227 protein-coding genes, 4 tRNA genes and 1 pseudogene are annotated in these 224136 nt (G+C 62.5%); 121 read left to right on the forward strand and 111 right to left on the reverse strand.

Going from position 1 to position 224136, the window contains the following annotated elements:
* Positions 1 to 245: 245 nt before the first annotated feature.
* On the reverse strand, positions 246 to 1304 hold the full coding sequence (locus NKH29_RS11950) for a D-TA family PLP-dependent enzyme (protein WP_023717214.1): 1059 nt from the start codon (positions 1302 to 1304) through the stop codon (positions 246 to 248).
* A 145-nt stretch (positions 1305 to 1449) separates the two neighbouring features.
* On the opposite strand from NKH29_RS11950, the gene NKH29_RS11955 reads away from it, so the two are divergent.
* A complete protein-coding gene (locus NKH29_RS11955; protein WP_352481262.1) occupies positions 1450 to 2136 on the forward strand; it encodes a D-lyxose/D-mannose family sugar isomerase in 687 nt (228 codons plus the stop codon).
* 668 nt (positions 2137 to 2804) lie between these two features.
* Here the strand turns inward: NKH29_RS11955 and NKH29_RS11960 are convergent.
* From NKH29_RS11960 to NKH29_RS11985, 6 genes are read right to left on the reverse strand one after another with little or no spacing between them, the layout of a single operon-like run.
* Positions 2805 to 3671, reverse strand: coding sequence for an RDD family protein (locus NKH29_RS11960; RefSeq protein ID WP_352587889.1), 867 nt, complete (start codon positions 3669 to 3671; stop codon positions 2805 to 2807).
* A complete protein-coding gene (locus NKH29_RS11965; protein ID WP_352999645.1) occupies positions 3658 to 4689 on the reverse strand; it encodes a stage II sporulation protein M in 1032 nt (343 codons plus the stop codon). The genes NKH29_RS11960 and NKH29_RS11965 overlap by 14 nt, the downstream gene beginning before the upstream one ends.
* The gene (locus NKH29_RS11970) at positions 4686 to 5993 is read right to left on the reverse strand and encodes a DUF58 domain-containing protein (RefSeq protein ID WP_352999646.1); all 1308 of its coding nucleotides are present in this window, start codon (positions 5991 to 5993) and stop codon (positions 4686 to 4688) included. The genes NKH29_RS11965 and NKH29_RS11970 overlap by 4 nt, the downstream gene beginning before the upstream one ends.
* Positions 5990 to 6946, reverse strand: a complete 957-nt coding sequence (locus tag NKH29_RS11975) for an AAA family ATPase (protein ID WP_023717220.1) — start codon at positions 6944 to 6946, stop codon at positions 5990 to 5992. The genes NKH29_RS11970 and NKH29_RS11975 overlap by 4 nt, the downstream gene beginning before the upstream one ends.
* Entirely contained in the window at positions 6933 to 8132 is a 1200-nt protein-coding gene (locus NKH29_RS11980; RefSeq protein WP_352640033.1) for a DUF4350 domain-containing protein, read from the reverse strand. Before NKH29_RS11980 ends, NKH29_RS11975 begins: the two co-directional genes overlap by 14 nt.
* Positions 8129 to 8755 carry a hypothetical protein gene (locus NKH29_RS11985; protein WP_352999647.1) on the reverse strand — a complete coding sequence of 209 codons (627 nt, stop codon included), beginning with the start codon at positions 8753 to 8755 and terminating at the stop codon, positions 8129 to 8131. The genes NKH29_RS11980 and NKH29_RS11985 overlap by 4 nt, the downstream gene beginning before the upstream one ends.
* Positions 8756 to 8904: 149 nt before the next feature.
* On the opposite strand from NKH29_RS11985, the gene NKH29_RS11990 reads away from it, so the two are divergent.
* A complete protein-coding gene (locus NKH29_RS11990; protein ID WP_352999649.1) occupies positions 8905 to 9687 on the forward strand; it encodes a hypothetical protein in 783 nt (260 codons plus the stop codon).
* A gap of 60 nt (positions 9688 to 9747) precedes the next feature.
* Here NKH29_RS11990 and NKH29_RS11995 read toward each other — a convergent pair whose 3' ends face one another.
* From NKH29_RS11995 to NKH29_RS12005, 3 genes are read right to left on the reverse strand one after another with little or no spacing between them, the layout of a single operon-like run.
* Positions 9748 to 10524, reverse strand: coding sequence for an N-formylglutamate amidohydrolase (locus NKH29_RS11995; protein WP_352999651.1), 777 nt, complete (start codon positions 10522 to 10524; stop codon positions 9748 to 9750).
* On the reverse strand, positions 10524 to 11843 hold the full coding sequence (locus NKH29_RS12000; protein ID WP_352999652.1) for a type I glutamate--ammonia ligase: 1320 nt from the start codon (positions 11841 to 11843) through the stop codon (positions 10524 to 10526). The genes NKH29_RS11995 and NKH29_RS12000 overlap by 1 nt, the downstream gene beginning before the upstream one ends.
* On the reverse strand, positions 11840 to 12487 hold the full coding sequence (locus NKH29_RS12005; RefSeq protein WP_352999654.1) for a cysteine hydrolase family protein: 648 nt from the start codon (positions 12485 to 12487) through the stop codon (positions 11840 to 11842). The genes NKH29_RS12000 and NKH29_RS12005 overlap by 4 nt, the downstream gene beginning before the upstream one ends.
* A 152-nt stretch (positions 12488 to 12639) precedes the next feature.
* Between NKH29_RS12005 and NKH29_RS12010 the strand changes: the two genes are divergently transcribed.
* The 4 genes from NKH29_RS12010 to NKH29_RS12025 all read left to right on the forward strand — a co-directional run bounded on the left by NKH29_RS12010 (position 12640) and on the right by NKH29_RS12025 (position 15689).
* A complete protein-coding gene (locus NKH29_RS12010; protein ID WP_352999655.1) occupies positions 12640 to 13362 on the forward strand; it encodes a LuxR family transcriptional regulator in 723 nt (240 codons plus the stop codon).
* 83 nt (positions 13363 to 13445) lie between these two features.
* Positions 13446 to 14120 (forward strand): acyl-homoserine-lactone synthase, encoded by a 675-nt coding sequence (locus tag NKH29_RS12015; protein WP_352999657.1) that lies wholly within the window; start codon positions 13446 to 13448, stop codon positions 14118 to 14120.
* A gap of 240 nt (positions 14121 to 14360) precedes the next feature.
* Positions 14361 to 14753: a hypothetical protein gene (locus NKH29_RS12020; protein ID WP_352999659.1), complete on the forward strand. Its 393-nt coding sequence runs from the start codon at positions 14361 to 14363 to the stop codon at positions 14751 to 14753.
* Between the two features lie 231 nt (positions 14754 to 14984).
* Positions 14985 to 15689 carry an Abi-alpha family protein gene (locus tag NKH29_RS12025; protein ID WP_352899799.1) on the forward strand — a complete coding sequence of 235 codons (705 nt, stop codon included), beginning with the start codon at positions 14985 to 14987 and terminating at the stop codon, positions 15687 to 15689.
* 433 nt (positions 15690 to 16122) lie between these two features.
* Here NKH29_RS12025 and NKH29_RS12030 read toward each other — a convergent pair whose 3' ends face one another.
* Positions 16123 to 17385, reverse strand: coding sequence for a HEPN/Toprim-associated domain-containing protein (locus tag NKH29_RS12030; protein ID WP_352999660.1), 1263 nt, complete (start codon positions 17383 to 17385; stop codon positions 16123 to 16125).
* Positions 17386 to 17688: 303 nt separating this feature from the next.
* Here NKH29_RS12030 and NKH29_RS12035 point away from each other — a divergent pair, with 303 nt between their 5' ends.
* The 3 genes from NKH29_RS12035 (at position 17689) to NKH29_RS12045 (ending at position 19119) form a co-directional block, all read left to right on the forward strand.
* Positions 17689 to 18075, forward strand: a complete 387-nt coding sequence (locus tag NKH29_RS12035; protein ID WP_352999661.1) for a hypothetical protein — start codon at positions 17689 to 17691, stop codon at positions 18073 to 18075.
* A 150-nt stretch (positions 18076 to 18225) separates the two neighbouring features.
* Positions 18226 to 18450: a hypothetical protein gene (locus tag NKH29_RS12040; protein ID WP_352999663.1), complete on the forward strand. Its 225-nt coding sequence runs from the start codon at positions 18226 to 18228 to the stop codon at positions 18448 to 18450.
* 237 nt (positions 18451 to 18687) lie between these two features.
* The gene (locus NKH29_RS12045) at positions 18688 to 19119 is read left to right on the forward strand and encodes a YybH family protein (RefSeq protein ID WP_352999664.1); all 432 of its coding nucleotides are present in this window, start codon (positions 18688 to 18690) and stop codon (positions 19117 to 19119) included.
* A 265-nt stretch (positions 19120 to 19384) separates the two neighbouring features.
* On the opposite strand, the gene NKH29_RS12050 is transcribed toward NKH29_RS12045, so the two are convergent.
* Both NKH29_RS12050 and NKH29_RS12055 read right to left on the reverse strand, forming a co-directional pair.
* Positions 19385 to 19458 (reverse strand) — tRNA-Gln (locus NKH29_RS12050).
* A 545-nt stretch (positions 19459 to 20003) separates the two neighbouring features.
* Positions 20004 to 20936: a lysylphosphatidylglycerol synthase domain-containing protein gene (locus NKH29_RS12055; protein ID WP_352999666.1), complete on the reverse strand. Its 933-nt coding sequence runs from the start codon at positions 20934 to 20936 to the stop codon at positions 20004 to 20006.
* 327 nt (positions 20937 to 21263) lie between these two features.
* Between NKH29_RS12055 and NKH29_RS12060 the strand changes: the two genes are divergently transcribed.
* Positions 21264 to 22685, forward strand: a complete 1422-nt coding sequence (locus NKH29_RS12060) for a Ppx/GppA phosphatase family protein (RefSeq protein WP_352999667.1) — start codon at positions 21264 to 21266, stop codon at positions 22683 to 22685.
* Positions 22682 to 23392, forward strand: a complete 711-nt coding sequence (locus NKH29_RS12065) for an RlmE family RNA methyltransferase (protein ID WP_254817516.1) — start codon at positions 22682 to 22684, stop codon at positions 23390 to 23392. Before NKH29_RS12060 ends, NKH29_RS12065 begins: the two co-directional genes overlap by 4 nt.
* A gap of 212 nt (positions 23393 to 23604) precedes the next feature.
* Here NKH29_RS12065 and NKH29_RS12070 read toward each other — a convergent pair whose 3' ends face one another.
* On the reverse strand, positions 23605 to 25026 hold the full coding sequence (locus NKH29_RS12070; RefSeq protein ID WP_352778005.1) for an MFS transporter: 1422 nt from the start codon (positions 25024 to 25026) through the stop codon (positions 23605 to 23607).
* Positions 25027 to 25321: 295 nt separating this feature from the next.
* Between NKH29_RS12070 and guaB the strand changes: the two genes are divergently transcribed.
* The 3 genes from guaB to NKH29_RS12085 are packed head-to-tail and all read left to right on the forward strand — an operon-like array spanning position 25322 to position 27843.
* Positions 25322 to 26824, forward strand: a complete 1503-nt coding sequence (guaB, locus tag NKH29_RS12075; protein ID WP_352458563.1) for an IMP dehydrogenase — start codon at positions 25322 to 25324, stop codon at positions 26822 to 26824.
* Between the two features lie 31 nt (positions 26825 to 26855).
* The gene (locus tag NKH29_RS12080; protein WP_352999728.1) at positions 26856 to 27395 is read left to right on the forward strand and encodes a hypothetical protein; all 540 of its coding nucleotides are present in this window, start codon (positions 26856 to 26858) and stop codon (positions 27393 to 27395) included.
* Between the two features lie 28 nt (positions 27396 to 27423).
* On the forward strand, positions 27424 to 27843 hold the full coding sequence (locus NKH29_RS12085) for an MAPEG family protein (RefSeq protein WP_352587814.1): 420 nt from the start codon (positions 27424 to 27426) through the stop codon (positions 27841 to 27843).
* A gap of 12 nt (positions 27844 to 27855) precedes the next feature.
* Here the strand turns inward: NKH29_RS12085 and rnd are convergent, their stop codons facing one another.
* Positions 27856 to 29007, reverse strand: coding sequence for a ribonuclease D (gene rnd, locus NKH29_RS12090; protein ID WP_023717241.1), 1152 nt, complete (start codon positions 29005 to 29007; stop codon positions 27856 to 27858).
* 56 nt (positions 29008 to 29063) lie between these two features.
* Complete coding sequence (locus tag NKH29_RS12095; protein ID WP_352789625.1) at positions 29064 to 30326, reverse strand: MFS transporter; 1263 nt, start codon at positions 30324 to 30326, stop codon at positions 29064 to 29066.
* 257 nt (positions 30327 to 30583) lie between these two features.
* Between NKH29_RS12095 and NKH29_RS12100 the strand changes: the two genes are divergently transcribed.
* From NKH29_RS12100 to aspS, 4 genes are all read left to right on the forward strand, one after another.
* Complete coding sequence (locus NKH29_RS12100) at positions 30584 to 31852, forward strand: ABC transporter substrate-binding protein (RefSeq protein WP_352495294.1); 1269 nt, start codon at positions 30584 to 30586, stop codon at positions 31850 to 31852.
* 68 nt (positions 31853 to 31920) lie between these two features.
* Positions 31921 to 32793, forward strand: a complete 873-nt coding sequence (locus NKH29_RS12105) for a carbohydrate ABC transporter permease (protein ID WP_352481315.1) — start codon at positions 31921 to 31923, stop codon at positions 32791 to 32793.
* Between the two features lie 19 nt (positions 32794 to 32812).
* Positions 32813 to 33637 (forward strand): carbohydrate ABC transporter permease, encoded by an 825-nt coding sequence (locus NKH29_RS12110; RefSeq protein ID WP_352495346.1) that lies wholly within the window; start codon positions 32813 to 32815, stop codon positions 33635 to 33637.
* A 212-nt stretch (positions 33638 to 33849) separates the two neighbouring features.
* Positions 33850 to 35640, forward strand: a complete 1791-nt coding sequence (gene aspS, locus NKH29_RS12115; protein ID WP_352481313.1) for an aspartate--tRNA ligase — start codon at positions 33850 to 33852, stop codon at positions 35638 to 35640.
* Between the two features lie 75 nt (positions 35641 to 35715).
* Here the strand turns inward: aspS and NKH29_RS12120 are convergent, their stop codons facing one another.
* Positions 35716 to 36909: an aq_1923 C-terminal domain gene (locus NKH29_RS12120; RefSeq protein ID WP_352999669.1), complete on the reverse strand. Its 1194-nt coding sequence runs from the start codon at positions 36907 to 36909 to the stop codon at positions 35716 to 35718.
* A 367-nt stretch (positions 36910 to 37276) separates the two neighbouring features.
* Between NKH29_RS12120 and parC the strand changes: the two genes are divergently transcribed.
* Positions 37277 to 39529 (forward strand): DNA topoisomerase IV subunit A, encoded by a 2253-nt coding sequence (gene parC / locus NKH29_RS12125; protein ID WP_352481243.1) that lies wholly within the window; start codon positions 37277 to 37279, stop codon positions 39527 to 39529.
* 303 nt (positions 39530 to 39832) lie between these two features.
* Positions 39833 to 41053, forward strand: coding sequence for an AI-2E family transporter (locus NKH29_RS12130; RefSeq protein ID WP_023717250.1), 1221 nt, complete (start codon positions 39833 to 39835; stop codon positions 41051 to 41053).
* Here NKH29_RS12130 and NKH29_RS12135 read toward each other — a convergent pair.
* From NKH29_RS12135 to NKH29_RS12145, 3 genes are all read right to left on the reverse strand, one after another.
* Positions 41041 to 41937, reverse strand: a complete 897-nt coding sequence (locus tag NKH29_RS12135) for a DMT family transporter (protein ID WP_352845134.1) — start codon at positions 41935 to 41937, stop codon at positions 41041 to 41043. The genes NKH29_RS12130 and NKH29_RS12135 overlap by 13 nt on opposite strands.
* Positions 41938 to 42059: 122 nt before the next feature.
* Positions 42060 to 42824 (reverse strand): arginyltransferase, encoded by a 765-nt coding sequence (locus tag NKH29_RS12140; RefSeq protein WP_023717252.1) that lies wholly within the window; start codon positions 42822 to 42824, stop codon positions 42060 to 42062.
* A gap of 136 nt (positions 42825 to 42960) precedes the next feature.
* Positions 42961 to 43431 carry an RDD family protein gene (locus tag NKH29_RS12145; RefSeq protein WP_023674465.1) on the reverse strand — a complete coding sequence of 157 codons (471 nt, stop codon included), beginning with the start codon at positions 43429 to 43431 and terminating at the stop codon, positions 42961 to 42963.
* A gap of 209 nt (positions 43432 to 43640) precedes the next feature.
* Here NKH29_RS12145 and sthA point away from each other — a divergent pair, with 209 nt between their 5' ends.
* Entirely contained in the window at positions 43641 to 45029 is a 1389-nt protein-coding gene (gene sthA / locus NKH29_RS12150) for a Si-specific NAD(P)(+) transhydrogenase (protein ID WP_023717254.1), read from the forward strand.
* Positions 45030 to 45038: 9 nt separating this feature from the next.
* On the opposite strand, the gene NKH29_RS12155 is transcribed toward sthA, so the two are convergent.
* The gene (locus tag NKH29_RS12155) at positions 45039 to 45713 is read right to left on the reverse strand and encodes an alpha/beta hydrolase (protein WP_352481241.1); all 675 of its coding nucleotides are present in this window, start codon (positions 45711 to 45713) and stop codon (positions 45039 to 45041) included.
* A gap of 216 nt (positions 45714 to 45929) precedes the next feature.
* On the opposite strand from NKH29_RS12155, the pseudogene NKH29_RS12160 reads away from it, so the two are divergent.
* Positions 45930 to 47104, forward strand: a pseudogene (locus NKH29_RS12160) (OpgC family protein).
* A gap of 24 nt (positions 47105 to 47128) precedes the next feature.
* Here the strand turns inward: NKH29_RS12160 and NKH29_RS12165 are convergent.
* On the reverse strand, positions 47129 to 48211 hold the full coding sequence (locus NKH29_RS12165) for a LacI family DNA-binding transcriptional regulator (RefSeq protein WP_352481239.1): 1083 nt from the start codon (positions 48209 to 48211) through the stop codon (positions 47129 to 47131).
* A 164-nt stretch (positions 48212 to 48375) separates the two neighbouring features.
* Between NKH29_RS12165 and NKH29_RS12170 the strand changes: the two genes are divergently transcribed.
* The gene (locus NKH29_RS12170; RefSeq protein WP_352481238.1) at positions 48376 to 48519 is read left to right on the forward strand and encodes a hypothetical protein; all 144 of its coding nucleotides are present in this window, start codon (positions 48376 to 48378) and stop codon (positions 48517 to 48519) included.
* Between the two features lie 64 nt (positions 48520 to 48583).
* Positions 48584 to 48727, forward strand: a complete 144-nt coding sequence (locus tag NKH29_RS12175) for a hypothetical protein (protein WP_352481237.1) — start codon at positions 48584 to 48586, stop codon at positions 48725 to 48727.
* 50 nt (positions 48728 to 48777) lie between these two features.
* On the opposite strand, the gene NKH29_RS12180 is transcribed toward NKH29_RS12175, so the two are convergent.
* Positions 48778 to 49149, reverse strand: coding sequence for a DUF423 domain-containing protein (locus tag NKH29_RS12180; protein WP_352856128.1), 372 nt, complete (start codon positions 49147 to 49149; stop codon positions 48778 to 48780).
* Positions 49150 to 49202: 53 nt separating this feature from the next.
* Complete coding sequence (locus tag NKH29_RS12185) at positions 49203 to 50462, reverse strand: multidrug efflux MFS transporter (RefSeq protein ID WP_352856126.1); 1260 nt, start codon at positions 50460 to 50462, stop codon at positions 49203 to 49205.
* 168 nt (positions 50463 to 50630) lie between these two features.
* Here NKH29_RS12185 and NKH29_RS12190 point away from each other — a divergent pair, with 168 nt between their 5' ends.
* Together NKH29_RS12190 and NKH29_RS12195 are read left to right on the forward strand one after the other, a co-directional pair.
* The gene (locus NKH29_RS12190; protein ID WP_023717262.1) at positions 50631 to 51293 is read left to right on the forward strand and encodes a GntR family transcriptional regulator; all 663 of its coding nucleotides are present in this window, start codon (positions 50631 to 50633) and stop codon (positions 51291 to 51293) included.
* A gap of 96 nt (positions 51294 to 51389) precedes the next feature.
* Positions 51390 to 51647 carry a DUF982 domain-containing protein gene (locus NKH29_RS12195; RefSeq protein ID WP_023674477.1) on the forward strand — a complete coding sequence of 86 codons (258 nt, stop codon included), beginning with the start codon at positions 51390 to 51392 and terminating at the stop codon, positions 51645 to 51647.
* 52 nt (positions 51648 to 51699) lie between these two features.
* Here the strand turns inward: NKH29_RS12195 and NKH29_RS12200 are convergent, their stop codons facing one another.
* Entirely contained in the window at positions 51700 to 51858 is a 159-nt protein-coding gene (locus NKH29_RS12200) for a hypothetical protein (RefSeq protein ID WP_023717263.1), read from the reverse strand.
* Between the two features lie 123 nt (positions 51859 to 51981).
* Entirely contained in the window at positions 51982 to 53025 is a 1044-nt protein-coding gene (locus NKH29_RS12205; RefSeq protein WP_023717264.1) for an aldo/keto reductase, read from the reverse strand.
* 282 nt (positions 53026 to 53307) lie between these two features.
* Between NKH29_RS12205 and ppk2 the strand changes: the two genes are divergently transcribed.
* Positions 53308 to 54228, forward strand: a complete 921-nt coding sequence (ppk2, locus tag NKH29_RS12210; RefSeq protein ID WP_023717265.1) for a polyphosphate kinase 2 — start codon at positions 53308 to 53310, stop codon at positions 54226 to 54228.
* Between the two features lie 51 nt (positions 54229 to 54279).
* On the opposite strand, the gene NKH29_RS12215 is transcribed toward ppk2, so the two are convergent.
* The 3 genes from NKH29_RS12215 to NKH29_RS12225 form a co-directional block, all read right to left on the reverse strand.
* Positions 54280 to 54927: a dihydrofolate reductase family protein gene (locus NKH29_RS12215; protein ID WP_023717266.1), complete on the reverse strand. Its 648-nt coding sequence runs from the start codon at positions 54925 to 54927 to the stop codon at positions 54280 to 54282.
* 399 nt (positions 54928 to 55326) lie between these two features.
* The gene (hemB, locus tag NKH29_RS12220) at positions 55327 to 56358 is read right to left on the reverse strand and encodes a porphobilinogen synthase (RefSeq protein ID WP_023717267.1); all 1032 of its coding nucleotides are present in this window, start codon (positions 56356 to 56358) and stop codon (positions 55327 to 55329) included.
* 87 nt (positions 56359 to 56445) lie between these two features.
* Entirely contained in the window at positions 56446 to 57525 is a 1080-nt protein-coding gene (locus NKH29_RS12225; RefSeq protein ID WP_352999670.1) for a DUF2066 domain-containing protein, read from the reverse strand.
* Here NKH29_RS12225 and NKH29_RS12230 point away from each other — a divergent pair.
* From NKH29_RS12230 to NKH29_RS12305, 16 genes are all read left to right on the forward strand, one after another.
* Positions 57464 to 58507, forward strand: a complete 1044-nt coding sequence (locus NKH29_RS12230) for an enoyl-CoA hydratase/isomerase family protein (protein WP_352999671.1) — start codon at positions 57464 to 57466, stop codon at positions 58505 to 58507. The genes NKH29_RS12225 and NKH29_RS12230 overlap by 62 nt on opposite strands.
* Positions 58504 to 58926: a DUF6163 family protein gene (locus tag NKH29_RS12235; RefSeq protein ID WP_023717270.1), complete on the forward strand. Its 423-nt coding sequence runs from the start codon at positions 58504 to 58506 to the stop codon at positions 58924 to 58926. The genes NKH29_RS12230 and NKH29_RS12235 overlap by 4 nt, the downstream gene beginning before the upstream one ends.
* 203 nt (positions 58927 to 59129) lie before the next feature.
* On the forward strand, positions 59130 to 59645 hold the full coding sequence (gene ldtR, locus NKH29_RS12240) for a transcriptional regulator LdtR (protein WP_023674486.1): 516 nt from the start codon (positions 59130 to 59132) through the stop codon (positions 59643 to 59645).
* Between the two features lie 338 nt (positions 59646 to 59983).
* Positions 59984 to 61237, forward strand: coding sequence for a L,D-transpeptidase family protein (locus NKH29_RS12245; protein ID WP_023717271.1), 1254 nt, complete (start codon positions 59984 to 59986; stop codon positions 61235 to 61237).
* A 303-nt stretch (positions 61238 to 61540) separates the two neighbouring features.
* Positions 61541 to 62854 (forward strand): serine hydroxymethyltransferase, encoded by a 1314-nt coding sequence (gene glyA / locus NKH29_RS12250; protein WP_352845118.1) that lies wholly within the window; start codon positions 61541 to 61543, stop codon positions 62852 to 62854.
* 68 nt (positions 62855 to 62922) lie between these two features.
* Positions 62923 to 63501, forward strand: coding sequence for an invasion associated locus B family protein (locus tag NKH29_RS12255; RefSeq protein ID WP_352481232.1), 579 nt, complete (start codon positions 62923 to 62925; stop codon positions 63499 to 63501).
* A gap of 153 nt (positions 63502 to 63654) precedes the next feature.
* Positions 63655 to 64164: a transcriptional regulator NrdR gene (nrdR, locus tag NKH29_RS12260; RefSeq protein ID WP_352481231.1), complete on the forward strand. Its 510-nt coding sequence runs from the start codon at positions 63655 to 63657 to the stop codon at positions 64162 to 64164.
* 2 nt (positions 64165 to 64166) lie between these two features.
* Complete coding sequence (ribD, locus tag NKH29_RS12265; protein ID WP_352640061.1) at positions 64167 to 65297, forward strand: bifunctional diaminohydroxyphosphoribosylaminopyrimidine deaminase/5-amino-6-(5-phosphoribosylamino)uracil reductase RibD; 1131 nt, start codon at positions 64167 to 64169, stop codon at positions 65295 to 65297.
* A 30-nt stretch (positions 65298 to 65327) separates the two neighbouring features.
* Positions 65328 to 65945 carry a riboflavin synthase gene (locus tag NKH29_RS12270; RefSeq protein ID WP_352449304.1) on the forward strand — a complete coding sequence of 206 codons (618 nt, stop codon included), beginning with the start codon at positions 65328 to 65330 and terminating at the stop codon, positions 65943 to 65945.
* Positions 65946 to 66075: 130 nt separating this feature from the next.
* Entirely contained in the window at positions 66076 to 66570 is a 495-nt protein-coding gene (ribH, locus tag NKH29_RS12275; protein WP_023717278.1) for a 6,7-dimethyl-8-ribityllumazine synthase, read from the forward strand.
* Entirely contained in the window at positions 66567 to 67067 is a 501-nt protein-coding gene (nusB, locus tag NKH29_RS12280) for a transcription antitermination factor NusB (RefSeq protein ID WP_023717279.1), read from the forward strand. Before ribH ends, nusB begins: the two co-directional genes overlap by 4 nt.
* On the forward strand, positions 67064 to 68281 hold the full coding sequence (locus NKH29_RS12285) for an MFS transporter (RefSeq protein WP_352999673.1): 1218 nt from the start codon (positions 67064 to 67066) through the stop codon (positions 68279 to 68281). The genes nusB and NKH29_RS12285 overlap by 4 nt, the downstream gene beginning before the upstream one ends.
* 159 nt (positions 68282 to 68440) lie before the next feature.
* A complete protein-coding gene (osmF, locus tag NKH29_RS12290; RefSeq protein WP_352999674.1) occupies positions 68441 to 69352 on the forward strand; it encodes a glycine betaine ABC transporter substrate-binding protein OsmF in 912 nt (303 codons plus the stop codon).
* A 42-nt stretch (positions 69353 to 69394) separates the two neighbouring features.
* Positions 69395 to 70561, forward strand: coding sequence for an ABC transporter permease (locus tag NKH29_RS12295; RefSeq protein ID WP_352857192.1), 1167 nt, complete (start codon positions 69395 to 69397; stop codon positions 70559 to 70561).
* 5 nt (positions 70562 to 70566) lie between these two features.
* Complete coding sequence (locus NKH29_RS12300; RefSeq protein WP_352481228.1) at positions 70567 to 71505, forward strand: ABC transporter ATP-binding protein; 939 nt, start codon at positions 70567 to 70569, stop codon at positions 71503 to 71505.
* Positions 71502 to 72251: an ABC transporter permease gene (locus NKH29_RS12305; RefSeq protein WP_352857188.1), complete on the forward strand. Its 750-nt coding sequence runs from the start codon at positions 71502 to 71504 to the stop codon at positions 72249 to 72251. The genes NKH29_RS12300 and NKH29_RS12305 overlap by 4 nt, the downstream gene beginning before the upstream one ends.
* A gap of 25 nt (positions 72252 to 72276) precedes the next feature.
* Here NKH29_RS12305 and NKH29_RS12310 read toward each other — a convergent pair whose 3' ends face one another.
* Positions 72277 to 72510: a hypothetical protein gene (locus tag NKH29_RS12310; protein WP_352857187.1), complete on the reverse strand. Its 234-nt coding sequence runs from the start codon at positions 72508 to 72510 to the stop codon at positions 72277 to 72279.
* Positions 72511 to 72589: 79 nt separating this feature from the next.
* Here NKH29_RS12310 and NKH29_RS12315 point away from each other — a divergent pair, with 79 nt between their 5' ends.
* Entirely contained in the window at positions 72590 to 73090 is a 501-nt protein-coding gene (locus NKH29_RS12315) for a DUF2165 family protein (protein WP_352587782.1), read from the forward strand.
* A 254-nt stretch (positions 73091 to 73344) separates the two neighbouring features.
* Positions 73345 to 75486, forward strand: a complete 2142-nt coding sequence (locus tag NKH29_RS12320) for a sodium-translocating pyrophosphatase (RefSeq protein ID WP_023717286.1) — start codon at positions 73345 to 73347, stop codon at positions 75484 to 75486.
* A 122-nt stretch (positions 75487 to 75608) separates the two neighbouring features.
* Here the strand turns inward: NKH29_RS12320 and NKH29_RS12325 are convergent, their stop codons facing one another.
* A complete protein-coding gene (locus tag NKH29_RS12325; RefSeq protein ID WP_023717287.1) occupies positions 75609 to 76142 on the reverse strand; it encodes an outer membrane protein assembly factor BamE in 534 nt (177 codons plus the stop codon).
* A gap of 114 nt (positions 76143 to 76256) precedes the next feature.
* On the opposite strand from NKH29_RS12325, the gene NKH29_RS12330 reads away from it, so the two are divergent.
* From NKH29_RS12330 to NKH29_RS12360, 7 genes are all read left to right on the forward strand, one after another.
* Entirely contained in the window at positions 76257 to 76814 is a 558-nt protein-coding gene (locus NKH29_RS12330) for a ubiquinol-cytochrome C chaperone family protein (protein ID WP_023717288.1), read from the forward strand.
* A gap of 22 nt (positions 76815 to 76836) precedes the next feature.
* Entirely contained in the window at positions 76837 to 77385 is a 549-nt protein-coding gene (locus NKH29_RS12335) for a YceD family protein (RefSeq protein ID WP_023717289.1), read from the forward strand.
* Between the two features lie 123 nt (positions 77386 to 77508).
* The gene (gene plsX, locus NKH29_RS12340; protein ID WP_352481224.1) at positions 77509 to 78579 is read left to right on the forward strand and encodes a phosphate acyltransferase PlsX; all 1071 of its coding nucleotides are present in this window, start codon (positions 77509 to 77511) and stop codon (positions 78577 to 78579) included.
* Between the two features lie 9 nt (positions 78580 to 78588).
* Positions 78589 to 79560, forward strand: a complete 972-nt coding sequence (locus NKH29_RS12345; protein ID WP_023717291.1) for a beta-ketoacyl-ACP synthase III — start codon at positions 78589 to 78591, stop codon at positions 79558 to 79560.
* Positions 79561 to 79664: 104 nt separating this feature from the next.
* Positions 79665 to 79988: an integration host factor subunit alpha gene (locus NKH29_RS12350; protein WP_023717292.1), complete on the forward strand. Its 324-nt coding sequence runs from the start codon at positions 79665 to 79667 to the stop codon at positions 79986 to 79988.
* Positions 79989 to 80235: 247 nt separating this feature from the next.
* A complete protein-coding gene (locus NKH29_RS12355; RefSeq protein ID WP_023717293.1) occupies positions 80236 to 80778 on the forward strand; it encodes a MerR family transcriptional regulator in 543 nt (180 codons plus the stop codon).
* A 75-nt stretch (positions 80779 to 80853) separates the two neighbouring features.
* Positions 80854 to 81186 (forward strand): hypothetical protein, encoded by a 333-nt coding sequence (locus tag NKH29_RS12360; RefSeq protein WP_352815971.1) that lies wholly within the window; start codon positions 80854 to 80856, stop codon positions 81184 to 81186.
* 121 nt (positions 81187 to 81307) lie between these two features.
* On the opposite strand, the gene NKH29_RS12365 is transcribed toward NKH29_RS12360, so the two are convergent.
* On the reverse strand, positions 81308 to 81499 hold the full coding sequence (locus NKH29_RS12365) for a hypothetical protein (protein ID WP_023717295.1): 192 nt from the start codon (positions 81497 to 81499) through the stop codon (positions 81308 to 81310).
* 317 nt (positions 81500 to 81816) lie between these two features.
* Here NKH29_RS12365 and NKH29_RS12370 point away from each other — a divergent pair, with 317 nt between their 5' ends.
* Together NKH29_RS12370 and NKH29_RS12375 are read left to right on the forward strand one after the other, a co-directional pair.
* Positions 81817 to 82095: a helix-turn-helix domain-containing protein gene (locus NKH29_RS12370; protein WP_023674515.1), complete on the forward strand. Its 279-nt coding sequence runs from the start codon at positions 81817 to 81819 to the stop codon at positions 82093 to 82095.
* 118 nt (positions 82096 to 82213) lie between these two features.
* Positions 82214 to 82672, forward strand: coding sequence for a YbaK/EbsC family protein (locus tag NKH29_RS12375; RefSeq protein ID WP_023717299.1), 459 nt, complete (start codon positions 82214 to 82216; stop codon positions 82670 to 82672).
* A 38-nt stretch (positions 82673 to 82710) separates the two neighbouring features.
* Here the strand turns inward: NKH29_RS12375 and NKH29_RS12380 are convergent, their stop codons facing one another.
* Together NKH29_RS12380 and NKH29_RS12385 are read right to left on the reverse strand one after the other, a co-directional pair.
* A complete protein-coding gene (locus tag NKH29_RS12380) occupies positions 82711 to 82905 on the reverse strand; it encodes a hypothetical protein (RefSeq protein ID WP_352999676.1) in 195 nt (64 codons plus the stop codon).
* Between the two features lie 153 nt (positions 82906 to 83058).
* Positions 83059 to 83292: a hypothetical protein gene (locus NKH29_RS12385; RefSeq protein WP_031193496.1), complete on the reverse strand. Its 234-nt coding sequence runs from the start codon at positions 83290 to 83292 to the stop codon at positions 83059 to 83061.
* Positions 83293 to 83786: 494 nt separating this feature from the next.
* Here NKH29_RS12385 and NKH29_RS12390 point away from each other — a divergent pair, with 494 nt between their 5' ends.
* Positions 83787 to 84086, forward strand: a complete 300-nt coding sequence (locus tag NKH29_RS12390; RefSeq protein WP_023717301.1) for a DUF1236 domain-containing protein — start codon at positions 83787 to 83789, stop codon at positions 84084 to 84086.
* 713 nt (positions 84087 to 84799) lie between these two features.
* Here NKH29_RS12390 and NKH29_RS12395 read toward each other — a convergent pair.
* The 5 genes from NKH29_RS12395 to NKH29_RS12415 form a co-directional block, all read right to left on the reverse strand.
* Positions 84800 to 84876 (reverse strand) — tRNA-Pro (locus NKH29_RS12395).
* Positions 84867 to 86201 carry an O-antigen ligase family protein gene (locus NKH29_RS12400; protein ID WP_352481220.1) on the reverse strand — a complete coding sequence of 445 codons (1335 nt, stop codon included), beginning with the start codon at positions 86199 to 86201 and terminating at the stop codon, positions 84867 to 84869. The genes NKH29_RS12395 and NKH29_RS12400 overlap by 10 nt, the downstream gene beginning before the upstream one ends.
* Positions 86198 to 87733 (reverse strand): undecaprenyl-phosphate glucose phosphotransferase, encoded by a 1536-nt coding sequence (locus NKH29_RS12405; protein WP_352481219.1) that lies wholly within the window; start codon positions 87731 to 87733, stop codon positions 86198 to 86200. The genes NKH29_RS12400 and NKH29_RS12405 overlap by 4 nt, the downstream gene beginning before the upstream one ends.
* 123 nt (positions 87734 to 87856) lie before the next feature.
* Entirely contained in the window at positions 87857 to 88981 is a 1125-nt protein-coding gene (locus tag NKH29_RS12410; RefSeq protein WP_352640066.1) for a glycosyltransferase family 4 protein, read from the reverse strand.
* 12 nt (positions 88982 to 88993) lie between these two features.
* Positions 88994 to 89557, reverse strand: a complete 564-nt coding sequence (locus NKH29_RS12415; RefSeq protein WP_023717305.1) for a polysaccharide biosynthesis/export family protein — start codon at positions 89555 to 89557, stop codon at positions 88994 to 88996.
* A 255-nt stretch (positions 89558 to 89812) separates the two neighbouring features.
* Between NKH29_RS12415 and NKH29_RS12420 the strand changes: the two genes are divergently transcribed.
* Positions 89813 to 92068 (forward strand): GumC family protein, encoded by a 2256-nt coding sequence (locus tag NKH29_RS12420; RefSeq protein ID WP_352999677.1) that lies wholly within the window; start codon positions 89813 to 89815, stop codon positions 92066 to 92068.
* 21 nt (positions 92069 to 92089) lie between these two features.
* On the opposite strand, the gene NKH29_RS12425 is transcribed toward NKH29_RS12420, so the two are convergent.
* Positions 92090 to 93319 carry a GNAT family N-acetyltransferase gene (locus NKH29_RS12425; RefSeq protein WP_352481216.1) on the reverse strand — a complete coding sequence of 410 codons (1230 nt, stop codon included), beginning with the start codon at positions 93317 to 93319 and terminating at the stop codon, positions 92090 to 92092.
* Positions 93320 to 93408: 89 nt separating this feature from the next.
* Between NKH29_RS12425 and NKH29_RS12430 the strand changes: the two genes are divergently transcribed.
* Positions 93409 to 94467: a polysaccharide deacetylase family protein gene (locus NKH29_RS12430; protein WP_352999678.1), complete on the forward strand. Its 1059-nt coding sequence runs from the start codon at positions 93409 to 93411 to the stop codon at positions 94465 to 94467.
* Here NKH29_RS12430 and NKH29_RS12435 read toward each other — a convergent pair.
* Complete coding sequence (locus NKH29_RS12435; protein ID WP_254817582.1) at positions 94464 to 94691, reverse strand: DUF2842 domain-containing protein; 228 nt, start codon at positions 94689 to 94691, stop codon at positions 94464 to 94466. The two genes, NKH29_RS12430 and NKH29_RS12435, sit on opposite strands and share 4 nt — an antisense overlap.
* 151 nt (positions 94692 to 94842) lie before the next feature.
* Between NKH29_RS12435 and NKH29_RS12440 the strand changes: the two genes are divergently transcribed.
* Complete coding sequence (locus NKH29_RS12440; RefSeq protein WP_352999680.1) at positions 94843 to 95937, forward strand: COX15/CtaA family protein; 1095 nt, start codon at positions 94843 to 94845, stop codon at positions 95935 to 95937.
* Here NKH29_RS12440 and NKH29_RS12445 read toward each other — a convergent pair.
* The 3 genes from NKH29_RS12445 to speB are packed head-to-tail and all read right to left on the reverse strand — an operon-like array spanning position 95927 to position 98723.
* The gene (locus NKH29_RS12445; protein ID WP_023717310.1) at positions 95927 to 96766 is read right to left on the reverse strand and encodes an aminoglycoside phosphotransferase family protein; all 840 of its coding nucleotides are present in this window, start codon (positions 96764 to 96766) and stop codon (positions 95927 to 95929) included. The two genes, NKH29_RS12440 and NKH29_RS12445, sit on opposite strands and share 11 nt — an antisense overlap.
* Positions 96767 to 97693, reverse strand: a complete 927-nt coding sequence (gene argC / locus NKH29_RS12450; RefSeq protein WP_023717311.1) for an N-acetyl-gamma-glutamyl-phosphate reductase — start codon at positions 97691 to 97693, stop codon at positions 96767 to 96769.
* 22 nt (positions 97694 to 97715) lie between these two features.
* The gene (gene speB, locus NKH29_RS12455) at positions 97716 to 98723 is read right to left on the reverse strand and encodes an agmatinase (protein WP_352481211.1); all 1008 of its coding nucleotides are present in this window, start codon (positions 98721 to 98723) and stop codon (positions 97716 to 97718) included.
* A 303-nt stretch (positions 98724 to 99026) separates the two neighbouring features.
* Between speB and NKH29_RS12460 the strand changes: the two genes are divergently transcribed.
* Entirely contained in the window at positions 99027 to 100076 is a 1050-nt protein-coding gene (locus NKH29_RS12460; protein WP_023717313.1) for a glycerophosphodiester phosphodiesterase family protein, read from the forward strand.
* A gap of 263 nt (positions 100077 to 100339) precedes the next feature.
* On the opposite strand, the gene NKH29_RS12465 is transcribed toward NKH29_RS12460, so the two are convergent.
* Complete coding sequence (locus NKH29_RS12465) at positions 100340 to 101212, reverse strand: aldo/keto reductase family oxidoreductase (RefSeq protein ID WP_023717314.1); 873 nt, start codon at positions 101210 to 101212, stop codon at positions 100340 to 100342.
* A 95-nt stretch (positions 101213 to 101307) separates the two neighbouring features.
* Between NKH29_RS12465 and NKH29_RS12470 the strand changes: the two genes are divergently transcribed.
* A complete protein-coding gene (locus NKH29_RS12470; protein WP_023717315.1) occupies positions 101308 to 102264 on the forward strand; it encodes a LysR family transcriptional regulator in 957 nt (318 codons plus the stop codon).
* A 22-nt stretch (positions 102265 to 102286) separates the two neighbouring features.
* On the opposite strand, the gene rpsI is transcribed toward NKH29_RS12470, so the two are convergent.
* From rpsI to NKH29_RS12485, 3 genes are all read right to left on the reverse strand, one after another.
* Positions 102287 to 102769 carry a 30S ribosomal protein S9 gene (rpsI, locus tag NKH29_RS12475; RefSeq protein ID WP_023717316.1) on the reverse strand — a complete coding sequence of 161 codons (483 nt, stop codon included), beginning with the start codon at positions 102767 to 102769 and terminating at the stop codon, positions 102287 to 102289.
* 1 nt (position 102770) lies between these two features.
* A complete protein-coding gene (gene rplM / locus NKH29_RS12480; RefSeq protein WP_023674645.1) occupies positions 102771 to 103235 on the reverse strand; it encodes a 50S ribosomal protein L13 in 465 nt (154 codons plus the stop codon).
* 214 nt (positions 103236 to 103449) lie between these two features.
* Positions 103450 to 103914 (reverse strand): PaaI family thioesterase, encoded by a 465-nt coding sequence (locus tag NKH29_RS12485; protein WP_352587769.1) that lies wholly within the window; start codon positions 103912 to 103914, stop codon positions 103450 to 103452.
* Between the two features lie 148 nt (positions 103915 to 104062).
* On the opposite strand from NKH29_RS12485, the gene NKH29_RS12490 reads away from it, so the two are divergent.
* Genes NKH29_RS12490 through NKH29_RS12505 form a run of 4 tightly spaced genes read left to right on the forward strand, consistent with a single transcriptional unit; the run spans position 104063 to position 106623 of the window.
* The gene (locus tag NKH29_RS12490; protein WP_352587766.1) at positions 104063 to 104884 is read left to right on the forward strand and encodes an enoyl-CoA hydratase; all 822 of its coding nucleotides are present in this window, start codon (positions 104063 to 104065) and stop codon (positions 104882 to 104884) included.
* 9 nt (positions 104885 to 104893) lie between these two features.
* The gene (locus NKH29_RS12495; protein WP_023717320.1) at positions 104894 to 105316 is read left to right on the forward strand and encodes a VOC family protein; all 423 of its coding nucleotides are present in this window, start codon (positions 104894 to 104896) and stop codon (positions 105314 to 105316) included.
* 12 nt (positions 105317 to 105328) lie between these two features.
* A complete protein-coding gene (locus tag NKH29_RS12500; RefSeq protein WP_352587938.1) occupies positions 105329 to 106105 on the forward strand; it encodes an AAA family ATPase in 777 nt (258 codons plus the stop codon).
* A complete protein-coding gene (locus tag NKH29_RS12505) occupies positions 106102 to 106623 on the forward strand; it encodes a CoA-binding protein (protein ID WP_023717322.1) in 522 nt (173 codons plus the stop codon). The genes NKH29_RS12500 and NKH29_RS12505 overlap by 4 nt, the downstream gene beginning before the upstream one ends.
* 55 nt (positions 106624 to 106678) lie before the next feature.
* Here NKH29_RS12505 and NKH29_RS12510 read toward each other — a convergent pair whose 3' ends face one another.
* Positions 106679 to 108298 carry a PLL family lectin gene (locus NKH29_RS12510; protein WP_352999682.1) on the reverse strand — a complete coding sequence of 540 codons (1620 nt, stop codon included), beginning with the start codon at positions 108296 to 108298 and terminating at the stop codon, positions 106679 to 106681.
* A gap of 360 nt (positions 108299 to 108658) precedes the next feature.
* Between NKH29_RS12510 and NKH29_RS12515 the strand changes: the two genes are divergently transcribed.
* Positions 108659 to 109942, forward strand: a complete 1284-nt coding sequence (locus tag NKH29_RS12515; RefSeq protein ID WP_352481206.1) for an O-acetylhomoserine aminocarboxypropyltransferase — start codon at positions 108659 to 108661, stop codon at positions 109940 to 109942.
* A 5-nt stretch (positions 109943 to 109947) separates the two neighbouring features.
* Entirely contained in the window at positions 109948 to 110298 is a 351-nt protein-coding gene (locus tag NKH29_RS12520; RefSeq protein WP_352481205.1) for a cupin domain-containing protein, read from the forward strand.
* Between the two features lie 34 nt (positions 110299 to 110332).
* Here the strand turns inward: NKH29_RS12520 and NKH29_RS12525 are convergent, their stop codons facing one another.
* Complete coding sequence (locus tag NKH29_RS12525; protein WP_352999684.1) at positions 110333 to 111580, reverse strand: cytochrome P450; 1248 nt, start codon at positions 111578 to 111580, stop codon at positions 110333 to 110335.
* 195 nt (positions 111581 to 111775) lie between these two features.
* Here NKH29_RS12525 and NKH29_RS12530 point away from each other — a divergent pair, with 195 nt between their 5' ends.
* The gene (locus tag NKH29_RS12530; protein ID WP_352999685.1) at positions 111776 to 112879 is read left to right on the forward strand and encodes an NAD(P)/FAD-dependent oxidoreductase; all 1104 of its coding nucleotides are present in this window, start codon (positions 111776 to 111778) and stop codon (positions 112877 to 112879) included.
* A 4-nt stretch (positions 112880 to 112883) separates the two neighbouring features.
* Here NKH29_RS12530 and NKH29_RS12535 read toward each other — a convergent pair whose 3' ends face one another.
* Positions 112884 to 113474 (reverse strand): hypothetical protein, encoded by a 591-nt coding sequence (locus NKH29_RS12535; RefSeq protein WP_352856099.1) that lies wholly within the window; start codon positions 113472 to 113474, stop codon positions 112884 to 112886.
* A 347-nt stretch (positions 113475 to 113821) separates the two neighbouring features.
* On the opposite strand from NKH29_RS12535, the gene NKH29_RS12540 reads away from it, so the two are divergent.
* The 4 genes from NKH29_RS12540 to NKH29_RS12555 all read left to right on the forward strand — a co-directional run bounded on the left by NKH29_RS12540 (position 113822) and on the right by NKH29_RS12555 (position 119190).
* Positions 113822 to 114451 (forward strand): ATP-dependent Clp protease proteolytic subunit, encoded by a 630-nt coding sequence (locus NKH29_RS12540; protein WP_023674655.1) that lies wholly within the window; start codon positions 113822 to 113824, stop codon positions 114449 to 114451.
* Between the two features lie 304 nt (positions 114452 to 114755).
* A complete protein-coding gene (gene clpX / locus NKH29_RS12545; protein WP_006332719.1) occupies positions 114756 to 116030 on the forward strand; it encodes an ATP-dependent Clp protease ATP-binding subunit ClpX in 1275 nt (424 codons plus the stop codon).
* Between the two features lie 280 nt (positions 116031 to 116310).
* Positions 116311 to 118722, forward strand: a complete 2412-nt coding sequence (lon, locus tag NKH29_RS12550) for an endopeptidase La (RefSeq protein ID WP_023674656.1) — start codon at positions 116311 to 116313, stop codon at positions 118720 to 118722.
* Positions 118723 to 118917: 195 nt separating this feature from the next.
* Positions 118918 to 119190 (forward strand): HU family DNA-binding protein, encoded by a 273-nt coding sequence (locus NKH29_RS12555; RefSeq protein ID WP_006201846.1) that lies wholly within the window; start codon positions 118918 to 118920, stop codon positions 119188 to 119190.
* A gap of 86 nt (positions 119191 to 119276) precedes the next feature.
* Here the strand turns inward: NKH29_RS12555 and NKH29_RS12560 are convergent, their stop codons facing one another.
* Complete coding sequence (locus tag NKH29_RS12560; RefSeq protein ID WP_352481200.1) at positions 119277 to 120299, reverse strand: aldo/keto reductase; 1023 nt, start codon at positions 120297 to 120299, stop codon at positions 119277 to 119279.
* A gap of 184 nt (positions 120300 to 120483) precedes the next feature.
* On the opposite strand from NKH29_RS12560, the gene NKH29_RS12565 reads away from it, so the two are divergent.
* Together NKH29_RS12565 and NKH29_RS12570 are read left to right on the forward strand one after the other, a co-directional pair.
* Entirely contained in the window at positions 120484 to 121050 is a 567-nt protein-coding gene (locus tag NKH29_RS12565) for an SIS domain-containing protein (RefSeq protein WP_023717330.1), read from the forward strand.
* 5 nt (positions 121051 to 121055) lie between these two features.
* Positions 121056 to 121799 (forward strand): creatininase family protein, encoded by a 744-nt coding sequence (locus NKH29_RS12570; RefSeq protein ID WP_023717331.1) that lies wholly within the window; start codon positions 121056 to 121058, stop codon positions 121797 to 121799.
* A gap of 7 nt (positions 121800 to 121806) precedes the next feature.
* Here the strand turns inward: NKH29_RS12570 and NKH29_RS12575 are convergent, their stop codons facing one another.
* From NKH29_RS12575 to NKH29_RS12590, 4 genes are all read right to left on the reverse strand, one after another.
* Positions 121807 to 122115, reverse strand: a complete 309-nt coding sequence (locus NKH29_RS12575) for a hypothetical protein (RefSeq protein WP_023717332.1) — start codon at positions 122113 to 122115, stop codon at positions 121807 to 121809.
* Between the two features lie 3 nt (positions 122116 to 122118).
* Complete coding sequence (locus tag NKH29_RS12580; RefSeq protein ID WP_352456619.1) at positions 122119 to 123036, reverse strand: carbohydrate ABC transporter permease; 918 nt, start codon at positions 123034 to 123036, stop codon at positions 122119 to 122121.
* A 13-nt stretch (positions 123037 to 123049) separates the two neighbouring features.
* A complete protein-coding gene (locus NKH29_RS12585; RefSeq protein WP_352999730.1) occupies positions 123050 to 124171 on the reverse strand; it encodes a carbohydrate ABC transporter permease in 1122 nt (373 codons plus the stop codon).
* 128 nt (positions 124172 to 124299) lie between these two features.
* Positions 124300 to 125964: an ABC transporter substrate-binding protein gene (locus tag NKH29_RS12590; RefSeq protein ID WP_023717335.1), complete on the reverse strand. Its 1665-nt coding sequence runs from the start codon at positions 125962 to 125964 to the stop codon at positions 124300 to 124302.
* A 293-nt stretch (positions 125965 to 126257) separates the two neighbouring features.
* Between NKH29_RS12590 and NKH29_RS12595 the strand changes: the two genes are divergently transcribed.
* From NKH29_RS12595 to rbsK, 3 genes are read left to right on the forward strand one after another with little or no spacing between them, the layout of a single operon-like run.
* Positions 126258 to 127316: an ABC transporter ATP-binding protein gene (locus NKH29_RS12595; RefSeq protein ID WP_352857697.1), complete on the forward strand. Its 1059-nt coding sequence runs from the start codon at positions 126258 to 126260 to the stop codon at positions 127314 to 127316.
* Between the two features lie 30 nt (positions 127317 to 127346).
* The gene (locus NKH29_RS12600; RefSeq protein WP_023674665.1) at positions 127347 to 127799 is read left to right on the forward strand and encodes an RbsD/FucU family protein; all 453 of its coding nucleotides are present in this window, start codon (positions 127347 to 127349) and stop codon (positions 127797 to 127799) included.
* Between the two features lie 4 nt (positions 127800 to 127803).
* Positions 127804 to 128745 carry a ribokinase gene (gene rbsK, locus NKH29_RS12605; protein WP_352909316.1) on the forward strand — a complete coding sequence of 314 codons (942 nt, stop codon included), beginning with the start codon at positions 127804 to 127806 and terminating at the stop codon, positions 128743 to 128745.
* 235 nt (positions 128746 to 128980) lie between these two features.
* Here the strand turns inward: rbsK and NKH29_RS12610 are convergent.
* A tRNA-Asp gene (locus NKH29_RS12610) sits at positions 128981 to 129057 on the reverse strand.
* A gap of 217 nt (positions 129058 to 129274) precedes the next feature.
* On the opposite strand from NKH29_RS12610, the gene NKH29_RS12615 reads away from it, so the two are divergent.
* Positions 129275 to 129350, forward strand: a tRNA-Val gene (locus NKH29_RS12615).
* A gap of 198 nt (positions 129351 to 129548) precedes the next feature.
* Positions 129549 to 129875 carry a hypothetical protein gene (locus NKH29_RS12620; RefSeq protein WP_352515772.1) on the forward strand — a complete coding sequence of 109 codons (327 nt, stop codon included), beginning with the start codon at positions 129549 to 129551 and terminating at the stop codon, positions 129873 to 129875.
* 200 nt (positions 129876 to 130075) lie between these two features.
* Here the strand turns inward: NKH29_RS12620 and NKH29_RS12625 are convergent, their stop codons facing one another.
* The 14 genes from NKH29_RS12625 to NKH29_RS12690 all read right to left on the reverse strand — a co-directional run bounded on the left by NKH29_RS12625 (position 130076) and on the right by NKH29_RS12690 (position 143150).
* Positions 130076 to 130732 (reverse strand): GNAT family N-acetyltransferase, encoded by a 657-nt coding sequence (locus tag NKH29_RS12625; RefSeq protein WP_352495335.1) that lies wholly within the window; start codon positions 130730 to 130732, stop codon positions 130076 to 130078.
* Positions 130729 to 131499 (reverse strand): SDR family oxidoreductase, encoded by a 771-nt coding sequence (locus tag NKH29_RS12630; RefSeq protein ID WP_352495336.1) that lies wholly within the window; start codon positions 131497 to 131499, stop codon positions 130729 to 130731. Before NKH29_RS12630 ends, NKH29_RS12625 begins: the two co-directional genes overlap by 4 nt.
* The gene (locus NKH29_RS12635; protein WP_352495337.1) at positions 131496 to 132491 is read right to left on the reverse strand and encodes an ABC transporter permease; all 996 of its coding nucleotides are present in this window, start codon (positions 132489 to 132491) and stop codon (positions 131496 to 131498) included. Before NKH29_RS12635 ends, NKH29_RS12630 begins: the two co-directional genes overlap by 4 nt.
* Before the next feature lie 162 nt (positions 132492 to 132653).
* Entirely contained in the window at positions 132654 to 133694 is a 1041-nt protein-coding gene (locus NKH29_RS12640) for a sugar ABC transporter substrate-binding protein (RefSeq protein WP_352640082.1), read from the reverse strand.
* Between the two features lie 39 nt (positions 133695 to 133733).
* Positions 133734 to 134498 (reverse strand): ATP-binding cassette domain-containing protein, encoded by a 765-nt coding sequence (locus tag NKH29_RS12645; protein ID WP_352640083.1) that lies wholly within the window; start codon positions 134496 to 134498, stop codon positions 133734 to 133736.
* Positions 134495 to 135661 carry an ROK family transcriptional regulator gene (locus NKH29_RS12650; protein WP_352792001.1) on the reverse strand — a complete coding sequence of 389 codons (1167 nt, stop codon included), beginning with the start codon at positions 135659 to 135661 and terminating at the stop codon, positions 134495 to 134497. The genes NKH29_RS12645 and NKH29_RS12650 overlap by 4 nt, the downstream gene beginning before the upstream one ends.
* Before the next feature lie 120 nt (positions 135662 to 135781).
* Positions 135782 to 136537: an ABC transporter permease gene (locus NKH29_RS12655; protein ID WP_352481189.1), complete on the reverse strand. Its 756-nt coding sequence runs from the start codon at positions 136535 to 136537 to the stop codon at positions 135782 to 135784.
* Entirely contained in the window at positions 136534 to 137307 is a 774-nt protein-coding gene (locus NKH29_RS12660; RefSeq protein ID WP_352999687.1) for an ABC transporter ATP-binding protein, read from the reverse strand. Before NKH29_RS12660 ends, NKH29_RS12655 begins: the two co-directional genes overlap by 4 nt.
* Positions 137307 to 138335: an ABC transporter substrate-binding protein gene (locus NKH29_RS12665; RefSeq protein WP_352481311.1), complete on the reverse strand. Its 1029-nt coding sequence runs from the start codon at positions 138333 to 138335 to the stop codon at positions 137307 to 137309. The genes NKH29_RS12660 and NKH29_RS12665 overlap by 1 nt, the downstream gene beginning before the upstream one ends.
* A gap of 90 nt (positions 138336 to 138425) precedes the next feature.
* Positions 138426 to 138863, reverse strand: a complete 438-nt coding sequence (locus NKH29_RS12670; protein WP_023717347.1) for a VOC family protein — start codon at positions 138861 to 138863, stop codon at positions 138426 to 138428.
* 2 nt (positions 138864 to 138865) lie between these two features.
* Positions 138866 to 139606, reverse strand: coding sequence for a FadR/GntR family transcriptional regulator (locus NKH29_RS12675; protein ID WP_352481187.1), 741 nt, complete (start codon positions 139604 to 139606; stop codon positions 138866 to 138868).
* Positions 139603 to 141039 (reverse strand): FAD-binding oxidoreductase, encoded by a 1437-nt coding sequence (locus NKH29_RS12680; protein ID WP_352857715.1) that lies wholly within the window; start codon positions 141037 to 141039, stop codon positions 139603 to 139605. The genes NKH29_RS12675 and NKH29_RS12680 overlap by 4 nt, the downstream gene beginning before the upstream one ends.
* A 224-nt stretch (positions 141040 to 141263) precedes the next feature.
* Positions 141264 to 142544 carry a M23 family metallopeptidase gene (locus NKH29_RS12685; RefSeq protein WP_352481185.1) on the reverse strand — a complete coding sequence of 427 codons (1281 nt, stop codon included), beginning with the start codon at positions 142542 to 142544 and terminating at the stop codon, positions 141264 to 141266.
* Between the two features lie 138 nt (positions 142545 to 142682).
* Positions 142683 to 143150 carry a peroxiredoxin gene (locus tag NKH29_RS12690; protein ID WP_023717351.1) on the reverse strand — a complete coding sequence of 156 codons (468 nt, stop codon included), beginning with the start codon at positions 143148 to 143150 and terminating at the stop codon, positions 142683 to 142685.
* A gap of 96 nt (positions 143151 to 143246) precedes the next feature.
* Here NKH29_RS12690 and NKH29_RS12695 point away from each other — a divergent pair, with 96 nt between their 5' ends.
* Entirely contained in the window at positions 143247 to 146624 is a 3378-nt protein-coding gene (locus NKH29_RS12695; protein WP_352999689.1) for a hypothetical protein, read from the forward strand.
* A gap of 247 nt (positions 146625 to 146871) precedes the next feature.
* Here the strand turns inward: NKH29_RS12695 and tyrS are convergent, their stop codons facing one another.
* Positions 146872 to 148125 carry a tyrosine--tRNA ligase gene (gene tyrS, locus NKH29_RS12700; protein WP_352999691.1) on the reverse strand — a complete coding sequence of 418 codons (1254 nt, stop codon included), beginning with the start codon at positions 148123 to 148125 and terminating at the stop codon, positions 146872 to 146874.
* Between the two features lie 453 nt (positions 148126 to 148578).
* Here tyrS and NKH29_RS12705 point away from each other — a divergent pair, with 453 nt between their 5' ends.
* Complete coding sequence (locus NKH29_RS12705; RefSeq protein WP_031193510.1) at positions 148579 to 149307, forward strand: glycosyltransferase family 2 protein; 729 nt, start codon at positions 148579 to 148581, stop codon at positions 149305 to 149307.
* The gene (locus tag NKH29_RS12710) at positions 149300 to 149632 is read left to right on the forward strand and encodes a lipid-A-disaccharide synthase N-terminal domain-containing protein (protein ID WP_023717355.1); all 333 of its coding nucleotides are present in this window, start codon (positions 149300 to 149302) and stop codon (positions 149630 to 149632) included. Before NKH29_RS12705 ends, NKH29_RS12710 begins: the two co-directional genes overlap by 8 nt.
* 41 nt (positions 149633 to 149673) lie before the next feature.
* Here the strand turns inward: NKH29_RS12710 and NKH29_RS12715 are convergent, their stop codons facing one another.
* Positions 149674 to 150342, reverse strand: coding sequence for an FMN-binding negative transcriptional regulator (locus NKH29_RS12715; RefSeq protein ID WP_352999692.1), 669 nt, complete (start codon positions 150340 to 150342; stop codon positions 149674 to 149676).
* Between the two features lie 12 nt (positions 150343 to 150354).
* The gene (locus NKH29_RS12720) at positions 150355 to 151029 is read right to left on the reverse strand and encodes an alpha/beta hydrolase (RefSeq protein WP_023717356.1); all 675 of its coding nucleotides are present in this window, start codon (positions 151027 to 151029) and stop codon (positions 150355 to 150357) included.
* Between the two features lie 273 nt (positions 151030 to 151302).
* On the opposite strand from NKH29_RS12720, the gene NKH29_RS12725 reads away from it, so the two are divergent.
* From NKH29_RS12725 to sufA, 7 genes are all read left to right on the forward strand, one after another.
* Positions 151303 to 152466, forward strand: a complete 1164-nt coding sequence (locus tag NKH29_RS12725) for a cysteine desulfurase family protein (RefSeq protein WP_023717357.1) — start codon at positions 151303 to 151305, stop codon at positions 152464 to 152466.
* A gap of 187 nt (positions 152467 to 152653) precedes the next feature.
* Complete coding sequence (gene sufB, locus NKH29_RS12730) at positions 152654 to 154171, forward strand: Fe-S cluster assembly protein SufB (protein ID WP_023717358.1); 1518 nt, start codon at positions 152654 to 152656, stop codon at positions 154169 to 154171.
* 30 nt (positions 154172 to 154201) lie between these two features.
* On the forward strand, positions 154202 to 154957 hold the full coding sequence (sufC, locus tag NKH29_RS12735; RefSeq protein WP_352481179.1) for a Fe-S cluster assembly ATPase SufC: 756 nt from the start codon (positions 154202 to 154204) through the stop codon (positions 154955 to 154957).
* A 43-nt stretch (positions 154958 to 155000) separates the two neighbouring features.
* A complete protein-coding gene (gene sufD / locus NKH29_RS12740; protein ID WP_352481178.1) occupies positions 155001 to 156269 on the forward strand; it encodes a Fe-S cluster assembly protein SufD in 1269 nt (422 codons plus the stop codon).
* Between the two features lie 53 nt (positions 156270 to 156322).
* Positions 156323 to 157564 (forward strand): cysteine desulfurase, encoded by a 1242-nt coding sequence (locus NKH29_RS12745; protein WP_352495793.1) that lies wholly within the window; start codon positions 156323 to 156325, stop codon positions 157562 to 157564.
* Positions 157565 to 157569: 5 nt separating this feature from the next.
* Complete coding sequence (locus tag NKH29_RS12750) at positions 157570 to 157962, forward strand: SUF system Fe-S cluster assembly protein (RefSeq protein ID WP_023717362.1); 393 nt, start codon at positions 157570 to 157572, stop codon at positions 157960 to 157962.
* A 110-nt stretch (positions 157963 to 158072) separates the two neighbouring features.
* Complete coding sequence (gene sufA, locus NKH29_RS12755; protein ID WP_352587732.1) at positions 158073 to 158453, forward strand: Fe-S cluster assembly scaffold SufA; 381 nt, start codon at positions 158073 to 158075, stop codon at positions 158451 to 158453.
* 202 nt (positions 158454 to 158655) lie between these two features.
* Here sufA and NKH29_RS12760 read toward each other — a convergent pair whose 3' ends face one another.
* Entirely contained in the window at positions 158656 to 159153 is a 498-nt protein-coding gene (locus NKH29_RS12760) for a GFA family protein (protein WP_023717363.1), read from the reverse strand.
* Between the two features lie 90 nt (positions 159154 to 159243).
* Here NKH29_RS12760 and NKH29_RS12765 point away from each other — a divergent pair, with 90 nt between their 5' ends.
* Positions 159244 to 159567 carry a TfoX/Sxy family protein gene (locus NKH29_RS12765; RefSeq protein WP_352481176.1) on the forward strand — a complete coding sequence of 108 codons (324 nt, stop codon included), beginning with the start codon at positions 159244 to 159246 and terminating at the stop codon, positions 159565 to 159567.
* A gap of 34 nt (positions 159568 to 159601) precedes the next feature.
* Here NKH29_RS12765 and NKH29_RS12770 read toward each other — a convergent pair whose 3' ends face one another.
* The gene (locus NKH29_RS12770; protein WP_352999694.1) at positions 159602 to 160546 is read right to left on the reverse strand and encodes a PfkB family carbohydrate kinase; all 945 of its coding nucleotides are present in this window, start codon (positions 160544 to 160546) and stop codon (positions 159602 to 159604) included.
* A 277-nt stretch (positions 160547 to 160823) separates the two neighbouring features.
* Between NKH29_RS12770 and recA the strand changes: the two genes are divergently transcribed.
* From recA to NKH29_RS12785, 3 genes are all read left to right on the forward strand, one after another.
* Positions 160824 to 161921, forward strand: coding sequence for a recombinase RecA (recA, locus tag NKH29_RS12775; RefSeq protein ID WP_023717366.1), 1098 nt, complete (start codon positions 160824 to 160826; stop codon positions 161919 to 161921).
* Between the two features lie 259 nt (positions 161922 to 162180).
* Entirely contained in the window at positions 162181 to 164847 is a 2667-nt protein-coding gene (gene alaS, locus NKH29_RS12780) for an alanine--tRNA ligase (protein WP_352855828.1), read from the forward strand.
* Positions 164848 to 164913: 66 nt separating this feature from the next.
* Complete coding sequence (locus NKH29_RS12785) at positions 164914 to 165708, forward strand: PhzF family phenazine biosynthesis protein (RefSeq protein WP_023717368.1); 795 nt, start codon at positions 164914 to 164916, stop codon at positions 165706 to 165708.
* A gap of 277 nt (positions 165709 to 165985) precedes the next feature.
* Here NKH29_RS12785 and NKH29_RS12790 read toward each other — a convergent pair whose 3' ends face one another.
* The gene (locus NKH29_RS12790) at positions 165986 to 166612 is read right to left on the reverse strand and encodes a glutathione S-transferase family protein (protein WP_023717369.1); all 627 of its coding nucleotides are present in this window, start codon (positions 166610 to 166612) and stop codon (positions 165986 to 165988) included.
* An 11-nt stretch (positions 166613 to 166623) separates the two neighbouring features.
* On the reverse strand, positions 166624 to 167835 hold the full coding sequence (locus NKH29_RS12795) for an NADP-dependent isocitrate dehydrogenase (protein WP_352999695.1): 1212 nt from the start codon (positions 167833 to 167835) through the stop codon (positions 166624 to 166626).
* A 205-nt stretch (positions 167836 to 168040) separates the two neighbouring features.
* On the opposite strand from NKH29_RS12795, the gene NKH29_RS12800 reads away from it, so the two are divergent.
* The 4 genes from NKH29_RS12800 (at position 168041) to NKH29_RS12815 (ending at position 170851) form a co-directional block, all read left to right on the forward strand.
* Positions 168041 to 168907, forward strand: coding sequence for an RNA methyltransferase (locus tag NKH29_RS12800; RefSeq protein WP_352855832.1), 867 nt, complete (start codon positions 168041 to 168043; stop codon positions 168905 to 168907).
* Between the two features lie 79 nt (positions 168908 to 168986).
* Entirely contained in the window at positions 168987 to 169631 is a 645-nt protein-coding gene (locus NKH29_RS12805) for a DUF805 domain-containing protein (RefSeq protein ID WP_023717372.1), read from the forward strand.
* A 140-nt stretch (positions 169632 to 169771) separates the two neighbouring features.
* Positions 169772 to 170584 (forward strand): glutamate racemase, encoded by an 813-nt coding sequence (gene murI, locus NKH29_RS12810; protein ID WP_352481172.1) that lies wholly within the window; start codon positions 169772 to 169774, stop codon positions 170582 to 170584.
* A 78-nt stretch (positions 170585 to 170662) separates the two neighbouring features.
* Complete coding sequence (locus NKH29_RS12815; protein ID WP_023717374.1) at positions 170663 to 170851, forward strand: DUF3008 family protein; 189 nt, start codon at positions 170663 to 170665, stop codon at positions 170849 to 170851.
* A 90-nt stretch (positions 170852 to 170941) separates the two neighbouring features.
* Here NKH29_RS12815 and NKH29_RS12820 read toward each other — a convergent pair whose 3' ends face one another.
* The gene (locus NKH29_RS12820; RefSeq protein ID WP_023674706.1) at positions 170942 to 171154 is read right to left on the reverse strand and encodes a hypothetical protein; all 213 of its coding nucleotides are present in this window, start codon (positions 171152 to 171154) and stop codon (positions 170942 to 170944) included.
* Positions 171155 to 171533: 379 nt separating this feature from the next.
* Between NKH29_RS12820 and rpsD the strand changes: the two genes are divergently transcribed.
* The 3 genes from rpsD (at position 171534) to NKH29_RS12835 (ending at position 174017) form a co-directional block, all read left to right on the forward strand.
* Positions 171534 to 172151, forward strand: coding sequence for a 30S ribosomal protein S4 (gene rpsD, locus NKH29_RS12825; protein ID WP_023717376.1), 618 nt, complete (start codon positions 171534 to 171536; stop codon positions 172149 to 172151).
* A 155-nt stretch (positions 172152 to 172306) separates the two neighbouring features.
* The gene (gene ttcA, locus NKH29_RS12830; protein WP_352641108.1) at positions 172307 to 173200 is read left to right on the forward strand and encodes a tRNA 2-thiocytidine(32) synthetase TtcA; all 894 of its coding nucleotides are present in this window, start codon (positions 172307 to 172309) and stop codon (positions 173198 to 173200) included.
* Positions 173190 to 174017, forward strand: a complete 828-nt coding sequence (locus NKH29_RS12835; RefSeq protein WP_023717378.1) for an inositol monophosphatase family protein — start codon at positions 173190 to 173192, stop codon at positions 174015 to 174017. Before ttcA ends, NKH29_RS12835 begins: the two co-directional genes overlap by 11 nt.
* Before the next feature lie 22 nt (positions 174018 to 174039).
* On the opposite strand, the gene NKH29_RS12840 is transcribed toward NKH29_RS12835, so the two are convergent.
* The gene (locus NKH29_RS12840; protein WP_031193515.1) at positions 174040 to 175239 is read right to left on the reverse strand and encodes a multidrug effflux MFS transporter; all 1200 of its coding nucleotides are present in this window, start codon (positions 175237 to 175239) and stop codon (positions 174040 to 174042) included.
* Between the two features lie 206 nt (positions 175240 to 175445).
* Complete coding sequence (gene grxD / locus NKH29_RS12845) at positions 175446 to 175781, reverse strand: Grx4 family monothiol glutaredoxin (protein ID WP_023674712.1); 336 nt, start codon at positions 175779 to 175781, stop codon at positions 175446 to 175448.
* A gap of 162 nt (positions 175782 to 175943) precedes the next feature.
* On the opposite strand from grxD, the gene NKH29_RS12850 reads away from it, so the two are divergent.
* On the forward strand, positions 175944 to 176750 hold the full coding sequence (locus tag NKH29_RS12850; protein ID WP_352495801.1) for a phosphodiester glycosidase family protein: 807 nt from the start codon (positions 175944 to 175946) through the stop codon (positions 176748 to 176750).
* A 12-nt stretch (positions 176751 to 176762) separates the two neighbouring features.
* Here NKH29_RS12850 and NKH29_RS12855 read toward each other — a convergent pair whose 3' ends face one another.
* From NKH29_RS12855 to NKH29_RS12865, 3 genes are all read right to left on the reverse strand, one after another.
* Entirely contained in the window at positions 176763 to 176996 is a 234-nt protein-coding gene (locus NKH29_RS12855; protein WP_023674714.1) for a BolA/IbaG family iron-sulfur metabolism protein, read from the reverse strand.
* 86 nt (positions 176997 to 177082) lie between these two features.
* Positions 177083 to 179323: a phosphoribosylformylglycinamidine synthase subunit PurL gene (purL, locus tag NKH29_RS12860; protein WP_023717381.1), complete on the reverse strand. Its 2241-nt coding sequence runs from the start codon at positions 179321 to 179323 to the stop codon at positions 177083 to 177085.
* Between the two features lie 149 nt (positions 179324 to 179472).
* A complete protein-coding gene (locus tag NKH29_RS12865; RefSeq protein WP_352999698.1) occupies positions 179473 to 180885 on the reverse strand; it encodes an aminotransferase-like domain-containing protein in 1413 nt (470 codons plus the stop codon).
* A gap of 138 nt (positions 180886 to 181023) precedes the next feature.
* Here NKH29_RS12865 and NKH29_RS12870 point away from each other — a divergent pair, with 138 nt between their 5' ends.
* Positions 181024 to 181230 carry a DUF1127 domain-containing protein gene (locus tag NKH29_RS12870; protein WP_353022699.1) on the forward strand — a complete coding sequence of 69 codons (207 nt, stop codon included), beginning with the start codon at positions 181024 to 181026 and terminating at the stop codon, positions 181228 to 181230.
* Positions 181231 to 181248: 18 nt separating this feature from the next.
* Here the strand turns inward: NKH29_RS12870 and NKH29_RS12875 are convergent, their stop codons facing one another.
* Genes NKH29_RS12875 through purC form a run of 7 tightly spaced genes read right to left on the reverse strand, consistent with a single transcriptional unit; the run spans position 181249 to position 185301 of the window.
* Positions 181249 to 181890 (reverse strand): Pr6Pr family membrane protein, encoded by a 642-nt coding sequence (locus NKH29_RS12875; protein ID WP_023717384.1) that lies wholly within the window; start codon positions 181888 to 181890, stop codon positions 181249 to 181251.
* 4 nt (positions 181891 to 181894) lie between these two features.
* On the reverse strand, positions 181895 to 182305 hold the full coding sequence (locus NKH29_RS12880) for a hypothetical protein (RefSeq protein ID WP_023717385.1): 411 nt from the start codon (positions 182303 to 182305) through the stop codon (positions 181895 to 181897).
* A gap of 2 nt (positions 182306 to 182307) precedes the next feature.
* Complete coding sequence (locus NKH29_RS12885) at positions 182308 to 182973, reverse strand: glutathione S-transferase family protein (RefSeq protein ID WP_352477367.1); 666 nt, start codon at positions 182971 to 182973, stop codon at positions 182308 to 182310.
* Positions 182974 to 183004: 31 nt separating this feature from the next.
* Positions 183005 to 183673, reverse strand: a complete 669-nt coding sequence (purQ, locus tag NKH29_RS12890) for a phosphoribosylformylglycinamidine synthase subunit PurQ (RefSeq protein WP_352817470.1) — start codon at positions 183671 to 183673, stop codon at positions 183005 to 183007.
* Complete coding sequence (locus tag NKH29_RS12895) at positions 183670 to 184227, reverse strand: RNA 2'-phosphotransferase (RefSeq protein ID WP_352909353.1); 558 nt, start codon at positions 184225 to 184227, stop codon at positions 183670 to 183672. The genes purQ and NKH29_RS12895 overlap by 4 nt, the downstream gene beginning before the upstream one ends.
* Complete coding sequence (purS, locus tag NKH29_RS12900; RefSeq protein ID WP_023717389.1) at positions 184224 to 184466, reverse strand: phosphoribosylformylglycinamidine synthase subunit PurS; 243 nt, start codon at positions 184464 to 184466, stop codon at positions 184224 to 184226. Before purS ends, NKH29_RS12895 begins: the two co-directional genes overlap by 4 nt.
* A 40-nt stretch (positions 184467 to 184506) precedes the next feature.
* Positions 184507 to 185301, reverse strand: coding sequence for a phosphoribosylaminoimidazolesuccinocarboxamide synthase (gene purC / locus NKH29_RS12905; protein WP_023674725.1), 795 nt, complete (start codon positions 185299 to 185301; stop codon positions 184507 to 184509).
* Positions 185302 to 185571: 270 nt separating this feature from the next.
* Here purC and NKH29_RS12910 point away from each other — a divergent pair, with 270 nt between their 5' ends.
* Together NKH29_RS12910 and NKH29_RS12915 are read left to right on the forward strand one after the other, a co-directional pair.
* The gene (locus NKH29_RS12910) at positions 185572 to 185892 is read left to right on the forward strand and encodes a DUF1476 domain-containing protein (RefSeq protein WP_023717390.1); all 321 of its coding nucleotides are present in this window, start codon (positions 185572 to 185574) and stop codon (positions 185890 to 185892) included.
* A 120-nt stretch (positions 185893 to 186012) separates the two neighbouring features.
* Positions 186013 to 186786 carry an HpcH/HpaI aldolase family protein gene (locus NKH29_RS12915; protein WP_023717391.1) on the forward strand — a complete coding sequence of 258 codons (774 nt, stop codon included), beginning with the start codon at positions 186013 to 186015 and terminating at the stop codon, positions 186784 to 186786.
* Here the strand turns inward: NKH29_RS12915 and NKH29_RS12920 are convergent.
* Positions 186783 to 187331 carry an RBBP9/YdeN family alpha/beta hydrolase gene (locus NKH29_RS12920; protein ID WP_023717392.1) on the reverse strand — a complete coding sequence of 183 codons (549 nt, stop codon included), beginning with the start codon at positions 187329 to 187331 and terminating at the stop codon, positions 186783 to 186785. The genes NKH29_RS12915 and NKH29_RS12920 overlap by 4 nt on opposite strands.
* Positions 187332 to 187602: 271 nt before the next feature.
* Here NKH29_RS12920 and NKH29_RS12925 point away from each other — a divergent pair, with 271 nt between their 5' ends.
* Positions 187603 to 188415, forward strand: a complete 813-nt coding sequence (locus NKH29_RS12925) for a VOC family protein (protein ID WP_023717393.1) — start codon at positions 187603 to 187605, stop codon at positions 188413 to 188415.
* A 1-nt stretch (position 188416) separates the two neighbouring features.
* Here NKH29_RS12925 and NKH29_RS12930 read toward each other — a convergent pair whose 3' ends face one another.
* From NKH29_RS12930 to NKH29_RS12945, 4 genes are read right to left on the reverse strand one after another with little or no spacing between them, the layout of a single operon-like run.
* Positions 188417 to 188989 (reverse strand): RBBP9/YdeN family alpha/beta hydrolase, encoded by a 573-nt coding sequence (locus tag NKH29_RS12930; protein WP_023717394.1) that lies wholly within the window; start codon positions 188987 to 188989, stop codon positions 188417 to 188419.
* Complete coding sequence (purB, locus tag NKH29_RS12935; protein WP_023717395.1) at positions 188989 to 190296, reverse strand: adenylosuccinate lyase; 1308 nt, start codon at positions 190294 to 190296, stop codon at positions 188989 to 188991. The genes NKH29_RS12930 and purB overlap by 1 nt, the downstream gene beginning before the upstream one ends.
* Before the next feature lie 59 nt (positions 190297 to 190355).
* The gene (locus NKH29_RS12940; protein WP_031193518.1) at positions 190356 to 190856 is read right to left on the reverse strand and encodes a hypothetical protein; all 501 of its coding nucleotides are present in this window, start codon (positions 190854 to 190856) and stop codon (positions 190356 to 190358) included.
* A gap of 11 nt (positions 190857 to 190867) precedes the next feature.
* Complete coding sequence (locus tag NKH29_RS12945; RefSeq protein ID WP_352999699.1) at positions 190868 to 191593, reverse strand: DUF2259 domain-containing protein; 726 nt, start codon at positions 191591 to 191593, stop codon at positions 190868 to 190870.
* A 248-nt stretch (positions 191594 to 191841) separates the two neighbouring features.
* Here NKH29_RS12945 and NKH29_RS12950 point away from each other — a divergent pair, with 248 nt between their 5' ends.
* On the forward strand, positions 191842 to 192096 hold the full coding sequence (locus tag NKH29_RS12950) for a DUF2171 domain-containing protein (protein ID WP_254817658.1): 255 nt from the start codon (positions 191842 to 191844) through the stop codon (positions 192094 to 192096).
* A gap of 46 nt (positions 192097 to 192142) precedes the next feature.
* On the opposite strand, the gene NKH29_RS12955 is transcribed toward NKH29_RS12950, so the two are convergent.
* Together NKH29_RS12955 and NKH29_RS12960 are read right to left on the reverse strand one after the other, a co-directional pair.
* Positions 192143 to 193162 carry a P1 family peptidase gene (locus tag NKH29_RS12955; RefSeq protein ID WP_352481167.1) on the reverse strand — a complete coding sequence of 340 codons (1020 nt, stop codon included), beginning with the start codon at positions 193160 to 193162 and terminating at the stop codon, positions 192143 to 192145.
* Positions 193162 to 194235 (reverse strand): branched-chain amino acid ABC transporter substrate-binding protein, encoded by a 1074-nt coding sequence (locus NKH29_RS12960; RefSeq protein ID WP_023717401.1) that lies wholly within the window; start codon positions 194233 to 194235, stop codon positions 193162 to 193164. The genes NKH29_RS12955 and NKH29_RS12960 overlap by 1 nt, the downstream gene beginning before the upstream one ends.
* 180 nt (positions 194236 to 194415) lie before the next feature.
* Here NKH29_RS12960 and NKH29_RS12965 point away from each other — a divergent pair, with 180 nt between their 5' ends.
* From NKH29_RS12965 to NKH29_RS12995, 7 genes are read left to right on the forward strand one after another with little or no spacing between them, the layout of a single operon-like run.
* Positions 194416 to 194910, forward strand: coding sequence for a flavin reductase (locus tag NKH29_RS12965; protein WP_023717402.1), 495 nt, complete (start codon positions 194416 to 194418; stop codon positions 194908 to 194910).
* Positions 194911 to 194941: 31 nt separating this feature from the next.
* Positions 194942 to 195871: an AAA family ATPase gene (locus NKH29_RS12970; RefSeq protein ID WP_352999701.1), complete on the forward strand. Its 930-nt coding sequence runs from the start codon at positions 194942 to 194944 to the stop codon at positions 195869 to 195871.
* A gap of 4 nt (positions 195872 to 195875) precedes the next feature.
* On the forward strand, positions 195876 to 197120 hold the full coding sequence (locus tag NKH29_RS12975; protein WP_352481164.1) for a vWA domain-containing protein: 1245 nt from the start codon (positions 195876 to 195878) through the stop codon (positions 197118 to 197120).
* A gap of 25 nt (positions 197121 to 197145) precedes the next feature.
* The gene (locus tag NKH29_RS12980) at positions 197146 to 197484 is read left to right on the forward strand and encodes an XdhC family protein (protein ID WP_023717405.1); all 339 of its coding nucleotides are present in this window, start codon (positions 197146 to 197148) and stop codon (positions 197482 to 197484) included.
* 6 nt (positions 197485 to 197490) lie between these two features.
* Positions 197491 to 198195: an XdhC family protein gene (locus tag NKH29_RS12985; RefSeq protein ID WP_352481162.1), complete on the forward strand. Its 705-nt coding sequence runs from the start codon at positions 197491 to 197493 to the stop codon at positions 198193 to 198195.
* The gene (locus NKH29_RS12990; protein WP_023717407.1) at positions 198192 to 199802 is read left to right on the forward strand and encodes an NTP transferase domain-containing protein; all 1611 of its coding nucleotides are present in this window, start codon (positions 198192 to 198194) and stop codon (positions 199800 to 199802) included. The genes NKH29_RS12985 and NKH29_RS12990 overlap by 4 nt, the downstream gene beginning before the upstream one ends.
* A 32-nt stretch (positions 199803 to 199834) precedes the next feature.
* The gene (locus NKH29_RS12995; RefSeq protein WP_502911245.1) at positions 199835 to 200752 is read left to right on the forward strand and encodes an alpha/beta hydrolase; all 918 of its coding nucleotides are present in this window, start codon (positions 199835 to 199837) and stop codon (positions 200750 to 200752) included.
* Here NKH29_RS12995 and NKH29_RS13000 read toward each other — a convergent pair.
* Positions 200749 to 201780 (reverse strand): DUF1176 domain-containing protein, encoded by a 1032-nt coding sequence (locus NKH29_RS13000; protein WP_352999704.1) that lies wholly within the window; start codon positions 201778 to 201780, stop codon positions 200749 to 200751. The two genes, NKH29_RS12995 and NKH29_RS13000, sit on opposite strands and share 4 nt — an antisense overlap.
* A 123-nt stretch (positions 201781 to 201903) precedes the next feature.
* On the opposite strand from NKH29_RS13000, the gene NKH29_RS13005 reads away from it, so the two are divergent.
* Positions 201904 to 202410, forward strand: a complete 507-nt coding sequence (locus NKH29_RS13005) for a DUF1993 domain-containing protein (protein WP_023717410.1) — start codon at positions 201904 to 201906, stop codon at positions 202408 to 202410.
* A gap of 52 nt (positions 202411 to 202462) precedes the next feature.
* On the opposite strand, the gene NKH29_RS13010 is transcribed toward NKH29_RS13005, so the two are convergent.
* A complete protein-coding gene (locus NKH29_RS13010; RefSeq protein ID WP_023674744.1) occupies positions 202463 to 202627 on the reverse strand; it encodes a hypothetical protein in 165 nt (54 codons plus the stop codon).
* A gap of 384 nt (positions 202628 to 203011) precedes the next feature.
* On the opposite strand from NKH29_RS13010, the gene NKH29_RS13015 reads away from it, so the two are divergent.
* Positions 203012 to 204079, forward strand: coding sequence for an aldo/keto reductase (locus tag NKH29_RS13015; protein WP_352999706.1), 1068 nt, complete (start codon positions 203012 to 203014; stop codon positions 204077 to 204079).
* Between the two features lie 48 nt (positions 204080 to 204127).
* Positions 204128 to 205393, forward strand: a complete 1266-nt coding sequence (locus NKH29_RS13020) for a cysteine desulfurase-like protein (RefSeq protein WP_352999708.1) — start codon at positions 204128 to 204130, stop codon at positions 205391 to 205393.
* 18 nt (positions 205394 to 205411) lie between these two features.
* On the opposite strand, the gene NKH29_RS13025 is transcribed toward NKH29_RS13020, so the two are convergent.
* From NKH29_RS13025 to NKH29_RS13045, 5 genes are all read right to left on the reverse strand, one after another.
* On the reverse strand, positions 205412 to 206443 hold the full coding sequence (locus NKH29_RS13025) for a histone deacetylase family protein (protein WP_023717413.1): 1032 nt from the start codon (positions 206441 to 206443) through the stop codon (positions 205412 to 205414).
* Positions 206440 to 206949, reverse strand: a complete 510-nt coding sequence (locus tag NKH29_RS13030; RefSeq protein WP_352495812.1) for a GNAT family N-acetyltransferase — start codon at positions 206947 to 206949, stop codon at positions 206440 to 206442. Before NKH29_RS13030 ends, NKH29_RS13025 begins: the two co-directional genes overlap by 4 nt.
* Before the next feature lie 193 nt (positions 206950 to 207142).
* Positions 207143 to 208072 carry a 3,5-dioxohexanoate:acetyl-CoA acetone transferase gene (gene kce, locus NKH29_RS13035; protein ID WP_023717415.1) on the reverse strand — a complete coding sequence of 310 codons (930 nt, stop codon included), beginning with the start codon at positions 208070 to 208072 and terminating at the stop codon, positions 207143 to 207145.
* A gap of 10 nt (positions 208073 to 208082) precedes the next feature.
* On the reverse strand, positions 208083 to 209450 hold the full coding sequence (locus tag NKH29_RS13040; protein WP_352999710.1) for an aminotransferase family protein: 1368 nt from the start codon (positions 209448 to 209450) through the stop codon (positions 208083 to 208085).
* A gap of 1 nt (position 209451) precedes the next feature.
* Positions 209452 to 211092: a N,N-dimethylformamidase beta subunit family domain-containing protein gene (locus NKH29_RS13045; protein WP_352965218.1), complete on the reverse strand. Its 1641-nt coding sequence runs from the start codon at positions 211090 to 211092 to the stop codon at positions 209452 to 209454.
* A gap of 156 nt (positions 211093 to 211248) precedes the next feature.
* On the opposite strand from NKH29_RS13045, the gene NKH29_RS13050 reads away from it, so the two are divergent.
* From NKH29_RS13050 to NKH29_RS13070, 5 genes are all read left to right on the forward strand, one after another.
* Positions 211249 to 211497 (forward strand): ParB N-terminal domain-containing protein, encoded by a 249-nt coding sequence (locus NKH29_RS13050; RefSeq protein WP_023717418.1) that lies wholly within the window; start codon positions 211249 to 211251, stop codon positions 211495 to 211497.
* A 123-nt stretch (positions 211498 to 211620) separates the two neighbouring features.
* Positions 211621 to 212106 (forward strand): SRPBCC family protein, encoded by a 486-nt coding sequence (locus tag NKH29_RS13055; protein WP_352587676.1) that lies wholly within the window; start codon positions 211621 to 211623, stop codon positions 212104 to 212106.
* 24 nt (positions 212107 to 212130) lie between these two features.
* Positions 212131 to 213087 carry an alpha/beta fold hydrolase gene (locus NKH29_RS13060; protein WP_023717420.1) on the forward strand — a complete coding sequence of 319 codons (957 nt, stop codon included), beginning with the start codon at positions 212131 to 212133 and terminating at the stop codon, positions 213085 to 213087.
* Positions 213088 to 213282: 195 nt separating this feature from the next.
* A complete protein-coding gene (locus tag NKH29_RS13065; RefSeq protein WP_023717421.1) occupies positions 213283 to 213681 on the forward strand; it encodes a GFA family protein in 399 nt (132 codons plus the stop codon).
* Between the two features lie 118 nt (positions 213682 to 213799).
* On the forward strand, positions 213800 to 214012 hold the full coding sequence (locus NKH29_RS13070; protein WP_023717422.1) for a hypothetical protein: 213 nt from the start codon (positions 213800 to 213802) through the stop codon (positions 214010 to 214012).
* A gap of 13 nt (positions 214013 to 214025) precedes the next feature.
* On the opposite strand, the gene NKH29_RS13075 is transcribed toward NKH29_RS13070, so the two are convergent.
* Positions 214026 to 214940, reverse strand: a complete 915-nt coding sequence (locus NKH29_RS13075; RefSeq protein WP_352999711.1) for a hypothetical protein — start codon at positions 214938 to 214940, stop codon at positions 214026 to 214028.
* Between the two features lie 251 nt (positions 214941 to 215191).
* On the opposite strand from NKH29_RS13075, the gene NKH29_RS13080 reads away from it, so the two are divergent.
* The gene (locus NKH29_RS13080) at positions 215192 to 216211 is read left to right on the forward strand and encodes a glycoside hydrolase family 25 protein (RefSeq protein WP_352999713.1); all 1020 of its coding nucleotides are present in this window, start codon (positions 215192 to 215194) and stop codon (positions 216209 to 216211) included.
* Between the two features lie 284 nt (positions 216212 to 216495).
* Here the strand turns inward: NKH29_RS13080 and NKH29_RS13085 are convergent, their stop codons facing one another.
* The 5 genes from NKH29_RS13085 to gpt all read right to left on the reverse strand — a co-directional run bounded on the left by NKH29_RS13085 (position 216496) and on the right by gpt (position 224070).
* Positions 216496 to 216702: a type II toxin-antitoxin system HicB family antitoxin gene (locus tag NKH29_RS13085; protein WP_023783899.1), complete on the reverse strand. Its 207-nt coding sequence runs from the start codon at positions 216700 to 216702 to the stop codon at positions 216496 to 216498.
* Between the two features lie 12 nt (positions 216703 to 216714).
* The gene (locus NKH29_RS13090; RefSeq protein ID WP_352999714.1) at positions 216715 to 218451 is read right to left on the reverse strand and encodes an AIPR family protein; all 1737 of its coding nucleotides are present in this window, start codon (positions 218449 to 218451) and stop codon (positions 216715 to 216717) included.
* 10 nt (positions 218452 to 218461) lie between these two features.
* On the reverse strand, positions 218462 to 222226 hold the full coding sequence (locus NKH29_RS13095; RefSeq protein WP_352481147.1) for a vitamin B12-dependent ribonucleotide reductase: 3765 nt from the start codon (positions 222224 to 222226) through the stop codon (positions 218462 to 218464).
* Positions 222227 to 222880: 654 nt separating this feature from the next.
* Entirely contained in the window at positions 222881 to 223369 is a 489-nt protein-coding gene (locus NKH29_RS13100) for an NUDIX hydrolase (protein WP_352790689.1), read from the reverse strand.
* 200 nt (positions 223370 to 223569) lie between these two features.
* Positions 223570 to 224070, reverse strand: coding sequence for a xanthine phosphoribosyltransferase (gene gpt / locus NKH29_RS13105; protein ID WP_352999716.1), 501 nt, complete (start codon positions 224068 to 224070; stop codon positions 223570 to 223572).
* Positions 224071 to 224136 lie beyond the last annotated feature (66 nt).

The following is a 224136-nucleotide window of genomic DNA, read 5'->3' on the forward strand; positions in this document are numbered from 1 at the left end:
CGCTAAACACGGGGGCTGCGCGGCGGACACGCCGACGTCACAGCTACTGCCACGCCATTTTTGCAGAACTTGACGCACACAACTCTGCTTTCGCCAATTACCAACGTATCAAAGTGGGTGCGGGCGGCGGAGCTGCCAATCTCCCCCCTTGCGGGGGAGATGTCCGGCAGGACAGAGGGGGTGCTGTCCCTCCGGCGTCCGGAAAATTCTATACATTAAAGCCTCCGCACGCGCTCCGGGCTGGTTCACCCCATACGCCCGCGCGCCTTGACCGGCAGCGTCTCGATCACTTTCTCGCCTTCAATCAGATGCACCTCGTCGAACAGATTGGTGACGACGCAGCAATGGTCGGGCACGACGCGCACGCGCTCGCCGATGCCAAGCTCGGCGCCGCCCGAAAGCGTGACATTGCCGTGCTCTTCGCTGAGGCTGGTCACCCTTGCGCCTGAAATGCCCAGCAGCTCGCCGAAATCGGCGAGCCCCAGCGTGTCGCTGGACAGCGCCTTGCTGCCGGCGTCGAGGATGGCGCGTGTCGGCGTTGGACGGCTGACCACCGTCGACAGCACCGTCAGCGCGCAATCGTCGAGGCTGCCGACGCCTTTGGCGACTTGGTAGCGGTCGAGATAGATGTAGGTGCCAGGCCGGTATTCGGTAACGACGGAATGCTCGCCCGAGCGCCACATGTCGGGCGTGCCGCCGCTGGAGATACGCTCGCAGGCAAGGCCGGATGCGGCAAGTGCTTGCTGCGCATCGGCGAGCCACGCCTCGGTCTCTGCGGCGCGGCCCGCCCCCGGGTAGGTCATCAAGCCGCCGAAGACGAGCCCCCGGACCTTGTCGATCTCGCTCGCCAGCGCGACTGCCTCGCCGGCCGACTGCACACCGCAGCGGCCCATGCCGGTGTCGCATTCGACCAGCACCGGCAGGCGGTGGCCGGGATCGGTAAAGGTGGCGGCAAGTCCCATCAGCGTGTCCATGCTGTCCGTTGTCACCGACAGTGTTACGCGGCCGTGCAGCGCCTTGAGGCGCTCCAGCTTCGCCCGCCCGAGGATATTGTAGGGCAGAAAGATGTCGGTCAGGCCGGCGTCGGCCATGATTTCGGCCTCGCCGATCTTCTGGCAAGTGATGCCGACGGCGCCGGCCGCGATCTGCTTTTTTGCCCAGTAGGGCAGCTTGTGGGTCTTGATGTGCGGCCGGAGTTTCAGCCCGTGCCGGTCGGCATGGGCCTGCGCCCGCGCGATGTTGGCTTCGGCGCGGCCGGCATCGATCAGGATCGCCGGCGTATCGAGGTCGTCTATGCTGCGCATGGTCTCACCATCGGAAAATTGGTTGACCTTATGGCCCTGATCGGACCGCATGTCATGGGGCCAGCGACAGCAGTTTGCATCGACACCGAATTGACGTTCGGCTATTGCGTTAGCGCTCGCAAAGCGACGGGAAGGAACCACGATCATGAAACGCTCCGCCATCAACGACATCATCCGCGACGCCGACGCCTTCATCCGCTCGTTCGGCTACATCATGCCGCCCTTCGCCTACTGGAGCCCCGAAGAGATGAAGGCGCGCCGGCAGGATTCGTCGGCGATCTTCTCCTCCCGGCTCGGCTGGGACATCACCGATTATGGCCAGGAGAAGTTCGACGAGCTCGGCCTGTTCCTGTTCACCGTCCGCAACGGCCGCTACGAAGACATGAAGAAGGGCATGGGCATGCTCTATGCCGAGAAGATCATGATCTCGCGCAAGGACCAGCTGTCGCCGATGCATCGCCACAACATCAAGGCCGAAGACATCATCAACCGTGGCGGCGGCAAGCTGGTGCTGGAGCTGTTCATGCATGACCGCGATGGCGGCATCGACCCGAAGGCCGAAGTAACGGTGCCTGTCGACGGAACCATCCACAGGCTGCCTGCGGGTGGGCTGCTGAAGCTCGACCCAGGCCAGAGCGTGACGCTGCTGCCGGGCGTCTGGCACGCCTTCTGGGCCGAAGGCAAGGACGTGCTGATCGGCGAGGTTTCGACGGTCAACGACGATCTCACCGACAATGTCTTTCGCGAACCAATCGGCCGCTTCGCGGACATTGACGAGGACACAGCGCCGCTGCACCTGTTGGTGTCTGATTATGAGAACTGGGTGGGGTGAGAAGCGACGGGCGGTCTGGCCGGTTGGCAAAGTTTGCGCTATCTTTAGTCAATGGACCCTCCGCCTAATCAACGTGGGAACGTCGCCTGGTCGAAAAAACATTGAGGACTCGCCTGTTACGGCGAGTGCAGTTCTCAATTCTTCGGACAAAACTATATGATTTAACTGCTGCTCATCTCTTGCCAGATGAATACTGCCTAAGCAGTGCTCAAAGTGTACGTAAAAATTACAAGAAATTATATGTAAGACGTTACCTCCTTCCACCGCGCTGGCAACATCAGATCGTTCTGGATCTATGCAGCGAACCCGGCTGAGTGGCAGAACCCAAGAAAACTTGTTAGTCGTTCCGTCGCGGGCCACTAAGGTTATTGGATAAAATTGAACAAACTCTTGGGGCACGAATTTCAAAATTATTTCCTGCCACGTATCATCAACAGCCGGAGGGTTGCCAGTTGGTGGGCAGTGAAGGCTTTCAAAATTGATTAAATTGGATCTGGCACGAAGCACCGGCCGACCACGAGATTCCTCGATTGGTACGGAGGTCATCGCATCAACGGGGGTTACTGGAGAACCGTAGTCAAAAGTCGCCGGCTGAAACGACGTATCCAATCGATCGTACCAAACCCAAGCCATCGTAGTTCTCCAATAGAAGGGCTGCGAAAGCGAACCTACCGCTGATGCTTGTCGGCCCTGCGGTTGCCCAGCAGCAGCTTGCGTTCGAGATGTGCCCGCAACTCCCCATAATACGCCGTCAGGAACGCGCGCGCGTCATGGGCTTGGGGTGCCGCGCCGATCTTGCGTCCGATCGTCTCGGCAACCGTCCGCAGGGCGAAATAGTCGTCGCGGCGCAGCACTTCCTCCAGTTTGTGGAGCTCGGCAATCCCGTAGGCGTCGAGCTGGGCGTGGCTGAACCGGAACGCGCCGGCCGCCGGATCCTGCCGTGCCGACAGATCTTCAAGCAAGGCGCGCTTCGGTGCCTCGACCACCCAGGTCCCTGCCAACAGGTCGCCGATCCGCATGCGGTCGCGATTGAAGAGCGGGAACAAGGCAAACAGCAGCGTCCACACCAGTCCGAACACCGTCGTCAGCGTGTCGGCAAGGTCGGTCCCGCTGCGTCCGACGATGATTGACAGCGGCAGGAACACCTCGATCTCGCGCATCAGGTTGCGGGCGATGACTTGGTCGATCGACAGGCCGTCTCCGCTGCGCGACGCAACCCGGATGCCGACGATCCGCTTGCCGGGCGTAGCCGCGCGCCGGCCCGCTTCGAAGACGATGAAATAGGCGTTGCGCAGAAAAAAGATCAGGATGATCCAGACGACGAAGAGCGGCTGAAACCCCTCGCTGCCAAGGCCTCCCACTCCGAACAGCGCGACGATCGTGATCACGATTGCAGCCACCGCGATGAACACGAAATCAAGGAGGAAGGCGGAGGCCCGGGTGCCGGCGTCGGCCAGCCTTATCCGAAGATCGACGCCCTCGGGCGTGATCAGCGGCCGTATAGCCGCGAAGGCGGCGCGTCTACCGATCGCCATGCCTCACCATCCGGAACAGGTAGAAATAAGCGATCCATAGCGCCAGCATGCCGCCGCCAATGGCATAGCGCGTGACGTCGCTGGTGATGGTCTGCCTGCCAATGCCCTCGAGCAGCCCGGCAAACAGCAGCATGACCGAGACCCCGACCATAGCATTCGCGGCGATGCGTCCGGCACGAGCCGCTGCCGCCATGCGTGTCAATTCGCCGGGAAAGGCGATGCTGGTGCCGATGCGCATGCCGGCCGCGCCGGCCAAAGCGATCGCGAACAATTCGGTGGTGCCGTGGATGGCCAGCCAGCCGCCGAGCTCCATGCCAAGTCCCTTGGACCAGTACACTTGGAACAACGCGCCGATCATGCAGCCGTTGAACAGCATCAGCAACACCGTCGGCACGGCGAAGGCAAAGCCGAGGGCGAAGGCCAGGATCGCGACCTGGACGTTGTGCGTGAACAGATAGGCGGCAAAGCCTGAGAGAAAGCCATTGTCGCCATCATAAAGCATGTTGCGCAGCAGTTCGGCCGAGGCATCGGGACCGCGGCCCCCCGCCAGGCTGGACGGGATGATCGCGTCGAACCAGCTCTTGTCGGATGCCACCAGCCAGGCGCCTGCACCAATGCCGATCACCATCAGCGCGACCGAAACCAATGTCTCGCGCCACAGATCGCGAATGGCTTCGGGCCAGTCGTGCAGGAAGAAATCGGCAAGGCGCTGCCGCAGCCCGCGACGTGCGCCATAGAGATAGAAATAACCGCGCAGCGACAGCGCTTCGAGATAGGCGACCAGCGCGTTGTCGAGCGAGGTCGCCCGTGCCACGGAAAGAGAAGACAGCGCCGATCGATAGAGCAGCGGCAGCGACAGCAGCTCCTCTTCGGAAAGCGTGCGCGGCGCACGCTTTTCGACACGCGCGAGAAGCGCCTCGAATGCTCTCCAGTCGGCCTCGCGCTCGCGGCGGAAGCTGGCCAGCGACTGGCGCACAGCATCGCCGCGTACCGCATTGCCGGCGACTGGCGCCGTCACAGCAGATCCTCCTGCTTGAACTGCAGATAACGCTCGACCAGCGCGGGACCCAGCCGGTTGTGGTTGGCTTCGATGACATGCGCCCCGAGCAGCCGCAGCCGGCCGATGACGACCTGCCTTTCGCGCAAGAGCCCTCCGGCAACGACCGCGCGGGCAACGTCCTCGCCGGAGCGTGGCGGCAGGTCGGCCAGGCCCTCCAGTTCGGTGTCCTTCATCAGCATGAACAGCACGAGATGCCGTTCGGTGAGCCGGCCCACCGTGCGCAGCATCAATTCCGCGCTGATCGGGTCGACGAAATCGGTGAAAATGATGACCAGCGAACGGCGGTCGAGCCGTGCCGAAAGCGTGGTCAGCGCCAGGGTGAAATTGGTCTCCTCGCTGGAATAGTCGATCTCGGCTGCCCGTTTCTGGATCATCGCGAAGCTGGCGGAGCCGCGCACGGCGCCGCTCGAAACGCGCGGCCTTGCATCGAAGCCGAACAGGCTGACCATGTCGCCGCCCTTCAGCGCGATGAATGCCGACAGCAAGGCGGCCGTCACCGCCCGGTCCACCTTCGGCACACCGTCGACCGGCTCGCACATCAGGCGTCCGCTATCGATAGCCAGCACGACATTGTCGTTCTCCTCGATGCGGAACTCGCGCGCCAAAAGCTTGCCGTGGCGGGCGCTGCGCTTCCAGTCGATCATCCGCCGGCCCATGCCCGGCTGGTAATCCTTGAGCGCGTCGAACTCGCGGCCTTGACCGGCGCGGCGCTGCGCATGGCCTTCGGCAAGCGCCGCATGTTGCAGCAGGGTGATCGCCTCGCCGCGGGCGCTGCTGACGTCGGGCAGCACCGCAACCTTGCTTTCCACCGGCAGCACGACCTGGTTCCAGACCAGCCCGAACGGCCCGCGCCAGCGCACCCAGAGACGGTCGAAGCTGGCGATCCCACGCCGCAGCGCCTGGAAGCGAAGGTCGAGCGACCCGCCTCCGGGGGTTGGCAGCAATGTCCCACCGCTGTCGCTCACCGGCGCCAGACGCGCATCGTGGCCGACGCGAGCCTCCGCGGCGCGCGGCCCCGAGTGACGGGCGGCGATTTGCACGCTGAACTCGCCGCCGACACCGACCTGCTGCGGCGCATCGATGCTGGCATTCAGCGATGCCCGCCCGCGTCCGGCCGCGGCATCCACCGCCAGGAAGGCAAGCAGCAGGCAGCTCCACAGCAATCCCAGATACCAGAATGACGGCAGTGCCAGCGCGACCAGGAAGGCCGGCACCGCGCCGGCCGCTGCTGCCCACACTGCTCGGCCGCTGGGATAGATCAACGTGGTGCTTCCGTCTGGTCGACCAGGTCGGAGACGATCTGCTCGACCAGGCGGCCGTCGATCTGGGCGGCAGGCGAAAGGATGACGCGATGGCGCAGCGCCGGCACTGCCAGCGCCTTGACGTCGTCGGGGATCACATAGGCGCGTCCGTCCAGCGCCGCCCGGGCACGCGCCGCCCGCGCCAGCATGGCGCCCGCGCGTGGACTGGCCCCCACTTCCAGATCGGCATTTTCGCGCGTAGCCCGAACCAGCGCCGCTATATAGCCGATGACATCGTCGACGAGGGTGACGGAGCCGACGGTTGCAAGTGCCTCCTGCAGCGTCTCGCGGTCCGTCTGCGCCTCGATGCCATATTGCGCGATGTCGTGCGAGGCGGAGCCGCCGCCGTGATGGACGATGATGGCTCGTTCTTCCTCGGGGCCGGGATAGCTGACGCGGTGCTTGAACAGGAAGCGGTCGAGCTGCGCCTCGGGCAGGGGGTAGACGCCCTGGTGCTCGATCGGATTCTGGGTCGCGACGACCATGAAGTTGCGGCCGAGCGAATGCGTGGTGCCGTCGAACGTGACCGCATGTTCCTGCATCGCCTCGAGCAGTGCGGCTTGCGTCTTGGGTGGCGTGCGGTTGATTTCGTCGGCAAGCAGGAGATCGCAGAAGATCGGGCCGCGCGTCAGCGTGAACTGCCCGGTCTGGAAGTTGTAGATGTTCGACCCGACGATGTCGCCGGGCATCAGGTCCGGTGTGAACTGGATCCGCCCGTAGGCGACCCCAAGCGCTTGGGCGAAGCAGCGCGCGGTCATTGTCTTGGCCGTGCCGGGAGGGCCTTCGAGCAGGATATGCCCGCCTGCAAACAAGGCGGTCAGCATCAGGTCGACCGTATCGTGCTGCCCGGTAATCGCCTTGGCCACTTCTTCCCTGATCCGTGTCGCCAGGGCCTTCACATCATCGACGTTCACCGAGCCTCCTTGCTGTCCAGTCGTGCAGCCGCTCAGCTGCCTGTTGCATCTGCGCCAAGTTCTTGGCCTCGCCGGCGGCTTGCGAGCGCATCGTGAAGCCGCCAGCTTGCTCCTTATCGCGAGAGTCGAGCCAGTGGTCGAGCGCTGTGCCTTGCAACCCTTGCGGTGCCCCGAGCAGCGCGCCGGCGCGCACCCGCATCAAGGCCGCATAGCGGCTTCCCAGCTCGTCCAGCCGGCCGGCACGCCGCATGAGCATCGCCGTCGTATCGACCAGCGCACGCTTGCCGAAAGCAATTGCACGCTGGTCGGCACGCGGCGGGCCGAATCGGCCGAGGCCATGCAGGAACGCCAGCGCCGCAGCGACCAGGATCGTCAGTGTCAGCGCCAGGAAGGGCGGCTCGACCAGAAGCTTGGCCAGATCATACTTCCGCCCCGCGCCGTGCAGCGTCAGATCGAACATCACCGGCCCGTCGTCCGGCTGGAGCAAGGCGATCAGCCCGAGCGCCGCTGCCGCCTTGTCGGGATCCTTGAGGGCGGCGTTGTTGATCAGGTCGGGGTCGGTCAGGATATAGAACGGCTTGTTCTCCACTTGCGTCAGGACGGCCTGGCCTTTGCCGGCTGCAATGACCGGGTGTTCGTCCGCTACCCACTGCAATTCTTCGGGGGCGTTGACGAGCCTGCCGTCGATGTCGAGTTGCTTTGGCGTACTTTGGCCGGCACCAATCTTTGCATCGGCGATCCGGCCAAGCCACTCGTTCACCACCGAACCAGGCAATCGCCCGAATTTCATGTTCCAGCCTTCATGCTCCTGCAGCGGCAGGATCTGCCATTTGGGCAGCACGAAGAGCGTGTTCTGGTCCTGACGAAGGTCGAGGATGTGGTCGAGAGCCTCCGGATCGCTGTCGAGCGAAATGGTGACGATCAGCAGCATGTCGGTGCCGAGATCGTCCTCGGTCCGCGCCATGAAGGGCGGTTCGCCGGTCAGCTTCAGCCATTCCGCCAGGCCGGCGTAGCCGACGCCGCTTTTCGACAACGGCGTGGCGCCGCCATTGCCGGGTTGCCGGAAATCGGGAGCATAGGTGGACAGCAGGAAGAAACCGGCTGCCGCAAGCAGGCTGGCGAAAATCCCCCAAAACAGTGTCTTTCGATTGAACGGCTCCTGCGCCTCGACCGCCGGTGCGCTCACGTCCAGGCATCCCGGAAGGCGAAACGTTCATAGGCGCCGCGTGCTTGCCGCCAGCCTTCCGCGCCGACCGGCCGGCGCGCGAACAGCGCCGTCTCGACAATGCGGGCCATCTCGGTAAACGCATGGCGTGCCCTTCCCGGCAGGGAAGGAGCATTGGCGATGTCGCGCGCGGTGAGCGACGGGCGCAGGAAGTCCGGCAGCCGGCTGGCAATATCGGCGACGCTGCGCCGAAGCAGCAAGTGAACCGCCTCGTCATAGTCGCCGCGTGCGGCCAGCGCATCCGCTTCCGACAGCAGGATCTGCGCGGCGCCCGCGTCGGGACGCCAGGTCTCTTCGGCCTCGGCCTCGGGCCGCGCGCGCTGCCACGGCAGGTGCCAGGCGATGCCTTTCACCTCGAAGAAGACCAAAAGCAGGATGATTGCGGCGCCCGATATCACCGCCCCCCAGAACAGATAGATCATGTAGGGACCGAGCGATGACAAAAGATCGAGCAGCGGCTTCAGCCAGTCGGGCGGCTGGGGCGGCACATAGGCCGGCAGGTCGAACTGGATCGACTCATCGGCGATCAGCTGCTTGTGCAGATTGGTCAGCCATTCGGCTTCCGCTGTGCCTGGCTGTGCCACCGTCACCCGCTCCCCTGCAACCTGCAGTTCCCAGCCGACACTGACAATGCAGCACAAGAATTGCAAGTGGGCTGGACGCCCACGGTTAATCTTGGCAGAATTGCTATTAGGGCGCCGTGATACTGTTACGGCGAAACACGGGGGGAATCATGGCTTCAACGACACTGGAACGGCCTGAGAAATTCGAGATCGGCAGAGTGTTCAACAACAGCTTCGCCGTGATCGGCCGCAACATCGGCTTATGCCTTGGGCTCGCGCTGCTGTTTTCAGGCTTGCCGGCGATTATTCTTCGGCTGTGGAGCCAACCGCAACTAGATGCGGTTCTGCAGGGCGACCCCGGCGCCGCGGCCGATCCCTCGATGATGTTTCAGAATTCATGGATTACGGTTATTGCGGGATTGCTATCCTTCGTTTTCGCGCTGCTGCTCCAGTCGGCGCTGGTGCGGGCAACGATCGAGGACTTGAACGGCAAGCGGCCGACCTTTGGCGACTGTATTCAGATAGCCATCCGCAATTTGCTGCCGACCCTTGGTATTGGCCTGCTCGTCGGCCTGGGTGCGGGCCTGGCGTCGATAGCCTTGCTGGTTCCCGGCATCATCTTATGGCTCGGATGGTGCGTGGCGGTGCCGGTTCTGATCCAGGAGCGGCTTGGCGTGTTCGGTTCGATGTCGCGCAGCCGCGTCCTGACCAAGGGCAACCGCTGGCCGCTATTTGGCCTCTTCCTGATCCTGATGATCATCGCGATGGTCATCCAGTGGGTGATGCTGGCAGTCATCGTCATGTTGGGTGGGATCATTGCCGATGTGGCGGCAGCCTTGGTGTCGACCGTACTGTCGATGGTGCTGTCGGTGGCCACGGCGGTCAGCTATGTCGAGCTGCGTCAGGTCAAGGAAGGCACCAGCGTCGAAGAACTGTCGCAAATCTTCTCCTGAGGACGGTGGAGGCTTTTCACCGGCTGGCATCTTGCGTTGCGGTCGAGCAGCCGAGCTCGGTCACAACGCCTTTGTCTGTGCCGGCAACGCTGCTGCCAGGCGGTGCGCCCATTCCTCGATGCCGGAGCGGCCCGCCAGCAAATCCTGCCTGATCTCGATGAGGACGGCGGGAATGCCGCGATCGTCGCCATGGACCGGTATTGCGTAGTCGCCCTCGCGGCTGATCACGTAGGGCTCGTTTGCCGCGGCGTTGAGCCCGCTGCCGGCGCGCAGGCCGGCAAGCACTGCCTGGCCGAAATCGACTGCCCGGTCGTAAAGCACACCGGCGTGCCAGGGCCTGCCAACACCGAGGTAGACCGGCGTGAAGGAGTGGATCGTCGCGATCCGCGTCGGTCTGCCCTGCTTCGCCCGGCCGTCGAGATGGGCGGCGACGCGGTCATGAAACGGCGCGAACATGATTTCGGCACGCCGGCTTCGTTCCCCCAGATCGAGGCCGACATTGCCGGGAATGCCGGTGTCCTCCGACAGCACCGGAATGCTGCCGCTGGAACCCAGCGGCCGGTTGAGATCGATCAAAAGCCGCGAATAGGAGCTGAGGAAAGCCGGAGCATCGAGCAGCTTCGACAGAGCGCGGGTCACTTCGGCGGCGCCGATGTCCCAGGCGATATGGCGCTGCAAATGGCTGCTGTCGAGACCGAGCCGCGCATACTCGGCCGGGATGTGATTGGACGCGTGCTCGCATATCAGAACGATATCGGAACGCCCCGTTTCGTTGATCGTTTCGACCGCGGGTGGCCAACCTTCCGGTAGGATGGCGCTGGCAAGCGGCGCAGCCATCAATACAGCGTCCGGTAGAGGTCGCAGACCGCCACTGGATCCAGACCGGCGAGGCGCCCGGTCTCATGCCGCTTGAGGCCGACAAAGGTCTCGACGAACACCGGCGCGAACCATCCGGTGACGGTCTTGTCGGCGACGAGCGCGTCAAGCGCCGCCGGCAGCGTTTCCGGCAGCCGCACGAGGCCAAGCTTCTTGCGCTCGGCAACGCTCATCCGCGTCGGGTCGCCGGTGACCAGCGGCGGCGCCGGCAGCTTGGCCTTCAGCCCCTCCAGCCCGGCGCGCACGATCGCCGCCAGCGACAAATAGGGATTGCCGGTGGCGTCTGCTGCCCGGTATTCGATGTTGTACTGCCGCGCCGGATCGCGCCCGCCGATGGTCACCGTCGGGCAGATGCGTAAGGACGCCTCGCGGTCGCGATCGGCAAGCCAAGTGTAGGACGAACTCCAGCTATGCGGCTTCAGCCGGTAGTAGGACGACACACTCGCCGCCGTCATGGCGGTGATCGCGGGCAGGTGGCGCAGCACGCCGGCGCAGAACGAACCGGTCCGGCTGGAAAGACCGCCCGGCTGGGCCGGATCGTAGGTCGCCGGCTTGCCGGCCTCGTCGACGAAACTGAAATGGATGTGGACGCCGTTGCCGACGGCATCCGGCGCGATCTTGGGCGCGAAGCTCGCCCGCCAGCCGGCACATCGCGCGACTTCGCGCGTGATCTCACGGATGGCGACCGCGCGATCGGCCGCGGCGAGCGCATCGGCTGGCTCGCATGTCACCTCGAATTGGTCGGTGCCGAATTCGGCGATCACCACTTCGGGCGCGACGCCGGCTTCCGCTAGCGCCGCCATCAGATTGGCGGCAAACGGATCGGCGCGGCGCAATGCGGCCAACGACATCGAATGAGCCGGCCCAAAGTCGCCCTCGATATGGAATTCATGCTCGAACGCGGCGATGACGGAAAGCCCGGTCGCCGCCTTCAACTCCGCCAGCGCATCGCTCAGCATGGTCCGCGTACAGCCGACCCACGGGCTGCCGTCCAGTTCGACGATGTTGCCGGCGACCATGTCGAACGGTGTCGGCGATCCGGTCAGCGCCGTGCGAAACCGCGCGTTGAGATCGGGAACGAGACGCACGTCGCCGGACGAGCCCCAGGGATTGGGATCGACGATGGAATTGAACGGCGTCAGCGACAGATTGGCCTGCAGCCAGCCGACGCCGGTCGCGGCGATCTTCTGCAGCTTGCTTTCGACGACGGAGCGGCCGCGCGTGATCGCCGAAAGGTCGGTGGTGACGACGGCAACGAGCGGTTCGACGGTCGATGTCATGTAGCTTTTCCCAAGGCTTCGAAACGGGCAGTAATGATGGCGGTGTCGGCGATCCAGCAATAGCCGCCGAACGCCTCGAGCGCGCCATCATGGCGCTCCTGCGAGGCGGCGGCGCAAGCGTCCGATACGCAGGTGACGAGGTAGCCGCGATCGGCGGCATCGCGCACCGCCATGTCGACGCACTGGTCGGTCATAATGCCGGCGACGATCAGGTAACGCACGCCGAGGTTTTTCAGGACATAGTCGATGTTGGTTGAGTTGAAGACGCCCGACGATGTCTTCGGCAGCATGATCTCGTCGCCGACCGGCGCCAGCGACGGCACCGGCAGGCCCTCCGGCCGGCTCGGCGCGATATGGATCGGCGTCAGCTTGTGGTCGAGCGAGCGGTCGCGGCCGTCTTGGGTCAGGCTCTGAATGATGGTGTGGATCACCTCGACGCCGTTGGCCCGCGCCGCCGCCAGCAGGCGCTCCTGGTTGGGGATCGTTTGCGACGCCGTCTGCCGGTAGAAATAGTGATCGGGACCACGCTCCGGATGCGCCGGATCGGCGCCGGGCTCCAGCCAGACGCGCTGCATGTCGACTAGCAGCAGTGCGGTTTCGCCGGCCCGGAACGGCTCGTTTCGTTTCGGCAATGATGGCGTCATGCTTTTTGGTCCTGTGTTGCTGATCACAATCCGGCTGATTTAGCTGATTTTGGTCCACGCGTCCTGCGTGGCGGACACACTTATTGGGAGTATTCGAAGTCTCTAATTTAAGGTAAGCTTTGTTTTCGGGCGTGGAGACGGGGGTCTCTGTCATGATCGATTCAGACGTGTTCGACTTTGTCGAACGCTGCAGGAAACACACAGCCACCGGGCCGCTGCTGAGCGACCTGCTTGAAACCGTGAGGAATCTCGGCTTCGAGCACCTTATCCTGAGCGGGGTGCCGCTCGGTGGGCAGAAGCTTGCACCGATGGTCGAACTGAATGGCTGGCCGGCCGGCTGGTTCGAACGCTATGTCGAGGCCGAGCATGCCGCGGCTGATGGTGTTTGCATTTACTCGGCAAAGACCCTGAAGCCGTTCCTGTGGTCCGAAGTCCCGGCAAAGTGGTCGGATACGGAAGGCTCACGACGCGTTGCCGGCGAGGCGACGGAGTTCGGCATCTGTAGCGGCTTCGCCGTACCGATGCTCAGCGTTCATCACTGGCAATCCGTGCTGTCGTTTGCCTCTTCCGCGAAGGCCTGCACCCTGTCGCCGCGCCATCAGGTGCAACTGGTGACCATGGCGGTCTATGCCGGCATGTCGATCCAGGCATTGGCGAATGACGACTATGACGATGAAGGCTTGCTGACCGACCGGGAAAAAGAGGTGCTCTTGTGGGCCGCGGCCGGCAAGACCTCATCGGAAACCTCACAGATCCTCGGCCTGACCGAGCGTACGGTCAAATGGCACTCGACACGAGCCAGGGAAGCTTTCGGCGTCGGCACGACCACGCAAGCGGTCGTCGAGGCGGTGCGCCGGCGCCTGATCCATCCCTAAGCGCGTCTACTGTCCCATCGGACAGGTGACGTATATTAGCGCGACTGCGAGTATCCCTGCGATAACGATCGGGGGATCGCGCCATGATAACGGCCCACGTAGTCAATGCGCATAACAAGCATCTCTATGAAAACGAATTCGACGAGTTTCTGCGCCGCCGGCACGACTTCTTCGTGCACCAGAAACATTGGCGCCCTCCGAGCCCGGACGGTCGCGAGCTGGACCAATTCGATACCGACGCGGCGACTTACCTGCTTGGTATTGAAGACGGTCGCGTAGTGACTTCGGCTCGATTGATCCCAACGAGCGAGCCGCACATGGTCTCGGAGGTTTTTTCTCACATGTGCGAAAAATCGGGCGTCCCGAGGCGTCCCGATTGGGCCGAATGGACGCGCACATTCGTCGTTCCCGACAAACGCACTGCCGGACTGAGGGGCACGCTGACGCAGCTGTGCTGCGCGGTGATGGAATACGCTCTCGACGAGGGCCTCAGCGCCGTCGGCGGCATCCAGGAAACCTACTTCATGCCGCACCACGGCGCGCTGAAGTGGCGCGCCGAGCCGATGGGCATGGCCAGGGAAGAAAACGGCGAGTGGTACATCGTCGCGTATATCGATGTGAATGAGGCGGCGCTGGCGAGTGTGCGGAAGATACTTGGGATTGAGCATTCGCTGCTGGTGAGGCGTGGATCGCAGGTGCGGTTTATCGAAGAACCCTGTGGCAGGCCGCTTCATGAGCAGGGAATCAGACTTCTATAGACTGGCGTTTCTCAAAAATGGGAGGAAACGCATCAGGATCGTTTGCAGACCAGAAGTTTAAAGTTTGCCAAGAGTATGGTGGCCAAAATTGCACTGGTCCAGGTATACTGTGATATACTTTCGATGCTTTAATGCAGCTTTCGCCGGACAAGGAGCGATAAATGAACACATAAAGACAAGAAGAAGGCCAATATGTAGGTGAACGCGCTATTACGCGCTTAAATAGTGGAGGAGAAAACAATGCCTAATTTATTCGGAACCGAATGGAAGCTAGAATCTAGAAAAAGCATATTTACCGGTGGCTTCAGCCCAAATACCGAGACGCGAAAGTATGACGAGCTCGAGAATGGCTACACGTTGGCTGTAAAGGGCACTGAAGGAGGAAAGCCTTACCAGTGGAAATACACTGCGTTCTATGATGGTAAGCCGCACAAAGTAGAGGGTCGCGACGATGTCGACTCGATTACCATATTCAAGGATGGCAGCAACGAAACAGGCGGATGGTTCACCAAGGACGGAGTGACCGTCGCAGGCTATAGGCGGGCTGTAGAAGCATCAGCCCTAGTGGTAACAGCTGGCGGGCGCCGTCCGGATGGGACGGCATATTTTGACACAATAAGATACAACGCGTAGCTCGCTGCTTTGCTAGCCGGAGCATTCGTTTCGTGTCGCTGATTTGGTAGGGCCAAGCAGCTCTTGGCTTGGCTCCATTCGCTCAACGACGTAGCGTATCGAATGACCACGTTCGTTGTGCCTGACAAAAGAGGAATTACGGTGACAGTGCACTTTTTACCATGCGGCGGGAGCGACATGGTAAAAAGTGCCCTGTCACCGTAATTCGAGCGCACAAGCGGGGGAAGCACCATGATCGCCGACGAACAGGCCAAAGCGGCACAGGAGATTGCGAAGCTCGGCCAAAAAGGCATTGACGCTGCAAGCGAAGCCGGCGGCTTTTTTGCCAAGACATTTGGGAAGGCAATCGATCATATTTCCGAGGCAATGGCCGACAAGGCGGCTGCTTATCGTGTCATGAATCGCGCTAATGTTGTCGCCAAAACGCAGGCGCGTTTAAAGCAGCTCGGTGTTTCCAACTTTAAGGCGATCGATTTCCGCAACGGTGTGCCTTTGCTGGAAGGGATTTCAGATGAATCCGACGAAACGCTGCAGGATGTTTGGGCGACGTATTTCGCAAATGCGCTGAATCCTGCAAACCCAAGAGTCACTGCAAACCGCCAGCTGATCGGCATCATCCGGTACCTTGAACCCGACGACCTCAATATCCTTTCTGGAATATCATCCCAGGAATTGAGCCAACGCCGCGCTGACCCGCTCATTAAGAAACCCGCGGACTTCTTTGGTGAAGAGGCAGTGCTCAACCAGAGTTTGTCGCGGCTTACGGCACTCGGCCTTTTCGCGTTCGAAAATGGTCCTGACCCCATAGGGTGGGACGAAGACGAAGACCATCGGCGGCCATGTAGGCTCATCATAGAAACGTCTCTAGGCGAGTTCGCCGCGATGCCGCTGTTGATGATGCTAAAAGCCGCGATCGAGGAACCTGGGGCCGGGTAAAGCCTTCAACGACCAGACGTTAGAAGGGGGCGGGCGCAAACTTGTCAAAGCTGCACAATTACAGGCCCGCGGCGCCCCAACGGACGTAATTTTTTCTGCCGGCGAAAAACTGGGCAGTGGGGTTTTTACAGTCCGTGGATAAACGAGATTCGTCTGTGATCCGGCTCTGCGCCACGGCTGGCCGTAACCAAGCGCTACCTTTCAGGCGGAAGCTAGTCTAAAAGAGAATGCCACCGCCAAGCGAACCCATGGATGGCACGCATGAATTCGAACTGGCCGGCATCGAGGCGGATGCGACTTCGATAGGATCTATCGAAGTTCCGAGATATCGGTCCGCCGCCGCACAGCCGGGGAAATAGCCCATGGCCACCGACGCCGAAAAACTCATTCTATCGAGACGCAGCGATCAGCAGCGCCAAGAAAGGACATGGCTTTATGCATCGAATTCGCGCGCCCAGTTCTTTGCCACCTCAGGCTCGCGCATCGCGACGGCACTCTCGGTGATCGTGTCCAAGACGGCTTCTATGCGGGAATAGTCGTAAGAGGATTGCCTGACGCGCTGCCCGAGGAAGTCGCGCATGTACCGCGTCTTTTCTTCAAGTTCGCCCTGATACACCTCCAACTTTGCGTTATAGCTGGTCCAGCGCACTCTCGCCCCCGGATCCAGATGCAGATAACACTCGATTGCGGCCGCGCGCCCGTTGATATCCGCTATTTGTTCCCCGTTCGGTCCAATCGTCTCGAACGAACCGAAGGCGGGAAGATTGGGGAGTTTGAGGATTCGCATGTTTGGCAGGGCCTTAAGCTCCCTGCACCGTTGGTAATTGGCAACACCTTCTGCATCGTTGTCGAAAAGGACCAAAACCTTATTTTGGACGGAGATGCCAATCAGTCCCTGTACAAAGCGAAACACGTTGCCAGTGCCCGAGAATGGGTAGCCTTCCTCCATGTCGACGAAATCAAAAAAGTCCGCGACATGCGGGCGCAAGATCTTCAGGGCATGCCGCAGGATTGCGGCGTCCGAACTGCCCTCGGTTACGATCAGGAAGCGATTGCTAGGATCAAGCGGGCGAACGAAGTCTTCGCGGGACGCATATCCACCTTGCTCGACATCATTGAACGCCCACTGTACGTGCAGTTCGCTCGCCCAGGGGTTTCGCGCCAGCAAATGCATGACGGTATAAGCGCTCAAATTCTCCATTGCATGCGACACCGCGCCATATTCAACCGGGTCATCCTCGAAGTGTTTGACCAAGCCTAGGCGTGGCGCCAGTTCGCGGCGGAAAAACTTTCCGAAGTCCTCACCGCCCTCGCCATAGTCGGCTGAAACGGTATTTACATCGACATTTGCCAGCGCGTCGCGCAGGTGCCCGAAAGTGAAACGGGTGACGTCAAATCCAACGAGCTTTGCAAGAAAGGCAAACTCCGGTTCGCACTGGGCATAGGTATGCCCCAGCAGATTGAGACGGGCGATCACCTGCACGAGGGGCTTAGATAACCCTTCTTTGAACTCGACGATGGGCTTCCACCGCATCTCGCCTTCAAAGTCGGGGTCGTCTTCGTCACCTGCGTAGTAGTAGGGAACATCTGCCACGTCTGTCTCGCCTTGGAACAGGGCGGAGTAGTCGGTGAAACCGCTGTTTTTGCCCCACTCGATTTCGAGGCGGCCGATAGCCAATTGAATCATCGAGCCCATGACAGCGAACCTAGAAATCCACACTCCCGGACCGAAATTAGAACCGGTCAACTGCCATCCGGCGTCAGTCGGCCCTCGTCAAGCACAAATATGCTGATAGTGGTGGCCGGTCATAAGGAGGCAAGCGATGACGAATCCATATTGGCATGACGCCTTCAAGCCGCACCTAACGGACAGAGGCGAAATTCGCCTGCTGTGCTTTGAAATCTACAACATCGTAACCGCCAGCATGAGCCGACAGGGGACAGGCTTGAATGGACACGAGGCCCACAGTTTCCGGAAATCGACATCCTTTGCTTCACGATGGCTGAAGCAGAACTGTCGAAACGGCTGTTGAGACTTGCGCTGTTGGTCCGAACGTTTGATGACACGTTTAGCAGGGCGGAAGACTCTGTCGACTATAAGAAACACCTCAAACGCATAGAGGATGAGCAACAGGATTTTGGCGGTGTTTACGAAGGGTCTCCGGACGTCACCAAGACGATCAGAGAGTGCGGCAACAAAATTATTCATGCGGAGGATGTTCGCCCAGTTTACGAAACGCAAGATGAGCGAGATGATCCGGAGGCAATGTGGGGAATGAACGGGACGGTCGAACTGGAGGGTACACGGCGCGACCAGTGGAAGATCGTCATTGATATCCATTCCTACGTAGAGGGTGTTTTAGAGCTCATCAATTACAACGAATAGAAGCCTAAACCGGTCCTCTGTGGCAACGGAGAGGACGGACGATGATCGACAAGATTCCGGTTGATAGGACCCTGCGAAGCCTTGCCAGCAAGGCGATCCCCTCACGCGGAGTTCGTCATGCCCCACAGCCCAGCGAGATCGTCGAGGCTCATGCGCAACATATCGGCCGCGACTGCGCTGCCGCTTATCCTTGCCGGCAATGACCGGAACCGCGTTGCCGCCCTTATCTGCGCGGCGTCGGGCGTGCCGCGCGAGGCCAGCATGGTGATTGCCGATTCGGTCACGGCGACCGGGATTGTTCGCGGGTTGCTGGCGTCGGCGGGATGGGCGCGGGAAAACAACGGGTTCGGAACGGTGGCGGGGCGGAGCTTTTGATGCGGCGGTGACATGGCGCGAATGACGCCATGAAATGCCTTGGCTCACCCGTACGGTGCCGGGGGATGCGGCAGACCGGGAACGCCGGCAAGGTGCACCATGCGGCGGGGGCGACATGGTAAAAAGTGCACTCACCGTAATTCTGATCTATACTGCGGACAGCAGCCCGAACGCCTAGGCGAAGGGCGGACGAACCGCTTGATAGAGTTCTCTTTTTAGTCATGTGGCGATGTCAAGATGTTAGCCTCCGACCTGACGAAATTTATCGAGCAGGATCATCTGGCCCTGGATGCCTTCGTAAACGGCGATCCTGAGCCCTTGAAAAACCTCTACTCGCGACAGGACGACGTCATTATCGCCAATCCCTTTGGCCCGCCGGCGAAGGGATGGAGAAAGGCCGCTGAGACCATGGAACGGGCCGCCACCAATTACCGGCACGGCAAGGCCATCGGCTTTGAGCGCATCTCGGAGTATGCGACAGCCGACTTGGGATACATCATCGAGGTCGAGCGGTTCCAATCCAAGGTCGGTGGTGGCAACAAACTGGTGCCGATTGCGCTTCGAGTCACCACCATATTCCGGCGCGAGGAAGGCGCGTGGAGGATCGTCCTTCGTCATGCCGATTCGATAACCTCGGCACGCCCGCCGACGTCCATTGTCGGGGAGTAGAAGGGTTGCCGGAGAGGTTTTAGGAATTACCGTGACAGTGCACTAATTTTTTTTCGCCGCCTGCCTTGTTCCCGGGTTCTCACGGCTTTGCCGATTTGCCCGATCTCGGTCCCAAGGGGTGCATCAAAATCGTAACATCGGCGACGCGGCAATACTGGAGAGGGCGACACGGGAAAAGTGCACTGTCACCGTAATTCGACCACCGTAATTCGACGGAAGTTATTCCTGGAGGAGCGGGTTCGGCAGCTAAGTAATTGAAATTGCTTGGCTGGGGAACCTGGATTCGAACCAGGACTAACGGAGTCAGAGTCCGTGGGTCTACCGTTAACCTATTCCCCAGCAGGCGCGGCTGTTGAAAACCACGCGGCAGGGCGGCGATGTCGCCGCGCGTGCCTTGTAGCCGCCGCCGGAAAATAGTCAACCCTGCCGTAGGCATTTCAATCGGCACACGATTGCTTCAGGTTTTTAAGTTGCCTCCCATCCGTACACATTTCGTGGCGAGACAGTGAAATCATTGGATCGCTGCGCGCTTCGGCTACTGTAACGGCATGGATCCTAGGGTCTCCGCGACGTCGCTTCGCTCCTGCTCCGCCCTAGGATGACGAACGGAGTGTTATTTCGGCCAATCTCCAGGATTGTGATTTGCGCCAGTTTCCAGACATTTGCGACTGTCCCAGTGCCAATTTCCAACAGCTGCGATTAGCCAAAAGCCAACACGCCCTCGTCATCCTAGGGCGGAGCAGGAGCGAAGCGACGTAGCGGAGACCCTAGGATCCATGCCGTGACCTTCGAGCTTCGCAGCTTTGAAACAGCAGGCCGCGCCTGGCCTTGCGACCCTCTGCCCATTCTTCACGCGCAGTCTGGAGCGCTTGCCCCCTGATGTCTCAACTCTCGCTGCGGCTGTATTGCGAGTGCTCGAAGAACAGCACCACCCCGAGTGCGATCAGCAGCGGGATGATCAGGTAGAACAGCCGGAATACCAGCAGCGCCGCCAGCACGCCGACCTGGTCCATATGCGACAAGCCGGCGAGGAACACCACCTCGAAGACGCCGAGCCCGCCTGGCGCATGCGAGATCTGCGCGATCGAGAACGACACCAAGAAGACGCCGAGCACGATGAAATAGCCGGGATTGCCGGTGGCGGGCAGGGCGAAGAAGATGATCGCCGCCGCCGCCAGCAGCTCGATCGGGCCGACCAGCAATTGCCGCGCCACGATCGGCAACGCCGGGTAATGCAGCTGAAAGCTGCCGATCCTGAGTGGTCTCAGATGCAGCCAGCTGCCGAAGACATAGGCCGCCACCACGAGCAGCATGGCGAACCCACCTGCTTGCGCCAGTCGGTGATGCGGTATGCCGGAAAACCGGTCGATCACCTCGGGCTCGAGCAGCAGGACGATGCTTGAGACGAACAGCGTCGACAGCACGAAGGTGATCCAGCAGATCGCCACCAGAATGCCGACGTCCTGCCCGGTCAGGCCCCTGGTGCCGTAGGCGCGGTAGCGGATCACCGCACCGGAAAACACCGAGCCGCCGATATTGTGCGACAGCGCGTAGGTGGTGAACGAGCAGAAGGTGACGAACAGCCACGATACTTTCTTGCCGATGTGCAGCAACGCGATGTGGTCGTATCCGGCGAGCGAGGCATAGGCGATGACCGAACTCAGCGCGGCCAGCACCCAGCCGCGCGCCGGGATGGCGATTATGCCGGCCCAGACATCGTCGAGCGAGATGCCGCGCAATTCGTGCAGCAGCAGCCACAGCGAGAACACCACCGCGGCGATGCCGATGACGGGCCAAAAATACCGCCTCCAGTTCATGGCATGACGATCATGCGTTGCAGCCCGTACCGTTTTCCGGTTCGCAGCAGGCAAACCGCCCGCGTTGCCGAATGATTTACCCTCCATTTCAGAAATGCCTCATTGAAGCCGGCTATTCAACCGGGAAGGCGCGTTGTGGCGCTCGCCTTCCCTTCTCCCAAGGGGACAAGGGCTCACCGACGTCGCCGGCTTTCATGCCGCCGGCAAAATTCGCCACGAGCACTCTTGGTGATCCGGCCCGGCGCTGATAGTCTGGTGGCAACTTGAACATGTAAAAGCGCCTGCTGCGTCCGGTCTCCGGTTCGCGCGGCGCCGGAAGGAACGACAGTGGAAGACCACGAAGCCGGCGCTGGCGCGCCGGAAGTGGGCGTGTCCAGGGGTTCGCCGACGCCGTCCGGCCAGGCAAGCCTATCCACCGGACGCTACGGCCGTCAGATGCAGTCCCGGTCGGGTAACGGACAGGCTGGCGACACGTCCCACGATCACAAGGGTCAGAACGGCCCGCATCAGAACGGCAAACCCAAGAAACGGCGCAAGCGCCGGCGCGGGCGCAAGGTTTTCGCGCGCGACGAGGCTCGTCCGGTGATATCAGGCACTTCGGTGCCCGCCGCCGGCGAGGCCCCGGCCGCTCGCCCGCCCCAGCCAGCGGCTTCGATCGCGCCCCAGTCCTCGATCGCGCAATCGGCTTCGATCGCGCAATTGCCTCCAGCCTCGCCAAGGCCGGGGCAAGGTGCCCGCACACCGCCGCCGCTGCAGGAATTACCGGTCTTTGCCGCGCTCGACCTCGGCACCAACAATTGCCGCCTGCTGGTCGCGGTGCCGACGCGTCATGGCCAGTTCCGCGTCATCGATGCGTTCTCGCGCATCGTCAGGCTGGGCGAGGGCCTTACCGCCAATGGTCGGCTCGGCGACGCCGCAATGGACCGCGCGGTCGAGGCGCTGAAGATCTGCGGTGACAAATTGCGCAACCGCAAGGTCAGGAAGGCCAGGCTGATCGCCACCGAGGCCTGCCGAACCGCCGCCAACGGCGTCGAGTTCCTCGAGCGCGTCGAGCGCGAGGCCGGCCTGAAGCTCGAGATCATCGACCGCCAGACCGAGGCGCGGCTGGCGGTGTCGGGCTGCGGCTCGCTGGTCGAGCGCGACACGCAAGGCGTCGTGCTGTTCGACATCGGCGGCGGCTCGTCCGAAATCGCGCTGATCGACCTCACCGGTCAGCGCTCGCCAAGGCTTGCCAACCATATCGTCTCGTGGACGTCGCTGCCGGTCGGCGTCGTCTCGCTGGCCGAGCGTTTTGGCGGCCGCACGGTGACGCGCGAGATCTTTGGCGCCATGGTCGAGGATGTCGCAATGCGGCTGCGCGCCTTCGACGAGCGCGACCGGCTGAGTCACCTCCTGTCCAGCCCGAAATTCCATTTGCTCGGCACATCGGGCACGGTGACGACGCTGGCCGGCGTCCATCTCGATCTCGAACGCTATGACCGCCGCCGCGTCGACGGGCTGTGGATGGATCGCGACAGCGTCGACCGCATGGTCGAAAAGCTGGTCGGCTGGGATTTCCAGCAGCGCGTCGCCAACCCTTGCATCGGCGCCGACCGCGCCGACCTGGTTCTGGCCGGCTGCGCCATATTGGAGGCGATCCGCGCCGTCTGGCCGTCGGAGCGGCTGCGTGTCGCCGACCGCGGCCTGCGCGAGGGCATATTGAGCGAATTGATGGCCGATGACGGCGTCTGGCGGCGAGGCCGGCAATGACCAAGAAACCGGAAAGACCGAGCTCTGCCGGCATTCGCGTGCTGAAGACGAAGATCAAGAAGAAAAGCGGCTTGAAGGAATCGTCGCGCCGCTGGTTGCAGCGCCACATCAACGATCCCTATGTCCAGCGCTCGAAGGCCGACGGCTATCGCTCGCGCGCCGCCTACAAGCTGATCGAGATCGACGACAAGCACCATTTGCTCAAGCCTGGCATGAAGGTGATAGACCTTGGTGCGGCACCCGGCGGTTGGTGCCAGGTCGCCGCCGCGCGTACCAAGTCGACCGCGGAACACCCTAACGTCGTCGGCATCGACTATCTCGAGATGGACGCCGTGCCGGGCGCGCCGGTGCTGCTGATGGATTTCCTCGATCCGCAGGCACCCGAAAAGCTGGCCGAGACGCTGGGCGGCCAGCCCGACATCGTGCTCTCCGACATGGCCGCACCCACCACCGGCCACAAGCGGACCGACCACATCCGCACCATGCATTTGTGCGAGGTGGCGGCCGATTTCGCGCTGTCGGTACTGAAGCCGGGCGGACATTTCCTCGCCAAGACTTTTCAGGGCGGCGCCGAAAACGAATTGCTGGCCAGGCTGAAACGGAATTTCCGCTCGGTCCATCACGTCAAGCCGCCGGCCTCGCGCGACGAATCGGTGGAGCTGTATTTGCTGGCGAAGGATTTCAAGGGCGGAAACGGCACAGCGTAAAAATCGCTCTGTAGCGATCCTTCGCACCCCCCTCTGTCCTGCCGGACATCTCCCCCTCAAGGGGGGAGATCGGATGTCATCGCGACCTTCGCAAACCTTCGACCGTGAGGAGTGAGTGCAGTGCCGAAGCTGCCAATCTCCCTCCTTGAGGGGCAGATGGTCGGCAGGCCAGAGGGGGGTGCCGTCCCGCCGGCGGTGGAGGGCGCCACTCCTCAACTCCCCGGCGGGCTCACCGGCTCCAGCGTCTTCGGCGGTGTCAACCGGCCATGTCCAGACATGGCATTGCCGGCCTCCGGCGCCAGCCGCATGAACGACAGCGAGGCTGCCGCCGACACCGCCGCTACGATGAAGAAGGCGGTGTGGAAGTCGCTCAGCGTCAGCGGGCCGCCATGGATATTGGTCGACACTTCCAGGATGCCGCCGGCCAGCGCCACGCCGAGTGCGATCGCCAACTGCTGGAACACCGCCGTGATCGGCGTGGCCTTGCTGGTGTCGGCGGCCGAAATCTCGGCGTAGGCAAGCGCATTGATGCCGGTGAAGAACATCGACCGGATGAAGCCCCCGGCGAGCAGCATGGCGAGGATCAGCCCATAGGGCGTGTCGGGTGTGAACAGGCCGTTGATGGCGATGGACGCGGCAGCGATGAGCGAGCCTGAAATCAGCACCCGGCGGAAGCCGGCGACCCTGAAGATCAGGGCAGTGACGAATTTCATGCCTATGGCGCCGATCGCCGAGACGAAGGTGATCATGCCGGACTGGAACGGCGTCAGCCCGAAACCGATCTGGAACATCAGCGGCAACAGGAAAGGTACGGCACCAATGCCGATGCGGAACAGTCCGCCGCCGAGCACCGACGAGCGGAACACCCGATTGCGAAACAGCTCGAGCGCCAGCAGCGGATTCTTGGCGCGGCGCGCGTGCAGCAGGTAAAGCACCGCCGATGCCAGCCCGACGGCAACGGTGATAAAGCCGGCAACTGGCGGCAGAGCCGGCAGGCTGACCACCGACAGGCCGAACACGATGCCCGATGCCGCCAGCCCGCTCAGCACGAAACCGATGAGATCGAGCGGCGGCGTCTGCGCGGCGTCGGTCTTCGGCAGGAAACGCGTGGCCAGCCAGATGCCGATCAGCCCGATCGGCACATTGATCAGAAAAATCCAGTGCCAGGAGAAATAGGTCGTGATGAAGCCGCCGACCGGCGGGCCGACCAGGGGGCCGACCAGAGCCGGGACAGTCAGCCACGACATGGCGGCGACGAGCTCGCTTTTCGGCGTCGCGCGTACCAGCACCAGGCGTCCGACCGGCGTCATCATGGCGCCGCCAATGCCTTGCAGGAAACGTGACACCACGAAAGCCGGCAGCGAATTGGAAATGGCGCACGCGACCGAACCGACGATGAACACGGCGATCGCGGCACGGAAGACATTCTTGGCGCCGAAGCGGTCGGCCATCCAGCCGCTGATCGGAATGAAAATCGCCAGCGATACAAGATAGGCGGTCAGCGCCAGCTTGAGCGCGATCGGGCTGGTGTGGATGTCGATGGCGATCGCCGGCAACGATGTCGCAATGACGGTCGAATCCATGTTTTCCATGAATAGAGCGACCGCCAGGATAAGCGGAATGGTGCGGTTCACGATGGATCCGGCCTTGAAATGTGCGTCGCGATTGCTTGCCGGCCCTGGGGGCCAAACCGACAGGTAGGGCGGTTATCATGGCTTGGCCCGGATGTCGCATTAATTTGCTGTCACGTTTGTGCGACCGCAAGTCTCGCAGCCCCTGGGGCAAAATGCAGCTTCGCCACTACACAACCATCGGCTTTTCAACGGCCACGGGACGTGTTACGAGCCAGCGCCAATCCTGAAAGGGAAGAAGACGAGTCGGCGCTGTCCATCCAGGGCGAGCGCCTTTCCTGCATTCCGAGGGCTGGCCATGGCAAAAATCATCGAGACGTCCACCGGCGCATTGGCGCTGACCTTTGACGACGTGCTGCTGCAGCCGGGTCATTCCGAGGTCATGCCCGGCGAGACCGACATCCGCACCCGCATCGCCGGCGACATCGACCTCAACGTGCCGATCCTGTCGGCCGCCATGGACACGGTCACAGAGGCGCGGCTCGCCATCGCCATGGCCCAGGCCGGCGGCATTGGCGTCATCCACCGCAATTTCTCGCCGGCCGAACAGGCCGAGCAGGTGCGGCAGGTGAAGAAGTTCGAGTCCGGCATGGTGGTCAACCCGGTCACCATCGGTCCCGAGGCGACGCTTGCCGATGCGCTGGGTCTGATGCGCACCTACAGCATTTCGGGCATTCCGGTGGTCGAGAACGGCGGCACCGGCGGCCACACGGTCGGCCGGCTCGTCGGCATCCTGACCAACCGCGACGTCCGCTTCGCGTCCGATCCGGCGCAAAAGGTCTATGAGCTGATGACCCGCGAGAACCTGATCACGGTTAAGGAGAACGTCGATCAGGACGAGGCCAAGCGGCTGCTCCATCAGCACCGCATCGAGAAGCTTGTTGTGGTCGATCGGGACGGCAATTGCGTCGGGCTGATCACGGTCAAGGACATCGAGAAGTCGCAGCTCAACCCGCACGCCACCAAGGATGCGCAGGGGCGCTTGCGCGCCGCCGCCGCTACCAGCGTCGGCGATGACGGTTTCGAACGGGCCGAGCGCCTCATCGACGCCGGCGTCGACCTTCTCGTGATCGACACCGCGCACGGTCATTCGCAGCGCGTTCTGGATGCGGTGACGCGGGCCAAGAAGCTGTCCAACTCGGTTCGCATCCTGGCCGGCAACGTCGCCACCGCGGAAGGCACCTTGGCGCTGATCGATGCCGGCGCCGACGCGGTCAAGGTCGGCATCGGACCAGGCTCCATCTGCACCACCCGCATCGTCGCCGGCGTCGGCGTGCCGCAGCTCTCGGCGATCATGTCGGCGGTCGAGACGGCGCAGAAATCCGGCGTTTCGGTCATTGCCGATGGCGGCATCAAATATTCAGGCGATCTCGCCAAGGCACTGGCGGCCGGCGCCAGCGCGGCGATGATCGGCTCGCTGCTGGCCGGCACGGACGAGAGCCCGGGCGAGGTCTATCTGCACCAGGGCCGCTCCTTCAAAGCCTATCGCGGCATGGGCTCGGTCGGCGCGATGGCGCGCGGCTCCGCCGATCGTTATTTCCAGGCCGAGGTGCGCGACACGCTGAAACTGGTCCCCGAGGGCATCGAAGGGCAGGTGCCGTACAAAGGACCTGTGTCTGGCGTGCTGCACCAGCTTGCAGGCGGCCTGAAAGCCGCTATGGGTTATGTCGGTGGCCGCGACCTTGCCGATTTCCGCGAGCGCGCCACTTTTGTGCGGATATCCAATGCCGGACTTCGTGAAAGCCACGCCCATGACGTCACGATTACCCGCGAAAGCCCGAATTATCCTGGCGGAGCCTGATCGCCATGCGCTTTGGCGCAATCTGGCGGCAATGATCCTGCGGCTGTCGCGCCACGCGGCCGCACTCTGTGTCGCCACCGTGGCGGTTTTCATCATCATGACGGCGATGGAGTTCCTCTATTTTCGCCGATTGAGCGGCGGTCTGCCGTCGCTCGACATGCGCTATACCGGTTTCACCCCGGATGAGGGCATGGCCTGGCTGACGGCGCTCGGCCGGCGTGGCAGCGAGATCATTCTCGTCTGGCATTACCTGACCTTCGACCTGCTGTTTCCGGCGCTGCTGTCGCTGACGATGGTCAGCCTGATCCTGGCAACGGGCCGGCGGCTGAAGAATTTCCGTGCACTGCCTGCGCAAACCCAGTCGATATTCGCAGCTGTGCTGGTGCTGCCCTACACGCTCGCCGACTATGCCCAGAACATCGCCGTGGCTCGTCTTTTGTCCGATTTCCTGTCTGCCAATCCGGATTCGCTATCCTTTGCCTCAGCGCTGATCGTCACCAAATTCGCGCTTCTGGCGGTGCCGGTGATCGTCATTGCGGCTTTCATTCTGATGGCTCAGAAACGGCCTTGAAGGCTGGGTGACAACGACAGGGGGCGTCTTGAACCAGACCGCGATCTTCTGGCCGATGCTGGCGCAGGTGCTGCTGGTCTATATCGTCTATGTCGTAATGGGCCGGCGCCGCCATGGTGCGGTCAGATCGGGCGAAGCCAAGACCGGCCAGTTCAAGACGCGCTCAACGGAGCCTGGTTCCAGCATCACCGTCGCCAACAATCTGAGCAACCAGTTCGAACTGCCGGTGCTTTTCTACGTCTTATGCCTGACGCTGCACGTGACCAATGGCGTCAATTATCTGACCTTGGCGCTGATGTGGATATTTGTCGTCTCACGCTATCTTCACGCATCGGTCCACTTGACCAGCAATCGGCTAATCCTGCGCAGCAGGGCATTCTACGTGGGCGCGGTCGTTCTCGCACTTGGCTGGATATGGCTGGCGCTGCATCTGCTCGGCTTTGTCTGAGCAAGCTCAAGCCTACAAATCGAACACGGCGATCTTGCGCTTGTCGAACCTGATCGCGAGTTCACCGCGCACCAGCCTGAGCGCGGCCTCGCCAAAGACGGCGCGCCGCCAGCCTTGCAATGCCGGCACATCGGCGTCCTCGCCCTCTGCAGCGATGCGATCGATGTCGTCACTGGAGGCGAGTACCTTCGATGCGACACCTTCCTTTTCGGCAACGATCCGCAGCAGCACCTTCAGCAACTCCGCCGCGGCGCTCGACCCCTCCGGCGGCTGGAAGCTCTTCGGCAGCTTCGGCATCTCTTCCCTGGGCAGCGCCAGGGCAGCGTTGACTGCGCCAAGCAGTGCCGTCGCCGTCGACGAGCGCTCCCAGCCCTTCGGCGTGGTACGCAGCTTGCTCAGCGCCGCCGTATCGCGCGGCGCCTGCTGCGCTACTTCGTAGATCGCATCGTCCTTGAGCACCCGGCCGCGGGGCACGTCGCGCTCGCGCGCTTCGCGTTCGCGCCAGGCGGCCACCGCCTGCACGATCGCCAGTTCCTGTGGCTTGCGCAGCCGCATCTTGAGCCGCTTCCAGGCATCCTCGGGATGCGGATCGTAGGTCTCGCGCGAGGTCAGCACGTCCATCTCCTCGTTCAGCCAGTGGGCGCGGTTTTCCCGCACCAACTCGGCGCTGAGGTGCTTGTAGACTTCGATCAGATGGGTGACGTCGGCGAGCGCGTAGTCGAGCTGCTTTTCGGACAGCGGACGATGGCGCCAGTCGGTGAAACGCGACGACTTGTCGAGCCGCGCGCCGGTGATGCGCTGCACCAGCTGGTCGTAGGAGACGCTGTCGCCGAAGCCGCAGACCATCGCCGCGACCTGGGTGTCGAACACCGGATGCGGCACCAGATCGCCGAGATGCACAATGATTTCAATGTCCTGCCGCGCCGCATGGAAGACTTTGACGATCGCCTCGTTGGCCATCAGCCTGAAGAACGGTTTCAGGTCGATGTCGGGCGACAGCGGATCGATCAGCGCCGTCACGCCGGGCGCTGCCATCTGGATCAGGCACAGGATCGGCCAGAAGGTCGTCTCGCGAATGAATTCGGTATCGACGGTGACGAATTCCGCCTTTTCGAAAGCGGCAATAACGGTCTCGAGTTCGTTCTGGGTGGTGATGACGTGCATCAAATCGCTTTTGGCAAGGATAGGGTCTCTTTCAATTTCAGCCGCGCGCGCTTTCGTCAAGCGCAAGCACCTTTATCGGGCTTTGCGGGTTCATCGGGATCGGCATTCCGCTTCGCCAACCGGGCAAAAACCGTCGATGTGCGCAACAGCGCCGTAAAACGGCTGCGATGGCTCGCCGGCACAGCAGAGCGCGCCCGCATCCGGAAAAGGATGACCGTCACGAAGATCGCATAGACGGTGGCGCTGAACACGAACAGCGCGCTCGGCCCGAAATATTGCATCACCGTCGAGGCTGCGAAGGGGCCGCCAATGGCGCCGAAGGAATAAAACAGCATCAAGGCTGCGTTGATCAGCACAAACTCGCCCTTGTCGGCGCGGTCGTTGGAATGCGCCGCCGACAACGAATAGAGCGGCATGGCAAAGCAGCCGAAGATAAAGACGAGCAGGAAGTTGAGGAACGGGCTGCCGCCTGCCACGAACGCCAGCGCCAGTGCCGCCACCATCGCACAGCACGTCGTCATCAGCAGCACCGAGCGCCGGTCCCAGCGGTCGGAGAGATAGCCAAGCGGATATTGGATGATGGCGCCGCCGAAAATGCCGACGCTGACGAAGGTGACGACGTCGGCGACCGACATGCCGATCTGCTCGGCATAGACCGGCGACAGGGTGCGGAAGGCGCTGTTGGTCACGCCGACGGCGATGCAGCCGAAGCAGCCAAGCGGCGAGATGCGCCAGACGCGTGCTAAATCGAGTTTGACGTCTTCCGGCGGCGTTGGGTTGGAGCGGTCGCCGAGCGAAACCGGCACCAGCGACACGGTGATCATCATCGACATGATGGCGAAGATGGCAAAGCCGCCAGCGCCGAAGATCGGGATCAGGAATTGGGCGCCCGTCACCGAACCGATGTCGACCATGCGGTAAATGGCAAGCACCCGCGCCCGGTCGGTGTTGGTGACGCCGGAATTCAGCCAGGCTTCCATGATGGTGAACAGGCCGGCAAAGCAGAACCCGCCGGCAAAGCGCACGGCGCACCACATCACCGGATCGATGACCAGCACCAGCAGCAGCGTTCCCGCCGAGGCGATCGCCGCCAGCGCGGAAAAGGCGCGCACATGGCCGACGGACTTCATGATGCGGGTGACGGCAAGGCAGCCGAGCAAAAAGCCGGCGAAATAGAACGTGCCCATCAGGCCGATAGAGGAAGCGGGAAAACCCTCCTGCGCACCACGCAGCGCAATCAAAGTGCTCTGCAGGCCGTTGCCGCCGAGCAGGATGCCGGCGGCGATCAGGAGCGGGATCAGCGGGCGGATGGAGGACATGAAGGAAAGCCTGTCGTTGATCCTTCTTGAACCATCGCCTTCGCCAATGCCAGCGGCAATTCCCGGAGGCGTTGGGGCCAGCCGGGGGCTGCCGCTTCGCGCCGGACGTTCCGTGTTGGGAACTCAAGGCGTATCTTTGTAGTTCAGTGCTGGTGGGCGAATGCGCGTCTTGTGAGCTGCGGGTGTGCTGAGGACGGTGTCGGGCATCGACGTCCGTTTCTGCTGCTGCCTGAAGCTCCAAAGGGAGATCCGACATCATGAAGTTTCGTTCCGCATTCGCTGGATTTGCCGTGGCCGCAGTTCTGGCGGCCGGGCCGGCGCGGGCTGTCGACCTCGCCATGGTGTCGGGCGATACCGGCAACGGCCAGAGAATCCTTCGCGAGATCCTCGATCAATACGAGAAGAAGACCGGCAACAAGGTTAGCGTGGTTCCGGTGCCGCCCTCGGGGACCGACCAGTTTAGTCAATACAGGCTGTGGCTTGCCGCTGGAAACAGCGACGTTGACGTCTATCAGACGGACGTCATTTGGGCCCCCCAGCTTGCAAAGCAGCTCGTCGACCTGACCGCGGCGACCAAGGATGTCGTCGGCGCTCATTTCCCATCGATCATCAAATCGCAGACCGTCGACGGCAAGCTCGTCGCCTTGCCGATATTCACCGACGCTCCGGCGCTCTACTACCGCAAGGATCTCCTCGACAAATACGGCGCCAAGGTCCCGACCAGCTGGGCCGAGCTTGCCGATACTGCCAAGCTTGTCATGGACAAGGAACGCGAGGGCGGCAACAAGGACATGTGGGGCTTCGTTTTCCAGGGCAACGCCTATGAGGGACTGACCTGCGATGCACTCGAATGGGTGAAGTCGAACGGCGGTGGTCAGATCATCGAGCCGGACGGCACGATCTCCATCAATAATCCGCAAGCAGCCGCGGCGCTGGAAATGGCGAGGAGCTGGGTGGGAACCATCTCGCCTCCCGGCATTCTGGCCTATCAGGAAGAAGAGTCGCGCGGTGTCTGGCAGACCGGCAACGCCGTCTTCATGCGCAACTGGCCCTACGCCTATGCGCTTGGCAACAGCGAAAGCTCCCCCATCAAGGGCAAGTTCGAGGTGACGACGCTGCCGTCCGGGTCGGGTGAGGGCGCCCGCCCGGCAGCAACGCTTGGCGGCTGGAATCTTGCGGTTTCCAAATATTCGAAGAACCCGGCCGCAGCCGTCGAGCTGGTCAAATGGATCGCTTCGCCTCAGATGCAGAAGTACCGCGCCTTGAAGGGGGCATATCTGCCGACCATTCAGGCGCTCTATGACGATGCCGACATCGCCAGCGCCCAGCCGGTTATCCCGCGCTGGAAGGAAGTTGTCCTCAACGCGGTGCCGCGTCCCTCGGCCCAGGCCAAGACCAGGTACAATGAGGCATCGAGCGAGTTCTGGACCGCCGTCCACAACACCATGTCCGGCGAGGGCACGGCCGCCGACAACCTTGCCGATCTGGAGTTCTCCTTGACCAGGCTCAAGGGCACCGCCTGGTGACCTCGCCGCGCTCAGGCTCGCTGCTGGCGCGTCAGCGTGTGCGCTCGGCATGGCTGCTGCTTGCCCCGATGCTCATCGTGCTCGCCGCCGTTGCCGGCTGGCCGTTGATGCGCACGATCTATTTCGGCTTCACCGATGCCTCGCTCGCCGACCTCGAAGCCCGCCGCTGGGTTGGCTTCGCCAACTATTTCTCCGTCCTGCAAATGCCGAGCGGCCGCGTCATCTATGACGGGCTGCTCGCCGATCCGGTCTGGTGGCGCGCCGTCTGGAATACGGTGCGCTTCGCGGTGATTTCGGTAACCTGCGAGACGGTGCTCGGCATGATCGTCGCGCTGGTGCTCAACACCAAGTTTCGCGGCCGCGGCATCGTACGCGCCGCGATTCTAATCCCTTGGGCCATCCCGACGATCGTCTCGGCGAAAATGTGGCAGTGGATGCTCAATGACCAGTTCGGCATCATCAACGACGTCCTTCTCAAGCTCGGCCTGATCGGCACCAAGATAGCCTGGACGGCCAGCGCCGACACTGCCATGGTCGCCATCCTCATTGTCGACATCTGGAAGGCGACCCCGTTCATGGCGCTTCTCATTCTCGCCGGCCTCCAGATGCTTCCACAAGAAATCTATGAGGTCGCCAAGCTCGACGGCGTCGGCGCATGGAAAGTTTTCTGGAAGATCACCTTGCCGCTCATCCGGCCGGCGTTGATGGTGGCCATGATCTTCCGCGGTCTCGATGCGCTGCGCATCTTCGACCTGATCTACGTGCTCACGCCAAACAATATCCACACCAAGTCGATGTCGGTGTTTGCCCGCGAGAGCCTGTTTGAGTTCGACAAGTTTGCCTACGGCTCCGCCGCCTCGACGCTGCTCTTCCTCATCCTCGCTCTGCTGACCATGCTCGTTCTGTGGCTCGGCCGGATAAGACTGGACAAGGACTATTGATCATGTGGGGCTGCTGACCATGTGGATCGTCAAGCGCACGGCTTTCTACCTCCTCGTCGCCGTTATTGTCGTCGTCGCGGTATTCCCGTTTTACTACGCCATCGTCACCAGCCTGAAATCAGGGACGGCGCTCTTCCAGATCGACTATTGGCCGAAGACGATTACCTTCAGCAATTACAAGACCGTTTTCACCGAAGGGACCTTCCTGCGCAACCTCGTGAACTCGCTGTTCATCTCGAGCGCCGTTGTCGTCATTTCGCTGTTCCTCGGCGTCACCGCCGCCTATGCCCTGGCGCGCATCCGCTTCCGCGGCCGCTCGGCTCTGCTCCTCATTATCCTGTCCGTCTCTATGTTCCCGCAATTGGCGGTGCTTGCCGGGCTTTTCGAGCTGATCCGGGCCTTCGGCCTCTACAATTCGCCGTTCGCGCTGATCTTGTCCTATATGATCTTCACCTTGCCGTTCACCGTCTGGGTGCTCACCGCCTTCGTTCGCGACCTGCCGATCGAGCTGGAGGAAGCGGCGATCCTCGACGGCGCCACGCCCTGGATCATCATCAGCCGCGTTTTCCTGCCGCTGATGTGGCCGGCGCTGGCGACCACCGGGCTTCTCGCCTTCATCGGTGCGTGGAACGAATTTCTGTTCGCGCTTACGTTTACCTCCAACAACGAGCAGCGAACCGTGCCGGTCGCCATCGCGCTGCTCTCCGGCAGCTCGCAGTTCGAGATCCCGTGGGGCAACATCATGGCCGCATCGGTGATCGTCACCGTGCCGCTCGTCATCCTCGTCCTGATCTTCCAGCGCAAGATCATCTCCGGCCTCACCGCAGGCGGGGTCAAGGGATGAGGTGCATAATTGAACTGCTGGACAGAGCAGCGAACTCGGATTAACGCCTCTGGCATAAATTGATGCCGGTGGGACAGGGGCGGGAAGAACGCGAACTCGTCCCGGGCGCCGCTTGCCTTGACAAATGCACACTCTCATGTGCTTTTCGCGCAAATTTTCAGGCCGGGCCATCGTGCTTTGGCCGCAACCAACATCCGGACCTAGCAATGACAATGCATCGTTACCGCAGCCATACCTGTGCCCAGTTGAGGAAGAGCGACGTCGGCTCTTCCGTCCGCCTGTCGGGCTGGGTGCATCGCGTGCGCGACCATGGCGGCCTGCTGTTCATCGATTTGCGCGACCATTACGGCCTGACTCAGATCGTCGCCGATCCGGATTCGCCGGCCTTCAAGATCGCCGAGACCCTGCGCGGTGAATGGGTCGTCCGCGTCGATGGCGAGGTCAAGGCGCGCCTCGCCGACACCGTGAACCCTAATTTGCCGACCGGCGAGATCGAGATTTTTGCGCGCGAGATCGAGGTGCTGTCGGCGGCCAGGGAATTGCCGCTGCCGGTCTTCGGCGAGCCGGATTATCCGGAGGACATCCGCCTCAAATACCGCTTCCTCGACCTGCGCCGCGATACGCTGCACAAGAATATCGTCGCGCGGACGAAAATCATCGCCGAGATGCGCAAGCTGATGGGCGAGGTCGGCTTCACCGAATTCTCGACGCCGATCCTGACCGCCTCGTCGCCGGAAGGGGCGCGCGACTTTCTGGTGCCGTCGCGCATCCACCCCGGCACTTTCTACGCGCTGCCGCAGGCACCGCAGCAGTATAAGCAGCTGATCATGGTGTCCGGATTCGACCGCTACTTCCAGATTGCGCCGTGCTTCCGCGACGAGGACCCGCGCGCCGACCGTCTGCCGGGTGAATTCTACCAGCTCGACGTGGAGATGAGCTTCGTCGAGCAGGAGGACGTGTTCACCACCATGGAGCCGGTGATGCGAGGCGTTTTCGAGACCTTTGCCGCCGGAAAGCCGGTGACGCAGAAGTTTCCGCGCATCGCCTATGATGTCGCGATGCGCAAATACGGCACCGACAAGCCGGACCTGCGCAACCCGATCGAGATGCAGGCCGTCTCCGATCATTTTCGCGATTCCGGCTTCAAGGTATTTGCCAACATCCTTGCCAACGATCCGAAGGCCGAGGTCTGGGCCATTCCGGCCAAGACCGGCGGTTCGCGCGCCTTCTGCGACCGCATGAACTCATGGGCGCAAGGCGAGGGCCAGCCCGGCCTCGGTTACATCTTCTGGCGCAAGGAGGGCGAGAAGCTTGAAGGCGCCGGGCCGCTGGCCAAGAACATCGGCGAGGAGCGCACCGAGGCGATTCGCCTCCAGCTCGGCCTTGCCGATGGCGATGCCGCTTTCTTCGTCGCCGGCGACCCGAAGAAATTCGTCTCCTTCGCGGGTGCGGCGCGCACCCGCGCCGGCGAGGAGCTCAACCTTGTCGACCGTGATCGCTTCGAATTGTGCTGGATTGTCGACTTCCCGTTCTTCGAATGGAACGAGGAGGAGAAGAAGATCGACTTCGCGCACAATCCGTTCTCGATGCCGCAAGGTGGCATCGATGCGCTTAACGGCGAGGATCTGCTCGGCATCAAGGCGTTCCAGTACGACATGGTCTGCAACGGTTTCGAGATCGCCTCAGGCGGCATTCGCAATCATCTGCCCGAAACCATGGTCAAGGCGTTCGAAACGGTCGGGCTGGACCGCGCAACCGTCGAGGAACGCTTCGGCGGCCTTTACCGTGCCTTCCAGTATGGCGCGCCGCCGCATGGCGGCATGGCGGCCGGCATCGACCGTGTCGTCATGCTTCTGGTCGGCGCCAGGAACCTGCGCGAAGTGACCATGTTCCCGATGAACCAGCAGGCCTACGACCTGTTGATGAACGCACCGTCGGAAGCCAGCCCGCAGCAGCTTCGCGAATTGTCGCTGCGCGTCGTGGCGACGAAGAAAGAGGTTTAGGAAACGCTCCGAACAAGTCCTGTGGATTCATAAAAAAGCCCGGCATCGCTGCCGGGCTTTTGCTTGGAAGCTCGGTCAGTCTTCGTTCGCCGTAACCGTCACGCCGAGCGTCTTCGGCAGGTCGAGCGGGTTGGACATGGCGCCCGCCATGATCAGCGCGAACGGCACCGCTGCCGGCGGCTCGGCCGAGACCTCGATGCTCTGCGGATCGTCGAGGAACTTGTTGACCGCGGCCGAAACCTGCGCCGTCAGTTCCGGATTGTTGAGCTGCGCCATGCCGAATGGCACGATCGCCTTGGCCTGGTTGGCAATGTCCTTGCCGGACATGCCTTGCTGCTTGCCGGCATAATCGAGCACCTTCTTGGTCAGCGAATCGTCGTCGAAGCGGATCGAGGCGCTGTTGAACGATAGCTGCTGCAGCAGCCCGAGCATGGCCATGCCTTGCGCCGAATTGTCGGCGCCTTCAGGCTGAGCTGCCATCTTCTTCTGCATCTCCTGCATCGATTTGATGACATCCAGCGTGTAGCCGCCGAGATTGAAGGTCATGCCGAGTGTGCCGGCATTGTCGACCGAAATTTCGTATTTCGACAAATCCATCTTGCCGTCGGTAGGCTGCCAGGTGCCTTCCATCTCAAGATTGCCCGATATGTTCTGGTAGCCGAGTGCGTTGATGACTTCCTTGGACTTCGGATCTTCGACCAGCGTCAGGTCGGCAGTGAACTTTTCCGTGGTGCCGGAGAACGCCATGGCCTTGCCGTCGGCCGGCGGCGTGATTGCGATGGCAAGCCCGTCCATCGAGAAGGCAGGCTTGTCGGCGACCTTGACGGTCATGTTTTCGAGCTCGGCCGATTTGTACATCATCAGCGAGCCCAGCGGACCGCTTGCGCCTTCGGCCGGAACCGTCATGTCGTGGATGACGAAGGGGCTGAGATTGAGCGTGACGCCATCTTCGCTGTGTTCGAACGGCGAAGTCGATACGGTCGCGATTTGATAGCCGCCATTGGCTTCGGTCACGCCTTCGAGCTTGACGTCGCCGATCTTGAGCGCCTCCTTTTCGGCCGCCGGTCTGACCGCTACGCCTTGCAGAACCATGCGGGAGGTGTCGCCGGTTACTCCGGTCCAGGAGAGGTCGACGCCCTGGGCGGCGAGGGCAGCCTTCAGCCGGTCGGCGACCGCGGTATCCTGCGCGAACGCCGCATTCAGCGGCAGCGTCAGCAAAAAGGTCGAAAAAGCCAGTCTTTTAATAAGTGTCGAGTGTCTGATCGTCATCGAGAGCTCCCCTGAGAGTGTCCTGAAATTCTTTTCAATTCGTCGCGTCGTCACCATTCAGCGACGAACTGGACCGGAAAAAGGCGGGCCTCGGCACAATGGTCGAAAATCGCGGCCAAAGGCAAACCCGATCCATCAGGCTTGCGATAGAAGCCGGATGTAACGGATTGATGTTGGCCGGCGTCGCGACGCTTCCAATTCCTGTTGCACAATGCAGGTCGCGCAAAAGTGTGCAGCGGTTTTGCGCGACATGGATCAAAACAAGGACCTAAAGCGCGCGCATAAGGCCGGTCGAACGCGACGCGCTTTAGGAGGACGTATGCCGGCGCCTCTTGCCGCGAATCACCCGCTCGGCTAGTGCCAGCCCATGGGAAAAAGGCTTTTGCCGCCTGAAACTGGCGGCGGCGACAATATCGAGCCGGTCGATCTGAAGAAGGCGCTGGAAGAGCGCTATCTCGCCTACGCGCTGTCGACCATCATGCACCGGGCGCTGCCGGACGTGCGCGACGGGTTGAAGCCGGTGCATCGCCGCATAATGCATGCCATGCGCTTGTTGCGGCTCAACCCCGACCAGGGCTTTGCCAAATGCGCCCGCATCGTCGGCGAGGTGATGGGCAAGTTCCATCCACATGGCGACCAGTCGATCTACGACGCATTGGTGCGGTTGGCGCAGGATTTTTCGATGCGCTACCCGCTGGTCGACGGGCAGGGCAATTTCGGCAATATCGACGGCGATAACGCCGCCGCCATGCGCTACACCGAAGCGCGCATGACCGACGTGTCGACGCTGCTGCTGGAAGGCATCACCGAGGACGCGGTCGATTTCCGCCCGACCTACAACGAGGAAGACGAGGAGCCGGCCGTGCTGCCCGGCGCCTTCCCGAACCTGCTTGCCAACGGCTCGTCCGGCATCGCCGTCGGCATGGCGACCTCGATCCCGCCGCACAATGCGGCCGAGCTTTGCGACGCCGCGCTTCACCTGATCGATCATCCGGATGCGCCCGTCACCAAGCTGATGGACTTCGTGCAAGGTCCGGATTTCCCGACCGGCGGCATCATCGTCGACAGCCGAGCCTCGATCCTCGAAGCCTACGAAACGGGTCGCGGCGGCTTTCGCGTCAGGGCGAAATGGAGCCAGGAGGACCAGGGCAGGGGCACCTGGAACATAGTCGTCACCGAGATCCCCTACGGCGTCCAGAAGGCCAGGCTGATCGAAAAGATCGCCGAGCTCTTGATTGCGCGCAAGCTTCCGTTGCTCGAGGATATCCGCGACGAGAGCGCCGAGGACATCCGCGTCGTGCTGGTGCCGAAGAGCCGCTCGGTCGATCCCGGCATCATGATGGAATCGCTGTTCAAGCTGACCGAGCTCGAAAGCCGCTTTCCGCTCAACATGAACGTGTTGTCGCGCGGCAAGGTGCCGAACGTGCTGCCGCTGAAAGGCGTGCTCAAGGAGTGGCTTGAGCACCGCCGCGACGTCTTGATCCGCCGCTCCAAGCACCGTCTCGGCGAGATCGAGAGGCGGCTGGAGATCCTCGCCGGCTATCTGATCGCCTACCTCAACATCGACGAGGTGATCAGGATCATCCGCGAGGAGGACGAGCCCAAGCAGGTGATGATGGCCCGCTGGTCACTCACCGACACCCAGGCCGAAGCCATCCTCAACATGCGGCTGAGGGCGCTGCGCAAGCTCGAGGAATTCGAGATTCGTGAGGAATTCAACGGCCTGACCGGCGAGAAGAAGCAGATCGAGGCGCTACTTGCGTCCGACGCCAAGCAGTGGGCGACGATCAAGTGGGAAGTCGCCAATGTTCGCCAGAAATATGGGCCCGAGACCGAGATCGGCAAGCGCCGGACCGAGTTCGCAGATGCACCCGAACATGACCTGACCGATATCGCCCACGCCATGATCGAGCGCGAGCCGGTCACCGTCGTCGTATCGGAAAAGGGCTGGCTGAGGGCCATGAAAGGTCATCTGACCGATCACTCGGCCCTGACCTTCAAGGAAGGCGACAGCCTCAAGCTCGCCTTCCATGCCCAGACGACCGACAAGGTGCTGGTCTTCACCACCGGCGGCAAGTTCTACACGATCGGCGCCGACCGGCTGCCGGGTGGGCGTGGCCATGGTGAGCCGATCCGCATCATCGTCGACATGGACAACGACCAGGATATCGTCACCGCCTTCGTCCATGATCCCAAGCGCAAGCTGCTGCTGGTTTCGCATGACGGCAACGGTTTCATCGTGCAGGAAGAGGAGGTCGTCGCCAACACCCGCAAGGGCAAGCAGGTGATGAATGTCAAGGCGCCCGACGAGGCCCAGCGCTGCGTGACTGTCGCCGGCGACCATCTCGCCATTGTCGGCGAGAACCGCAAGATGCTGGTGTTCCCGCTGGCCGAGATCCCGGAGATGGGACGCGGCAAGGGCGTGCGCCTGCAGAAATACAAGGATGGCGGTGTCCTCGACCTCAAGACCTTCACGCTCGCAAGCGGTCTGTCCTGGCAGGATTCGGCAGATCGCACCTTCACCAAATCGCGTGACGAGCTTGCCGAATGGATCGGCGCCCGCGCCTCGGCCGGCCGCATGGTGCCAAAGGGCTTTCCGCGCACGGGCAAGTTCGGGTAGGCGCGCGAAGGAGCATGACCTTTCGGGGGGCGGTCAGGCGAGGTGGTGAAAGGGAATTCGTGTTTTCGTGCCCGGCGGCGCATTTTGTTCTTGCTTTGTGCCGGCAGCTATGCTACTAATTTCGCTATGGTGCTGATTCGCACCGACGACCCGCCTGCCAAGGCGGGTTTTTTGTTTCGGGCTCCTTTCGACCAAATTGGAATGCCGTCACGATTGCTGCACTATATCAGTGCATAAGCTTCGCCATGGGAAATCGCGGGGATAACGCATCTGGACGACACGGGGCGTTGGGGAGGTAGTCGCTTGAAGGAAGTCAGGATACAGAAGCCGGAGCGGCAGCAGCGCCTGTTTGGCCTGTCGACGCCGCTCAGGGCCGCTGTCATTCCGCCGCTGTCGGCGGCGCGCTGGCTCCTGGTGCTGATCGTCGCCGCCGGCGTTTATTTCTTCCACGGCTTCCTATTCCCGGTCCTTGCCGCCCTGGTGATCGCTTTCGCCAGCTGGCCGCTCTATCGGCGGCTGCTCGCCGGCGTCGGCGGCAACCGCACGATCGCCGCGACCCTTGCGATCCTGTTCATCCTGACCTTCCTGGTGGTGCCGATCGCGCTTGCCGGCACCTATGCCATCAACGAGGTGCGCGAATGGGTCGGCTGGGCGATCGAGACCAACCGCTACGGCGCGCCGACGCCGCACTGGATCGCCACGCTGCCTGTGGTAGGCGAATGGCTCAATGAACAATGGACGGTCAACGTTGGCCATCCAGGCGGTATCGGCGAACTGATCCAGCTGATCAGCGGCGCCAATATCGGCAGCATCTATCGCGGCGTGCTTGCCGCCGGCGGCAGCGCCTTCGGCCTTTTGCTGACGCTGCTGTTCATGATGATCGCGCTGTTCTTCGCCTATCGCGACGGCGAGCATTTCGCCGGGCAGGTCGATCGCCTCGGCGAACGCATCCTGCCGGCCAGATGGGAACGGATCTCACGCGTGGTGCCGGCGACGATCTCCTCGACCGTCACCGGCATGACGGTTATCGCCATCGGCGAAGGGCTGGTGCTGGGCATCGCTTACTGGTTGGCCGGCGTGCCGTCGCCGGTGACGCTCGGCGCACTGACCGGCATCATGGCGCTGATCCCCGGCGGCGCGCCGCTGTCGTTCACGCTGGTCTCGATTTATCTCGCCGCCAGCGGCTCGCCGATGGCCGGCCTGGCGCTGTTCATCTGGGGCGCCGTCGAACTCTTCGTCGTCGACAAGACATTGCGCCCGAAGCTGGTTGGCGGGCCGATAAAGCTGCCCTTCCTGCCGACTTTCTTCGGCCTGATCGGCGGCGTCAAGACAATGGGCTTTCTCGGCCTGTTCATCGGCCCGGTGCTGATGGCCCTGCTGGTCGCGATCTGGCGCGAATGGCTGCGCGAGGTGGAGCTGACCGATGAACTCGCTGCCGCCGAACCGGCGGAGCAGGAAGATGCACCGCCGCAGATCGAAATTGTCGCCGAACGCGCCGCCGCGAAAAAGAATCAGGCCGGGTGACTGACGGCGAGCGTGGCGCGGCGCTTACGCCCCTCGTGCAACTGCCAGAGCGAATGGCCGATCAAGGTGACGATGAGGATCGTGCCGCCGATCAGGCTGTTGCGCGACGGGGTCTCGGCGAAGATCATCCACACCCAGACCGGCGCCAGCACGGTTTCTAACAGGTAGAACATCGCCACTTCCGGCCCGGAAATGTATTTCGGACCGTTGGCGAGGCAGAAGAACGAGATCGGCATGATGACGGCGCCGTTGAAGACGATCCACCACGGTGCGTTGACGTGAAAACCCACCTTGGAAACCATCAGGGCGGCGATGGCCAGTGGCAGCACGACTCCGATCAGCGCGGTGAAGCCCATATCCTTGCCGCTGGCGCGGGAGATGGTGATGGCCGCGGCGATCATGAAGGCGGAGCATAGTGCCATCAGGTCGCCGAAGAGATGCCCGGTTCCGACGGAATCACCGACAATCATCACGACGCCGGCGATCATCAATGCCAACGCTGCGACCGTCAGGGGCTGTGGCCTCTCCTTCAGGAATAGCCACGACAAAAGGGCCGCGAACATGGTGGTGAAGGCCAGGATGAAAACGAGGTTGGCGGTCGAGGTGTTGTAGACGCCAGTGATGAAGGCGATCGAGCCGAGTCCGTAGAGGGCGGCAACGATGAGCCCTGACCAGCCCGGGATAAGCTGCGGTGCCTTTGCGCTCAGCGAGCGCCAGATGGCCCAGATGACGAGCGTGGCCACGAAGGTCGTGCCGGTGCGCAAGAGCAGGATCGTCCATGCCTCGCCGTCGGCGAGCCGGATCAGCGGAATGTCGACGGTCAGCGTCAACCCGCCGATGGTGGTGATCAGAAGGCCTCTCTGGTGGTCGTTGTGGGAAGACATGCAGCAATTCTCGCGATAGGCTTGGAGGCGCAAAATTGACCCGCCCGGTCTTCCGCCGATCGGCCGGAAGCCCAGCGGCATCCTCCTCGAAACAATTTAAGGGTGAATACCGAAAGCGGAAATCAGCGCGAAACCGCTTCGTGATTGTAGCGTTCCCAGCCTTTCGGGCCGAGATGCTCCTGCGGCTGGAAGCGCATCTTATAATTCATCTTGCGCGAGCCGTTGACCCAGTAGCCCAGGTAGACATGGGGCAGCCCCATCGCCCTGGCGCGGGCGATGTGGTCGAGGATCATGAAGGTGCCGAGGGAACGGTCCTCGAAGTCCGGGTTGAAGTAGGAATAGACCATCGACAGGCCATCGGCCATCTTGTCGGTGAGGGCCACGGCGATCAGTTCGCCCTGGCCCTTGCCGGTGATGAAGCTATCAGGTCCGCGGCGACGGTATTCGATGACCTTGGTGTCGACATGGGTATCCTCGACCATCATGGCGTAGTCGAGCACGGTCATGTCGGACATGCCGCCACGGCGGTGGCGGGCGTCGAGATAGCTGCGGAACAGCGAATACTGCTCGGTGGAGGGTTCGGCGTCGTGCATGGCGCCGACCAGATCCGAATTATGCTGTATGACGCGTTTCATGTTGCGGCTGGCGGTGAATTCCTGCGCCAGGATGCGCACCGACACGCAGGCGCGGCAGGTCTCGCAGGCCGGCCTGTAGGCGATGTTCTGCGACCGCCTGAAACCGCCCTGCGTCAACAGATCGTTCATCTCGGGGGCCTTGTCGCCGACCAGGTGAGTGAACACCTTGCGCTCGAACTGCCCCTCGAGATAGGGACACGGCGAGGGCGCGGTCAGAAAGAACTGTGGCGACTGGGTCGGGTGCTGCGTCATCGAGCCTTGGAAACACTCCTGCGAATCGCTCTACCTTTGGCGCGGACGCCGAAAAATTCAACAGGATTGTGAAAGCCTGGGTGATTGGACGTCTTCACTTTTGCGCGCAAAGGCCGCGGCCGCGCTTCAAAGCCGCTCAGCGGCCGCTGCGGCTGACGACCGTGCCGAGCAGCAGGTCGTGCAGCGTGCGCTTGCGGTCGGAAAACAGGCTCACCAGCAGGACCAGCGGCGAGAGGATGACATTGCCGGCCCAAAACAACACCGAATGGACGACGGCGGTCAGCCCGTCGATGCGGCTGCCGTCGAGCCGGTCGAGCCGGATGCCCATCATCTTCATGCCGGTGGTGGCCTGATCTTTACTGCCGAGCGTGTTCCAGATGTAGAGGATGGCGACGGCCGGCACGAGAATGGAAAACAGCATCCAGCCGAGGCCGAGCGTCAACAGCCCAAACAAGAACACCAGGATCGCGAAAGGAATGGTGAGCAGCGCGACGATGAAATAATCGATGACGAAGGCGAGAATGCGCCGCGTGCGCACGCCCTCATAGGCGCGGACGTCTTCGAGCCTGCTGGTGATGATTTCGCCGTCGAGAACGCGAGCGTTCATGTCATTTCCTCGTAATCGAACCCGGGTTAATGCACGGGCCGCGTATTGATGAAATGGTGAAGGTTCGCGGTGGAATCAAGATCGAACCATTCGCCACCGTAGATGGTGACGGAGTGCCCGGCGCCGTCTGACTTGTTGAATTCATGGCGCGGATAGCGTTAGCTTGCTGCGGCGCAACAAAAGGTGCCGAGCCGAGGGGACGGGGCGACATGGACTACGACATGCTGGTCATCGGCAGCGGCCCATCCGGGCGCCGCGCCGCGGTGCAGTCGGCCAAGCTCGGCAAGTCGGTGCTGGTGGTCGACAGGGGCCGGCGTCTCGGCGGCGTGTCGGTACACACTGGCACCATACCGTCGAAGACGTTGCGCGAGACGGTGCTCAACCTCTCCGGCTGGCGTGAGCGCGGCTTTTATGGACGCGGCTACCGGGTCAAGCAGGACATTTCGGTCGGCGATCTGGTCGAGCGCCTGCACAAGACGCTCGACCATGAGGTCGAGGTGCTGCAGCACCAGTTCATGCGCAACACGGTCAAGAGCGCTCGCGCCGCGGCAAAATTCCTCGGCCCCAATAAGGTCAGCCTGACCACCGACACCGGCGACTACAGCGAGGTTGGCTTCGCCCATGCACTGATCGCGGTCGGCACCCGGCCGCACCGGCCGCGCGACGTGCCGTTCGACAAAACACGGATTTTCGACAGCGACGAGATGCTGGAGCTCGACCGGCTGCCGCGCACGCTGACGGTGATCGGCGCCGGCGTCATCGGCGTCGAATATGCGACGATCTTTTCGGCGCTCGACGTTCCGGTGACGCTGGTCGAGCCGCGCAATACCATGTTGGATTTCGTCGACCGCGAGATCGTCGACGACTTCATCCATCAGATGCGCGACCGCGGCATGACCATCCGCTTGGGCAGCGCCGTCAAGGAGATCGCCTCCAAACCCGATTATGCCGAGGTGATGCTGGCAGACGGCCGCACCATACGTTCCGAGATGGTGCTTTATGCTGCCGGGCGTACCGGCAATGTCGGCAGCCTGGGCTTGGAAGCGGTCGGCATCGAGTCCGATTCCAGGGGCCGCATCAAGGTCGATCCGCAGACCTTCCAGACCAGCGCGCCCAACATCTATGCCGCCGGCGACGTCATCGGTTTTCCGAGCCTGGCCTCGACCTCGATGGAACAGGGCAGGGTGGCCGCCTGCCATGCGTTCGGCGTGCCCTTGCCGCCGCCGCCCGAAACCTTTCCCTACGGCATCTACGCCGTGCCGGAAATCTCCACCGTCGGCCAGTCGGAGGAGCAGGTGCGCGAGAGTGGTGCTGCCTACGAGGTCGGCGTGGCGCGGTTTCGCGAGACATCGCGCGGCCACATCATGGGCGTCAATACCGGCTTCCTGAAGCTTCTGTTCTCGATCGAAACACGCCGTCTGCTCGGCGCCCATATCGTCGGCGAGGGCGCGACCGAACTCATCCACATTGGCCAGGCGGTCATCAATCTCGGCGGCACCGTCGACTTCTTCGTCAACAACACCTTCAACTATCCGACGCTGGCCGAAGCCTACAAGATCGCCGGGCTGGACGCCTGGAACCGCATGGGGCGAGGATAGCTTCGAGGCTCATCGATCTGACGATGCAACGGCGACCGCAGGATCCGCCAGCCATTGCCTGACGATCTCGGCGTCCGGATCGCCGATTTCATGGCCGGAGGCAATGGTGTGGGTCTCGACCTTGGCGCCATGCGAACTCAGCAGGGCGGCCAACACCGCCGCGAATGGCGCATAGGTCAGGTCGGCGGCGCCGGCGATGATCAACGCCCGCGCCTTCGACAGGTCGGCCGGCGGCACCTCGTCAAGCACCGGCATCGGACGCAGCAATGCGGCGCGCTCGATCAGGCCCGGATGCAGCAGCATGACGCTTGAGACCAGATTGGCGCCGTTCGAATAACCGACAAAGGTCGCGCGGCTGAGATCGAAGCGGTGGCGCTTCGCGATGCCGTCGACGAAGCCCGCGAATGCGTCCGCCTCCGCACGGATGCTCGCCTGTTCGAAACGCGTCGGGGTGATTCGCGTGAACCAGCGGAACCCGCCCTCCTGAGGGATGCGGCCACGGACCGCAACCAGCGCCGCATGCGGCGCGATTTGCCGACCAAGCGGCAGCAAGGTCGTCTCATCGACTCCCGATCCATGCTGCAGGAACAGCCAGTCACCGGGTAAATTGGCGGGTCGATGGAGCCGGTAGAAAAAGCCTGAATTTTCCTGCAAAATACCGTCTTCGAGGCTCTCCTCGGCCATAGTCACATCCTTTTGATTTCGCGTTACTTTCGTTAATTTGCCGGCTTCAAAACGAAATATTTTCAAGCTCCGCGAAAGTTGATTGAACCGGGCGCATTTCAGTCCGTTTCTTTGCCGATATAATCCCCCGCGGGAGGGATCGAAGCAGTGTGCGCCGGGTGGTCGCCCGGGTGGTCGCATGCCGGCATGAACAACCAGCTTTAAGGCCTTTTATCGATGACCATGCCAGTTTCGCCGGAACGCGATACGCGTATTGACGTGTTCCGGGCTCTCGCCCTCCTGACCATATTCATCGACCATGTGCCGGGCACCGTTTTCGAAACCCTGACCTACAAGAATTTCGGGTTTTCGGATGCGGCCGAGGCCTTCGTGCTGATCTCCGGCATGTCCGTCGCTCTCGCCTACGGCACCAAATTCCAGCCGGGAAACCGGCTGATTGCAACGCTGAAAATGTGGCGCCGCGCCGGCGTGCTCTATGTCACCCACATCGTCACGACGATGGTGGTCATGGCTATCTTCTGCGCGGCGGCGGTGTTTGCGAAACGGCCGGACCTTCTGACGCTGATCAACATCGAGCCGCTCGTCAGAAACCCGCCACAAGTCCTGGTCGGCATCGTCACGCTCGGCCATCAACTCGGTTACAACAACATACTGCCGGTCTATGCAGCGCTGCTGTTGATGGCGCCGGCCTTCCTGCTGTTCATCAGCTATCGGCCACTGGCGGCGCTTGCCGTATCCGCAGCCCTTTGGCTGCTTGCCGGAATCTACCAGATCGCGCCACCGAACTACCCGGAGCCCGGGTTCTGGTTCCTCAATCCGCTGTCATGGCAATTGCTGTTCAATATCGGCATGGCCAGCGTGTTGCATGTGCGGCGCGGCGGCACCATCCCGGTCAATCTCTGGCTGGTCGGCGCCGCCGCCGCCTATGTGCTCACGGCGCTCGTCTGGGTGCACAGCCCGCTGTGGGGGCATGTGTCATGGCTCGACCTGCCGGTGGTGCTGACCGGTTTCGACAAGACATTCCTGTCGTTGCCGCGACTGCTGCACATCCTGGCGATGAGCTACCTGGTCGTCGCCTTGCCTTCCGTCTCGAACCTGTTCCGCACCGGTCGTGACAATCCGCTCGCCATATTGGGCAACGCTCGTTGCCGGTTTTCATTGCCGGAACGGTGATTGCCATGGCGGCGCAAGTGATGAAGCTGATCAACCCGGGCGGCATTGCCTATGACAGTCTGCTGCTCGCCGCCGGCATCGCCATGCAGTTCGCGCTCGCCTTCTATCTGGAGTGGCTGTCTGCCATCGGCTGGTCCGGAAAGGGCAAGCCGGTCCGCAACGAGGCGGCCCGCTCGTCCTTTGAAATTGGGCCGATGGCCGCGCAAGCGAACCGATAAACCTGGACGCTCGATCTGCCGGCCTCAAGCTATGCTCGGCGGCGGTCCGGACGATGCCCTGACGACAAGTTCGACGTCGAGCGTTTCTCGCCGCACCGTGCCGTCGAAGTCGAGGATTCTTCGCGCTGCCCGGCGGCCGATCTCGGCGATCGGCTGGGCGATGGTGGTGAGCGGAGGCTCGCAAATTGCGGCTTCAGGCACGCCGTCGAAGCCGACGACGGAAACATCGCGGGGAACCGCGATGCCCCGTGCGTTGAGCCATTCCAATGCCACCATTGCGATCCGGTCCGACATCGCCAGGATGGCGGTCGGCGGTTCCGCCGAGGCGAAGATGGTTTCGAGACCAGCCCTTGTGCTCGGCTTGTCGTTTTCGGTCTCGTAGACCGGCACCTTGGCGGTGTCGACACCGAACCTGGAAAGCTCTTCGAAATAGCCGAGGAGGCGGTCACGGGTTCCGGTATACGACGCTGTCCGGACCTGCTCGGGCGAGACAAGACCGGTGCTATCGTCGGCGAAGGCCAGCGACAACACGGCGAAGCGGCGATGTCCAAGTACCGCCAGATGGTGCGCCGCGAGCCGGCCGCCGGCAACATTGTCGATACTGATCGCCGAGACCGTGTCGTCCTGCGAGCCGAACTCGAGCGCAACGAAGGGCAGCTTTCGTTCGCGCGTCAGCTCGACGAGACGCGGACCGCCCTCGATGCAGAACAGGATGAAGCCGTCGACCAGGGCGCTCTGGATGTTCCAGGCAAGTTTTTCCTCGTTGCCAGCCGACACCAGAGCAATTCCCGCGCCGGTGGCGTCGCAGGCCTCCGAAATGCCGGCCATCATCACGCGGGCAAAGGGGTCGTCAAAGAAATAGGACAGCGGCTCGGTGGTGGCGACGCCGATCGCATTGACCTTGCCGGCACGCAGCAGGCGGCCCTTGGGATCGGGGCCGGCATAGCCCAGCGCCTCGGCCGCCGCCTTGACCCGCTCGCGGACTTCCTCGCGCACGATTTCGGGACGGCTGAAGACATTGGAGGCAGTGCCGTGCGATACGCCCGCGGCTTTGGCGATGTCGGCCAGCCGGATGGGCCTCCTGCTGCCTTCGGTGAGTGATGCCATGTGTTTGTCTCCGGGACTCCGGTCCAACAGTATCGCCGATTACCTAACACCTTCCTTGGATCGATTCAAATTTTTGCTTGACATTTATGGTGCGGCGCGTATTCTTTGAATCGATCCAAGCGCGCTTTCGTCCGCAGGTTGGATCGATACAAGAGGAGAGTGCCATGCACCCCGTCAATTATCTGTTCGAGGACATTTACCGGAACGACTGGAGCATCCGCTCCAGCGCGGAGGCCCGGAAGCGGCGCGACAGGACCGGTCCGTGGATTCGCGACCTGCGTTTCCTGACGCGACGCAAGCGGAGCTGATCGGCAGCGTATTTTTTGCGCCTGCTGATTGGATCGATTCAAATAAGCTAGAGGAGATTAAGCCATGCACCCGATCAAGCATCTGTTCGAAGACATCTATCGCAATTATTGGGGCATCTCGCCGGCCACCGAACGGCCGGAGCGACGGCGTGTGGTCAAGACGACCAAACGCGACGGCCAAGTTCGGCCCGAACGTCCGCGAGACTGAGCTGGCAAGACAGAGCTCGTGGATCGAGGGCGCCGCCATTGGTTGCCGCATCAATGGCGGCGCGGACGCACCAGCGCCGAGGCGGCCATCACCAGCCAGCCGCCGATCAGCAAGGTGCCGCCGATCGGCGCCGACATCGGGAACAGCCGCGAGCCAAGGAAGTCGCGAGCGAGGAGATCTCCCGAGAACAGCAGAAGCCCGACGAGGAGGATGAGGCTTCCGCTTCGCAGGATGATATTTCCTCCGAGCAGCCCGACGACAAAGAAGACCGGCGCATGCATGAGCAGGAAGGACGCGGCCGTGCCGACGAAAGCGCCGCCGAGATGTGCCGACGCCGCCGAAAGCACCACGCCGGTTGCGCCGCATAGGCCGCCGGCAAATATCAGAATGCGGCCGCCTGCCGCGTGTTCATCCGTGCTCATTTCCACGCCTCCGTAATTGCTGGCGACCGCCTGAGATAGCGCTGCGAACCGTGTCAGGATTTGCCGGCTTCCGCCAGCATGTCGCGTTCGCGGCGCGACTGGACCAGCCAGTTATAGGCCGCTCCGCCTGCCATCAGCACGGATGTGCCGAGAAACACCGCGCGCATGCCGAAATGGCCACCAACGAAGCCGCCGAGCAGCGGTCCGGCGACCTGACCGACATATTGCGCCGAGATCGACAAGCCCAGCACATTACCGCCGACGCCGTCGGGCACATTGTGGCGGATGACGCTGGTGACGCAGGGCAAAAGACCGCCAAGCGCCACGCCCATCAGGAAACGCAGGCCGACGAGCTGCCAGCCTTGCGTGACGAAGGCCTGCGGGATCAGGAGCAGCGCCGAGACTGCGAGCGCGGCAACGATGACGTTCCAGTGGCCGATACGGTCGGCGAGCTTGCCGAGCCGCGACGCCGACAGGATGGCGCCGAGCGCTGCCGCCGACATGACGATGCCGGAGACCAGCGTGACCTGGCTCGGATCTTCGATGAGCTGCTGGACATAGACGGTGATGATCGGCTCGATCGACATGGTGGCGAAACTCAACAGCGTCCCGGTCGCCAGCATGGCGACGACGGGGCGCTTGTCGGGAATTTGCGACCAGCCGCCTTTCGCCTTTTCTTCTGACGCGGCCTTGGCGGCAACCGGGCGAGGGGCCTCCTTGATCAGCAAGGTGGTTGCCAGAAAGGCCAGGAAAATGACGCCGCCGGCGAGCAGGAATGTGGCGCGGATGCCAATCAGCGGCGGCAGCGCGCCGCCGAGCAGCGGGCCGACCAGGGCACCGGCCGTGATTCCGGCCGACAGCACGCCCAGCGCCCAGCCGGAGCGATCCTTCGGCGTCTGCATGGCAACCAGGATGGTCGAGCCCGAAGAATAGCCGCCGGCAAAGCCGATCAGCAGGCGCAAGAACACCAATTGCCAGACAGTCTGCACCATGCCGGTCAGCGACATGCACATCGCCATGCCGAAACTGGCGCGCACCAGCATCAGTTTGCGGCCGTAGCGGTCGCCTAACCGCCCCCACAGGGGTGCGACCAGCGCGGCAGCAAGGAAAGTGGCGCCGTAGGCGATGCCCGACCACTGCACGATCGCCGCATGGCCCTCGGCGCCCAGCTGTTCGACGTAGAGCGGCAGGAACGGCAACAGCAGCGTCATCGCTGCGAGCGTGCTGAACGAGCCGGCAAAACACACGGCGAGATTGCGGCGCCAGTGGACGTTATGCGTGCCTTGCACGGCGAGGGTGGCGTCTTGCGGCATGTCAGAGACTGCTGTCGTTGGGTTGCTGCGGATACCATTTTGGGATACCAAACTGGTATCCGTCATGGACGCAAGGCTGGTCGCTGTCAATGCGGTCCCTGCAAAGTGATCGCCAGTAATGGCCGGTGAGCAGAGGGCCAATGAACCGGCTCCAACAACGGAACGCCAATGTCGCAGATGCAGAACGTCGAAAAGCAGCTTCGCGAGATGATCCTCGGGCTCGAGATCGGTCCCGGCGAGCGGCTGACGGAGCGCTGGGTCGAAAGCCGCTTCGGCGCCTCGCGCACGCCGGTCAGGGCGGCGTTACTGCGGCTCGAGACCGAAGGCCTGATCTGCCGCGACGGCCGCGGCTGGACGGTCTCGCCCATCAATCTTGCCGAGCTGGAGCAGATCGCCGTCTATCGCGAGGCGGTCGAGGTCGCGGCAGTCAGGCTGACTTGTGCCTTGCAGGACAGGGGTGCCGTCGAAATCATCGAGGCGATGCTCGATTCCTGCGACGACCAGACGCCGCGCGAGGAATGGCATCGTGTCGGCATGGATTTTCATATCGAGCTGGCGCGCCTGTCAGGCAACGAGTTCCTGTTCAGAGCGGTTCGTGATGCGATGACGCGCCTGTCGCGCGCCCGCTGGCTCGAGGTTCGCGACGAGGCAGCGCTTGGCCGTGCCTGGGCCGAACACCATGACATTCTGTCGGCGGTGCGGGCCGGCGATGCCGACGGGGCCGCCTGCCTGCTTTCATCTCATATCGACGGTAGCCGCGACCGGCTGGTCACGTCGTTGCGCAACGACCGGCGCGGCCTGCGCGCCAGGGGATTTGCCGTCGTCGCTTGAGTGAGGATCGGCGGCCATTGATCACGAAAAAGGCAGATGAGCGAAGAAAGCTACTTTCGGTCTCGCTTCGCAAATGCCGATGGCGTAAGAGCGGCGATGGAAAACAACCGATTTGACACACCCGTGACCGTCAAGGGCGCGGCGGGAAGCAATCAGCTCTTGCGTACGGCCCGCGAGGCTTCCGACTACCTCCTCAACAATTGGCCCGGCAAGCGCAGCCCCAAGCACCGCGAAGCGCTGCAAGCCTGTCATGATGCGCTGGCCGGCGACAAGCCGGCCATGAACGCAAGACGGGCCTTCATTGCCGCCGCCCGCGAAGTGAACGTCTTCGTCAGCGACAAGGCGCCGGCCTGAGGCATAGCGGGGACTTGATCGAGACCCGGGCCGCCTGACAGGCCTGATATCATCACTCGGCCGTTTCGGTGTTGGTTTGGGACTCGCTTTCGCCCTCGGGCTTCGAGCGCTCCTTGGCCGCGACCTTGGCAGCCTGCTTTTCCGCCTTCTTGGCAGCCTTCTGCCGGTCGCGTTCCTTGCGTTCCTGACCGTAGTTCGGTGCTCGTGGCATATCGTTTCCTTTCATTGTGCTTGGCCTTTGCCTAGGAGCATTGGGCCACAAACACAACACCGCAAGGCACGATCGGCTCCATATCTCGTCGCAGTTCGGGGAGCCCCGCTTCAGGGCGTTTTTTCAGGCGCCGTCCCGGTCGAGGACGAGATCGGCGGGCCCGAACCGGTCCTTTGCCGTGAATTGCTGGTGCCAGTAGGGATAGAGCACGGGCGGCCTGCTGACCACGTCGAGGCGTGTGCGCTCCTCATCGCCGAGCACCAGGCTTGCAGCAGCGATATTGTCCTTGAAATGCGCTTCGGTTCGTCCGCCGATCACCAGCGAACTGACGGCGGGCCGGCCAAGCAACCAGGCAAGCGCCACCTGCGCTGCCGACACGCCGTGGTTCTTGCCGATATCGATCAGCACGTCGACGATCCGCCACAGCCGGTCCTCGTCGCGGATCGGCGGTTCCGACCAGCCGCTGAGCTGGCGGGCGGTCGGCTGGTCACGGTGATATTTGCCGGACAGCAATCCGCCGGCGAGCGGGCTCCAGACCAGCACGCCGAGCCCTTGGTCGACCGAGATCGGCAACAATTCATACTCGGCCTCGCGGGCTTCCAGCGTGTAGTGGATCTGCTGGGTGACGAAGCGCGGCTGGTGATGACGGTCACTGATACCGAGCCCCTTCATCACCTGCCAGCCGGAATAATTGGAACAGCCGACGTAGCGGACCTTGCCCTGCGCGACCAGCGTGTCGAGCGCGGCGATGGTTTCCTCGAGCGGTGTCAGGCCATCCCACTCATGCAGGAAATAGATGTCGATGACATCGGTCCTGAGGCGCTTCAGGCTCCTCTCGCATTCGCGGATCAGATGATAGCGCGACAGGCCTTCATCATTGGGGCCTTTGCCGATCCGCATGCGCGCCTTGGAGGCGATCAGCACGTCGCCCTTGCGCTTGCCGCCGAGCGCCTCGCCGATGATCTCCTCTGACACCCCGTTCGAATAAACGTTGGCGGTGTCGATGACGTTGATGCCGGCATCGATGCAAAGGTCGATCATCCGGCGCGCCTCGTCGAGGTCGGTCTTGCCGACCGCCGAAAACGCGCCGCCGCCGCCGAACGTCATGGTGCCCATGGTCAGCGTCGAAACCTTCAGCCCGGAACGGCCGAGAGTGCGGTATTCCATGTCGTATCCTCATGATTTTTATCGGGAAAGGGCGTTTCAAACGACAGCCCTGAATGAAACCGGGCATTTGTAGGATAATTCGTTCCGCTTGTCGCCCGTGTTGCAGGGCAACATCGATCACATCTTACGGATTGGACGCGCAGCCAGCGCAACAGCGGCTGCAATAAAACCGTCATTGCCGGCCTATACTAACATCGGTTCAGCGCTTCGATTTCCGGCCGCCGGGCCGGGCGGCAGAGCGCCTGACAGCGGCCGACACGGCCTGTAAGCGGAGCAGCGCAAATGACCGAGATAAAACAGAATTCCCCGGCCAGGGACTGGCTGGAAGCGGAACTCGCCGACACGCTCGACGAAGATTATGAGCTGGAAATCTCTGAGCCGGCGCTGTCGATGGAGATCGCCAAGATCTATAAGAATGCGCATCCGCCATCGATCGACCGCCTGCAATATTTTCGGGATCTAATCACGCTGCAATCCGAATTGATCAAGCTGCAGTCCTGGGTCGCCTATCACAAGAAGAAGCTCGTCGTGGTATTCGAGGGCCGCGACTCGGCGGGCAAGGGTGGCGTCATAAAGCGCATCACCCAGCGGCTCAATCCGCGCATCTGCCGCGTCGTAGCACTACCGGCGCCGACCGAGCGCGAGAAGTCGCAATGGTATTTCCAGCGCTACGTTCCGCATCTGCCGGCCGGCGGTGAGATCGTGCTGTTCGACCGCTCCTGGTACAACCGCTCCGGCGTCGAGCGGGTGATGGGCTTTGCCCAGCCGGATCAGGTCGAGGAGTTCTTTCGCGACGTGCCGGATTTCGAACGCATGCTCCTCCGCTCAGGCATTACGCTTGTCAAATACTGGTTTTCGATCACCGATGAGGAGCAGCAGATGCGCTTTTTGATGCGCATCCACGACCCGATGAAGCAATGGAAATTGTCGCCGATGGACCTCCAGTCGCGCGTGCGCTGGGAGCAGTACACCAAGGCCAAGGAAGAAACCTTCGCCCGCACCAACATCCCGGAAGCTCCCTGGTTCATCGTCGAGGGCAACGACAAGAAGCGGGCGCGGCTGAATTGCATCGACCATCTCCTCAAGCAAATGCCCTATGAGGAGGTGCCGCACGAGGAGATCACACTACCGGAGCGCGTCTTCAATCCCGAATACGAACGTCAGGTGCTGCCGCGCGAACTGTATGTGCCGGAGAAATACTGACTAAAGCAGCGAGGAGGGGCGCTGCCTCCGTGGGCAGCGCCCTGCAACAAGCTAGGCGCGCTCGATGATGACATGCGTGGCCTTCGGCGTCGCGACCTGCTCGCTGCAGCGGTAGCCGAGCTTGGGCATGTCGATGCCGGCAAAAAGGCTCTCGCCTGCGCCGAGCAGGACAGGTGAGATCGCCAGATGCATCTCGTCGATGAGCTTTTCCTTGAGATACTGCCGGATCGTAGAAACGCCACCGCCCAGCCGTACATCCTTGCCGTCAGCCGCTGCTTTCGCCTTCTCCAGCGCTGAGTGGATGCCGTCGGTCACGAAATAGAAGGTCGTGCCGCCCTCCATGACAATGGGATCCCGCTGATGGTGCGTCAGCACGAAGACCGGCACGTGGTATGGCGGATTGTCTCCCCACCAGCCTTTCCAGCTCTCGTCAGGCCACTCGCCGCGGATCGGCCCGAACATGTTGCGGCCGAGGATCCAGGCGCCGACATTCTCGAAGCTGCGCGCGGCGAACGCCTCGTCAGTGTCCGTGGTCCCGCCATCCTTGCCGAGAACCATCTTGCGGAAGGTGCGGGTGCCGAACATCCATTCGTGCAGGGCTTCCCCGCCAACACCCAGCGGGTTCTTCAGGTCTTGGTCGGGACCGGCGCCGAAGCCGTCGATCGACAAGGTGAAAGCGCTGACGCGAAGTTTGGACATGAGAGCCTCCTTGATAACCAATTGTGAGATGCAAGCAGTTATCGGGTAGCTTAACTGATTGCATTTTGCAAGCGGTTTTTTGAATCGCCGGGGCCAATCGCTTCCAAATCATGTTGGAATGACCAATCTCAATGTTGGCGCCGCCCCTCATCCGCCTGCCGGCACCTTCTCCCCGTATAGTGACGGGGCGAAGGGGCTGGCCGCAACCTCGGCGATGTTTTTGCAACGCTGGAGATTGGCGAAATCTTTTGCGAACGCGTCTTTCTCCCCGTCACTATACGGGGAGAAATGCCCGGCAGGGCAATGAGGGGCAGCGCAAACCTGAAGCGATTGCCTGCGGTGGCCATGTCGCGCTTTGGACGAAGGAACGTTACTCGATGTGGGCGCTACGGAGGCGCATCACCCCTTCAGCATCTCAGCCACTTCCGGCGCGAAATAGGTCAGGATGCCGTCGCAGCCGGCGCGCTTGAAGGCCAGCAGCGATTCAAGCATCGCCTTTTCCCCGTCGATCCAGCCATTGGCGGCGGCGGCCTTGATCATCGAATATTCGCCCGACACTTGATAGGCGAAGGTCGGCATCTGCAACTCGTCCTTCAGCCGGCGGATGATGTCGAGATAGGGCAGGCCGGGCTTGACCATCAGCATGTCGGCGCCCTCGGCGAGATCCTGCTCGGCCTCGCGCACCGCTTCGTCGGAATTGGCGTGATCGATGTAATAGGTCTTCTTGTCGCCCTTGAGCAGGCCGGCGGTGCCGACCGCCTCGCGGTAGGGGCCGTAAAAGGCGGATGCGAACTTGGTCGCATAGGACATGATCGCTACATCCTGAAACCCATTGGCGTCCAGCGCATCGCGGATGGCACCGATCCGGCCGTCCATCATGTCCGAGGGGGCGATGATGTCGGCCCCTGCCGCCGCCTGGATGACGGCTGCTGCCGTCACCTGCTCCACCGTTTCATCATTGACGATAATGCCGTCGCGCAAGATGCCGTCATGGCCATGCGAGGTGAACGGGTCCAGCGCCGCGTCGGTGATGATGCCGATCTCCGGCACCGCGCGCTTGATGGCGCGGGTGGCGCGGTTGATGATGTTTTCCGGATCGAGGATGTGCGAACCGGTCTGATCGCGCAGGCCGAGCTCGACATTGGGGAAAGTGGCGATCGCCGGAATGCCAAGCTTAGCCGCGCGCTCAGCCTCCTTGACGGCGAGGTCGAGCGACAGGCGGAAGACGCCGGGCATGGCGGCGATCGGTTCGCGCACTTGTCTGCCGTCGACGACAAAGATCGGCCAGATCAGATCGTCGACCGAGAGCCGGTTCTCCTGGACAAGGCGGCGCGACCAATCGGCCTTGCGCATGCGCCGCAGCCGCCGGCTGCCGGTGATCTCGTCGACGCTGCGCGCGCCGGCAGGCTTTGCAGGGGTGAATTTGTTCATCGCCAAAACTCCGGATCGGGCGACTTTTACCACGAGCCTCCGCTGCTGACCAATGCGACACGATTGTGCCAGCGGTCCTGTCGGGCGCTATTCTGGTTGGCCATTGCCTGACAGGATCTGCGCAGCACCCCGCATGGCGACGCGGAATGCCTCGTCGAAGTTGACGCCGCGCACTTGCCACTTGTAGGTCTTGCCGGCCATGGCAAGCCGCCAATCGGCGATCCAGCCCAACTCCTTGTCGCTCCAGACTAGGCTGCCGGCCAAGAGCTCTTGGTTGCCGACAGTTCTCGCCAGCAATTCGGGTGAGAGCGCACGCACCTGTTCGAAAATCGCCCCGGTTTTTACCAGAGCGGCCTTGCTTGGAATGACGATCTTCATCGCCAACGGTCCGGCTGCCGATTGAAAGGACTCTGCCATATAGGGGCGTTCGTCTCCGTCGCTCGCCAAGACAAAATGCTGGCGTGCATCTTGCACAGCCAGCAGTACCGAGATGATCGGCCGCTCGCCGAGCCACGGCTTGCTGCCGAGCTCAGCAAGCACTTTATCGATCACCGGCGGCGTGTACTGGCAAGTGAGATCGTGCGGCCGGTCGTACGTGCCTTGATCATCATGATTGGGGATACCTTCCATGCGATCGCGATAGCGGAAGCTGCTGACGAAGCTGCCGGCCTTGTCGCGCAGTGCTGTCATCTGAGGTTTCGCCGGCAGGCGCTGGTCGCCGGATACCCGCACCAGCACTTTGTCGAGGCAGACCTTGAAGCCGGCCTGACGATGTTCTTCTCCCTGGCCATTGACGATGGTTTGCGACTGGTAGAGTTCTGCGAGGCTTGTCGCCAAGGCTGGATGGCCAGCCAGGCAGGTGCAGACTAACCCGATTGCCACCAGTGCAAGGCGCGAAAATCGAATCATAGACGACGTCCCCGTCGGTGCCGCGTTGCAACGCGCCTGCCATGACTTTTTCGTCATTACTGCCTGTAGCCGTCGATTGTTAGCACCGGCTTCCGGTCCGGGCCAGAGGCTGCGCTGGCGTGCCCGCCATTGACGCGGCCATGCGCCACGCTTTAGCACTTCACTCCCGGCGGGCGCGGGGAGGGATTCTCTGGCGATGGATTTTGGCGGAGGCGACGAGATTCGCTTCGAAAGATTGGGCAGGGCCGGCGTCGTCACGCTGACGCGGCCGCAGGCGCTCAATGCCGTGACCCACCGCATGGTCAAAGCGCTGGACAAGGCGCTGCGCAGCTGGGAGCGTGACGACGGCGTTGACGTCGTTGTCGTCAAGGCCGAGGGCAGGGCGTTTTCGGCAGGCGGCGACATCCTTCATATCTACGAGGCCGGCCGGGCAGGAAAGCCTCCGGTCGATTTCTTCGCCGACGAATACCGGCTGAACGCCCGTATCGCCCGTTTCAAAAAACCCTATGTCGCGCTGATCGACGGCATCGTCATGGGCGGCGGCGTCGGCATCTCCTTCCATGGCGCGCAGCGGGTGCTGACCGAGAACGCCCAGTTCGCCATGCCCGAGGTCGGAATTGGCTTTTTCCCGGATGTCGGCGCCAGCCATCTGTTGCCGGATCTTGGCGGCAGCTTCGGCATGTATCTGGCCCTGACCGGCAACCGCATCCGCCATGGCGATGCTTTGTGGTCGGGCCTGGCCACGCATACGATCAAGGCGGAGGATCAAGCTGGCTTTCTCGACCGGCTGGCGGCAAGCGGCGACCCGGAATCGGTGCTGCGCGGCTGCTTCGTCCCGGCCAAACGCGAGACCGACAGGCCGACGCTCGAAGTCATCGCCAGGCATTTCGCGCAGCCGTCGCTGGCCGATATCGTCGCCAGCCTGGAGCGGGCAGCCACTGCCGACGAGTTCGCGGCAAAGACGCTGGCCACCATCCGCACCCGGTCGCCGACCAGCCTGCATGTCGCCTGGCGCCAGATCAGAGCCGGGCAGACGTTGTCGATGGACGAGTGCATGAAAATGGAGTTCCGTATCCTCAACCGCATGCTTGCCGGGCACGACTTCTATGAAGGCATCCGTGCTGCCATCATCGACAAGGGCTCGACGCCGCAATGGCGGCCGGCAGGCATCGATAAGGTCAGCGCCGTCGACGTCGATGCCTATTTCGCACCGCTCGGCGGACGGGAACTGAAGTTGTGAGCGAGGCCGCCTCGAGACGCGTGGTGCTGCAGCCCTCGACGGTCGAGGTCATCTTCGCCTGGTTCCAGCGCGTCATCGCCGGCTACTGCCTGCTGTTCGGCATCTTGTACTGGATCCGGCTGATCGGCTTTTACCCCGGCCCCTTATGGCGCTTCGACCTGATGCCGGTGCACTGGCAGGTGGCGGCGGTGGTGCTGGCGGTGTTTTTTCCATTCGCCGCCGCCGGCCTGTGGATGCTGGCGTCCTGGGGGCCGGTGATCTGGTTCATCTGCGCGGTGACCGAGACGGTCATGTATGCCGGCTTCCCCGAGCTGTTCGGCCACCGGCTGCTGATCGTCGCCTCGCATCTTGCGGTGGCGCTGCTCTACATCGTATTCCGCGTGGTGATCTGGATCCAGAAGCGGCAGGCCCGGCGATAGCAATTCCGGTCAAGGATCGGTGGCTAAATCTTTAGGTTAATTATCCTTGCTCGGGTGACCGTCCGTTAAGCCTCTTTCGAAACCCCTTACCGGTAAGCTCTTGTTAGCCTTGGCGTTTAAGTCGAATTTTATGAGTATTCGATAGTGTCGCGATCAAGGTGAAGAACAAAAAATCACCGGGCGACAAACGAGAGGCAAAGACAATGATCAATTCGCGTCCGGCGGCGAAGACCGCCAACGTATCCGATGACCGCCGCGAGGCGATCCGTTCGCTGTACATGGAATCGCTGCAGCTGGTCGAGCGGCTACACCGCCGTCTGCTTGACGTGATCAAGGACGAATTCGACCGCAACGGCCGCTCCGATATCAACGCCATCCAGGCGCTGCTCCTGTTCAACATCGGCAATTCGGAGTTGACGGCCGGCGAGCTGCGCTCGCGCGGCTATTATCTCGGCTCGAATGTCTCCTACAATCTGAAGAAGCTGGTCGATCTCGGCTTCATCAACCACCAGCGCTCGCGCATCGACCGCCGTTCGGTGCGGGTTTCGCTGACGCCGAAGGGCAATGAGGTGGCGGAGGTCGTCGCCGGCCTATATGAGCGCCATGTCGGCTCGATCGAGCAGGTCGGCGGCATCAACACCGAAGAGTTCAAGCAGATGAATCGCGCCCTCCAGCGGCTGGACCGGTTCTGGAACGATACCATCGCTTACCGGATGTAGTCGCACCCGCCGCATAAAAATCCGAAGCTGGACCACGGGAGCGCTGCCGCGGAGCGGACCAAAGGCCGGTGCCGAAAAGCACCGGTCTTTCCGTTTCGTCAGGCCGGCCGATCCAAATTCGAGCAACAGCCACGTTGCCGCCATATTCCAGTGGAACCGAAGATGCGGGTGATGCTGGGGCCAAAGCCGTGCATTTGTCCTGTGCTCAAATCACTTCCCATGTGTTTTTACACCGAAGTGATGCGGGCCATGGTTGGCTAATTGTTAAGAAGCCAACTCTAGAGTGCGGGCGAGACCGCCCGGTAGGTTGAGTTGTAGCAAGAATGTCTGGACCGTCCATGAGAACCAGCCGCCGTTTCTTCCTTTCAGGAGCCTCCGCGCTCGCAGCCGCTATGGTCGCCGGCCGTGCCAGTGCGCAGGATGTGATCGGAGATATCCTGAAATCCTCGGCCCGCGGCAATTGGGACGACCAGTTCGACGCCCGCCCCAGCCAGGGCGGCAAGGTGGCCTCGACGCTGCCGATCTTCAGCCTGCAGACCGTTTCGTTTACCGAGCAGGCGGTCGCGCAATACCAGAACATTGTCGCCCAGGGCGGCTGGGAGCCGGTTCCCGACACCAAGAAATTGCAGCTCGGCGTCGACGATCCCGACGTGGTCCCGCTGCGCAAGCGTCTGATGATTGCGGGCGATCTGGCGCAGAGCGCCGGCATTTCGACAGCCTTCGATTCCTACGTCGACTCCGCGGTCAAGCGCTTCCAGGCGCGCCATGGCCTGCCTGCCGACGGGACGCTGGGCCAATATTCTTATGCCGCGATGAATGTTTCGGCGCCAATTCGGCTCGGCCAGTTGCAGACCAATCTGCAGCGGCTGCGCGAGCGCGCCGGCACGCTGGGCAACCGTTACGTGCTGGTCGACATCCCGGGCGCCCAGATCGAAGCCGTTGAGAACGATCGCGTCGTGCTGCGCCATACCGCAATCGTCGGCAAAATCGACCGGCAGACGCCGATCGTCAATTCCAAGATCAACGAGATCATCGTCAATCCCTACTGGAACGCGCCGGTCTCGATCGTGCGCAAGGACATCATTCCGCTGATGCGGAAGGACCCCAACTATCTCAAGGACAGCCACATCCGTCTGTTCGCGCCGGATGGCAGCGAGGTTGATCCGCTGACCGTCGACTGGTCGACCGACGACGCCGAGAAGTACCGCTTCCGCCAGGATCCGGGCGCTGGCAACGCCATGGCCTCGGTCAAGATCAATTTCCCCAGCCCGGACGGCGTCTACATGCACGACACGCCGCAGCAGAGCCTGTTCGGCAAGATGATGCGCTTCGATTCCTCGGGCTGCGTGCGCGTCCAGAACGTGCGCGACCTCGTCACCTGGATTCTGCGCGATACGCCGGGCTGGAATCGCCAGCACTTCGAGGCGGCGATCAAGAGCGGCGAGAACGTCCCGGTGCAGGTCACCAATCCGGTGGCGGTCTATTTCCTCTACATCTCGGCCTGGTCGACGGGGCCGGGCGTGGTGCAGTTCCGCGACGACATTTACGGCCTCGACGGGGCCAACGAGCTGCAGATCACATCCGCGCTCTAAGCAGCTGAGTTCATTTGCAAAAGGCCGCCGGAAGGGGCGGCCTTTTTTGTTGTCGCCGTCGCGCTCTGAACTTTGCGCATGATTCCGAAAATCGGTTCGCCACGGACCATATGCAAACCACGCGGCGCTGTTCACCGAGATCACGCTCACCGAGGCCCTGCTGAAGGGTCGGCAGGCAAGGAAATAGAGGCCGCCAGTCTCTCTGGCGCAATCCGGCCAGCAAATTTCGCGCAGCAAACGTGGCGGGCCGAAAGCAACTGTGTTAATGGCGCGACAGACCCCGAACCTTGAGGATTTCAGCCCATGGCAACAGCAGCGGCAGTGTCGAACAAATTCGAATCCTTTTTCGAAACCACGCTTGCCGATGCCGACCCCGAGATTTTCGGGGCCATCCGCAACGAACTCGGCCGCCAGCGCCATGAGATCGAGCTGATTGCCTCGGAAAACATCGTCTCGCGCGCCGTGCTCGAGGCGCAAGGGTCGATCATGACCAACAAATATGCCGAGGGCTATCCGGGCAAGCGCTACTATGGCGGCTGCCAATTCGTCGATGTCGCCGAGGAACTGGCCATCGAACGCGCGAAAAAGCTGTTCGGCTGCAACTTCGCCAACGTCCAGCCGAATTCCGGCAGCCAGATGAACCAGGCGGTGTTCCTGGCGTTGCTGCAGCCCGGCGACACCTTCATGGGCCTCGACCTCAATTCCGGCGGCCACCTGACGCATGGCTCGCCTGTCAATATGAGCGGCAAATGGTTCAAGGTTGTCTCCTATGGCGTGCGCAGGGAAGATCATCTGCTCGACATGGATGCGATCGAGAAGACCGCCCATGAGACCAAGCCGAAATTGATCCTGGCCGGCGGCACCGCCTATTCACGCGTCTGGGACTGGGAGCGTTTTCGCGAGATCGCCGACTCGATCGGTGCCTATCTGATGGTCGACATGGCCCACATCGCCGGCCTGGTCGCCGGCGGCATGCATCCGTCGCCGCTGCCGCACGCCCACGTGGTCACCACCACGACGCACAAATCGCTGCGCGGCCCGCGCGGCGGCATGATCCTTTGCAATGACGAGGACATTGCCAAGAAGATGAACTCGGCCGTCTTCCCCGGCCTGCAGGGCGGACCGCTGATGCATGTCATCGCCGCCAAGGCGGTGGCTCTGGGCGAAGCGCTGAAGCCGAGCTTCAAGATCTACGCGGAGAGCGTCGTTGCCAATGCCAAGGCGCTGGCCTCCAGCCTGCAGGAAACCGGTCTCGACATTGTCTCCGGCGGCACCGACAATCATCTGATGCTGGTCGATCTGCGTCCCAAGAACGCCACCGGCAAGCGCGCCGAAGCTGCCCTTGGCCGCGCCAACATCACCTGCAACAAGAACGGCATCCCCTTCGATCCGGAAAAGCCTTTCGTCACCTCGGGCGTTCGTCTCGGCACGCCGGCCGGCACCACACGCGGCTTCGGCCAGGCCGAGTTCCGTGAGATCGGCAAGCTGATCACCGAAGTGCTGGATGGACTGAAGGTCGCCAATTCCGATGAGGGCAATGCGGCCGTCGAGGCAGCCGTGAAGGCCAAGGTGGCGGCATTGACGGATCGTTTTCCGCTTTATCCGTATCTTGGTTGACCGACGCTAGTGACCTCCATGTGCGGGACAGTCCCGGTGCGACAGCAAGGCACCTGCGGAGAAGCTCAATGATGCCAACTTTCCGTTTCGCCGGCTTTGGTGCCTTGCTGGCATCGGCTATCTTGCAGCTGTCCGGCCTCGCCTTGGCACAGACCGAGCCGACCCCGGCAGCACCCAAGACAGAGACCTTCGGCAGGTGGTCCACCACGGTGGACGAGGTCAACACCGGTGAGGATGTGCGCAAGACCTGCGCCGCCTCGACGGTCTTTTTCGACGCAAACGGCACCAGTGGCACCCTTACGCTAGCCATCTCGAATGGCGACGTACTGCCGCCCGAGGGCTATCCGAGCCTCATCATCGCCGTGAGAAACGGTGACTTGCCTAAGGGCGACAACATCCCGGCGGTGTTCCGCGACGTCAACGACAAGATCAAGGCTGGTTTTCATCTTATCGCCGACGGCCAGTGGATAGTGAACAACAAGCCCGAGACAACCCTCGCCATACTGCGTGCCATGCGCCGTACCAGCGCCCTCGATGTCAGCTTCGCCGACAAGCCGGTCGCGACCATATCGATGGACGGCTTCACCAAGGCCTATCGCTATCTCGGCACGTCCTGCGGCTTCCCGACCGGCGACGTCGCTCCCTGATTGGCGGATTGCCGTCCGACTGATTGCCGCTCTCGCAATTTTCCTCGTGCCTCGCTATCTCTGAGACGCGATCGGTCATCGGCCATACTTTGCCATCGTGGCAAAAACCTCTAAGCCTTTCGCTCCACGAGAATCGCGAACCGAAGGCTCTCCATGCGCTGTCCCTACTGCCAGTCCGAAGATACGCAGGTGAAGGATTCGCGCCCCGCCGAAGACGGCGCGGCGATCCGCAGGCGGCGCGTCTGCCCGGATTGCGGCGGCCGCTTCACCACTTTCGAGCGCGTCCAATTGCGCGATCTCGTCGTGGTGAAGAAGTCGGGACGCAAGGTGCCGTTCGACCGCGACAAGCTGCTGCGCTCGGTCGAGATTGCGGTACGCAAGCGTAACGTCGACCCGGAGCGCATCGACCGCGCGGTGACCGGCATAGTGCGCCAGCTGGAAAGCTCGGGCGAGACCGAGGTCGCCTCCGGCGAAGTCGGCCGGCTGGTCATGGAGGCGCTTAAGTCGCTCGACGATGTCGCCTATGTGCGCTTTGCCTCCGTTTACCGCAATTTCCGCGAGGCCAAGGATTTCCACGACGTGTTGGGCGAGCTCAAAGGCGACGAGCTCAAAAGTGACGAGCCCAGGGGCGGAGAGCTGAAGAGCGAAGAGGACGCCGGCTGAGCATGGCAGGGTCCGAGCGCAGCACGGCGAAGCAAGAGGTCCTCGATCGCCGCTATATGGCGGCAGCCCTCAGGCTGTCGCGCAAAAATGCCGGCCGGACGTCGACCAATCCTTCCGTCGGCACGCTCATCGTACGCGATGACGGCGACGGGCCAATGATCGTCGGCAGCGGCGTCACGGCCGTCGGCGGCCGGCCGCATGCCGAAACCGAGGCGCTGGCCGAAGCCGGTGAGCTGGCGCAAGGCGCCACCGCCTATGTAACGCTGGAGCCTTGCGCCCATCACGGCCGCACGCCGCCTTGCGCCAATGCGCTGGTCAGCGCCGGCGTGGCGCGGGTGGTTGGCGCTGCCAGCGATCCGGACCCGCGTGTTTCCGGCAAGGGCTACGCCATCTTGCGTGCCGCGGGCGTCGAGGTGATGGAAAAAGTGCTGGCGGCCGAGGCCGCGGAGCAGATGGCCGGCTATTTGATTCGATCTCTGAAAAAACGCCCAGAAGTGATTCTGAAGCTTGCGCTTTCGAGCGACAATAAGATCGGCGTGAAAGGCGAGGGGCAGGTCTCCATTACCGGCGATATCGCGCGGCGCGAAGTCTATCTGATGCGCGCCGAAGCGGACGGCATATTGATCGGCATCGGCACCGCGCTGGAGGACGATCCGGCGCTGACGGTGCGGCTGCCGGGACTTGAGAACCGTTCGCCGGCGCGCATCGTGCTCGACCGCCAGATCAGGCTGCCGGAGACCTCGAAGCTGGTTTCCGGCGTCGACCGGGTCCCGCTCTATGTCGCCGCGTGTGCCGAGGCCGATCCACGTCGGCGGGCCGCGCTCGAACGCACCGGAGTGCGCTTCATCGGCACTGAGACGTATGAAGGCGATATTGCGCTGCCGGAACTGCTCGAGGATCTGGCGGCGCTGGGCATGGCGAGCGTGCTGGTCGAGGGCGGCGCCAAGGTGGCCAAGGCGTTCCTCGACGAACAACTCGTCGATCGCATCGTGCTGTTTCAGGGGCCGGATGCGATCGGCGAGGACGGCATTGCATCGCCGATAGATGCCAACCATATCCCGCCGGGATTTCGCAAATTGCGCGACATGCGTTTCGGCGAAGACACATATGCCGAATGGACAAGAGACATTTAGGACCGAACTGATGTTCACTGGGCCAAAGTAATGTTCACTGGAATCGTCACCGATGTCGGCACCGTCGCCGCCGTGAAGCCGCTCAGGGAAGGCGTCGGTTTGCGCATCGACACCGCCTACGATCCGCAGACCATTGCCATTGGCGCTTCAATTTCGTGCGGCGGCGTCTGCCTGACGGTAACGGGATTGCCGGAAGACGGCGCGAACGCACGCTGGTTCGAAGTCGAGGCCTGGGAAGAAGCACTCAGGCTGACGACCGCGATGGGCTGGAAATCCGGCACGCGCATCAACCTGGAGCGGGCGCTGAAGATCGGCGACGAGCTTGGCGGCCATATCGTGTCAGGCCATGTCGACGGAATGGCCGAGATCGTGGCCCGCAAGGAAGAGGGTGACGCCGTTCGCTTTACTCTGGAAGCACCGCGCGAGCTTGCCAAATTCATCGCCCCCAAGGGTTCCGTCGCGCTCGACGGCACTTCGCTCACCGTCAACAAGGTCGAAGGCACCCGCTTCGACGTGCTATTGATCCACCACTCGCTGACGGTCACCACCTGGGGCGAACGCCAGGTCGGCGACCGCGTCAACCTCGAGATCGACACCATGGCCCGCTACGCGGCGCGACTGGTGGAGGCGGCCAAAGAGGGACTTTGAGGCGATCGCCCATAAAGTCCATTCCCTGATGCGGCCGCCACCGGGTTGGCCTTGAACGTTCCTTCAGCAATCTTCCGCTTGCGATCAAACCGGCTTCGGCCTAAGTCACCGGCGATCCCCGGAGACATCTATGGCTGGCACATCCCAACACGGCAAAGCGTTCATCCGTCCGAAGAAGAAGGCCCACCTTCTTGTCATCGAGGCGCGCTTTCACGACGACCTTGCGGACGCGTTGCTCGAAGGCGCGACCAGCGCGCTCGACGAAGCGGGCGCGACATACGATGTCGTCACCGTTCCGGGCTCGCTCGAAATCCCGGCGGTGATTTCCTTCGCGCTCGACGGTGCTTCCGAAGGCGGGACGAGCTATGACGGTTTCGTCGCCCTCGGCACGGTGGTCCGCGGCGACACCTATCATTTCGATATCGTCGCCAATGAATCCAGCCGTGCCCTGATGGACCTGTCCGTGCAGGATTCAGTCTGCATCGGCAATGGCATCCTGACCACCGAAAACGACGAACAGGCCTGGACACGGGCCAGGCGCTCCGAAGGCGACAAGGGCGGCTTTGCGGCGCGTGCGGCGCTGACCATGATCGCCCTAAAGGAACAACTGGGAGAGCGAACGTGAGCGAACCCGCTTCGCCCGGCCAGCCTGCGGTTCGCCATGCCAACAAGCGCGGTGCTGCCCGCCTGGCGGCTGTGCAGGCGCTCTACCAGATGGATGTCGCCGGCAGCGGCGTGTTTGAGATCACCGCCGAATACGAGGCGTTCAGGCTCGGCAAGGAAGTCGACGGCGCGCTCTATCGCGAGGCCGATGCGCAATGGTTTCGCGCCATTCTTGCCGGCGTTGTCGAGCACCAGAAGACCATCGATCCGATTATCCGCCAGGCGCTGACCGAGGACTGGCCGCTGTCGAGGCTCGATTCGACGTTGCGCGCCATATTGCGTGCCGGCGTCTACGAATTGATGAAACGCGAGGACGTGCCGGTGGCGGTCATCGTCTCCGAATATGTCGACATCGCCAAGGCATTTTACGAAGAAGACGAGCCGAAACTGGTCAATGCGGTGCTTGATCGCGTGTCGCGCCGCGTGCGTGGCGAGGGCCGCGGCAAGGACGCCTCATGACTGCTATCGGCGTCGTTGAGGCCGGCAAGGAAGCGCGTCGCACCGCTTTCATCCTCGCAGCCTCGCAGGCGATCATCGGTTCGGCGGCACCCATCGCCATTTCCATGGGCGGACTGGCCGGGCAGTACCTCCTCGAAGCCGACAAGTCGCTGGCAACCGCGCCGATCACCGGCTTCAATGTCGGCGTGGCGCTCGGTTCCCTGCCGGCCGCGGCGATCATCCGCCGGCTCGGCCAGCGCGACGGCTTCATGACCGGCACTGCGGTCACAGCGCTTGGCGGGCTGGTCGCTACGTTGGCGCTGTTTCATGCCAGCTTCTGGCTGTTCGCTTTCGGCCTTGCCGTGATCGGGATCGGCGGTGCCTTTGTCCAGCAATTCCGCTTTGCCGCCGCCGACAATGCTCCGCCTGAATTCAAGGCGCGCGCCATCTCCTTCGTGCTGGCCGGCGGCATCGTCACCGCCATACTTGGGCCGCAGATCGTCATTTTCACCGGCGACCTGTTCTCGCCGGTGAAGTTTGCCGGCTCGTTTGCGTCCATCCTGGTGCTGGCGGCGGTTGGCGCCGCCATCCTCTCTTTATTGCGCATCCCAGCCAAGGCAACCGAGAAGGTGGAAATCGCCGACAGCGACGCCCGGCCGCTCTTAGAAATCGTCACCAGGCCGCGCTTCGTCGCGGCGCTGTTTTGCGCCATCGGCAGCTACGCGCTGATGAGCTTCGTCATGACCGGCGCGCCACTGGCCATGGTCGGCTGCGGCCTTTCGACCGACGACGCCACGCTCGGCATTTCCTGGCATGTGATGGCGATGTTCGCGCCGAGCTTCTTCACGGGGTCGCTGATTTATCGTTTTGGCGCGGAGCGGATCGTGGCCATCGGCCTGGTGCTGCTCATTGGCTGCGGTATAGTCGCGCTGTCGGGGTTGGCACTGTGGCAGTTCTGGACAACGCTGATCCTGCTCGGCCTCGGCTGGAACTTCAGCTTCATCGGCGCCACCGCCATGGTGGCTGACAGCTACCAGCCATCCGAAAAAGGCAAGGTCCAGGGGTTCCACGATTTCGTCCTGTTCGGCTCCGTCGCCTTCGCCTCGCTGATGTCGGGCGCAGTCTACAATGCCTGGGGCTGGGAGATGCTGAACTGGATGATTTTTCCGGTCGTCGCGCTGTGCTTCGTGGCACTGGGCGTGTTGAAGATGACGGGCTTGCGTGCGGCCAGCTGACGCCACGCTGTCGGGACGAGACAACAGCGGATTCACCCAAATCCGAACAAAATTATTGCGTCCATCACCCCTCTTATGAAACCGTGTACCCCGACGGGGCATCGAAGCCATGCTCATATGCGGCAGCCATATTCCGGTTCACAGCAAGGGATTTGTGATATGTTTTCAATCAAGGTTCTGGCCGGCACCGTGCTGGCGCTCGGCATCACGGTGGCCTCGGCGAGTGCCCAGGTGGTGGTGTCGTCGAAGATCGACACCGAGGGCGGCGTGCTCGGCAACATCATCCAGCTGGTGCTGAACGCCAATAATATCCAGACCACCGACCGCATCCAACTCGGCGGCACGCCTGTGGTACGCAAGGCAATTACGGCCGGCGAGATCGACATCTATCCGGAATACACCGGCAACGCCGCATTCTTCTTCGAGAAGGCCGACGATCCGGTGTGGAAGGATGCCGCTAAGGCCTACGAGACTGCCAAGAAGCTCGATTACGACGCCAACAAGATCGTCTGGCTGTCCCCGTCACCGGCTAACAACACCTGGGCGATCGCCCTGCGTAAGGAGGTCGCCGATACCAACAAGCTCGTCACCCTTTCCGACTTCGGCAAATATGTCTCGGGCGGCGGCAAGGTGGTGCTGGCGGCGTCCGCCGAGTTCGTCAATTCGGCGGCCGCGCTGCCCGCTTTCCAGAAGACCTACGGCTTTACGCTGAAGCCGGACCAGTTGATCACGCTGTCGGGCGGCGATACGGCGGCGACCATTGCCGCTGCGGCCAACCAGACCAACGGCGCCAACGCGGCCATGGTCTACGGCACCGACGGCGGCATCGCGCCCTCCGGCCTCGTCGTGCTTGAGGACGACAAGGGTGTGCAGCCGGTCTACCAGCCGGCGCCGATCATCCGCGAGGCGGTGCTGAAGGAGCACCTGGAAATCGAGACGCTGCTGAAGCCGGTCTTCGCCAAGCTCGATCTCGTCACGCTGCAGGAGTTGAATGGCCGCGTCCAGGTTGGCGGCGAACCGGTCAAGGGCGTCGCCGAAGACTTTTTGAAAAAGAACGGCTTCCTCAAGTAAGGCGATTCCGGCGCGCCGCTTTCGAGGTGCGCGGATCGGCCGATGGGGGAGGGCGTGCGCATCCGGTTTGACAAGCTCGGCGTGGTTATCGCGGCGATATCAGCCTATGCGGCTTTTGCGGCACCATTCGCCACGTTCCGCGCCAATCGCATCGTACCCGGCGAGGCGAGCTCGATCCTCGAATCTTTGCCTGCGGCGGTCGGTCCGCTATTGATGGCGATTGTTGTCGCAGCGGCGCTCATTGCATTGCTGAAAACGCCGCTTGCTCTGCGCCTCGCCGCCAGTGTGGTTGCACTTGCGGCGCTGGCGCTGCTGATCGGCGTTGCCGGCAGCTTCCTGACGCCCGCCGGCAACACCTTCGCCCGTATCTCGCCGGCTTCGGGCTTCTGGCTGTTTATCTTCGCCTTCACGCTTCTGCTCGCCGACGTGCTTACAAGGCTGAACCTGTCGCCGCAGGCACGGGTCGGCGTGCTTGTTGTCGCCGCAGCGGCGATCGGCCTGCTGCTGGTCTCGGGGAGCTGGAACAGCCTGTCGATCCTCAAGGAATATTTCAATCGCGCCGATAGTTTTTGGGCGGAAGGCTCCAAGCACGTGACGCTGGCGCTGGGTTCGCTGGCGGCAGCAGTGATTATCGGCCTGCCGCTCGGCATCCTCTGCCACCGCGTCGAGAAATTGCGGGCCGGCGTGCTCAACGTGCTGAACATCATTCAGACCATTCCTTCGATCGCGCTGTTCGGCCTCTTGATAGCACCGCTCGGCTGGGTCGCTTCGCATGTGCCGGGTGCTGCCGCGCTCGGCATTCGCGGCATCGGCACGGCGCCGGCTTTCGTCGCCCTGTTCCTCTATTCACTGCTGCCGGTGGTGGCCAACACCGTGGTCGGCCTTGCCGGTGTGCCGCGTGCCGCCAACGACGCAGCGCGCGGCATGGGCATGACCGACCGCCAGCGGCTGTTCGGCGTCGAGTTTCCGCTGGCTTTCCCGGTGATCCTCACCGGCATTCGCATCGTGCTGGTGCAGAATATCGGCCTCGCCACCATTGCCGCGCTGATCGGCGGCGGCGGCTTTGGCGTATTCGTATTCCAGGGAGTCGGCCAGACGGCGATGGACCTGGTGCTGCTCGGTGCCGTGCCGACGGTGGCGCTGGCCTTCGCCGCCGCCATCATCCTCGATGCAGTGATCGAAATGAGCGCCAGCAAGCGCAGGGTTTAAACGGCATGATCGAGATCGAAGGCATCACCAAGCGCTACGGCGAGACGACAGTGGTCGACGACGTGTCGATAGTAATCGAGCCGCGCAGCATCGCCGTCATCGTCGGCACCTCCGGCTCCGGCAAGACGACGCTGCTTCGCATGATCAACCGGCTGGTCGAGCCGACATCGGGCGTGATCAAGCTCGACGGCGTCGACAACCGCTCGGTGCCTGATTATGAGCTGCGTCGCAGCATCGGCTATGCCATCCAGGGCCACGGTCTGTTTCCGCATCGCACGGTGGCACAGAACATCGCCACTGTGCCGGTATTGCTCGGCTGGGACGCCAACCGCATCAAAGCCCGCGTCGACGAGCTGATGACGCTATATCAGCTCGACCCGCAAGCCTACGGGCCACGCTATCCGCATGAGCTTTCCGGCGGCCAGCAGCAGCGCGTCGGCGTCGCCCGGGCGCTTGCCGCGGAACCCAACGTGCTGTTGATGGATGAGCCGTTCGGCGCGCTCGATCCAATCATCCGCAACAAGGCGCAGGAGGATCTGCTGGCGATCCAGAAGCGCTTCGGCACCACCATCATCCTAGTCACCCATGACATGGAAGAGGCCGTTCACATGGGCGACAAGATCGCGGTGATGGACGGCGGCAAAGTAGTGCAATATGCCGCGCCGGCCGAGATACTGGCGAAACCGGCCAGCGCGTTTGTCGAGACCCTGGTTGGCGCCAGCGAAAAACCGTTCCGGCTGTTATCGCTTGGCCGGGTGCGCGACGCGGTGGAAAAAGGCACGGCCGAAGGCGAGGCGATCCCCGGTGATGCCAGCCAACGCGACGCGTTGGCCGAACTCCTGTGGTCGGGCCGCCCGGCACTGCCGGTGAAAGATACTGATGGCAAATCGCTTGGCCGCGTCACTGTGGATGGACTGGTTAAACGCGCGGCGAGGCCGGCATGAAACCCTGGCTTCCATCACTGCTCAGGCTTGCCCTGGTGGTGCTGCTTATTGCCTTCGTCACCAATCCCGGCTGGTTCGAACCGCTGCTGAAGCCGCTGACAGAGAACAACGCGCCGGTAATCTACAATCAGGGCAGCCTTTTGACGTTGACGCTGCTGCATCTGCAGACCGTCCTGATCGCAACGGTTGCCGCGACGATCGTTGCGGTCGCGCTCGCCATTCTGGTCACCAGGCCAGCCGGCGCCGAATTCCTGCCGCTGTCGCGCAGCCTGGTCAATATCGGCCAGACCTTTCCGCCGGTGGCGGTGCTGGCGCTTGCCGTGCCGGCCGTCGGCTTCGGCGAAAAGCCGACGCTGATTGCGTTGTTTCTCTATGGCCTGCTGCCGATCTTCGAGAACGCGCTGACCGGCCTGACGACGCTGCCGGCCAATGTCGTCGAGGCGGCGCGTGGCGCCGGCATGACCGGCTGGCAAAGGCTGGTCAAGGTCGAACTGCCGCTCAGCGCGCCGATCATCCTCGGCGGTATCCGGCTGTCGGTGGTGATCAGCCTCGCCACCGCGACCATCGGCTCGACAGTGGCGGCGAGGACATTGGGCGAGGTGATCATCGCCGGCCTGCTGTCGAACAACCTCGCCTTCATCCTGCAGGGCGGCCTGATCGTCGCCGCCCTTGCCGTGCTGATCTATGACGGGCTGTCGGCGATCGAGCGCTACACGGGCCGGCGCATGGGGCGCGAGGTGGAGTAGCCCCTCGGGGCAAAGTTCGCTTCTTTCAACGGCCACTCGAACGCGCCGGATGATCGATCGTCAGTTCGAGCGTGGTGCCCGTCTCGCTGGCGATCCAGCGGCGGCGGATGATGGCGAAATCGTGCTGTGTGCCGGCTCTAACCACAGAGACTAAGTCGCCCACCGCGCAATAGCTGTCGAGATCGAGGGTTTCGAGAATCGCGGCAATGTCTTGCTTCCCGGCATAATGTCTCGCGACAGTCGTGAGCACTATGATCACTGGTCCCCCCGTTGCGCGATCTTCGGGACTCGGCGATTGATGAGTGCGATGCCCCGATCTTTCAGCAGGAGTTCTTGCCATGACCGCGCGTTTCTCCAAGATCGTCATGTGTTTGTGTCTGGCGGCTTTCGCCTTCCTTGTCGCCTTCGGCAACATCACCGATTACGGCTCAAACTTCGCCTTTGTCCAGCATGTGCTGAGCATGGACACGACCTTTCCCGGCAACGCCCTGATGTACCGCTCGATCACCAACCCGTCGCTGTGGACGGCGGGCTACTGGCTGATCATCATTGGCGAGGCGCTGACCTGCTTGCTCTACCTAGTCGCCGCCTGGCGACTCTGGCAGGCGCGCAACGCCAGCGGACAGGCATTCAACGATGCCAAGAAGTTCGCCATCATAGCCGCCACCATGGGTTTCCTCGTTTGGTATTTCGGCTTCATGGTCGTTGGCGGCGAGTGGTTTGCCATGTGGCAGTCTTCGACATGGAATGGTCAGGAGGCGGCGTTCAAATTCTACATGACAATGCTGGTGGTGCTGATCTTCGTCGTCCAGCCGGACGGCGACCCGCGCAAAGTTTGACGGCCGTTCGCCGATTTCAATCAGATCTAATCGGATGGCAGTGTCGACAGGCGCGCTGCCGTCCAGCCTTTTGGATGAAACCCGGGATCTTTTGAGCGAAAACCGGACAAAAACCGAACAATATCTTGACGTTCCGAGCCCTGTTTCGCATAAGCCGCTGCGAAGGGACGGATTCCGGTTGCGGAAAATTCGTCCCCTGTCTCAACGGCCCGGGGAGGGGTTCTTTTGGGCCACCAATCGAGGAAAATTCGGCAATGACCATACTTTCAGCTGTCATCGCCTGCGGTCTGCTTTCAGTCCTTTACGCCATCTGGGCGACACGTTCGGTCCTCGCGGCCGATCAGGGCAATGCACGCATGCAGGAAATTTCCGCGGCCATCCGCGAAGGCGCGCAAGCCTATCTGGCGCGCCAGTACACCACCATCGCCATCGTCGGCGTCGTGGTCCTGCTGCTCGCCTGGTGGCTGCTTTCGATCACCGCCGCCATCGGCTTCCTGATCGGCGCCGTTCTATCGGGCGCCGCTGGCTTCATCGGTATGCACGTCTCGGTGCGCGCCAATGTGCGCACCGCGCAGGCGGCGTCCAACAGCCTCGCTGCCGGCCTCGAGATCGCCTTCAAGTCGGGCGCCATCACTGGCATGCTGGTTGCTGGCCTGGCCCTGCTTGGCGTATCGATCTATTACCTGATCCTCACCCAGTTCATGGGCCTTCAGCCCGATGACCGTGTCGTCATCGACTCGTTGGTTTCGCTTGGCTTCGGCGCCTCGCTGATTTCGATCTTCGCTCGTCTCGGCGGCGGCATCTTCACCAAGGGCGCCGACGTCGGCGGCGATCTCGTCGGCAAGGTTGAAGCCGGCATTCCCGAAGACGATCCACGCAATCCGGCCACCATCGCCGACAATGTCGGCGACAATGTCGGCGATTGCGCCGGCATGGCCGCCGATCTGTTCGAGACCTATGCGGTGACCGTGGTCGCCACCATGGTCCTTGCCGCCATCTTTTTCGGTGGCACCGCCGTTCTCGGCGCGACCATGCTCTATCCGCTGGCCATCTGCGGCGCCTGCATTCTCACCTCGATCGCCGGCACCTTCTTCGTCAAGCTCGGTTCCAGCGGCTCGATCATGGGCGCTCTCTACAAGGGCCTGATCGTCACCGGCCTGCTGTCAATTGTCGGCCTTGCCGTCGCCACTTCGGCATGCATCGGCTGGGGTGAGATCGGCACCGTCGCCGGCATGGCCATCACCGGCACGAACCTGTTCATCTGCGGCCTGGTCGGCCTTGTGGTGACAGGCCTCATCGTGGTGATCACCGAATATTATACCGGCACCAACAAGCGTCCGGTGAACTCCATCGCCCAGGCCTCGGTCACCGGTCACGGCACCAACGTCATCCAGGGCCTGGCGGTCTCGCTCGAAGCGACGGCGTTGCCGGCGATCGTCATCGTCGGCGGCATCATCTCGACATACCAGCTCGCCGGCCTCTACGGCACGGCGATCGCGGTGACGACGATGCTTGGCCTCGCCGGCATGATCGTCGCGCTCGATGCCTTCGGCCCAGTCACCGACAATGCCGGCGGCATTGCCGAAATGGCCGGCCTGCCCAAGGAAGTGCGCCAGTCCACCGACGCGCTCGACGCTGTCGGCAACACCACCAAAGCGGTAACCAAGGGCTATGCCATCGGGTCGGCCGGCCTCGGCGCGCTGGTGCTGTTTGCGGCCTACTCTAACGACCTGAAGTTCTTTGCCGCCAATAGCGACAAATACCCCTACTTCCAGGGCATGGGCGACGTCTCCTTCGACCTCTCCAATCCTTATGTCGTCGCCGGCCTGATCTTCGGCGGCCTGATCCCGTATCTGTTCGGCGGCATCGCCATGACCGCCGTCGGCCGCGCCGCCGGTGCTATCGTCGAGGAGGTGCGCAAGCAGTTCCGCGAGGATCCGGGCATCATGGCCGGCACCTCGAAGCCGAACTATGCGCGCGCCGTCGACCTTCTGACCAAGGCAGCGATCCGGGAGATGATCGTTCCATCACTGCTGCCGGTGCTGGCGCCGCTGGTGGTCTATTTCGGTGTCCTCCTGATCTCCGGTTCGAAGGCATCCGCCTTTGCCGCGCTCGGCGCCTCGCTGCTCGGCGTCATCGTCAACGGCCTTTTCGTTGCCATCTCGATGACCTCCGGCGGCGGTGCCTGGGACAACGCCAAGAAGTCGTTCGAAGATGGTTTCGTCGACAAGGACGGCCTCAAGCACCTCAAGGGCTCCGAAGCACACAAGGCCTCTGTGACCGGCGACACGGTCGGCGATCCCTATAAGGATACTGCTGGGCCGGCGGTCAACCCGGCGATCAAGATCACGAACATCGTCGCGCTGCTGCTATTGGCCGTGCTCGCGCACGGCTAAGCTCGGTCGCCACGGCTCAAGACAAAAACCCGCGGGATCGCTCCCGCGGGTTTTCATTGCCTGAGATGTGCCGCCGCTTACAGGGAAGCGAAAAAGAAAAGAAGCCGACACCGTCGAGTGGATCAGGTGCCGCCGAGCGTACTGCCGCCGCTGGCGCCCGGAACACCAGGCGTCAGCTTGCTGGCGCCACTGATGATCTGGCTGAGGAAGTTCTGGTCCTTGCCGCCGGTCGGCGTGGTGCGCGAGATGAAGTCAAACACCTTGCCGTCCTTCAGGCCGTAATTGGCGATCTGGGTGACGCGCCCGTCATCGCCAAAATAGACCGCCAGCACATGCTGGTCGACTAGCCGCGGCTTGTCGAAGGCGACATATCGCTTGCGCGTCTGCGAAATGTAATAAAAGGCCTCGTTGTCGAAGGTCGCCTTCGTCGAGGGAGTGCCGAGCGCCAGCAGCACCTGTTCGCGGCTCGAGCCGACCGGCACCAGGTCGATCGCCTGCTGGTCGATGACGTAGCCCTGCGTCAGCGTCTCGCTCGGATTGAGATCGCCGATCATCTTGGACGAATTGCAGGCGGAAAGCGCGGCAGCGATCACCAGCAGCGAAACCGCACCGGCGGGCCTAGGCAGGAAAGTCGACTTGAATTTCAGCGCGCGCAACTACAACTCCATAAGCTGGCCGCAACTTGCGCTGGGCCGCAAAACCGGTAAACCAGCTTGCTTGCCGATGCAACAAGGCCACTTCAACAAACGGTCCCGGGAGACCACCCTCAAATGTTCCAGCGCCTCTTTGGCCGCGAACGTCACGCCAACCGCGCCATCACCGAGGCGCTTTACGCACAAATCGTGGCGGCGGCGCGGCAACCGGTGTTTTATTCCGCCTGGAACGTGCCGGACACGCCGCTCGGCCGCTTCGAGATGCTGTCGTTGCACATGTTCCTGTTCCAGCACCGGTTGCGCGGCGAGGGCGGTGCTGCGGCAGAGGTTGCGCAGGTGCTGATCGACGAGTTCTTCATGGATGTCGAACATTCGTTGCGGGAATTGGGCATTGGCGACGTCGGCGTGCCGAAGCGAATGCGGAAACTGGCGAAGATGTTCTATGGCCGTACCGCCGCCTATGACGATGCGCTGAAACGAAATGACCATGATGCGCTTGCCGCCGCCCTTTCCCGCAATGTCAGGCCGGATGCCGGCGCCTGGCCGCAAGCGTCGCAACTGGCACTCTATGCCGCCGATGCATCAAGGCAACTCACGCAACAGCCGACCGAATCGATCGTTTCCGGCACGGTGGCATTTCCAGTGGCCAACTCTGAGCGAAGGCAGGCCGAATGAAGGCGGCGAAGTGGAGGCGAAGATGAAACATCCTGATACCCACAGCCCAGTGTCATTCCTGGCAAATGTCGCCCGGATGCCGCAAAAAGGGCTGCCGGTGGTGATCGATGCCGACGCCGGGCAGCGCGCCATACTGGCCGTCGAGCATGAGCTGCTTTCGGTCGAGAACTATCGCGCCGAACTTCTGATCGAGCCGTGGAAGCGCAATGGGGTGAAAGTCAGCGGCCATGTCGAGGCCGATATAACGCAGGCCTGCATCGTCACTCTCGACCCGGTCGAGGCGCATATCGACGAGCCGGTCGAGGCGCTGTTCCTGCCGGAACAATCCAAGCTCGGGCGGCAAGGTTTCGACGGTGGCGGTGAGATCCTGCTCGACGCCGAAGGGCCGGACAGCCCGGAAACCTTTTCCGGCGACGCGATCGACGTCGGGGCGCTTGCCGAACAGTTCTTTGGCTTGGCGATCGATCCCTATCCGCGCAAGCCGGGTGTGTCGCTGGAGGCCGCCGGCGATGCCGAGCCTGTGGAGAATGAATTCCAGCAAAAGCTCAGATCACTGCTGGGAAAATCCTGATGGCTGACCCAATTTGAGAAAAGTTGGTTGTGCGGCAGCCCAAAACCGTTATTTTCGCCGAACCTTCGCGAGCCCCGTACCTTGGCAAGCCCGCTGGCCAAGCAACCGTGAGATGAACACCGCGTGATCAGGATTTCCATCGATGCCATGGGCGGCGATCACGGGCCAAGCGTGGTCATCCCGGCGCTCATGACTGTCGCCACCCGCCGTCCGGACATACGCTTCGTCATCTATGGGCGCGAAGAAGCGGTAAGGCCTGAACTCGCCAAATTCCCCAAGCTAGCGGAGGTGAGCGAGTTCATCCACTGCGAGATCGCAGTCCGGATGGACGACAAGCCGAGCCAGGCACTGCGCCATGGCCGCTGGAAGTCATCGATGTGGAAAGCCGTCGAAGCGGTCAAGGCAGGCACGGCGGACGCCTGCATCTCGGCTGGCAATACCGGCGCACTGATGGCGATGTCCAGATTCTGCCTTCGCACCATGGCGACCATCGACCGCCCGGCGATTGCGGCGCTCTGGCCGACATTGCGCGGCGAAAGCGTGGTGCTGGACGTCGGCGCAACCATCGGTGCGGATGCGCATCAACTGGTTGATTTTGCCATTCTGGGTACCGGCATGGCGCGCTCGGTTTTCGGCATCGAACGGCCGAGCGTCGGCCTGCTCAATGTCGGCGTCGAGGAGATCAAGGGTCAGGAGGAGGTCAAGGAAGCAGGCCGTATGCTGCGCGAGGCCAACATGGCCTCGATGAACTACCATGGCTTTGTCGAGGGTGACGACATCGGCAAGGGCAGTGTCGACGTCGTCGTTACCGAAGGATTTGCCGGCAATATCGCGCTCAAGACGGCGGAAGGCACGGTCAGGCAGATCGCCGGCTACCTGCGCGCCGCGATGAACCGGACACTGATGGCCAGGATCGGCTATATCTTCGCCAAGACCGCCTTCGATCGCCTGCGCGAGAAGATGGATGTCGGCCGCTCCAATGGCGGCGTCTTCCTGGGATTGAACGGCATCGTGGTGAAAAGCCATGGCGGGGCTGATTCGGATGGCTTCGCTGCGGCGATCGAGCTCGGCTACGACATGGTGCGCAACAATCTGCTTGACCGCATCGAGGCCGATCTCGACCTGTTCCATGCCCGCAATCCGAATGCCCAGACAATCCGGAAATCCGACGTCGTCATCGACGCAAAGGAATAGGAAAGAGCATTGATCAGATCAGTCGTGCGCGGCACGGGCGCCGCGCTGCCCCGCCGCATTATGAAGAATGCCGATTTTGAAGGCATGGTCGAGACCTCGGACGAATGGATCGTCCAGCGTACCGGTATTCGCCAGCGCCACATTGCGGCCGACGACGAGACGACGGCCTCTCTGGGTGAGGCGGCAGCGCGGGCAGCCCTCGACAGCGCCGGCCTGACGGCTGACGACATCGACCTGATCGTGTTGGCGACCTCGACGCCCAACAACACCTTTCCCGCGACCGCAGTCGAGATCCAGAACCGGCTCGGCATGCACCACGGTTTTGCCTTCGACCTGCAGGCGGTCTGCTCGGGTTTTGTCTATGCGGTGACGACCGCCGACCTCTATATCCGCGGCGGCTTGGCCAGACGGGTGCTGGTGATCGGCTCGGAAACGTTTTCGCGCATTCTCGACTGGAACGACCGCTCGACCTGCGTTTTGTTCGGCGACGGCGCCGGCGCGATAGTGCTGGAAGCAGGCACGGGGGCAGGCGGCATCGCCGACCGAGGCGTTCTGGCGGCCAGCCTGCGCTCCGACGGCATCCACAAGGACAAGCTTTTTGTCGACGGTGGGCCGTCGACTACCGGAACGGTCGGGCACCTCAGGATGGAAGGCCGCGAAGTGTTCAAGCATGCGGTCGGCATGATCACCGACGTCATCGAGGCGACGTTCGCACAGGCCGGCATCAGCGCCGCTGATCTCGACTGGTTCGTGCCGCATCAAGCCAATAAACGAATTATTGATGCTTCGGCCAAAAAGCTCGGGATAGAGGAGCGGAAGGTGGTGGTGACCGTCGATTTGCACGGTAACACATCGGCTGCTTCCGTGCCGCTGGCACTATCCGCGGCCGTCGCCGACGGCCGCATCAAAAAGGGTGACCTGGTGCTGCTTGAGGCGATGGGCGGCGGCTTCACCTGGGGCGCCGTCCTGCTGCGTTGGTAAGTGCCGAACTAACGGGTTCGGGTCCTTGACCTTGACGGATCAATTACTTAGGTTCTGCCGTTGCTTGTATCGATTTTATTTTTTGAGCTGATGGGACGGTTCGTATGGGGGGAAAGACACTTACGCGCGCCGACCTCGCCGAAGCCGTTTACCGCAAGGTTGGGCTGTCGCGTACTGAATCGGCCGAGCTTGTCGAGGCGGTGCTGAATGAGATCTGCGAGGCGATCGTTCGCGGTGAGACGGTGAAACTGTCGTCCTTCGCGACCTTCCATGTCCGTTCCAAGAACGAACGCATCGGGCGCAATCCCAAGACCGGTGAGGAAGTGCCGATCCTGCCGCGCCGGGTGATGACCTTCAAGTCATCGAACGTGCTGAAGAACCGCATCCTGCGCTCCCATCAAAACAGCAAGGCCAAGGGCAGCAAGTAGATTCCCGATCTCCCTTGCCGAGAATCCATGCTTCAGGCTTCGGTTGAAAAACGAAGCCTGCTTTTACGCCGGGCTTGAATATTGTTTCATAAACCGCTGAAATAAGATGCGATTCGGCAGGCCGGATCGGTATTTGGGTGTGATCCGCCCCGGTGGACGGAAAAGCTGCTCTCTTTGTTTTACCGTGATGTTGCCCAAAAACCGGTCCCCGCCTTTCGCGATCATGCTCTAGCGTGAGGATTCGCCCATGGACAAGAGCCCCGATGCTTTCCGCACCATCAGCGAGGTCGCGGAGGATCTGGATTTGCCGCAGCACGTGCTGCGCTTCTGGGAGACGCGTTTCAACCAGATCAAGCCGATGAAGCGCGGCGGCGGCCGCCGCTACTACCGGCCGCAGGACGTCGAGCTGATCAAGGGCATTCGCCACATGCTCTACGATCAGGGCTATACGATCAAGGGCGTACAGAAGCTGTTGCGCGAGAACGGCAACCAGTTTTTGATCGCCGTCGGCAATGGCGACATGGCGGCGGTCGAGGCGATCTCGCAGCGCCGGCAGGCTGACGCGGTACCGCTGACGCAAGCGGCGCAGCCGCGCGGCCCGGACGACGAGATGCTGGTCGGCCAACCGAGGGTGAAACCCAGCCGTCGTTTTTTCGGCATCGGCAAGACCGACGAGGAAGGCCCGGTTCCACCGGACACGTCAAAACTTTCCCGTGACAATCGCGCATTGCTGCAGGAGGCGCTGTTCGACCTGCTGGAATGCAAGCGCCTGCTCGATCAGGTTCGCTAGAGCCCGCCGGGACTGACCGGAACGGTCTTCAGGGTCATGCGTTAGGCTTCCTTCTGCAGATGAAGGAACCACGTCATGGCATCGCTTTCGAGCATCTCCGAGACCGATCTGAACAAGCAGGTCGCCGCCCTGACCAGGGAACTGGCCACTTTGAAGAAAGCCGTGTTGAAGCGGGGCGGCGCCTATTACGAAGACGGTCGCGATACTGCGTCGGACTATTATTCGGATATCGCCGAGCGTCTCGGCGACACCTTGCCGGCAATCAGAAGGCAAGGTCGGGCGATCGAGAAGACCGCCCGTGATCACCCGGCGACGGCGGCCGCTGTCGGGCTGGTTCTGGTCGGGCTGGTCGCCAGTCTCTTCCTCGGTGGCCGGCAGCAAAAAGCGCCGCGAGCGCGTTCAAGGTAGAGGAAATGCGGTGGTCAGCGGGACCGCCGCCATTTCGTCGACGCGGCAAACCCGGCAAGCTGGCCGCCCTTGATCAAAGACCAAGAACGCCTGCTTGCCGGCTGTCTGTCCCAAGGCGTTTTCAGTACTTCTTCGCCACGACCTTCTTGTGATGATGGCGATAGTGGTGGACGCGGTGATGGTAGTGATGGCGGTGATGCTTCTTGACGGTGGTGTGCATCGTCGCTGCACTCGCGCTGCTCGCGCCGATGATCGGCATCGAAAGGGCAAGTGCGATTGCAAGTCCAAGGGCGGAGAGAAGAGACTTCTTCATGACATCGTTTCCTTTTTGCGCAGGGCGAATTTGAGCGTCACCGATTCAGGTCGGTGACTCGAGCACTGCGGTCAGGACTATCGCCTTGGAGTTTTTCGGCAGTTTTTCCGGCCTGTAGAATTTTGTTTCCGAACTGTGTCTGCCGACGATCAAGCCAGATATGAGCGCGCCGGCATCCGCCATTCATTCCGGCCTCGGTTCACGATGCCGTGACGCTATCTTTGATGCTTGGCAAATCACCGGCGAGCGGGCATTCTCCCGATCGTCTCAGGCAACAACATGATTTGATCTAACTCTTTCATCCCACGGAGTTGCCAATGCCCCAAATAGCAAAACGCGAACCTTACTCCGAATTGGCGGCGAGCGCGGTTACGCCTGAACGCAGTGCCGTCCGAACCGCCCGGGAAGCCCGTGGATACAGCATCGAAGAGCTGTCCCTGGCGTGCGGGCTGGCAGCCTATGAGATTGCCGACATCGAAAGCGGCAAGGATGCCGATCCTTCGAAACGTCGGCGTATTGCCTCCGCGCTTCAGCTTCCGGAAAGCGCTCTGTTCGACGAAGCCGTGTTGCCTGCGAAAAGGCGGTCCGTGTCGTAGCGGCGTGCCATGCGTTTATTCGACGAGCTCGCCATGGGTTGCCCTGGCGAGCTTCGTTTTCCGGCCACGTAGCGGACTTGCCGGCCGCCACGGCGACGCGAGACGGAAATCGCCGGAGATGAGCCTCGAATCCGTTCGCGCTTTCTTCGTCGCCCACGCGCCCGAAATCGACGTCATCGTTACGCAAGCCAGCTCGGCGACGGTGCCTCTGGCTGCCGAAGCGCATGGCGTAGCGCCGGCGCAGATTGCCAAGACGATCTGCCTGCGCGCCGGCGACCAGACGATGCTGATCGTGGCCAGCGGCATCTCCAGGCTGGACAATCGCAAATTCAAGGACCGGTTCGGCGGCAAGGCGCGAATGCTGGATGCCGAGCAGGTGCTCGCCGCGACCGGTCATCCCGTCGGTGGGGTGTGCCCGTTCGGCCTACCGGCACCGCTCCCGGTGTACTGCGACGTCTCGCTGCGCGCCTTTGACGAGGTCGTCCCCGCCGCAGGCGCGACGAACGCCGCCGTCCGGCTCAGCCCGCAACGCATGGCCGAACTCGTCGACGCCGAGTGGGTGGATGTCTGCCAGTAGCCCTTTATCCGGGTCGTGGGATCCGGTGAGCGTTACCGCTATTCGGTCTTCTGTGGCTCTTCTTTCTTGATCGTCTGAGCGTCCGCGGCTGTCGACATATCGGCCTTCTCGACGCTCGCTGTCCTCGTCTGCGTGTCGACCGATGCCTGGACCTTTGAATGCGCGAGGCAATCCGCAGAGGCAGCGGATATGGACAGGGTCAGTGCGGCGGCTGTTGCGAGGAATGTCTTCATGATCATTCTCCTCTTTCATTGGATATTCGTTGGGAAGATTAGCCCGTCTGGCACCGACCGCAAAATCACATTTGTTCACGCGCGCCCTTGCGTGCACGGAAGCCTACGCTGGACCAATAGTTCAAATGGTTGCGCGGATAGCCGCTTGCCGTATCAAAACCCACTGCCTCCGGCCGGAGGATTTTTGGCGTAAAAAATCTCGCCGCTCAGAGCCAGTCTCAAATCTTCGGCGCTGAGCTGACCACTTTCGAACAAATCCATCACCCTGCGGCCGAGCACTTCTCTGCCTGGATCGCCGTCAGCGAGGCCTAGTTCACGGCATCGGGCATCAAGTGCTTTGGCCAACATGGTCAGCTCGGCAGGACAGGTAGCTCCTTGAAGCGACATTGCATCTCTCCCGAAAAGGCCGAAAGGGCGTGTCATCTTCGAAGCGTCCGCTCGCCCTTACAACTGCGGACGACGGCAATTCAACTAGAGCCAACCTTTTTCGAACTCAACATTCGAACGTATTAAAAACGCCGCCCGCGCTCCAATGGGAGGATCCTGCTACAATACGGTATGGCCGTCCGTATAGCGGTTGTCCTAATGCTTCTTTTCGCCTTCGCCTACGGTTTCGCAAAACTCGTGGAACATTATGGCAGCGTTGGCGACAGGCCCTCTCCGTGTGAAGAATTGCCCTATCCTGATTGTCCTGACCCAAAAGCTCCGGGAAGAAACTAAGCCTTGAGCAGGTGCTTGTTTGTAGGCGGCCTCATGGCCATGGCACCGGAGTTCGCCCACCGCCAGCGGAACAACAAGTCTTTCGGCTCGTTTAGGTAAGTAGCCCCGCACGGAAGCATCAAGCACCGTAGCGGAAGGTTGCCTCGCTGGAGGATTGCTATATGGGAAAGCAACTTTTATCTGCTGCGACAGGAATCTTTCTTTTCGTAGGTATCGGAACCGCCGCTGCTCAGGACGTCATCATTCAGCCTGAGCAAGACACGGTGATCCGGGAGTATGTAAAGAAGAAGCCGGTAGCATCCCTGAGCCTTCCCGGTGTTGAGCTCAACATTGGCACCGCTCTGCCCGACACAGTCGAGCTTTACGAAGTGCCGGACGTTCAGTACCGCTATGTAGTCGTCGAGGGACGAACCGTCCTGGTTGATCCAGGTACCCGCAAAATTGTTAAGATCTACGATTGATTTTCTGCCTGAAGCCCGCCGTGCCGAAAAAGCGTCGGGCTTGTTTGCGTTCAGCCGCCAATCGCGGTAGCGGACGATGCGCTCGCGTCCTCACGGAAACCGGCGGGGTGAGCTGCCACGTTTCGTTCCCAGGCCGCCAGCATCCAGGTTGGGTTCTTCATGCTTGCTGCCATTGATCCTTCCGGCATTCCCGCAAGCAACGAGGGCCGGGCACGTTGCGCTTGCTCGACTTTCCTGACCCCGTCGCTGCCGCCCTGAAAAAGTTTCAGGCCAAGCCGGCCGCCGGCGTTGAACCAGTTCGTTCCAACCGCCGGTTGGTGGACGCGCTACCGCTCATGCGCCTAATGTCGACTTGATCCGCGCGCACCTGGCAAGCCCGCCCACCCGAGTCCCCCGCCTGGTGCAACAGCGCTTGATCGGCCCCGCCGTACTTCATGTGCGGCGGGTTTTTATTTACTCGATGGAACAACCCGGCCGGCGCGACGGTTCATCTCAACGCAGCAAGTCCCTCCTCATAAGAATTGCGGCCAGATCGGGTTGCACCGATCTGCCCGCGTCCTTCTCCCGGAAGGCGCGAGCTTTTTGCATGCTGGTTTGGGCTATTCCACATTGACCTGGCGAGCGAAGCCCTTGGTCGAAATCGTGTTGCGCTGGCTGCAATGCGGCTATTCTGTATGGCCAGTTGGGGGAACTGGCTAAGCCTTTGGATTTAATGGTCGGAGTGGCCGGATTCGAACCGACGACCCCTTGACCCCCAGTCAAGTGCGCTACCGGGCTGCGCTACACTCCGGACCGGTCGCGATGTATCGTGATTGACTGGGTCCGGTCAACCGAATTCGGCTGCTGTCCGGCCTGAAGCAACAGCAACGGAGGTTGCGGGCGCCGCGCCGCCCGCAACTGCCACTGATGGCGGTATTCCAGCGCGATGGCGCCCCAGATCAGGCCGAGCAGCAGGTAGACATGCCGCCAGTGGTCGATGTCGATGAAGGTGCCGAGCCCGATATTGCCGATGAAGGCGACATAGGCGCATAGTAGATAAGGCTGCCAGGGCCGGTCGCGCAGCAGAATGCGGAAGCCGGCGGCGATCGTCCAGCACGTCAGCGTCAGGAACGACACGAAGCCGAGCCACCCGTAATCCATCAGCATCTTCAGCCAGATGTCGTGCGTGTCCTCGCCGAACATCTTGCCGAATACGAGCGGGCCGATGCCGAACGGATGCTCCAGCGCCATCTGAAAGCCGATCGTGTAGCGGGCGAAGCGGCCGAGGCGGGCGGTGTCGTAGCTTTGTTCGAGTTGCGCGCGATTCGAGAACATCTCCGCCACGCCAGGCAGTTGCAGGATGACGATCATCGCAATGACCAGCAGTCCGACGGCGGCGATGGTCATGACGACGACGCGCAGCCGGAATTTGCCGCTGGCGCTCTGCAGGAACAAGGCCCCGGTCAGCAGGATCGCCGAAACGGCGAACATGCCCCAGGCGCCGCGCGAAAAAGAAAAGAAGATGCCGGCGGTGATGATCAGCAGCGGCACCGCCAATAGAGGCATGCGCGCGATCGAGCCGGTAAGCAGCAGATAGAGCAGGTAGATGCCCGGCAGCACCAGGAACGGCCCGAACACGTTCGGGTCCTGGAAGGCGCCGGCGGCACGGTCGTATTTGGTGAAGATCTCCGCTCCTGGAAAGGCATGGAAATAGCCGGCTATGCCGACCAGCGAAGTCAGCACTGCCGACACGACATAAGCGACGAAGATCACGCGGTAGAGACTGGGCTGGACGGCCGTTACGGAAGCGAAGAAAACCGCAGTGAGGGTCAGGAACAGCGAGACGGCGAGATAGAGCGGCGTGGCGGCGAGGTCCGGCATCTGCGTCATCGAGATCATTCCGCCGATGTTCATGATCATCAGCAGCACCAGAAGTGGCACCGCCGCGCGCTGTATGCGCATGCCGAACAAGGGCCACACCACGATCAGCCCGATCATATAGAGGTCGTATGGCGCCGGCTCGGCAATAACGAAACCGGACAGGAAGACGCCGAGGAAAACTGCCCCTGACGCAATCAGCGCAATGAGCTTGGCGTTGACCGCCGCCGCCGGCAATTCGTAGGCCGTCGCGCTCAATACGCATTTTCCGTGTTGAGCAGGCGGATCGGCGTCAGGAACAGGATTCTCAGGTCGAACAACAGCGACCAGTTCTCGATGTAATAGAGGTCGTATTCCGTGCGCATGCGGATCTTCTCGTTGGTGTCCATCTCGCCGCGCCAGCCATTGATCTGAGCCCAGCCGGTCACGCCGGGCTTGACCTTGTGTCGGGCGAAATAGCCGTCGACCACCTCATTGTAGAGAAGGTTGTGCGACTGCGCGGCAATGGCGTGCGGGCGCGGCCCGACCAGCGACAGTGAACCGAACAGCGAATTGAAGAACTGCGGCAATTCGTCGATCGAGGTCTTGCGGATGAAGCGGCCGACGCGGGTGACGCGCGGATCGTTCTTGGTCACGGTCTGCTTCGCCGTCGGGTCCGCCTTGTCGGTGTACATCGAACGGAACTTATAGACGTCGATGATTTCGTTGTTGAAGCCGTGCCGCTTCTGGTGGAACAGCACCGGGCCCTTGCTGTCGAGTTTGATCGCGATCGCGGTCGCCAGCATCACCGGCGAGAACACGATGATGCCGATGATCGAAAAGACGATGTCAAAGGCGCGTTTCGCGACCGAATCCCAGTCGTTGATAGGCTTGTCGAAGATATCGAGCATCGGCACCGAGCCGATGTAGGAATAGGCGCGCGGCCTGAACTGCAGCGCATTCGAATGCGCCGACAGCCGGATGTCGACCGGCAGCACCCACAGCTTCTTCAACAGTTGCAGCACGCGCGATTCGGCGGTCAGCGGCAGCGAAACGATCAGCATGTCGATGCGTGCGATGCGGGCAAATTCAATGAGCTCGGAAATCGTGCCGAGCTTGGGATAGCCGGCGACAACCGGCGGCGAACGCTTGTCACCACGATCGTCGAAGATGCCGCAGATGCGGATGTCGTTGTAGGGCTGCTTTTCGACCGAGCGGATCAGCACCTCCGCCGCCTTGCCGCCGCCGACGATGACGGCGCGGCGCTCCATCCGCCCGTCGCGCGCCCAGCGCCGGATCAGCTTCGACATCACCAGCCGGAGACCCAGGATCAGCACGAAGCCAATAACGAACCACGTGCCGAAGAGCAGGCGCGAATAGTCTTCCGACATTTTCATGGTGAAGGCGGTGAGCGCCATCAAGGCGAAGGTTCCAGCCCAGACCAGCAGGAGGCGGCCGAAATTGGCGATCGGCCGCATCAGCGCGACGATCTGGTAGCAGTCGGTGACGTCGAGCAAAACGACCGCGAGGAACGAGGTGGCGGCGATCGTCAGCGAGTATTGCCAGGCAAGATAGCTGAAAAAGCCGACATAGTAGAAATAGACGGCAAGACCCGACACCAACAGCAGCGCGAATTCCGCCATGCGCAGGACGCCGCTGACCATGATCGGCGACATCGTATCGCGCCGGTATTGCGAGGCGACCTGGCGGGCAACGTCGTTCATGCCGCCGGCCGTGTTGTTCTCGGCAGGGGCGTCGAATTTGCGCACCGCGTCTAGCGAAAAACGGCGCGCGGGGTCGATTTCGTTCATGGGGAGTCCGTAGGTTTCCCTCAGGTGAATAGCAAAAGAGAGCTAAGAAACCCTTGAAACAACAGATGGCTTTGGAGACGCTTTCACCGGGGGCCTTTTGCAGCCGAGTGGATATCAGTTGCTCTACTGTTTGAGCGCGGCGAAATAGGCCTTTTCGATTTCGGCGGCCATTACATCCGCGCCGAACCGTGCCTTGAGGTCGGCGGCACCGGGCATCAGGCCTTTGTAGGCGTCGAGATCGGCCAGAGCGGCGCTTATCTTGTCGCCAAGTTCGCGCGGGTCGGGCCGGATCAGGGCAGGGGAGCCGGTGTCGAAGATTTCCGGTATGCCCCCGACCGACGTCGCGATTAGCGGCTTGCCGGCGGCAAGCGTTTCCAGAACGATATAAGGCATGGCTTCCGCGCGCGAGGGAACGACGACCAGCTTGGCCAGCGTGAAGGCGAGCCTGGCTGGCATCGGCGGCAGGAAGCTGACCTCGAGGCCGAGCTGATCTACCTTGGCGCGATAGCGCGGCAGGTCGTCGCCGTCGCCGACCATCAGCGCTTTCAATGGGCGACCGAGCCGTGTTGCGGCTCGCCCCAGCGCATCGATGAAGATGTCCGGGCCCTTGAGGTCGCGCATCATGCCGATATAGAGGAGGTCGACGGCATTGTGCTCGGTCTGCACCGGCTCGAACTCGGCGGCGCGCAGGCCGTTGTGTACGAGAGCGTTCGGAATGGGCGGCTCGCCGACCTTCCTGCGATAAGTCCGCCGCTCATAATCGGAAACAAATAGCAGGCAATCGGTGAAGCGAGCCATGAAGCGTTCGAGCGCGAAGAACAGCTTCCCCATCGCCGTGGTTTCGTCATAGTGCAGTGAGCCGCCATGCGGCGAATAAAGGCGGGCTACGCGAGACCTGGATACCCGCAACAATGAGCCGAACAGACGGGCATAGGCGCCACCTTTGGCGCCATGCCCGTGCAGCACGTCCGGCCGCAATTCTTTTATGATCCTATAGGTGCGTCGGGCCGAAGCGAGATCGCCTGGCCCGACATGCCGCTGCATCGGTGTGCGATGAATGCCGAGCGCCAGGCTGCCTTTCATCTGTTCGAACAGCCGTTCCTCGAAATCGCCGCCAGTCGTCGAATCGCAGACGATGCCGACGGCATGGCCGGCGGCGACCTGAGCCTCGGTCAGGTCGCGCACATGCCGGAAGATGCCTCCGACGGGTGAGCGAAAGCAGTGGACGATCCTGAGTGTGTCCGCCACTTGGTCAGCACATCAAAACAGGCGTTCGCGAACATAGACTGTGTCGCCGGGCAACAGCGGGTCGGAGGTCACCACGCGTCCGGTTATAACCTTGCCGTTGATGTCGCGGGTAATGTCGACGCTTTCCTGGTTGGCGCGTGGCGTGAAGCCGCCGGCGATGGCGATGGCTTTCTGCACGGTCAGGCCCGGAACGTAGGAATATTGGCCCGCCGCGCCCACTTCACCCATGACGAAGATCGGCCGGTAGCGATCGATTTCGACCGAAACGTCAGGATCGCGCAAATAGCCCTGGCGCAGTTTCTCGGCGATCTCGCCCTCGAGTTGCTGGGCGGTGTGGCCGCGCGCCGGCACGTTGCCGACGAGCGGCAGCGAGAGATAGCCGGATTGGTCGACGCTGTAGGTGTTGGTCAATCCTTCCTGCTCGAACACGGTGACGCGGACGCGGTCGCCGGCACCGAGGCGATAGGGCTGGTCGAGCACTTCATGGAAGGCGGCCGGCGTCGGCCGGTAGCTTGAGCAGCCCGAAAGCATCGATACGGCAAGCAGCGCGCGGAAAAGGGGAGCAGTGCTTTTCATGAGCGGACACGTACCTTTGAATAGCCGGCGACTCTGCGGCAAACCTTAACGATCGAGCTCGGTTATCATCCTGTTAGGGTTAATGGCCGGTAAAGGCGCGCGGCCGATGCGGGCCCGATCGACAAATGCAGATGGTTTTCAGCCTCTTGTTTGCGGCTTGTTAGCAGAGCCTAACAGGTGCTTACCGCGTTATTAACGGCTGAGTTACCATAGTTGTTTATGGTGCATGCTGACTCAGTACCGGAGCAGGGATGCATGTCCGTTCAATCCGCGGCCGCAGATGTCGACGTCGATCTCAAGCAGCTTTTCGCCAGCCTGGCGCGAAACTGGCTGCGCATCCTTGTCGTCGCGCTGGCTGTAACCGGCCTGGCCTTTGCGCTCGCCTGGCTTGCAACGCCCGAATACAAGGCGGCAGCCAAGCTGGAGATCGGGCCTCGAGAATCGGAGTTCACGCGGCCAGCCGGTGCCAACGGCAACGAGCGGTCGATTCCCGACGAAGAGGCTGTGGCCACCGAGGTCCAGATCATTTCGTCCCCTGACATCCTCAAACAGGTGGCGGCGAAGCTCAACCTCGCGAAATTGCCCGAATTCGACGAGGCGCTGAAGATGTCGGCGCTGAGCCGCACCCTTGTCCTCGTTGGCTTGAAAAGCGATCCCTTCGAGATTCCGCTGGAAGAGCGCGTGCTGGACGCAATGCATGACAAGCTCAACGTCTATGGCGTTGAAAAAACCCGCGCGATCGCTATCGAGTTCTCGTCAGAGGATCCACAGCTTGCCGCCGCAATCCCGAACGCCATCGCAAACGCCTATATCGCCTCCAAGGGCAACGCCAAGCTCGAATCGAATTCCGCCGCCACCGACTTTCTGGCGCCGGAAATCGCGGACCTGCAGAACCGGGTGAAGGAGGCGGAGGCCAAGGTTGCCGCATTCCGTGCGCAGTCCGATCTTTTGATGGGCGGCAACAATTCGGTGCTTGCCACCCAGCAGCTGTCCGAATTGTCGAGCGAACTGTCACGGGTACGCGCCAACCGCGCTTCGGCGGAAGCGACCGCCGACAGTGTGCGCAGGGCGTTGCGCAATGGCGGCTCGCTGGATGCCGTTCCAGAGGTGTTGTCTTCCGACCTGATCCAGCGCCTGCGCGAGCGGCAAGTCGAACTCAAGAACAACATCGCCGACCTTTCCACCACCTTGCTCGACAATCATCCGCGCATCCGTGCGCTGAAGTCGCAGCTCGCCGATCTCGACCGCCAGATCCGCAACGAAGCGGAAAAGATCATGAAGGGTCTGATGGCGCAGGCCGAGACGGCGAAGGCACGAGAGGCTCAACTCGTGGCCGACGTCAACACCCTGAAGGCGGCGTCCGCCCGCGCCGGCGAAGAGCAGGTGGAACTCGATGCCCTGCAGCGCGATGCCGCGACCAAGCGCCAGCAACTCGATCTCTACTCGTCCAGCTATCTCCAGGCGGCCGCACGCAAGGATCGTAACTACCTGCCTGTCGACGCTCGCCTATTTTCGGAGGCCCGGGCGCCGACCGAACCCTATTTCCCCAAGATTGGTCCGATTGTCGGTGCGGCCTTTGTCGGCTCGTTGCTCCTCATGGCGATCGTCACGTTGCTGCAGGAACTGTTTTCCGGCCGCGCCATGCGTCCGGCCGCCGGTGCCCATTTCGAACGCATCGAGCAGGTTGCGATGCCGGCTGTCCAGGCCGAACGCGTAGTGGCCGAGCCCGGCCCGCCGGTTGCCCGGCCCGAACCGGCAGTCGCCGTGATCGACCGGCTCGGTGAGTCCGACAACAGTGTCACTGAAACCAAACTGGAGCCGGAACCCGTCGCGGTGGCGGAAGCGGCTGCCGAGAAAATCGAACCGGAGTACTCTGAGATGGCTGCTGCAGACATTGAACCGGCACGTTCCACCCTCGGTGAGGTCGACATCGACAAGGCCGCGGAAAAACTGATCGCCACCGGTGCCGCCCGCGCCATATTCGTGTCGCCGGAAGGCGACGAGGCGGCTGCCTCGGCGGTGCTGGTGGCGCGCGCAGTCTCTGACGCCGGGCTACGCGTGCTGCTGCTTGATCTCACCGCTTCGGGTGCTGCCTCGCGGCCGATGCTGGACAGCGGGCTGTTTCCGGGCATCACCGATCTGCTCGCCTCGCAAGCGCAGTTCAGCGATGTGATCCACCCCGATCTCTATTCGGACTGCCACGTGATTCCCGTCGGCACAGCCGATCCGGTCCGTGCCATGCGCGCCGCCGACCGGCTGCCGATCATCATGCAGTCGCTGACCACCGCCTATGACCTGGTCGTTGTCGAATGCGGGCCAGCGGACGCGCAAGGCATCAGCCGCCTAGTGGGCGAGGGCACCGAGGTGCTGCTCTCCATGCTGGAGCCGGACGACGAGGTGACGCAAGCCGCAGTCGCGCTCATCGAGAGCGGCTATCCCGACCTGACGCTGGTCACGCCAATCGGCCATGTGGCGCCGGGGCCAATGCCGGGGCGGCGCTCGGCCGCCTGAGGCAGTTTTCTCAAATCGAAATCAGCTGTCGTCTTCGCCTGCGGCCGGTGCTGTCTGTCCCACAGCCTTGCGGCGCAGCAGCTTGGTCAGCTTCCAGACCATTGGGCTGTGCTTGATGAATGCTTTCAGGCTTGCGCCGTGCCTGAGCGCAAGCGCCAGCGCGCGGCCCTTCAGCGTCAGCGGAACCAGCACCTCGAAATGCTGCGTTTCGACATCGCACCACAATCGCTTATAGGGTTCGTCGCCGACTGAGAAATCATAGATTTCAAAACCCGTCTCGCAGGCTTCCTGGATGTTCTCGAAGAACAGGAAGTCGCCGGGGCTGGTGTGTGCGAGGTCGTCCTCGGCGATCGCCCCGAATTCGCAGATCAGCCGCTTGCCCGAGCGGCTCGACCCGGTGACCGCACGAAGCTTGCCGGCGACTTCCAGCCCATGCAGCACGAAGCACGGGTTTTCCTCTTGAAGCGCTTCGGCAAACAGCGAGCGGAAAAAGGCGCGCACCTCCGCTTCACCGAAAACATTGACGATGCCCATCTTGCGGAAGCGGAATTCCTTCATCTCGAAAAAGGCGTCGAGCAGCCTGTTCACCTCGTCCGCAGTCCTCGCCTCGATGCGACGATAGCTGCCGACGGCCTCGAACTTGCGCGCCTGCGAGCGATGCTTCTTGCGCCTGCGCTTGCCGCTCACGCGGGTGAGCAGTGCATCAAACCCTCCGACAAGACCGGCGGCCAGCGACAGATTGGGGCTCGAAAAATGCGGCAAGGCGGAGAGCGGGTTGGCAACGCCGTCGAGATCAGGCAGCAGCCGCTCTAGCGCGACAAGATCGATGTCGCGCCGCGCCTTGGCAATCGCGGCCAGCATCGAACGGATCGCCGCGATATCGGCATTCGCCAGCCATTGCAGGTCGGCAGCGGCAAAATTGCCGTTGGCATGGCGCCCGCCCATGAAGCGCGCAACGCGGAATGCTCCGCTGCGGGTGACCTCCAGCGCCAGCGAGAAAACCGGCCTGTCGTCGGCGCGCAGCGTCGCAACGACAACGTCGGCGCCGGTATGTGCGGCCCAGTTCAGGATCCAGCCTGCGCTCTGCGCCGGGGCAAAAAGCGCCGAACGGCAGAATTCGGCGTACGCCGCCAGCGCCGCACTATCGGCAACCGAGGTCGACAGGCCGGCTTTGCCGGCCGGCAAGGCACACGGCGACGCCTCGCTGCTTGCCAGCCGATTGCCGTCAAATGACGCGGTGGCGTCAACCATACCTCAATCCTTAGGGCGTATTCGTCGCGATTGGGGGTCCGCGCAGGCGCATTCCATGCTTGATGAGCTTAGGCGCAAAAGGTGAATGAATGATCGACGGGGGCGAGGCAATCCGCAAACTGGCGCTCAATCTCGCCCGCTATTCCGGTCTTGCGCCGCTGGCCAAGCCGTTCATCGGCGGCCTTGGCGCCATCCTGATGCTGCATCGGGTCACCGCGACGCCGGAAAAGCCGAACGGCGTCAACCGTCACTTGAACATCGCGCCTGGGTTCCTCGACATCGTGATCGCCGACATGACGGCGAACGGCTACAGGTTCGTTACTCTGGACGAGGCGATCGAGCGCATCAAGGCTGGCGACAAGGACGGCCAGTTCGCGACGATCACCGCCGACGACGCCTATCGAGACAACATGACCGAGGCGCTGCCGGTGCTGGAGAAGCACGGCGCGCCGATCACCATCTACGTCGCGCCGGGACTGATTGATGGCGCTGCCGATTTGTGGTGGGACGTGGTCGAGGACATCGTCAATGCGCGCGATCGCCTGACGCTGACGACGCCGGACGGCCCGGTGACGATCGATTGCTCGAACCCAGGAAAAAAGGTCCAGGCCAATGCGCGCCTGCACGCTCATCTGACGCTGAAGGTGCGCGAGCAGGACCAGCGTGCGGTATTGCGCGATCTGGCGCGTTCGAACGGCATCGAGTTGGGCGGTTCGCGCCCGAACACGCTGATGAACTGGGACGAGCTCCGCACCATGGCCGCGCACCCGCTGGTGACGATCGGAGCGCATAGCGTCAATCATTGCAATCTGAAGCGGCTTTCCGAGAGCGACGCGCGGCATGAGATCGGCGACGTCAAGCGCATATTGCAGGCCGAACTCGGCGAGGAGCCGCGCCATTTCGCCTATCCCTACGGTTATGCCAGCGCCGTCGGCCGTCGCGAAGTGGGCCTTGTCCGCGATGCCGGCTATGCCTCGGCCGTGACGACCCGCCACGGCATACTCCGCGCCGAGCATGCCGGGTTCCTGCATGCCCTGCCGCGCATTTCGGTCAATGGCTGCTATCAGAGCGTCGCCCACATCCGAACAATGTTGTCGGGCGTGACGACGCCGCTGGCCAATGCCGGCAAAACGGTGGTGACGATCTAACTGTTGCCTCGGCCCTTCGGCCGCGGCTCCAGGATCAGCCATTTGATGATGCCCATCGCCGGCAGCACCCACAAAAGCCCGCTCAGCAGGAAGAAGATGAAGTGCGCCAGCGGCCCGGACTGTGACAATTGGGCGACTGCCACGATCGAGGCGACCAGCGCATAGACGACGACCAGCACTACCAGCAGGAAGCTTCCGATCAGCTTTTTCAGGCGAATGGGCACGGCGCGATCTCGTTGATCGCTATCGCTTAGGCCGAACAGCCGATGCGCGCAACCCGCCAGAAACGGCGCGACGGCGTGCCGCGCTGTCCGGTCTTGCAAGCCGGGTTGCGATGGTTCACCAATCCGCGACTTCAACTGCCGGGACAAAGCCATGGCTGCTGCCATATCCGATGCTGTGCCTTTCGCAGCCCGCGATCGCGACCTTCGCAACCGCGCGCTGGTACGTGGTTGGCTCTATGTCGTGCTCCTCGTGCTGTTTGCGCTGGTGGTGGTCGGCGGCGCTACGAGGCTCACCGATTCGGGCCTGTCGATCACCGAATGGCAGCCGATTCACGGCGTCATCCCGCCGCTCAATGATGCCGAGTGGCAGGAGGAGTTCCTGCGCTACCAGCAGATCCCGCAATATGCCGAACTCAACAAGGGCATGAGCATCGAGGCGTTCAAGTCGATCTTCTGGTGGGAGTGGGTGCACCGCATCCTGGCGCGTAGTGTCGGCGTGGTCTTCGCCCTGCCGTTGCTGTTCTTCTGGGCGACGCGCCGCATCGAGCGCGGCCTCGGCACGAAATTGTCGGGCATCCTCCTTCTCGGCGCCCTGCAGGGCGCGATAGGCTGGTGGATGGTGGCGTCCGGGTTGGCCGACCGGGTTTCGGTCAGCCAATACCGGCTGGCGACGCATCTGACGCTGGCGGCGCTGATCTTCACGGCGACCATGGTGGTCGCGCGCGGACTGGCCCCACACTCCGAACCGGCCGCCGACCGATCGACGCAACGTCTGGCCGGCTTTCTGGTGCTGCTGGCGCTGGTCCAGATCTATCTCGGCGGGCTGGTCGCAGGGCTCGATGCCGGCTTGAGCTACAACACCTGGCCGCTGATGGACGGCAAACTGGTCCCCGGCGACCTGCTGCTGCTCGAGCCGGCATTGCGCAATTTCTTCGAAAACCCGAAGACGGTGCAGTTCATCCACCGGGTCGGCGCCTACACGATCTTCGCGGTCGCGCTCTGGCACATGATTGCGACACGCCGGCGTCTGCCGGGCACGACGCATGCCCGACGCGCGACGCTGCTGTTCCTGATTGTCGTGGTGCAGGCGTCGATCGGCATCGGCACCCTATTGATGCATGTGCCGCTGCACATGGCCCTGACGCATCAGGCATTCGCGCTGTTCCTGCTGGGTTTTGCCGCCGCGCACTGGCGCGGCACCAAGGGCGCTTATCCGCTGCCCCACGAGATTGCTCTCAGAGGCTGAGCCGCACCGTCCGGATCGCCATGGCGATCGCCAGCTCGCGGTCCTCGTCGACCGCATTGCGATCTTCATGATGCCATGCAGCCGACAGGCAGCCATAGGCGATGGCGTGGTCCAGTATCGCGGGCGGCGACTGGCCGAGCGTTGCGGCAAAGACTTGCGCCATATGGCCGATCCGCCGCGTATCGAGGCAAAGATCGTCTCGGTCGAGTGGGTTGTAGAACATGTTGGCCGCGTCGAAGCCGGGGTCGCCGAGAACGCCCTTCGGGTCGATCGCCAGCCAGCCGCGCGGACCGTGCATGACGTTGTCGTGGTGCAGGTCGCCATGCAGCGGCCGCACGTCATGCGGATTGGACAGCAGCCGTTCCGCGATTTCGGCTGCTTCGACATACAGGCTCTTTTCGCCGGCGGCGCGATCGGCCTTGGCCTTTTTGAACAGGCTGGAGAACCGGGTCCGCAACGGCTGGAGATCCGGCGGGGCAGGGTGCTTCGACGGCGAGACCAGTCTTGCCATTACCTCGGCCGCGATCGCGGTGGCGGCATTGTCGCCTTGTTCGGCAAGATGGTGTGACAGCATCCTGTCGCCGGCGTATTCGAGCAGCATGCGGTGGCCGTCGCGGCCGAGCAGCCGCACCGCGCCTTCGCCGCGTCGCCAGGCGAGGAAATGCTCGCCACGCAACTCGTCCTCGACATCGTCGAAAGGCTTTAGATCCTTGACGATTGCCGGTGAGTCGTCCTCGCGAGCAACCTTCCAGATGCGGCTGCTGAAGGTTTCGGCGATGAGTTCGGGCGCGCCGACCTTCCAGCGCTTCGGAAATGCCGGCGCATCCATTCAGAGGCCGAGCATCAGATCCATGTTCTGCACGGCTGCACCCGAGGCACCCTTGCCGAGATTGTCGTAGACGGCAAGCAGCAGCGCCTGCGCCCTGTCGTCATTGGCAAAGACATAGAGCTTCATCCGGTTGGTGCCGTTGTAGATCTCCGGATCGATGTCAGGCATGCGTTCCTGATGCAGATACGGCGCCACCTCGACCACGCCACGATCAATGGAAGCAAAATGGTCGGCGATCGCCGCGTGAAGCTCAGCGCCGGTCGGTACATGGTCGAGACCGCCGAGTTGCAGCGGCACTACCGTGATCATGCCTTGCGCGAAATTGCCGACTGCCGGCTGCATGATCGGATCCTGCGAAAGCCTGGCATAGGTCCTGAGCTCCGGCACGTGCTTGTGCTGCAGCGTCAGCCCGTAGGGGAGGAATTCCGACGCATCCTCGCCCTTGGCGACATAATCCTCGATCATTGGCCGGCCGCCGCCGGAATAGCCAGAAATGCCGTTGACGGTGACCGGAAAATCGGCTGGCAACAGCCCCGCCGCAACCAGCGGCCGCAGCGTCGCGATCGGTCCTTGCGGCCAGCAGCCCGGATTGGCGACGCGCTTCGCCGAAGCGATCTTCTTCGCCTGGTCCTTGTCCATTTCGGCGAAACCATATTCCCAGCCCTCGGCGACGCGATGTGCCGTCGAGGCGTCGATCACCTTGGTGGTGTCATTGGCGATCAGCGAAACGCTTTCCTTGGCTGCCGCGTCCGGTAGGCAGAGGATCGCGACATCGGCGGCATTGAGGAACTCGGCGCGCGCTGCCGTTTCCTTGCGGCGCTCAGTCGGGATGGAGATGATTTCCAGGTCGCCGCGCTCGGCAAGCAGCGCCCTGATCTGCAGACCGGTGGTGCCGTGCTCGCCGTCGATGAAGATTTTCGGTTTCATTGCCTGCCAAAATTCCTGTTAGCTATATGCCGCTTGCCTGATTCAATCCGGCAACGCTGTGATTGCCCTGGTTCATTTCCTCGAGCCGGGCCTTTCGTTCCGCCAGCAGCCCGAGATAGTGCATGGCCACCATCGAGCCGGCAATTGCCGTTATATCGGCGTGATCATAGGCTGGCGCAACCTCGACGACGTCGGCGCCGACGATATCGACCTGGTTGATCTGGCGCAGCACCGACAGGATCTTTGCCGAAGACGGGCCTCCCGCTACCGGCGTTCCGGTGCCGGGCGCAAAAGCCGGATCCAGGCAATCGATGTCGAAAGTGACGTAGGTCTTCTTGCCGCCCGTACGGTCGACGATGGCATAGGCGATGTCGGACGCCCGCATTTCCTCCACTTCATGGCCATACAGGATCTTGATGCCGAACGTATCGGGCGCGTGGGTGCGGATGCCGATCTGGATCGACCGGTCGGGGTCGATGATGCCCTCCTTGACCGCACGGCCGACGAAGGAGCCGTGATCGATGCGCTTGCCGTCGTCGGGCCAGGTGTCCTGATGAGCGTCGAACTGCACCAGGGCCAGCGGGCCGTAGATGGCGGCATGCGCCTTGAGCAGCGGCCAGGTGACGAAATGGTCACCGCCGAGCGATAGCAGAAAGGCGCCGGATTTCAGGATCCTCGCCGCTTCGCGTTCGATCGTGGCAGGGGTCTTCTGGTGATTGCCGCTGTCGAGCAGGCAATCGCCAAAATCGACCACGGCAAGCTGTTCGAACAGGTCGCGCGAAAACGGATATTGCGGATCGTTGTCGAGGATGGCCGACGCGCGGCGAATCGCCTGCGGTCCGAAACGCGCGCCCGGCCGATTGGTGACCGCCGCGTCGAAGGGAATGCCCCACACCACCGCATCGGCGCCCTTCACGTCCTTCGAATATTTGCGCCGCATGAACGACAGCGCGCCGGCATAGGTCGGCTCGAACGACGCGCCCGTCCTGGAGCGGGTGGTGAAGGCGTGATCGATGGTCCTCGGCGGCATGAAGCGATCTCCTGTGCGTCGACGCGCAACCTTATTGGCCATAATTCTCAGAATTGCGACCCCTTCGGAAGAACATGGCTATTCGGCCCGGTCACAAATCCTTGCTTGCCAGGAGAGCCCCGCATGGCTGGCCCGGAGATTGCCTAGTTAGCAACCGAAAGTAGCCGCTACGGCCGTTTCGGCCGGCATTAACCTGATTTTCCAGCGTTTGCGAAGCCGGCTTCGTTCACTAGGCTGTCACGAGCGTCGCTTAACCGGGTGTCGATCCGGTACGGAGCGATTCTCATGCGAACGACCTGTCTCATGCGAACGACTTGGCTGAGCCTTCTGCTTTCCGCGGCGCTGGCGGCCTCCCTTGGCCATGCATCGGCAGGCGAAACGCGCGCCAGGCAGATTCTCGACCGGTTCGAGCACGCCAACCAATGGCGCGACCATGTGATGGTGGCCGCGCACCGCGCCGGCGGCATGCAGGCCGGCAAGACGCTCTATCCCGAAAATTCGATCGCCGCCGTCGAGGCGTCGATTGCAATGGGCGCCGAAATCGTCGAGGTCGATATCAGGCGCTCGAAGGACGGACAGTTCGTCGTCATGCATGACAGCTGGCTCGACCGCACCACGAACTGCAAGGGCGAGGTGGTCAAGCGCACGCTGGCCGAACTCAAGACGTGCCGGTTGGTGATCGAAGGCACCGGCGCCTTTACGGGCGAGACAGTCTCGACGTTGCGCGAAATGTTGATGGCGACCAGGGACAGGATCCTCATCAATCTCGACAATAAGCTCGATACCGAAAGCCTCGCCGGCATGGTCGCGGTCGCGCGCGACCTCGGCATGGCCGAACAGGTGATCGTCAAGGAGAACCTGTGGGATGCGGAGAGGATCGCCACGGTTGCGGCCGCCATGGACGCGATCGACGGCGGCTTCCAGTTCATGCCGATCATTGCCGACGATGCGGTTCACGACGCCATGTTTGCCGAAAAAGTCAGCCGGGCGTTCCCGGTGCGGGCGATCGAACTGATCAATTGGCGGGCTGGCGCCGAGACACTGACCGAGACCGGCGGCCCGCTGTTCAGCCCGCGCATGCGCGCGCTGGCGGTGAGGGGTGACTGGCACATCTGGGCCGACACCTATGCCATCGTCAACAAGCCGGGTGGCTTCCTCGCCGGTGGCCGCGGCGACGAGCTGGCGGTCGCGGCCAGCCTGCCGCGCGAGACTTATGGCTTCTGGGTCGAGCGCGGCGCCACCATCATCCAGACCGACGAACCGAAGGCCGCCATCGATTGGCTGGCGGCGAACGGTTTTCGCGTGCCCTATGCCGGCCCGGCCGAGCCGGCGAATACGGCCAGCATTAACTAGGAGCGGCGGTCGCGCTGCCGATCTCCCCCCTTGTGGGGGAGATGCCCGGCAGGGCAGAGGGGGGCGCTGTCCCTCCAGCCTATCGGGTCGATTGAGATTGCAATTGGCGTCAATTGTCACGCAGGGTTCAACAAGAGGCAGGCGATCCTTCGCGCCCCCCTCTGTCCTGCCGGACATCTCCCCCACGAGGGGGGAGATTGGCTCATCACCGCCTTCGCTAGTCTCCAACACCGGCTGGCGGCACCTCGCGCCTCGTGCGCAGGTCAAGCGGCCATCGCCACGCCCTCTAGCGCCTCGAGCGCATCCTCCGGCAGCGCGAGATCGCCTGCGGCGAGGTTCTCCCTGAGATGCGCAACTGAAGACGTGCCGGGGATCAGAAGAATGTTGGGCGCGCGGCGAAGCAGCCAGGCGAGCGCGACCTGCATGCGCGTGGCGCCGAGGCGTGCGGTGACCTTGGACAAGGTCGACGACTGCAGCGGGTTGAAGCCGCCAAGCGGGAAGAACGGCACATAGGCGATGCCGCCGTGGGCCAGATCGTCGATCAACGCATCGTCGCCCCGATGCGCCAGATTGTACTGGTTCTGCACGCAGACGATCTTGCAAATCCTGCGGCCTTCGGCGATTTGTGCAGCGGTGACGTTGCTCAGCCCGATGTGACGCACAAGGCCCTGTCGCTGAAGCTCGGTAAGCGTTGCAAGCGGGGCCTCGATCGACCCTTCGGCGGGGCCATGCGCGTCGAACATGACCCGAAGGTTGACCACCTCCAGCACGTCGAGCCCGAGATTGCGCAGATTGTCGTGCACCGCCTTGGTCAGCTCGTCGGCCGAGAAGGCCGGCAGCCATGCTCCGTCCCGGCCGCGCCGGGCGCCGATCTTGGTGACGATAACGAGGTCGTCGCGATAGGGTGCGAGCGCTTCGCGGATCAACAAATTGGTGACGTGTGGGCCGTAGAAGTCGCTGGTGTCGATGTGATTGACGCCCTGCGCAACGGCTTCGCGCAGCACGGCCAATGCCGCATCGTGGTCCTTTGGTGGGCCGAAGACGCCGGACCCTGCGAGCTGCATGGCGCCGTAGCCGAGCCGTCTGACTTTGCGGTCGCCGAGGATGAATGTGCCGGACTGGTCGACGCTGGACATAGTCTTTCTCCTTCAGGGAATGGTGCACAGATAGACGGTGTCCGATCTCGCGATAATTGGGTACAATTCGCACGGGCTGTGCGGAATGACGAACAATGCAGATTGATCTCGGGGATCTGAACGCCTTCGTGGCCGTGGCGCGCGCCAAAGGTTTTCGGGATGCGGCACGCGCCAGCGGCGGCAGTGCGTCCGGCTTGAGCGAGGCGGTGCGCCGCCTGGAGACGCAACTCGGTGTCAGGCTGCTCAACCGGACGACGCGCAGCGTCGTCCTGACGGAGGCCGGCCAAGGCTTGCTGGCGCGGCTCGGTCCAGCCTTGACCGAGGTGGAGTCGGCGCTGGACGTGGTGAACGGCTTTCGCGACAGGCCGGCCGGCTCGCTGCGCCTCAATGTGCCGGTCAGCGCGGCGCGACTGGTCCTGCCCAGCATCGTGCCGCGGTTCCTTGCCGCCTATCCCGGTATCCGGCTGGAGGTGATCGCCGAGGAGAGCTTTGTCGACGTGCTGGCGGCCGGCTGCGATGCCGGCATCCGTTACGACGAGCGGCTGGAACAGGACATGATCGCCGTGCCGATCGGGCCGCGCGTGCAGCGCTTCGCCACCGCCGCCAGCCCGGCCTACCTGGATCGTCATGGCCGGCCGCAACACCCGCGCGACCTGCTCGGCCACGCCTGCCTGCGCGGCCGCTTTCCCAGCGGTGCGATAACGCCATGGGAGTTCGAGCGCGACGACGAGGTGGTGCGGGTCGATCCGACGGGGCCACTGATTGTGGGGATCGGCGGAGCAGCCGATTTAGCCGTTGATGCAGCGATCGCCGGCACCGGAATCGTGAAGCTGTTCGAGGACTGGCTTCGCCCGCATTTCGAGAGCGGTGCACTCGAACCGGTCCTCGAACCCTGGTGGCAGAGCTTCTCCGGGCCGTTCCTCTACTATCCCGGCCGGCGCCTCGTACCGGCGCCGCTGCGGGCGTTCGTCGACTTCATCAAGGCATTGCCGATGAACTCTGACATCACGGGCACGGCACAAAGAAAAAGGCCACCCGAAGGCGGCCTTTGAACTCTGTGTAGCTTCGCAGCGCTTAGCGCTTGGAGAACTGGAAGCTCCGGCGGGCCTTCGCCTTGCCGTACTTCTTGCGCTCGACCACGCGGCTGTCACGGGTCAGGAAGCCGCCCTTCTTGAGCACGGCGCGCAGCGCCGGCTCGTAATAGGTCAGCGCCTTGGAGATGCCGTGGCGCACGGCACCGGCCTGGCCGGAGAGGCCGCCGCCGATGACGGTGGCAACGATGTCGTACTGGCCGGCGCGGTTGGCAGCGATGATCGGCTGGTTGAGGATCATCTGCAGAACCGGGCGCGCGAAATATTCGGCGAACACCTTGTCGTTGACGACGATCTTGCCGGAGCCGGGCTTCACCCAGACGCGCGCGATGGCGTTCTTGCGCTTGCCGGTGGCATAGGCGCGGCCCGATTTGTCGAGCTTCTGGACATGGACGGGTGCTGCCGGCTGGGTGTTGGTGTTGCCGGTGGCAGTTCCGAGTTCTGCGAGCGAGGAAAGCTCAGCCATCTTACGAAACCTTCTTGTTCTTGGCGTTCAGCTTGGCCACGTCGAGGACGACGGGCTGCTGGGCGACATGCGGATGTTCCGTGCCTGCATAGACGCGGAGATTCTTCATCTGGCGACGGCCGAGCGGGCCGCGCGGGATCATGCGTTCGACGGCCTTCTCAACGACACGCTCGGGAAAGCGGCCCTCGAGCAGCTGGCGCGCGGTGCGTTCCTTGACGCCACCGGGGTGACCGGTGTGCCAGTAATAGACCTTGTCGGTGAACTTCTTGCCGGTGAACACCACCTTGTCGGCATTGATGACGATGACGTTGTCGCCGTCGTCAACATGCGGGGTGAAAGTGGGCTTGTGCTTGCCGCGAAGATGATTGGCGATGACAGTGGCGAGACGGCCGACGACGAGACCCTCGGCGTCGATCAGCACCCACTTCTTCACCACATCCGCAGGCTTCTGCGAAAAGGTTGCCATGGATTGTTGCTTTCGGTTCGGACCTTCAAAAGAAGGCGTTTCTTGTTGCTTGGATTGGCGAAAGGCACTTGCCCCCCGCCAATAACAAAACGGCGGCCTTTGCGGGCCGCTGTTCCGTGAGGGCTTATAGGAGAGAGCGGCGACTACGTCAAGGCGCGTGAAAAGCCATCTCTGGGGTAAAATCAAGCAAAAACAATGATTTGAGCACAAGGTATTATTTTACCACATCTCCAATCCGCTTTGGCGGGATCGAATAGGTGCCCGTTGCGTGCGCTACCGTGTGTCCCTCCGGGCCGGCGACGATGTCGATATCGAACACCATCAGGCTCTTGCCGAGCTTGAGGATGCGGCAATGGCCGTCGATCGGCCCGGCCTCGGCCTTGCGGACAAAATTGATGTTGAGACTGGTGGTGACCGAAAGTGCATCCGGTCCGGCATGCGAGAGCACGCAGACATAACCGCCTATGTCGGCCAGCGTGAACAGCGCCGAACCCGAGACGGTGCCGCCGGGACGCAGATGGCGCTCGTCGGCGTTGAGCCGCACGATGCAGCCGCCTGGAAACACCTCCAACGCCTCATAGAAGGTGAACTGGTCGTTGAGTTGCGGGAAAACGGTCGCCACAAGCGCGTTGACGTCAGCAGCCGTCAGCACCGGCTTGAGATTGCTTTGAGCAGGCATGGCGGTCTCTCGTTGTGCCTGCCTGTTTGAGCGCAGCGTGCCGTTTCTGGCAACAGCCATTCATTATGGCAGAAGCGGGGTGTTGGACGAAGCGAGACCCGCATACTAGATTAGTCCATCACCGATCCGGAATCGCGGAGGAATGACCATGGCCGAAATCGTCGCCATCAAGCCTGCCGTTGCCGAAGGGCCGGTCGCCGCCCGGCTGGATAAGGGCGTGCTGCGCCTGACGCTCGCCAATCCGCCGGCCAATGCTCTTTCGCTTTCAGTGATGGCGGCGCTGATGGCGGAACTCGACCGCGCTAAGGCCGACAAGTCCGTCCGCGTCATCGTCCTTGGGGCGGCCGGCAAAGTGTTCTGCGCCGGGCACGACCTCAAGGAGTTAAGCACGCACCGCGCCGATGCCGATCACGGCAGGGCCTTCTTCGAAAAGACGTTTTCCGCCTGCGCTTCACTGATGCAGGCGATCGTTCGCCATCCCAAGCCGGTGATCGCCGAAGTCGACGGCCTGGCGACGGCGGCCGGATTGCAGCTGGTCGCCAGCTGCGATCTCGCCATCGCTTCGCACGAGGCGACCTTCTGCACGCCGGGCGTCAATATTGGACTGTTCTGCTCGACGCCGATGGTGGCGCTGTCGCGCAATGTCTCGCGCAAGCACGCCATGGAGATGCTTTTGACCGGCGAAACGATCGAAGCGGCAACCGCCAAGGAATTCGGCTTGGTCAACCGCGTCGTGCCGCGCGAATATCTGAATCAGATTGTTACCAAATACGCGCAAACCATTGCTGCCAAATCCTCCCTGGTCGTCAAGATCGGCAAGGAAGCCTTTTATGAGCAGGCGGAAATGGGGCTGGCCGAGGCCTATGATTACACCGGGCGCGTCATGGTCGAGAACATGCTGGCGCGCGATGCGGAAGAGGGCATTGGCGCCTTCATTGGCAAACGCAAGCCGGAATGGCCGGAGGAATAGGAGGCGGATATGGAACCGCGCATCTCCATCATCACCATCGCCACCGACGATCTCGACCGCGCCACGCGCTTTTATGAGGCGATGGGCCTGACCCGCCATGCCGGGATCACCGAGGGCGTTGCTTTCTTCCAGATGGGTGGCGCCATCCTTGCCCTGTTTCCGCGCCCAAGCGCCGAGGAGGATTCAGGCGTGACCTTCGGCAACGCGCCGTCGGCCGTCTACCTCGCCTACAACACCCGCTCCGACGCCGAGGTCGATGCAGTGTTGGCGCTGGCCAAGAAGGCCGGCGGCCGTATCGTCAAGCCGGCGCAACGGGCCTTCTGGGGTGGCTGGTACGGCTATTTCGCCGATGCGGACGGGCATGTCTGGGAAGTGGCGCACAATCCGGCTTTTCCGATCGCGGAAGACGGATCGATTTCGCTGCCGGCCTGACGAGGTTCCCCTCTGGCTCATCGCAAGCAACTGACGCGGCTGAAGGCGCCCTATCTGAAGCGTATCCTGATCGAGCCCAGCCGGGTCGTCGATTGGGAAAAATATCCCTGGAACCTGCCGATCTTTCACCGCCATGAATTCGAGCTCGAATTCACCACGCCGATCACCATCATCGTCGGCGAGAACGGCACCGGTAAATCGACGCTGCTCGAAGCGATCGGCGCGCTGGCAGGCTACGATGAAGCCGGCGGCGGCAAGGGCTACATGCCGGTCGATCACTCCCGCGCCGTCGACAAGAGCGGCGCAGCGCTGGCGGCGACGTTGCGCGGCCACTGGCTGCCGAAGGTCACCGCCGGCTGGTTCTTTCGCGCCGAATCCTTCTATTCGGTTGCCCGCTATCTAGATCAGGCTGCCATCGACGCCCATGAGGCGCCGCCCGACTTCCTGTCCTGGTCGCATGGCGAGGGTTTCATCAGATTCTTCGAGGAGCGCTGCCGCCGGCAAGGCATTTACATCCTCGACGAGCCCGAAAGCGCCTTGTCGCCGACGCGCCAGATCGAACTTCTCAAGATGCTGCGGCGGATGGACCAGTCCGGCACGGCGCAAGTGATCATGGCGACACATTCGCCGCTGCTGATGGCCTGTCCCGGCGCGCGGCTGTTCCGCATCAGCCGGTCCGGGCTCGACCCGACCGATTTTCACGACACCCATCATTTCCGCATGATGCGCAATTTTTGCAACGATCCAGATGGTTTTCTCGCCGAAGCGCTGTATGAGGACGAGGCATGAACCACGACGCTTACGACAACGCCTATATCGCCGGCATCCTCAATTCGGTGAAGACCATCGCCATGGTCGGCGCGTCGGCTAATGACGTGCGGCCGAGCTATTTCGTGCTGAAATATCTGCTCGGCAAGGGCTTTTCGGTGTTCCCGATCAATCCCGGCCAGGCCGGCAAGGAGATCCTAGGCCAGATGACCTTTGCCAGGCTCGCCGACGTTCCGGGACCTGTCGACATGGTCGACGTGTTTCGCGCGTCCGCTGCCGTGCCGGGCATTGTCGACGAGGTGCTGCGGCTCGATCCGCTGCCGAAGGTCATCTGGATGCAGCTTGGCATACGCCATGACGAGGCGGCCACACGCGCCGAAGCCGCCGGCATCAAGGTGGTGATGAACCGTTGCCCCAAGATCGAATATGGCAAGCTGTCGGGCGAGATCGGCTGGACCGGCGTCAATTCCGGCGTGCTGTCGTCGAAGAAGCCGCTGATGCGGCCGGGTTTCCAGAGTTTCGGCGTTCGCCAGAAGTAGGTTCCCGCATCCCCATCTGGGAGAGCGGGAACCTCATCGTGCCGCCCGCCGATCGCTAGTACCGGGTCCACTGTCCGCCTTCGTACCAGAAGGCGGCCGAGATCCGTCCGCCGCCGTCGACCCACCACAGCTCCATGCTACTCGGGATACGGGAGACCGCGGCAATACCGCCATTGGTCGCGGCGCTGCCGTCCGGCGCGAGCTGATAACGGGTCCACTGTCCGCCCTCGTACCAGAACGCGGCCTCCATCGACCCATTCGGCCCCGTCCACCACACTTCCATACTGCCAGCGATGCGGGAAACTGCTGCAATGCCGCCATTGATCGCGGCGCTGCCGTTCGGCGCGAGCTGATAGCGGGTGGGCTGGCCGCCTTCATACCAGAAGTTGGCTTCGACCGATCCGTGCGGCCCGATCCACCAGAGCTCGAGGCTGTTCGGGATGCGCGACAGCGTGGCGATGGTGCCGCCGACGGCGGCGCTGCCGTCCGGTGAAAGCTGATACCGCGTCCATTGGCCGCCCTCATACCAGAAGGCGACTTCGATCGAGCCGTTGGGCCCGATCCACCAGACCTCCATGCTGTTCGGGATGCGCGAGACGGCTGCGATACTGCCGCCGCGCGCCGCGCTGCCGTCCGGTGCCAGCTGATAACGTGTCCACTGGCCCCCTTCGTACCAGAAGGCCGCCTCGATCGAGCCGTTGGGACCGATCCACCAGACCTCCATGCTGTTCGGGATGCGCGATACCGCTACGATGCCGCCATCGGGAGCGGCGCTGCCGTTCGGCGCCAGCTGATAGCGGGTCGGCTGGCCCCCCTCGTACCAGAAGTTGGCTTCGACCGATCCAGCTGGGCCGATCCACCATTCCTCCATGCTTTGCGGGATACGTGAGACGGCGGCGATGGCGGTGCCAGGCGCGGCACTTCCGTCCGGTGCCAGGCGATAGCGGTTCCAACGGCCACCGTCGTACCAGAAGCCGACCTCGATCGACCCGCTGGGGCTGGCCCACCAGATTTCCATGCTTCCCGGAATGCGGGCCAGCGATGCGATGCCCTTGACGCCGGGCACGTCGCGCAACGTCCCGACGAAGGTGATCCGGAAGATCAGCTCGTAGGTTCCGCCGTCGCCTTCGATGATCATGCGCCGGTCCCTGACGCCGAAATCTATCAGGTCTGCCCCCTCCAGCCTGAGCTCCTGCGTGCCGAGATGGTCGTCGTCGAGCGCGAAGGGGATCGGCAGGTCGATGCCGTTCAACACGCTGCCGATGTCGCTGGTTAGCCGCGCCGCGCGATTGCGCGGGTCGGGGTCACCGAGCGACGCCGTAAGCGAGGCCGCCCCCCTGATGCTCACCAGGTTCCGGTATTGATTTGGCGAGCCGTTGTCCTGCTCCATCAGCGAGACGACAATTGCCACGTCGGCCGGATTCTGGATGGGCTGAGGGGTTCCGTTCGTGCCCCAGAACGGTTGCCTGTTCACGGTGACGGGATGCTCGTCATCGTCGTCCATGTCCTCGAAGATGCCGAAGCTGAAGACCTGGAGGTCCGGCACGGCGGGCAGTCCCGGCGCGGTGGGGCGCATGTTCGCCACGCTCACCAGGACGTAGACTTCGTCGGAAGCCGAAAGCTCGTTGGTCTCGTTGAGGCACTTGATGCTTTGCAGACTGATCAGCAGCGTCATTGAGATACTCCTTGAATAATCGCCTTTGTCCATCAGCGGATGCTTGGGAGTCCCATGGTTGTTGCCATGGTCGGAGGCAGTAAATTGCTGCCGACGCGCAGGCTGACAGAGCCGGACTTACGGATGGCTTATGGAAGAAGGCGGCGGCTTCGCGGGGTGGCGAGCCGGCGAAGCAGGCTTGTGGCGGGGAGCCACGCCGGCCCAATCTTTTGCGAGGCGCAAATCCATTCTCCTCAGCCCGCGATGCCCGAGCCGGTTGCACCGAAGGAACAAGTCGGCTGGAATTTTTCTCCTTTGCATTCGCGCCAATGATCGGCCAACAATGCCGGCCGTATCAGTGGGCAGGAGAGGAATATCGACATGGTTCAGCGCACGCCCGGGTTCAACACGCTCGCCGTCCATGCCGGCGCCAAGCCGGATCCGGCGACTGGGGCGCGAGCGACGCCGATCTACCAGACGACCTCCTTCGTCTTCGACGATGCCGACCATGCCGCCTCGCTGTTCGGGCTGAAGGCGTTCGGCAACATCTACACCCGCATCATGAACCCGACCCAGGCAGTGCTGGAAGAGCGCATCGCGGCACTCGAAGGCGGCACGGCAGGCCTTGCGGTCGCCTCCGGCCATGCCGCGCAGGTGCTGGTCTTCCACAATCTGATGCAGCCCGGCGACAATTTCGTTTCGGCGACAAAGCTTTACGGCGGCTCGATCAACCAGTTCGGCCATGCCTTCAAGAATTTCGGTTGGCAGGTGCGCTGGGCCGACACCAACGACATCTCGACCTTCGAGAGCCAGATCGACGACAGGACCAAGGCGATCTTCATCGAAAGCCTGGCCAATCCGGGCGGCGTCTTCGTCGACATCGAGAAGATCGGCGACATTGCCCGCAAGCACGGCCTGCCGTTGATCGTCGACAACACACTGGCCTCGCCCTATCTGCTGCGGCCGATCGAACATGGCGCCGACATCGTCGTGCATTCGCTGACCAAGTTCATCGGCGGTCACGGCAATTCCATCGGCGGCGCCATCGTCGATGGCGGCACCTTCGATTGGTCGAAGTCGGGCAAGTATCCGATGCTGTCGGAGCCGCGCCCCGAATATGGCGGCCTCGTCCTCCACGAAACCTTCGGCAATTTCGCCTTTGCCATCGCTGCCCGCGTGCTCGGCCTGCGCGACATCGGCGCGGCGATTTCGCCGTTCAACGCTTTCCTGATCCTGACCGGCCTGGAAACCTTGCCGCTCAGGATGCAGCGCCACTGCGACAATGCGGTGGCGGTCGCCGGGTGGCTCTCCAACCACCCCAAGGTTGCCTGGGTGTCCTATCCCGGCCTGCCCGACGACAAGAACAATGCGTTGCAGAAGAAGTACTCGCCGCTCGGCGCCGGCGCGGTGTTCACCTTCGGGTTGAAGGGCGGCTACGCGGCGGGCATCAAATTCGTCGAAGCGCTCGAACTGTTCTCGCACCTGGCCAATGTCGGCGACACCAAGTCGCTGGTCATCCACCCAGCGTCGACCACGCATCGCCAGCTTTCCGACGAGCAGAAGATCAACGCGGGAGCAGGGCCGGACACGGTCAGGCTTTCGGTCGGCATCGAGGACGTCAACGACATCGTCGCCGATCTGGAACAGGCTCTCGCCAAGGTCTGATCGCCATGACCACGCCGAGATTTCTTTCCGTCGGCGTCGAAACCGTCGCACCGGAACTTGGCGCACCGGCGCCGGATCGCCTGATTTCGGGCGATCCGAAATTCCGCACCTGGAATGTCGAGGAACAGGACGGCGGCCTCTATGCCGGCATTTGGGAAGCGACGCCAGGCAAATGGCGCATCGAATATGATGAATGGGAGTTCTGCCACATCCTGTCAGGGGTCTCGGTGATCGCCGAAGACGGCGGCGATGCGCGCACTGTCGGGGCCGGCGATAGTTTCGTGCTGAGGCCGGGCTTTAAGGGCAGCTGGGAAGTCCTTGAAACGACTCGCAAGGAGTATGTGATCAAGCTTTGATCACCCTTGCGGCTGAGCCTGCCGGACCGAATGCTCAAAAGCCCACGGCGAGCGTTTCCAGCCCATGGAAATGATAGCTGTCTTGGAAGCGCGGCTGTTCGGCAAGATGCAGCTGCGGCAGGCGTTCGAACAAGGTTTTCAGCGACACCTGCAATTCGAGCCGGGCGAGCGGCGCGCCGATGCAGAAATGAATGCCGGCGCCGAACGACAGGTTTTTCTGGTCGGCGCGGTCCGGCCTGAAGGCGAGGGGCTCGGTAAAGGCGACGGGATCGCGATTGGCCATGCCGAGCAGCAGACCGATCGTCCCGCCAGGGCCCACGATGATCCCAGGCCCAGCCTCGACCTCCTGATAGGCATAACGCGTGAACATGTGCAGCGGCGCGTCGAAGCGCAGGCACTCTTCGACCGTCGCGGCTGTTGCTTCCGGTGAGGCGAAGAAGCGGTGCGGGTCGCCGCCTTGCGCAAGGATCGAGCGCACCGCATTGCCTGTCTGGTGAACGGTCGCCTCGTGACCGGCGTTGAGTAGCAGGATGGCCGAGGACACCAGTTCGTCCTCCGACAGTTTTTGGCCGTCCTCCTGTGCCGCAATCAGCAGCGACAGAAGATCCTCGCCCGGCCTCTTTCGCCGCTCGGCCACATAGCCGCGCAAAAAATCCGAAAAGTCGCGCGCGGCGCGATTGGCCGTGTCCTCCGTCTCGCGGGTGCGGCCATGCATGTACATGGCGACCATCCGATGCGACCAGTCGAGCAACTGCGGCCCCATGTCGACCGGTACGCCGAGCATCTCGGCAATGATGGTGATCGGCAAGGGAGCTGCGAACGCCGGCAGCAGGTCGACTTCCCCTGGTTCGAAACGGTCGATCAGTTCGTTGGCCAGCGCCTCGACGCGCGGCCTGAGCCGCTCGACCTGGCGCGAGACGAAGGCGCGGTTGACCAGCGTTCTGAGCCGTGTGTGGACGGGCGGTTCCAGCTCCAGCATCGAATTGGCCTCGATGCCGTCGAAGGCGCTGAGATGCGTGCGATCCTGGCCGATGCCCCGGCTGTCCGGAATGCCGGCCGGGTTCTGCCGGCCGAAGCGGCGATCGCGCAGCAGACGGTTGACGTCGTCGAAGCCGCCAAAGCACCAGAAACCAAATTCTTCCCAGAAGATGGCGCTCGATGCACCGTGCAGGTAAGCGTAGGCTTCGTAAGGGTCCTGAAAAAAAGCCGGCTCGTGCGGATCGAGCCGCAGTCGGCGGGTGGCTGGATCAAAGGCAAGGTAGGGCGGCTTCAATTCGGTCATGCCAGACCATTAGCGCATGACCCCGAAAACCGGAATCGGTTTTCGGAAAGGATCATGCGCAGATTCAAAGTGTTGGAGCGTCCTTTGCGCGTCGAAGGACGCGCGGCGCTCCAAGGCTTGCCAGTCTGGTGCCAGACCGTATGTTGGCCCTCCCGTGAGGTGAGCCACCAAAGCGGTTGTGGAAGGACGGTTTTCATGAATGTGATCGTGGTCGGTGCAGGCATTGCCGGGCTTTCCACGGCGTGGTCGCTGGTCAAGGCCGGTCACCTCGTCTCGATCGTCGAGCAGGGACCGATCCCCAATCCGCTCGCCGCCTCCGGCGACCACCATCGCATCATTCGCCGCGCCTATCGGGCCAGGACGGGCTACGGCCGGCTGATCACCGAAGCCTATCAAGCTTGGGACGAGATGTGGTCCGATCTCGGTGAAAGCCATCTCGATCCACGCGGTTTCATCTGTATTTCGCGCGAGCCGGGAGATGAGGCCGAGGAATACCGCGAAGGCATGGAAGCCGGGAACTACCCGTTCGAATTGTTCGAGCCGGATGCCGCGGTCGAACGCTGGCCGTTCCTGGAACCAGGTTCATTTCGCTATGCGTATTTTTCACCGGACGGTGGCGCCTTGCACTGCCGCAAGATCGCCTCGGGCCTCGCCAGATGGCTGCGCGCGAACGGCGCCAATGTCTTCGAAAACAGCAAGGTGGTCGAGATCGACGCCGACGCCGGACATGTCGTGCTTGCGAGCGGCGAGACGATGCAGGCCGACCGGATCGTCGTCGCCGCCGGCGCCTGGGTGCTAAAACTGTTCCCGGAGCTGGATGGCGAGCTGAAAACCTGGCGCACCGCGCTCGCCTATGTCGAACCGCCAGTGGACCTGAAGGCAGCCTGGCAGGCAGCACCGGTTGTGCTCGACGTCGGTGGCTCCGTCGACGGCTACGTGATCCCGCCCTCCGGCGGCGCCGGCATGAAGTTCGGCTCAGGCCTGCACCGAGTACCGACCAGCGATGCCGACTGGAACCGTCAACCGGTACCAGGCGAGGGTGAGGCGATCCGCAATCTGTTTTCGCCGCCGATTGCCCGTATCGAGGAGTACAAGGTCACCGAAGTGGTCACCTGCGCCTACACCTTTACCGCCGACGAGAAATTTCTGGCCCACCAGAAAGGCAGATGCCTGGTCGTCTCGGCCTGCTCCGGCCACGGCTACAAGTTCGGCGCGGCAGTTGGCAGAAGGGTTGCGGCCTGCGTCGGCAATGGCGATGTCGACGGCCTGAAGAAATGGCTCAGGGCGGAGACGGCCTGAGCGCCTAGTATCGGCAATGCCTCGGAATATGCACGCGCCGCCAGCTGGATGAGCCCTCCCTGACCACCACGCGGCGAGCCACCGTCTGATACGACGCTGGAATGTCGACGATGCGCCGTTGCTCCGGCCGCACCAGCACCTCTTCGGCGACGCTCTCATATTCGGCGGGGAGGACAACGCGCCGCCGGCGTTCCGGCTCAACCACGACGATCTCGGCCACGCGTTCATAGCGCGCCTTGTGCCTGACCTTGCACAGCACCTTGCGGCCATGAATGATGCGCCATTCCCAGGAATAGCCGCCGTCATCGACCCTCACGGAGCGGTAGATGGTGCGGGTGATGGCGGGCACGATCTCGTAGCTGACGCGCGCCGGCGCGATCTGCACCACGCGCTCGCGCGTCCCGTAGATTGGCGCCTCGTATTCCACCTGCTGGCCGGCTGGGCTGACGAGCACGTTCTCATAGACCGTGTCGTAGACGGCCGGCTGGTTGACCTGCTCGTAGCATTCAACCGCGCGTCCGCCGGCCGCCGTTTCGGATGCCATGCCGAGTACGGCGATGCCGGTAAGAGCCAAGGAAGCGGTTTTCCTGATCATCGCACCCCCCCTGTTTGAACTGCGTGAAGCGGGTTCAACGTTGGATTGTAGGGCAAGCCGCGGCTGGAAAAAGCGGTTTCACCGCTTTTCGTTAAGCGATGCGGTTAAGAAACTGCTAAAAAACGGCCAAGCATGAGCGTCCCTTCCGGCGGCAGGAGAGGGCTGCCGGCACGGCGACGGGCGAAACTTGGTTTGGAAACCTTGATTCGACTTAACCGGATGGCTAGGAGAGGCGGCCTTGCGCTAGGGTGAGCCGGCATCCTATTTACATAATAACGATCCAGAACCGATTCTGCCCGATTGCAAATCTCCGGCGCCGGAATCCCATCCTCAAAAAGGGATAGTCCATGAAGAACCCCGTCGAAACCTACATGAACCTCGTTCCGATGGTGGTCGAACAGACCAATCGCGGCGAGCGGGCCTACGACATTTTCTCGCGGCTCCTCAAGGAGCGCATCATTTTCATCACCGGCCCGGTCGAGGACGGCATGGCGACGCTGGTCTGCGCGCAGCTGCTGTTCCTCGAGGCGGAGAATCCGAAGAAGGAAATCAACCTTTATATCAACTCGCCCGGCGGCGTCGTCACCTCCGGCATGGCGATCTACGACACCATGCAGTTCATCAAGCCCGCCGTGTCGACGCTCTGCATCGGCCAGGCCGCATCGATGGGATCGCTGCTCTTGACGGCGGGCCACAAGGACATGCGCTTTGCCACGCCGAACGCCCGCATCATGGTCCACCAGCCGTCCGGCGGCTTCCAGGGCCAGGCCTCCGACATCGAGCGCCATGCCCAGGACATCATCAAGCTGAAGCGCCGCCTCAACGAGGTTTACGTCAAGCACACCGGCAAGAGCTACGATGAGATTGAAAAAACGCTCGACCGTGACCATTTCATGACTGCCGACGAGGCCAGGGATTTCGGCCTTATCGACAAGGTCATTTCGTCACGTGAGCCGGTCGAAGGTATTGCCTTATAGGCACGCGGTGGCCCCGCGGTGGCAGTGAGTGGCGGGATCACACGCTTTTGGCGCAGCTTGCGGCATTTCGGCCACAATTGGCTGTTCCCTCGACGGGTGCAATTGCCTACGTTAAGGCTATGTTGATTTTCGACGGCTTAGCTTTGCGTGGGGTTGTTCGAATCATTGCCCCGTTTTCCGATTTGTGTTTCGTACGGAATGCGTTGCGGGAGCCGGGGCACTGGCGGCGGCGGATTCCCGCGATAGATTGAATATGCGCCCTTTCAACCAGACCATCGGCGGGCGGCCATGAAAGGACATGAAAATGAGCAAGGTCGGCAACAACAGCGGTGATTCCAAGAACACGCTTTATTGCTCGTTTTGCGGCAAAAGCCAGCACGAAGTGCGCAAGCTGATCGCCGGGCCGACGGTGTTCATCTGCGACGAATGCGTCGAGCTGTGCATGGACATCATCCGCGAGGAGAACAAGACCTCGATGGTGAAGTCGCGCGAGGGCGTGCCGACCCCGCAGGAAATCCTCAAGGTTCTCGACGACTACGTCATCGGCCAGCCCTACGCCAAGCGCGTGCTGTCGGTGGCCGTCCACAACCACTACAAGCGCCTCGCCCATGCCGGCAAGAACAACGACGTCGAGCTGGCGAAGTCGAACATCCTGCTGATCGGCCCGACCGGTTGCGGCAAGACGTTGCTGGCGCAGACGCTGGCCCGCATCATCGACGTTCCCTTCACCATGGCCGACGCGACGACGCTGACCGAGGCCGGCTATGTCGGCGAGGACGTCGAGAACATCATCCTGAAGCTGTTGCAGTCGGCCGACTACAATGTCGAGCGCGCCCAGCGCGGCATTGTCTATATCGACGAGATCGACAAGATCTCGCGCAAGTCGGACAACCCGTCGATCACCCGCGACGTCTCGGGCGAGGGCGTGCAGCAGGCACTTTTGAAGATCATGGAAGGCACCGTTGCCTCCGTGCCGCCGCAGGGCGGCAGGAAGCATCCGCAGCAGGAATTCCTGCAGGTCGACACCGCCAACATCCTGTTCATCTGCGGCGGCGCTTTTGCCGGCCTGGACAAGATCATCTCGGATCGCGGCAGGAAGACCTCGATCGGTTTCGGCGCCATCGTCGCTTCGCCCGAGGATCGCCGCACCGGCGATGTTTTCCGCCTGGTCGAGCCTGAGGATCTGTTGAAGTTCGGCCTCATTCCCGAGTTCGTAGGCCGTCTGCCTGTCTTGGCGACGCTGGAGGATCTCGACGAGCCGGCACTGATCCAGATCCTGACCGAACCGAAGAACGCGCTGGTCAAGCAGTATCAGCGGCTGTTCGAGATGGAGAATGTTGACCTGACCTTCCACGAGAACGCGCTGTCGGCGATCGCCAAGCGCGCCATCGAGCGCAAGACCGGCGCGCGCGGCCTGCGTTCGATCATGGAAGCGATTCTGCTCGACACCATGTTCGAGCTGCCGGCGCTCGAAGGCGTGCGCGAAGTGGTTATTTCGGAAGAGGTGGTGTCAGGCAACGCCAGGCCGCTCTACATCTATTCCGAGCAGAAGGAAAAGAAGGGCAACGTCAGCGCCTGACGTGAGCCGGCAATGGATTTTTCTGAAACGGCGCCGCGGGGCGCCGTTTTGCTGTCGCACACCGCGTACGGCGCCGCGTAATGGCTGCGGATTGGAGGGACGGACCGTGTTGACCCTTGATCTTTACCCGCCGTGCCTCCAACTAAAGGCAGAAGGCCGTGGTGCCGAATTCTGTGCTGTAAAACTCCCGTCACAAACGGTGGTAGGCGGAACGATCCCCGGTCGTTAATATGAGATTCGCGGTTGGCCGATTGGCGGCCGCGACATGAAAGGTTGGACAATGGCCAAATTATCCAAGGCTCCCAGCGACGGCGTCTTCGCAGTCCTCCCACTGCGCGACATCGTGGTGTTCCCGCACATGATCGTTCCGCTCTTCGTCGGGCGTGAAAAGTCGATCAAGGCGCTGGAAGAAGTGATGGGTCAGGAAAAGCAGATCCTGCTTGCGACCCAGATGAATGCCGCCGACGACGATCCGGAGCCCGATGCCATCTTTGACATCGGCACGCTCGCCAATGTGCTGCAATTGCTGAAACTGCCAGACGGCACCGTGAAGGTGCTGGTCGAAGGCGCCTCGCGCGCGAAAATCGTTGCGTTCACCGACCGTCCCGACTTCCATGAAGCCCGTGCTGCGGCGCTGGTCGAACCGGAGGAGGAAGAGGTCGAGGTCGAGGCGCTGGCCCGTTCCGTCGTCACCGACTTCGAGAACTACGTCAAGCTGAACAAGAAGATCTCGCCCGAAGTGGTGGGTGCCGCCAGCCAGATCGACGACTATTCCAAGCTCGCCGACACGGTCGCTTCGCATCTTGCCATCAAGATCCCCGAGAAGCAGGAGATGCTCGCCACGCTTTCCGTCAAGGAACGGCTGGAGAAGGCGATGGGCTTCATGGAAGCCGAAATCTCGGTGCTCCAGGTCGAGAAGCGCATCCGCTCGCGCGTCAAGCGCCAGATGGAGAAGACGCAGCGCGAATACTACCTCAACGAGCAGATGAAGGCGATCCAGAAGGAGCTCGGCGAAGGCGAGGACGGCCGCGACGAGGCCGCCGAGATCGAGGCGCGCATCAAGAAGACCAAGCTCTCCAAGGAGGCCCGCGAAAAGGCAGAAGCCGAACTGAAGAAGCTGCGGACGATGTCGCCGATGTCGGCTGAATCGACCGTCGTGCGCAACTATCTCGACTGGCTGCTGTCGATCCCGTGGGGCAGGAACTCCAAGGTCAAGCAGGATCTGGCCTTTGCCCAGAACGTGCTCGATACGGATCATTTCGGCCTCGACAAGGTCAAGGACCGCATCGTCGAATACCTCGCCGTGCAGAGCCGCCAGAAGAAGCTGAAGGGGCCGATCCTGTGCCTCGTCGGACCTCCCGGCGTCGGCAAGACCTCGCTCGGCAAGTCGATCGCCAAGGCGACCGGTCGTGAGTTCATCCGCATGGCGCTGGGCGGCGTGCGCGACGAGGCCGAGATCCGTGGTCACCGCCGCACCTATATCGGCTCGATGCCCGGCAAGGTCATCCAGTCGATGAAGAAGGCGAAGAAATCCAACCCGCTCTTCCTGCTCGACGAGATCGACAAGATGGGCCAGGATTTCCGCGGCGATCCGTCATCGGCTTTGCTCGAGGTGCTCGATCCCGAGCAGAACTCGACGTTCATGGACCATTACCTCGAGGTCGAATACGACCTGTCGAGCGTGATGTTCGTGACGACGGCGAACACGCTGAACATCCCTGCGCCCTTGATGGACCGCATGGAGATCATCCGTATCGCCGGTTACACCGAGGACGAGAAGATCGAAATCGCCAAGCGTCACCTGATGCCCAAGGTGATCCGCGACCACGCGTTGCAGCCGAAGGAGTTCTCCGTCGGCGAGGACGCGATCCGCGGCATCATCCAGACCTACACCCGTGAAGCGGGCGTCAGGAGCCTGGAGCGCGAGCTGATGAAGCTCGGGCGCAAGGCGGTGACCGAGATCCTGAAGACGAAGAAGAAGACGATCAACATCACGGCGGACAATCTTGCCGATTACCTTGGTGTTCCGCGCTTCCGCTTCGGCCAGGTCGAGAGCGACGATCAGGTCGGCGTGGTCACCGGGCTCGCCTGGACGGAAGTCGGCGGCGAGCTGTTGACGGTGGAAGGCGTCATGATGCCCGGCAAGGGCCGCATGACGGTGACCGGCAATCTGCGCGACGTGATGAAGGAATCGATCTCGGCGGCGGCGTCTTACGTCCGCTCGCGGGCCATCGATTTCGGCGTCGAGCCGCCGCTGTTCGACAAGCGCGATATCCACGTGCACGTGCCAGAAGGCGCAACGCCTAAGGACGGACCGTCGGCTGGCGTGGCGATGGCGACGGCGATCGTCTCGGTGTTGACCGGTATCCCGGTCAAGGCCGATGTGGCGATGACCGGCGAGATCACGCTGCGCGGCAGGGTGCTGCCGATCGGCGGCCTTAAGGAAAAGCTGCTTGCCGCACTGCGCGGCGGCATCAAGAAGGTGCTGATCCCGGAAGAGAACGCCAAGGATCTGGCGGAGATTCCGGAGAACGTGAAGAGCGGCATGGAGATCATTCCGGTCTCACGCGTTGGCGAAGTGTTGCGCCATGCGCTGGTGCGCATGCCGGAACCGATCCAGTGGGTCGAACCCGTCAATGCGCCCGCCGTGGTCGATGTCGGAGACGAGGCAGGTAAATCGCTGGCGCATTAGTTCTTGCTAAAGTTGCAATGCACAAGAGAGAGCCGGGCCTTGAGCCCGGCTTTTTCATGTGAAGAACCCCGGATTTCCGGGCTTTTTTCGACTTTCTTGGCGCTTTTCGACTTGGTTGGCGGAGCGCTTCTTTCTAAAGTCCGTTTCCTGCCGGATGAGTCGAGTGCTCCGGTTTTCTCATGGAAGGGAATTTTTATGAACAAGAACGAACTGGTGTCCGCTGTCGCCGATGCCGCGAGTATTTCGAAGGGTGACGCGCAGTCGGCGGTTGATGCGGTGTTTTCCGTCATCACCGGCGAACTGAAAAAGGGCGGCGATGTCCGGCTTGTCGGCTTCGGAAATTTCACCGTGTCAAAACGCGCCGCGTCGACCGGCCGCAATCCGCAGACCGGTGCGGAAGTGAAGATCCCGGCGCGCACCGTGCCGAAGTTCTCGGCCGGCAAGGGCCTCAAGGACGCGGTCAACTAAGCGCCTCCTTAAGTCTTTCAGAGAAAAGAAAAGCCGGCATATCCGGTTTTTCTTTTCTGTGCCCGCAGGTCGTTGGAAAGGCGGCGCTATGCCGTCGGCGCATCCGTGCGCATCAAGCCTTCTTTCTTGAGATCGGCCCACAGCGCCGATGGCAGTTTTGTGTCGAGCAGCGAGCGATTGCTTTCGACTTCGCCCGGCCGCTGGCCGCCCGGGACTACCGACACGACCGAAGGATGCAGCAGCGGAAACTGCAGCGCCGCCTCGATCAGGCGCACGCCGTGGCGCTTGCAGACGGCCTCGATGCGGGTGACGCGGTCCATGATATCCTGCGGCGCTTCCGAATAATTGTAGTAGGCGCCGGGCTTCGGCCCGGTTGCCAGAATGCCGGAATTGTACGGCCCGCCGAGAACGATGCCGATGCCGCGTTGCTGGCATAGAGGCAGGAAAGACTGCAGCGCCTCCTGCTCCAGCAGCGTATAGCGCCCGGCAAGCAGAAACAGGTCGAAATCGCCGCGCTCGGCCAGCGTCTGGGCAACCGGCCACTCATTGATGCCGCCGCCGAACGCCTTGATTACGCCCTGGTCGCGCAGTGCCAGCAATCCATAGTAGCCCGAGCTCATGAATTCCTGGATGCGCTGGTCCGAGGCTTCCTTGCTGCCATGAGTGAAGATGTCGACATCGTGCACGAAGAGGATGTCGATGCGGTCGACGCCGAGCCGTTCCAGCGAGGCTTCGAACGAGCGCATGACGCCGTCATAGCTGTAGTCGTAGACCTCGCGGCGCGACGGCGTGTCGAAGAACTTGCCGATGCCGGTGCGCTGTTCCGGCGGGCAGGCGCGCATGATGCGCCCGACCTTGCTCGACAGCACGTAGTCGTCGCGCCTCTTCGAACGCAGGAACGGATTAAGCCGCGTTTCTGCGAGGCCGAGCCCATAGAGCGGTGCTGTGTCGTAGTAGCGGCAGCCGACCCGCCATGCCGCCTCCAGCGTGGCATTGGCATCCTCATCGGACACGGCGCGATAGAGATTGCCGAGCGGCGCGGTGCCGAAGCCGAGCTCGGTGAAGTTGATGCCGCCATTGCCGATGCGGTCGAAATGCCGTGTCTTCATATGCTGTCGTTTCCTCATTTACGATTTGCCGTGACACTATCACGGCTGTAGCGCATCAAAAGCACTGCGTGCCGTTGGACACCAATTTTCGCGGTGATAGCATGAATGAAAACAAGCTGTTCGGGGCAAATGTGACTGAGATGTTCATGTGGTTCTCCGGTACCTGCAAGCTGGTGCAAATGTCATGACGGACGACGGCGAAAACCTGTTTGGGATTGCGCTGAGCGAGCTTGGCACCGTGCTGGAGCGTATCAACGAAAGCCGCATTGACGCGGCTTGCGCCATCTTGGCCGGCGCGAAAAAGATCGTCACCTATGGCTGCGGCCGCGAGGCGCTGCAGGTCCAGGGTTTTGCCATGCGGCTCTACCATCTCGGTCTGCCGGTGTCGGTCGTCGGCGACATGACCACGCCGCCGCTGGGCGCGGGCGATGTCTTCCTCGCCAGCTCCGGCCCGGGCGAGACATCGACGGTGCTGACCTTGATGCGGGTCGCGCGCGAGGCCGGTGCCGTCGTCCTGCTGCTCACCGCGCAAGCCGACAGCACTGCCGCGAAGCTGGCCGACTTCACGCTGCTTATCCCGGCTCAGACCATGGCCGACGACCAGGGTCCGGAAAAGACATCCGTCCTGCCGATGGGCTCGGTGTTCGAAGGCGCGCTGTTCGTCCTCTTCGAAGTGATGGTGCTGAAGCTCAGGGATCTGACCGGCGTCTCGCCGGAAGCGATGCGCGCCCGCCACACCAATATGGAGTAGGTGTCATGCGCTACGAACTGATGCTGCCGCACCAGATCCGCAAGGCGATCGCCGAGAACCGGCCGGTCGTGTTGCCGCTCGGTGTGCTCGAATATCACGGCGAGCACATGGCCGTCGGCATGGACACGCTGGCCGTGGTCAAGAGCCTGGAACTGTTCGAAACGGAGGCCGAAATCGTCATTCTGCCGCCCTTCTATTACGGCGCGGCAAGCTATGCCGTTGCGGCGCCGGAAGGCAGCGGCTCGGTGCAGGTCGGCGGCAATGTGCTGGCGCCATTTGCGGAAGAATTGTTCTACAGCTTGCTGCGCATTGGCTTCCGCAACATCCACGCCATCATTCACCACCAAACCGAGAATTTTGCTGCCGGCATGCCAACCGATCTCGCCTTCAAGGCCGCCGGCCGACAAGCGATCTTCCGCTTCCTGGAGAAAGAACGCGGCGAAGGCTGGTGGGGCTCTGCGGCGATGGCTGACTATTATGCCGAGCACGCCGAGGGCAGCAATTTCTTCAACTGGGTACAGGTGCATCCGCTGATGCCGGCTTCAATGCACAGCCAGTACCCGTTCGACCATGCCGGCACCGGCGAGACGTCACTGATGCTGGCGCTGTGCCCGGAAGCGGTGGATGCCGGCCGCTTCGCCGACAACACCGGCTGGTACACGGCAAGTGCGCCCGAAGCCTCGGCGGAACTGGGGCAAAAAGGGGTTGCCATGATCCTCGATCATTTGCGGGCAACACTTTTGGGTTAGGTGCTGTCTAGATCCCGGACGACCGGGCTCTTAGCCTTTCCGCCTGATAGTCGGCCATGGTCTTTTCGGGATCGACCTTGGTCGCCGCAGCCCAGATGAACGTGCCGGCGCCGCAGATAGCCAGCAGGACGTAAATCACGATGCCGAGTGCCATCAGGTTCGCGTAGAGGCCGAGAAGCAGCATGATCAAGCCGCCGGCAATCATCGCCATCACAAAACCGGCGACTACGGCCCGGCCTTCCCAACTGATCGGCATCACGCCTTTGGCGTAGCCGCTGCCGCGCCTGTTGCGTGCGAACCAGTATTTGTTGGCCATCGCCTATTTCACCGCGCCCGCCGTCATGCCCATGATCAGGTAACGCTCGAGCGCAATGCCGATGACGGCGAGCGGTGTGATGGCCGCGGTGGCAAGCGCTGCCATCGACCACCAGTTGATGCCTTGTGAGCCGGTCTGGCTCGCCACCATGACAGGAATGGTCTTGGCATCGGTCGAGGTCAAAAGCGCGGCGAAGAAATACTCGTTCCAGCACAGCACCATCGCCAGGATGAAGGCCGCGACCATGCCCGGCAGCGCGATCGGCATGACGATGCGCAAGAAGGCACCCCAGATCGACAGGCCATCGACGAGTGCTGCCTCCTCCAGCTCGACAGGGATCGAATTGAACTGGTCGCGCATGATCCAGATGACGATCGGCAGTACCATCAGCGTGTAGAGCAGGATCAGCCCGACGCGCGTGTCGAGCAGGCCGACTTCCCGGTAGAGCACGAGGAAGGGCAGGGCCAATACCACCGGCGGCAGGATCAACTGCGACAGGAAGAAGAAGGAAATGTCCTCGTTCCTGAACCAGGCGAACTTGTAACGATAGCGGGTCAGCCCATAGGCGGCGAGGCTGCCGATGACGATGGCGAGGGTCGACGCGCCGACCGAAGTGATGACCGAATTCATGAAGCGCTTGATGAATTCGTCGCGCACCGTCGACGTCCGAAAGATCGAGTCCGGCGACAGGCCAAGCGAACGCCAGCCCTTCCAGTCGGGTTTGAAATCGACGAACGGGATCAGATGGCCCTGGGTGACGTCGACCGCGGTCTTGAACGAGGTGGTTATCGTCCAATAGATTGGGAACAGGCAGATGAAGGCCCAGAAGATGAGGGCACCGTAGATGAAGACGCGGTTGGCGAAGAACGCCGCCGGCGAGCGGATTTCGGAGGCGGCAAAGTCGGTGGTTTGAACGCTCATCTTGCCGGCCCGATCAGTTGACGTTGCGCACGAAGCGGCTGGCGAATTTCAGTAGCCAGGTCACAAACACGATGATGATGATCAAATAGGCCATCGCCAGCATCGTGCCGTAGCCGACATTCGAACGGTCGCGATATTCGCGGTAGATGAAGCTCGACACCGAATCAGTCGCGCCGCCCGGGCCGCCGGAGGTAACGGTGATGATGATATCGGCGAGCTTCAGCTTGAAGATGATGCGCAGGATGACCGCCGTCACCGAGACCGGCAGCATCAGCGGGAAGGTGACCTGCCAGAAGGTCTGCCAGGCGGTGGCGCCATCGACACGCGCTGCCTCGAGCACCTCGCGCGACATCGCCTGCAGGCCGGCAAGCAGCATGATCATCATGAACGGGATGAACGTCCAGGCATCGAGCACCATGATCGAGATGCGGGCGGTGATCGGATTGGAGAAGAAGGCCGGGTTTTCCCAGCCGAGATGCCGCGCCAGCGTTGCGGCCGGCCCGAAGCGGTATTCCATCAGCGACTTGCCGATCATCCACGACACAGCCACCGGCGACAGCATCAGGGGCATGAGAAAGACGACGCGGAAGAATTTTCGCGCCCGGATCTGCGCGTTGAGCAGCAGCGCCAGGCCAAAGGCGATGACATATTCGACGAACACGGCCAGCACGTAGAGCACCATGTTGAACAGGGCGTTGCGATAATAGGCGTCGTTCAGCATCTGCCAGAAATTGTCGAGCCCGTTGAACTGCCGGCCGCTGAAGGAACTGAGGTTCCAGTCGGTCAGCGCGATGTAGAAGCCGAACAATGTCGGGAAGATCACCATGGCAATGGTGAACAGCAGCGCCGGCAGCAGGAACAACGCGCGCTGGCCATCCTCGCCGCGCGTCAGCACCTGGCCGATGCCGAGCGCGACACCCCACAGCACATAGGCGTAGACCACCGGCCGCCACGTCTCGAAGTCGATAGTGTCGACATCGCTCTTGTAAAGGATCTGCAGCGCAATCACCGCCAGAAGGCCTAGCGTTGCAGCAGCCATCAGCGCCCAGCCAAGCCGTTTGCGGCTCCGCGGTATCAGGTCGGATGGCACGGCGCCTGCCGGCCATTCACTTGTCGACAGAGTCTGTGCAGCCAGGGGCCGGGCAGCCCCGCGTCTTGCCCGTTCCCAGGTGGCTCGATCACCGGCCGAGCCGGGCGAGGCCAAGTCGGTCACGGGGAGGGCCGGCGGCTGTACGCCGCCGGACCAAGTTTCACTATCTCAACCTACATGCCGAGTGAGGCCTTGTAGAGCTTGATCTGGTTGTCGCGGCCGATCTGGTCGGTCAGCTTCTCCCAGGCGGCTGCGATGGCGTCGGCGCCTTCCTGCGCCTTCATCTTGCCGGCAAAGGTGTTGGCCAAAATGTCCTCGGCGGCGCTGTAATACTGGAAGATGCCGGGGATACGCGGCTCGATCGCCGCGTTCGGATGGTTGTAGCTGTCGGCTTCCGACTTCAGATACGAGGTGATGAACGCCTCGTCGTAGCCCGCCGCCACCCATTCCGGAATGTTGAAATGCGAGTTGCGATAGGGCTGGAAACCCGACGGATAGGCCGCGCACCAGAGCGACAGGTCCTTGCCGCCGAGATGGGCGGCGGCAGACCAGGCCGCCTTCTTCTTCTTTTCGTCGCCGTCGACGCGGGCCATGACATAGACGCCCCAGCCGAGATAGGCGCAGTTCGGCGCATGGTTCGGCCCGCTGGCGAGCTTGTCCCACTGGCCGGTCTTGGAGTTGTAGACATCGTCCGAGCCCGGCAGGATCGAGAAGCCGGTGATGTCGCCGACGACCGAGGAATCGTTGGTCTTGACGTTCGAACCGACGTCGCCCCACCAGGTGACCATCGAACCGGTGCCTGCCAGGAATTGCTGGAAGGCGGTGGTATTCGGGTCGGCGTTGATCTGGTCGGCAGGTTCGGAGGGCAGGGCATCGATGACGTCCTGGATCGCCCGCACCCATGCCGGATTGTTGACGCGCGGCTTCATCGTGTCGGCATCGAACAGCCATGCCTTGTCATCGGGATGCTTGGCGTAGGCGCTGGCGCGGCTGCCGAGGAAATAGAAGCCGAAACCGCCCCAGGGCTTGGGCGCATCGAGGTAGCCAAAGACATCCTGGCCGTTTACCTGCTTGCCCTTGAGGAATTTCGTCACCGCCTGCACCTGCTGCCAGGTCTTCGGCACGCCCCATTCGCCTTCTCCGCCGCCGTCCTTCCAGGCCTTGGCGAGGTCGGCATCGGCGAACACGTCGGTGCGGTAGTTGAAGTTATGCGCGTCGCCGTCAACGGTGACGCGATATTGCTTGCCGTCCCAGGTGCCGACCGGCGGCTGCAGATAGGCCACGACGTCCTTCATGTCGATCTGGTCCTTGACCCAGTCCGGCATCTCGGAGGTGAGACCCTTGCCGCAGACGTCGCCTTCGAACGGTGCTCCCATTTCGATGATGTCGAAATCGACGGTGCCGGTCGCAATCGACTGCTGCAGGCGGGCGTTGTAGTCAGCCTGCGCCAGGTCGATCCAGTTGATCTTGGCGCCGGTATAGGTCTCCCACGGCTTCAGGAAGCCGCGAAACAGCACATTGTGCAGGTTCTGATTGTTGAGGCCCATGAAGGTGAGTTCGACACCGGCGAATTCGCCTTCCTTGACATTGGCCTTGGTGGCGCCCAGGCAAAGCTCGCCGACCTGCTGGAAATCGGCATCGGTCGGCTGACCCTTGCCGACGCCCGGGATCTGCAGGATCTGCGCGCGCAGGTCATCGGCGGCCGCAGCCGGGCGCGTCAGGGCACCAAGTCCGGCGCTTGAGGCCGCGGCGAGGGCGGCCATGCTGGCCGCTCCCTTCAGCACGTCGCGGCGGGTGGCCCCGGCGCGGACAAGTTGGTTATAAAGGCTGACTTTCATCTCGTTCCTCCCAGAAGATCAATCGTGAATTGGTTCAGATGGTGGAGCGCCGATTATGTTCCCCAACGACAGCGACTCCCGTAAATAGCGGCCCGAATTCTCCCTCCCGCGACGCCTCGCATTGAGTGCCGGACAAGCGTACCGGTGCGCCCGGAACAGGGTCATAAGCCGGGCACTGTCACTATTCGCACAACGAAGTGCGGTGTCAACGTGAATGGGTTTTTTATCTATAAGAGACCGACTTGCCCTCGCCGTTTGCGTTGTTTAGCTTCACGGCAACTGAAGGGGGAATGATGGCTCAAGTCGCGATCCGCAATGTGGCCAAGGCGTTCGGAACCGTCAAGGTTCTGCACGATGTCAGCGTCGACATCGCCGACGGACAGTTCGTGGTGCTGGTCGGGCCTTCCGGCTGCGGCAAGTCCACGCTGCTGAGGATGGTGGCCGGGCTGGAAACGGTTTCCGGCGGCACCATCGCCATCGGCGAGCGCGTCGTCAACCATTTGCCGCCGGCCAAGCGCGACATCGCCATGGTGTTCCAGAACTACGCGCTCTATCCGCACAAGACGGTCGAGCAGAACATGGCCTTTGCTCTCAAGCTGCGCAAAACTGATCCGGCGGTGGTCACTGAGCGGGTCAAGCGCGCCGCCGACATCCTCGACCTCAACCCCTACCTCAAGCGCTATCCGCGCCAGCTCTCGGGCGGCCAGCGCCAGCGCGTCGCCATGGGTCGCGCCATCGTGCGCAACCCGCAGGTGTTCCTGTTCGACGAGCCGCTCTCCAATCTCGATGCCAAGCTGCGTGTCCAGATGCGCACCGAGATCAAGGAACTGCACCAACGACTGAAGACCACCACCATCTACGTCACCCACGACCAGATCGAGGCCATGACCATGGCCGACAAGATCGTGGTGATGCGCGACGGTCGCATCGAACAGGTCGGCGCGCCGCTGGAATTGTTCGACCGGCCGGCCAATCTGTTTGTCGCCGGCTTCATCGGCTCGCCCTCGATGAACCTGCTCAAGGGCGTCGTGCGCAAGGGCGACAAGCCCGTCGTCGAGATCGCCGGGACGCCGTTCCCGATCGCATCGAGCAATACCGTGGAAGATGGCCGCAATGTCGTCTACGGCGTGCGGCCCGAGCATCTCGAAATCCATCCAGATGGTGTCCCAGCGAAGATTTCGGTGGTCGAGCCGACCGGTTCCGAGACTCTCGTGTTCCTGCGCTTCGGCGAGGGCGAGATGGTGGCGCTGTTCCGTGAACGCCACGAGTTCAAGCCGGGCGACACACTGCACCTGAAACCGCGGCTCGACCAGGTGCATCTCTTCGACGCAGAGAGCGGCAAGCGTCTCTGATTTCGCCCAGCAAACTTCGCGAGGAATACCATGCTCAAAGGAATCAATCCGCTGCTCAATGCCGATGTGCTGCAGGCGCTGCGGGCGATGGGCCACGGTGACGATCTGATTATCGCCGATACCAATTTCCCGTCCGATTCGGTGGCGCGCCAGACCGTGCTTGGCCGGCTGCTGCGCATCGATGCGTCGGCGGCCGATGTGGTCAAGGCGGTACTGTCGCTCTATCCGCTGGACACCTTCGTCGACGACGCGGCCGCGCGCATGGAGATCGTCGGCAAGCCGGACGACATTCCCGCCGTGCAGCAGGAAGTGCAAAAAGAGATCGATGCCGCCGAGGGCAAGGCCTGGCCGATGATCTCGGTCGAGCGCTACGCCTTCTACGAACGCGCCAAGAAGGCCTATTGCGTCATCCAGACCGGCGAGCGCCGCTTCTATGGCTGTTTTGCGTTCCGCAAGGGCGTCGTGCCACCGGATGCGGAGTAGCGGCATGCCGGCGAAACCGATCGTCATGAAGCCGGTTGTCATATTGGGCGTCTTCGTCGCCGATACGGCCTACCGCGCCGCCCGCCAGCCGCGCATGGGCGAGACGATCCTGGGCACGTCCTTCACGCTCGGCCCCGGCGGCAAGGGCTCGAACCAGGCGGTGGCGGCCGGCCGGCTCGGCGCCGATGTCACCTTCCTTACCCGCCTCGGCGTCGATCCCTTTGCCGAGATGGCGAGACAGACCTGGAACGCGGCCGGCGTGAAGAGCGCTGTCATCGACACACCGGAAAGCTACACCGGTGCCGCCTATATCTTCATCGAGGAGACGAGCGGCAACAACGCCATTATCGTCAGTCCCGGCGCGGCCATGCTGATTTCGCCCGCCGATATCGAGGCAAATGCCGAACTGATTCGCGCGGCCGGGGTCTTCGTCACCCAACTCGAACAGCCGATCGAGGCGGCGCTGCGGGCGCTGGAGATCGCGCGCGGGGCAGGGGTGACCACCATCCTCAACCCGGCGCCGGCGGCCAAGCTTCCGGACCGCATCTACACGCTTTGCGACTATGTCACGCCGAACGAGACTGAGGCCGAGGAACTGACCGGCATCAAGGTATCCTCCATTGACGATGCCCGCCGTGCCGCCGACAGCCTGCTTGAGAAGGGCGTTGGGGCGGTCATCGTGACGCTTGGCGAAAACGGTGCGCTGCTGCACACGGCCGATCGTTCCGAGCATGTCGCAGCGGTCGCCGCCGGCCCGGTGGTCGAGACCACAGGCGCTGGCGACGCCTTCAACGGCGGCCTGGCTGCCGCGCTGTCGAGGGGGATCGAACCTCTGGAAGCGGTGCGCTTCGCCTGCGCCGTCGCCGGCATCTCGGTGACGCGCCCGGGCACCGCGCCGTCCATGCCGACGCTGCAGGAAGTCGAGGCGCTGCTCGCCGAGGGGTGAAGCCCGGCACTGCGGGATGAGACTGTAAGCGGGAGCGAATGGGTTAGACCCGACTCTTGTCCGAGAAGCTATTGTCTTCTGGCTCGACCACAAACAGGCGGGCAGGTCGATGGATGAGGATCAATGCCAGAATTCGAAAGGAATGGACCTAGACTGGGTCACGAAGAAGATGATTTTTGACAAATCAACGTCGACATTTCTCCGACATCAAGGGGACGTGACCCCAAAGGAGAAATGGCGCGAGTGACGGGGCTCGAACCCGCGACCTCCGGCGTGACAGGCCGGCACTCTAACCAACTGAGCTACACCCGCGCATGGACGAGCACGTGTCAGCCGTGTTCGTCGTTGGGGCGGTGGATAAGGGGTAACCCACCGGGTGTCAAGCGGACCCGGACAGCATAACAGCAAACAGGAGAAGGTTTTTTGACAAGCCGAACTTTGTTGCCGAAACCGGCTCCCGGCCAAGCCACTCGCCGCTCATTTGGCCTTGCGAAGCCGGCCCTAACTGCTTAAAGGTCCGGCCCGGGGCGGGCGATTAGCTCAGTTGGTAGAGCGCTTCGTTTACACCGAAGATGTCGGCGGTTCGAGCCCGTCATCGCCCACCATTTTCCTCGATGTGTTCAGTTTGGGCTACACCGCTCAAGCTGATCGCCCAGGTGAGACGCGTCCGACCACTGTGCTACTCGGACTTTGGTCTGATTCAAACTGTCTTTCCGCAGGGACTTAAGTCTGATCTGCTTGCCTCTCATGAGGGAAACGATTGCCGAAAGCTACAACTTGCAGTATCTCAATTGCGTATGGGCATGGGCGGGAGCGAAAATATTCCTGGATGGCTTGCGAGTCATCTTCCGGACGATCCCGTGATCGCAGGAGATCTCGCGGATAAGATATCGAAGGAAGCTGAAAAAAACCGGCTTCCAGGCGAACGGGTTGTGAAGACAACCCGTAACGAAGAAGACACCTTCAAGAAAGAACAAGTCGAAGCTTATCCCGACGCCGCGGTTGCAGGAGTCTTTGCCAGCGGTTCATTCCTCGCCCTGTTGGTATTAGCCATTTATCTGCTTTATGTGCTCTCGATTGTGGCCGGGGGAACGGTCGTGGATGTTCCCTTGCCGCCCATACTGAACTAGTAGACGCTCCGCCAACACTCGGATTAGCCCCGCACCGTGTTGATGCTGGTGACTTTCGTGTCTGCGGTGGAGCACGCGACGAAGGTTTCGTTCCCGCGGCAAAGGTGTTCACGCGGGCAACTGGCTGCTGCAGAACGGCAGCATTGTACTTCCATAGGCCTCCCGGTTCTTTGCAACTTGGGCGATTGGCTTGTCGCAGATCAGCCTGCAATCGCCGGAGCGTGAGCAATCCGTTTCGCCACATAAACACAACGCTTTGATGAATCAGCGTCCTGCACCACCTCAAATCCAATCGCCTTGTAGAACCTTAGCGCGCCATCGTTCTCCGGCATGACTTCGAGGTGGATGCCGGTCGAGCCGCTCGCGGCAAGCCCCTGCTCGAGGAAGGCCATCGCGCGCCGGCCGATGCCTTTCCCGCGCGCCTGCGGCAACAGGTCGATATGGCCATGCGACGGATAGGCGGTCAGCGCAGGCGGAACAGCGAAATCGGGATGATGGACCCGATGCCGCGCCCAGTCGCTGCCGCGCCAGCGCGAGCTGTCGGGTCCGGGGTCTGCCACGCGCCGCTGAAGGTCGGGATACCAGTCTGATGCCAGGCTGGCATTGAAAGCGCCCGTATCGGCCGCGCCAAGCAGGTAGCCGGCCGCACCTGCGGGACTATCGATAATGAAGGCCAGCTCGGGTTCGAGCACCTGGTAGGGAATGGTGTAGAGGAGGCCGAGCAGGTCCGGGTCGTCCTCGCGGCCGCTGGCGTCCTTGCCGGCATCGCCGGTCTTGAGACAGATCATCGCAAGCGCTGCATGATCGGCGGTGGTCGCCCGGCGCAGGAAGAAACCGCCGCCGAAATCGACGATCATGGCGGCAGCAGCCGGAAATCCTTGCCCTCGGGCAAAAGCTGCCCGCCGTCGACGATAATGGTCGTGCCGGTGATGTAGCTGGCGTCGTCGGAGGCCAGGAACAGGAAGGCATTGGCCACGTCGCGCGGGCTGCCGAGGCGGCCGAGCGGGATGGCGTCTTCCATGTTCTTGATGAAGGCCGCACCGCGATGCTGCTCTATGCCTTCGGTGAGGATGTTGCCGGGCTCGACGCCGTTGACGGTGATGCCGTAGCCGGAGAATTCGAGCGCAGCCGAACGGATCAGCCCGTTGATGCCGGCCTTGGTCGCCGAATAATGGCCGTGGCCGGGACTGGTGACATGCGGGCCGGTGATCGAGGAGGTGAACAGCATGCGGCCAAAACGCTGTGCCTTCATCGGCACCAGCGCCGCGCGTGCGGCGACAAAGCTGCCGCGCAAATTCACCGCCATGACCCGGTCCCAATCGTCGGGACTGGTGTTTTCCAGCAATTGCCAGGGATAGATGCCGGCATTCTGGACCATGATGTCGAGCCGGCCGTGATGCGCTAGCGCCAGCGCCACGGCGGCTTGCGCATCGGCCATCTGTGAAATGTCGGTGTGTATGAAGGCGGCGCCGAGCTCGTCCGCAGTCGCTTGCCCGGCCTCAACCTCGGTATCGGCCAGGACAAGCGTCGCGCCCTCTTCGGCAAAGCGTTGTGCGATGCCCTTGCCGATGCCGCGCGCACTTCCGACGATCAGCGCGACCTTACCTTCCAGACGGCCGGTCATGCGAGCCTCTGGCGGATGGTTTGCTTGAAGGCGTCGAGCAGCACGGCGGCGAGGACGAGCAGGCCGTGGATCACCTGGGTGAAGTTGGCCGGCAGGCCCATCAAATTAATCGCCGTATTGATGGCGGAGAGCAGCAGCACGCCGGCATAGACACCGGGCAAGGTGCCGACGCCGCCCTTCAGGCTGACGCCACCGATGACGACCGCGGCGAAGGCGTTGAACAACAGGCCGACGCCCAGATTGGCGGTGGCGCCGGAGGTACGGATTGCCAGCAGCCAGCCGGCAAGGCCGGCGATGGCACCGGCGAGAACAAAGGCTATGACCAGGTTGCGATTGACGCGGATGCCGGCGCGGAACGTCGCCGTCTCGTTGCCGCCGATCATGACCAGGTGCCTGCCAAAGGGCGTCTTGGCCATGATCAGCGAGAACACCACGAAGCACGCAATGGCGATCCAGGCCGTCAACGGCAGGCCGCCCAGGCGCTGGATGCCGAACCAGCGGATTGCCGGCGCAAGGTCTTGTGCCGAGCGGCCACCGGAGATGACCAGCACCAGGCCGCGTACCCAGATGTAGGAGGCCAGCGTGATGATGAAGGCGCTCATCTTCACCCTGACCACCAGATAGCCGTTGAAAGCGCCGATGAGGGCGCCGACGGCAAGCGCGATGAGCAGCGAAACCGGAACCATCAGCCATTGCGGCTGCAACTGGATGCCAAGGCCGATGCCCGACGAGCAGAACAGGATGCCGACCGCCATGGCGCTGAGCGCCGCCACCGATTCGACCGACAGGTCCATATGGCCGGCGATGATGACCAGCGCCAAGCCGATCGACATGACGCCGAGCACGCTCGAGGCCTCGATGATGTTGGCGAAGATGCCGAGCTGAAAATAGTTCGGGATGAGGATGGAAAAGACCACCAGCACGAAGACCAGCATGAACCAGACAAGATTGTCGAGGATGAACTCGAGGGTTTGGCGCGTGCGAGGGTTCATCTGCGGATCCGGTTGGCGCATGACCCGAAGAACCACTCGGTCGTCGGAAAGATCAGGCGCGGTTGAAAATTGCTGCAGCATTCCCGTGCGCGTCCGTTTGAACGCACCGGGCTGCAGGGCTGGGCTCCGGGCCTGCGTGGCCCGGAGCTTCTGGCGAGTTCGCTATTCGACCGGCTTTATGGTTTCGGCCGGCGGCTTCATGTTGCCCCAGAAGGCTGGGTTATCGACATTTTCCTTGGTGATCGCAGCGCCGGGGATCTTGATGTTCGGCCCCCACGCTTCCTTGGTCAGGGTCGATTTCAGGCCAAGCACATCATATTCGCCGGGCTTGATCTCCTGCTTGTTGACCACCTTGTCCATGAACATGGCGACCGCCGCGGCCTGGGCGTAGAGCGGCTGCTCGACTTCGACATTGAGCCAGCCCTTGCGGATCAGGTCGAGGCCGACCGGAGCGCCGTTCGAACTCATCAGCATGACGTCGCCCGGTTTCTTGCCGGCGGCCTCGAGCGAGGCGACGGCAGCGACCGAAAGATGCGCGGCGTGGCTGAAGATCAGGTCGATGTCGGGGTTGGCGAGCAGCTGGTCGTTGACGATGGTCCCGGCTGCATCCGCCGCCCATTGCATGGCCGGCAGCGAGATGATCATGACGTCCGGGAACGCCTTCATCTTCTCCTCGAAACCCTTCTGGATGTCGAGCGTGTAGGGGTCGCCCGGATCGCCGAGCACCTGCAGGATCTTGCCTTTCACCGAGCCGTTCTTCGCGGTCAGGAGTTTTTGCGCCTGATCGGCGGCGACGTAGCCGATCTCGACGGTTCCGGCCACCGAGGTGAAGTCGGAAGGCGTCGAGGTGATCTGGCGGTCGAACTCGACGACCGGGATGCCGGCGGCACGGGCGGCCTCGATCGACGGTTTCAGCGCATTGAAATCGACGGCGGCAAGGATGATCGCCGACGGCTTCAGCGCGATGACGTCGTTCATCTGCGATTGCTGAGCGTCGGTCTTGTTGTCGGCGTTCAGCGTCTTCATCTCGTAGCCGACCTGCTTCAGGAACAATTCCAGCGCGCTCACCGAGCCGGTCTGGAACTCATCGAGCAGTGTCGGCACCATGTAGTAGACGGTGCCCTTGGACTGAGCGAATGCCGGCGTGAGCGTGGCAAAGGCCAGTGCCAGGATACCGAAGACGGAAAGAAGTATTTTCTTCATGTCGTTCGCTCCTCTTGCGCCGGACCCCTCATTTGTCCCTCAGCTCGCCGGTCCGGCACCGGCAAGCGTCTCTCCGGTGATCATGTTGATCACCGCGTCGGGACTTGTTTTGCTGCGTGCGACATCGCCAGCCACGACGCCTTGCCGGATCACCACGATCCGGTCGGCAACCTGGAAGGCCTGTTGCATGATATGAGTGATGATGACGACGCCGATACCCTGGCTCGCCACCTGGCGGATCATGTCGAGGCCGCGCCGCGTCTGCTCGACGCCGAGCGCTGCGAACGGCTCGTCGAGAAGCACCAACTTGCCGCCAAAATGCACGAACCGGTTGAGCTCGATGGCCTGCCGCTGACCGCCGGAGAGGTGCTCGACATTGGTGCGAAGCGAGGGAATGCGGGTGCCGGCGCTGGCCAGCGCCTTTTGCACCACCTGCTCCATGGCGCGCTCGTCGAGCACCGGAATGCCGAGAACCTTCCTGGTGATCTCGCGGCCCATGAAGAAATTGGCGACCACGTCGACATTGGTGCAAAGCGACAGGTCCTGGTAGACGGTCTCGATCCCCGCGGCCTTGGCCTCGGCAGGGGATTTGGCGAGGAATTCCTTGCCTTCGAACAGCATGCGGCCGGAACTCGGCTCGAGCCCGCCGGCAATGATCTTGACCAGCGTCGATTTGCCGGCGCCGTTGTCGCCGAGCAGCGCCACCACTTCGCCCTTGCCGATCGAAAAGCTGATGCCTTTCAGTGCTTCGATGGCACCGTAATTCTTGGCAACGTTATCGAGCACCAGCAGCGGTTCGCTCATGCCGCGATCCCCTTGTTATGCAAGAGATCCCGCCCGCGTTCGCGTTCGGCGGTGAAGATCTGGCCGAAGCGTGGCGAAAGCACCCCTGAGACGGCAAGCGCTGCGGCGCCGCGCAACACCGCATGCTGGCCGCCGCGCGCGACGCTGACGCGGGGCGTCGTGCGGTCGCTTCGCGCCGAGACCGAGTTGGGCAGGTGCGCAGCTGCGCCGGCCAGCCTTTCGAGCAGGTCGGTGGAGGCCAGCCCGCCAAGGATGATGGTTTCGGGGTCGAACAGGTTTTCGATGATGGTGATGGCGTTGCGGAAGATCGGCGCGATCTCGCTCACCCAGTCGGCGTCGGCAATGTTGCGGCGCCGCAGCGCCTCGAGCGAGAGATACCGTTCGAGGCAGCCGCGATTGCCGCACGGGCAGGGCTCGCCGCCCGGCACAGCGGGAATGTGGCCGATTTCGCCGGCATTGCCCCAGGCGCCGCGCAATGCGGCTCCGTCATGCACCATGACGCCGCCGAGGCCGACACCGAAATAGAGATAGTAATATTCGGAATAGGCCGTGCCGAGGCCATAGAGGCGCTCGCCGATGGCAGCCGCCGCCATGTCGGTTTCGAAAAAGGCCGGCAGCCCGGTCGAGGCGGCCAGCCGCTCGCGCAGCGCCACATCCTTCCAGCCGGTCATGGTGGTCGGACCGACAAAGCTCATGGACTCCACGCCAAACGGCCCGGGCAACGCCATGCCGATGCCGAGGACGCGGCCACCGGGCCGCAGTGCTGTCAATTCGAGCACCATGGCGCCGATCAGCTCGAAGGCGTGGTCGGGCGTTGCATTTGGGGCCTCGCGGTAGCTGCTCTCGATGACATCGCCGCTGAGGTTGATCAGCGCGGCATTGATGCCGAGCGGGGTGACGTGAATGCCGACGGCATAGCCGCCTTCCGGATTGATCCGCAGCGTTGCCGGGGGCAGTCCGCGCCCCTTGGGCTCTTCGCGCAGCGACAACACGTAACCGTGCTCTTCCAGCTCGCGAACGATGGTCGACACCGTCTGCACGGTGAGCCCGACCCGCCTGGCAATGTCGCCGCGGGCGATCGGCCCGTGAAGGCGAATGGATTCGAGCACGATGCGCCGGTTGTACGGCCGCCCGAACTCCTGATTGGTTCCCCGCAGTGCCATGCCTTGCGCCCTCGAGAGAGGCCAGACTGGCACCGAAGATTTATTCAGTCAAATGGAATTCAAAAATAAATTTACAGCCCGCGCACAGCGAACCTGGCGGATGGCCGCTCGACGGAATGGTCAATAGCGGATGGCACGGCGCTCCAGCAGAACCACGATTGAGAACATCGCGATCGACAAGGACGACGACAGCACGATTGCCGCATAGAGCCGGTCCGACTGATAGTTAAAGGTCGCCTGGATGATGAGCGCGCCGAGGCCCTTATCCGACCCGATCCACTCGCCGACAATAGCGCCGATCACGGCCGTGGCCGAAGCAATTCTCAGCGAGGAGAACAGCATCGGCAATGCTCTTGGCAGGCGCAGGCTCCAGAAGATCTCCCAGCGCGTAGCCGATAGCACCCGGAACAGTTCGTGCTCGTTGTCGCTGGCCGAGTCCAGCCCGCGGATCATGTTGACCAGCGTCGGGAAGAAGCAGATCACCGCCGCGATCACGATCTTCGGCGTCATGCCGAGCCCGAAGATCAGGATGATAATCGGCGACAGCGCCAGGATGGGAATGGTGTTGAAGAACAGCACGACCGGAAAATAGGCCGCCTGCAGGATGCGGCTGTGCACGAACAGCACCGCCAGCAGCACACCGGCAAGATTGCCGATGACAAATCCCGCCAGCGCCTCGATCAGCGTCGGCCAGAGATTGCTGAGCAGCAAAGCAAGACTCTTCCGGAACACGCCTGATATGGCCGTCGGCGTCGGTACGATATAGGCCGGCACGCCGAGCCATGGCAGCAGGAACTGCCAGGCGAGCAGGATCGAGGCCGCGCCAAAAACGGGCAGGGCGACGGCCAGCGCCGATGGCAAGGGCGCCTGCCTCATGAGGCCTGTTCCAGCGCGCCGCGCAGTTCGGCCATCGCGGCAACGATCGCCGGATCCTCGCGCGAACAGCGGTTGCCTGCCTGCTTGAACGGCCGCATGTCGAGGTCTCTCGCCACGCGGCCCGGATTGGCGGCGAGAACGATGACCCGTTCTCCGAGATAGGCGGCTTCGGCGATCGAATGAGTAACGAAAAGGATGGTCGCGCCGGTGCGCCGCCACAACGACAAAAGCTCGTCGTTGAGGCGGTCGCGGGTGATCTCGTCCAGCGCACCGAAGGGCTCGTCCATCAAAAGCAGCCTGGGTTGCCCGAGCAGTGACCGGGCGATCGCCACGCGCTGGCGCTGGCCGCCGGACAATTGGTGCGGCAGACGCTCACCGAACCCGGCAAGCCCCATCAGATCAAGCAGCTCGTCGGTTCGATCGTCTATTGTCCGGGTAAGCCGGCCTTGTCCGACATCGAGCGGCAGGCGGACGTTGTCGCGCACGGTGCGCCAGGGCAGCAGGGTCGAGTCCTGGAAGACGAAACCGACATCGCGCCGCGAACGGACAGCATGCGGTGTGTCGCCAAGCACGGTGATCGAGCCGCCGAGCGGATCGAGCAAGTCGGCCACCACCCTGAGGAACGTCGACTTGCCGCATCCCGAAGGTCCAAGGATCGACAGGAAGGAGCCGGCCTCGACCGACAGGTCGAGACCGGAGAGCACTTTCACCACCGGCTGCCGGCCGCTATAGCCGACATCCAGCCTGCGGGCCTCGATCGCCTTCGCCATCAAGCGGCGGGCGCGTCGAGCTTGGGTCGGTCGGCGGCCGACAATTCGAGTATCTTGGTGGTGTAGACATCGGCTGCCGCGGGCCGGCCGTTCGGGTATTGGCCGACCTTGTCCAGCAGCGCCAGCTGCTCCTCGATCGAGGCGGGATCGAAGGTTCCCCATCCGTCCTTGGCGGTTGCACCGTCAAAGGAGAGTTTCAGCACCAGATTGATCGTCTTCTGCTCCCAGCCAAGGTCCATTTCCGGATAGGCTTCGACCATCTTCTTGACGGCTTCCTGCGGATTGGCGTGCACCCAGCCCCAGCCCTTGGCGACGGCGCCGATGAATTTCGCCAGCATTTCCGCATCCTGTTCGATCGCTGTGTCGGTAGCGAAATAGACGTCGGCATAGGAGTTCAGCCCGAGGTCGCGCACCAGAAGATCGATCCTGTCGTCGCCGACGACGCTCAGCGCCTGGGTGTTAGTGATCCATCCGCCAATCGCGTCGACGTCGCCGCGCACCAGCGGCGCCTTGTCGAAGCCGACATTGACGACGGTGACCTCGGACGGATCAATGCCGTTCTTGGCCAGGATCTCATCGATGACGAAGCGCGCCGTCGGCTGGATGCCGATCTTTTTGCCCTTGAGGTCGGCCACGCCGCGGATCGGCTTGGCAGGCTTCGAGGTGAAGGCATAGGGACCGGTGCGGAAGCCACAGGCGATGATCTTCACCGGCACGCCGCTGGCACGCGCCGCGTAGAGCTGCGGCGTTTCGGAAAACTGGCCGAGTTGTGCGGCGCCCGAAATCACCGGCGGCACCGTCGCCGCATTGGGACCGCCCGGGCTGAATTCCACCTCGAGGCCCACCTCCTTGAAATAGCCGTTGGCGACCGCGGCGATGTCGCCAATCTGTCCGTTGGACATCAGCCAATCATACTGGATGACGACCTTTCCGGCAGCCTTGGCGCCCGGCGTCAGCACGAGCTGCATTCCGGCCGAAGCTGCCGCGACAGCGGCGAAGCCGGCTTTCACGAAGCTGCGGCGGTTCATGTCGTAGTCTCTGTTCCCACTCATTTTTTGCTCCTGTTGCAAGACGTTCTCGTCTCTTCATTGCGCGCCGTTCCCGTGGCGCGGCGTCGTCTACGGCTGTTCGTCGTGATAGTCGCCGGGGCCGCCGTCGAGCCAGGCGTATAGTTCCCAAAGCGTGTCGTCGGGATCGGTGAAATATGCGCAGCGCGCGTTCCAGACATAATCCTCCGGCGGGCCGTAGAAGGGCACGCCCTTGGCTGCCAGTTCGCCATGGAGCCGGTCGATCTCGCCGGGCGCGTCTAGCCTGACCGCCACGCAGACCTTGTGCGCCTGGCGCGGCGACCTCAACTTCGAGACGCCGGTGTGCCGGTTGATGTGATCGATCTCCCACGCCGCCAGCGTGACGCCCTCGCCATGAAAGTCGGCAAAGCCCTCGGCGCGACGCCGCAGGCGGAAGCCGAGTTTTTCGACATAGAATTCAACCGTCCGCTCGATATTTTCGACGAGCAGGCAGACGTCCGAAATCGCATATGCGCCTCCGACCGGCATGGCTACCTCCCTGTGCTGTGCGCGGCGCGCGATGCTGGCAGTTTGACGCCGACGCGGTCGGCGGCGCCGACGATGTGGGCGCGCATCGCCGCCTCGGCGGCCGTGGGATCGCCCGCGACCAGCGCCTCGTAGATGCGCACATGCTCCCCGACATTGACTTCGACCAGGTCGTGCAGCGGATTGGTGAGGCGCGCGTAGTGGATCGAGCGGCGGATCTGCTCGCAAACGAAGGAGATAAAGGTGTGGATGTAATTGTTGCCGGTCGCCCGTGCGATCTCGCGATGGAACAAAAGGTCGGCGTCGATGCTGCCTTCTTCCCAGCGCTCCTCGCCGCTCATCCGGTCTAGCGCCGCCTTGATTGCGTCGAGGTGCTCCTGCCCGCGCCGTTCGGCGGCGAGCGCAGCTGACTCGGCTTCCAGTATGCAACGCAGCTCGAACAGCCGCTCCATATTCCCGGTCGCTTTCAGCGCCTCGCCATCGATCCGGATCGAGGCGCGCTGCTCCGGCGCCAGCACGAAGGCGCCGACGCCTTGCCGGGCTTCGATCATGCCATCGGCCCTGAGTTGAGCGATCGCCTCGCGCACCACATTGCGACTGACGCCGAATTTTTCCGAGAGCTGCTGCTCGGTCGGCAGCCGCGTGCCCGGATTGAGGTCGCCGGATTCGATCTCGCGGCTGAGGAATGCGGCGACGCGATGCGGCAGCGCCTCGACCGTGCCGATAGCGGCCAGTCTTTGCTTCATGGAAAGGTCTCCGTCGATGGCAGAAGGCAGCCGGGATTCATCAATCCCTGAGGGTCGATCGTTGTTTTGAGCGCCGTGACGAGCCGGCGATGGGCAGGCGCCAGGCCGGCCCAGAAAGTGCGATGACGGGTGCGGCCGATGCCGTGCTCGGCGCTGATCGACCCGCCAAGCGCGCCGACGATCTGGTAGAGTCCGGCAGTGATCTCCGCGCCCTGGGCACGAGCTTCCCCCTCGGCGAGCCCAAGCGGTGGCAGGACGTTGAAATGGACGTTGCCGTCGCCGGCATGGCCATAGGCCTGCGGCAGCCAGCCTGGATGTTCCAGCGCCACGAATTGGCGGGCCTGATCGATGAGGGCAGGGATGTCCGATATCCTGACCGCAAGGTCGGTGCGCACATGGTAGCCGCGTCTTACCTGGCCCTCGACCAGCCCTTCGCGGATCGCCCAGAAGGCCCTGGCCTGTGCGACGCTTTCAGCAAGGACGGCCTCGGCGACCAGACCGCTCTCAATGGCTCCGGCCAGGAAATCGACCAGCATGGAGCGCAGATCGACCGTAGCACTTGCGGAGAGTTCGATCAGCACGTGGACGGGAGCTTCGACCGGCGAAACGATGTTGGCATCGATCAAGCGCGCGAGCGCGATGCACTCCGATCCAATGATCTCGAAGGCCGAAATCAGATCGGATGAGGCCCGGCGAGCCTGCCGGAACAGGGTGATGGCCGCTTCGAACGAAACGAGACCGAGATAAGCGGTCTCGACCCGGGCCGGTTTCGGAAACAGCTTGAGCTCGACGCCGGTGATGATGCCGAGCGTTCCTTCGCTGCCGATGAAGAGCTGCTTCAGGTCGTAGCCTCGATTGTCCTTGCGCAGGCCGGAAAAGCCGCTCCACAACTCGCCATCGGGCAGGACGACTTCGAGGCCGAGGATGATATCGCGCGCCATGCCATAGCGCAGCACGTTGGTGCCGCCGGCATTGCTGGCCGCATTGCCGCCGATCTGGCAGCTTCCCTGCGCGCCGAGCGCCAGCGGAAACAGGCAATCCTCTGCTTCTGCCGCATCCTTGATGTGCTGCAGGATGCAGCCGGCATCGGCCTGCAGGACGAAATTGTCGGCGTCGACGAGACGGATGCCGTTCAACCGCTCCAGACTGACGACCACCGCGCCACGGGAGTCGATGTCGATTGCACCCGCCACCAGCCCCGTGTTCCCGCCCTGTGGGATGATTCCGAGCCCGAGCGTGCCGCAGAGCCGCGCCACAGCCTGGACTTCGCTGACGGAAGCAGGCTTCAGCACCGCAAGGGCTCCGCCGCGATGATCCCCGGACCAGTCCAAAAGGTATTTCGCCATGCCGGCAGCGTCGGCGGTCACGCCGCTTTGTCCGACAGCGCCCTCCAGAGCATTCAGAATTTCAGGCGGGATACCATGAACGGTCATTACAAGCCTGCTGGACTGAGGCATAGGCTTATACATATCATCCTACAACTGCGTCGGAGTCAACGCTGTGGGGCAGAGGCCCTCAAGGGCTGGAGCCGAATGTTTGCTGGGGAGAATAGAGCGAAGGGCGATCGCCCGAGGATACTTAGGTGAGGCCGCCTTGGCCTGGCTGCGCCGGCCCGATGCCGCTCAATTGCTGGGTCGTCTGAGGAGCAGCCCGGCTCCTAGAGATACCGCTCGACCTTCTTGCCGACGGTCAAAAACCGCAGCGGGTCGATCGCCTCGCCATTGTGGCGAACCTCGTAGTGCAGATGCGGGCCGGTCGAGCGGCCGCTGTTGCCGGTCTTGCCGATGATGTCCCCGGCATCGAGCTTCTGGCCGACGGCGACGTCGATTTTGCTGAGATGTCCGTAACGCGTCACAAAACCGTTGCCGTGGTCGACCTCGACCATGCGGCCGTAGCCGCCGTTCCAGCCGGCCTTGACGACGACGCCGGCTGCCGTGACCTTGGCCGGCATGCCGACCGGCGCCCTGAAATCCATGCCGGAATGCAAGGCGGCCGTGCCGAGGATGGGGTCGGTGCGCACGCCGAACGGGCTGGTGACGCTATGGCCGGGGGCGGGGTTGGCGAGCGGCAGCCGGCGCGCCTCCTTTTTCAGATGATCCAGCGCGTCAAGCGCCTCGTCCAACTCCTTGACCTTGCTGTCAAAGACCAACGAACTGTCGAGCGGTATCAGCGGGCCGCCGACATCGCTCTTTTCGAATTCGCTGTCGACCGGCAGGCCGGCGGCCTCGAGCGCCTGCGAGATCGCGTCGGCGCTCTTGTAGGCATTGTCGGCAAGTGCCGCGATGCGGGTGAGCTGCTGGCTCTCGATGGTCTTCAGCGAGTTGTTGATCGAAACGAAGAGCTTGTCTGCCCGGTCGGCCGCGCTTTCACTCGGCAGCGGATTGGCGCGGGTCGACCACAGCGAGAACGGCCTCGTGTCGTTGCTGGCAAGGGGCGCAGCAAGGCTGGCGACGGAATAGGCCATCGGCTGGATGCTGCCGGTCGCGTCGGCATGTTCGTCCGGCTTTGCCGTCGGCACGGGCGGCGTTGCGACCTCATTTTCGGCTCGTTCGAGGATCGGGCCGAGGCGGCCGTGACGCAGGCTGAGCTGGCTCTGCCGTTCCAGCAACTCGCTGACCTTGGTTTCCATCAGCTGCTGATCGAGAAGCTGGCGGCTGGTGATGCGGTCGACCTGGCCGCGCAATGCCGAGATGCGGTCTTCATAGGCCTGCTGCATGCGCGCCTGCCGCGCCGTCGTGGCGCCGATCAGGTCGTCGCGCAGCACCAGATAAGAGGTCGCCAGCAGGTAGCCAATGACGATCGCCGCCAGCGCCGAGCCGCAAAATGCGGCCAGCCACGGACGTATGGTGAAATGCCTTATCTGGTCGCCCCGGGCGATGATGACGGTGTGGGGCTCTCTGCGTCTGCCGAAGACCGCTGACTGACTGGCTACGTTCACGGGACCAAGCTTTCGTTACGACACCAACGACGAGCCTGATTACACATTATTAGGGTTAACAAAGTTTTGCCGGACCGAACGACGGGCAAAGGTATTCGCGCAAAACGGGCATCGAATTGCAGCGGCGTGCCGCAGCTCTCAAAGGGCGCGAACCGCCTCCAGCACCGCTTCGGCGTGGCCTTTGACGCGGACGTTACGCCAGATCCTGGCGATGCGTCCGTCCCGGCCGACCAGGAACGTCGCCCGCTCGACGCCCATATAAATGCGGCCGTAGAGCTTCTTTTCGACCCACAAATGGTAGGCCTCGATCACCTTGCGCTCTTCGTCGGCGACCAGGTCGATGCTCAGATCGTATTTCGCCTTGAACTTGTCGTGCTTCTTGACGCTGTCCGGCGACAGCCCGATGACGACAGCGCCGGCCTTTTCGAATTCCGGCTTCAACTGCGAAAAGCCGATCGCCTCGCTGGTGCAGCTTGTGGTGTCGTCCTGTGGGTAGAAATAGAGTACGATGGGTTTTCCCAGCAATGCGGCGAGGCTGAGTGAACCGCCGCCGTCGCGCGGAAGATCGAATTGCGGCGCAACATCGCCCACGTCGAGGTCAGCCATACCGATGCCCTTGTTTGAGGTTACGCGCCAGGCTGCATCGATATAATGTCGAGCGGGGATTCGTCCACGATCGAATTCGTTTCAACGGAAGATTGCGTGGATCAGGAGCTACCGCAGCACGAGAAGATCAGGTTCAGGCGTGACGAGATCACCGACCTGGGAACCTTTCCGTCCGCGTGCCGCGTCCCGCCGCTCGGCCAGGCGTCGATCGGTCGCGGCGTTCGTTTGATGGCGCGGCTGTTTGCCGGCCTCGTCGCCCTTGTGCTGCTGGCTGCGGCCGGTGTCTATGTGATCGGCGTGTCCGGTTTCGGCTCGGAGCGGCTTCGCGCGGAAGCCGAGACGGCAATCGAGAAATTGGCCGGCTTCGATGTCGATGTTGCCGTCGGGCCGGCCCGGCTGACGCTTGACGGGTCGAGCTTCATTGCGCTGCAGGTCAGCGACGTCAGCCTCAAGACCGCCGACGGCAAACCGATGGCCGATGCCGGCCGGGTCCGCTTCGGCATCCGGCTCATCCCGCTGCTTTCGGGCGAGGTGCGGCTCACCAGCGCCCGGATTTCCGACGCGCACATCGTCATGGCGGCAATGCCGTCCGGCGGCGACTGGACGGCCGGGCTGCGCAACCAGGACGGTCTCATCGATCCGGAAAAACTTTCCGTCGCCGTCTTCGCCAACGTCAACCGCGCGCTCGATGCGGTGCGCGAGGATTCGGTGCGCCAGATCGATCTGCGCAACGTCGAGCTGGCACTGCCCGAGACCGGATCGGTCAAGTCGGTCACCATCGCCGACGCCTCCGTGTCGCAGTCGGGACCGGGAAGCATGGAGTTTTCATCCGACGCGGATGTCGACGGCAGGGCGCTCACCATCGCCGCTTCCGCCACCCGCGATCCGGCGACGCGACGCATCGCCACGCTGGACGCCAGCATCCAGGCGGCGGACGCCGACACTGCGGCGGCAGGTGGCAAATTGGGCGCGATCGCCTTGAAGCTGGCGGGGTCGGAAGCGGCCGGCGACAACGGTTCGCGGCTGACCGCCGCCCTGTCGCTGACCGGATCGGTGCTCGACCTCGGTTCGCGCGGCCTGCTTCCGGCCGACGTCGATCTCGATGCAACGCTCGTCGCCGGCTCGAACAAGATCCAGGTCGACGGATTGCTGGTGAAGACCGGCCGCTCGACCTTCGATTTTGCCGGTTCGATCGGGCCCAAGCCGGCGACCGGCACAGCGGGCGAGGAGCCATCCTATCGCTACGACCTGACCAGCGACGGTTCGACCTTGGCGCCGTCGGATTCGCCGGAACCGGCGCTCAGCTTCATTGCCCGTATTGCCGGCGTCTACCAGCCGACGAGCCAAAAGCTGGTCGCCGAGCAGATCGGCGTCCGGTCCGGACCGGGCAGCGAAGTGCTGGGCACGGCTTCGGTTTCATTCGTCGCCAACCAGGCGCCGGGCATATCGGTGGCGCTTAACGTCCACGACATGCCGGTCTCGCACGTCAAGCAATTATGGCCGTGGTTTTCGGCGCGCAATGCCAGGCTGTGGGTGCTTAAGAACCTGTTCGGCGGCCGCGTCGTCGATGGCAGCCTGCAATTCCAGGTCGTACCCGGGCGGCTTGGCAACGGCGTGCCGCTTTCCGCCGATGAAGTCTTCGGCCGTTTCCAGGTCGAAGGATCGCGCTTCGACACGGCCGGCCGCATTCCGCCGATCCGCGATGCCGTCGGCGTTGTCGGCTTCCACGGCAACGACGTCGACGTCGCGCTGTCCTCGGGCAGCGTCTATATGCCGAGCGGCCGTACCGTGGCGGCAAGCAACGGCACGCTCACTGTCAAGGCGGCGAACCATCCGCCGGTGATCGGCGCGCTCGACATCGATGTCGCCGGTGAGGCGCCGGCAATCGCCGAGCTGGCATCCTATGACCCGATCAACGCCATGCGCCATGTCGGCCTGCTGCCGGATGACCTGTCCGGCACGGTGACCGGTCACGTCAAGGCGGATATTCCGCTGCAGTCCGGCGTCGACTCCTCCAAACTCGATTGGCTGGTGGCGCTCGACTACAAGGATCTGTCGCTGGCCAAGCCGTTCGAGGGCCAGACGGTCAGCCATGCCGACGGCTCGATCACCGTCGCGCCCGACCGGGCGGTGATCTCGGCCAAGGCGCTGCTCAACGGCATTCCGGCCGAGCTCGACCTGATCGAGCCGCTCAGGGATGGCGGCCCGCCGCGCAGTCGTAAAGTAGCGCTGGTGCTCGACGACAAGACCCGCGCCACCGCCATGCCTGGCCTGTCGACGCTGCTTTCCGGAACCATCAAGGTGGCGATCGACAAGAGCGGCACCGGCAACCAGAACGTGTCGGCCGACCTGACCAATGCCAGGCTGGACATTCCCTGGGCCGGCTGGAGCAAGGGCCCCGGCATCCCCGCCAAGGTCACCTTCGCCATGGCGAAGACCGGCGACACCACGACGCTGTCCAATTTCGAACTCGACGGCAAGACCTTCTCCATCGACGGCAGCGCGGTGCTGGTCAACGGCGCCTTGTCCTCGGCCCGGTTCAGCAAGGTCACGTTGAACAGGGGCGACGACGTCGCCGTCTCGGTGAAGCGGTCGGGCAAGGCCTATGCGGTCGAGGTTAGCGGCAGCGCGCTGGACGCACGCTCGCTGATCAAGCAATTCACGTCCGACGTCGACACCGCCACCAAGACCACCGGCGTCGATACGATCTCGGTCAGCGCCGACGTCAGTTCCCTGACCGGCTTCCATGACGAGGTGCTATCGAATCTGAAGCTCGACTACAGCGCCGCCGGCTCCAGGGTGAACGGGCTCAAGGTGAGCGCCACGGCAGATTCGGGAGCCGCTATCACCATCAGCAATACGACCGGCGGCGGCCTGCGCGCGCTCAACATGAAGTCGGCCGATGCCGGTGCCATACTGCGCTTCCTCAACATCTACGAGCACATGGAAGGCGGCTCGATCACGCTGGCACTCACCGGGGCCGGCGACGGGCCGATGAAAGGCCAGGTCGACGCCAAGAACTTCTTTATCGTCAACGAGCCGAAGCTCGCCTCGATCGTGTCGACGACGCCGGCTGGCGACAGCCGTAGCCTCAACGAGGCGGTCAAAGGCAATCTCGACACGTCGAGGGTGAAGTTCGAGCGCGGTTTCAGCGAAATCGAGAAGGGCAGCGGCTATCTGAAGCTGCGCAACGGCGTGCTGCGCGGCTCGCGCATCGGCACCACCTTCCAGGGCACGCTCTACGACCAGAACAACAATATGGACATCACCGGCACGTTCATGCCGGCCTACGGCGTAAACCGCATCTTCGGCGAACTGCCGCTGATCGGCGCGCTGCTCGGCAACGGTCGCGACCGCGGCCTGATCGGCGTCACCTACAGGCTCAAGGGCAACGCCAACAAGCCCAACCTGGAGGTAAATCCGCTATCCGTGATCGCGCCCGGGATATTCCGGTCGATCTTCGAGTATCGTTGAGGCGGCCAGGGTAGGCGGGCAGGGTAGGCGGGTGGACACCGACGCTCTGTAGTGATCCTTCGCGCCCCCCTCTGTCCTGCCGGACATCTCCCCCACAAGTGGGGAGATTGGCAGCTTCCACGCTGCGCTCTTCCTGCAACGTTGTAGATTGGCGAAAGCCGGCGCGAAAGCCGATCTCCCCCCTTGTGGGGGAGATGTCCGGCAGGACAGAGGGGGGCGCTGTCCCCCCGGCACCAACGGTTGCGCGTCAAACCGGCCGCACCAGAACGTGCTTCTTCTTGCCGAGCGACAGCTTTGCGACATTTTCCAGGCCCATATCCTGCAGCGTCACCATCCTGCGATCGTCGGCAACGAGCTGGTCGTTGAGGCGCACGGCGCCGCCCTGGATATGCCGCCGCGCCTCGCCGTTTGACCCAGCCAGCCCGGCGGTGACGAACAACGACAATATTCCGACGCCGGCTTCGAGCTCGGCCCTGCCCACCTCGACGGTCGGCAGTGTTTCGGCGAGCGCGCCTTCCTCAAATGTCTTGCGCGCCGTTTCGCTGGCCTCCTCCGCCGCCTCGCGGCCATGCAGCATGGCGGTGATTTCGGTGGCGAGGATCTTCTTGGCCTCGTTGATCTCCGAGCCGCCGAGCCGTTCGAGGCGCGCGACCTCGGCGAGCGGCAAGGTCGTGTAGAGCTTGAGGAAACGGCCGACATCGGCATCCTCGGTATTGCGCCAATATTGCCAGAACTCGTACGGGCTCAACATCTCCGCATCGAGCCAGACCGCGCCCGAGGCCGACTTGCCCATCTTGGCGCCGGACGAGGTGGTGAGCAGCGGCGTCGTCAGTGCATAAAGCTGCGCGCCTTCCATGCGATGGCCGAGATCGATACCGTTGACGATGTTGCCCCACTGGTCGGAGCCGCCCATCTGCAGCCGGCAACCGAGGCGCTTGTAGAGCTCGACGAAGTCGTAGGCCTGCAGGATCATGTAGTTGAATTCGAGGAACGACAGCGACTGCTCGCGATCCAGCCGGAGCTTGACCGAATCGAAGGCCAGCATGCGGTTGACCGAAAAATGCCGGCCGACATCGCGCAGGAAATTGACGTAGTTGATATCCATCAGCCAGTCGGCATTGTTGATCATGACGGCGTCGTTCAGGCCGCTGCCGAATTTGAGGTAGGGCGTGAAGTTGCGGCGGATGCCGGCGAGATTGTTCTCGATATCCTGCGGCGTCAAAAGCTTGCGCGCCTCGTCCTTGAACGACGGATCGCCGATCATCGAGGTGCCGCCGCCCATCAGCGCGATCGGCCGGTGGCCGGTCTGCTGCAGCCAGTAAAGCATCATGATCTGGATCAGCGACCCGGCATGCAGGCTCCTCGCGGTGGCGTCGAAGCCGATATAGGCGCTCACCGTCTCCGTGGCGAAAAGCTGGTCGAGGGCTGCATCATCCGAGGTCTGGTGGATGAAGCCGCGCTCGCTCATCGTGCGCAGGAAATCGGATTTGAAGGCGGACATTTTTCTTCCCAGAGGCTTGCGGCCGAACGCGGCACGGTATGCGTGAAGGCCGGCGTTTAGCACTCAAGCGCGATCAGCAAAAGTGGAATCCGGTTTTAGCGCGCCCTCTTCCCTTCTCCCCGGTGGGAGAAGGTGGATTGGCGCGCAGCGCCAAGACGGTTGAGGGGTGCTGGACAGAGCGCGGTTGGTGCCAAGCTGGAGCACCCCTCATCCGTCGCCTTCGGCGCACTTTCTCACAAGGGAAGAAGGGAGAGCCGCGCGTCGCGAGACAAGCGGCTCTCCCCGGAACGGGTAACGTGAGAGGCCATCCAAACCTGAAGCGATCATCCTTCACTTCCGGCGCGCCTGCTTGCGTCCTCGTTTCGGCTGGCGTAATGAGGCGCCGCACCAGCGGGCCTCATCCGCTGGACCGCGCGGCATCGATCGAATGCCATATCCTGTGACAGAGTCGAGATGCCGGAGATATCCATCGTCATTCCTTGCCGGAACGAGGCGGCGAACCTGCCGCTTCTGCTCGACGAGATCGGCGCTGCCATGGCTGGGCGCGACTTCGAGGTCATCGTCGTCGACGATGGCTCGACCGACGACACGCCTTCGGTCCTTGCCGCTCAGGCAGCGCTTCGCGCGTTTCCGCTGCGCCACCTCAGGCATGCGAAATCCGCCGGCCAGTCGCTCTCGGTACGCTCGGGCGCCTGGGCAGCGCGCGGCGATATCGTCGCCACCATCGACGGCGACGGCCAGAACGACCCCGGCTATATCCCAGTGTTGATCGACGCGCTCCGGCAGGCTGGTCCCGACGTCGGAGCTGCGCAGGGACAGCGTCTGAAGCGCCGCGACAGCAAGATCAAGCAGCTGGCGTCGCGTTTCGCCAACGGGCTGAGAAAGGCCATCCTGCACGATGAGACGCGGGATACCGGCTGCGGCCTCAAGGCGATCCACACCGACATTTTGAGGAAATTGCCGTTCTTCGACGGCACCCACCGCTTTGTTCCGGCGCTGGTCATCCAGGAGGGCTACCGCGTCGTTCATTGCGACGTCGTCGACCGCTCCCGCCGTCACGGCAAATCGAACTACGGCATCTTCGATCGCGGCCTGCAGGGCGTGCTCGATCTTGCCGGTGTCTGGTGGCTGCGCCGCAGGCGCCGCAGAATGCCCAAAGTAGAGGAAATCACGCATGGGTAACGTGCTTCAGGAATTGGCGACCTGGCTTCACGATGTTTTCGTCAAGCAATTCGATGCCTGGGTACTGCTCGGCTTCGTCGCCCAGTTCTTCTTCACCATGCGCTTTCTGGTGCAGTGGGTGGCGTCGGAAAAGGCGAAGCGCAGTGTCGTGCCGATCGCCTTCTGGTTCTTTTCGCTGTTCGGCGGCGGCCTGCTGCTGGTCTATGCCATCCAGCGTCAGGATCCGGTGTTCATCGCCGGCCAGGCCATGGGCCTGTTGATCTATATCCGCAATCTCTGGCTGATCGCCAACGAGCGCAAGGCGGCGATGACGAAGGTCGATTGAGCCCGCTTCCGGCCCTAAACCGGTCGAGCAAGCAATCCAGATTACTTGCTGTCCAGCCCGCCGTAGGATCTTACCAGCCGGACCATGTCGGCCGAACTGGCAGCTTCGCTCTCGAGCCCCTCGGCGACACCGATGCGGTCGGCGGCCGGCCGGTTCTGGCTGACTTTCCATTTGCCGTTGATTTCGGTGATCGCGATTTCCAGGCCGACAATGCCCTTGATCTGCGACTGGATGAAGGGTGCTGGCGCGTCGGTCACCGCCCACGGCGTCGCGCGATTGCCCTCCTGCGACATTGTCAGATCGGAAATCTGCTCAGCCAGCCAATCCTGGTCTTCGACCACCGTAACGATGCCGCGCACCTGGACGATGGCGTAGTTCCAGGTCGGTACCACCTTGCCGGTTTCGCGCTTGGTCTCGTACCAGGACGGCGTCACATAGGCGTCCGCGCCCTGGAAGACGACCAGCACGGGCGACAGGGGATTGTCGGCCAAAAGCCGCCATTGCGGATTGGCCCTGGCTAGATGGGCGCGTAGCCTGCCGTTCGGCGGCACTTCCTCGTTGAGCAGGGAGGGGGCGTCGAGCAGGAAGGGAATCGCGTTGGCGACCGGCCCCTCGGCGCCATTCGAGACCAGCAGGCCAAGCGGATGCGCCCGGATTAGCCCGTGCAGGACATCCTGCCGGGTTTCCTGGAAATGAGGCGGCTGGTACATCGTCGTTCCCGATTATCTCAGCCGCTTCGGCCGTGGGTCGGACAGTTCCCCGGCCAGCCGGCGATCGAGATAGTCCGCGCATTCCTCGATCAGAAGCTCGGCATGGTTGGCAAAGAAATGGTTGGCGCCGGGCAAGGTCTTCTGGGTGATGGTGATGCCCTTTTGCGTGTGCAGTTTGTCGACCAGGCCCTGTACGTCCTTGGGCGGCGCGACCTTGTCGGCGTCGCCATGGATGATCAGGCCGGACGACGGGCATGGCGCCAGGAACGAGAAATCATAGGTATTGGGCTGCGGCGCGATCGAGATGAAGCCTTCGATCTCGGGCCGGCGCATCAAGAGCTGCATGCCGATCCACGAGCCGAACGAATAGCCGGCGACCCAGCAGCTCTTGGAATCTGGATGCAGCGACTGCACCCAGTCGAGCGCCGCGGCGGCGTCAGACAACTCGCCGGTGCCGTGGTCGAATTCGCCCTGACTGCGGCCGATACCGCGAAAATTGAAGCGCAGCGTGGTGAAATTGCGCTTCTGGAACATGTAGAAGAGGTCGTAGACGATCTTGTTGTTCATCGTGCCGCCGAACTGGGGGTGCGGGTGCAGGACGATGGCAATCGGCGCGCTCTTTTCCTTCGAGGGCTGATAGCGACCCTCCAGGCGGCCGGCCGGACCGGTGAAAATGACCTCAGGCATGAAATACTCCACTTGGCATAAACTGCGCGGCGCCCGGAACAACTCTTCCTCTGGCCCCAGTCTTCCATAGGCCCCAGTCTTCCCTAGGCCTTGACGCAGGGCGAGCGTCTTTCTAGAAGCTAGTTTAGAATTGTTCAAAACTGGGCGGCCAAAAAATTGTGGCTCGGCCACCCGCGCCGCAAGCCGCGTAAATAGGACGTCTTGCCTTGCAATTTCAAGGAAATAACGCGCTATCTTCGCGAAACGGCTTTTGAAGGGACCAGTTGGACGGAAATGGCCGGAGCACGCGCCTATCTCGACTACAACGCCAGCGCGCCGCTGCTTGCCTCGGCGCGCGCGGCCGTGGTCGCTGCGCTCGACGTCGCCGCCAACCCGTCCTCGGTCCATGCCGAGGGCCGCGCTGCACGGCGGCTGATCGAGGATGCTAGGCGCGACCTGGCACGACTGGTCAGCGCCAAAGCAGAGCATGTCGTGTTCACCTCCGGCGCTACGGAAGCGGCCTCGACGCTGCTGACGCCGGACTGGCATATGGGGCGCGGCGCCATCCGCATGAGCCGGCTTTACGTGTCCGAGGCCGATCATCCTTGCCTGCTGAATGGCGGGCGCTTCCCGGCCGCGCAGCTGACGCGGATCGGCGTCGACGCCGATGGCATCGTCAGGTTCGACGCCTTGGCGGCAGCGCTCGGTGCGCATGACAAGGCCGACGGCTTGCCGCTGGTAGCCATCCACGCCGCCAACAACGAGACCGGCGTGATCCAGCCAGTTGGCCGCATTGCTGAAATCGTCAAGGCGGCGGGTGGCATCCTGGTGGTCGATGCCGTGCAGGCGGCCGGCCGCATTCCGCTCGATATGTCAACGGGTTACGCCGATTATCTGATTCTCTCCTCGCACAAGATCGGCGGCCCCAAGGGCGTCGGCGCCATTGTCGCGGCGTCGGACTTGATGATGCCGAAGCCGCTGGTCAGCGGCGGCGGCCAGGAAAAGGGCCATCGCGGCGGCACCGAAAACCTGGCGGCGATTGCCGGGTTTGGCGCGGCGGCGCGTGAGGCGCTTGCCGGCTTGCAAACGATCGATGCGGTGCGGCAACGTCGCGACGAAATCGAGGCGATCGTGAAAACGCTGGTTCCGGATGCCGAATTCTTCGGGACCGGCGCGCCAAGGCTTGCCAACACCACATTCTTCGCTATTGCCGGCATCAAGGCCGAGACGGCGCAGATCGCCTTCGACTTGGCCGGTGTGGCGCTGTCGGCCGGATCGGCCTGTTCATCGGGCAAGGTCGGGCCTAGTCACGTGCTGAAGGCCATGGGTTATGGCGACAGCCTTGGCGCGTTGCGCGTGTCGATCGGTCACGCGACCGGCGCTGAAGACATCGAGCTGTTCCGTTCGGCGCTGGCGACGATCGTCGCGCGGCGGGCAAACAGGGAAAAGGCCGCCTGAGCGCGGCAACGTGACATTTGGGCCTTACGGCCTGGTAGAGCCGTGCGTTCGCATTTGGCCGGGTGAATTTCCGGCATGAACGCACTATATGAAACTTACGCCACTTCGGGTGCCCAGGGGTGCTCGCTTGCGGTGCCATAGTTTGAAAACTGCCGGGCCTTGACCCCGGCGTGGATGGAGAACGCTGATGCCTGCTGTGCAGGAGACGATCGATCGAGTTCGAAAGATCGATGTCGACCAGTATAAATACGGATTCCAGACCGAAATCGCGATGGACAAGGCCCCCAAGGGCCTGAGCGAAGACATTATCCGCTTCATTTCGGCGAAGAAGGACGAGCCGTCCTGGATGCTGGAATGGCGCCTGGAAGCCTATCGCCGCTGGCTGACGCTGGACGAGCCGAAATGGGCGCGCGTCCACTATCCCAAGATCGATTTTCAGGACCTCTACTATTACGCGGCGCCCAAGAGCACGCCCGGACCGACCTCGCTCAGCGACGTCGATCCCGAACTGCTGAAGGTCTACGAGAAGCTCGGCATTCCGCTCAGGGAACAGGAGATCCTCGCCGGCGTGCAGAAGACCGATGCCTCGGAGCTCGAAGAAGCCAGCGACAATGTCTACAAGTCGGGCCGTGTCGCTGTCGACGCGGTGTTCGATTCGGTCTCCGTCGTCACCACCTTCAAGAAGGAGCTGGCGCAGGCCGGCGTCATCTTCTGCTCGATCTCGGAAGCGATCCGCGAGCATCCGGAGCTGGTGAAGAAATATCTCGGCTCGGTCGTGCCGACCTCCGACAATTTCTACGCAACGTTGAATTCGGCGGTGTTCACCGACGGCTCCTTCGTCTTCGTCCCCAAGGGCGTGCGCTGCCCGATGGAACTGTCGACCTATTTCCGCATGAACGAGAAGAACACCGGCCAGTTCGAGCGCACGCTGATCATCGCCGAGGAGGGGGCTTACGTCTCCTATCTCGAAGGCTGCACGGCGCCGCAGCGCGACGAGAACCAGCTTCACGCCGCTGTGGTCGAGCTGATCGCACTCGACGATGCCGAGATCAAATATTCGACGGTGCAGAACTGGTATCCCGGCGACGCCGAGGGCAAGGGCGGCATCTACAATTTCGTCACCAAGCGCGGCGACTGCCGCGGCCATCGCTCGAAGATTTCGTGGACGCAGGTCGAGACCGGCTCCGCCATCACCTGGAAATATCCGAGCTGCATCCTGCGCGGCGACGATTCCAGCGGCGAGTTCTATTCGATCGCGGTCTCCAACGGCTATCAGCAGGTCGACAGCGGCACCAAGATGATCCATCTCGGCAAGAACACGTCCAGCCGCATCATCTCCAAGGGCATTGCCGCCGGCTTTTCGCAGAACACCTATCGCGGCCAGGTCTCGGCCCACCGCAAGGCGACCAACGCCCGCAACTTCACCAACTGCGATTCACTGCTGATCGGCGACCAGTGCGGCGCGCACACCGTGCCCTACATGGAAGCCAAGAATTCGACGGCGCAGTTCGAGCATGAGGCGACCACCTCGAAGATTTCCGACGACCAGAAGTTCTACGTCATGCAGCGCGGCATCCCGGAAGAAGAGGCGATCGCGCTGATCGTCAACGGCTTCGTCAAGGACGTCATCCAGCAGCTGCCGATGGAATTCGCGGTCGAGGCGCAGAAGCTGATCGGCATCAGCCTCGAGGGCTCGGTCGGCTGACCGGATAAGAATTTTCAGGAAAAAGAAAAAATGCTTGAGATAAAAAACCTGCACGCCCGCATCGTCGATGACGGCACCGAGATCATCCGCGGCCTGAACCTGACGGTCAGGGCCGGCGAGGTTGCCGCTATCATGGGTCCCAACGGCTCGGGAAAGTCGACGCTGTCCTACATCCTCGCCGGCCGCGAGGACTATGAGGTCACCGAAGGCGACATCCTCTACAACGGCCAGTCGATCCTCGAAATGGATCCGGCCGAGCGCGCTACTGCCGGCATCTTCCTCGCCTTCCAGTATCCAATGGAGATACCGGGCGTGGCGACCATGGAATTCCTGAAAGTGGCGATGAACGAGCAGCGCAAGGCGCGCGGCGAGGAACCGCTGAAGATCCCGGAATTCCTCAAGCGCGTGAAGGAAGCGGCCGCCTCGCTCAACATGGATATGGCGATGCTGAAGCGGCCGCTCAATGTCGGTTTTTCCGGCGGCGAGAAGAAGCGCGCCGAGATCCTGCAGATGAAGCTGCTCGAGCCGAAACTGTGCGTCCTCGACGAGACCGATTCCGGCCTCGACATCGATGCGCTGAAGATCGTCGCGGACGGCGTCAACACGCTGCGCTCGCCGGACCGGGCCATCGTCGTCATCACCCACTACCAGCGCCTGCTCCAATACATCGTGCCGGATACGGTGCACGTGCTCTACAGAGGCCAGGTGATCAAGTCGGGCGACAAGTCGCTGGCGCTCGACCTCGAGGCCAATGGCTATGCCGGCGTGATCGGGCAAGCCGCGTGAGATGCCAGCAGGCCCGGAAGGCAAGCCAAACAAGGCGATACTGATGAACATGCACACGACACCCCAGCGAACATTGGCCGAAACGGCGCTGATCGACGCCTTTGGCGAGCGGCTGTCGCTGCTGCCCGGCGACGGCGCGGTGATGCTGAAGCGCGACGACGCCATCGAGGCGATCAAGGGCGGCCTGCCGACGCGGCGCATCGAATCCTGGCATTATACGGACCTGCGCCGGCTGCTGACCTCGGTGCCGGACTTCGATCCGGCAGCGGTCGCGAAAGCCATTGCGCCGATCGTCGAAGACTCCTCGGTTTTGCCGGTCCTGAACGGGGTTTCGAGCGCGAAACTGCCCGATATCGAAGGCGTCGCCGTACAGCGCCTGTCGGAGAAGCTGACCGACGGCAGCATCGCGCCGGGGTTGGATCCCTATGGCACCGATGACGCGATCGGCGCGCTGAACACCGCCTTTGTCGCCGACGGCTATTTCGTCGACATCGCCGACGGTGCCGAACTGGAAAAGCCGCTTGAGCTGCAGAATTTGCAGGCCGGTGGACAGACGCATGTACGCCTGGCCGTCCGCGTCGGTGCCGGCGCCAAGGCTGTCATCGTCGAGCGCCAGGCGGGCGAGGGGGCGGCGCTGGTCAGCTCGGTCAGCCAGCTTGTGCTTGGCGAGGGCGCCGAAGTGACATGGCTCATCGTGCAGGAGCAGCCGGATACGGCAACACATCTCGCCCAGTTCAAGGCGCATCTCGGCAAGAATTCGAAACTGACGCTGTTCGTCATGAATGCCGGCGGCAAGCTGGTGCGCCAGGAGGTCGTCGTGAGGACGACCGGCGAGGGCGCCGACTTCACGCTGCGCGGCATCAATCTTTTGGCCGGCGACACCCATACCGACGTCACCATGGTGCTCGACCATGCCGTGCCGCACACCGCCTCGACCGAAGTCATCCGCAACGTGGTGACCGGCAAGGCGCGCGGCGTCTTCCAGGGTCGTATCAACGTCCACCAATATGCGCAGAAGACCAACGCCAAGATGGCCTGCAACACGCTGCTGTTGTCGGACGACGGTGAGTTTTCGACCAAGCCGGAGCTTGAAATCTTCGCCGACGACGTCGTTTGCGGCCATGGCGCGACCGTCACCGAGATTGACCACAGCCATCTGTTCTACCTGATGGCGCGCGGCATCGACGAGAAGACCGCGCGCGGCCTGCTGGTCAAGGCCTTCGTCGCCGAAGTGATCGAGGAACTGGACGACGAGGCCATCGTCGAGGCGCTGGAACGACGGCTCGACGATTGGTTTTTGACGCACGGGTAGAATTGGCCGAGGGGTGCTGGACGGAATGAGGCGATGCCTCGAGAGAGCTTGTGATGGACCAGAAAGTCGAAAACATTCCCTACGACGTCGAGGCGATCCGCCGCGACTTCCCGATCCTGTCGCGGCAAGTCTACGGCAAACCGCTGGTCTATCTCGACAATGGCGCCTCGGCGCAGAAGCCGCAGGCTGTGCTTGACGCCATCCAGCACGCCTATTCCCAGGAATACGCCAACGTCCATCGCGGCCTGCATTTCCTGTCGAACGCCGCGACCGACGCCTATGAGAACGCGCGCAAGATAGTACAGAGATTTCTCAACGCGCCGAGCACCGACAACATCGTCTTCACCTCGAACACCACGGCGGCGATCAACACCGTCGCCTATGGCTTCGGCATGCCCAATATCGGCGAAGGCGACGAGATCGTGCTGTCGATCATGGAGCACCACTCCAACATCGTGCCGTGGCATTTCATCCGCGAGCGGCAGGGCGCAAAACTGGTTTGGGTGCCGGTCGACGATCTCGGCGTCTTCCACATCGAGGAATTCGAAAAACGGCTGACCGACCGCACCAAGCTGGTTGCCATTACCCATATGTCAAATGCGCTGGGCACGGTCACGCCGATCAAGGAGATCGTGCGCATTGCGCACGCCCGCGGCATTCCGGTGCTGGTCGACGGCAGCCAGAGCGCCGTGCATATGCCGATCGACGTGCAGGATCTCGACTGCGATTTCTTCGTCTTCACCGGCCACAAGGTCTATGGCCCGTCGGGCATCGGCGTGCTCTACGGCAAGAAGGATATTCTGGAGCGGATGCGCCCGTTCATGGGCGGCGGCGAAATGATCGAGGAGGTGACGCAAGACATCGTCACCTACAACGACCCGCCGCACCGTTTCGAGGCCGGCACGCCGCCGATCGTCCAGGCGATCGGGCTGGGTGCGGCGCTGGAATACATGGAAAAGATCGGACGCGAGCGCATCGCCGCCCATGAGGCCGATCTGAAGGACTATGCGCATGAAAAACTGCGCGCCATCAACTCGCTGCGCATCTTCGGCGATGCGCCTGGCAAGGGCGCCATCATCTCGTTCGAGCTGCAGGGCATCCACGCGCATGATGTGTCGATGGTCATCGACCGGCAGGGCGTGGCGGTGCGCGCCGGCACGCATTGCGCCCAGCCGCTGTTGAAACGCTTCGGCGTAACATCCACATGCAGGGCGTCGTTCGGCATGTACAATACCAGGGCCGAAGTCGATGCTTTGGCCGATGCGCTGGAAAAGGCGCGAAAGTTCTTCGGGTGACGACCATGGATGATGCCAGCCACACCGCCGAGACCAATTCGGAAACGACGACCAATGCGGCGGTTTCCGGATCGACAATCCCCGCCGACGAATTGGCGCGGCTGACAGACGACATCGTCTCGGCGCTGAAGACGGTCTATGACCCCGAAATCCCGGCCGACATCTACGAGCTCGGCCTCGTCTACAAGATCGACATCGAGGACGACCGCTCGGTCAAGATCGACATGACGCTGACCGCGCCGGGCTGCCCGGTGGCCGGTGAAATGCCGGGCTGGGTCGAAAACGCCGTCGGCGCCGTCGAAGGCGTTTCCGGCGTCGAGGTCAACATGACCTTCGACCCGCCTTGGTCGCCCGACCGCATGTCGGAAGAGGCACAGGTAGCGGTGGGGTGGTACTAGCATCCGACCAGCCAAAGGCTGGCGCACTTGCGCCGGGTACAAAACTTCACCATTTTAGGTGAGGAATCATTCGGCAGACCTTGAACCTGCGCGCAATGGAGAAGGAAAGAATGGGACGCTTTGCCGTCATCACGATGACCGAAAAGGCTGCCGACCGGGTGCGCGAGATCGTCGCGACCCGTGAGAATGCGCATGGCATTCGCCTCGGCATCAAGAAGGGCGGCTGCGCCGGCATGGAATATACGGTCGACCTGGTGACCGAGCCCAACACTAAGGACGATCATATCGAGCGCGACGGCGCCCACGTCTATGTCGTGCCTGAGGCAGCGCTTTTCCTGTTCGGCACCGAGATGGATTTCGAGCAGACGACGCTGCGCACCGGCTTCACCTTCCGCAACCCGAACCAGAGCTCGGCCTGCGGCTGCGGCGAATCGGTCGAATTGAAGCCCGCCGATCTGAAGGCACTGGCCGAGGCGCGCGCTTCGGCCTAAGGCTTTTCCTTCGCCGCCCCCTCATCCGGCCCTTCGGGCCACCTTCTCCCCGATGGGGAGAAGAGGCTGGCGCCAGCGCTGGGCGACTTCCTCTCCCCTCGGGGAGAGGTCGGATTGCCCCGGATTGCCCTTCGCAATTCGGTTGGCAATCCGGGTGAGGGGGCGCTTGCCCATACGCGATAGCGAACGGGGAGAAGAAACGCTAATCCACCCACATCCCGGTTCGTTTGTGCCAGTCGGCGATCGACTCTTCCGGGTAGACATCGAAGACCTTGTCGCCCTTGCCGATATCGGGCTCGACCCAGTTCGCCTTGTATTTCAGCATCAGATGCACCTTCTCCGGCGGCTTCGGCAGGTTTGTGTCGATTGCCGAGGCAAACGGATGCACCAGCTCCGGCCAGGTTGGATCGTAGAGCCAGAGTGCCGTCCCGCATTTCGTGCAGAAGTTCCGTTCGCCCGTCGAGATCTCGCGTTGCGGGTGCTCGTCGTCCTCGATCTCGGCCCGGTAGACGCCGAGATGGCGCTTGCCCTCGATTTTCAGCGTCTCGTAATCGGCGCCGAGATTGATGGCGAAACCGCCGCCGCCCTGCTGCTTGCGGCAGATCGAGCAGTAGCACAGCATGAACGGCACCGGCGTGTGGCTTTCCACCTCGAAACGCACGGCATTGCACCGGCAGGACCCTTTGAGCAGAAGCGGCATGAAAAACTCCGATGAAACTGATTCTGAACTTGTCAGGATGGTGCCGGTAGCGGCGATGACAAGGGGAAATCCCGGTGACATGATCGCGCCATGGACAACGAGCGCATAGAAGAGCTTTTCGAAGTGCTCGGCCCGGTCAGCATCCGCAAGCTGTTCGGCGGCAAGGGCATCTATTTCGATGGCGTCATCGTCGCCATTGTCATCCGTGGCGAATTGATGCTGAAGGCCGACGCCGAAAGCGCCCCGGATTTCGAAGCGGCCGGCTGCCGGCAATGGACCTATACCGGCTCGCGCCACGGAAAGCTGGTGTCGATGCCCTATTGGAGCGTTCCCGACAGCGCTTTCGACGACCCCGACGAGATGGCGATCTGGGCGCGCCGCGCCTACGAGGCAGGACGGCGCGCCGGCAAATAGGCTGCGTCATGCTTCGGCAATTCTGGGCCGCATTTCACGCCAGGTCCCGCGCCTCGGGCACGAGCGCCAGCGCCTCGGCAAAGCCGGCACCGCTGAAGGCCGCAACAGTATCGGCGCTCTCGAGGGCGAGCATAGATACGGCAACGCCTTCGCGCAGTGCCGCGCGCAGCGTCAGGCCGCGCAGCAGGGCGGCGACCGTCGCGCCGGCCAATGCGTCGCCGGCGCCGGCAGCATCGGTCCGCTTTTGGAGCGGCGGTGGCAGGATCGAGAACGCGCCCAATTTGTCGAAACCGAGGACCGGTCCGTCGCCAGCGGTGATCACGCCGCTTTTAAGGCCCGCGCGTCTCAGGCCGTCGACGATGCCTTGGTCGTCAGCATCGATGTCGACGCCGGCGAGCACGCCAGCCTCGTGCCGGTTCATGAAGGCGAGTGCCAGAAGATCAAGCACCGGCGTCAGCCGCGCCGCTTTGCTGGGCGAGACGGCAAGCGCAAACACCGGCTTGCCGGCGGCGAGTGCCGCCAGCCGCGCCACTGCGGAAGACGGCAGGTTGGCGTCGCACAGCACCGCGTCGGCCGAACCGATCGCGTCTCGCACCTTGGCGCGGCGGATCTGCTTGGGAAGCGCCAGCTCGTAGAGCACCATGTCGGCAAGGCCGGCGATCAGCCCGCCGTCGCTATCGACCAGCATCGTATGGCTTGGCGTCGCGCGGTCGAGGAACACCGCCGACAAATCGGCAATGCCGGCGTCGGTGACGGCGCGTAAAACCGTGTCGCCCAGGGCATCGCCGCCGCGCACCGAAAGCAGCGAGGCCGAGACGCCGCGCCGCACCGCACAGCGCAAGGCGTTGAAGGCGGCGCCGCCGACATGCTCGCGCATCGTGCCGGGGTTGGAAGCGGCCGGCACGAAGGCGCCGGCAACCCGGCCGCGCCGCTCGATATAGGCGCCACCCACGGCCAGGATCGTCGGGGATTTCATCATGCCGGCAAAATGCCCTTTGCTGTTGCCCGGGAGGAGACTAGGTCGCCGGGCGGAACCCTGCAATCGCGGGTGCGATTCGGATGGTGACGGCAACGGCGCCGCATGCGAGGCGGGATACGTCCGGAAGCAAAATTGCGAAACAAAAATAGAACAAATATGGATATCAGTTATTTTTCAAACCCTTGGGGCTCATTGACAAATGAGAACAAACGAGGTACATTCTTTTAAGGATTGCGGGATTGTCCGGCCTCCATTGACGACCACGGGGTGATGTATCATGGCTCAGAATTCTTTGCGGCTTGTAGAGGACAAAGCGGTGGACAAATCAAAGGCTCTGGATGCGGCGCTGTCGCAAATCGAGCGTGCCTTCGGCAAGGGTTCGATCATGCGGCTCGGCGCGAACGAGCAGGTCGTCGAGATCGAAACGGTGCCGACCGGCTCGCTTGGGTTGGACATCGCGCTTGGCGTCGGCGGCCTGCCGCGCGGCCGCATCGTCGAGATCTACGGACCGGAAAGCTCGGGCAAGACGACGCTGGCGCTGCACACGGTGGCCGAAGCCCAGAAGAAGGGCGGCATCTGCGCCTTTGTCGATGCCGAGCATGCGCTCGATCCGGTCTATGCCCGCAAGCTCGGCGTCGATCTCGAAAACCTGCTGATCTCGCAGCCCGATACCGGCGAACAGGCGCTGGAGATCTGCGACACGCTGGTGCGCTCCGGCGCCATCGACGTGCTGGTGGTCGATTCGGTGGCGGCGCTGACGCCGCGGGCCGAAATCGAAGGCGAGATGGGCGATTCGCTGCCCGGCCTGCAGGCCCGCCTGATGAGCCAGGCACTGCGCAAGCTCACCGCCTCGATCTCGCGCTCCAACACCATGGTCATCTTCATCAACCAGATCCGCATGAAGATCGGCGTCATGTTTGGTTCGCCCGAGACGACGACCGGCGGCAACGCGCTGAAATTCTATGCCTCGGTCCGCCTCGACATCCGCCGCATCGGCTCGGTCAAGGATCGCGACGAGGTCGTCGGCAACCAGACCCGCGTCAAGGTCGTCAAGAACAAGCTGGCGCCGCCCTTCAAGGTGGTCGAGTTCGACATCATGTATGGCGAGGGCGTCTCCAAAACCGGCGAGCTGGTCGATCTCGGCGTCAAGGCTGGCGTGGTCGAAAAGTCGGGCGCCTGGTTCTCCTATAATTCGCAGCGTCTCGGCCAGGGCCGCGAAAACGCAAAACTGTTCCTGCGCGACAATCCCGACACGGCGCGCGAGATCGAATTGGCGCTGAGGCAGAATGCCGGATTGATCGCCGAGAAATTCCTTGAGAACGGCGGCTCCGAAAGCAGCGACGACGGTTTCGAGGACGACGCCGGGGCGATGTAGGAAAAGCGATGCCTCCCGGAGCGTCAGCCAGGTTTGGATTTGATGTTTTGATTTTGAGTTTGCGTAATCGGTACATTTTGAACCGCCGGCCCCGTGCCGGCGGTTGGCGTTTGACGGCGAGTCAGACGCATTTCAAAGCGCCGGTGAAAGCCGGGATTTGAGCCCATTTGGTGTTTCTGGACAGGCTGCGGTGCGACCGCTAAAAGGCCATGTCTATTTTCCGCCGGCAGCCGGCGGTTCTCTCGAAAAGGCAGTATTCATGAGTGGCGTCAACGAGATCCGGTCGGCATTTCTCGACTATTTTCGCAAGGAAGGTCACGAGGTCGTCGCGTCGAGCCCGCTGGTGCCGCGCAACGACCCGACGCTGATGTTCACCAATGCCGGCATGGTGCAGTTCAAGAACGTTTTCACCGGTCTGGAGAAGCGGCCCTATTCGCGTGCGACGACTGCCCAGAAGAGTGTTCGTGCCGGCGGCAAGCACAACGACCTCGACAATGTCGGCTACACCGCGCGACACCTGACTTTCTTCGAGATGCTCGGCAATTTCTCCTTCGGCGATTATTTCAAGGAGCGCGCCATAGAGCTTGCCTGGAACCTGATCACCAGGGAGTTCGGGCTGAAGAAGGACAAGCTGCTGGTCACCGTCTACCACACCGACGACGAGGCCGCCTCCTACTGGAAGAAGATCGCCGGTCTTTCCGACGATCGCATCATCCGCATCGCGACCTCGGACAATTTCTGGGCAATGGGCGACACCGGACCGTGCGGGCCGTGTTCGGAGATATTCATCGACCGTGGCGAGCACATCTGGGGTGGCCCTCCCGGCAGCCCCGAGGAGGATGGCGACCGTTTCCTCGAATTCTGGAACCTGGTGTTCATGCAGTATGAACAGGTGACGAAGGACGAGCGCGTCGACCTGCCGCGTCCGTCGATCGACACGGGCATGGGCCTCGAGCGCATGGCCTCCATCCTGCAAGGAGTTGATAGCGTCTTCGAAACTGACCTGTTCCGCCACCTGATCGACGCTGCGTCGTCGGCGCTTGGCCGCGGTCCGGATGCGGACACCGTCGCATCGTTCCGCGTCATCGCCGACCACTTGCGTTCGTCCTGCTTCCTGGTCGCCGACGGCGTGCTGCCGTCCAACGAAGGGCGGGGCTACGTGCTTCGTCGCATCATGCGCCGCGCCATGCGCCACGCGCAGTTGCTCGGCTCGAATGAGCCGCTGATGTGGAAGCTGGTGCCGGCGCTGGTCCGCGAGATGAGCCAAGCCTACCCGGAACTGGTGCGCGGCGAGCAGATGATCACCGAGACGCTGAAGCTTGAGGAAACTCGTTTCCGCAAGACGCTGGTGCGAGGCTTGGGCTTGCTTTCGGAGGCGACGGAAAAGTTGGTCTCCGGCGACATGCTGGATGGCGAGACAGCGTTCAAGCTCTACGACACCTATGGCTTTCCGCTCGATCTGACGCAGGACGCGCTGCGCCAGCGCAACATCTCGGTCAACCTTGCCGGCTTCACCGAGGCGATGGAGCGGCAGAAGGCGGAGGCGCGCAAAAGCTGGGCTGGTTCCGGTGAGGCCGCAACCGAAACGGTATGGTTCGCGGTGCGTGAGGAGAACGGCGCCACCGAATTCCTGGGCTATGAGACCGAGCAGGCGGAAGGCCTCGTCCAGGCGCTGGTCAGGGACGGCAAGACCGTCGACAGTGCCGGCAAAGGCGACGCCGTTGCCGTGGTTGTCAACCAGACGCCGTTCTATGGCGAGTCCGGTGGCCAGATGGGCGATACCGGCGTCATTTCAGGCGACGGGTTCTCGATCGAGATATCCGATACGCAGAAGAAGGCCGATGGGCTTTTCGTCCATGTCGGCAAGGTGGCCAACGGCACGGTCAAGACGGGCGCGACCGTCGAGCTGAGGGTGGACCACGCGCGCCGCTCCAGGCTGCGCGCGAACCATTCCGCCACGCATCTGATCCATGAGGCGCTGCGCGAGGTGCTGGGTACCCATGTGGCGCAGAAGGGCTCACTGGTCGCGCCCGAGCGTCTGCGCTTCGACATCTCCCACAACAAGCCGATCTCGCCGGACGAGCTCGAAGAGGTCGAGCGCATGGCAAACGAAATCGTCGTTCAGAATAGCCCTGTAACCACGCGCCTGATGTCGGTCGACGACGCCATTGCCGAAGGCGCCATGGCGCTGTTTGGCGAGAAATATGGCGATGAAGTGCGCGTCGTTTCGATGGGCACGGGCCTGCATGGCGCCAAGGCCAACCGGCCCTATTCGGTCGAGCTATGCGGCGGCACCCATGTCAGGGCGACCGGCGATATCGGCCTGGTGCGCATCGTGTCCGACAGCGCGGTCGCTGCCGGCGTGCGCCGCATCGAGGCGTTGACCGGCGAGGCGGCCAGAAAGCATCTCGACGAGCAGGACAAGCGGCTGAAGGCGGCCGCCGCCGCGCTGAAGATTTCGCCGGCCGATGTGCCGGCCCGCGTCGAGGCACTGCTCGACGAGCGCAAGAAGCTCGAAAAGGAGCTGACCGAGGCGCGCAAGAAACTGGCGCTCGGCGATCGCTCGCCAGCCGGTGTGCCTGCGGAAAACGAAACGATTGCCGGTGTCGGTTTTCTCGGCAAGGCGGTATCGGGCGTCTCGCCAAAGGATTTGAAGCCGCTGGCCGATGCCGGCAAGAAGTCGCTCGGCTCCGGCGTCGTCGTCTTTGTCGGCGCCGGCGAGGACAACAAGGCGAGCGTCGTCGTCGCGGTCACCGATGATCTGACCGGCCGCTTCAGCGCAATCGATCTGGTGCGCGTCGCGTCCGCGGCATTGGGCGGGCAGGGCGGCGGCGGTCGACCCGATATGGCCCAGGCCGGCGGCCCGGACGGCTCGAAGGCCGAAGACGCGATCGCTGCGGTGAAAGCGGCTCTCGAGACGGCGTGAACCTGCACCGGGGGCGGGCACGGCCGAAATGGCGCGCCGCCCAGCGGACATCCTTGAGGGCCTGATATGCCGACGCTGACGATGTATCAGGTCGACGCCTTTGCCGAACAGGCCTTCCAGGGCAACCCTGCCGCCGTTCTCCTTTTGGAGGAGTGGCTGCCGGAGCAGGTAATGCAGGCCATCGCCAACGAAAACAATCTTGCCGAAACGGCGTTTGTGCGGGCGAATGGCAAAGGTTGGGATTTGCGCTGGTTCACGCCGGTCCATGAAGTCGACTTCTGCGGCCATGCCACTCTTGCGGCCGCCCATGTGCTGACCACGGAATACAGTGGTCAGGGCGAAATGGCCTTCGCCACCCGGGTGGGCGAGTTGCGGGTTTCCCAGCGGGAAGGGGCCTATCAGCTCGATCTGCCGTGTTTTCCGCCGCAGCCCGTCGAGGAAGAGCTGAAGTCGGCGCTGCAAGCGATATTGTCTCAGCGGACGGTTGCGGGCTTCCGCAATTTCGAGAACCTGTTTGTCGAGCTTGCCGACGAGACAAGCGTGCGATCTTTCGTTCCCGATCTGCTCAGGATCGGACGTTTTCATCCTCTCGGCTTGGTCATTACCGCGCCTGGGCAGGCCCATGATTTCGTCTCGCGTTATTTCGTGCCCGGAGCAGGCATTCCCGAGGATCCGGTAACCGGCTCCATTCATGCGACGCTGGTGCCTTACTGGGCTGAAAAACTCGGCAAGACGCATCTGTCGGCATTCCAATACTCGCAACGCGGCGGGCACTTGCTATGCGAGCTGGCCGGAGATCGCGTGCTGATCACAGGCCGTGCGAAGACCTTTATGAAGGCGGAGATCTACCTTCCCGATTGAGCGGTATTTCGCAGTGGGTCGCCTTCGGCGAAGCTGCCGATCTCCCCCTTTGCGGGGGAGATGCCCGGCAGGGCAGAGGGGGGTGCTGTCCCTCCGACTGTCAGCCCAATCGGAGCCACGTTCTCAGGCCGTTCCCAATTGGAAAGGATCAGTCGAAGGTTAGCGATCCTTCACACCCCCCTCTGTCCTGCCGGACATCTCCCCCGCAAGGGGGAGATTGGATGTCACTTCGGCTTTCGCTAATCACCAGAAGGCCTATTGCCGAATGCTTGTCTCCTCACTCTGCCTTTTCGGTCTTCGCAAAACCCGCACGCGCCGCGATGCGCACATACCAATCCTGGATATCGGCAAACTCCGCCAGCAGTTTTCGCCCCTCGGCGACCTTGACGAAATAGCCGATGATCGGTGCGGCGTGCAGGTCGGCCAGCGTCAGTTCCGTCCCCAACAGCCAAGGCCCTTCGGCTTTCAGCGAAGACAGCGCCTGCAATGCCGTTCTCGCCTGCCTCAACCCGTTGGCGATCACGGCTTCGTCGGGCGGCGTTTTTTCCAGCCGCTCGACGGCGACATCCCAGACCATGGCCCTGTAGGCGTAGGCGTCGAGCAGGCCGGTGATCTGGTTCATGCGTGATCGAGGCCGGGCTTCGACCGGTTGCAGCGCCGGGCCGTCAAAGGCTTCGTCGACATAACGGGCAATCGCGCCGGTCTCGTAAAGGCGAAAGCCGTCATGCTCGAAGGCTGGGATGCGGCCGAACGGCTGGTGCTCGAAGTACCAGCCGGGAATGCCGTCCGCCGCAAAGATGTCGACGGGCACCAGCTCGTAGCCGACGCCCTTTTCCTCGAGCACCAGCCGCACGATGCGCACATAGACGCTGTAGTCCGCGCCGTAGACGACGGGCTTGTCCATGTCGGAGGAGCTCAGGCAATCGCCTTCTGCAAATTCTCGTCGATCTTGTCGAGGAAGCCGGTGGTCGAAAGCCATGGCTGGTCGGGACCGATCAGCAGCGACAGGTCCTTGGTCATGAAGCCGGACTCGACCGTCTGGATGCAGACCCGTTCCAGCGTCTCGGCAAAACGCTTCAGTTCGGCATTGTCGTCGAGCTTGGCGCGGTGGGCGAGGCCGCGCGTCCAGGCAAAGATCGAGGCGATCGAATTGGTCGAGGTCTCCTCGCCCTTCTGGTGCTGGCGATAGTGGCGGGTGACGGTGCCGTGTGCGGCCTCCGCCTCGACGGTCTTGCCGTCCGGCGTCATCAGCACCGAGGTCATCAGGCCGAGCGAGCCGAAGCCTTGCGCCACCGTGTCCGACTGCACGTCGCCATCATAATTCTTGCAAGCCCAGACATAGCCGCCCGACCATTTCAGGCTGGAGGCCACCATGTCGTCGATCAGCCGGTGCTCGTACCAGAGTTTCTTGGCCTTGAACTCGGCTTCGAACTCCGCCTCGTAGACCTCCTGGAAGATATCCTTGAAGCGGCCGTCATAGGCCTTGAGGATGGTGTTCTTGGTCGACAGGTAGACGGGGTAATTGCGCAGCAGGCCGTAATTCAGCGAGGCGCGGGCGAATTCGCGGATCGACTCGTCGAGATTGTACATGGCCATGGCGACACCGGCGCCGGGTGCGTCGAAGACGTCGTGCTCGATCACCTGGCCGTCCTCGCCGACGAACTTGATCGTCAGCTTGCCCTTACCGGGAAAGCGGAAGTCGGTGGCGCGGTACTGGTCGCCGAAGGCGTGGCGGCCGACGATGATCGGCTTGGTCCAGCCGGGCACTAGCCGCGGCACGTTCTTCATAATGATCGGCTCGCGAAAGATGGTGCCGCCGAGGATGTTGCGGATGGTGCCGTTCGGCGACTTCCACATCTTCTTCAGCTTGAATTCCTCGACGCGCTGCTCGTCGGGCGTGATCGTCGCGCATTTCACGCCGACGCCGTATTTCTTGATGGCATTGGCCGAATCGATGGTCACCTGGTCGTTGGTGGCGTCGCGGTGCTCGATACCGAGATCGTAATATTCGAGCTTGAGGTCGAGATAAGGGTGGATCAGCTTGTCCTTGATGAACTGCCAGATGATGCGGGTCATCTCGTCGCCGTCGAGTTCGACGACCGGGTTCGCCACCTTGATCTTCGCCATGGAAAGAATGCCTCGCTTTTGGGAACGGAACGGCCTTGCCCGCACGGCTGCCGGCCCTGGGATGCGGCCCGTATATCAAAGGCTTTTTGGCCGCGCAAACGGCGAACCGCGCCGTAGTGCCGGCATTCTTTGCGAAAGCTTCATTTTCGCCGCCAAATGTGGCAGGGGACTGCGAAATGCCGCAAACAGCAGTTCATTGACAACCATGACCGCCACCCAGGATCCCGACAACCCTCTTGCCTCCGGAACGCCTGCGTCCGGACCGGCGATCATCCTGGTCGAGCCACAGCTCGGCGAGAACATCGGCATGGTTGCACGCGCCATGGCCAATTTCGGCCTTGCCGAACTGCGCCTCGTCAATCCGCGTGACGGCTGGCCGAGCGAGAAGGCGCGTGCCGCGGCAAGCCGCGCCGACCATGTCATCGATGCCGTCGAGGTGTTCGACGACCTGGGCTCGGCAGTCGCCGACTTGAACTTCGTCTTCGCCACCACGGCGCGCGCGCGCGACAATTTCAAACCGGTGCGCGGCCCGGTCGAGGCGGGCAGGGCGCTGCGCGCGCGGCAGCGGGCCGGCCAGCGCACCGGCATCCTGTTCGGCCGCGAGCGCTTCGGCCTCTATAATGACGAGGTCGGCCTTGCCGACGAGATCGTCACCTTCCCCGTCGATCCAGCCTTCTCCTCGCTCAACATCGCCCAGGCGGCCCTGCTGATGTCCTATGAATGGATGAAGTCCGGCCTGGAAGACGAGACCAGGACCAACTTCTCCGGTCCCGAAATGCCGCCAGCTGCCAAGGAAGAATTGCACGCCCTGTTTGCGTATCTGGAAGGTGCACTGGAGGCGCGCGGCTATTTCCGCCCGGCACCGAAGAAGCCGAAGATGGTCGACAATTTGCGCGCAGTGCTGACCCGCCCCGGTTTTGCCGAGCCGGAGCTCAAGGTGCTACGCGGTATTATATCATCGCTGGACAGGTTCTCGCCGGCCATGCCGCGCGGCGACGGATCGCCCGGCGACGATCCAAGGCGGCTCCCGGCGGCCGCGGCACGCGCCGGCAAGGCGAAGGACAAAGACTAGCCTTCGAGTTGCCCATATCTCACCAGTAACCGAATGTTATTTGATGTGATCCATTGTCTGGAAAACGATGGATCCTCGGATGTTTAGCTCGGATATCGGTCGTCCTCGCTTTTTCTTCTATTCGGCGGCCTTGCTGGTTGCGGAAATCGTGACCTTTGTGCTGTGCGTCGTGCTGACCATCGGCATCGAGGGTTTGGCCAATTCGAAGCCCGGACCTTCCAGGGAAGGGCTGGCCGCGGCCGTTCTCGTCGCCTCGCTGGTGATTGTTCTGTTCCGCGCGAATTTCGCCTGGCGTCGAAGCCGCGATGCACAAGGGTCCGGTTGGATCCTTTGGTCGTATATCGTGTTCTCGACCCTGTTTGCGATTCTGCAGGCCGGCACTGTTCTTGTCGTAAAGTTCGACGGCGACGAGTCGCATTCCGGCCTTAACCTGCTGGGATTAGCTCTCGTCGGGCTGTGGGCGGTCATCTTGGCGGCCAAGCCGGCGGGCGGTAGCTCTTCGGATATGGCGTCATCCCTGAGTTTCGACGATTTCGACCCGCCCGGGCCGCTGCGCGGCGCCGCGGCGCCCCATTCAGAGTCGGCCGCCGGCGTGGCGGCCCTGGCTCCGGCCTATGCCATGCGGGCCGCACCGGTGCCGTCGAACCACCCTGCATCTCACCCTGCATCTCCGGCGAACGGCCGGCCGCGGGCCGGCGGCTTCGGCAAGCGGGGCCTTGTGTGACCGTCTCGCCGCATCAAGGCCATGATGGTTCCAGATAGAAGCGGCCGGGATAAAGCATCATTGGCCAAAGCAAAAAGCATGGGCCGAGCCTTCTCTCGTGATCTCGTTTGTGATTCCCAGCCCTTAGTGACTCAATGATAATGACCAGTCCATCGAGCGCCCGTCCGATCCTGATGTTCGATTCCGGCATTGGCGGCCTCACCGTGCTGCGTGAGGCGCGCGTCCTGATGCCTGACCGCCGCTTCATCTATGTCGCCGACGACGCGGCGTTCCCCTTCGGCGCCTGGGAGGAGCCGGCGCTGAGAACACACATCCTAGAGTTGTTCGCCAGGCTGCTCGAACGGTTTTCGCCGGCCATTTCGGTCATCGCCTGCAACACCGCCTCGACGCTGGTCATCGAAGCGTTGCGCGAGAGGTTTCCCGGCCACCCTTTCGTCGGCACCGTGCCGGCCGTCAAGCCGGCGGCGGAACGCACGCGCTCAGGCCTGGTTTCGGTGCTGGCGACGCCCGGCACCGTCAAGCGCCAGTACACGCGTGACCTGATCAGCAAATGGGCGCAGAAATGCCATGTCCGCCTGGTCGGCAGCGACAGGCTGGCTGGATTGGCCGAAGCCTATATGCGCGACGGTTTTGTCGACGAGGACGCCGTGCGCGCCGAGATCGCGCCGTGCTTCGTCGAGCATGACGGGCTGCGCACCGACATCGTCGTGCTTGCCTGCACCCATTATCCCTTTTTGGCCAACCGCATGCGCAAGACAGCACCTTGGCCGGTCGACTGGCTCGACCCGGCCGAGGCGATCGCACGCCGCGCGCTGTCGCTGCTCGCCGATACCGAGGCCCGTTATCGCAGAGAGGTACTGCCGGAAGGCGCCGATTTTGCCGTCTTCACCTCGAACGAGGCCGATTTTCCGACGCGCCGGCTGATGCAGGGATTTGGCCTGGCGGTATCCTGACCCAGGCACTTTGGTGCTCCGGGAACATCAGCCCAGGGCGATGCGTTCTTTTCTCATTGAGGAACAGGAGAAACGATCATGCCAGCCACCTCGAAAGCCCAGCAGAAAGCCGCCGGTGCTGCACTGTCCGCCAAGCGTGGCGAGACCAAGAAGAGCGAGCTCAAAGGCGCGTCGAAGGGAATGTATAAATCCATGAGCGAAAAACAGCTCGAGGAATTCGCCGAGACCAAGCGCAAGGGCCTGCCGGAAAAGAAATCGAAACACTGATCGACTGACCATTCTGGCGGCGGATGCCGGTCGATAAAAAGCCCGCGGCTGAGCCGCGGGCCCTGAAGTCTCAACGGGCGAGGGCGAAAATTACCAGTTCCATCCCCAACCGCAGCGCCGCACTTTGTAGCGGATGACCTTGCGATGACCGTGCCGCCACACCACCTTCTTCTTGACCACGATGCGGCAGACCTGGTGATGCCTGTGGCCGTGCCAATGCCGGGCCTGCGCCGGCTCGGGCGCGACCGCCATCGTGCCGGCCATCACCGCGGCTCCTACCAACGTAAGGAAGAATTTCTTCATGCGAATTCCAGCTCCTCTGACTTCAGTCCCTTCCTGATGCCACTGGCGCAACCTCCCGCCACATCCGGCACGTTCTACAACCGCAACACTATCCGGTTCGGCGATTCGCGCCAGCCGGAAGCTTGACAGCGGTTAAATCTCCGTTTAACCAGCCCACCAACACCGGGCCGCAATGCCCGGTGGTTTTCTTTATGTGTGCAAGACGTTTGGAAGCCGGTTTTAATTTCCTGATGTCCTGTTTGAAATGACGTGTCCCGTGGGTTTTCCGTCGCGTTGCGTGGAAAACCCTGTCAGGTCTCGAAAACGGGGGCCAGAGGAGGGCGCGTTTCCTTCACCCGGACCATGAGGTTCCGGGTGTGTTGTTTTGAAAGGGAATGCGATGAGCAAGCGCGAATCCGCGAAGTACAAGATCGACCGCCGTCTTGGCGAAAACATCTGGGGCCGCCCGAAGTCCCCGGTCAACAAGCGTGAATACGGCCCCGGCCAGCATGGCCAGCGCCGCAAGGGCAAGCTTTCCGATTTCGGCCTGCAGCTGCGCGCCAAGCAGAAGCTGAAGGGCCACTATGGCGACGTTTCGGAAAAGCAGTTCCGCAAGGTCTATGAAGAGGCGGACCGCCGCAAGGGCGACACCTCGGAGAACCTGATCGGCCTGCTCGAATCGCGCCTCGACGCAGTCGTCTACCGCGCCAAGTTCGTACCGACCATCTTTGCGGCGCGCCAGTTCGTCAATCACGGCCACGTCAACGTCAACGGCAAGCGCGTCAACATCGGCTCGTACCGCTGCAAGCCGGGCGACGTCATCGAAGTGCGCGAGAAGTCGAAGCAGCTGGTCATCGTGCTGGAATCGGTGGGCCTGGCCGAGCGCGACGTGCCCGATTACATCGAGGCCGACCACAACAAGATGACCGCCGCCTTCACGCGCATCCCCGGCCTGGCCGACGTTCCGTTTGCCGTGCAGATGGAACCGAATCTGGTCGTCGAATTCTATTCGCGCTGATCGGCGCGTTCGTACGCGATACAAGCGAAGGCCGCCCTATCGGGGCGGCCTTTTCTTTTTTCGTTCCTTTTTCGCGGCGTGATTCCGAAATCGATTTCGATTTTCGGTTCGATGCGCTACTGCGGGCGGCAACAGGACTTTAGAGCCGACGCGCCGTGAACATGCAGCCAGACGCCGAAACGCTCGAACCGGTCGCCGACGCCGAAGGCGGCTTTCATCCGCTGTTTGCCGATGTGCCGTCCTCCGTCGAGTTCAACAAGCTGCGCAAGCGGCTGCTGCGGCTTGCCCGCCAGGCGATCGACGATTTCTCAATGGTGAGGCCCGGCGACCGCTGGCTGGTCGCTCTGTCGGGCGGCAAGGATTCCTACGGCCTGCTTGCCGTGCTGCTCGATCTCAAATGGCGCGGGCTGCTGCCGATCGAGCTGTTGGCCTGCAATCTCGACCAGGGCCAGCCGAACTTTCCCAAGCACATATTGCCCGACTATCTCGACAGCCATGCCATTCCGCATCGCATCGAATATCAGGACACCTATTCTGTGGTCATCGACAAGCTGGCCGAGGGCAGCACCTATTGCTCGCTGTGTTCGCGGCTGCGGCGCGGCCATCTCTATCGCATTGCCCGCGAGGAGGGCTGCTCGGCGCTGGTGCTCGGCCATCACCGCGAAGACATTCTGGAAACCTTCTTCATGAACCTGTTCCATGGCGGACGCCTCGCCGCCATGCCGCCGAAGCTGCTCAACGACGAAGGCGACGTCATGGTGCTGCGGCCGCTCGCCTATTGTGCGGAAGCCGATCTCGAGAAATTCGCCGGCGCCATGAAATTCCCGATAATTCCGTGCGATCTGTGCGGTAGCCAGGAAGGCCTGCAGCGCAACGCCATGAAAGCGATGCTCGACGACATCGAGAAGCGCATGCCCGGCCGCAAGGACACCATGATCCGTGCCATGGCCAATGTGCGGCGCTCGCATCTGCTCGACAGGACGCTGTTCGATTTCGCCGCCCTCAACGATGCTCTTAACGCAAAGCAAGACGGTCCCCATGACATTTGACGACAGCGCGATCGACTGGCTTGCCGACCTTCTGTCGGACGCTGCCGTCGCCGAGATCATGCCGCGCTTTCGCCGGTTGAGTGAGGGCGACGTGCGTCGCAAGACCTCGGCCGCCGATCTTGTGACCGAGGCCGACGTGAATGCCGAGCGGCTCATCACCGCCAGGCTGCTTCAGCGTTATCCCAAGGCGATGATCGTCGGCGAGGAGGCCTGCTCCGACGACCCGACGCTGCTCGACGGTCTCGGCGATGCCGAACTCGCCTTCGTCGTCGACCCGGTCGACGGCACCTTCAACTTCGCCTCCGGCGTGCCGCTGTTCGGCGTCATGCTTGGCGTCGTGGTCAAGGGCGAGACGGTCGCCGGCATCATCCACGATCCCGTCGGCAAGGACTGGCTGGTCGGCGTCAGTGGCGCCGGCAGTCATATTCGGCACGCGCATGGCAATTTCGAAAAAGTCCATGTCGCCAAACCGGCGCCGATATCGGAAATGACTGGAGCGGTCTCGTGGCACTATCTACCCGAGCCGGACCGCTCACGCCTGGCGCGCAATCAGACCAAGTCGCTGTCGCAGTTCAACTATCGCTGCGCAGCCCACGAATACCGCCTGCTGGCCAGCGGCCACGGCCATTTCGTCGTCTATAACAAGCTGATGCCGTGGGACCATCTGGCCGGCGTACTGATCCATGCCGAGGCCGGCGGTTATGCCGCGCGCTTCGACGGCAGCGCCTATCTGCCGTCACATGTCGGAGGTGGCCTGCTGGTCGCGCCGGACAGGGAAAGCTGGCGGGAGCTGCGCCGCGAGCTTTGGGCGGAATAGTTTTATCCGCCAGCGCGTAAAACTAGACGGGCGGGTTTTGCGGCTGGAACAGCCTGCCGCGCTCGGCGATGAGAATCATCAGCAGCGCCGCCACCGACACGCTGCAGAACCCGGCGGCCAGCGGCGTTACCGTACCGTTGAAGGCCTGGCCGATCAGCGTGCCGAGGATGCCGCCAAGAAATGTCTGCATGAACCCGAGAATCGACGAGGCGGTGCCGGCCAGGTGACCGAGCGGCTCCATGGCGAGCGCGTTGAAGTTCGCGCCGAGCGCGCCGAACGGTACCATGGCGCAGGCAAAGAAAGTAATGAAGAGCCAGAGCGGCATCTTCATTTCGATGGAAACGACCAGCCAGGCAAGGCTGATGGCCAGAAACAGCAGCAGCGCGCTTTGCGACAGACGGCGCATGCCGATGCGGCCGACGAGGCGCGAGTTGAGGTAGTTCGAAAAAGCAAGCACGCCGGCAACCCCCGCGAAGATGACCGGGAACATCTCGCCGACATCGAACACGCTGACATAGATCTGCTGGGCCGAGGCGATGAAGCCGAACATGGCGCCGAAGATGAAGGTGCTGGCGAAGGCGTAGCAGAGCGCGATGCGGTTGGTGAGAACGATGCGGAAGCCGCCGATGATGGAGGACAGCGTCAGCGGCCGGCGATATTCTGGATGTAGTGTCTCGGGCAGGCGCAACAGCGACCAGGCGGACACGATCAGCGCGCCGGCCGCCATGGTGACGAAGATCACGTGCCAGGTCGCAAACAGCATGATGAATTGGCCGATACCGGGTGCCACCACCGGAATTGCCATGAACACCATGAAGATCAAGGACATGACTTCGGCCATGCGCCTTCCGTCGAACGTATCGCGCACGATCGAGACGGCAATGACGCGCGTCGCCGCCGCGCCGATGCCTTGCACGGCCCGGCATAGCAGAAGCGTGGCGAATGACGGGGCGACTGCAGCAGCGCCCGCCGCCGCAACATAGATCACCAGCCCGGCAACCAGCGGAGCGCGGCGCCCGAAGCGGTCCGAGACGGGCCCGAAGAACAGTTGCCCACCGCCGAAGCCCAGTATGTAGGCGGTGATCACATATTGCCGGTGGTTTTCATTTTCGACGCCGAGCGAGGCGCCGATCTGCTGCAGCGCCGGCAACATGATGTCGATGGCCAGCGAATTGAGCGCCATCAGCGCCGCGCATAGCGCGATGAATTCCCAGCGCGGAATAGGCAAGGTGCTTGCCTTTTGCTGCGCTTGTGCTTGCTGATCCACGGCCAGTCCGATCTTCAAACGAAAATGCGCCGGCGTGCCGACGCATCCATTCGTTCATTGCCCCGATAGCGGGCACAACTTTTTGCCAAGGTGCCCCGGCGCTAAGCGCATGACCCCGACAATCGCAGTCGATCTTCGGAGAGCCATACGCAAAACAGAAGTCAGGCGGCGCCTTTGACGCTGACGCCCTTTTCGACGAGGAAGGTCTGCAATTCGCCCGCCTGGAACATCTCGCGGATGATGTCGCAGCCGCCGACGAATTCGCCCTTGACGTAGAGCTGCGGGATGGTCGGCCAGTTGGAATAGTCCTTGATGCCTTGCCGTAGCTCGGCCGACGTCAGCACGTCGACACCCTTATAGTCGGCGCCGATATAGTCGAGGATCTGCACGACCTGACCGGAAAATCCGCATTGCGGGAAGCCGGGCGTGCCTTTCATGAAGAGAACAACGTCGTTGCCCTTCACTTCATTATCGATGTAGTCGTTGATGCCGCTCATGGAATACCCTTTCATGCCTGTGGGAGTCAGGCTCGAACATTACCCTTCAAATAAACCCATGGGTTGCGCGAAACAAGATGTTTGCCGCCTTGCCATGCAAATGGCGCAAAGGAACGTCTGATCTTGTGCCAAGCCGTTGGCCACCATCTTTCCCGAGGCGCGATGAAAAGACGATATCTCGCCGGGTTCCTCCTCGCCGTTCTGCTCGCCGCACTGGCCTTGATTTGGTGGGCCAGGTCGCCGAGACAGCCACCCCTCGTCGTCGGCGGTGAATTGCCGGCGCCGTGCCGCGACGCGAGCTTCGAGGCGGCCGCCTACGTCGTCTGCGAAATCGATCTGCGCCGCTATGACATCGGTGTGTTCCACGTAGGCCTCGACGGCAAGGCCTTCGGTTCCCTGGACAAATTCGACAAGGCGATGGCGGATCAGGGCCGGCCGGTGCTGCTCGCCATGAACGCCGGCATGTATCACCAAGATCTGACCCCAGTCGGCCTTCTCGTCGAAGACGGCCGGGAGAAGGCGCCGCTCAACGTCGCCGACAGCGAAGGCAATTTCTTCCTGAAACCGAATGGCGTATTCGTGGTCCGCAAGGACGGCAAGGCGGCGGTCATGGAGACAAGTGCCTATGCCGCGGCCGGGCCGGACGTGATGGTCGCCACGCAATCCGGCCCGATGCTGGTGATCGACGGCCGGCTTCATCCCCGTTTCGAGCAGGACGGCACATCGCGCTATATCCGCAACGGCGTCGGCGTGCTTGACGAAAACACCGTCGTGCTGGCGATCTCGCGCTCTCAAGTCAGCCTCGGCAGCTTCGCACGGCTGTTTCGAGATGCGCTCAATTGCCCCAATGCGCTTTTCTTCGACGGGGTCGTGTCGGCGCTGTCGAATGGCGAGCGGATGATTGTTGGTGGAAACTATCCGGCCGGGCCGATCATTGCCGTGACCGGCAAGGCGCTTGCGAGCCGGTAACTGGACGGGAGTTTAGTCCGGCACGCTGGTCTGCAGGGCAAGCGCGTGCAGCACGCCGCCCATGTTGCCCTTCAGCGCGTCATAGACCATCTGGTGCTGCTGGACGCGGCTTTTGCCGCGAAAGCTTTCGGCCACCACCTCCGCCGCATAATGGTCGCCATCGCCGGCCAGGTCGCGAATCGTCACCTTGGCGTCCGGAATGCCTTCCTTGATCAGCCGTTCGATGTCGTGGGCGTCCATTGCCATGCGAGGATTCCTTGTTCAGGTCGTGAACTCATAGATATGGTCGAAACGGCGGATGAACCACAGTGAAACGGCTCCACTCGATCACATCACGGGTCCACGACCTCATTTGCCATGAAGCGAGGGAACCAGGATTCGTGGGCAGCGGTCAATTCACTGACCGGTATCGCACGTGCCTCGCCCAGCTTCAGTTCGCTGCCGCCGGTCGAGCCGATCCACGGTGCAAAAATGCCGAGCTTGCTTTGCTGTTCGCGAATGGCATCCCACGCCTCGCTCTGCGGGTCGATCGACAGCGTCAGCAGATAGCGGCCCTGATCCTCGCCGAACCAGACCGGGATCGGATCGGTGCCGATCAGGCCGGGGATGGTCGCGCCGATGCCGGAGGCCATCGCCATCTCGGCCAACGCCACCGCGATGCCGCCATCGGAAACGTCATGCGCCGCGGTAACGACGCCCGACGCAATCAGCGCCCGCACATGGTCACCGACGCGCTTTTCGTGATCGAGATCGACGGGCGGCGGCGGGCCGTCGGCACGGCCATGGATGTCGCGCATATAGACCGATTGGCCAAGATGCGTGCCCCACATGGTCGGTGCGCCGACCAGCACGATCATCTGGCCTTCGGCGGCAAAGCCGATCCGCACCATTTTCGACCAATCGGCAATCAGCCCGACGCCGCCGATGGTTGGTGTCGGCAGTATGCCTTGGCCGTTGGTCTCATTGTAGAGCGAGACGTTGCCGGAGACGATCGGGAAGCCCAGCGCCCTGCAGGCATCGCCAATACCTTTCACCGCGCCGACCAACTGACCCATGATCTCCGGCCGTTCCGGATTGCCGAAATTAAGGTTGTCGGTGGCCGCGAGCGGCAAGGCACCGGTGGCGGTAAGATTGCGCCAGCATTCGGCCACCGCCTGCTTGCCTCCCTCGTAGGGGTCGGCCTCGCAATAGCGCGGCGTCACGTCGGAGGAGAAGGCGAGCGCCTTGGTCGGATGACCGTCGATCCGCACGACGCCGGCATCGCCGCCGGGAAGCTGCAACGAATTGCCTTGGATCAGCGTGTCGTACTGCTCCCACACCCAGCGGCGCGAGGACAGGTCCGGCCCGCCAAGCAGCTTCAGCAAAGCCTCGGCCACATCGGTTTGCGGTGCATCGCCGGCGCCCAATGGCGCCGGCTTCTTCGGCTCGACCCAGGGACGGTCATATTCCGGCGCCTGGTCGCCGAGATCCTTGATCGGCAGGTTGGCGACCTCGTCGCCCTGGTGCAGCACGCGGAAGCGCAGATCGTCGGTGGTCTTGCCGACGATGGCAAAGTCGAGGCCCCATTTGTGGAAGATCGCCTCGGCCTGTTTTTCCTTTTCGGGGCGCAGCACCATCAGCATGCGCTCCTGGCTCTCCGAAAGCATCATCTCATAAGCGCTCATGCGCTCTTCACGCACCGGCACCTTGTCGAGATCGAGCTCAATGCCGAGGTCGCCCTTGGCGCCCATTTCGACCGCCGAGCAGGTGAGACCAGCGGCACCCATGTCCTGGATGGCAATAACGGCGCCGGACGCCATCAGTTCGAGGCAGGCTTCGAGCAGGCATTTTTCGGTGAAGGGATCGCCAACCTGGACCGTGGGCCGCTTCTCGTCGATCTTGTCGTCGAATTCGGCCGAGGCCATGGTGGCGCCGCCGACGCCGTCGCGACCGGTCTTGGCGCCGAGATAGACGACCGGCAGGCCGACGCCCTTGGCCTCGGACAAAAAGATTGCGTCCGTCTTCGCGAGGCCCGCGGCAAACGCATTGACCAGGATATTGCCATTGTAGCGGGCGTCGAAATTGACCTCGCCGCCGACCGTCGGCACGCCGAAGGAATTGCCATAGCCACCGACGCCGGAAACGACGCCGGCAACGAGGTGCCTGGTTTTGGGATGATCCGGCGCACCGAAGCGCAGCGCGTTCATCGCCGCGATCGGCCGCGCGCCCATGGTGAAGACATCGCGCAGGATGCCGCCGACGCCGGTCGCCGCTCCCTGATAAGGCTCGATATATGAGGGATGGTTATGGCTCTCCATCTTGAAGACGACGCAGTCGCCGTCGCCGATGTCGACCACGCCGGCATTCTCGCCCGGGCCCTGGATGACTTGCGGCCCGGTGGTCGGCAGCGTACGCAGCCATTTTTTCGAGGATTTGTAGGAACAATGCTCGTTCCACATCGCGGAAAAAATACCGAGTTCGGTAAAGCTCGGCTCGCGCCCGACCAGGTCGAGGATGCGTTGGTACTCGTCGGGCTTCAGCCCGTGCGCGGCAATGAGTTCCGGAGTGATCGGCACGGAATTGGAAATGGTCATGATCGGCAATTTGTGTCCTTGGGATCGAGTCCCGTCTTATCGCAAGCTTTGCAGCCGATACACCCCGTCGGATGACTAAAACGACGGAAAGCAACAGCTTGCCGCAAGTAGCGGAAGATCGCCACTCGACCCGCCGGTTTCAAGCCGGTTCAGGAAAAGCTGTCGTAGCCGGCGCGGCCTTCGTCCAGAAGCCGCCGGATCACAGCGACGCCGTGCGCAATATCGTCCCGCTGTCGCGGCTGCGAGATGCCAAACCGCACGCCGTGAAAGGCCTGTTCGGAACGCCCCGCCTTGAACTCGTCCTCGTCGTCGATGAGCACGCCATGTTCGAGGCAAGCCTGTTTGAAAGTGCCGGAAAGCCATGGGTCCGGCAAAGTGAGCCAGACGAACGGCACATTATCCAGCGCCTTGAAGTCGAAGCCGTCGAGTGTCTCGCGCACGATCGCGATGCGCGCACCGATCTCGGCAATGCTGCGCTTGCGCATCTCGGCGGCCTGACCGGACAACACCAGCCGGCTGCCCACCTCCGCCAGCAGAAAGGGCAGGCCGCCCGTCATCATCTTATGGGCAACCCGGATGCGGTGACGATAGGCCGGCGGGCAAGCGAGCCAACCGCCGCGAACACCCGCCGCGACCGATTTCGACAGGCCGCCGGCAACGATGGTCCGTTCGGGAGCATATTCGGCCAGTAAAGGCGTCGGGTCGTCGGTCAGTCCGGCATAGAGATCGTCCTCGATCAAGACGACGTTATATTGACGGGCGACATGCGCGATTGCCTCGCGGCGCGATGCCGACAGCGTTGTCAGCGTCGGGTTCTTGGCCGTCGGCATCAAAAACATCATCTTCGGGTGCTTTTGTGCGCAGACGCGCTCGAAATCCTGGGGATCGATGCCCTCGTCGTCAGCCGCCACCAGTGCGGTCCGGCGACCGATCAGGCCGGCGCTGCGGGAGATCTGCGAATAGGTGAGGTGCTCGAAGACGACATAGTCGCCGGGGGCGGTGAGCCCCGCAATTGTTGCCATCACCGCGGCGTGGGTGCCGAGCGTGGGGACAATGGCATCCGCCGCCGGGCGATAGGAATTGCGCGACAGCCAGCGCCTGCCGGCCTCGAACCAGCGGTCCGGGAAATCACGCGTGTAGCTTGAAATCTCATGCGGATGGTCTTGCGCCGTGCGTGTCAACACATCGGCGACGATGGCACCCTGGCCGACATCCGGTGCGGCGGTGCTATCGAAGCGCATCTTGTCGCCGGGCGCATCCATATAGCGCGTGCCTTGTTCGACCGGCTCCAGGAAATCCGGCTTTGCGCTTTCCGACTGCTGAGCGAGAACATAGGTTCCGCGGCCCACCTCGCCGCTGACCAATCCCCGCTCGCGCAGCAATTGATAGGCCCTGCCGACGGTGCCGACGGTCGTGCCGATGTCGTATGCCAGATCGCGCTGCGGCGGCAGCTTTGCCCCTGCACCGATCAGGCCGCGGTCGATGTCCGTCTCGATGGAATCGGCAAGCCGCTGATAGAGCGGGCCGGTACCCGCGGTAAGATCTGGAAGCCAAGTTGTCATGGTGACAATTTTTTACATTGCACTAGGATGTGAGTCAATACATATCAGATCGGCGGCGAGAAGGGTACAATCCGAAGTTTTGGCAGAAAGAAAATGGCTACAATAGAGACAATCCGCCCCGTTAGGGCTGAATTGCAGATGCAGGTGGCGCCTCCGTTAGGCCGGCCAACCTATGTTAGTCGGCTGGTGCGTACGCTCGGATCCTTCGCGAGATGGATTGGCAGGCTAATGGATCGTCGGCGCAGCCGGCTGGTCCTGCTCGAGATGACCGACGACCAGCTCAAGGACATAGGCATTACGCGTTGTGATGCCCATCGTGAGGGCCTCAGGCCGTTCTGGGACTGAGGGTTGAGGCACCGCACTTTAGCGGACGCCCGCCGCCCTGAGCCTCGATACGCCGTGGTCCACAAGCACGGCCACGATACACAGAACCAGAAAAAGCCCGGTGATGGCCAGAGCCGAGACGGCGACGCTGGCCGCCCCGTGTTTGGAGACGTCGAGGAATGGATAGGGTACTTCGCCGACGATCGGCGCCCGCAGCAGCGCGTAGGCCAGATAGGCGATCGGATAGATCATCCACCACGAGATGTCACGCCATCGCGTCGAGCCGTCGGCGCCCGCCACAAGCCACCACAGCACGAACACCACCGGCGTCACATAGTGCAGGAGCACGTCGCAGAGCAGGAACAGCCCTTGCGGCTGCCAAAGCTGCGCCAGGACCGTGGCGTAGATAATGAGGACCAGGCTTATGGCGACGGCTACGCCCGCCCCTATCCGTGGCCCGGCAAAGGCCGGAAACCAGGCATAACCCGTCGACGACAGCAACGAGGCATGGACGAGCACCGCGCCGATGTTGGTCAGGATGGTGAAGAAGCTGAAATAGAAGACCAGCGAGCCGACAAAGCCGCGGCCGGCTTCCATTGATGCCGGGACGGTGATGCAGAGCTGCAGGACGAGCCCGGCCAGGCCGACGACCAGACCGGTGATCTGCAGCAAGCGACCCATTGGGCTAGGCAGCAGCGCCACAGGCCGGATTGCCGGCCTGCCAGCGGGCAATGTCCGAGCCGATGCGGCCGCCGAGCGGTTCCGCCATCAATGGGCCGAACACGTCGACGCGGCTCGAATTGCCTTGCGCCTGCACGACCAGCAACGGCTTTCCGCCATAATGTTTGGCCGGCACCAGCAGGAAGCGCGGCGTGCCGCTGAACGAATTCAGCTCGTTGGCCATCTGATAGGATTTGAAGGCAGGGTCCTTGCTGGCGATCCAGCATTTGTGGGCAGCTATTGCCACCTGCTCCATGGCAAGCAGTGACGCGCTCTTGCCCGCCGGCGCCGGCGTGCTCTTCGGGCTTGACTGGCATGAGGCGAGTACAAGCCCGGCGGCAGTAGCGACGGCGAGGCGGGCGAGTGTCAATCGCATGGTCAAGCGGCGCCCATCTCGAGTTCGGACAGAAAGATCTTCAGACCGTCTGTCATCTCACCCCAGACGCGCGACAGCGCCGGATGCTGCAAGGCGATTTGCTCATAGGCATCGAATTTCGGATAGGCGTCAAGCAGGTCGGGGCGGCCGATCGTCGCCCTGAAATTGTTGAAGACGAAGCGGGTCGGCGTCAGCCACGCATCGGCGAAGGAGATGTCGTCGCCGAGCGCGAACGGGCCATGCGCCATGCGGGCCTCGATTGCCGCAAGCCCGTGATGCAATCGGGCGAACTGTGCCTTGATCTCCGCCTCGTTGCGCTGCGGCACGAAATAGAGCTCGAACAGCTTCATCGTTGGGGCGAGCACGTCAAGGTCGGTGATGCGGGCGAACATGCGCACCAACGCCCGGTCTTTCGAATCCTTGGGCAGCAGCGCTGGCTCGGGAAAGCGCTCCTCCAGATATTCGGCAATGACCACGGATTCGACGATCGTTTCGCCCGAGCCGGTGATCAGCACTGGAATCCGGTTGAGCGGGGAGATGGCACGGAATGCCTCGGGAATGGGAAACCCAGGCGGCGGTGCAATGACCTTGAGCGGCACGTTCTTGATGTAGGCCAGCGCCCGCACGATCGACGAATAGGGCGACAGCGGTCGCGAATAGAGTTTCATGACCGTCGCTCCAGGAGGAAGATTGAATGCATCAAGCGGCGATGCCCAGCGCGCTTTCGAACAGCGCCCGGCCGTCGCTGCCGCCATGCGCCGCTTCAATCAGGTTCTCGGGATGCGGCATCAGGCCGAGCACATTGCCACGGCCGTTGACGATGCCGGCAATGTCGTTGATCGAGCCGTTGGGATTGGTGCCTTCGGCGTAGCGGAACACCACCTGGCCTTCGCCTTCGAGGCGGGCCAGCGTTTCGGCATCGGCAAAATAATTGCCGTCATGATGCGCCACCGGCGCGCGGATGACCTGGCCCGGCTGATAGCGGCTGGTGAACATCGAGTTGGCATTGGCGATCTGCAGCTTGACTTGCCGGCAGACGAATTTCAGCGAGGTGTTGCGCATCAATGCACCCGGCAACAGGCCGGCCTCGACCAGGATCTGGAAGCCGTTGCAGACGCCGATGACCGTGACGCCCTTGGCCGCCTTTTCGGCCACAGCCCGCATTACCGGCATGCGCGCGGCAATAGCGCCGCAGCGCAGATAATCGCCAAAGGAAAAGCCGCCGGGAATGGCGATCAGGTCGACGTCGGGAATTTCAGTGTCGGTCTGCCAGACGGTGACCGGCGGCGTGCCGGAAATCTTGGTCAGCGCCGCGATCATGTCACGGTCGCGATTAAGGCCGGGGAGCAGGACGACGGCTGATTTCATGAGAATTCATGCTCGTTGAGTTGGAACAGATATCGCGGCAAAACATGGCTGGTCAGCCAGACGCCATTTTCGGAAAGAAAAAATAAGGCGCCGTTTTTGGCCATGTTTTCCGAGTCGATCCGCAGGATAACACTTCTCCCCTTGCGGCGCTGTGCGACGATCACAGCTGTTTCAATGTCTTTTGACAAATGAACGTGCTGCCGAGACTGGCTGATCAAGCCTTCTCGTAAGATGCTGGGGAGAAACTCTTCCTTGGTGCCGTGATATAAGACTGTTGGAGGAATTGATGGCGACAGGCCGAGATCAATCTCGACACTGTGGCCTTGAACCGCACGGACACGATCACCGTCGATTGCAAAGCGCTTTTTCGGGTTCTCGTCGATGATCCGAACAACCTCGGCGGCGGATGTGCCGAACTTCGCCTGAATCGCCGCGCAAAGTTTGTTGAAATCAGTCCAACCGTTCTCATCCAAAGTCAGCCCCGCTTCATTGGGAGCATGGCGTAAAACAAGACTCATGAACTTCGATATCTGGATGTCTTTCGACAAGCTCAGCCGATCTCCACCGCGTAATTCTCAATCACCGTATTCGCCAGAAGCTTGTCGCACATAGCTTTCAGATCGGCCTCGGCCTTGGCCTTGTCGCCCTCGGCAAGCTCGATATCGAAAACCTTGCCTTGCCGCACCTGGCCGACGCCGCCGAAACCCATTCCGGAAAGCGCATGCTCGATTGCCTTGCCTTGTGGGTCGAGCACGCCGTTCTTGAGGGTTACGGTAATGCGGGCCTTGATCACGCTGGACATGCTCCTGTTCACCTGTTGAGCGGGCAAGCCGTCAGTGCGGCTTGCCTTTGACACCGTCGGTCGATGCGACGAGCACCGGTCCGGCAGGGCGCGGCGGTTCGTTCTCGTTCATGATGCCGAGGCGGCGGGCAACTTCCTGATAGGCTTCGACGAGCCCGCCCATGTCGCGGCGGAAGCGGTCCTTGTCGAGTTTGTCCTGGGTCGCCACGTCCCACAGCCGGCAGGAATCCGGCGAGATCTCGTCGGCGACGACGATGCGCATCATATCGCCTTCGAACAGGCGGCCGCATTCGATTTTGAAATCGACGAGCTGGATCCCGACGCCCATGAACAGGCCGGAAAGGAAGTCGTTGACGCGAATGGCCAGCGCCATGACATCGTCGATCTCCTGCGGGCTCGCCCAGCCGAAGGCGGTGATGTGCTCTTCCGATACCATCGGATCGTCGAGCGCATCGGCCTTGTAATAGAATTCGATGATCGAGCGCGGCAGCACGGTGCCTTCCTCGATGCCCAAGCGCTTGGCCAGCGAGCCGGCGGCGACGTTGCGCACCACCACTTCGAGCGGGATGATCTCGACTTCCTTGATCAGCTGCTCGCGCATGTTGAGCCGGCGGATGAAGTGGGTCGGAATGCCCATCCGGTTGAGATGATTGAAGATGTGCTCGGAAATGCGGTTGTTGAGCACGCCTTTGCCATCGACGATTTCATGCTTCTTCTTGTTGAAAGCGGTGGCGTCGTCCTTGAAGAACTGGATCAGCGTGCCAGGCTCCGGTCCCTCATAAAGGATCTTGGCCTTGCCTTCATAAATGCGGCGGCGATTTTTCATCTGATTTTTCTCTGGATTTGCGGGCAGGCGGCAAGCGACCAGTTCCTGTCCGTCTGCCTAAAATAAGATGGCGACGGTGGGGTTCAATGCCGGTGTCTATCCCAATCGCACTGTTTGCTCAATCGGCAAATCCTTTCAATCAACCGCTTTCGGGGACCGAAATGCCGCAGCGCAGCAAGCAATGTAGCATATTGACCGGCCGGCGCCCTTTTGGTTTGTGCTCCGGCAACACATATTGGCACAACGAATCGGATTTCACGGAGGGATGCCATGAGCAGCATGAAAGACCGCGAAGAGGGCTTTGAGCGCAAATTCGCATTCGACGAGGAACTTCGATTCAAGGCTGCGGCACGCCGCAACAGAGCGCTCGGCCTGTGGGCTGCCGAAAAGCTCGGCAAGTCAGGCGCCGAGGCCGACGCCTATGCCAGGGAAGTGGTCGTCAGCGACATCGAGGAAGCCGGCGATCACGACGTTTTCCGCAAGATACGCAAGGATTTCGATGCAGCCGGCATCGACCAGTCGGACCATCAGATCCGCCGCACCATGGATGAATTGATGGCGCAGGCGATTGAGCAGATCAAGAACACCTGATCCTTCCACCGACATCGATCGAATGCTGGACCAATCGACCGCCCGGCCTAACCGGGCGGTTTTTCTTTGCCTTTGCGGTCATTTCCGGCTGAATTGCTGCAAGCAAAGAGGAAATCACCAATGTCCCTGAAGTCACGCCTGGCGGCCGACGAGACGCTGTTCACCGCATGGTCCGGCGTGCCGGATGCCCTGACTGTCGAGATATTGGCCAGACAAGGGTTCGACGCGGTTACGCTCGACATGCAGCATGGTGGCCATCACGAGGACAGCGTGCTGCGCGGGCTTGTGCCGGTGCTGGCGGCCAACAAGCCGGCGCTGGTGCGCATCCCGGTCGGCCGCTTCGACATGGCCAGCCGCGCGCTCGACTTCGGCGCCGAGGCTGTGATCGCCCCGATGGTGAATTCGGTGGCGGACGCAAAGCTGTTTGCCGCCGCCATGAAATACCCGCCACTCGGCGAGCGCTCCTGGGGGCCGACCTATGCCTTTCCGCGCCATGGCAAGGGCGATTATGCCGACTGGCTGCGCGACAGTAACCAGCGCACCATGGCGTTCGCCATGGTCGAAACGCGCGCCGCGCTTGATGCACTCGACGGCATTCTCGACACGCCGGGTATCGACGGGATCTTCCTCGGCCCGTCGGATTTCTCGATCGCCTGGTCGAAGGGAACCACCGTCAGTTCGACGCTGGAGAGCATGATGGAGACCGTCGCCTCGATCGCCGAGCGCACCCGCAAAGCCGGCAAGCATGCGGCGATCTATGTGATGGAACCGGCCATCGCCGGTCGCGTGGTGTCGATGGGTTACCGGCTGCTGGCGATGGGTTCCGAGCATTCGCTGATTTCGCTTGGGGCAAAGACCCTGCTGAGCAGCGTCAGGGGTTCAATCGCTTCCTAGAGATCCGTCAGGAATTTCGCGAACGTCATCGACCCTTCGGGCCAGGGGCCAAAGCCGGAATCCGCGTTGAGATGGCCGGCATCGCCGGCGTCGATGAACAGCGAGCCCCAAGCCGCGGCAATGTCCTCGGCGACGCCGAAGGCGCAGAACGGGTCGTTGCGGCTGGCGATCACCACCGACGGAAACGGCAGCGGGTCACGCGGATAGGGACCGAAGGTCATCAGGTGCCTCGGCTTTATCTTTGGATTGGCGACATCGGGCGGCGCCACGAAAAAAGCGCCGGCGACCGGCCGCTCGAACCGAGACAAGGCCTGGATGACCGCGGCGACGCCAAGCGAATGGGCGACGATGACGACCGGCCGCTCGGCCTCGTTAACCGCCTTGGCGACACCGGCCGTCCAATCCTCGCGCACCGGCTTCGACCATTCCGCCTGTTCGACGCGGCGCGCTGTCGATAGTTTCGACTGCCAGCGGCTCTGCCAATGATCGGGGCCGGAATTGGTGTAGCCCGGCACGATGAGAATATCTGCTTCCCTGACTTTCATGGCGCGCATGTAGCGAGAGGCGCTGTCGGGTGCAACCGGGTATAAACTCAACAGCGACACGCAAACGGCCTCTCACGAGCCCGGTTCTGCTCGCTATTGTGAACACCATGTTCGCTTCTTGCGCTCTTGTGTGAACGATCGCGATCGACGATCTGTCGCCAGGAAAGAATGGCTGTTCCGAGATTTTGGCACGGACACGGCGTAGAATGATTGATGGCGCCGGGTTCCTCTGTTGGAAGCTTGTCGAGCGCCGCCTGAACGGAGCACTTTGATGAGCGAACTGCCTTTTGCCGCGACGACCCCGGTCAGCGTTGCCCGCGTCGGCTTGCGGGCGCGCCATGCAGAAAATCTCGCTGCCTACTATCGCAAAGTCGTCGGTTTGCAGGAACTGAGCCGCTCCGGCGGCACGATCACGCTCGGCGCAGTCAATCGTCCTTTGCTCGACATCGAAGCGGATCCGGCTGCGAAACCGGATGACCCGCGCAGCGCCGGTCTTTTCCACACCGCCTTCCTACTACCCAGTCGGGCCGATCTCGGCCGCTGGATCAATCACGCCATCGCCGGCAAGATTGGCATCGAGGGCGCGTCCGATCATCTGGTCAGCGAGGCGCTTTATCTGACCGACCCGGAAGGCAACGGCATCGAGATCTATGCCGACCGCCGTCCGCAGGACTGGAAATGGAACGGCGACAAGATCGCGATGGCGACGGAGCGGCTGAACATCCCTTCGGTGGTTGCCGAAGTGCCGGCCGGCGACACCGGCTGGCAGGGCGCGCCGGAAAACAGCATTATCGGCCACGTCCATTTGCGGGTCGGCAGGCCGGAAGAAGCCGAAGCATGGTGGCACCAGGAGTTCGGTTTCGACACGGTGGCAAAATATGGTGGCGCGGCGGTGTTCCTGTCGTCCGGCGGCTATCATCACCACATTGGCGCAAATGCGTGGCAGAGCCCGGGTGCCGGTCGCCGAGATCCCTCCCGCTCCGGCCTGGCCTGGGTCGAGATGCGTTCGGACAATGCCGCGAGCGACACTACCCGCGAGGATCCGTGGGGCACAGTGATAAGGACGGTTCCCGGTAAGGCGTAGGCTAGAGGTTAGCCTTCTCGAGTAAGCGTCCTAGCATCAGCAGGCCCGCTGGCCATACGCCCAGGCGGGCCTCGTTTCCCATATGGCCGAGATCGCCGGCATCGGCGATATCCGCGCCCCAGGCTGCGGCAAAAGCGGTCGCCTTGTCGAAGGTGACGCGCGGGTCGCTGCGGCTCGCCACCACCAATGCCGGGAAGGGCAGGCGCTTCAGCGGCATCGGCGCGAACGGGCGCACCGCGTCGAATGAGGGATCGGTATCCTCGACATTGGTCGCGGCGACCAGGAACGCCGCCGCGACCTTGTCGAGCTGGCTTTGACTGGCCCCGGAAGCCCACTTCACCGCCGTCGCCACTGCCAGCGAATGTGCAAGCAGCACGATGCGGCGCGGTGCGGCGGCCACCGCAGCATCCACCTGGCCGATCCAGTCTTCAGGCTTCGGCCGGTCCCACTCTGCCTGCAGCACGCGGCTCGAATTGGGGAGCACCCTGCACCAATGCGACATCCAATGATCCGGTCCGGAATTGCCGCGGCCGGGCAGGGCAAGAAAATCGAAATCTCCGGCCGCCGAAATCATCAGGCTTCTCCGAACACTCGGCTGAAGATCGTGTCGACATGCTTGGTATGATAGCCCAAGTCGAATTTCTCGCGGATCTCGGCCTCAGGCAGGGCTGCAACAACGTCCTTGTCGGCCAAAAGTTCCTCAAGGAAATCAGCGCCTTGCTCCCACACCTTCATGGCATTGCGCTGCACCAGCCGGTAGGCTTCCTCACGCGAAATGCCGGCTTGCGTCAGCGCCAGCAGCACGCGCTGCGAATGCACGAGGCCGCGGAACTTGTTCATGTTCTTCAGCATGTTGTCGGGGTAGACCAGCAGTTTGTCGATGACGCTGGTCAGCCGTGACAGCGCGAAATCGAGCGTCACCGTCGCGTCGGGCCCGATCATGCGCTCGACCGACGAGTGCGAGATGTCGCGCTCGTGCCACAGCGCCACATTCTCCATTGCCGGCAGCGCGAAGGAGCGCACCATGCGAGCAAGGCCGGTGAGGTTCTCGGTCAGCACCGGGTTGCGCTTGTGCGGCATCGCCGACGAGCCCTTTTGTCCGGGCGAAAAATACTCCTCCGCCTCCAGTACCTCGGTGCGCTGCAGATGGCGCATCTCGATCGCCAGCCGCTCGATCGACGAGGCGATGACGCCGAGCGTGGCGAAGAACATCGCATGGCGGTCGCGCGGGATCACCTGCGTCGACACCGGCTCGGGCTTCAGCCCAAGTTTCTTGGCCACGTACTCTTCGACATAGGGGTCGATATTGGCGAAGGTGCCGACCGCACCCGAGATGGCGCAGGTGGCGATGTCCTCGCGTGCGTGCACCAGCCTCTCGCGGCAGCGCGAGAATTCGGCATAGGCCTGCGCCAGCTTGACGCCGAAAGTGGTCGGCTCGGCATGGATGCCGTGGCTGCGGCCGATGGTAATCGTATCCTTGTGCTCGAAGGCGCGGCGCTTGAGCGCCGCAAGCAGCCCGTCAATGTCGGCCAGGAGGATGTCGCTGGCCCGGGTGAGCTGCACGGCAAAACAGGTGTCGAGAACGTCGGAGGATGTCATGCCCTGATGGATGAAGCGGGCATCCGGCCCGACGAATTCGGCAAGATGGGTGAGAAAGGCGATGACGTCGTGCTTGGTGACGCGTTCGATCTCGTCGATGGCTTCGACATCGAATTTCGCCGCCCCGCCTTTCTCCCAAATGGTCTTGGCGGCCTCCTTCGGGATGACGCCGAGCTCGGCCAATGCGTCGCAGGCGTAGGCCTCGATCTCGAACCAGATGCGGAACCGGGTTTCGGGCGACCAGATGGCCACCATTTCCGGCCGGGAGTAGCGAGGGATCATCAGTCGGTCCTGACTTGCAAGAGCATTTGCCCGCGTCCTAACAGAGGCAAGCAAAATGCTCAACGTTGCTGGCGCGCAAACCAGACACTGGCGACAGCCAGCGCAATGAAACCGAGCGGAAAATACAGCCGGATGCCGAGGACGACGAACTGGTAGAGCGCCGTCAACATCGTGAACACGAACTGGAAAACCCAGGTGATGGTGAGCGCGGGCGCATGCCATTGGACATAGTAGGAGCGGTATTGCAGCCCAAAGAGGCCGCCGGTGAAGGCGATAGTCACGGTGAGAAGGCAGACGAAGGCGGCAGCGAGGGCGATCTCCCAGTTGCGTCCGAGGGAGACGAGTCGCGCCAGAAACAGCCCAACCGGGAAGGCCAGCGCGCCGCCGGCAGCATAAAGCAGCGAGACGAAGCGGACCTTCGCCGGGGTCTCCCAATCGTACAGCTGCAGATTGAGCAGCGCGCTGGCGCCCATCGCCATGGCCCACAACAAGGCACCGACAAAAGCGGTGCGCAGCGGCGGCAAGGAGCGGCGGAGACGGCGCAGAGCGCGATAGCGCATGGCGGGGAACGTCACAGGCGACCGGTTACCGCGATCCAGCGATAGTCCGGCCCTTCGAAGCCGTATTGGCGCACCGCGATCAGCACGGCATAGGCGCTGAGGCTATCCAGTGAAAATGTCTGGACCGCGCCGATCTGGTGCCCATTCGGACAGCCGCGGCTTTGCGGGATTGATTTGTCCTCGTGAATAATCCTCGTCTGGCCGCCGTCCTTCGCCTCGATGCGCAGCAGGCGAAAGCCGTTGATCTCGCCCTGGCTCTGGCAGCGTTCGGTGTCGTTCATGCCGATCTGGTCGAGCCGGAACTCGAGCGGATCGTCGACCGGCGAAAAGATCGGGCGCGGACTGACCACCATGCGGAAGGGATCGGCAGAAAGCTCGGTCACCGGGTTGAAGCCGGCGGTGATGCCGCGATTTGCCGTGAGTTCCGCCTGACTGACGATCGCTTCGCCCTTTTGCCGGGCCTGCAGCCGCGCTGCGTCCACCATGGCATTCTCGTGGTCGAGCCGGATACGGATCGGCGATCCCTTGAGAAAACTGTCGTCGGCCGTGTCGATGTAATAGCGGTTGGCATACGGGAATCCCGATCCGTCCTGGACGCCATATTCTTCGAAGGCGAAGATGCCGCCGTCACGGCTGAAGCCGAGGATCTCAAGCTCGGCGACATCGCCTGCGTAGGCAGCGACCGAAGTTGCAAGCTGGGCGAACAGGCAGACGGCAAACAGGGCAAGATTTCGCATGGGGCTTTCCGTTCAGGCAGTCGACGTCGTTAAATTCCCTATCACGATGCTGTCAAAAGATCGTGCTAACTGAAACACGAAGTCGATGCATCCAATCCGGCTGTCGTTTGTTATTGTCGGCAGCTTCATCGCATCGTGCCTTCCGAAAATCAGAATCGATTTTCGGAAGGGCACGATGCATTGATTCAAAATGTTTAGAGCATCCTTTGCGCGTCCAAAGGACGCGCGGCGCCCTAAGGGAGACCCCCATGACCGATGCAGCCAAGATCCGCGAACGTATGGAAGTGATCGGCGCCGACGGCGTCCATGTCGGGACCGTCGACAAGGTCGACGGGGATCGCATCAAGCTGACCAAGCGCGACAGCGGCGAGGGCGCTCACAGGGGCCATCACCACTTCATTCCTCTCAGCCTCGTCGCCGAGGTCGAGGGCCAGAAGGTGCGCCTGTCGGCAAACTCGGATGTTGCGGTCACGTTCGAGGAAGAAAAATCCGACCCCACCTGATCATAGTCCAGTCTGACTACTGCTCACCGAATGAGCGTCGGCGCGTTCAGCGCGACGACCAGACCGGGAAGAGATCGCCCTCGGCCGGCGTCGCGGCAAAGACGCCGCGGCTGATGGCGCGCGCCATCGTCGCGCCGGCAGCTGCGTAGAGATCGATTGCATCGTTGGGCCCGAGCTCGATGCCGCTCTTGCCCGTTGCCAGCGCGAAGACCAGATCGCCGTCGGCGGGCGTGTGCGTCGGCCAAATGGCACGGACAAAGCCGTCATGCGCTGATATCGCCAGGCGTTTGGCGGCGGCCTTGGTGAGGACCGCATCAGTGGCGATCACGGCGATGGTCGTGTTGGCGCCGGTTTCCGCCTGCTCTGCGGCATGCTTGTCACGGAACTTCAGCAGGATCTTTCTGGCACCGTCAGGCATCGGGTGGGGATAGCCTAAGCCGCCGAACTCGTCGCCGATCTCGAACGGTGCCGCCCAGAAATGGCGGGTCCCGGCGACCGTCACCGAGCCGGTCGGGTTGACGGCGGCGAGCGCGCCGATGGTGACGCCGCTGTCCAGCATTGTCGAGGCCGAGCCGAGCCCGCCCTTCAGACCGGAGCTCAGCGCGCCGGCACCCGCGCCGGCGGTGCCGAGCGCAAAGTCTATCGCGGCGGCTTGCGCGGCTTCGTAGCCGAGGTCGCGGTAAGGCGGATACCGGCCCCAATCCTTGTCGCCGCCATTGCGCAGGTCGAACAGGATCGCCGCCGGCACGATCGGCACGCGAAAGCCGCCGACCTCGACGCCGATGCCTCTTTCGCGCAATGCCGCCTGTACCCCCGACGCGGCGTCGAGGCCAAAGGCCGAACCGCCCGAAAGCACCACGGCGTGGATGGCATGGATTGAATTGTGCGGCTCGAGCAGGTCGGTTTCGCGGGTGCCCGGCGCACCGCCCAGGATTTGCACGCCGGCCACGGCCGGTTCGTCGCAGATGACAGTGGTCACACCGGATTTCAGCTTGGCATTCGCCGCATTGCCAACCCGCAAGCCGGCAACGTCGGTGATGAGATTGCGCGGACCGGTATGGAACATTATTGGCTCTCCGCCCGCACGAAACGGCCGCCGTCGAAACGGTAGGCGCGATAAGGATTTTGCGTCAGGTCGCCTTTCTCGTCAAAGCGGATCGGCCCGATCGCCGTAGTGAAGTCATGTCCAGTAAGCAGGTCAGCCAGGCTTTTGCCGGAGGTTTCGGAAGCCGCAAAGGCCTCGCGGGCGATCTCGACCGCGGCATAGGCGGGAAGCGTATAACCATCCGGCACGATGTTTTGTGCGACAAAGCTTTGCAGCACCTTGGGGTCGGCGACGTCAACCCATTCGGGCGGCGCGATCATTAGCGTGCCGACGGCGTAAGGCACGTCGCCGAGCGGCGCGCGCAGCGCTTCACCGCCGGCAAACACCATGCCGGTATCGAGCTGGCCGGCGTCGCGGCCCATAATGGCGACATCATCGCCGTCACCACCGGCAAAGACATGCGTTGCGCCGGCTTTCTTCAGTCGGCCGATCAGGCCGATCTGGTTGTCGAGCTGCGGCCGGAACGTGTCGACGAACACTGGCTTCAATGCCGCCTGCTCGGCGGCAGACCGAAACGTCTCGGCCATTTCGCGGCCATAGATCGTGCCATCGTCGACGATAGCGAACAGCTCGTTCTGCCATAGGCGGGTGAGGGTGGCGGCGACGGCATTGCGCTCGTCGTCGCCGCGCGGCCCGAGACGATAGATCGGCCATCCCGTCTTGGCGCGCCGGTCGGTCAGGCTTTCCGTGCGCACGCCGACGGTGATCACCGGGATGTCGGCATCCTTGAGGATCGGCAGAGCCGCCTCGATTGCGTCGGTGCACAGAAAACCGATGACGACCTTGACCTTGGCCGCGGCGAATTCCCGCGCGGCGGCAACGCCGCCAGCGGCCGTGCAGGCGTCATCGATCGTCCTGATCTCGGTATCACTCGCTTCAGCCGCCATTGTCGCGCCTGCCTCGATCTGCTTGCCGAGGATCGCCGACGGCCCCGACAAAGGCGCCGCGACACCGATCAGCAGCGTCTCGGCACTCGCACTACCGGCGAGCGAGAGCCAGGCCAGCACCGCTATCGTGGTTGTCCAAGGTCGCATGCGAGCGAAGAATTCCTCCGCGCCGGTCGCGTGTTTTGCCGGCGCCAATGCCGTCAAGACCTAAAGGCTGGCCAGCTTTGGCGCAACACGCGAATTCGGGATATAGCTCAAGCACTTCGCTTGTGGCATGCAATATGCGGTCATATATAACGGCTGGTTCTGACTAACGGAAAATCATCGGTGCTGAAGAAGAATGAAATCGGGCCGCAGGCCTACCGCGACGCTATGGCCCATTTTGCCGGCCATGTGCATGTGGTCACCACTGATGGCCCGGCGGGCAAGCGTGGCGCGACGGTGATCGCGGCCTGCTCGGTGTCGGACACGCCGCCGACCATCCTGGTCTGCCTCAATCGTGAAAATCCCAAGAACGAGCCGTTTGTGAAAAACGGCAAATTTGCCCTGAACACGCTGGCTTCGGATCAGGAGCCGCTATCGATCGGCTTTTCCGGCATCACCGGCCTGCCGGTCGAGGAGCGTTTCGCATTGGCCGAATGGGACGTCATCTCGACCGGTGCGCCGACGTTGAAGGGCGCGCTTGCCGTCTTCGACTGCGAGCTGATCGACACCAAGGATTTGGCCACTCATCGTGTGCTTTTTGGCAAGGTGACAGGCCTGCGCACCGGCGATAATTTGCGGCCGCTGATCTATCACGATCGCAGCTACCACGCTCTGTAGAGGCTTTGATGGCCGCGTCCATGGAGATCAAATGACCGAGCTGAAATCGCGCCCCGTGCCGCGGACCATCGACGAGACGCTCGATCTGTTGACCGGTGCGGATTATGTGGCGGACCGGTCGCTGGCGACTGTGCTGTTTTTGTCGCTGCGCATGAAGCGTCCGCTGTTCCTTGAGGGTGAGGCCGGCGTCGGCAAGACCGAGATCGCCAAGGTGCTGGCCGAGGCCCTTGGCCGTAGGCTGATCCGCCTGCAATGCTATGAAGGGCTCGATGTCTCGTCTGCCGTCTACGAGTGGAACTACGCCGCGCAGATGATCGAAATCCGCATGGAGGAGGCGGCCGGCAAGGTCGACCGCTCCGACATGGAACGCAACGTCTTTTCCGAAAAGTATCTGATCCGCCGCCCGGTGCTCGATGCGCTGACTGGCAAGGCGGGCGCCGCACCGGTGTTCCTGATCGACGAACTCGACCGCACCGACGAGGCCTTCGAGGCATTCCTGCTCGAAATCCTTTCCGATTTCCAGGTGACGGTGCCCGAACTCGGCACCATCAAGGCGGAGGAGCCGCCGATCGTCATCATCACCACCAACCGCACGCGCGAAATCCACGACGCGCTGAAGCGGCGCTGCCTTTATCACTGGGTCGATTATCCCAATGCCGAGCACGAGCTTGAGATCGTCCGCCGAAAGGTGCCGCAGGCCAACAGCCGGCTTTCGGCCGAGGTCGTTTCATTCATCCAGAAGCTGCGTCAGATCGAGCTGTTCAAGGTGCCCGGCGTCGCCGAGACCATTGACTGGGCCGGCGCGCTGACCGAACTCGACAAGGTGGCGTTGGACCCTGAGACGGTTTCCGACACGATTGGCGTGCTGCTGAAATACCAGGACGATATTGCCCGCATCGGTGAGGGCGAAGGCCGGCGCATCCTCAACGAGGTCAAGGCCGAGCTGTCGGCGGCGGAGTAGGGCGATGCCGCGTGCGGAACCCAAAGAGGCAACGGCGGACGGGCGGATCGCCGACAACGTCGTCTATTTCTCCCGCACCTTGCGCAAGGCCGGTATGCGTGTCGGACCGGCCTCGGTCAAAGACGCCATCGAGGCAGTGCTCGCTGCCGGCATCGGCTCGCGTGACGATTTCTACTGGACGCTGCACGCCGTGCTGGTCTCGAGGCACGAAGATCACGCCACCTTCGACGAGACCTTCCGGCTGTTCTGGAAGTCGCACGAGCTGATCGAAAAGATGCTGGCGATCTTTTCGCCGATCGCTCCCGACAACAAAGGGAAGCAAAAACCCCGCGCGGCCGAGAACCGCGTCAGCCAGGCGATGTTCGAGGGTCACCAGAAGAACCAGCCGGCGCAGGAAGTTCCCGAGATCGAGGTCGACGCGCGCTTCACCTTCTCCGGCAACGAGGTGCTGAGAGGCAAGGATTTTGCCCAGATGAACGCCGCCGAGATGGCCGACGCCAAGATAGCGATCGCCCAGTTGCGGCTGCCCTTCGACATGGTTCGGACGCGGCGTTTCAAAGCCGATGCGCATGGCCGCCGTATCGATCCGCGCGCCATGATGCGCTCGGCTGCGCGCACCGGCGGCGAGTTGATCCTGCCTAAATTCCGCTCGCCCCGCGAAGTCCATCCGCCGCTGGTGGTGCTTGCCGACATTTCCGGTTCTATGAGCCAGTACACGCGGATCTTCCTGCATTTCCTGCATGCGCTGACGGAAAAGCGCCGGCGCGTGCACGCCTTCGTCTTCGGCACCAGGCTTACCAATCTGACCCGTCAGATGCGGCATCGCGATCCCGATGCCGCACTCGCCGACTGTTCTGCCGCGGTAAAGGACTGGTCGGGCGGCACGCGCATCGGCGATACGCTGGCAGAATTCAACCGTTTTTGGTCGCGCCGCGTGCTGGGGCAAGGCGCGGTGGTACTGCTGATCACCGATGGGCTGGAGCGCGACGAGGTCGCCGGCCTGTCGGAGGAAATGGAACGGCTGCATAAATCCTGCCGGCGGCTGATCTGGCTGAACCCGCTGCTGCGCTTCGACGGCTTCGAGGCGCGCGCCCGCGGCGTCAGGGCGATGCTGCCGCATGTCGACGAATTCCGTTCGGTGCACAATCTCGACGCGCTCGCCGATCTCTGTGCGTCGCTGGACAAGAATTCGGTGCGTTCGGTCGACCCGCGCCGGTGGATCCAGGCTGGCGCGAAGCGCGTCGCATAACCACATGTCTCCCAGGGAGAAAATCATGGAACACAGTGTCTATCTCGATGAAGCCCGCGACCCGCTGATCATCGCGGAGGGCTGGATGAAGGACGGCAAGGACGTCGCCATTGCCACCGTGGTCGAAACCTGGGGTTCGGCACCGCGGCCGGTCGGTAGCCATCTGGTCATCGACACCGAAGGCAATTTCCATGGCTCCGTTTCGGGCGGCTGCGTCGAAGGCGCAGTGGTGACCGAAGCAATCGACGTCATCGATAGCGGCAAGGCGAAGATGCTGGAGTTCGGGGTCGCCGATGAGACTGCGTGGCAGGTCGGCCTGTCCTGTGGCGGCCGCATCAAGGTCTATGTCGAAAGATTGGGCTGATTGTCGATGGATCCTTACGCGCTGAAGACACTCAACGCCGAACGTCGTGCCCGCCGCGCGGCGATTTTGGTAACCGATCTTGGTGACGGCCGGGACCGTATCGTGCGCGAGGGCGACCAGGTTGCCGGCGAACTCGGGGCAGCCATCGCCAAGGCATTCCGCACCGGCAATTCCGGGTCGGTCGAAGCTGAGGGACGGGCCTTCTTCCTCAACGCACATCTGCCGCAGCCACGCCTGGTGGTGATCGGCGCCGTCCACATCAGCCAGGCGCTTGCACCGATGGCCAGGATCGCCGGCTATCCCGTCGAGATCATCGATCCGCGCACGGCGTTTGCCACGTCCGACCGCTTTCCCGACATCGCGCTGCATGCCGAATGGCCGGAGGATGTCCTGAAGCGTCAGCCGCTCGACGGCTATACCGCGCTGGCTGCCCTCACTCATGATCCGAAGATCGACGATTTCGCGCTGAAGGCGGCGCTCGACGCCAACTGCTTCTATGTCGGGGCGCTTGGCAGTCGCAAGACCCATGCGAAACGCGTCGAACGCTTGCTGGCCTTGGGCGCGACCGCCGACCAGATCGCCCGCATTCATGCACCGATCGGCCTCGACATTGGGGCTGCCAGCCCGGCCGAGATCGCCGTCGCGGTGTTGGCGCAAGCGATCCACGCCTTTCGCTCTCGCGGCCTCGAATCCAAAGGCGCGGTCGCGTGAAATTTGGTCCCGTTCCGATCGATGCGGCCGAAGGGGCAGTGCTGGCGCACGCCACCACAGCCGGAGAGCGCCGCTTCCGCAAGGCGCACAGGCTAAGCGCCGAGGATGTGTCCCTGTTGAAGGCCTCCGGGATTTCCGAGGTCGTCGCGGCGGTGTTGGCGCCCGATGATCTCAGCGAGGATGCCGCGGCCGAAAAGCTCGCCGCATATATGATCCATCGCAACATCGAGGCGAAGCGCGCTGCGACCGGCAGGGTCAACCTCCACGCGCAGGCTGCCGGCATATTCACCGTCGACGCGGCGATGATCGACGCCATCAATGCCGTCGATCCGACGATTACCATCGCCACGCTGGCGCAGCATGCGCCGGTCGAAAAAGGTCAGATGGTTGCGACGGTGAAAATCATTCCGTTTGCGGTCGCCTTCGCTTTGGTCGATGCGGTGGCAAGGATCTGCGCCGAGGGCGAGATTTTTGCGGTCAACGCCTATCAGCCGGTGCGCGTCGGCGTCATCCAGACGGTGCTGCCCGGCATCAAGCCGAGCGTGCTCGACAAGACGCTGCGCGTCACCGAAGCGCGCCTGGCGCGTTCGGGCAGCCGGCTGACGACGGAGCGTCGAACCCCGCATGAGGTCAGCCCCGTCGCCGAGGCTGCCGCCTCGCTGATCCGCGACAACGATATGGTGGTGATCTTCGGCGCCTCGGCGATGGCCGATTTCGGCGACGTCGTGCCCGCCGCCATCGAAAGGGCAAGCGGCACCGTCATTCGCGCCGGCATGCCGGTCGATCCTGGCAATCTGCTGGTGCTCGGCAATCTAGGCGGCAAGCGCATCATCGGTGCGCCCGGTTGCGCCCGTAGCCCCAAGGAGAACGGCTTCGACTGGGTGCTCGACCGGCTGATTGCTGGTCTCGACGTGACCGCCAGGGATATTGCCGGCATGGGCGTTGGCGGGCTGCTGATGGAAATTCCGACGCGGCCGCAGCCGCGCGAGCCGCTGCCGGCCAAAGCAGAACCAAGGGTCGAGACGGTGCTTCTGGCGGCCGGCCGCTCCAGCCGCATGAGCGGGCCGAACAAGCTTTTGGCGCTGTTCGACGGCAAGCCCCTGGTCCGCCGCACCGCCGAACGCGCGGTCGGTTCGAAAGCCGCGGCCACCATCGTCGTCACCGGCCACGAGCGCGAGCGCGTGCGCAGCGCACTGTCGGGCATGGATGTGACCTTCGCCGACAATCCGGATTTCGCCGAGGGTCTGTCTTCGTCGCTGAAGGCAGGCATCGCCAAGGTTTCTGGCGACGCCGCCGGCGCCCTGATCGTCCTCGGCGATATGCCGGGCGTCGCCTCGGCCGACCTCGACAGGCTGATCGAGGCGTTCCGCAAGTCCGAAGGGCGATCGGTGGTGCGCGCCTCTCATAATGGCCGGCGCGGCAACCCGGTGCTGCTGCCGCGCTCGCTGTTCGCCGCCATCGCTCACCTCGAAGGCGATACCGGTGCCCGTCATCTGGTCGAGGCCGAAGGGCTCGACGTCATCGATGTCGAGATCGGCGAAGGGGCGGCCGTCGATGTCGACACGCGCGAGGCGCTGGAAAGCGCCGGCGGCGTGCTGCAGGATTGACAAACCGAAGCCGAAAAACGCATGGCTGCGGGATGGCCTTTCGTTCTTGCTTCCGGTTCCGCTTGCCCCCCTCTGGCCTCCCGGCCCTGCTGATCGCGATTCTTTTGTCGCTCTCTTGTGCCGCCTACGCCAACGCTCTCGAACTCAAACCCTTCAAGGATGATCTGTTCGCCTATCCGGCGACGCTCTCATCCGAAAACAACGGCGCCTATACGGTCATCGACTATCGTGAGTTGCGCGACATCAACGCCCGTGACGAAGTGCCTGAGCGTCGTGTGCACGCGCAATACACCGATACCGGCGTGCGCAAGGTGCAGCAGGATCTGTTGCTGAAGACCGACGCCGGAGATGTCCGCCACATTGCCGTCGGCAAAGTCGGGGGCGCCAGCATCATCGTGCTTTACCTGCACGGGCAGGGCGGCAGCCGTAAGCAGGGCACCGACGACATCACCTTCGGCGGCAATTTCAACCGCATCAAGAACCTGATGGCCGGCAATGGCGGCCTCTATCTGTCGCCGGATTTTTCCGACTTCGGCGACACCGGTGCCGCCCAGATCGCTGCGTTGATCGCCCACTATGCCGAGCAGTCGCCGGGCGCAAAAATCTTCGTCGCCTGTGGCTCGATGGGCGGTTCGTTATGCTGGAAGCTGGCCGATCGCAAGGACACCGGCGGGCGCATCGACGGGCTGCTGCTGCTCGGCTCGCTGTGGGATGAGAGTTTCTTCTCAAGCCCCGCATTCAAGCGTCGTGTGCCGGTCTTCTTCGGCCAGGGTAGCAAGGACCCGGTGTTTCCAATCGAGAAACAGGAAGGCTTCTTCCGATCGATCCTAGCCAAATCGAGAACCTATCCGACCCGCTTCGTCCGTTTTGAAACTGGCACGCATGGCACGCCAATCCGCATGACCGACTGGCGGGGTACACTCAACTGGATGTTATCGAAGGCCCCCTAGGGCGCGGTGTTGTAGTCGACGACCGTCTGCGGATTTTCCTCGCCGTCGTAAGACGCGTCGACGTCGTACTGGACCAGGGAAAAATCGCCGTTGCGAAACAGATATGTCCCCGATGAAGAGGCATCGCCGATGCCACGCCATTTGTTGAACGTAGCGATCGTCTTGGTCTCTTCGTCGTAATCGGAATTGGTTGCCCAGCCGGAGGTCTGGAAGCCAACTATGGTCATGCCCAGCAGTTTGCCTTCGCTGTCGTTGTTTTCGTAGCGAATGTCCATTTCGGGTTCGGCGAACTGCAATTGCCTGACGCCGAGCACGTCGTCGCTCATGTAATAAATAGAGCTTTCGTTATAGGCCGCGGCCGAGCAGGAGAAGTGGAAAAGCCGCGTTTCCCTTTCGGGATCACTGGCAGCCGCATCCTTGTCTTTAAACTGGATCGAGAAAATGTCCGGCTCGGTGCTTAGAAACTCCTTGTCACATTGGTCGCCATAGGTGGCGCCAAACGCCTTTTTGGCCTGCTCAAGCGCCGCGTCCTTCTTCGGCGGCGGCTGTCCTTCGCCGCAGCTTGCCGGCACGGCATCTTCGAAATCGGCCCTTGACGATTTCAGCGCACCCTTGTCGATGAAGATCGGGCGAAATGGCGGTTCCTGGATCGAGGCGTTGATCTGTCGCAGCGTATAGCAGCCGGCAAAGACATTTTGGCTGCCGTCCTTGGCCGTCGCCCGAATGGCGACCGGAACGCTGTAATAGATACTGCCGGCAGCACCGTCTTCGGACACACCACCGGTTTTTACGTCGACCGTGTCGGTGCCGTCATAGCCTTTGACGAAGGAGTTGAAATCCTTGGCCGGCTTGGCGTCGCCGAAATAGTCCCAGGCGCGCGCGAATTCGTGCCGGCTGATGGCACTATAAAGCGACCGGATGACCGCTTCGGCATTCGACCTGTCGTCGATATAAGGCGCGTCTGCGGCGAGCGCCGATTGGCCGGCAAGCGAGATAAAAGCGGCCGTTGCGAAAAGGGCGCGTCTCATCGGGAACCTCCACTCGATGAAAAATCCTATCATATCGATTGCGGCGACGTGGTGACGCTTGAACAATCGCGTGCGAAAGCGCTACCTCTCGCCGTCGGCAGTCGGGCCGCGTGGAGATTTCTTGTGACCATATCAATGTATGAAGCATCCGTGCCGGTATTTTCGGCGAGGCTGAAGGCACTGGCCAACGTCCTGAGCATTGCCGAGCAAAATGCGGCTGACCGGAAGATCGATCCGCAGGTGTATCTCACGGCGAGGCTGGCGCCGGACATGTTCGCCCTGACCAGGCAGGTACAGATTGCCACCGATCACGCCAAGGGCGCGCCGTCGCGGCTGGCCGGGCGTGAGGTGCCAAAATACGAGGACAATGAGGCGAGCTTCGCCGATCTGCAGGCCCGCCTTAGCAAGACATTGGCTCATCTCGCGACATTTTCGGCGGCCGAATTCGATGGTTCAGATGACAGGATGGTCGAACTGAGGCTTGCGGGACGCGAGGTTTCGATGCCAGGAATGCAGTATCTGTTGCATGCCGCCATGCCCAATTTCTATTTCCACCTGACCACTGCCTATGACATCCTGCGCCACAACGGCGTGCCATTGGGCAAGTCGATCTTCCTCGGATTGCGTTGAGATTCGCTCAGGAGATATCCCGGCCGCGCCGGGATATCTCGCGGTGCACTGTTTAGCGCAAGGACATTTCCCGGGCGATGCGTGGGAAATCGGCCGGCTTGACGCCGATATCGGCGCGATCGGCATTGCTCATCGAATGGAGTAGCGCCAGTGCCGCGCGATAGCGCAGCTGTTCCCGCGGACGCGGACGGGCGAACATTTCAGTGAAGAATCCCATGATTCAAGCCCCTCTATTGAAACCTCCACGGCCTTCAATATAGGCGATCATGACGATTGTGCAGTGCAGCATTCGCATGGCAGCCATGCTGCCCCGATCTTTTTTGACATAATTCGGCTGGTCCGGCGAAACTTCTGCGGCACTTCGACCGTATGCGTCAGTGCCGGCATTTGGCCGGTTTTTCCTCGCCATTCCTGGCGAACTTCCGGACTGCATGCACATGCAGTCCGGCTTTTTATTGGCCGTGGGGATAAACCCCGTTCGCCGGCATCCTGGGAAAGTCGCCTGGCCTGCCGGCGGCGAGCTTGGAAGCGGCCGGCGCTTTCCTGTATGCTATTGCTTCCTCCTCGCGCAGCCGCGCAAAATTCCCGCCGGAGAACCTCCATGCACAAACGCCGCCTCGGCCAGACCGATCTTTTCGTGTCGCAGATCTGCCTCGGCTCGATGACCTGGGGCCAGCAGAACACCGAGGCGGACGGTCACGCTCAGATGGATTTGGCGTTTGCGCGCGGCGTCAATTTCATCGACACCGCCGAACTCTATCCGATCCCGCCCAAGGCCGAGACGCAGGGCCGCACCGAGACAATCATCGGCAACTGGATGAAGGAGAAGCGCAATCGCGGCCAGGTGATCATCGCCTCGAAAGTGGTTGGCCGCACCGCCAACACCTGGTTTCGCGGCGACCGCCCGTCGAAGCTGGTGCGCGCCGACATCTTCGACGCTATTGATAAGTCACTCGCCAGGCTCAACACCGATTACATCGATCTCTACCAGATCCATTGGCCGGAACGCGACGTACCGTGGGGCGCCAATCCGAACCGCATCGGCGCCGTGCCGCGACGCTCCGATGCCGCCGGCGTGCCGGAGGGCGAGACGCCGATCGCCGAGACGCTTGGTGTGTTCGACGAGCTGGTGAAGGCCGGCAAGATCCGCCACTTCGGCCTGTCGAACGAGAATTCCTGGGGCGTCATGCGTTTCATTGCCGAAGCCGACAAGGGCCTCGGCCCGCGCGTCGTCTCGTTGCAGAACGCCTATAATTTCGTCAACCGCACCTTCGAGGTGAACCTTGCCGAAGTCTGCGAGCGCGAGCAGGTGTCGCTGCTTGCCTATTCGCCGCTGGCGCAAGGCTATTTGACCGGCAAATACGATCATGGCGCGCGGCCGCAGGGCTCGCGCTCGCAGTTGTTCAACCGCGGCCAGCGCTACGAGACCCCGAATGCTGCCGAAGTGCAGCTCGAACACAACCGGTTGGCGCGCACCTTCGGCATGGAGCCGGCCCTGTTTGCCAATGCCTATGTCTCGAACCGGCCCTTGGTCACCTCGAACATCATCGGTGCCACCACCATTTCGCAACTCGAAATGGCGCTCTCTTCCGCCAACGTGGTCTGGACCGAGGACATGCAGAAAGCCGTCGATGCGATCCACCAGCGCGTCGGCAATCCGTGCCCGTGAGGCGTCGAGACGTGATCGTCCGATGATCATAAGGGGAGGGGAACAGCCATGGACTTCCGGATCGACGCGGTGCGCGCAAAATTTCCGGCCTTGTCGCTGACCGACAAGGGCCGCAGGCGCATCTATCTCGACAATCCTGCCGGCACGCAGGTGCCGCAGGCGGTGGCGGACGCGGTGTCACGCTGCCTGCTGACCACCAATGCCAATCTCGGCGGCTTCTTCGAGACCACCATCGCGGCCCAAGACATCGTCGACGAGGCCCATCTGGCGATGGCGGATTTCCTTGGCGCGGCAAGTCAGCAGGAAATTATCATCGGCGCCAACATGACGACGCTGACCTACCACATGTCGCGAACGCTTGGCCGTACGATGAAGCCCGGCGACGAGATCATCCTCACCCGCATGGACCATGAGGGCAACGTCTCGCCCTGGCTGCAACTGGCTGAAGACCTTGGCCTTGCCGTGCGCTGGCTGCCTTTCGACCAGCAGAGCTGGCAAATCGAGGAGGCGGCGCTTGCCGCGTTGCTTTCCGAGAGGACGCGGCTCGTTGCGCTCAACTACGCCAGCAATCTCACCGGGTCGATCAACCGGGTGAAGGCGTTGACCCGCACTGCCAGGCAGGCCGGTGCGTTGGTCTACGTCGATGCCGTGCAGTTCGCCCCGCATGGCCTGATCGACGTCCAAAATCTCGGCTGTGATTTCCTGATCTGCTCGGCCTACAAGTTCTTCGGCCCACATATGGGAATTTTGTGGGGCAGGCTGGACGTCGTCGATGCGCTGAAGCCGTACAAATGCCGTTGCTCGTCCAATGCCTTGCCGGAGCGCTTCGAGCTCGGCACGCCGCAAATTGAATTGATGGCCGGCCTGTCGGCGGCGGTCGATTATCTTGCCGAGCTGGGCGGGGCGGCCGGCGATCAAGCATCGCGCCGCCAGAAAATAACCAAGGCCTTCGAATTGTCGATCGCTTACGAGAACCCGCTGGCGCAACGGCTGATCGACGGTCTGTCGGATATTGCCGGCCTGACCATCCACGGCATCACCGATCCGAAGCGGATCAATGAGCGCGTGCCGACGGTGTCCTTCACCGTCCAAGGCATCGTGCCGGAGGCGATCGTGCGGCAGATGAATGCGGAAAACATCTTCCTATGGTCCGGCCACAACTACGCCTGGGAGATTGTGCACCAGCTCGGCATTCCGGCCGACCAGGGCGTCGTGCGCATAGGCATCGCTCATTACAACACTTCAGCCGAGATCGACGAGACGCTGGAGAGTGTGCACCGCGTTGTCGCCATGCTGAGGCAGGAACGATCCTGAGCGCGCCTCGCGGGCCGATCATCGCTTGTGGGCGCCGCCAAAACCGGTGAGGAAGGCGGTGAGATTGTCGCCGAGCTCGTCGCAGAGATAGCCGCCTTCCTGGACGATGACTGTCGATAGGCCGAGACCGGCGATGGCCTCGCCAATGCGCGAGAAACCGGGCGTGCTCACCGACAGCCCACCGAACGGATCGCCCTCGAAGGCGTCGAGGCCGAGCGCCACCACCAGCGCTTCTGGCGCAAAGGCGCGGATACGCTGGAAAGCCACGTCCAGTGCTTCGAGGAATGCGGCGTCGCCGGATTTGCGCGGCAGCGGCAGGTTGAGATTGTAGCCGAGGCCGGCGCCTTCGCCGCGCTCGTCGGCATGGCCCCAGAAAAACGGATAGAAGCGCACCGGGTCGGCATGCAGCGACACGGTGAGCACGTCCGGCCGGGCATAGAAGATGCCCTGCGTGCCATTGCCGTGATGCAGGTCGACGTCGAGGATCGCCACCCGCGCCGCTTGCTTGCGCAGAACCCGTGCGGCGACCGCCGAATTGTTGATGAAGCAGAAGCCGCCGGCGACCTCGGCAAAGGCGTGATGGCCGGGCGGACGGCAGAGCGCATAGGCTGAAGGCACGCCCGACATCACCGCCTCGGCTGCTTCAACCGCGCTCCAGGCGCTCCACAGTGCGCTCTGCCACGTCTCGCCGGAGATCGGGCAGGCGGTGTCGGCCATGTGGTAGCCGGCCTGGCCGACTGCCGAGGCAGGATAGGAGCCGTGCCGCGCGATCGGATGGATGTTGGGAATGACCTCGGCAGAGGCACCCTCGATGCGCTGCCAGCGCGCGAAGATATGCTGGAGGAAATCGAGATATTCGGGCGTATGCACCGCCGCAATCGGGCCGAGCCCGTGATCCCGCGGCCGTTCGATCGTGCAGCCGGCAGCCTTTGCGCCGGCTAGCAATCGCTCGACCCGTTCCGGCTTTTCCGGATTGGGCTGCGGCGCGCCGCTTGAGAGGAACGCCTTCGGGTCGTGGCGCTTCTGTTCTTCGGCATAGAAGGCTTTCATGTTGGCTCCTCCGGTGCATCGGCGAAGGCGAAAAAGGCGTCGCCGACGATCTTCTGCACCTGCTCGTAGCTCGACCAGGCAATGCCCAACCGTTCGTAAAAAGCCTTGGCGGTCTCGTTGTCGGTATCGACGGACAGCCTGAGATAGACGCCGCCTGCCTTCCGGCACTGCGCCGCCACCCGGCGCAGCAGGCGCTCGCCGATCCTGCGGCCGCGAAACCGGTCCTCGACGTAGAGGTCCTGCACATAGACGCCGGGTCGTCCCATCCATGTCGAGAAGATCGGAAAATGCAGGCAAAGCCCGGCAAATTCGCCGCCGACTTCGGCGATCAAGGTCGAGAAGGCAGGCTTTTCGCCAAAGCCATAGGTGCGGAGATCCGCAGCTGTCGAGGTGATCTCCTGATGTGCGCCGACATGCGCGCCGAGCCGTAGGAGTGCGGCGTGGATGGTTTCGACGTCCTCCACCCGGCCGGGGCGGATAAGCACGTTTGTGGATGGCGTACTCACGGCAGGCAGGGCGCCCAGGCACCCCCCTCTGTCCTGCCGGACATCTCCCCCTCAAGGGGGGAGATTGGATGTCGCGCCGGGTTTCGCGATTCACCAACGTTGCAGGATGGGCAGCGAGATCGAAGCTGCCGATCTCTCCCCTTGAGGGGGAGATGGCCGGCAGGCCAGAGGGGGGTGTGCCGGAGCGCAACCATCAGAACGCCACACGGTCGCCGCCCTTGAGCGCCAGCATCTGCCGCGCCTCGGCCGGCGTCGCGACGTCCAGCGACAGCCCGTCGAGCACGCTGCGGATACGGCGGACCTGGTCGGCATTGGACTTGGCCAGTTGGCGCCCGTCGTAGAGGCTGTCCTCCAGCCCGACGCGGACATTGCCGCCCATCGCCGCCGCAATCGAGATCATCGGCATCTGATGGCGTCCGGCGGCCAGCACCGAAAACTGGTAGCTGTCGCCGAACAGTTTGTCGGCGATGCGCTTCATGTGGATCAGGTTTTCGGGATCGGCGCCGATGCCACCGAGGATGCCGAACACGAACTGGATGAACAGCGGTCCCGACACCAGCCCGCGGTCGCGGAAATGCGCCAGCGAGTAGAGGTGGCCGACATCGTAGCACTCGAATTCAAAGCGCGTGCCGCAACCACGCCCAAGCTTCTCAAGCACCGTCTCCATGTCGGCAAAGGTGTTCTTGAAGATCGTGTCGCGGGTCGCCTCGAGCAGCTTCGGCTCCCATTCGTGCTGCCACTCCCGCGGCCGCTCGAGCATGGGGAACAGCGCGAAATTCATCGAGCCCATGTTGAGCGAGCACATTTCCGGCTCCGCCCTGAGCGGGGCGGCCAACCGCTGGTCGAGCGTCATCAGCGAGGAGCCACCGGTGGTGATGTTGATCACTGCGTCGGTCGCCTGCTTGATGCGCGGCAGGAACTGCATGAACACCTCGGGGTCGGCGGTCGGCCTTCCATCCTTGGGGTCGCGGGCGTGAAGATGCAGGATCGAGGCACCGGCTTCGGCGGCGGCGATCGCGTCGGCGGCGATCTGGTCCGGCGTCACCGGCAGATGCGGCGACATCGATGGTGTGTGCACCGACCCGGTGACGGCGCAGGTGATAATGATTTTTCGCGGCGCCATGGTTCGCCCCTCAGCCTTCGACCGGCAGGTCGAGTTCACCGGCCAGCACTTCGAGCGAGTCGCCGATGATGGCTACGATCTCGCCGATCTGCGCGGCGGTGACGATCATCGGCGGCGCGACCATGAAATTGTCGCCGTCGACGCCGCCCTTGACCTTGCGTCCGTAGATGATCAGTCCGCGCTCATAGGCGAGGTCGAGCAGCCGCTGGGTGGCCTTCTTTGCCGGCTCGATCGGCCTCAGCGTATCTGGGTCGGCGACCATTTCGGCACCTGTGAGCAGGCCCTTGCCGCGGACGTCGGCGATGAACGGAAACCGCTTCGCCAATCCCTTCAGCTCGTCCATCAAAAGCTTGCCCATATCGGCCGCATTGGCGATCAGGCCGAGACGGTCCATCTCGCCGAGCACGGCGAGCCCGGCGGCGCAGGCGAGCGGGTTGCCGGCATAGGTATGGCCATGCTGGAAGCCGCCCGATGCGAGCAATGGCTGCACCAGCCGCATCGGTGCCGCCAGCGCGCCGAGCGGCGCGTAGCCCGAGCCCAGCCCCTTCGACAGCGCAACGATGTCGGGCTTGCAGTTCCAGTGGTCGCCGCCGAGGAATTTTCCGGTGCGACCGGCGCCGCTCATCACCTCGTCATGGATGAGCAGGATGCCGTAGCGATCGCAGATCTCGCGGATGCGCGGATAGTAGCTGTCCGGCGCCACCAGTGCTGCCGTGGCAGCGCCGCCGACCGGCTCCATGATGAAGGCGAGCACGCTGTCCGGCCCCTCGGCGAGAATCTTCTCCTCCAGCGTGTCGGCATAGCGGATGCCGCGCTGTTCCATCGAAAGATTGTCGCGGTCGCGCCAGGCGATGGGCGCCGGCACGGTCGGCATCACTTGCATCATCGGCGCAAATGTTTCGGCCAGCGCATCGTCGCCGGTGACGGCGAGCGCACCCAGCGTGCCGCCATGATAGGACGGAAAACGCGTGATCACCTTCCAGCGGCTGGGCTGGCCGGTGGCGACCGCCCATTGCCGCGCCAGCTTGACGCAGGATTCCGTTGCCTCCGAGCCGCCCGAGACGAAAAAGATGCGGTCCAGGCCCTCGGGGAGTTTGGCCGCCAGTTGCCGCGCGAGCTCCTCGGCCGGTTCGTTCTCGAAATGCAGGCGGTAGGCGAAGGTGGCGCGGTCCATCTGCCGTTTCATCGCGTCGAGCACGTTGCGGTTGGAGTGGCCGATATTGGCGACCATCGGCCCGCTCGATCCGTCGATGAAGCGGCGGCCATCCTGCGTCCACATGTAGATGCCTTCGGCGCGGTCGATCAGCGGCCGACGCAGGCTGGACAGATAAAACAGATGCGAGGCTTCGCGGGCTTCCGGGACAGGGGGCTTCAGCATGTCATGGCTTTCCAAGATAGCGGTCGAGGACATTTCTGGTGACGCGCTCGACCATCGCGTCCTGCCTTAGCAGGCCGGCGACCCATTCGCAGCTTCCTGCGTGAAACACCTCGCCCTTGCCGCGCGGGAAATTGACGATCATGCCGTTGCCGCGTCTGACCTTGTCGAGATTGGCGTCGCTTGCCTCGCCGAACAGCGTTTCGGCGGTGAAGCGACCGTCCTCGTCGCCGAGGAACTGGTCCTCGAACGGAATGTCGGCGCTTTCCTCGACCTGGGCAGCCATGCCGACCGCGAGCACCTGCAGGCCGTCCGGTGCGCCGCTGTCGGGCGTGGGGTAGGGCAGGCCGCCGCGGATCTCGAAATCGAGCCCGTCGACCTCGTAGCCATAGACATGGCTGTCGGCGCCGAGCAGGTCGCCATAGTAGATGCCGGTGCCGGCAAACGCCCAATGCTCAGGCCGGTAGACCGGAAAGCCGCGTACGCCGCGCGGCGCGCAGCCGCCCCAGCCCGCATAGACGCCTCTTGTCGCGTTGAGGCCGAAGGTCGCCGCACCCGGCCGGCCGATTTCCGGCGCTTCCCAGGAATTGGTGGCGCGCCTTATATCGCCGCCGCGATAGGCCGGGTCCTCTGCGCGAGCGCGGTATTTGTAGCAGACCTGCCGGCGGCCTTCGTCCTCCAGCCTGGTCTGCCACATGAAATTGCCGGCGAAGCGCGCCGCATGGCCGCCGCGCTCGACATAGGTGTCGACCGCATCGCGCATCTCCCAGGTCCAGTATTCGTCGTGGCCGACGAAGACGACGCAGGCGTAGCCGTCGAGAATGTCGGGCGAAAAATGCAGATCGTGCTGGCTGGCAAGATCGACGGCGTAGCCGGCACGCTCGGCGAAGCGGAAGAAATGGCTGTCATAGCTTGCCCAGCCGGACGAGGCGTATTTCTTCGAATGGCCGGTGGCAAACGCCCATTCCATATGCGGATAGCGCGGCACGGTTTTCGGCGGCACGGCGACTTCGAGCGGCACGCGCGGCGCGTCCCTGGGCAGCACGACGAAGCCGCGGCACCAAGGCCGCTGCGTCGACACTATTCGTGCATACTGGTCGCGGCCTGGCCCGGTGATGCCTTCGTAATGGTTGGAACCGCCCCATGTGTTGTAGGCGAGCCAGGTGCCGGTGGCCGCGACCTGCAGCACGCGACCAAGCTTCTTGCCGGGCTGCGGCGCGACGATGAAAAGATGGTGGTAGCGGATCGGCTTGCCGTCGCGAGCGTCGGCTTCAAGCGTGACGCGATAGGCGCCGGACGGCCAGTCGTCGCCGATGCAAAATTCGAACGATGCTTCCCAGTCGCAGCCCTCGACCGAACACTGATCAGGCGTATCCTGCCAGCGCGCCGCGATCCCGGTCCTTTCGAATATCGTCGTTTCCGTACCGCCGTCGCGGACGATCGCGATGCCGAAACTGGCGGCCGTCGAGCTGACATGCAGCGCCACCATCTCGCCGGGGCGGTAGGAAAAACGGTCGCTGTAGCACCAGATTTCGCCGCGCCCGCCATCCATACCCGGCCATTCCCAGTAATGGCTGCGCACCGCCTGGCGTCGCTGCTCCGGCGTCAGTCCGAAATCGGGAAACTCGGTCGGCAGATGGTTCATGGACACCGCTAAGGTCGAAGGCCGCCATTTCGGCCATCCGCCGGCCAAGCGTCAATTGGAAACGATCGGGCCAGTCATCGCCGGGCTGCTCCCTTGGCCTTGCCGGACAAACAGACTATCTCACAAAACGCGGCCTTGTCCGCCACGGGAGCCGATATGCTGAGAGTGCAAAAGGTTAGGGTCAACGACATTTACGTGCCGACCGCGCGCAAGAAGACGCTGCATCCCGAGACCGTCCGCCATCTTGCCGAGGACATTCTGGAAAACGGCATGAATACGCCGATCCAGGTGCGCCATGACGGCAAGCGCCATATCCTGGTCGAAGGCCTGCATCGGCTCGAAGCGGCCAAGTGGCTCGGCGAGACTGAGATCGACGCCTATCTGGTGCAAGCCAAGCGCCACTGAAGCCACTCGGTTCCGTCGTTCGAATCTCCGGTTCCGCGGATTTTTTCTCGTGGACCGTGTCGGCTTGCGTCTTGTCGGTTCGTCCTAGACACGAAAGCCAAACCCGACATGTGAGGAAACACCATGACCACCAAGCTCGACATCGCCCCCAACTCCGACCGCGAGCTGGTTCTCGCCCGCATCATCGATGCACCGCGCGAGAACGTCTATCGCTGCTGGACCGAGCCGAAGCTGTTGACGCAATGGTTTGCGCCGAAGCCGTGGACGACGCCGCGCGCTGAGATGGACGTTCGCGCCGGCGGCACCAGCCTGGTCGTCATGGCCGGTCCCGACGGCAACGAGTTTGCGAACCCCGGCGTCTTCCTCGAAGTCGTGCCGGGCAGGAAGCTCGTCTTCACCGATGCCTATACCAAGGCGTGGGAGCCTTCCGCCAAACCGTTCATGACCGGCATTGTGACACTCGAGGACGAGGGCACGGGCAAGACCCGCTACGTCGCCCGGGTTGCGCATTGGTCGGTCGCCGACCGCGAACAGCACGAGAAAATGGGTTTTCACGAGGGCTGGGGCCAGTGCGCCGAACAGCTCGAGGAAGTCGCAAGGCGACTTTGATGCAAACGGGAGAGGGAGACTGACATGTCCAGATCGATATTTTTCGCCATTTTCGCTTCGGCCGCCGCGCTGTTTGCCGCGCCGGGCACCATCAACGCTGAGGAGGCCAAGCCCGCCATGACGACCGCAACCGCAACATTGCCGAAGCCGGAAAAATCCGGCCTGCTGCCGATCAACGGTTTGAACTATTATTACGCCGTCTATGGTAAGGGCGAGCCGCTGCTTCTGCTGCATGGCGGGCTCGGCACGACGGATATGTTCGCGCCGATCCTGCCGAAGCTTACCGAAAACCGCACCGTCATCGGCGTCGACCTGCAGGGCCATGGCCGCACCGCACTCGGCGACCGGCCGCTCAGCCTGGAGGCGATGGGCGACGACATGGCGGCGATCGTCAAGGCGCTCGGCTACGACAAGGTCGACGTCATGGGTTATTCGCTGGGTGGCGGCGTCGCCTTCCGCATGGCCGTGCAGCATCCCGAGGCGGTGCGCCGGCTGGTGCTGGTCTCGACCCCCTACGCCGCGGACGGCTTCTATGCCGAGATGCGTGGCCAGCAGGCACAGGTCGGCGCGGCGATGGCTGACATGATGAAGGACACGCCGATGTACAAATCCTACGTCGCCGTTGCGCCGCATCCGGAGGATTTTCCGAAACTCCTCGATCAACTTGGCGCCTATATGCGCAAGGACTACGATTATTCCGCCGACGTGCCGAAGCTGAAAATGCCGGTGATGCTGGTGTTCGGCGACAGCGACATGTACCGGCCCGAGCACGAGATCAAATTCTACCAGATGCTCGGCGGCGGATTGAAGGACGCCGGCTGGATGCGCGAGAACCTGTCGCAGAACCGCCTGGCGATCGTGCCGAACCGCACCCACTACGATGTGTTCTTCGCGCCGGAGCTCACAGCTGCCGCGCTGCCGTTCCTCAATGGCGAGACCAAGGTCAAGACCTGGGACGAAGTCGTCAACGAAACGAACTGACACGCAGTCAATTGTCTGCCGGCCGTCTCCCGCGAGACGGCCGGCATTTCGTCAATGAGGCCTTGGCGCGGCGCATCGGCCAGTCGTGTATCGGTCGCATCACAGCTATAGATGGCCCCATCAAAGCTTTTCAATTGACGCTACCGCGCCTATCGATAGGTATGCCGCCTATCCTCACAGGCAGGGACACGGGCGATGGCTGGGTATCAGGGCGGGTGTTTGTGCGGCGCGGTGCGCTACCGCGCCGAGGCAGCACCGATCAATGAGCGCGTCTGCCATTGCCGGTTGTGCCAGAAGGCGCTGGGTGCCGCCTTCAACGCGCGCATGCTGTTTCGTATCGACGATGTGACGGTCGACGGACCGCTGGCGATGGTGAATTCCTCGCCCGATCTCAAGCGCGGCTTTTGCCCGCGCTGCGGCACGACGATGTTTTCCCGGCGCGATTCCGCCGGCATCATCGGCGTCACCACCGGCTCGCTCGATGACCCCTCAGTGTTCAGGCCCGAGATGCATATCTGGACCGCCTCGAAGCAGCCCTGGGTGCAGATCGACGACGGCCTGCCGCAATATGAAGGCGCGCCACCTCCGGTTTGAGGTGAAATCTGGACAAAATTTAATCCAAAGCGACACGAGATAGCCGGCAAAGCGTCATTGGCGGGCCATCATTGCTGCCTATCTATTGCGTGCGGGCGGCAGTCGAGGAGGCGACGGAATGAACGACAGCATCAACACCCTGGACGAACTCTTGAGCGATCCGATGATCAAGCTGGTGATGGAGCGCGACCGCGTGCAACCGGCAGAACTTCGCACGCTGCTCGAAGAAAAGGTCCGCCGGGCGGACGATGATGTGGCGGTCAACGATCGTTTTGTACCGCCGGCCCACCTGATGGCCACGACCTGCCACAAGCTGTGGCTGTGCGGCTAGGGTCTTGAAGCGGTTAGCCGGAATTTGCCGGCAAATAGCTGTAATGGCTGCGGAAATAAGCGAGTTTGAAGCCGAGACGTGCATAGTTGCGATAGGCCGGCCCGTCGCGTTCGGCTTGCGGCGCCTCGATATCGGCCACGAACAGTTTTGCACCGGCCGCAAGTCCGTCGCGCACCATCGCTTCGCCGAGCATTGCATCGAGATCGAAGCTCGGCGCCATGATGCCGGGCACCGGCGCGTCGATGCCGCTCCAGGCCATGCCGTCGGCGCCGATGAACATCGAGCGCACCGCCGCCACCGCGCCGTCCCGCCGCAGCATGTAATGGCGCCAGCCGCGCCGGCCGGCCAGCGCCAGTAACCACGGTGAGGTCGGCAACCGGTATTGGCTGTCGATGAACCCAGCCCATTCCCTTGCCGTTGCCGGCGTCACCCGCTCGACCGAGACATCCTCCGTCGGGAAAAGCGGCTCCGCTGGCAACGGCGTGGCGTCGCGAAAGATGCGTTCCCAGCCTCCCTGACGCTGCAGGCCGCGCGCCTCGAGCCAGCAGCTGAGCGTCGCGGGCTCGGTGTGTGGGTTGGTGTAGAACCAGGGCCGCAGAATGCCGGCGTCGCGATAATGCCTCAGAAGCGTATCGAGCCGGCTCTCGGTGGCCGCGCTATCGACACCAAGGTTCTTGACGCAGTTGAAATGGATGAACGGGATCGTCGTGCAGGTGGTCCAGACGAGATCGCCATCTTCGGCGATGGCTAGGCCTTGCCTTGCGGCAAAGTCTGCCGGGGCGGCGCGATAGAGATCGAGCCAGGCATCGACCTCAGCGCGTTCGATGACGCGGCTGAGATCGCCGGATATCTCGTCGATCCCGATGGCGGGCGAGCGTGGCTCCGGCGTGACCGCCGGCTGCAATTCTGACAGGGCGGCGGGCTGCATAACTTCCTCCCAAGTAGTGCCTTACACCGTAAGATTAGTAGAGACTAATCTCATGCCATGAGTTGTCAAGCGGAGGCAGCGACATGGCCAAACGTTGGAGGGATAGCGCGCCTCCGTCCCGCCGACGTCTCGACGAGAGCCCTAACAATTCGATTCAAACTTTGTTGGTAGTTTCTTGTTAGGAATCCAGCTTGGTTTGTCCGGCGGCGTTGTCCTGCCTTCGGTCTGTTGTGTTTTGCGTACAGGTCCAGATGCGGTTATCAGGCGTCGTCATCTTCTCGATCGCAGCGCTGTGCCTTGCCGGCTGCACGTCGACCTCCAGCGTCGATGCGCTGCAAGTGCCGTCCAGCGAGACCACCAGCTCGGTTGTGCGGCCACCCGCGCCGGTGGCATCCGTGGCGACAACTGATGCTGCGCCCGCCTTTGCCGAACAGGAGCAGGACGAGCAGCCGGTCGCGATGGACGTACCCGATCAGGACGTCGAACCGCCGGCCGAGGTGATCGCGCTGATGTCGCCGCCGAAACGGCTGACACGCGCGGCACCGGCGATGCTTGCCGAGCCGGTCACGCGCTATGGTTTTCGCGACGCCAAGCCGATCAATTTCGGCAAGTCCTCCTCGCCAAGGCGCCTCGCCGTCCATGGCGTCGACGTTTCGCGCTGGCAGGGCAATGTGAACTGGCAAAAGCTGCGCGCCCAGGGCGCCAACTTCGCCTACATCAAGGCGACCGACGGCGGCGACCATCTCGACCCGATGTTCACCAGGAACTGGCGCAATGCCGACGCCGCCGGCCTCAAGCGCGGCGCGTACCACTTCTTCTATTGGTGCCGCACCGCCGGCGAGCAGGCCGACTGGTTCATCCGCAACGTGCCGAGGGTCGAGGGCGCGCTGCCGCCGGTGATCGACGTCGAGTGGAACGGCGAATCCAGCTGCAAGCGCCGCCCGTCGCGGCAAAAGGTGCTGGAGAAGATGCAGGTGTTCATGGACAAGCTCGAGCGCTACTACGGCCAGCGCCCGATCATCTACACCGCGCCCGACTTCTACCGTGACAATCTCAGGGGCGCCTTCCCCGATTATCCGTTCTGGCTGCGCGCCGTGGCCGCGCACCCGTCAAAGGTCTATCCTGGGCGCAAATGGCTGTTCTGGCAATATTCCGGCTCCGGCCTGTCGCACGGGGTAAGTGGCCGCATCGACCTCAACGTGTTCCACGGCGATGAGAAGGCCTGGCGCGACTGGACTGGCGGACGGCAGATGGTGGCGGAGGCGGAGTAGCACCGTCTGTCGGGTGCTTGGCTTCCACCGTCGGTATCCCGCCGCGGTCACGGCATGGATCCTAGGGTCTCCGCAACGTCGCTTCGCTCCTGCTCCGCCCTAGGATGACGAAGGGAGGGATGTTCCCGCCAATTACCGGCTTTGGCGATTGGCCTCCAGGCCCCGTGTCTTCGTCATCCTAGGGCGGAGCGAACGCGAAGCGGAGCGCAGACCCTAGGATCCATGCCGTGCCGTCGAAGCGAAACGCGCGGTGGTAGCTATCAGCCTTGGCTCGGCTGACGGCTCTACGCCTCTACATATTCCGCCAGGCTGACCCCTTTGGGCACATCCAGCCCATCGGCCCGCAGGCCTTCGATATGAAAGCGTATTGCGTCACGAATTTCGGCTTCAACCTCAGGCACCGTCGCACCGGTGGCGATGCAGCCGGGCAGATCCGGAACATAAGCGGAAAAATTGTTTCCGGCTTTTTCAATCACCACCGCGTAACGCATGTCATCGCTCTTCTAAGTTGGCCTGCTTGAGGATGCCGCTCGCACCTCAGAGAGTCCATCCATGTCAAATAGCTCAATCTGAACCGGATTAGCCTCATCCGGCTTGGAATTATTGTCGATAATCTTCAGGATTTCTTCCCGAGATCTAGCCAAACGAAAAAGTCGATAGTTTGCGACTTTCTGATTTCGCTCGACAAAAGTCCTCAAGATGCTGCTTGCCTTCTCGATCAAGCCAATAGCTATCGTCGTTTCTGACAACGGGATGGAAGCCCGGCGCATGAGTTCGCCAACGACGAATAGCAGATGAAAATGGCCTTCGATCAACCACGACTCTTCAAAAGAATTCCGGGTAATCGATGCCTGCCAAGCTAGGATCTCCTTTCTGCGGCGCTCGATCGCAGAATAACATTCGTGGGCCGCGATAATTATTTCGGGTGTTACGGCGTGGGGGTTGAATGCCTCCTCATATAGATCGCCAAATATATCGTTCGAGTTAGTTTTGCTCTTTGTCGGCTCGCCGCAGAGATACGCTAGGACAAGCTGGCCTGCTCTCGCTGCATCGATAGTCTTCATTCCTGGACGAGGTGCGTTCTCTCCACGCTTCCTGACATAGAAATAGTTGTGAGGCCGAAGACACTCGACCAGTTGGCGCTGTAGGTTGTCGTTTGCTCTTAGGTCGCGATTCAAAATGCGGCTCTGGGTGTTGCTTGCAAGGGCAACTCGCTCAATGAATGTACTATCGTTTGTTTCAATGATTTTCACATGAACATAGCCGTTGTTGAGGTCGGCCATGGTTCCGGTCGAAACTGCATGAATGACAGTCGCGGTTTGGCAGCCATTCACGATCTGAGGGTTCACCATCGTTATAGGATGTCTGCCATTGGCTACAGAAACTATCTGATCGCAAACGATTGTGAGACCGGAGTTCAAGAACCAAAAATCGCTTGCCTGTCCCGAAAGTAACGTCTCCCGGATTTCCCTATTAACCTCATTGTCCAAGCCAAGAAAATATCGAACATTTTGCCAGATTAATCGTTCGTCAAATGCCTGATTTTCTGCGCTGAGAAACTGAGTCAGTTCCTTCAGCGAGACCTTTAGCATAACAGCACGCTTGTTGGCTTCTTTTACGCTAAATGCCGCATCATCTGACGGAACGAGCTTCTTTTTGAACCGAGGCTTAGTGGCCTTTACAACGCCGTGAGATAGCTCAAACAATCCATACTCGAACAGCGCAATTTCGTGCCGGCTCAGAGCTTCAAATAATCGGTTGTGAGCATCTTTTTGAAGCGTTGCCTGATTTGAAAAGAGATGAATCGAGATTCGATAACTCTCTTGCGCGAAAATATCCCATATCTCCCTCACTTTTGCAGCTAGAGGGCCGTTACATGTTTTTAGCATTTCCTCGCGATTAAGGACGAGATCTTCGACAAAAGAGATTATTTTATCGATTTCGTCGCCAGGGAAATTCTTCCGAGAATTCTTATAAGAGACAACCGTCTTGCACGATCCAATATTTATTACCCGATTGTCATGGTCGATATACACAATATCGACGCCGCGGTCATCGAAGCCGTCTACAATGTACTCCTCGACTTCTGGCTGAGGTAAGCCAAAGACGGTTTCCAGAGCAAGTCTAGAGAATGCATTACTGCGCGAGACGCTAGCGCTCTCACGTTCCCGTATGCCGCTCTCAACGACGCCGAAATCTAGGATTGTCGGCGTCGTTGCATTTATGACTTTTGGGCTCAATCAAATCCCCTCAGCTACACCCGCTCGTAGCCCCACAAGTATCGCACTTCTCGCACGTCCCGTTCCGCACCATCGTGAAGTTATGGCATTCCGAGCATTCGTTGCCGGTGTAGCCCTGCATCAGCGATTGCTGGCGCCGGTTGGCGGCGAGCGCTTTGGCTTCGGCTGCTTCTTTCGCCGCCTCGTCGGTGAACAGCTCCGTCGGATCAGACGCTTCCGCGTAGACGATGTCCTCGACCAGTTCCCTGGCGCGCTCCTCGTAGTCGCGCTTGTAGGCGATGGCTTCGTCGCTGGCCGGCTTCAACGTCAGCACGTTGGAGCCGGAGAAGGCGGTTGGGGCGGTACGGGACGGAGTTCCGGAGCCCGCGCCGGCAAAGCCCTTGGGCTCCGCACCCATGCCCGACACCAGCTTGACCGGCGAGGCACCGCGGGTGAGACCCTTGGAGAAGGGCGTCGCCTTGCCTTCGTTGATGCCGCGTCCGAGTGCAGTCTTGTCGAAATCCGACTGGTCGACATGGGCGAGATCGTGGCGGCCGAGATAGGAGACAGCCAGTTCGCGGAACACGTAGTCGAGGATCGACGTGGCGTTCTTGATCGCGTCGTTGCCCTGCACCATGCCGGCCGGCTCGAACTTGGTGAAGGTGAAGGCCTCGACATATTCGTCGAGCGGCACGCCATATTGCAGGCCGAGCGAGATGGCGATGGCGAAGTTGTTCATCATCGCCCGGAAGGCCGCACCTTCCTTGTGCATGTCGATGAAGATCTCGCCGATACGGCCGTCGTCGAACTCGCCGGTCCTGAGATAGACCTTGTGGCCGCCGACGACCGCCTTCTGGGTATAGCCCTTGCGGCGGTTCGGCAGTTTCTCGCGGTCGCGGTAGAGACGCTCGACGACGCGCTCGACGATCTTCTCGGTCACCTGAACGGCGCGCTGCGCGGCCGGTGCCGCGATCAGCTGCTCGACGGCTTCGTCCTCGTCCTCCTCGCCATCGGCGAGCAGCGAGGCATTGAGCGGCTGCGACAGCTTCGAGCCGTCGCGATAGAGCGCGTTGGCCTTCAGCGCCAGCTTCCACGACAGCATGTAGGCGCCCTTGGCGTCTTCCACCGTCGCGTCGTTCGGCATGTTGATGGTCTTGGAAATGGCGCCGGAGATGAAGGGCTGCGCCGCCGCCATCATCATGATGTGGCTGTTGATCGACAGCGAACGCTTGCCGATCTTGCCGCACGGGCTGGCGCAGTCGAACACCGGCAGGTGCTCGGCCTTCAGGAACGGCGCGCCTTCCAGCGTCATCGCCCCGCAGACATGGATGTTGGCGGCCTCGATGTCCTTCTTCGAAAAGCCAAGCGCCGGCAGCATCTCGAACGAGAAATCGTTGAGCTGCTCATCGGTGAAGCCGAACGTCTCCTTCACCCAGTCGGCGCCCAGCGTCCACTGGTTGAAGACGAACTTGATGTCGAAGGCCGACTTCAGCGCGGCATTGAGTGCTGCGATCTTTTCGTCGGTGAAGCCTTTTGCCTTGAGCGAGCCGGGATTGATGCCCGGCGCCTGGTTGAGATTGCCGTGGCCGACGGCATAGGCCTCGATCTCGGCGATCTGGCTCTCGGAATAACCGAGCGTGCGCAACGCTTCCGGAACCGCGCGGTTGATGATCTTGAAATAGCCGCCGCCGGCGAGCTTCTTGAATTTTACCAGCGCGAAATCGGGCTCGATGCCGGTGGTGTCGCAATCCATCACCAGGCCGATCGTGCCGGTCGGCGCGATCACCGTTGCCTGCGCGTTGCGGTAGCCATGCTCCTCGCCAAGCTCGATGGCGCGGTCCCAGGCGGCCTTGGCATGGTTGGCTAGCTCCTGCTGCTTGAGATCCGAGGCGACCAGCGGCACCGGGTTGACGGCAAGCTTCTCGTAGCCGTCCCTTTCGCCATAGGCAGCACGGCGGTGATTGCGCATGACGCGCAGCATGTTCTGCGCATTGCGGTCGTAGTCGGGGAAGGCGCCGAGCTCGGCGGCCATTTCAGCCGAAGTGGCATAGGCCGTGCCGGTCATGATCGCGGTGAGGGCGGCGCAGATGGCGCGGCCCTCGTCGGAATCATAGGGAATGCCCGAGGTCATCAGCAGGCCGCCAATATTGGCATAGCCAAGGCCGAGCGTGCGGTACTCGTAGGAAAGCTTGGCGATCTCCTTCGACGGGAACTGCGCCATCATGACGGAGATTTCCAGCACCATGGTCCACAGCCGCACCGTGTGCTCGTAGGCGGCGATGTCGATGGTGCCGTCGGCGTTGCGGTAGGGCAGAAGGTTGATCGAGGCCAGATTGCAGGCGGTGTCGTCGAGGAACATATATTCCGAGCACGGATTTGACGCCCGGATCGCACCGGCCGAGGCGCAGGTGTGCCAGTCGTTCATCGTCGTGTTGAAATGCAGGCCGGGATCGGCCGACGCCCAGGCGGCATAGCCGATCTTTTCCCAGAGATCGCGCGCCTTCAGCGTCTTCAGCACCTTGCCGTCCTTGCGGGCGGTGAGATGCCAGTCTCCATCCTGCTCGACGGCGCGCAGGAAATCGTCCTTCAGCGACACCGAATTGTTGGAGTTCTGGCCGGAAACGGTGAGATAGGCATCCGAATCCCAGTCGGTGTCGTAGGTCTTGAACGACATCGAGGTATAGCCCTGCTTGGCGAACTGGATGACGCGGTAGATGTAGTTCTCCGGCACCGCGTCCTTCTTGGCCGCCTTGATCTCGCGCTTCAGCGCGGTGTTGACCGCCGGATCGAAGCAATCGTCGCCATTGCCTTCGCAGTTGATGCAGGCCTTCATGATCGCTTCGAGGTGCTTCTTGACGATCTTCGAGCCGGTGACCAGCGAGGCTACCTTCTGCTCCTCATTGACCTTCCAGTCGATGAATTCCTCGATATCGGGATGATCGGCGTCGACGATGACCATTTTCGCGGCGCGACGCGTCGTGCCGCCCGACTTGATGGCGCCGGCGGCGCGGTCGCCGATCTTGAGGAAGCTCATCAGGCCCGACGAGCGGCCGCCGCCCGACAGCTTTTCGCCTTCGCCGCGCAGGAACGAGAAGTTGGAGCCGGTGCCGGAGCCGTATTTGAACAGGCGCGCCTCACGCACCCACAAATCCATGATGCCGCCCTCGTTGACGAGGTCGTCCTGCACGCCCTGGATGAAGCAGGCATGCGGCTGCGGATGCTCGTAGGAAGACTTCGACTTGGTCAGCTTGCCGGTGAACGGGTCGACATAGAAATGGCCCTGGCTCGGGCCGTCGATGCCATAGGCCCAGTGCAGGCCGGTGTTGAACCATTGCGGCGAATTCGGTGCGACGCGCTGGGTGGCCAGCATATAGGCGAGCTCGTCGCGGAAGGCGCGCGCGTCTTCCTCCGACTTGAAGTAGCCGCCTTTCCAGCCCCAATAGGTCCAGGTGCCGGCAAGCCGGTCGAAGACCTGGCGGGCGTCGGTCTCGGAACCGTAGCGCTCGGCTTCCGGCAGCTTGGCCAGTTCAGCCTCGTCGGCGACCGAGCGCCACAGGAAGGAGGGGACTTGCGTCTCCTCGACCTTCTTCAGCCGTGCGGGGACGCCCGCCTTGCGGAAATATTTCTGCGCCAGGATATCGGCGGCAACCTGGGAGAACTGCGCCGGCACGTCGATGTTGTCCAAGCGGAACACCACCGAGCCATCCGGATTCTTGATCTCCGAAAGCGCCTTGCGGAATTCAATCTCCGCGTAAGCTGATTGCCCTGGCTTGGTGAAACGACGCTCGATGCGCATTGGTCCGGTCCCTTTTGTCTACATATAGCGCTTTTCCCAGAGGATTTCTGCCCTCGTGACGAAACGCGCATGGCCGCCGTCTGCCGGCGTTCGAAACCGCCGGCTCTCATAGTCACAGTCTCCGCGGCCCTGCCGGTCGAGCCTCTTGCGAGGCCGCTGTCCAACGCGCTCACGGACCCTGTGGGTCCCTCAAAACTGAAAACTTTTTGTAACGCCCTCGGTCGAGGGAAATTCACATTATCTAGCGTCGAACCTACCTGCAAACACTAAATATAGTGTTAACAGACAATTTATTCAAGTCCGACAATCCTCCCCTTTTGCCCCCCAAGGCTTCAAAATCCCACGCCTTCGCCGGCCTCGTAAACAGGCGGGAATGCGGATCAAAACGCACATATTCCGGGAAAAAGACCGGCCTCGAAACTTTTCCGGTCGCACTCTCAACAGGAGCGCATGGCCTATAAAAGGCGACTCGTTTTGCGCCGTCAAGGATTCGTTTGCGTAGCTTTTATGACCCCAACATCTTGTGTGTCACATATGTGGATAACGGGGACAGAAGCGCGCTGATTTCCGTTTTTGTAGCCACAAGCCTGGTGCCGACGCTCGAAGGCCTTCGCCGCAGCGAAGACCATGCCGACTCGGAAGCCATGTGCCGACTCAGTTGAAGCGATGCGGGTCAGCACCGAAATGGGCGATGATCTGACAAAGGTCGGGCTCGTTGACCATGCGTACCGCCTCGGCGGCGCTGACCCATTTGCGGATGCGCGCCCGCTTTTCCTTCCACCGGTCGGCGACCTTGTCGACGTGCAGCGGAAACACCAGCACCTCGCAGGGCACTTCCTCGCCGGACGCCAGCACCTTGGCATAGAAATAGCGGCCGGCCTCATGATGCGAGATCGTGCCGCGCAGCCCGGCCTCTTCGCCGGCCTCGCGCGCCGCTGCTTCGCAAAGCGGCTCCTTTGCTTCCGGCCAGCCCTTGGGAAGCACCCAGCGGCCGGTATCGCGGCTGGTGATCAACATGACCTCCACGCCGTCCTCGCTATCGCGCCAAGGCAGCGCTGCAACCTGCAGGCGGGACGGCACCGTGCCGAAGAGTCGCCGGACTCTTTCGGCCAGATGGTTGTGCGTCGTTGGCCTCGTCAACATCGGAGAAGCTTGCCCCAGCTCCCAGAATCATTTGCCGTCTCGTGAATCTTACGGCTAATCATAAGCAATAAAAGTAAAAAACTTCATGTGGACTGGTTAACCACTCCAATGGGGGTCGATTAAGGAAATATCGTGTGCCGGGGACACTCCTTCAAGGAGTGCTCGACGCTGTCTTCCGACGGAAGCGGCGTTACCGCGAATTAGCCGGCGTGGTCGTCGGCGATCGGCTTTTGGTAGGTGAAGCCCATGTCCCAGGGAAAATAGATCCAGGTGTCCTGGCTGACCTCGGTAACGAAAGTGTCGACCATCGGCCTGCCTTTCGGCTTGGCATAGACGGTGGCGAAATGCGCCTTGGGCATCATCGCGCGCACGATGCCCGCCGTCTTGCCGGTGTCGGTGAGGTCGTCGATGATCAGCACGCCGGCGCCGTCATCGGCGAGCAGCGCTGGGGTGACCTCCTTCAGCACCTGCAGCTGCCCCTGGCTGGCATAATCGTGATAGGAGGCAACGCAGACCGTCTCGATGATGCGGATGCCGAGCTCGCGCGAAATGATGGCGGCCGGAACCAGGCCGCCGCGCGTGATGCAGACGATTGCCTTCCATTGCCCCTTGTTGGCGCCGGCAAGCCGCCAGGCGAGCGCGCGTGCATCGCGGTGGAACTGGTCCCAGGAGACCGGGAAGGCTTTTTCGGGCAGGGACATCTTTCGCGCACTCCGCAAAGCGCGCATCGCGCGCAGACACTATGGAATGCGGGCGGAATTAACTGG

Origin of the sequence: Mesorhizobium sp. M1295 (assembly GCF_040318135.1) — a bacterium.
GTDB lineage: Bacteria > Pseudomonadota > Alphaproteobacteria > Rhizobiales > Rhizobiaceae > Mesorhizobium.

Bases quoted from the DNA above. Each gene is read 5' to 3' on its own strand.
- NKH29_RS12425 (WP_352481216.1), bottom strand. From the start codon at position 93,319: ATGGTTGACGCCACCGCGTCATTTGACGGCAATCGGCTGGCAAGCAGC.
- NKH29_RS13000 (WP_352999704.1), bottom strand. From the start codon at position 201,780: ATGAGACGCGCCCTTTTCGCAACGGCCGCTTTTATCTCGCTTGCCGGC.
- osmF (WP_352999674.1), top strand. From the start codon at position 68,441: ATGTTTTCAATCAAGGTTCTGGCCGGCACCGTGCTGGCGCTCGGCATC.
- rbsK (WP_352909316.1), top strand. From the start codon at position 127,804: ATGCCGGCGAAACCGATCGTCATGAAGCCGGTTGTCATATTGGGCGTC.
- NKH29_RS12375 (WP_023717299.1), top strand. From the start codon at position 82,214: ATGAGCCTCGAATCCGTTCGCGCTTTCTTCGTCGCCCACGCGCCCGAA.
- NKH29_RS13040 (WP_352999710.1), bottom strand. From the start codon at position 209,450: ATGCTGAAGCCCCCTGTCCCGGAAGCCCGCGAAGCCTCGCATCTGTTT.
- NKH29_RS12100 (WP_352495294.1), top strand. From the start codon at position 30,584: ATGAAGTTTCGTTCCGCATTCGCTGGATTTGCCGTGGCCGCAGTTCTG.
- NKH29_RS12670 (WP_023717347.1), bottom strand. From the start codon at position 138,863: ATGCCGGTCGGAGGCGCATATGCGATTTCGGACGTCTGCCTGCTCGTC.
- NKH29_RS12370 (WP_023674515.1), top strand. From the start codon at position 81,817: ATGCCCCAAATAGCAAAACGCGAACCTTACTCCGAATTGGCGGCGAGC.
- NKH29_RS12485 (WP_352587769.1), bottom strand. From the start codon at position 103,914: ATGCCTGCTCAAAGCAATCTCAAGCCGGTGCTGACGGCTGCTGACGTC.
- NKH29_RS12035 (WP_352999661.1), top strand. From the start codon at position 17,689: ATGGCTGAAGCAGAACTGTCGAAACGGCTGTTGAGACTTGCGCTGTTG.
- NKH29_RS12855 (WP_023674714.1), bottom strand. From the start codon at position 176,996: ATGGCAATGGACGCCCACGACATCGAACGGCTGATCAAGGAAGGCATT.
- NKH29_RS13080 (WP_352999713.1), top strand. From the start codon at position 215,192: ATGCGGTTATCAGGCGTCGTCATCTTCTCGATCGCAGCGCTGTGCCTT.
- NKH29_RS12015 (WP_352999657.1), top strand. From the start codon at position 13,446: ATGATAACGGCCCACGTAGTCAATGCGCATAACAAGCATCTCTATGAA.
- ppk2 (WP_023717265.1), top strand. From the start codon at position 53,308: ATGACCGAGATAAAACAGAATTCCCCGGCCAGGGACTGGCTGGAAGCG.
- NKH29_RS13050 (WP_023717418.1), top strand. From the start codon at position 211,249: ATGCTGAGAGTGCAAAAGGTTAGGGTCAACGACATTTACGTGCCGACC.
- NKH29_RS12180 (WP_352856128.1), bottom strand. From the start codon at position 49,149: ATGAGCACGGATGAACACGCGGCAGGCGGCCGCATTCTGATATTTGCC.
- NKH29_RS12760 (WP_023717363.1), bottom strand. From the start codon at position 159,153: ATGCCGCTTCTGCTCAAAGGGTCCTGCCGGTGCAATGCCGTGCGTTTC.
- NKH29_RS12185 (WP_352856126.1), bottom strand. From the start codon at position 50,462: ATGCCGCAAGACGCCACCCTCGCCGTGCAAGGCACGCATAACGTCCAC.
- NKH29_RS12955 (WP_352481167.1), bottom strand. From the start codon at position 193,162: ATGTTCCATACCGGTCCGCGCAATCTCATCACCGACGTTGCCGGCTTG.
- NKH29_RS12355 (WP_023717293.1), top strand. From the start codon at position 80,236: ATGGACAAGAGCCCCGATGCTTTCCGCACCATCAGCGAGGTCGCGGAG.
- alaS (WP_352855828.1), top strand. From the start codon at position 162,181: ATGAGTGGCGTCAACGAGATCCGGTCGGCATTTCTCGACTATTTTCGC.
- NKH29_RS12430 (WP_352999678.1), top strand. From the start codon at position 93,409: ATGATCGACGGGGGCGAGGCAATCCGCAAACTGGCGCTCAATCTCGCC.
- NKH29_RS12555 (WP_006201846.1), top strand. From the start codon at position 118,918: ATGAACAAGAACGAACTGGTGTCCGCTGTCGCCGATGCCGCGAGTATT.
- NKH29_RS12530 (WP_352999685.1), top strand. From the start codon at position 111,776: ATGAATGTGATCGTGGTCGGTGCAGGCATTGCCGGGCTTTCCACGGCG.
- NKH29_RS12715 (WP_352999692.1), bottom strand. From the start codon at position 150,342: ATGTACCAGCCGCCTCATTTCCAGGAAACCCGGCAGGATGTCCTGCAC.
- NKH29_RS12915 (WP_023717391.1), top strand. From the start codon at position 186,013: ATGTCCCTGAAGTCACGCCTGGCGGCCGACGAGACGCTGTTCACCGCA.
- ribD (WP_352640061.1), top strand. From the start codon at position 64,167: ATGGCAGGGTCCGAGCGCAGCACGGCGAAGCAAGAGGTCCTCGATCGC.
- gpt (WP_352999716.1), bottom strand. From the start codon at position 224,070: ATGTCCCTGCCCGAAAAAGCCTTCCCGGTCTCCTGGGACCAGTTCCAC.
- NKH29_RS13060 (WP_023717420.1), top strand. From the start codon at position 212,131: ATGTCCAGATCGATATTTTTCGCCATTTTCGCTTCGGCCGCCGCGCTG.
- speB (WP_352481211.1), bottom strand. From the start codon at position 98,723: ATGCCGCCGAGGACCATCGATCACGCCTTCACCACCCGCTCCAGGACG.
- NKH29_RS12380 (WP_352999676.1), bottom strand. From the start codon at position 82,905: ATGAAGACATTCCTCGCAACAGCCGCCGCACTGACCCTGTCCATATCC.
- NKH29_RS13095 (WP_352481147.1), bottom strand. From the start codon at position 222,226: ATGCGCATCGAGCGTCGTTTCACCAAGCCAGGGCAATCAGCTTACGCG.
- NKH29_RS12200 (WP_023717263.1), bottom strand. From the start codon at position 51,858: ATGCCACGAGCACCGAACTACGGTCAGGAACGCAAGGAACGCGACCGG.
- guaB (WP_352458563.1), top strand. From the start codon at position 25,322: ATGGCAAAAATCATCGAGACGTCCACCGGCGCATTGGCGCTGACCTTT.
- NKH29_RS12765 (WP_352481176.1), top strand. From the start codon at position 159,244: ATGGACAACGAGCGCATAGAAGAGCTTTTCGAAGTGCTCGGCCCGGTC.
- NKH29_RS12010 (WP_352999655.1), top strand. From the start codon at position 12,640: ATGATCGATTCAGACGTGTTCGACTTTGTCGAACGCTGCAGGAAACAC.
- NKH29_RS11955 (WP_352481262.1), top strand. From the start codon at position 1,450: ATGAAACGCTCCGCCATCAACGACATCATCCGCGACGCCGACGCCTTC.
- NKH29_RS12705 (WP_031193510.1), top strand. From the start codon at position 148,579: ATGCCGGAGATATCCATCGTCATTCCTTGCCGGAACGAGGCGGCGAAC.
- NKH29_RS12875 (WP_023717384.1), bottom strand. From the start codon at position 181,890: ATGGGTCGCTTGCTGCAGATCACCGGTCTGGTCGTCGGCCTGGCCGGG.
- NKH29_RS12560 (WP_352481200.1), bottom strand. From the start codon at position 120,299: ATGAAGACACGGCATTTCGACCGCATCGGCAATGGCGGCATCAACTTC.
- NKH29_RS12020 (WP_352999659.1), top strand. From the start codon at position 14,361: ATGCCTAATTTATTCGGAACCGAATGGAAGCTAGAATCTAGAAAAAGC.
- NKH29_RS12360 (WP_352815971.1), top strand. From the start codon at position 80,854: ATGGCATCGCTTTCGAGCATCTCCGAGACCGATCTGAACAAGCAGGTC.
- purQ (WP_352817470.1), bottom strand. From the start codon at position 183,673: ATGAAATCAGCCGTCGTCCTGCTCCCCGGCCTTAATCGCGACCGTGAC.
- NKH29_RS12800 (WP_352855832.1), top strand. From the start codon at position 168,041: ATGACCGCCACCCAGGATCCCGACAACCCTCTTGCCTCCGGAACGCCT.
- NKH29_RS12590 (WP_023717335.1), bottom strand. From the start codon at position 125,964: ATGAAAGTCAGCCTTTATAACCAACTTGTCCGCGCCGGGGCCACCCGC.
- NKH29_RS13055 (WP_352587676.1), top strand. From the start codon at position 211,621: ATGACCACCAAGCTCGACATCGCCCCCAACTCCGACCGCGAGCTGGTT.
- NKH29_RS12025 (WP_352899799.1), top strand. From the start codon at position 14,985: ATGATCGCCGACGAACAGGCCAAAGCGGCACAGGAGATTGCGAAGCTC.
- NKH29_RS12205 (WP_023717264.1), bottom strand. From the start codon at position 53,025: ATGGAATACCGCACTCTCGGCCGTTCCGGGCTGAAGGTTTCGACGCTG.
- ribH (WP_023717278.1), top strand. From the start codon at position 66,076: ATGGCTGGCACATCCCAACACGGCAAAGCGTTCATCCGTCCGAAGAAG.
- ldtR (WP_023674486.1), top strand. From the start codon at position 59,130: ATGATCAATTCGCGTCCGGCGGCGAAGACCGCCAACGTATCCGATGAC.
- NKH29_RS12045 (WP_352999664.1), top strand. From the start codon at position 18,688: ATGTTAGCCTCCGACCTGACGAAATTTATCGAGCAGGATCATCTGGCC.
- NKH29_RS12300 (WP_352481228.1), top strand. From the start codon at position 70,567: ATGATCGAGATCGAAGGCATCACCAAGCGCTACGGCGAGACGACAGTG.
- NKH29_RS12320 (WP_023717286.1), top strand. From the start codon at position 73,345: ATGACCATACTTTCAGCTGTCATCGCCTGCGGTCTGCTTTCAGTCCTT.
- NKH29_RS12005 (WP_352999654.1), bottom strand. From the start codon at position 12,487: ATGACGCCATCATTGCCGAAACGAAACGAGCCGTTCCGGGCCGGCGAA.
- NKH29_RS12305 (WP_352857188.1), top strand. From the start codon at position 71,502: ATGAAACCCTGGCTTCCATCACTGCTCAGGCTTGCCCTGGTGGTGCTG.
- NKH29_RS12975 (WP_352481164.1), top strand. From the start codon at position 195,876: ATGCCGCGTGCGGAACCCAAAGAGGCAACGGCGGACGGGCGGATCGCC.
- NKH29_RS12985 (WP_352481162.1), top strand. From the start codon at position 197,491: ATGGATCCTTACGCGCTGAAGACACTCAACGCCGAACGTCGTGCCCGC.
- NKH29_RS12295 (WP_352857192.1), top strand. From the start codon at position 69,395: ATGGGGGAGGGCGTGCGCATCCGGTTTGACAAGCTCGGCGTGGTTATC.
- purL (WP_023717381.1), bottom strand. From the start codon at position 179,323: ATGACCATTTCCAATTCCGTGCCGATCACTCCGGAACTCATTGCCGCG.
- NKH29_RS12105 (WP_352481315.1), top strand. From the start codon at position 31,921: ATGCTCATCGTGCTCGCCGCCGTTGCCGGCTGGCCGTTGATGCGCACG.
- NKH29_RS12215 (WP_023717266.1), bottom strand. From the start codon at position 54,927: ATGTCCAAACTTCGCGTCAGCGCTTTCACCTTGTCGATCGACGGCTTC.
- NKH29_RS12110 (WP_352495346.1), top strand. From the start codon at position 32,813: ATGTGGATCGTCAAGCGCACGGCTTTCTACCTCCTCGTCGCCGTTATT.
- rpsD (WP_023717376.1), top strand. From the start codon at position 171,534: ATGAGCAAGCGCGAATCCGCGAAGTACAAGATCGACCGCCGTCTTGGC.
- NKH29_RS12170 (WP_352481238.1), top strand. From the start codon at position 48,376: ATGCACCCCGTCAATTATCTGTTCGAGGACATTTACCGGAACGACTGG.
- NKH29_RS12155 (WP_352481241.1), bottom strand. From the start codon at position 45,713: ATGGCCGAGGAGAGCCTCGAAGACGGTATTTTGCAGGAAAATTCAGGC.
- NKH29_RS12690 (WP_023717351.1), bottom strand. From the start codon at position 143,150: ATGGCTGACCTCGACGTGGGCGATGTTGCGCCGCAATTCGATCTTCCG.
- NKH29_RS12680 (WP_352857715.1), bottom strand. From the start codon at position 141,039: ATGACCGTTCATGGTATCCCGCCTGAAATTCTGAATGCTCTGGAGGGC.
- NKH29_RS12850 (WP_352495801.1), top strand. From the start codon at position 175,944: ATGAAAAGACGATATCTCGCCGGGTTCCTCCTCGCCGTTCTGCTCGCC.
- NKH29_RS12660 (WP_352999687.1), bottom strand. From the start codon at position 137,307: ATGGCGAAGGCGATCGAGGCCCGCAGGCTGGATGTCGGCTATAGCGGC.
- NKH29_RS12525 (WP_352999684.1), bottom strand. From the start codon at position 111,580: ATGACCGAATTGAAGCCGCCCTACCTTGCCTTTGATCCAGCCACCCGC.
- NKH29_RS12470 (WP_023717315.1), top strand. From the start codon at position 101,308: ATGCAGATTGATCTCGGGGATCTGAACGCCTTCGTGGCCGTGGCGCGC.
- NKH29_RS12665 (WP_352481311.1), bottom strand. From the start codon at position 138,335: ATGAACCGCCGCAGCTTCGTGAAAGCCGGCTTCGCCGCTGTCGCGGCA.
- NKH29_RS12910 (WP_023717390.1), top strand. From the start codon at position 185,572: ATGAGCAGCATGAAAGACCGCGAAGAGGGCTTTGAGCGCAAATTCGCA.
- NKH29_RS12420 (WP_352999677.1), top strand. From the start codon at position 89,813: ATGTCCGTTCAATCCGCGGCCGCAGATGTCGACGTCGATCTCAAGCAG.
- grxD (WP_023674712.1), bottom strand. From the start codon at position 175,781: ATGAGCGGCATCAACGACTACATCGATAATGAAGTGAAGGGCAACGAC.
- NKH29_RS12365 (WP_023717295.1), bottom strand. From the start codon at position 81,499: ATGAAGAAGTCTCTTCTCTCCGCCCTTGGACTTGCAATCGCACTTGCC.
- NKH29_RS12745 (WP_352495793.1), top strand. From the start codon at position 156,323: ATGGACCAGAAAGTCGAAAACATTCCCTACGACGTCGAGGCGATCCGC.
- NKH29_RS12145 (WP_023674465.1), bottom strand. From the start codon at position 43,431: ATGAACGCTCGCGTTCTCGACGGCGAAATCATCACCAGCAGGCTCGAA.
- NKH29_RS13065 (WP_023717421.1), top strand. From the start codon at position 213,283: ATGGCTGGGTATCAGGGCGGGTGTTTGTGCGGCGCGGTGCGCTACCGC.
- hemB (WP_023717267.1), bottom strand. From the start codon at position 56,358: ATGAACAAATTCACCCCTGCAAAGCCTGCCGGCGCGCGCAGCGTCGAC.
- lon (WP_023674656.1), top strand. From the start codon at position 116,311: ATGGCCAAATTATCCAAGGCTCCCAGCGACGGCGTCTTCGCAGTCCTC.
- NKH29_RS12645 (WP_352640083.1), bottom strand. From the start codon at position 134,498: ATGAGCGAACCGCTGCTGGTGCTCGATAACGTTGCCAAGAATTACGGT.
- NKH29_RS12600 (WP_023674665.1), top strand. From the start codon at position 127,347: ATGCTCAAAGGAATCAATCCGCTGCTCAATGCCGATGTGCTGCAGGCG.
- NKH29_RS12940 (WP_031193518.1), bottom strand. From the start codon at position 190,856: ATGCGCTATCGCGCTCTGCGCCGTCTCCGCCGCTCCTTGCCGCCGCTG.
- NKH29_RS12750 (WP_023717362.1), top strand. From the start codon at position 157,570: ATGGATGATGCCAGCCACACCGCCGAGACCAATTCGGAAACGACGACC.
- NKH29_RS12445 (WP_023717310.1), bottom strand. From the start codon at position 96,766: ATGGATGCGCCGGCATTTCCGAAGCGCTGGAAGGTCGGCGCGCCCGAA.
- NKH29_RS12385 (WP_031193496.1), bottom strand. From the start codon at position 83,292: ATGTCGCTTCAAGGAGCTACCTGTCCTGCCGAGCTGACCATGTTGGCC.
- NKH29_RS12805 (WP_023717372.1), top strand. From the start codon at position 168,987: ATGTTTAGCTCGGATATCGGTCGTCCTCGCTTTTTCTTCTATTCGGCG.
- NKH29_RS12270 (WP_352449304.1), top strand. From the start codon at position 65,328: ATGTTCACTGGAATCGTCACCGATGTCGGCACCGTCGCCGCCGTGAAG.
- NKH29_RS12580 (WP_352456619.1), bottom strand. From the start codon at position 123,036: ATGAGCGTTCAAACCACCGACTTTGCCGCCTCCGAAATCCGCTCGCCG.
- nrdR (WP_352481231.1), top strand. From the start codon at position 63,655: ATGCGCTGTCCCTACTGCCAGTCCGAAGATACGCAGGTGAAGGATTCG.
- NKH29_RS12465 (WP_023717314.1), bottom strand. From the start codon at position 101,212: ATGTCCAGCGTCGACCAGTCCGGCACATTCATCCTCGGCGACCGCAAA.
- NKH29_RS12230 (WP_352999671.1), top strand. From the start codon at position 57,464: ATGGATTTTGGCGGAGGCGACGAGATTCGCTTCGAAAGATTGGGCAGG.
- NKH29_RS11950 (WP_023717214.1), bottom strand. From the start codon at position 1,304: ATGCGCAGCATAGACGACCTCGATACGCCGGCGATCCTGATCGATGCC.
- NKH29_RS12405 (WP_352481219.1), bottom strand. From the start codon at position 87,733: ATGAACGAAATCGACCCCGCGCGCCGTTTTTCGCTAGACGCGGTGCGC.
- NKH29_RS12720 (WP_023717356.1), bottom strand. From the start codon at position 151,029: ATGCCTGAGGTCATTTTCACCGGTCCGGCCGGCCGCCTGGAGGGTCGC.
- NKH29_RS12490 (WP_352587766.1), top strand. From the start codon at position 104,063: ATGGCCGAAATCGTCGCCATCAAGCCTGCCGTTGCCGAAGGGCCGGTC.
- purC (WP_023674725.1), bottom strand. From the start codon at position 185,301: ATGAAAAATCGCCGCCGCATTTATGAAGGCAAGGCCAAGATCCTTTAT.
- NKH29_RS13100 (WP_352790689.1), bottom strand. From the start codon at position 223,369: ATGTTGACGAGGCCAACGACGCACAACCATCTGGCCGAAAGAGTCCGG.
- NKH29_RS12770 (WP_352999694.1), bottom strand. From the start codon at position 160,546: ATGATGAAATCCCCGACGATCCTGGCCGTGGGTGGCGCCTATATCGAG.
- NKH29_RS12095 (WP_352789625.1), bottom strand. From the start codon at position 30,326: ATGTCCTCCATCCGCCCGCTGATCCCGCTCCTGATCGCCGCCGGCATC.
- NKH29_RS12055 (WP_352999666.1), bottom strand. From the start codon at position 20,936: ATGAACTGGAGGCGGTATTTTTGGCCCGTCATCGGCATCGCCGCGGTG.
- argC (WP_023717311.1), bottom strand. From the start codon at position 97,693: ATGAAACCGAAAATCTTCATCGACGGCGAGCACGGCACCACCGGTCTG.
- NKH29_RS12390 (WP_023717301.1), top strand. From the start codon at position 83,787: ATGGGAAAGCAACTTTTATCTGCTGCGACAGGAATCTTTCTTTTCGTA.
- rnd (WP_023717241.1), bottom strand. From the start codon at position 29,007: ATGCACGTCATCACCACCCAGAACGAACTCGAGACCGTTATTGCCGCT.
- NKH29_RS12820 (WP_023674706.1), bottom strand. From the start codon at position 171,154: ATGAAGAAATTCTTCCTTACGTTGGTAGGAGCCGCGGTGATGGCCGGC.
- NKH29_RS11960 (WP_352587889.1), bottom strand. From the start codon at position 3,671: ATGGCGATCGGTAGACGCGCCGCCTTCGCGGCTATACGGCCGCTGATC.
- NKH29_RS12950 (WP_254817658.1), top strand. From the start codon at position 191,842: ATGACCGATGCAGCCAAGATCCGCGAACGTATGGAAGTGATCGGCGCC.
- NKH29_RS12675 (WP_352481187.1), bottom strand. From the start codon at position 139,606: ATGAAGCAAAGACTGGCCGCTATCGGCACGGTCGAGGCGCTGCCGCAT.
- clpX (WP_006332719.1), top strand. From the start codon at position 114,756: ATGAGCAAGGTCGGCAACAACAGCGGTGATTCCAAGAACACGCTTTAT.
- NKH29_RS12080 (WP_352999728.1), top strand. From the start codon at position 26,856: ATGATCCTGCGGCTGTCGCGCCACGCGGCCGCACTCTGTGTCGCCACC.
- NKH29_RS12635 (WP_352495337.1), bottom strand. From the start codon at position 132,491: ATGAACCCTCGCACGCGCCAAACCCTCGAGTTCATCCTCGACAATCTT.
- NKH29_RS12000 (WP_352999652.1), bottom strand. From the start codon at position 11,843: ATGACATCGACCGTCGAACCGCTCGTTGCCGTCGTCACCACCGACCTT.
- NKH29_RS12650 (WP_352792001.1), bottom strand. From the start codon at position 135,661: ATGGCACTGCGGGGAACCAATCAGGAGTTCGGGCGGCCGTACAACCGG.
- kce (WP_023717415.1), bottom strand. From the start codon at position 208,072: ATGGCGCCGCGAAAAATCATTATCACCTGCGCCGTCACCGGGTCGGTG.
- NKH29_RS12655 (WP_352481189.1), bottom strand. From the start codon at position 136,537: ATGAGGCAGGCGCCCTTGCCATCGGCGCTGGCCGTCGCCCTGCCCGTT.
- NKH29_RS12140 (WP_023717252.1), bottom strand. From the start codon at position 42,824: ATGACGCAGCACCCGACCCAGTCGCCACAGTTCTTTCTGACCGCGCCC.
- NKH29_RS12505 (WP_023717322.1), top strand. From the start codon at position 106,102: ATGAACCACGACGCTTACGACAACGCCTATATCGCCGGCATCCTCAAT.
- NKH29_RS12620 (WP_352515772.1), top strand. From the start codon at position 129,549: ATGGGCGGGAGCGAAAATATTCCTGGATGGCTTGCGAGTCATCTTCCG.
- NKH29_RS12335 (WP_023717289.1), top strand. From the start codon at position 76,837: ATGAAACATCCTGATACCCACAGCCCAGTGTCATTCCTGGCAAATGTC.
- NKH29_RS12245 (WP_023717271.1), top strand. From the start codon at position 59,984: ATGAGAACCAGCCGCCGTTTCTTCCTTTCAGGAGCCTCCGCGCTCGCA.
- NKH29_RS13085 (WP_023783899.1), bottom strand. From the start codon at position 216,702: ATGCGTTACGCGGTGGTGATTGAAAAAGCCGGAAACAATTTTTCCGCT.
- parC (WP_352481243.1), top strand. From the start codon at position 37,277: ATGGGAAAAAGGCTTTTGCCGCCTGAAACTGGCGGCGGCGACAATATC.
- NKH29_RS12945 (WP_352999699.1), bottom strand. From the start codon at position 191,593: ATGCGAAATCTTGCCCTGTTTGCCGTCTGCCTGTTCGCCCAGCTTGCA.
- NKH29_RS12255 (WP_352481232.1), top strand. From the start codon at position 62,923: ATGATGCCAACTTTCCGTTTCGCCGGCTTTGGTGCCTTGCTGGCATCG.
- NKH29_RS13020 (WP_352999708.1), top strand. From the start codon at position 204,128: ATGGACTTCCGGATCGACGCGGTGCGCGCAAAATTTCCGGCCTTGTCG.
- NKH29_RS12835 (WP_023717378.1), top strand. From the start codon at position 173,190: ATGACATTTGACGACAGCGCGATCGACTGGCTTGCCGACCTTCTGTCG.
- NKH29_RS12415 (WP_023717305.1), bottom strand. From the start codon at position 89,557: ATGAAAAGCACTGCTCCCCTTTTCCGCGCGCTGCTTGCCGTATCGATG.
- NKH29_RS12330 (WP_023717288.1), top strand. From the start codon at position 76,257: ATGTTCCAGCGCCTCTTTGGCCGCGAACGTCACGCCAACCGCGCCATC.
- NKH29_RS12795 (WP_352999695.1), bottom strand. From the start codon at position 167,835: ATGGCGAAGATCAAGGTGGCGAACCCGGTCGTCGAACTCGACGGCGAC.
- tyrS (WP_352999691.1), bottom strand. From the start codon at position 148,125: ATGTCCGCCTTCAAATCCGATTTCCTGCGCACGATGAGCGAGCGCGGC.
- sufD (WP_352481178.1), top strand. From the start codon at position 155,001: ATGAACATGCACACGACACCCCAGCGAACATTGGCCGAAACGGCGCTG.
- NKH29_RS13075 (WP_352999711.1), bottom strand. From the start codon at position 214,940: ATGCAGCCCGCCGCCCTGTCAGAATTGCAGCCGGCGGTCACGCCGGAG.
- sufC (WP_352481179.1), top strand. From the start codon at position 154,202: ATGCTTGAGATAAAAAACCTGCACGCCCGCATCGTCGATGACGGCACC.
- NKH29_RS12495 (WP_023717320.1), top strand. From the start codon at position 104,894: ATGGAACCGCGCATCTCCATCATCACCATCGCCACCGACGATCTCGAC.
- NKH29_RS12870 (WP_353022699.1), top strand. From the start codon at position 181,024: ATGCAGGTGGCGCCTCCGTTAGGCCGGCCAACCTATGTTAGTCGGCTG.
- NKH29_RS13015 (WP_352999706.1), top strand. From the start codon at position 203,012: ATGCACAAACGCCGCCTCGGCCAGACCGATCTTTTCGTGTCGCAGATC.
- NKH29_RS12565 (WP_023717330.1), top strand. From the start codon at position 120,484: ATGACGGACGACGGCGAAAACCTGTTTGGGATTGCGCTGAGCGAGCTT.
- rpsI (WP_023717316.1), bottom strand. From the start codon at position 102,769: ATGGCTGAGCTTTCCTCGCTCGCAGAACTCGGAACTGCCACCGGCAAC.
- NKH29_RS12710 (WP_023717355.1), top strand. From the start codon at position 149,300: ATGGGTAACGTGCTTCAGGAATTGGCGACCTGGCTTCACGATGTTTTC.
- NKH29_RS12785 (WP_023717368.1), top strand. From the start codon at position 164,914: ATGCCGACGCTGACGATGTATCAGGTCGACGCCTTTGCCGAACAGGCC.
- NKH29_RS12630 (WP_352495336.1), bottom strand. From the start codon at position 131,499: ATGACCGGCCGTCTGGAAGGTAAGGTCGCGCTGATCGTCGGAAGTGCG.
- sufA (WP_352587732.1), top strand. From the start codon at position 158,073: ATGGGACGCTTTGCCGTCATCACGATGACCGAAAAGGCTGCCGACCGG.
- recA (WP_023717366.1), top strand. From the start codon at position 160,824: ATGGCTCAGAATTCTTTGCGGCTTGTAGAGGACAAAGCGGTGGACAAA.
- NKH29_RS12535 (WP_352856099.1), bottom strand. From the start codon at position 113,474: ATGATCAGGAAAACCGCTTCCTTGGCTCTTACCGGCATCGCCGTACTC.
- NKH29_RS12570 (WP_023717331.1), top strand. From the start codon at position 121,056: ATGCGCTACGAACTGATGCTGCCGCACCAGATCCGCAAGGCGATCGCC.
- NKH29_RS12190 (WP_023717262.1), top strand. From the start codon at position 50,631: ATGTCGCAGATGCAGAACGTCGAAAAGCAGCTTCGCGAGATGATCCTC.
- NKH29_RS12165 (WP_352481239.1), bottom strand. From the start codon at position 48,211: ATGGCATCACTCACCGAAGGCAGCAGGAGGCCCATCCGGCTGGCCGAC.
- NKH29_RS12625 (WP_352495335.1), bottom strand. From the start codon at position 130,732: ATGATCGTCGATTTCGGCGGCGGTTTCTTCCTGCGCCGGGCGACCACC.
- NKH29_RS12175 (WP_352481237.1), top strand. From the start codon at position 48,584: ATGCACCCGATCAAGCATCTGTTCGAAGACATCTATCGCAATTATTGG.
- NKH29_RS12880 (WP_023717385.1), bottom strand. From the start codon at position 182,305: ATGCGATTGACACTCGCCCGCCTCGCCGTCGCTACTGCCGCCGGGCTT.
- NKH29_RS13045 (WP_352965218.1), bottom strand. From the start codon at position 211,092: ATGAACCATCTGCCGACCGAGTTTCCCGATTTCGGACTGACGCCGGAG.
- murI (WP_352481172.1), top strand. From the start codon at position 169,772: ATGACCAGTCCATCGAGCGCCCGTCCGATCCTGATGTTCGATTCCGGC.
- NKH29_RS12595 (WP_352857697.1), top strand. From the start codon at position 126,258: ATGGCTCAAGTCGCGATCCGCAATGTGGCCAAGGCGTTCGGAACCGTC.
- NKH29_RS13070 (WP_023717422.1), top strand. From the start codon at position 213,800: ATGAACGACAGCATCAACACCCTGGACGAACTCTTGAGCGATCCGATG.
- NKH29_RS12815 (WP_023717374.1), top strand. From the start codon at position 170,663: ATGCCAGCCACCTCGAAAGCCCAGCAGAAAGCCGCCGGTGCTGCACTG.
- NKH29_RS12065 (WP_254817516.1), top strand. From the start codon at position 22,682: ATGACCAAGAAACCGGAAAGACCGAGCTCTGCCGGCATTCGCGTGCTG.
- NKH29_RS12885 (WP_352477367.1), bottom strand. From the start codon at position 182,973: ATGAAACTCTATTCGCGACCGCTGTCGCCCTATTCGTCGATCGTGCGG.
- purB (WP_023717395.1), bottom strand. From the start codon at position 190,296: ATGATCCCTCGCTACTCCCGGCCGGAAATGGTGGCCATCTGGTCGCCC.
- NKH29_RS12040 (WP_352999663.1), top strand. From the start codon at position 18,226: ATGCGCAACATATCGGCCGCGACTGCGCTGCCGCTTATCCTTGCCGGC.
- NKH29_RS12285 (WP_352999673.1), top strand. From the start codon at position 67,064: ATGACTGCTATCGGCGTCGTTGAGGCCGGCAAGGAAGCGCGTCGCACC.
- NKH29_RS12520 (WP_352481205.1), top strand. From the start codon at position 109,948: ATGACCACGCCGAGATTTCTTTCCGTCGGCGTCGAAACCGTCGCACCG.
- NKH29_RS12195 (WP_023674477.1), top strand. From the start codon at position 51,390: ATGGAAAACAACCGATTTGACACACCCGTGACCGTCAAGGGCGCGGCG.
- NKH29_RS12575 (WP_023717332.1), bottom strand. From the start codon at position 122,115: ATGGCCAACAAATACTGGTTCGCACGCAACAGGCGCGGCAGCGGCTAC.
- NKH29_RS12540 (WP_023674655.1), top strand. From the start codon at position 113,822: ATGAAGAACCCCGTCGAAACCTACATGAACCTCGTTCCGATGGTGGTC.
- rplM (WP_023674645.1), bottom strand. From the start codon at position 103,235: ATGGCAACCTTTTCGCAGAAGCCTGCGGATGTGGTGAAGAAGTGGGTG.
- NKH29_RS12315 (WP_352587782.1), top strand. From the start codon at position 72,590: ATGACCGCGCGTTTCTCCAAGATCGTCATGTGTTTGTGTCTGGCGGCT.
- NKH29_RS13025 (WP_023717413.1), bottom strand. From the start codon at position 206,443: ATGAAAGCCTTCTATGCCGAAGAACAGAAGCGCCACGACCCGAAGGCG.
- NKH29_RS12460 (WP_023717313.1), top strand. From the start codon at position 99,027: ATGCGAACGACTTGGCTGAGCCTTCTGCTTTCCGCGGCGCTGGCGGCC.
- NKH29_RS12980 (WP_023717405.1), top strand. From the start codon at position 197,146: ATGGAACACAGTGTCTATCTCGATGAAGCCCGCGACCCGCTGATCATC.
- NKH29_RS12135 (WP_352845134.1), bottom strand. From the start codon at position 41,937: ATGTCTTCCCACAACGACCACCAGAGAGGCCTTCTGATCACCACCATC.
- sthA (WP_023717254.1), top strand. From the start codon at position 43,641: ATGGACTACGACATGCTGGTCATCGGCAGCGGCCCATCCGGGCGCCGC.
- NKH29_RS12995 (WP_502911245.1), top strand. From the start codon at position 199,835: ATGGCCTTTCGTTCTTGCTTCCGGTTCCGCTTGCCCCCCTCTGGCCTC.
- sufB (WP_023717358.1), top strand. From the start codon at position 152,654: ATGCCTGCTGTGCAGGAGACGATCGATCGAGTTCGAAAGATCGATGTC.
- NKH29_RS12925 (WP_023717393.1), top strand. From the start codon at position 187,603: ATGAGCGAACTGCCTTTTGCCGCGACGACCCCGGTCAGCGTTGCCCGC.
- NKH29_RS12510 (WP_352999682.1), bottom strand. From the start codon at position 108,298: ATGACGCTGCTGATCAGTCTGCAAAGCATCAAGTGCCTCAACGAGACC.
- NKH29_RS12640 (WP_352640082.1), bottom strand. From the start codon at position 133,694: ATGAAGAAAATACTTCTTTCCGTCTTCGGTATCCTGGCACTGGCCTTT.
- NKH29_RS12440 (WP_352999680.1), top strand. From the start codon at position 94,843: ATGGCTGCTGCCATATCCGATGCTGTGCCTTTCGCAGCCCGCGATCGC.
- NKH29_RS11990 (WP_352999649.1), top strand. From the start codon at position 8,905: ATGGCTTCAACGACACTGGAACGGCCTGAGAAATTCGAGATCGGCAGA.
- NKH29_RS12930 (WP_023717394.1), bottom strand. From the start codon at position 188,989: ATGATTTCGGCGGCCGGAGATTTCGATTTTCTTGCCCTGCCCGGCCGC.
- aspS (WP_352481313.1), top strand. From the start codon at position 33,850: ATGCATCGTTACCGCAGCCATACCTGTGCCCAGTTGAGGAAGAGCGAC.
- NKH29_RS12865 (WP_352999698.1), bottom strand. From the start codon at position 180,885: ATGACAACTTGGCTTCCAGATCTTACCGCGGGTACCGGCCCGCTCTAT.
- NKH29_RS11995 (WP_352999651.1), bottom strand. From the start codon at position 10,524: ATGGCTGCGCCGCTTGCCAGCGCCATCCTACCGGAAGGTTGGCCACCC.
- NKH29_RS12970 (WP_352999701.1), top strand. From the start codon at position 194,942: ATGACCGAGCTGAAATCGCGCCCCGTGCCGCGGACCATCGACGAGACG.
- NKH29_RS12725 (WP_023717357.1), top strand. From the start codon at position 151,303: ATGGCCGGAGCACGCGCCTATCTCGACTACAACGCCAGCGCGCCGCTG.
- glyA (WP_352845118.1), top strand. From the start codon at position 61,541: ATGGCAACAGCAGCGGCAGTGTCGAACAAATTCGAATCCTTTTTCGAA.
- NKH29_RS12960 (WP_023717401.1), bottom strand. From the start codon at position 194,235: ATGCGACCTTGGACAACCACGATAGCGGTGCTGGCCTGGCTCTCGCTC.
- NKH29_RS12515 (WP_352481206.1), top strand. From the start codon at position 108,659: ATGGTTCAGCGCACGCCCGGGTTCAACACGCTCGCCGTCCATGCCGGC.
- NKH29_RS12920 (WP_023717392.1), bottom strand. From the start codon at position 187,331: ATGAAAGTCAGGGAAGCAGATATTCTCATCGTGCCGGGCTACACCAAT.
- NKH29_RS12030 (WP_352999660.1), bottom strand. From the start codon at position 17,385: ATGGGCTCGATGATTCAATTGGCTATCGGCCGCCTCGAAATCGAGTGG.
- NKH29_RS12350 (WP_023717292.1), top strand. From the start codon at position 79,665: ATGGGGGGAAAGACACTTACGCGCGCCGACCTCGCCGAAGCCGTTTAC.
- NKH29_RS12790 (WP_023717369.1), bottom strand. From the start codon at position 166,612: ATGGACAAGCCCGTCGTCTACGGCGCGGACTACAGCGTCTATGTGCGC.
- NKH29_RS13010 (WP_023674744.1), bottom strand. From the start codon at position 202,627: ATGGGATTCTTCACTGAAATGTTCGCCCGTCCGCGTCCGCGGGAACAG.
- NKH29_RS12120 (WP_352999669.1), bottom strand. From the start codon at position 36,909: ATGACGATCAGACACTCGACACTTATTAAAAGACTGGCTTTTTCGACC.